The sequence below is a fragment of the Burkholderia stabilis genome, assembly GCF_001742165.1.
Classification (GTDB): domain Bacteria; phylum Pseudomonadota; class Gammaproteobacteria; order Burkholderiales; family Burkholderiaceae; genus Burkholderia; species Burkholderia stabilis.
The window spans coordinates 3,454,303-3,678,178 of record NZ_CP016442.1 but is presented as its reverse complement, the minus strand read 5'-3'; the positions used below and the strand labels follow the sequence as shown (position 1 = coordinate 3,678,178).

The 223,876-nt window shown below is 66.4% G+C and carries 222 protein-coding genes, 3 tRNA genes, 1 other RNA gene, 2 pseudogenes and 1 riboswitch (2 of these 229 running past the window's edge); of the genes and pseudogenes, 97 read left to right on the top strand and 131 right to left on the bottom strand.

Annotation, left to right across the window (positions count from 1 at the left end; all coding sequences use genetic code 11):
* Positions 1-403, top strand: the final stretch of a protein-coding gene (locus BBJ41_RS17175) for a chromate transporter (protein WP_069747376.1). 806 nt of this gene lie to the left of the window's left edge; the window shows 403 of its 1,209 coding nt (coding positions 807-1,209); its start codon lies beyond the left edge, outside the window; it ends in the stop codon at positions 401-403.
* Positions 404-444: 41 nt separating this feature from the next.
* Here BBJ41_RS17175 and BBJ41_RS17170 read toward each other — a convergent pair whose 3' ends face one another.
* Positions 445-891, bottom strand: a complete 447-nt coding sequence (locus BBJ41_RS17170; protein ID WP_069747375.1) for a multidrug/biocide efflux PACE transporter — start codon at positions 889-891, stop codon at positions 445-447.
* A gap of 112 nt (positions 892-1,003) precedes the next feature.
* On the opposite strand from BBJ41_RS17170, the gene BBJ41_RS17165 reads away from it, so the two are divergent.
* On the top strand, positions 1,004-1,888 hold the full coding sequence (locus tag BBJ41_RS17165) for a LysR family transcriptional regulator (RefSeq protein ID WP_069747374.1): 885 nt from the start codon (positions 1,004-1,006) through the stop codon (positions 1,886-1,888).
* A gap of 45 nt (positions 1,889-1,933) precedes the next feature.
* Here the strand turns inward: BBJ41_RS17165 and BBJ41_RS17160 are convergent, their stop codons facing one another.
* The 5 genes from BBJ41_RS17160 to BBJ41_RS17140 form a co-directional block, all read right to left on the bottom strand.
* Complete coding sequence (locus tag BBJ41_RS17160; RefSeq protein WP_069747373.1) at positions 1,934-2,392, bottom strand: CopD family protein; 459 nt, start codon at positions 2,390-2,392, stop codon at positions 1,934-1,936.
* A 235-nt stretch (positions 2,393-2,627) separates the two neighbouring features.
* Positions 2,628-4,949 carry a DNA topoisomerase IV subunit A gene (gene parC / locus BBJ41_RS17155; RefSeq protein WP_069747372.1) on the bottom strand — a complete coding sequence of 774 codons (2,322 nt, stop codon included), beginning with the start codon at positions 4,947-4,949 and terminating at the stop codon, positions 2,628-2,630.
* A 65-nt stretch (positions 4,950-5,014) separates the two neighbouring features.
* Positions 5,015-6,997, bottom strand: a complete 1,983-nt coding sequence (locus BBJ41_RS17150; protein ID WP_069747371.1) for a DNA topoisomerase IV subunit B — start codon at positions 6,995-6,997, stop codon at positions 5,015-5,017.
* A 244-nt stretch (positions 6,998-7,241) separates the two neighbouring features.
* Entirely contained in the window at positions 7,242-9,191 is a 1,950-nt protein-coding gene (locus BBJ41_RS17145; protein ID WP_069747370.1) for an ATP-binding cassette domain-containing protein, read from the bottom strand.
* Between the two features lie 247 nt (positions 9,192-9,438).
* Positions 9,439-9,843, bottom strand: coding sequence for a DUF4399 domain-containing protein (locus BBJ41_RS17140; protein ID WP_069747369.1), 405 nt, complete (start codon positions 9,841-9,843; stop codon positions 9,439-9,441).
* A gap of 197 nt (positions 9,844-10,040) precedes the next feature.
* Between BBJ41_RS17140 and BBJ41_RS17135 the strand changes: the two genes are divergently transcribed.
* Positions 10,041-10,223, top strand: a complete 183-nt coding sequence (locus BBJ41_RS17135; RefSeq protein WP_034190709.1) for a rubredoxin — start codon at positions 10,041-10,043, stop codon at positions 10,221-10,223.
* 282 nt (positions 10,224-10,505) lie between these two features.
* On the opposite strand, the gene BBJ41_RS17130 is transcribed toward BBJ41_RS17135, so the two are convergent.
* The 40 genes from BBJ41_RS17130 to BBJ41_RS39190 all read right to left on the bottom strand — a co-directional run bounded on the left by BBJ41_RS17130 (position 10,506) and on the right by BBJ41_RS39190 (position 44,520).
* Entirely contained in the window at positions 10,506-11,984 is a 1,479-nt protein-coding gene (locus BBJ41_RS17130) for a sensor domain-containing diguanylate cyclase (protein WP_049030233.1), read from the bottom strand.
* Between the two features lie 224 nt (positions 11,985-12,208).
* The gene (locus BBJ41_RS41580) at positions 12,209-12,925 is read right to left on the bottom strand and encodes an Imm52 family immunity protein (RefSeq protein ID WP_063776557.1); all 717 of its coding nucleotides are present in this window, start codon (positions 12,923-12,925) and stop codon (positions 12,209-12,211) included.
* Positions 12,926-12,937: 12 nt separating this feature from the next.
* On the bottom strand, positions 12,938-13,414 hold the full coding sequence (locus BBJ41_RS17120; protein ID WP_335648605.1) for a restriction endonuclease fold toxin 5 domain-containing protein: 477 nt from the start codon (positions 13,412-13,414) through the stop codon (positions 12,938-12,940).
* 22 nt (positions 13,415-13,436) lie between these two features.
* A complete protein-coding gene (locus BBJ41_RS39200; protein ID WP_081052677.1) occupies positions 13,437-13,907 on the bottom strand; it encodes a hypothetical protein in 471 nt (156 codons plus the stop codon).
* Positions 13,897-14,394 (bottom strand): DUF4123 domain-containing protein, encoded by a 498-nt coding sequence (locus BBJ41_RS17110; protein ID WP_049098666.1) that lies wholly within the window; start codon positions 14,392-14,394, stop codon positions 13,897-13,899. Before BBJ41_RS17110 ends, BBJ41_RS39200 begins: the two co-directional genes overlap by 11 nt.
* Before the next feature lie 6 nt (positions 14,395-14,400).
* On the bottom strand, positions 14,401-14,760 hold the full coding sequence (locus BBJ41_RS42105; RefSeq protein ID WP_407971532.1) for a PAAR domain-containing protein: 360 nt from the start codon (positions 14,758-14,760) through the stop codon (positions 14,401-14,403).
* 244 nt (positions 14,761-15,004) lie between these two features.
* Positions 15,005-15,790 (bottom strand): DNA adenine methylase, encoded by a 786-nt coding sequence (locus BBJ41_RS17100; protein WP_027787034.1) that lies wholly within the window; start codon positions 15,788-15,790, stop codon positions 15,005-15,007.
* 170 nt (positions 15,791-15,960) lie between these two features.
* On the bottom strand, positions 15,961-16,455 hold the full coding sequence (locus BBJ41_RS39195; RefSeq protein WP_080982996.1) for a DUF2514 family protein: 495 nt from the start codon (positions 16,453-16,455) through the stop codon (positions 15,961-15,963).
* Positions 16,452-16,946 (bottom strand): glycoside hydrolase family 24 protein, encoded by a 495-nt coding sequence (locus tag BBJ41_RS17090; RefSeq protein ID WP_049117464.1) that lies wholly within the window; start codon positions 16,944-16,946, stop codon positions 16,452-16,454. Before BBJ41_RS17090 ends, BBJ41_RS39195 begins: the two co-directional genes overlap by 4 nt.
* 2 nt (positions 16,947-16,948) lie before the next feature.
* Entirely contained in the window at positions 16,949-17,233 is a 285-nt protein-coding gene (locus BBJ41_RS17085) for a phage holin family protein (RefSeq protein ID WP_034188712.1), read from the bottom strand.
* Positions 17,234-17,309: 76 nt separating this feature from the next.
* Positions 17,310-18,359, bottom strand: a complete 1,050-nt coding sequence (locus BBJ41_RS17080) for a phage late control D family protein (protein WP_049035109.1) — start codon at positions 18,357-18,359, stop codon at positions 17,310-17,312.
* Between the two features lie 9 nt (positions 18,360-18,368).
* Positions 18,369-18,575, bottom strand: coding sequence for a tail protein X (locus BBJ41_RS17075; RefSeq protein WP_049035111.1), 207 nt, complete (start codon positions 18,573-18,575; stop codon positions 18,369-18,371).
* Positions 18,550-19,428 carry a phage tail protein gene (locus BBJ41_RS17070; RefSeq protein WP_049035112.1) on the bottom strand — a complete coding sequence of 293 codons (879 nt, stop codon included), beginning with the start codon at positions 19,426-19,428 and terminating at the stop codon, positions 18,550-18,552. The genes BBJ41_RS17075 and BBJ41_RS17070 overlap by 26 nt, the downstream gene beginning before the upstream one ends.
* 10 nt (positions 19,429-19,438) lie before the next feature.
* Complete coding sequence (locus tag BBJ41_RS17065) at positions 19,439-21,880, bottom strand: phage tail tape measure protein (protein ID WP_069747366.1); 2,442 nt, start codon at positions 21,878-21,880, stop codon at positions 19,439-19,441.
* A gap of 80 nt (positions 21,881-21,960) precedes the next feature.
* Complete coding sequence (locus BBJ41_RS17060; RefSeq protein ID WP_059497706.1) at positions 21,961-22,263, bottom strand: phage tail assembly protein; 303 nt, start codon at positions 22,261-22,263, stop codon at positions 21,961-21,963.
* Positions 22,264-22,360: 97 nt separating this feature from the next.
* Positions 22,361-22,864: a phage major tail tube protein gene (locus BBJ41_RS17055; RefSeq protein WP_027787026.1), complete on the bottom strand. Its 504-nt coding sequence runs from the start codon at positions 22,862-22,864 to the stop codon at positions 22,361-22,363.
* A gap of 10 nt (positions 22,865-22,874) precedes the next feature.
* Positions 22,875-24,044 carry a phage tail sheath subtilisin-like domain-containing protein gene (locus BBJ41_RS17050; RefSeq protein WP_069747365.1) on the bottom strand — a complete coding sequence of 390 codons (1,170 nt, stop codon included), beginning with the start codon at positions 24,042-24,044 and terminating at the stop codon, positions 22,875-22,877.
* Between the two features lie 83 nt (positions 24,045-24,127).
* Positions 24,128-24,907, bottom strand: coding sequence for a tail fiber assembly protein (locus BBJ41_RS17045; protein ID WP_049036047.1), 780 nt, complete (start codon positions 24,905-24,907; stop codon positions 24,128-24,130).
* A gap of 15 nt (positions 24,908-24,922) precedes the next feature.
* A complete protein-coding gene (locus BBJ41_RS17040; protein WP_049036049.1) occupies positions 24,923-26,920 on the bottom strand; it encodes a phage tail protein in 1,998 nt (665 codons plus the stop codon).
* The gene (locus tag BBJ41_RS17035; RefSeq protein WP_069747364.1) at positions 26,908-27,486 is read right to left on the bottom strand and encodes a phage tail protein I; all 579 of its coding nucleotides are present in this window, start codon (positions 27,484-27,486) and stop codon (positions 26,908-26,910) included. Before BBJ41_RS17035 ends, BBJ41_RS17040 begins: the two co-directional genes overlap by 13 nt.
* A complete protein-coding gene (locus tag BBJ41_RS17030) occupies positions 27,476-28,372 on the bottom strand; it encodes a baseplate assembly protein (RefSeq protein WP_069747363.1) in 897 nt (298 codons plus the stop codon). The genes BBJ41_RS17035 and BBJ41_RS17030 overlap by 11 nt, the downstream gene beginning before the upstream one ends.
* Positions 28,369-28,704 carry a GPW/gp25 family protein gene (locus BBJ41_RS17025; RefSeq protein WP_034195754.1) on the bottom strand — a complete coding sequence of 112 codons (336 nt, stop codon included), beginning with the start codon at positions 28,702-28,704 and terminating at the stop codon, positions 28,369-28,371. The genes BBJ41_RS17030 and BBJ41_RS17025 overlap by 4 nt, the downstream gene beginning before the upstream one ends.
* The gene (locus BBJ41_RS17020) at positions 28,704-28,946 is read right to left on the bottom strand and encodes a hypothetical protein (protein ID WP_236872038.1); all 243 of its coding nucleotides are present in this window, start codon (positions 28,944-28,946) and stop codon (positions 28,704-28,706) included. The genes BBJ41_RS17025 and BBJ41_RS17020 overlap by 1 nt, the downstream gene beginning before the upstream one ends.
* 17 nt (positions 28,947-28,963) lie before the next feature.
* Complete coding sequence (locus BBJ41_RS17015; RefSeq protein WP_049117405.1) at positions 28,964-29,644, bottom strand: phage baseplate assembly protein V; 681 nt, start codon at positions 29,642-29,644, stop codon at positions 28,964-28,966.
* A gap of 3 nt (positions 29,645-29,647) precedes the next feature.
* On the bottom strand, positions 29,648-30,172 hold the full coding sequence (locus BBJ41_RS17010) for a hypothetical protein (RefSeq protein ID WP_049098350.1): 525 nt from the start codon (positions 30,170-30,172) through the stop codon (positions 29,648-29,650).
* Positions 30,162-30,692, bottom strand: a complete 531-nt coding sequence (locus BBJ41_RS17005) for a phage tail protein (protein ID WP_049035129.1) — start codon at positions 30,690-30,692, stop codon at positions 30,162-30,164. Before BBJ41_RS17005 ends, BBJ41_RS17010 begins: the two co-directional genes overlap by 11 nt.
* Before the next feature lie 2 nt (positions 30,693-30,694).
* A complete protein-coding gene (locus BBJ41_RS17000; protein WP_034188730.1) occupies positions 30,695-30,982 on the bottom strand; it encodes a head-tail joining protein in 288 nt (95 codons plus the stop codon).
* 1 nt (position 30,983) lies between these two features.
* Positions 30,984-31,979, bottom strand: coding sequence for a major capsid protein (locus BBJ41_RS16995; RefSeq protein WP_069747362.1), 996 nt, complete (start codon positions 31,977-31,979; stop codon positions 30,984-30,986).
* A 73-nt stretch (positions 31,980-32,052) separates the two neighbouring features.
* Positions 32,053-32,397 carry a head decoration protein gene (locus BBJ41_RS16990; RefSeq protein ID WP_049098395.1) on the bottom strand — a complete coding sequence of 115 codons (345 nt, stop codon included), beginning with the start codon at positions 32,395-32,397 and terminating at the stop codon, positions 32,053-32,055.
* 30 nt (positions 32,398-32,427) lie between these two features.
* Complete coding sequence (locus BBJ41_RS16985) at positions 32,428-33,492, bottom strand: head maturation protease, ClpP-related (protein ID WP_069747361.1); 1,065 nt, start codon at positions 33,490-33,492, stop codon at positions 32,428-32,430.
* Positions 33,489-34,982 (bottom strand): phage portal protein, encoded by a 1,494-nt coding sequence (locus tag BBJ41_RS16980; RefSeq protein ID WP_069747360.1) that lies wholly within the window; start codon positions 34,980-34,982, stop codon positions 33,489-33,491. The genes BBJ41_RS16985 and BBJ41_RS16980 overlap by 4 nt, the downstream gene beginning before the upstream one ends.
* On the bottom strand, positions 34,979-35,185 hold the full coding sequence (locus tag BBJ41_RS16975) for a phage head-tail joining protein (RefSeq protein WP_006497114.1): 207 nt from the start codon (positions 35,183-35,185) through the stop codon (positions 34,979-34,981). The genes BBJ41_RS16980 and BBJ41_RS16975 overlap by 4 nt, the downstream gene beginning before the upstream one ends.
* Before the next feature lie 13 nt (positions 35,186-35,198).
* Complete coding sequence (locus BBJ41_RS16970) at positions 35,199-37,118, bottom strand: phage terminase large subunit family protein (RefSeq protein WP_335648585.1); 1,920 nt, start codon at positions 37,116-37,118, stop codon at positions 35,199-35,201.
* Between the two features lie 28 nt (positions 37,119-37,146).
* Positions 37,147-37,716 (bottom strand): MarR family transcriptional regulator, encoded by a 570-nt coding sequence (locus tag BBJ41_RS41400; RefSeq protein WP_175972717.1) that lies wholly within the window; start codon positions 37,714-37,716, stop codon positions 37,147-37,149.
* A 398-nt stretch (positions 37,717-38,114) separates the two neighbouring features.
* Positions 38,115-39,197: a GTP pyrophosphokinase gene (locus BBJ41_RS16960; RefSeq protein ID WP_160313263.1), complete on the bottom strand. Its 1,083-nt coding sequence runs from the start codon at positions 39,195-39,197 to the stop codon at positions 38,115-38,117.
* Positions 39,198-39,547: 350 nt separating this feature from the next.
* The gene (locus BBJ41_RS16955) at positions 39,548-40,321 is read right to left on the bottom strand and encodes a DnaJ-like cysteine-rich domain-containing protein (protein WP_069747359.1); all 774 of its coding nucleotides are present in this window, start codon (positions 40,319-40,321) and stop codon (positions 39,548-39,550) included.
* A gap of 222 nt (positions 40,322-40,543) precedes the next feature.
* Complete coding sequence (locus BBJ41_RS16950) at positions 40,544-43,051, bottom strand: virulence-associated E family protein (RefSeq protein WP_069747358.1); 2,508 nt, start codon at positions 43,049-43,051, stop codon at positions 40,544-40,546.
* Positions 43,052-43,311: 260 nt separating this feature from the next.
* Positions 43,312-43,695 (bottom strand): hypothetical protein, encoded by a 384-nt coding sequence (locus BBJ41_RS16945; RefSeq protein ID WP_049098132.1) that lies wholly within the window; start codon positions 43,693-43,695, stop codon positions 43,312-43,314.
* On the bottom strand, positions 43,682-44,224 hold the full coding sequence (locus tag BBJ41_RS16940) for a phage regulatory CII family protein (RefSeq protein WP_049098129.1): 543 nt from the start codon (positions 44,222-44,224) through the stop codon (positions 43,682-43,684). Before BBJ41_RS16940 ends, BBJ41_RS16945 begins: the two co-directional genes overlap by 14 nt.
* 83 nt (positions 44,225-44,307) lie before the next feature.
* Complete coding sequence (locus tag BBJ41_RS39190) at positions 44,308-44,520, bottom strand: YdaS family helix-turn-helix protein (protein WP_230951207.1); 213 nt, start codon at positions 44,518-44,520, stop codon at positions 44,308-44,310.
* A gap of 55 nt (positions 44,521-44,575) precedes the next feature.
* Between BBJ41_RS39190 and BBJ41_RS16935 the strand changes: the two genes are divergently transcribed.
* The 9 genes from BBJ41_RS16935 to BBJ41_RS16895 all read left to right on the top strand — a co-directional run bounded on the left by BBJ41_RS16935 (position 44,576) and on the right by BBJ41_RS16895 (position 50,991).
* A complete protein-coding gene (locus BBJ41_RS16935) occupies positions 44,576-45,313 on the top strand; it encodes a LexA family protein (RefSeq protein ID WP_236872037.1) in 738 nt (245 codons plus the stop codon).
* Between the two features lie 171 nt (positions 45,314-45,484).
* Positions 45,485-45,763: a hypothetical protein gene (locus BBJ41_RS39185; protein WP_236872036.1), complete on the top strand. Its 279-nt coding sequence runs from the start codon at positions 45,485-45,487 to the stop codon at positions 45,761-45,763.
* Between the two features lie 49 nt (positions 45,764-45,812).
* Entirely contained in the window at positions 45,813-46,175 is a 363-nt protein-coding gene (locus BBJ41_RS16925; RefSeq protein ID WP_069747356.1) for a beta-hexosaminidase, read from the top strand.
* Positions 46,175-47,473 (top strand): ParB/RepB/Spo0J family partition protein, encoded by a 1,299-nt coding sequence (locus BBJ41_RS16920; protein WP_069747355.1) that lies wholly within the window; start codon positions 46,175-46,177, stop codon positions 47,471-47,473. Before BBJ41_RS16925 ends, BBJ41_RS16920 begins: the two co-directional genes overlap by 1 nt.
* A complete protein-coding gene (locus BBJ41_RS16915) occupies positions 47,470-47,934 on the top strand; it encodes a hypothetical protein (protein ID WP_236872035.1) in 465 nt (154 codons plus the stop codon). The genes BBJ41_RS16920 and BBJ41_RS16915 overlap by 4 nt, the downstream gene beginning before the upstream one ends.
* The gene (locus BBJ41_RS16910) at positions 47,927-48,304 is read left to right on the top strand and encodes a hypothetical protein (protein ID WP_049036479.1); all 378 of its coding nucleotides are present in this window, start codon (positions 47,927-47,929) and stop codon (positions 48,302-48,304) included. Before BBJ41_RS16915 ends, BBJ41_RS16910 begins: the two co-directional genes overlap by 8 nt.
* Positions 48,301-48,531, top strand: coding sequence for a hypothetical protein (locus BBJ41_RS16905; protein WP_049036481.1), 231 nt, complete (start codon positions 48,301-48,303; stop codon positions 48,529-48,531). The genes BBJ41_RS16910 and BBJ41_RS16905 overlap by 4 nt, the downstream gene beginning before the upstream one ends.
* A 79-nt stretch (positions 48,532-48,610) precedes the next feature.
* Complete coding sequence (locus BBJ41_RS16900) at positions 48,611-50,071, top strand: ParB/Srx family N-terminal domain-containing protein (protein ID WP_156814798.1); 1,461 nt, start codon at positions 48,611-48,613, stop codon at positions 50,069-50,071.
* 2 nt (positions 50,072-50,073) lie between these two features.
* Positions 50,074-50,991 carry a DNA adenine methylase gene (locus tag BBJ41_RS16895; protein WP_080982087.1) on the top strand — a complete coding sequence of 306 codons (918 nt, stop codon included), beginning with the start codon at positions 50,074-50,076 and terminating at the stop codon, positions 50,989-50,991.
* A 14-nt stretch (positions 50,992-51,005) separates the two neighbouring features.
* Here the strand turns inward: BBJ41_RS16895 and BBJ41_RS16890 are convergent, their stop codons facing one another.
* Positions 51,006-52,145 carry a site-specific integrase gene (locus tag BBJ41_RS16890; protein ID WP_175972571.1) on the bottom strand — a complete coding sequence of 380 codons (1,140 nt, stop codon included), beginning with the start codon at positions 52,143-52,145 and terminating at the stop codon, positions 51,006-51,008.
* 174 nt (positions 52,146-52,319) lie between these two features.
* Between BBJ41_RS16890 and BBJ41_RS16885 the strand changes: the two genes are divergently transcribed.
* Positions 52,320-52,394, top strand: a tRNA-Arg gene (locus BBJ41_RS16885).
* A gap of 318 nt (positions 52,395-52,712) precedes the next feature.
* Positions 52,713-52,789 (top strand) — tRNA-Met (locus tag BBJ41_RS16880).
* A gap of 94 nt (positions 52,790-52,883) precedes the next feature.
* Here BBJ41_RS16880 and BBJ41_RS16875 read toward each other — a convergent pair.
* The gene (locus BBJ41_RS16875; protein ID WP_083281886.1) at positions 52,884-54,035 is read right to left on the bottom strand and encodes a right-handed parallel beta-helix repeat-containing protein; all 1,152 of its coding nucleotides are present in this window, start codon (positions 54,033-54,035) and stop codon (positions 52,884-52,886) included.
* 695 nt (positions 54,036-54,730) lie between these two features.
* Here BBJ41_RS16875 and BBJ41_RS16865 point away from each other — a divergent pair.
* Entirely contained in the window at positions 54,731-55,069 is a 339-nt protein-coding gene (locus tag BBJ41_RS16865) for a hypothetical protein (protein ID WP_069747352.1), read from the top strand.
* A 139-nt stretch (positions 55,070-55,208) separates the two neighbouring features.
* Here BBJ41_RS16865 and BBJ41_RS16860 read toward each other — a convergent pair whose 3' ends face one another.
* Positions 55,209-55,949: an SDR family NAD(P)-dependent oxidoreductase gene (locus tag BBJ41_RS16860; protein WP_069747351.1), complete on the bottom strand. Its 741-nt coding sequence runs from the start codon at positions 55,947-55,949 to the stop codon at positions 55,209-55,211.
* A gap of 115 nt (positions 55,950-56,064) precedes the next feature.
* On the opposite strand from BBJ41_RS16860, the gene BBJ41_RS16855 reads away from it, so the two are divergent.
* The gene (locus BBJ41_RS16855) at positions 56,065-56,679 is read left to right on the top strand and encodes a TetR/AcrR family transcriptional regulator (RefSeq protein ID WP_069747350.1); all 615 of its coding nucleotides are present in this window, start codon (positions 56,065-56,067) and stop codon (positions 56,677-56,679) included.
* Between the two features lie 36 nt (positions 56,680-56,715).
* Here BBJ41_RS16855 and eco read toward each other — a convergent pair whose 3' ends face one another.
* Positions 56,716-57,219 (bottom strand): serine protease inhibitor ecotin, encoded by a 504-nt coding sequence (eco, locus tag BBJ41_RS16850; RefSeq protein ID WP_069747349.1) that lies wholly within the window; start codon positions 57,217-57,219, stop codon positions 56,716-56,718.
* A gap of 143 nt (positions 57,220-57,362) precedes the next feature.
* On the opposite strand from eco, the gene BBJ41_RS16845 reads away from it, so the two are divergent.
* Complete coding sequence (locus tag BBJ41_RS16845) at positions 57,363-57,686, top strand: hypothetical protein (RefSeq protein WP_069747745.1); 324 nt, start codon at positions 57,363-57,365, stop codon at positions 57,684-57,686.
* Positions 57,687-57,880: 194 nt separating this feature from the next.
* On the opposite strand, the gene BBJ41_RS16840 is transcribed toward BBJ41_RS16845, so the two are convergent.
* Complete coding sequence (locus BBJ41_RS16840; RefSeq protein ID WP_083281913.1) at positions 57,881-58,282, bottom strand: hypothetical protein; 402 nt, start codon at positions 58,280-58,282, stop codon at positions 57,881-57,883.
* Positions 58,283-58,399: 117 nt separating this feature from the next.
* On the opposite strand from BBJ41_RS16840, the gene BBJ41_RS16835 reads away from it, so the two are divergent.
* On the top strand, positions 58,400-58,780 hold the full coding sequence (locus tag BBJ41_RS16835; RefSeq protein WP_069747347.1) for a DUF5594 family protein: 381 nt from the start codon (positions 58,400-58,402) through the stop codon (positions 58,778-58,780).
* A 185-nt stretch (positions 58,781-58,965) separates the two neighbouring features.
* Positions 58,966-60,333 (top strand): MFS transporter, encoded by a 1,368-nt coding sequence (locus BBJ41_RS16830; RefSeq protein WP_069747346.1) that lies wholly within the window; start codon positions 58,966-58,968, stop codon positions 60,331-60,333.
* Positions 60,334-60,349: 16 nt separating this feature from the next.
* On the opposite strand, the gene BBJ41_RS16825 is transcribed toward BBJ41_RS16830, so the two are convergent.
* The 3 genes from BBJ41_RS16825 to BBJ41_RS16815 all read right to left on the bottom strand — a co-directional run bounded on the left by BBJ41_RS16825 (position 60,350) and on the right by BBJ41_RS16815 (position 62,699).
* Positions 60,350-60,949, bottom strand: coding sequence for an AAA family ATPase (locus tag BBJ41_RS16825; RefSeq protein WP_069747345.1), 600 nt, complete (start codon positions 60,947-60,949; stop codon positions 60,350-60,352).
* Positions 60,942-62,363, bottom strand: coding sequence for an alpha,alpha-trehalose-phosphate synthase (UDP-forming) (otsA, locus tag BBJ41_RS16820; protein WP_069747344.1), 1,422 nt, complete (start codon positions 62,361-62,363; stop codon positions 60,942-60,944). Before otsA ends, BBJ41_RS16825 begins: the two co-directional genes overlap by 8 nt.
* Positions 62,364-62,501: 138 nt before the next feature.
* Complete coding sequence (locus tag BBJ41_RS16815; protein WP_069747343.1) at positions 62,502-62,699, bottom strand: hypothetical protein; 198 nt, start codon at positions 62,697-62,699, stop codon at positions 62,502-62,504.
* 246 nt (positions 62,700-62,945) lie between these two features.
* Between BBJ41_RS16815 and BBJ41_RS16810 the strand changes: the two genes are divergently transcribed.
* Positions 62,946-63,536: a hypothetical protein gene (locus tag BBJ41_RS16810; protein WP_197680889.1), complete on the top strand. Its 591-nt coding sequence runs from the start codon at positions 62,946-62,948 to the stop codon at positions 63,534-63,536.
* Positions 63,533-64,027, top strand: coding sequence for a hypothetical protein (locus BBJ41_RS16805; RefSeq protein ID WP_069747341.1), 495 nt, complete (start codon positions 63,533-63,535; stop codon positions 64,025-64,027). Before BBJ41_RS16810 ends, BBJ41_RS16805 begins: the two co-directional genes overlap by 4 nt.
* 51 nt (positions 64,028-64,078) lie before the next feature.
* Here BBJ41_RS16805 and BBJ41_RS16800 read toward each other — a convergent pair whose 3' ends face one another.
* Positions 64,079-65,416, bottom strand: coding sequence for an ABC transporter ATP-binding protein (locus tag BBJ41_RS16800; RefSeq protein ID WP_069747340.1), 1,338 nt, complete (start codon positions 65,414-65,416; stop codon positions 64,079-64,081).
* 22 nt (positions 65,417-65,438) lie between these two features.
* Positions 65,439-67,196: an ABC transporter permease gene (locus BBJ41_RS16795; protein ID WP_069747339.1), complete on the bottom strand. Its 1,758-nt coding sequence runs from the start codon at positions 67,194-67,196 to the stop codon at positions 65,439-65,441.
* A gap of 453 nt (positions 67,197-67,649) precedes the next feature.
* On the opposite strand from BBJ41_RS16795, the gene BBJ41_RS16790 reads away from it, so the two are divergent.
* A complete protein-coding gene (locus tag BBJ41_RS16790) occupies positions 67,650-67,916 on the top strand; it encodes a double-stranded DNA-specific endonuclease (protein ID WP_011545926.1) in 267 nt (88 codons plus the stop codon).
* A gap of 45 nt (positions 67,917-67,961) precedes the next feature.
* On the opposite strand, the gene BBJ41_RS16785 is transcribed toward BBJ41_RS16790, so the two are convergent.
* Entirely contained in the window at positions 67,962-69,278 is a 1,317-nt protein-coding gene (locus BBJ41_RS16785; RefSeq protein WP_069747338.1) for an ATP-binding protein, read from the bottom strand.
* Positions 69,262-69,987 (bottom strand): response regulator, encoded by a 726-nt coding sequence (locus BBJ41_RS16780; RefSeq protein WP_006493394.1) that lies wholly within the window; start codon positions 69,985-69,987, stop codon positions 69,262-69,264. Before BBJ41_RS16780 ends, BBJ41_RS16785 begins: the two co-directional genes overlap by 17 nt.
* 225 nt (positions 69,988-70,212) lie before the next feature.
* Between BBJ41_RS16780 and BBJ41_RS16775 the strand changes: the two genes are divergently transcribed.
* Positions 70,213-70,761 (top strand): Spy/CpxP family protein refolding chaperone, encoded by a 549-nt coding sequence (locus BBJ41_RS16775; RefSeq protein ID WP_069747337.1) that lies wholly within the window; start codon positions 70,213-70,215, stop codon positions 70,759-70,761.
* Between the two features lie 70 nt (positions 70,762-70,831).
* On the opposite strand, the gene BBJ41_RS16770 is transcribed toward BBJ41_RS16775, so the two are convergent.
* The gene (locus tag BBJ41_RS16770) at positions 70,832-71,527 is read right to left on the bottom strand and encodes a pirin family protein (RefSeq protein ID WP_069747336.1); all 696 of its coding nucleotides are present in this window, start codon (positions 71,525-71,527) and stop codon (positions 70,832-70,834) included.
* A gap of 358 nt (positions 71,528-71,885) precedes the next feature.
* Here BBJ41_RS16770 and BBJ41_RS16765 point away from each other — a divergent pair, with 358 nt between their 5' ends.
* The 4 genes from BBJ41_RS16765 (at position 71,886) to BBJ41_RS16750 (ending at position 75,074) form a co-directional block, all read left to right on the top strand.
* Positions 71,886-72,662 carry an ABC transporter substrate-binding protein gene (locus tag BBJ41_RS16765; RefSeq protein WP_069747744.1) on the top strand — a complete coding sequence of 259 codons (777 nt, stop codon included), beginning with the start codon at positions 71,886-71,888 and terminating at the stop codon, positions 72,660-72,662.
* Positions 72,663-72,876: 214 nt separating this feature from the next.
* Positions 72,877-73,566 (top strand): ABC transporter permease, encoded by a 690-nt coding sequence (locus BBJ41_RS16760; protein WP_006489645.1) that lies wholly within the window; start codon positions 72,877-72,879, stop codon positions 73,564-73,566.
* Entirely contained in the window at positions 73,563-74,276 is a 714-nt protein-coding gene (locus BBJ41_RS16755) for an ABC transporter permease (RefSeq protein WP_069747335.1), read from the top strand. Before BBJ41_RS16760 ends, BBJ41_RS16755 begins: the two co-directional genes overlap by 4 nt.
* 18 nt (positions 74,277-74,294) lie before the next feature.
* Positions 74,295-75,074, top strand: coding sequence for an ABC transporter ATP-binding protein (locus BBJ41_RS16750; RefSeq protein WP_069747334.1), 780 nt, complete (start codon positions 74,295-74,297; stop codon positions 75,072-75,074).
* A gap of 68 nt (positions 75,075-75,142) precedes the next feature.
* Here the strand turns inward: BBJ41_RS16750 and BBJ41_RS16745 are convergent, their stop codons facing one another.
* On the bottom strand, positions 75,143-75,640 hold the full coding sequence (locus BBJ41_RS16745) for a GNAT family N-acetyltransferase (protein WP_069747333.1): 498 nt from the start codon (positions 75,638-75,640) through the stop codon (positions 75,143-75,145).
* 88 nt (positions 75,641-75,728) lie between these two features.
* On the opposite strand from BBJ41_RS16745, the gene BBJ41_RS16740 reads away from it, so the two are divergent.
* A complete protein-coding gene (locus BBJ41_RS16740; RefSeq protein WP_236872034.1) occupies positions 75,729-76,700 on the top strand; it encodes a LysR family transcriptional regulator in 972 nt (323 codons plus the stop codon).
* A gap of 556 nt (positions 76,701-77,256) precedes the next feature.
* The gene (locus BBJ41_RS16735; protein ID WP_069747743.1) at positions 77,257-78,333 is read left to right on the top strand and encodes a porin; all 1,077 of its coding nucleotides are present in this window, start codon (positions 77,257-77,259) and stop codon (positions 78,331-78,333) included.
* 139 nt (positions 78,334-78,472) lie between these two features.
* Here BBJ41_RS16735 and BBJ41_RS16730 read toward each other — a convergent pair whose 3' ends face one another.
* Together BBJ41_RS16730 and BBJ41_RS16725 are read right to left on the bottom strand one after the other, a co-directional pair.
* Positions 78,473-78,811, bottom strand: a complete 339-nt coding sequence (locus BBJ41_RS16730) for a P-II family nitrogen regulator (protein ID WP_006398637.1) — start codon at positions 78,809-78,811, stop codon at positions 78,473-78,475.
* A gap of 65 nt (positions 78,812-78,876) precedes the next feature.
* Complete coding sequence (locus BBJ41_RS16725) at positions 78,877-80,598, bottom strand: NAD+ synthase (RefSeq protein ID WP_069747742.1); 1,722 nt, start codon at positions 80,596-80,598, stop codon at positions 78,877-78,879.
* Positions 80,599-80,707: 109 nt separating this feature from the next.
* On the opposite strand from BBJ41_RS16725, the gene BBJ41_RS16720 reads away from it, so the two are divergent.
* Positions 80,708-81,886, top strand: coding sequence for a GNAT family N-acetyltransferase (locus tag BBJ41_RS16720; protein ID WP_069747331.1), 1,179 nt, complete (start codon positions 80,708-80,710; stop codon positions 81,884-81,886).
* Between the two features lie 20 nt (positions 81,887-81,906).
* Positions 81,907-82,794 carry a GIY-YIG nuclease family protein gene (locus BBJ41_RS16715; RefSeq protein WP_069747330.1) on the top strand — a complete coding sequence of 296 codons (888 nt, stop codon included), beginning with the start codon at positions 81,907-81,909 and terminating at the stop codon, positions 82,792-82,794.
* A gap of 53 nt (positions 82,795-82,847) precedes the next feature.
* Here BBJ41_RS16715 and ppa read toward each other — a convergent pair whose 3' ends face one another.
* Together ppa and BBJ41_RS40460 are read right to left on the bottom strand one after the other, a co-directional pair.
* Positions 82,848-83,375, bottom strand: a complete 528-nt coding sequence (gene ppa, locus BBJ41_RS16710; RefSeq protein WP_011352863.1) for an inorganic diphosphatase — start codon at positions 83,373-83,375, stop codon at positions 82,848-82,850.
* Between the two features lie 86 nt (positions 83,376-83,461).
* Positions 83,462-83,611, bottom strand: coding sequence for a hypothetical protein (locus tag BBJ41_RS40460; RefSeq protein ID WP_156814797.1), 150 nt, complete (start codon positions 83,609-83,611; stop codon positions 83,462-83,464).
* 87 nt (positions 83,612-83,698) lie between these two features.
* Here BBJ41_RS40460 and BBJ41_RS16705 point away from each other — a divergent pair, with 87 nt between their 5' ends.
* From BBJ41_RS16705 to BBJ41_RS16685, 5 genes are all read left to right on the top strand, one after another.
* Positions 83,699-85,138 carry an aldehyde dehydrogenase family protein gene (locus BBJ41_RS16705; protein WP_069747329.1) on the top strand — a complete coding sequence of 480 codons (1,440 nt, stop codon included), beginning with the start codon at positions 83,699-83,701 and terminating at the stop codon, positions 85,136-85,138.
* A gap of 85 nt (positions 85,139-85,223) precedes the next feature.
* Positions 85,224-85,982 (top strand): SDR family oxidoreductase, encoded by a 759-nt coding sequence (locus BBJ41_RS16700; protein WP_069747328.1) that lies wholly within the window; start codon positions 85,224-85,226, stop codon positions 85,980-85,982.
* A 121-nt stretch (positions 85,983-86,103) separates the two neighbouring features.
* Positions 86,104-87,408 carry an MFS transporter gene (locus BBJ41_RS16695; RefSeq protein ID WP_069747327.1) on the top strand — a complete coding sequence of 435 codons (1,305 nt, stop codon included), beginning with the start codon at positions 86,104-86,106 and terminating at the stop codon, positions 87,406-87,408.
* 234 nt (positions 87,409-87,642) lie between these two features.
* Positions 87,643-88,056, top strand: a complete 414-nt coding sequence (locus BBJ41_RS16690; RefSeq protein WP_069747326.1) for a helix-turn-helix domain-containing protein — start codon at positions 87,643-87,645, stop codon at positions 88,054-88,056.
* Entirely contained in the window at positions 88,053-89,279 is a 1,227-nt protein-coding gene (locus BBJ41_RS16685; RefSeq protein ID WP_069747325.1) for an alpha/beta fold hydrolase, read from the top strand. Before BBJ41_RS16690 ends, BBJ41_RS16685 begins: the two co-directional genes overlap by 4 nt.
* A gap of 66 nt (positions 89,280-89,345) precedes the next feature.
* Here the strand turns inward: BBJ41_RS16685 and BBJ41_RS16680 are convergent, their stop codons facing one another.
* From BBJ41_RS16680 to hemC, 3 genes are read right to left on the bottom strand one after another with little or no spacing between them, the layout of a single operon-like run.
* Entirely contained in the window at positions 89,346-90,533 is a 1,188-nt protein-coding gene (locus BBJ41_RS16680; RefSeq protein ID WP_069747324.1) for a heme biosynthesis protein HemY, read from the bottom strand.
* A 2-nt stretch (positions 90,534-90,535) separates the two neighbouring features.
* Positions 90,536-92,506 (bottom strand): fused uroporphyrinogen-III synthase HemD/membrane protein HemX, encoded by a 1,971-nt coding sequence (hemDX, locus tag BBJ41_RS16675; protein WP_069747323.1) that lies wholly within the window; start codon positions 92,504-92,506, stop codon positions 90,536-90,538.
* On the bottom strand, positions 92,506-93,507 hold the full coding sequence (gene hemC, locus BBJ41_RS16670) for a hydroxymethylbilane synthase (protein WP_069747322.1): 1,002 nt from the start codon (positions 93,505-93,507) through the stop codon (positions 92,506-92,508). The genes hemDX and hemC overlap by 1 nt, the downstream gene beginning before the upstream one ends.
* A 208-nt stretch (positions 93,508-93,715) precedes the next feature.
* Here hemC and ppc point away from each other — a divergent pair, with 208 nt between their 5' ends.
* The gene (gene ppc, locus BBJ41_RS16665; protein ID WP_069747321.1) at positions 93,716-96,730 is read left to right on the top strand and encodes a phosphoenolpyruvate carboxylase; all 3,015 of its coding nucleotides are present in this window, start codon (positions 93,716-93,718) and stop codon (positions 96,728-96,730) included.
* A gap of 141 nt (positions 96,731-96,871) precedes the next feature.
* Here ppc and BBJ41_RS16660 read toward each other — a convergent pair whose 3' ends face one another.
* Positions 96,872-97,624 (bottom strand): class I SAM-dependent methyltransferase, encoded by a 753-nt coding sequence (locus BBJ41_RS16660; protein WP_069747320.1) that lies wholly within the window; start codon positions 97,622-97,624, stop codon positions 96,872-96,874.
* A gap of 244 nt (positions 97,625-97,868) precedes the next feature.
* Between BBJ41_RS16660 and BBJ41_RS16655 the strand changes: the two genes are divergently transcribed.
* The 3 genes from BBJ41_RS16655 (at position 97,869) to BBJ41_RS16645 (ending at position 101,004) form a co-directional block, all read left to right on the top strand.
* The gene (locus BBJ41_RS16655; protein WP_069747319.1) at positions 97,869-98,678 is read left to right on the top strand and encodes a helix-turn-helix transcriptional regulator; all 810 of its coding nucleotides are present in this window, start codon (positions 97,869-97,871) and stop codon (positions 98,676-98,678) included.
* Positions 98,679-98,816: 138 nt separating this feature from the next.
* Positions 98,817-100,226, top strand: a complete 1,410-nt coding sequence (gene argH, locus BBJ41_RS16650; RefSeq protein WP_069747318.1) for an argininosuccinate lyase — start codon at positions 98,817-98,819, stop codon at positions 100,224-100,226.
* Between the two features lie 94 nt (positions 100,227-100,320).
* Entirely contained in the window at positions 100,321-101,004 is a 684-nt protein-coding gene (locus BBJ41_RS16645; protein WP_069747741.1) for an HAD family hydrolase, read from the top strand.
* Positions 101,005-101,110: 106 nt separating this feature from the next.
* On the opposite strand, the gene BBJ41_RS16640 is transcribed toward BBJ41_RS16645, so the two are convergent.
* The 5 genes from BBJ41_RS16640 to apbC all read right to left on the bottom strand — a co-directional run bounded on the left by BBJ41_RS16640 (position 101,111) and on the right by apbC (position 106,721).
* Positions 101,111-101,917 carry a lysozyme inhibitor LprI family protein gene (locus tag BBJ41_RS16640; protein ID WP_069747317.1) on the bottom strand — a complete coding sequence of 269 codons (807 nt, stop codon included), beginning with the start codon at positions 101,915-101,917 and terminating at the stop codon, positions 101,111-101,113.
* Entirely contained in the window at positions 101,917-104,196 is a 2,280-nt protein-coding gene (locus BBJ41_RS16635; RefSeq protein WP_069747316.1) for an arginine/lysine/ornithine decarboxylase, read from the bottom strand. The genes BBJ41_RS16640 and BBJ41_RS16635 overlap by 1 nt, the downstream gene beginning before the upstream one ends.
* Before the next feature lie 81 nt (positions 104,197-104,277).
* Positions 104,278-104,847: a dCTP deaminase gene (gene dcd, locus BBJ41_RS16630; RefSeq protein ID WP_069747315.1), complete on the bottom strand. Its 570-nt coding sequence runs from the start codon at positions 104,845-104,847 to the stop codon at positions 104,278-104,280.
* 112 nt (positions 104,848-104,959) lie between these two features.
* Positions 104,960-105,496: a superoxide dismutase [Cu-Zn] gene (sodC, locus tag BBJ41_RS16625; protein WP_069747314.1), complete on the bottom strand. Its 537-nt coding sequence runs from the start codon at positions 105,494-105,496 to the stop codon at positions 104,960-104,962.
* A 133-nt stretch (positions 105,497-105,629) separates the two neighbouring features.
* Positions 105,630-106,721, bottom strand: a complete 1,092-nt coding sequence (apbC, locus tag BBJ41_RS16620; RefSeq protein ID WP_069747313.1) for an iron-sulfur cluster carrier protein ApbC — start codon at positions 106,719-106,721, stop codon at positions 105,630-105,632.
* Positions 106,722-107,070: 349 nt separating this feature from the next.
* Here apbC and BBJ41_RS16615 point away from each other — a divergent pair, with 349 nt between their 5' ends.
* Complete coding sequence (locus BBJ41_RS16615; RefSeq protein ID WP_069747312.1) at positions 107,071-107,715, top strand: YiaD family glycine zipper/OmpA-like lipoprotein; 645 nt, start codon at positions 107,071-107,073, stop codon at positions 107,713-107,715.
* Positions 107,716-108,090: 375 nt separating this feature from the next.
* Positions 108,091-110,244 carry a methionine--tRNA ligase gene (gene metG / locus BBJ41_RS16610; protein ID WP_069747311.1) on the top strand — a complete coding sequence of 718 codons (2,154 nt, stop codon included), beginning with the start codon at positions 108,091-108,093 and terminating at the stop codon, positions 110,242-110,244.
* A 58-nt stretch (positions 110,245-110,302) separates the two neighbouring features.
* Here the strand turns inward: metG and BBJ41_RS16605 are convergent, their stop codons facing one another.
* Both BBJ41_RS16605 and BBJ41_RS16600 read right to left on the bottom strand, forming a co-directional pair.
* Entirely contained in the window at positions 110,303-114,370 is a 4,068-nt protein-coding gene (locus BBJ41_RS16605) for a translocation/assembly module TamB domain-containing protein (RefSeq protein WP_069747310.1), read from the bottom strand.
* Positions 114,371-114,398: 28 nt separating this feature from the next.
* A complete protein-coding gene (locus tag BBJ41_RS16600; protein ID WP_069747309.1) occupies positions 114,399-116,213 on the bottom strand; it encodes an autotransporter assembly complex protein TamA in 1,815 nt (604 codons plus the stop codon).
* A gap of 247 nt (positions 116,214-116,460) precedes the next feature.
* On the opposite strand from BBJ41_RS16600, the gene BBJ41_RS16595 reads away from it, so the two are divergent.
* The 4 genes from BBJ41_RS16595 (at position 116,461) to panD (ending at position 119,050) form a co-directional block, all read left to right on the top strand.
* Complete coding sequence (locus tag BBJ41_RS16595; protein ID WP_069747308.1) at positions 116,461-116,649, top strand: DUF3460 family protein; 189 nt, start codon at positions 116,461-116,463, stop codon at positions 116,647-116,649.
* 4 nt (positions 116,650-116,653) lie between these two features.
* Positions 116,654-117,526 (top strand): segregation and condensation protein A, encoded by an 873-nt coding sequence (locus BBJ41_RS16590; protein ID WP_069747307.1) that lies wholly within the window; start codon positions 116,654-116,656, stop codon positions 117,524-117,526.
* A gap of 253 nt (positions 117,527-117,779) precedes the next feature.
* Positions 117,780-118,619, top strand: coding sequence for a pantoate--beta-alanine ligase (gene panC, locus BBJ41_RS16585; RefSeq protein ID WP_069747306.1), 840 nt, complete (start codon positions 117,780-117,782; stop codon positions 118,617-118,619).
* A 44-nt stretch (positions 118,620-118,663) separates the two neighbouring features.
* Positions 118,664-119,050: an aspartate 1-decarboxylase gene (gene panD, locus BBJ41_RS16580; RefSeq protein ID WP_069747305.1), complete on the top strand. Its 387-nt coding sequence runs from the start codon at positions 118,664-118,666 to the stop codon at positions 119,048-119,050.
* Between the two features lie 134 nt (positions 119,051-119,184).
* Here the strand turns inward: panD and BBJ41_RS16575 are convergent, their stop codons facing one another.
* The 4 genes from BBJ41_RS16575 to BBJ41_RS16565 all read right to left on the bottom strand — a co-directional run bounded on the left by BBJ41_RS16575 (position 119,185) and on the right by BBJ41_RS16565 (position 122,278).
* Entirely contained in the window at positions 119,185-119,844 is a 660-nt protein-coding gene (locus BBJ41_RS16575) for a ParA family protein (protein WP_069747304.1), read from the bottom strand.
* 136 nt (positions 119,845-119,980) lie between these two features.
* Complete coding sequence (locus tag BBJ41_RS16570) at positions 119,981-120,394, bottom strand: DoxX family protein (RefSeq protein WP_069747303.1); 414 nt, start codon at positions 120,392-120,394, stop codon at positions 119,981-119,983.
* Between the two features lie 149 nt (positions 120,395-120,543).
* Positions 120,544-120,681, bottom strand: a complete 138-nt coding sequence (locus BBJ41_RS41180; RefSeq protein ID WP_163012863.1) for a hypothetical protein — start codon at positions 120,679-120,681, stop codon at positions 120,544-120,546.
* A gap of 94 nt (positions 120,682-120,775) precedes the next feature.
* Positions 120,776-122,278 (bottom strand): cobyric acid synthase, encoded by a 1,503-nt coding sequence (locus BBJ41_RS16565; RefSeq protein WP_069747302.1) that lies wholly within the window; start codon positions 122,276-122,278, stop codon positions 120,776-120,778.
* A 74-nt stretch (positions 122,279-122,352) separates the two neighbouring features.
* On the opposite strand from BBJ41_RS16565, the gene cobU reads away from it, so the two are divergent.
* From cobU to BBJ41_RS16545, 4 genes are read left to right on the top strand one after another with little or no spacing between them, the layout of a single operon-like run.
* A complete protein-coding gene (cobU, locus tag BBJ41_RS16560) occupies positions 122,353-122,913 on the top strand; it encodes a bifunctional adenosylcobinamide kinase/adenosylcobinamide-phosphate guanylyltransferase (RefSeq protein WP_069747301.1) in 561 nt (186 codons plus the stop codon).
* Complete coding sequence (gene cbiB, locus BBJ41_RS16555; protein ID WP_069747300.1) at positions 122,907-123,851, top strand: adenosylcobinamide-phosphate synthase CbiB; 945 nt, start codon at positions 122,907-122,909, stop codon at positions 123,849-123,851. Before cobU ends, cbiB begins: the two co-directional genes overlap by 7 nt.
* Positions 123,844-124,863: a threonine-phosphate decarboxylase CobD gene (cobD, locus tag BBJ41_RS16550; protein ID WP_069747299.1), complete on the top strand. Its 1,020-nt coding sequence runs from the start codon at positions 123,844-123,846 to the stop codon at positions 124,861-124,863. Before cbiB ends, cobD begins: the two co-directional genes overlap by 8 nt.
* Entirely contained in the window at positions 124,860-125,777 is a 918-nt protein-coding gene (locus BBJ41_RS16545; RefSeq protein WP_069747298.1) for a cobalamin-binding protein, read from the top strand. The genes cobD and BBJ41_RS16545 overlap by 4 nt, the downstream gene beginning before the upstream one ends.
* Before the next feature lie 91 nt (positions 125,778-125,868).
* On the opposite strand, the gene cobC is transcribed toward BBJ41_RS16545, so the two are convergent.
* The 5 genes and pseudogenes from cobC to BBJ41_RS16520 all read right to left on the bottom strand — a co-directional run.
* Positions 125,869-126,453, bottom strand: a complete 585-nt coding sequence (gene cobC / locus BBJ41_RS16540) for an alpha-ribazole phosphatase (protein WP_069747297.1) — start codon at positions 126,451-126,453, stop codon at positions 125,869-125,871.
* Positions 126,438-127,214 carry an adenosylcobinamide-GDP ribazoletransferase gene (locus BBJ41_RS16535; RefSeq protein WP_069747296.1) on the bottom strand — a complete coding sequence of 259 codons (777 nt, stop codon included), beginning with the start codon at positions 127,212-127,214 and terminating at the stop codon, positions 126,438-126,440. Before BBJ41_RS16535 ends, cobC begins: the two co-directional genes overlap by 16 nt.
* Positions 127,204-128,259: a nicotinate-nucleotide--dimethylbenzimidazole phosphoribosyltransferase gene (gene cobT / locus BBJ41_RS16530; protein ID WP_069747295.1), complete on the bottom strand. Its 1,056-nt coding sequence runs from the start codon at positions 128,257-128,259 to the stop codon at positions 127,204-127,206. The genes BBJ41_RS16535 and cobT overlap by 11 nt, the downstream gene beginning before the upstream one ends.
* A 52-nt stretch (positions 128,260-128,311) precedes the next feature.
* Positions 128,312-129,127: an ABC transporter ATP-binding protein gene (locus BBJ41_RS16525; RefSeq protein ID WP_069747294.1), complete on the bottom strand. Its 816-nt coding sequence runs from the start codon at positions 129,125-129,127 to the stop codon at positions 128,312-128,314.
* Positions 129,124-130,204: pseudogene (locus tag BBJ41_RS16520) on the bottom strand (FecCD family ABC transporter permease); the annotation flags it as partial. The gene BBJ41_RS16525 and the pseudogene BBJ41_RS16520, both read right to left, overlap by 4 nt.
* A 202-nt stretch (positions 130,205-130,406) precedes the next feature.
* A riboswitch (cobalamin riboswitch) is annotated at positions 130,407-130,661 on the bottom strand.
* Between the two features lie 154 nt (positions 130,662-130,815).
* Here BBJ41_RS16520 and BBJ41_RS16515 point away from each other — a divergent pair.
* The 5 genes from BBJ41_RS16515 (at position 130,816) to BBJ41_RS16495 (ending at position 133,193) form a co-directional block, all read left to right on the top strand.
* Positions 130,816-131,166: an ATPase gene (locus BBJ41_RS16515; protein WP_069747293.1), complete on the top strand. Its 351-nt coding sequence runs from the start codon at positions 130,816-130,818 to the stop codon at positions 131,164-131,166.
* Positions 131,163-131,477: a cell division protein ZapA gene (locus BBJ41_RS16510; protein WP_006478091.1), complete on the top strand. Its 315-nt coding sequence runs from the start codon at positions 131,163-131,165 to the stop codon at positions 131,475-131,477. The genes BBJ41_RS16515 and BBJ41_RS16510 overlap by 4 nt, the downstream gene beginning before the upstream one ends.
* 80 nt (positions 131,478-131,557) lie before the next feature.
* Positions 131,558-131,739, top strand: a non-coding RNA gene (ssrS, locus tag BBJ41_RS16505) — 6S RNA.
* Positions 131,740-131,810: 71 nt separating this feature from the next.
* Positions 131,811-132,272: an EVE domain-containing protein gene (locus BBJ41_RS16500; protein ID WP_069747292.1), complete on the top strand. Its 462-nt coding sequence runs from the start codon at positions 131,811-131,813 to the stop codon at positions 132,270-132,272.
* Between the two features lie 180 nt (positions 132,273-132,452).
* On the top strand, positions 132,453-133,193 hold the full coding sequence (locus BBJ41_RS16495) for an SIMPL domain-containing protein (protein WP_069747291.1): 741 nt from the start codon (positions 132,453-132,455) through the stop codon (positions 133,191-133,193).
* A gap of 97 nt (positions 133,194-133,290) precedes the next feature.
* Here the strand turns inward: BBJ41_RS16495 and lgt are convergent, their stop codons facing one another.
* Positions 133,291-134,187: a prolipoprotein diacylglyceryl transferase gene (gene lgt, locus BBJ41_RS16490; RefSeq protein ID WP_069747290.1), complete on the bottom strand. Its 897-nt coding sequence runs from the start codon at positions 134,185-134,187 to the stop codon at positions 133,291-133,293.
* An 89-nt stretch (positions 134,188-134,276) separates the two neighbouring features.
* Positions 134,277-135,191 (bottom strand): LysR family transcriptional regulator, encoded by a 915-nt coding sequence (locus BBJ41_RS16485; RefSeq protein WP_069747289.1) that lies wholly within the window; start codon positions 135,189-135,191, stop codon positions 134,277-134,279.
* Between the two features lie 135 nt (positions 135,192-135,326).
* Between BBJ41_RS16485 and ilvD the strand changes: the two genes are divergently transcribed.
* Together ilvD and BBJ41_RS16475 are read left to right on the top strand one after the other, a co-directional pair.
* The gene (gene ilvD, locus BBJ41_RS16480) at positions 135,327-137,000 is read left to right on the top strand and encodes a dihydroxy-acid dehydratase (protein WP_069747288.1); all 1,674 of its coding nucleotides are present in this window, start codon (positions 135,327-135,329) and stop codon (positions 136,998-137,000) included.
* 127 nt (positions 137,001-137,127) lie between these two features.
* Positions 137,128-137,454, top strand: coding sequence for a c-type cytochrome (locus BBJ41_RS16475; protein WP_069747287.1), 327 nt, complete (start codon positions 137,128-137,130; stop codon positions 137,452-137,454).
* 147 nt (positions 137,455-137,601) lie between these two features.
* On the opposite strand, the gene BBJ41_RS16470 is transcribed toward BBJ41_RS16475, so the two are convergent.
* The 3 genes from BBJ41_RS16470 to BBJ41_RS16460 are packed head-to-tail and all read right to left on the bottom strand — an operon-like array spanning position 137,602 to position 140,318.
* On the bottom strand, positions 137,602-138,330 hold the full coding sequence (locus BBJ41_RS16470; RefSeq protein WP_069747286.1) for a DUF2486 family protein: 729 nt from the start codon (positions 138,328-138,330) through the stop codon (positions 137,602-137,604).
* 25 nt (positions 138,331-138,355) lie between these two features.
* Positions 138,356-138,772, bottom strand: coding sequence for a DNA polymerase III subunit chi (locus BBJ41_RS16465; RefSeq protein ID WP_021160787.1), 417 nt, complete (start codon positions 138,770-138,772; stop codon positions 138,356-138,358).
* Between the two features lie 34 nt (positions 138,773-138,806).
* A complete protein-coding gene (locus BBJ41_RS16460; protein WP_069747285.1) occupies positions 138,807-140,318 on the bottom strand; it encodes a leucyl aminopeptidase in 1,512 nt (503 codons plus the stop codon).
* A 122-nt stretch (positions 140,319-140,440) separates the two neighbouring features.
* Between BBJ41_RS16460 and lptF the strand changes: the two genes are divergently transcribed.
* The 3 genes from lptF to BBJ41_RS16445 are packed head-to-tail and all read left to right on the top strand — an operon-like array spanning position 140,441 to position 143,095.
* Positions 140,441-141,532 (top strand): LPS export ABC transporter permease LptF, encoded by a 1,092-nt coding sequence (lptF, locus tag BBJ41_RS16455; protein WP_069747284.1) that lies wholly within the window; start codon positions 140,441-140,443, stop codon positions 141,530-141,532.
* Between the two features lie 3 nt (positions 141,533-141,535).
* Positions 141,536-142,684 (top strand): LPS export ABC transporter permease LptG, encoded by a 1,149-nt coding sequence (gene lptG, locus BBJ41_RS16450; protein ID WP_069747283.1) that lies wholly within the window; start codon positions 141,536-141,538, stop codon positions 142,682-142,684.
* Positions 142,685-142,711: 27 nt separating this feature from the next.
* On the top strand, positions 142,712-143,095 hold the full coding sequence (locus BBJ41_RS16445; RefSeq protein ID WP_069747282.1) for a sirohydrochlorin chelatase: 384 nt from the start codon (positions 142,712-142,714) through the stop codon (positions 143,093-143,095).
* 76 nt (positions 143,096-143,171) lie between these two features.
* Here BBJ41_RS16445 and cobA read toward each other — a convergent pair whose 3' ends face one another.
* The 6 genes from cobA to BBJ41_RS16415 all read right to left on the bottom strand — a co-directional run bounded on the left by cobA (position 143,172) and on the right by BBJ41_RS16415 (position 149,354).
* The gene (gene cobA / locus BBJ41_RS16440) at positions 143,172-143,921 is read right to left on the bottom strand and encodes a uroporphyrinogen-III C-methyltransferase (protein WP_069747281.1); all 750 of its coding nucleotides are present in this window, start codon (positions 143,919-143,921) and stop codon (positions 143,172-143,174) included.
* A gap of 61 nt (positions 143,922-143,982) precedes the next feature.
* Complete coding sequence (locus tag BBJ41_RS16435) at positions 143,983-145,299, bottom strand: sulfate adenylyltransferase subunit 1 (RefSeq protein WP_069747280.1); 1,317 nt, start codon at positions 145,297-145,299, stop codon at positions 143,983-143,985.
* 22 nt (positions 145,300-145,321) lie between these two features.
* Positions 145,322-146,284: a sulfate adenylyltransferase subunit CysD gene (gene cysD, locus BBJ41_RS16430; protein WP_069747279.1), complete on the bottom strand. Its 963-nt coding sequence runs from the start codon at positions 146,282-146,284 to the stop codon at positions 145,322-145,324.
* Positions 146,285-146,360: 76 nt separating this feature from the next.
* Positions 146,361-147,110 carry a phosphoadenylyl-sulfate reductase gene (locus tag BBJ41_RS16425; RefSeq protein ID WP_069747278.1) on the bottom strand — a complete coding sequence of 250 codons (750 nt, stop codon included), beginning with the start codon at positions 147,108-147,110 and terminating at the stop codon, positions 146,361-146,363.
* Positions 147,107-147,649, bottom strand: coding sequence for a DUF934 domain-containing protein (locus BBJ41_RS16420; protein WP_069747277.1), 543 nt, complete (start codon positions 147,647-147,649; stop codon positions 147,107-147,109). The genes BBJ41_RS16425 and BBJ41_RS16420 overlap by 4 nt, the downstream gene beginning before the upstream one ends.
* 25 nt (positions 147,650-147,674) lie before the next feature.
* Positions 147,675-149,354, bottom strand: a complete 1,680-nt coding sequence (locus BBJ41_RS16415; RefSeq protein WP_069747276.1) for a nitrite/sulfite reductase — start codon at positions 149,352-149,354, stop codon at positions 147,675-147,677.
* Between the two features lie 215 nt (positions 149,355-149,569).
* Here BBJ41_RS16415 and BBJ41_RS16410 point away from each other — a divergent pair.
* From BBJ41_RS16410 to BBJ41_RS41175, 4 genes and pseudogenes are all read left to right on the top strand, one after another.
* Positions 149,570-150,510, top strand: a pseudogene (locus BBJ41_RS16410) (CysB family HTH-type transcriptional regulator).
* A gap of 63 nt (positions 150,511-150,573) precedes the next feature.
* Entirely contained in the window at positions 150,574-151,731 is a 1,158-nt protein-coding gene (locus tag BBJ41_RS16405) for an ABC transporter substrate-binding protein (RefSeq protein WP_069747275.1), read from the top strand.
* Between the two features lie 95 nt (positions 151,732-151,826).
* Positions 151,827-151,911 (top strand) — tRNA-Leu (locus BBJ41_RS16400).
* A 144-nt stretch (positions 151,912-152,055) separates the two neighbouring features.
* On the top strand, positions 152,056-152,223 hold the full coding sequence (locus BBJ41_RS41175) for a hypothetical protein (RefSeq protein ID WP_167362200.1): 168 nt from the start codon (positions 152,056-152,058) through the stop codon (positions 152,221-152,223).
* Between the two features lie 38 nt (positions 152,224-152,261).
* Here the strand turns inward: BBJ41_RS41175 and BBJ41_RS16395 are convergent, their stop codons facing one another.
* On the bottom strand, positions 152,262-153,152 hold the full coding sequence (locus tag BBJ41_RS16395) for an alpha/beta fold hydrolase (protein WP_069747274.1): 891 nt from the start codon (positions 153,150-153,152) through the stop codon (positions 152,262-152,264).
* A gap of 106 nt (positions 153,153-153,258) precedes the next feature.
* Here BBJ41_RS16395 and BBJ41_RS16390 point away from each other — a divergent pair, with 106 nt between their 5' ends.
* The gene (locus BBJ41_RS16390; RefSeq protein WP_069747273.1) at positions 153,259-154,215 is read left to right on the top strand and encodes a LysR family transcriptional regulator; all 957 of its coding nucleotides are present in this window, start codon (positions 153,259-153,261) and stop codon (positions 154,213-154,215) included.
* Here BBJ41_RS16390 and BBJ41_RS16385 read toward each other — a convergent pair.
* The 4 genes from BBJ41_RS16385 to copC all read right to left on the bottom strand — a co-directional run bounded on the left by BBJ41_RS16385 (position 154,145) and on the right by copC (position 157,175).
* Positions 154,145-155,071, bottom strand: coding sequence for a LysR family transcriptional regulator (locus tag BBJ41_RS16385; RefSeq protein WP_069747272.1), 927 nt, complete (start codon positions 155,069-155,071; stop codon positions 154,145-154,147). The genes BBJ41_RS16390 and BBJ41_RS16385 overlap by 71 nt on opposite strands.
* 211 nt (positions 155,072-155,282) lie before the next feature.
* On the bottom strand, positions 155,283-156,056 hold the full coding sequence (locus BBJ41_RS16380; RefSeq protein ID WP_069747271.1) for an SDR family oxidoreductase: 774 nt from the start codon (positions 156,054-156,056) through the stop codon (positions 155,283-155,285).
* A gap of 178 nt (positions 156,057-156,234) precedes the next feature.
* Entirely contained in the window at positions 156,235-156,735 is a 501-nt protein-coding gene (locus tag BBJ41_RS16375) for a DinB family protein (RefSeq protein ID WP_069747270.1), read from the bottom strand.
* A gap of 65 nt (positions 156,736-156,800) precedes the next feature.
* Positions 156,801-157,175, bottom strand: a complete 375-nt coding sequence (gene copC, locus BBJ41_RS16370) for a copper homeostasis periplasmic binding protein CopC (RefSeq protein ID WP_069747269.1) — start codon at positions 157,173-157,175, stop codon at positions 156,801-156,803.
* Between the two features lie 111 nt (positions 157,176-157,286).
* Here copC and BBJ41_RS16365 point away from each other — a divergent pair, with 111 nt between their 5' ends.
* Positions 157,287-158,003 (top strand): pseudouridine synthase, encoded by a 717-nt coding sequence (locus BBJ41_RS16365; protein ID WP_069747268.1) that lies wholly within the window; start codon positions 157,287-157,289, stop codon positions 158,001-158,003.
* A gap of 105 nt (positions 158,004-158,108) precedes the next feature.
* A complete protein-coding gene (locus BBJ41_RS16360) occupies positions 158,109-158,297 on the top strand; it encodes a hypothetical protein (RefSeq protein ID WP_069747267.1) in 189 nt (62 codons plus the stop codon).
* Here BBJ41_RS16360 and BBJ41_RS16355 read toward each other — a convergent pair.
* A complete protein-coding gene (locus BBJ41_RS16355; RefSeq protein ID WP_069747266.1) occupies positions 158,280-159,317 on the bottom strand; it encodes an NAD-dependent epimerase/dehydratase family protein in 1,038 nt (345 codons plus the stop codon). The genes BBJ41_RS16360 and BBJ41_RS16355 overlap by 18 nt on opposite strands.
* Before the next feature lie 107 nt (positions 159,318-159,424).
* Here BBJ41_RS16355 and BBJ41_RS16350 point away from each other — a divergent pair, with 107 nt between their 5' ends.
* The 3 genes from BBJ41_RS16350 (at position 159,425) to BBJ41_RS16340 (ending at position 162,404) form a co-directional block, all read left to right on the top strand.
* The gene (locus BBJ41_RS16350) at positions 159,425-160,456 is read left to right on the top strand and encodes a CDP-6-deoxy-delta-3,4-glucoseen reductase (protein WP_069747265.1); all 1,032 of its coding nucleotides are present in this window, start codon (positions 159,425-159,427) and stop codon (positions 160,454-160,456) included.
* Positions 160,457-160,750: 294 nt separating this feature from the next.
* The gene (locus tag BBJ41_RS16345) at positions 160,751-161,935 is read left to right on the top strand and encodes an acetylornithine transaminase (RefSeq protein ID WP_069747264.1); all 1,185 of its coding nucleotides are present in this window, start codon (positions 160,751-160,753) and stop codon (positions 161,933-161,935) included.
* Between the two features lie 13 nt (positions 161,936-161,948).
* Entirely contained in the window at positions 161,949-162,404 is a 456-nt protein-coding gene (locus tag BBJ41_RS16340; protein ID WP_069747263.1) for a GNAT family acetyltransferase, read from the top strand.
* Positions 162,405-162,428: 24 nt separating this feature from the next.
* On the opposite strand, the gene BBJ41_RS16335 is transcribed toward BBJ41_RS16340, so the two are convergent.
* The 8 genes from BBJ41_RS16335 to BBJ41_RS16300 all read right to left on the bottom strand — a co-directional run bounded on the left by BBJ41_RS16335 (position 162,429) and on the right by BBJ41_RS16300 (position 169,529).
* Complete coding sequence (locus tag BBJ41_RS16335) at positions 162,429-163,100, bottom strand: DUF2278 family protein (protein WP_069747262.1); 672 nt, start codon at positions 163,098-163,100, stop codon at positions 162,429-162,431.
* A gap of 277 nt (positions 163,101-163,377) precedes the next feature.
* On the bottom strand, positions 163,378-164,094 hold the full coding sequence (locus BBJ41_RS16330) for an ABC transporter ATP-binding protein (RefSeq protein WP_069747261.1): 717 nt from the start codon (positions 164,092-164,094) through the stop codon (positions 163,378-163,380).
* Positions 164,094-164,870, bottom strand: coding sequence for an ABC transporter ATP-binding protein (locus tag BBJ41_RS16325; RefSeq protein WP_034178806.1), 777 nt, complete (start codon positions 164,868-164,870; stop codon positions 164,094-164,096). The genes BBJ41_RS16330 and BBJ41_RS16325 overlap by 1 nt, the downstream gene beginning before the upstream one ends.
* 24 nt (positions 164,871-164,894) lie before the next feature.
* Entirely contained in the window at positions 164,895-166,064 is a 1,170-nt protein-coding gene (locus BBJ41_RS16320; protein WP_069747260.1) for an ABC transporter permease subunit, read from the bottom strand.
* 18 nt (positions 166,065-166,082) lie between these two features.
* Positions 166,083-167,033: a branched-chain amino acid ABC transporter permease gene (locus BBJ41_RS16315; RefSeq protein WP_006488946.1), complete on the bottom strand. Its 951-nt coding sequence runs from the start codon at positions 167,031-167,033 to the stop codon at positions 166,083-166,085.
* 211 nt (positions 167,034-167,244) lie between these two features.
* On the bottom strand, positions 167,245-167,820 hold the full coding sequence (locus BBJ41_RS16310) for an amino acid-binding protein (RefSeq protein ID WP_069747259.1): 576 nt from the start codon (positions 167,818-167,820) through the stop codon (positions 167,245-167,247).
* 270 nt (positions 167,821-168,090) lie between these two features.
* Positions 168,091-169,071 carry a 4-hydroxy-3-methylbut-2-enyl diphosphate reductase gene (ispH, locus tag BBJ41_RS16305; RefSeq protein WP_069747258.1) on the bottom strand — a complete coding sequence of 327 codons (981 nt, stop codon included), beginning with the start codon at positions 169,069-169,071 and terminating at the stop codon, positions 168,091-168,093.
* 2 nt (positions 169,072-169,073) lie between these two features.
* Positions 169,074-169,529 (bottom strand): FKBP-type peptidyl-prolyl cis-trans isomerase, encoded by a 456-nt coding sequence (locus tag BBJ41_RS16300; RefSeq protein ID WP_006750052.1) that lies wholly within the window; start codon positions 169,527-169,529, stop codon positions 169,074-169,076.
* A gap of 135 nt (positions 169,530-169,664) precedes the next feature.
* Here BBJ41_RS16300 and radC point away from each other — a divergent pair, with 135 nt between their 5' ends.
* From radC to nadB, 4 genes are all read left to right on the top strand, one after another.
* Complete coding sequence (gene radC / locus BBJ41_RS16295; RefSeq protein WP_069747257.1) at positions 169,665-170,438, top strand: RadC family protein; 774 nt, start codon at positions 169,665-169,667, stop codon at positions 170,436-170,438.
* Positions 170,439-170,677: 239 nt separating this feature from the next.
* On the top strand, positions 170,678-170,911 hold the full coding sequence (gene rpmB, locus BBJ41_RS16290) for a 50S ribosomal protein L28 (protein ID WP_004186391.1): 234 nt from the start codon (positions 170,678-170,680) through the stop codon (positions 170,909-170,911).
* A gap of 17 nt (positions 170,912-170,928) precedes the next feature.
* Positions 170,929-171,096: a 50S ribosomal protein L33 gene (rpmG, locus tag BBJ41_RS16285; RefSeq protein WP_006478046.1), complete on the top strand. Its 168-nt coding sequence runs from the start codon at positions 170,929-170,931 to the stop codon at positions 171,094-171,096.
* A 160-nt stretch (positions 171,097-171,256) separates the two neighbouring features.
* Positions 171,257-172,843, top strand: coding sequence for an L-aspartate oxidase (gene nadB, locus BBJ41_RS16280; RefSeq protein ID WP_069747256.1), 1,587 nt, complete (start codon positions 171,257-171,259; stop codon positions 172,841-172,843).
* Between the two features lie 92 nt (positions 172,844-172,935).
* Here nadB and nadC read toward each other — a convergent pair whose 3' ends face one another.
* The 6 genes from nadC to purN form a co-directional block, all read right to left on the bottom strand.
* Positions 172,936-173,886: a carboxylating nicotinate-nucleotide diphosphorylase gene (gene nadC, locus BBJ41_RS16275; protein WP_418222264.1), complete on the bottom strand. Its 951-nt coding sequence runs from the start codon at positions 173,884-173,886 to the stop codon at positions 172,936-172,938.
* A complete protein-coding gene (nadA, locus tag BBJ41_RS16270; RefSeq protein ID WP_069747739.1) occupies positions 173,883-175,019 on the bottom strand; it encodes a quinolinate synthase NadA in 1,137 nt (378 codons plus the stop codon). The genes nadC and nadA overlap by 4 nt, the downstream gene beginning before the upstream one ends.
* A 364-nt stretch (positions 175,020-175,383) precedes the next feature.
* Positions 175,384-176,580, bottom strand: a complete 1,197-nt coding sequence (locus tag BBJ41_RS16265) for a DesA family fatty acid desaturase (protein ID WP_069747255.1) — start codon at positions 176,578-176,580, stop codon at positions 175,384-175,386.
* Between the two features lie 222 nt (positions 176,581-176,802).
* Positions 176,803-178,167, bottom strand: a complete 1,365-nt coding sequence (locus tag BBJ41_RS16260) for a mechanosensitive ion channel family protein (RefSeq protein ID WP_069747254.1) — start codon at positions 178,165-178,167, stop codon at positions 176,803-176,805.
* Between the two features lie 18 nt (positions 178,168-178,185).
* Positions 178,186-179,448, bottom strand: coding sequence for an RsmB/NOP family class I SAM-dependent RNA methyltransferase (locus BBJ41_RS16255; protein WP_069747253.1), 1,263 nt, complete (start codon positions 179,446-179,448; stop codon positions 178,186-178,188).
* Positions 179,445-180,107: a phosphoribosylglycinamide formyltransferase gene (gene purN / locus BBJ41_RS16250; protein WP_069747252.1), complete on the bottom strand. Its 663-nt coding sequence runs from the start codon at positions 180,105-180,107 to the stop codon at positions 179,445-179,447. The genes BBJ41_RS16255 and purN overlap by 4 nt, the downstream gene beginning before the upstream one ends.
* A gap of 122 nt (positions 180,108-180,229) precedes the next feature.
* Between purN and BBJ41_RS16245 the strand changes: the two genes are divergently transcribed.
* The 5 genes from BBJ41_RS16245 (at position 180,230) to dut (ending at position 186,453) form a co-directional block, all read left to right on the top strand.
* On the top strand, positions 180,230-181,222 hold the full coding sequence (locus BBJ41_RS16245) for a bifunctional riboflavin kinase/FAD synthetase (protein ID WP_069747251.1): 993 nt from the start codon (positions 180,230-180,232) through the stop codon (positions 181,220-181,222).
* 102 nt (positions 181,223-181,324) lie between these two features.
* A complete protein-coding gene (ileS, locus tag BBJ41_RS16240; RefSeq protein ID WP_069747250.1) occupies positions 181,325-184,162 on the top strand; it encodes an isoleucine--tRNA ligase in 2,838 nt (945 codons plus the stop codon).
* A 2-nt stretch (positions 184,163-184,164) separates the two neighbouring features.
* The gene (gene lspA / locus BBJ41_RS16235) at positions 184,165-184,665 is read left to right on the top strand and encodes a signal peptidase II (protein WP_047898830.1); all 501 of its coding nucleotides are present in this window, start codon (positions 184,165-184,167) and stop codon (positions 184,663-184,665) included.
* A gap of 74 nt (positions 184,666-184,739) precedes the next feature.
* Positions 184,740-185,951 carry a bifunctional phosphopantothenoylcysteine decarboxylase/phosphopantothenate--cysteine ligase CoaBC gene (coaBC, locus tag BBJ41_RS16230; protein WP_069747249.1) on the top strand — a complete coding sequence of 404 codons (1,212 nt, stop codon included), beginning with the start codon at positions 184,740-184,742 and terminating at the stop codon, positions 185,949-185,951.
* Positions 185,952-186,006: 55 nt separating this feature from the next.
* Positions 186,007-186,453 carry a dUTP diphosphatase gene (gene dut, locus BBJ41_RS16225; protein ID WP_069747248.1) on the top strand — a complete coding sequence of 149 codons (447 nt, stop codon included), beginning with the start codon at positions 186,007-186,009 and terminating at the stop codon, positions 186,451-186,453.
* A 53-nt stretch (positions 186,454-186,506) separates the two neighbouring features.
* Here dut and BBJ41_RS16220 read toward each other — a convergent pair whose 3' ends face one another.
* The 4 genes from BBJ41_RS16220 to clpS form a co-directional block, all read right to left on the bottom strand.
* The gene (locus BBJ41_RS16220; protein ID WP_069747247.1) at positions 186,507-187,277 is read right to left on the bottom strand and encodes a COG4705 family protein; all 771 of its coding nucleotides are present in this window, start codon (positions 187,275-187,277) and stop codon (positions 186,507-186,509) included.
* Between the two features lie 146 nt (positions 187,278-187,423).
* Complete coding sequence (locus BBJ41_RS16215) at positions 187,424-188,803, bottom strand: amino acid permease (RefSeq protein ID WP_069747738.1); 1,380 nt, start codon at positions 188,801-188,803, stop codon at positions 187,424-187,426.
* Positions 188,804-188,906: 103 nt separating this feature from the next.
* A complete protein-coding gene (gene clpA, locus BBJ41_RS16210; RefSeq protein ID WP_069747246.1) occupies positions 188,907-191,207 on the bottom strand; it encodes an ATP-dependent Clp protease ATP-binding subunit ClpA in 2,301 nt (766 codons plus the stop codon).
* Positions 191,204-191,518: an ATP-dependent Clp protease adapter ClpS gene (gene clpS / locus BBJ41_RS16205; protein WP_006398529.1), complete on the bottom strand. Its 315-nt coding sequence runs from the start codon at positions 191,516-191,518 to the stop codon at positions 191,204-191,206. Before clpS ends, clpA begins: the two co-directional genes overlap by 4 nt.
* 544 nt (positions 191,519-192,062) lie before the next feature.
* On the opposite strand from clpS, the gene BBJ41_RS16200 reads away from it, so the two are divergent.
* Positions 192,063-192,266, top strand: a complete 204-nt coding sequence (locus tag BBJ41_RS16200; protein ID WP_006478030.1) for a cold-shock protein — start codon at positions 192,063-192,065, stop codon at positions 192,264-192,266.
* Positions 192,267-192,447: 181 nt separating this feature from the next.
* Here the strand turns inward: BBJ41_RS16200 and BBJ41_RS16195 are convergent, their stop codons facing one another.
* Positions 192,448-194,055: a multicopper oxidase family protein gene (locus BBJ41_RS16195; RefSeq protein WP_069747245.1), complete on the bottom strand. Its 1,608-nt coding sequence runs from the start codon at positions 194,053-194,055 to the stop codon at positions 192,448-192,450.
* A gap of 669 nt (positions 194,056-194,724) precedes the next feature.
* Between BBJ41_RS16195 and BBJ41_RS16190 the strand changes: the two genes are divergently transcribed.
* Entirely contained in the window at positions 194,725-194,949 is a 225-nt protein-coding gene (locus tag BBJ41_RS16190; protein WP_047898835.1) for a hypothetical protein, read from the top strand.
* A 123-nt stretch (positions 194,950-195,072) separates the two neighbouring features.
* On the opposite strand, the gene BBJ41_RS16185 is transcribed toward BBJ41_RS16190, so the two are convergent.
* Positions 195,073-197,301: an NADP-dependent isocitrate dehydrogenase gene (locus BBJ41_RS16185; RefSeq protein ID WP_069747244.1), complete on the bottom strand. Its 2,229-nt coding sequence runs from the start codon at positions 197,299-197,301 to the stop codon at positions 195,073-195,075.
* Positions 197,302-197,580: 279 nt separating this feature from the next.
* Complete coding sequence (gene icd, locus BBJ41_RS16180; protein WP_006478026.1) at positions 197,581-198,837, bottom strand: NADP-dependent isocitrate dehydrogenase; 1,257 nt, start codon at positions 198,835-198,837, stop codon at positions 197,581-197,583.
* Between the two features lie 269 nt (positions 198,838-199,106).
* Between icd and BBJ41_RS16175 the strand changes: the two genes are divergently transcribed.
* The 5 genes from BBJ41_RS16175 (at position 199,107) to BBJ41_RS16160 (ending at position 204,332) form a co-directional block, all read left to right on the top strand.
* Positions 199,107-199,685, top strand: coding sequence for a pseudouridine synthase (locus BBJ41_RS16175; RefSeq protein WP_069747243.1), 579 nt, complete (start codon positions 199,107-199,109; stop codon positions 199,683-199,685).
* 280 nt (positions 199,686-199,965) lie between these two features.
* Positions 199,966-200,172 carry a hypothetical protein gene (locus tag BBJ41_RS39170; RefSeq protein WP_083281883.1) on the top strand — a complete coding sequence of 69 codons (207 nt, stop codon included), beginning with the start codon at positions 199,966-199,968 and terminating at the stop codon, positions 200,170-200,172.
* Between the two features lie 160 nt (positions 200,173-200,332).
* Positions 200,333-200,833, top strand: a complete 501-nt coding sequence (locus tag BBJ41_RS16170; protein ID WP_069747242.1) for a DUF192 domain-containing protein — start codon at positions 200,333-200,335, stop codon at positions 200,831-200,833.
* Positions 200,834-201,049: 216 nt separating this feature from the next.
* Complete coding sequence (gene fusA, locus BBJ41_RS16165) at positions 201,050-203,155, top strand: elongation factor G (RefSeq protein WP_069747241.1); 2,106 nt, start codon at positions 201,050-201,052, stop codon at positions 203,153-203,155.
* A gap of 166 nt (positions 203,156-203,321) precedes the next feature.
* Positions 203,322-204,332, top strand: a complete 1,011-nt coding sequence (locus tag BBJ41_RS16160) for a HoxN/HupN/NixA family nickel/cobalt transporter (protein ID WP_069747240.1) — start codon at positions 203,322-203,324, stop codon at positions 204,330-204,332.
* A gap of 46 nt (positions 204,333-204,378) precedes the next feature.
* On the opposite strand, the gene BBJ41_RS16155 is transcribed toward BBJ41_RS16160, so the two are convergent.
* Positions 204,379-205,224 (bottom strand): aldo/keto reductase, encoded by an 846-nt coding sequence (locus tag BBJ41_RS16155; RefSeq protein WP_069747239.1) that lies wholly within the window; start codon positions 205,222-205,224, stop codon positions 204,379-204,381.
* A gap of 167 nt (positions 205,225-205,391) precedes the next feature.
* Between BBJ41_RS16155 and BBJ41_RS16150 the strand changes: the two genes are divergently transcribed.
* Positions 205,392-206,138, top strand: coding sequence for a GntR family transcriptional regulator (locus tag BBJ41_RS16150; protein ID WP_069747238.1), 747 nt, complete (start codon positions 205,392-205,394; stop codon positions 206,136-206,138).
* 33 nt (positions 206,139-206,171) lie between these two features.
* Here the strand turns inward: BBJ41_RS16150 and BBJ41_RS16145 are convergent, their stop codons facing one another.
* Positions 206,172-207,563: a CoA transferase gene (locus tag BBJ41_RS16145; RefSeq protein WP_069747237.1), complete on the bottom strand. Its 1,392-nt coding sequence runs from the start codon at positions 207,561-207,563 to the stop codon at positions 206,172-206,174.
* Between the two features lie 140 nt (positions 207,564-207,703).
* On the opposite strand from BBJ41_RS16145, the gene BBJ41_RS16140 reads away from it, so the two are divergent.
* Positions 207,704-208,936, top strand: a complete 1,233-nt coding sequence (locus BBJ41_RS16140) for a citrate/2-methylcitrate synthase (protein WP_069747236.1) — start codon at positions 207,704-207,706, stop codon at positions 208,934-208,936.
* Here the strand turns inward: BBJ41_RS16140 and BBJ41_RS16135 are convergent.
* Entirely contained in the window at positions 208,909-209,232 is a 324-nt protein-coding gene (locus BBJ41_RS16135) for a DUF2917 domain-containing protein (protein WP_069747235.1), read from the bottom strand. The two genes, BBJ41_RS16140 and BBJ41_RS16135, sit on opposite strands and share 28 nt — an antisense overlap.
* Positions 209,233-209,423: 191 nt before the next feature.
* On the opposite strand from BBJ41_RS16135, the gene mdtD reads away from it, so the two are divergent.
* Positions 209,424-210,860, top strand: a complete 1,437-nt coding sequence (gene mdtD / locus BBJ41_RS16130) for a multidrug transporter subunit MdtD (protein ID WP_069747234.1) — start codon at positions 209,424-209,426, stop codon at positions 210,858-210,860.
* Between the two features lie 191 nt (positions 210,861-211,051).
* Positions 211,052-212,326: an EAL domain-containing protein gene (locus BBJ41_RS16125; RefSeq protein ID WP_069747233.1), complete on the top strand. Its 1,275-nt coding sequence runs from the start codon at positions 211,052-211,054 to the stop codon at positions 212,324-212,326.
* A gap of 29 nt (positions 212,327-212,355) precedes the next feature.
* Here BBJ41_RS16125 and BBJ41_RS16120 read toward each other — a convergent pair whose 3' ends face one another.
* From BBJ41_RS16120 to BBJ41_RS16110, 3 genes are all read right to left on the bottom strand, one after another.
* Positions 212,356-212,961, bottom strand: a complete 606-nt coding sequence (locus tag BBJ41_RS16120) for a class I SAM-dependent methyltransferase (protein WP_069747232.1) — start codon at positions 212,959-212,961, stop codon at positions 212,356-212,358.
* Between the two features lie 106 nt (positions 212,962-213,067).
* A complete protein-coding gene (locus BBJ41_RS16115; protein WP_069747737.1) occupies positions 213,068-214,114 on the bottom strand; it encodes a 2-dehydropantoate 2-reductase in 1,047 nt (348 codons plus the stop codon).
* On the bottom strand, positions 214,107-214,631 hold the full coding sequence (locus tag BBJ41_RS16110; protein ID WP_069747231.1) for an Mpo1 family 2-hydroxy fatty acid dioxygenase: 525 nt from the start codon (positions 214,629-214,631) through the stop codon (positions 214,107-214,109). Before BBJ41_RS16110 ends, BBJ41_RS16115 begins: the two co-directional genes overlap by 8 nt.
* Before the next feature lie 81 nt (positions 214,632-214,712).
* Here BBJ41_RS16110 and BBJ41_RS16105 point away from each other — a divergent pair, with 81 nt between their 5' ends.
* Both BBJ41_RS16105 and chrA read left to right on the top strand, forming a co-directional pair.
* Positions 214,713-215,420 (top strand): Crp/Fnr family transcriptional regulator, encoded by a 708-nt coding sequence (locus tag BBJ41_RS16105; protein ID WP_069747230.1) that lies wholly within the window; start codon positions 214,713-214,715, stop codon positions 215,418-215,420.
* Between the two features lie 86 nt (positions 215,421-215,506).
* Entirely contained in the window at positions 215,507-216,718 is a 1,212-nt protein-coding gene (chrA, locus tag BBJ41_RS16100; RefSeq protein WP_069747229.1) for a chromate efflux transporter, read from the top strand.
* Between the two features lie 104 nt (positions 216,719-216,822).
* Here chrA and sodB read toward each other — a convergent pair whose 3' ends face one another.
* Both sodB and xseA read right to left on the bottom strand, forming a co-directional pair.
* Complete coding sequence (gene sodB / locus BBJ41_RS16095) at positions 216,823-217,401, bottom strand: superoxide dismutase [Fe] (protein WP_011352986.1); 579 nt, start codon at positions 217,399-217,401, stop codon at positions 216,823-216,825.
* Between the two features lie 235 nt (positions 217,402-217,636).
* Positions 217,637-219,019, bottom strand: a complete 1,383-nt coding sequence (gene xseA / locus BBJ41_RS16090) for an exodeoxyribonuclease VII large subunit (protein WP_069747228.1) — start codon at positions 219,017-219,019, stop codon at positions 217,637-217,639.
* Positions 219,020-219,469: 450 nt separating this feature from the next.
* Here xseA and lpxK point away from each other — a divergent pair, with 450 nt between their 5' ends.
* The 5 genes from lpxK (at position 219,470) to BBJ41_RS16065 (ending at position 223,491) form a co-directional block, all read left to right on the top strand.
* Positions 219,470-220,498, top strand: coding sequence for a tetraacyldisaccharide 4'-kinase (lpxK, locus tag BBJ41_RS16085; RefSeq protein ID WP_069747227.1), 1,029 nt, complete (start codon positions 219,470-219,472; stop codon positions 220,496-220,498).
* The gene (locus BBJ41_RS16080; RefSeq protein WP_010090898.1) at positions 220,479-220,673 is read left to right on the top strand and encodes a Trm112 family protein; all 195 of its coding nucleotides are present in this window, start codon (positions 220,479-220,481) and stop codon (positions 220,671-220,673) included. Before lpxK ends, BBJ41_RS16080 begins: the two co-directional genes overlap by 20 nt.
* A 154-nt stretch (positions 220,674-220,827) precedes the next feature.
* On the top strand, positions 220,828-221,619 hold the full coding sequence (kdsB, locus tag BBJ41_RS16075) for a 3-deoxy-manno-octulosonate cytidylyltransferase (RefSeq protein WP_069747226.1): 792 nt from the start codon (positions 220,828-220,830) through the stop codon (positions 221,617-221,619).
* A gap of 208 nt (positions 221,620-221,827) precedes the next feature.
* Positions 221,828-222,490: an adenylate kinase gene (adk, locus tag BBJ41_RS16070; RefSeq protein WP_069747225.1), complete on the top strand. Its 663-nt coding sequence runs from the start codon at positions 221,828-221,830 to the stop codon at positions 222,488-222,490.
* 242 nt (positions 222,491-222,732) lie between these two features.
* Positions 222,733-223,491, top strand: a complete 759-nt coding sequence (locus BBJ41_RS16065; RefSeq protein WP_069747224.1) for an SDR family NAD(P)-dependent oxidoreductase — start codon at positions 222,733-222,735, stop codon at positions 223,489-223,491.
* 64 nt (positions 223,492-223,555) lie between these two features.
* On the opposite strand, the gene BBJ41_RS16060 is transcribed toward BBJ41_RS16065, so the two are convergent.
* On the bottom strand, positions 223,556-223,876 hold the end of the coding sequence (locus BBJ41_RS16060) for a SirB1 family protein (protein ID WP_069747736.1). The gene runs 522 nt beyond the window's last position; the window shows 321 of its 843 coding nt (coding positions 523-843); its start codon lies beyond the right edge, outside the window; it ends in the stop codon at positions 223,556-223,558.

Below are 223,876 nucleotides of genomic sequence, written 5' to 3'. Positions count from 1 at the left end.
CTTCACGCTGGCGTTCGCGCTGTCGCCCGTCTCGCCGGGGCCGCTGCTGAACGTCGTGCCGTTTCTCGGCTACCTGACCGACGGCTGGGTCGGTGCACTGCTCGCCACGGCCGCGCTGTTCATCCCGTCGGGCTGCCTCGTCGTGTTTGCGCAGAACCATCTGTCCCGGCTCAAGCGCCATGCGCGCTTCGAGCACGGAATGCGCCTGCTGCGCGCGGCGACGACGGGTTTTCTCGTCGTCGCCGTCGTGAAGATCCTGCATCGCGAGCCCGCCGACGCCGTTTACTGGCTGACGGGCGCCTTCGCCACGCTGTGTTTCGCGCGCTTCAAGGTGCCCGTCTATGCCGTCTACGGCGCGGTCGCGATTGCCTGCGGCGCGTGGCTGCTGGCGGCGGCTCACTGACGGGCGGCCGCCCCGCCCGCCTCATCCGGCCTCGACCGTCCTCAACCAGCCTGCACCGCGACCCGGCGCGCCATCCAGCGGGCGCGCAGCGCGTCGTACGCGAGGTTGAAGCAGAACGTATAGGGCAGGAAGAACAGCACGATGCCGAGGTCGAGCAGCAGCGCCTCGATGAGGCTCACGTTCAGCCACCACGCGGCAACCGGCACCACCATCACGATCAGGCCGAGCTCGAATATGGCCGCGTGCGCGATCCGCATGCCGAGCGTGCGCGACAGGCCCGCGCGCCGTTCAAAGCGGTCGAACAACGTGTTGAAGGCCATGTTCCAGGCCATCGCGATCAGCGACACCATCACCGTCAGCACGCCGACGTGCGAAACCGGCATGTCGAGCAGCCACGCGCCGATCGGCGCGCACAACGCGATCGCGACCAGTTCGAACGTCAGCGCATGCAGGAGCCGTTCCGTCACCGTTTTGTTCGTCTGTTTCATGATTCCCTCCGATTCGTATGCATCATCATGTCGGCCATTTTGATCGGCGTAACCGTATGAATCCAGTTTGATATCATCGGTTTTACCGATATATCGTGATGAGGACCGCCGCATGCGCCACGCCCCCGAAGCCCTGCTCGCCTTCGCCGAAGCCGCGCTGCTCGGCTCGTTCACGGCCGCCGCGCGCAAGCTCGGCAAGCGCCAGTCGACCGTATCGGAGGCAATCGCGAATCTCGAGATCGATCTCGGCGTGCAGCTGTTCGACCGCTCGACCCGCACGCCGACGCTGACCGATGCCGGGCGCGCGCTGCTGCCGCAGGTGCAACGCGCGCTCGAGGCGGGCGCCGCGATCGACCGCACGGCCGCACGGCTCGCGCATGGCGAGGAAGCGCGGCTGACGCTCGTCGTGTCCGACACGTACCAGTCGCAGCGTTACGAGGACACGTTGATGGCGCTCGAACGGCGCTTTCCGGCGCTCGAGCTCGAATGCCAGATCGCCGAGCACGAGGACGTGCTCGACCTGATCCAGCAGGGCCGCGCGCAGCTCGGGCTGATGGCCGCGCGTGCGACCTACCCGGCCGATATCGGCGCGGCGACGGTGGCGGAGGAATCGGAGATCGGGCTGTTCGTCGGGCGCACGCACGCGCTCGCCGCGTACGGCGACGCCGAAGTGCCGCACGCGGCGCTTCGCGATGCGCGCGAACTGCGCCTCAATACCTATGTGAAAACGGAAGGCCGCGGCGCCGACCACCGGATCGTCGTCGGCACGCAGCACTGGCTGGCGCCGAGCTACCTGATGCTGCTGGAGATGGCCGTGCTGGGGTTCGGCTGGGCCGAGCTGCCGCGCTGGATGGTCGAGCACTTCGCGCGCGATCGGCTGTGCGAGCTGCGCTCACGCGGCTGGCCGCGCCGCGTGCGGGTCGATGCCGTATGGTCGCGCAACCGGCCGCTCGGGCCGGTCGGCTCATGGCTGCTCGACGCGATGCTGGCCGCGTAGCGGCACAGACGGCGCGCGCAGGTAGGCGCCGGTGGCGCCGGCAGATCAGAAACCGCGAGAAAGTACGGCTGCGCCGACCGTGACGACACCGAGCACGAGGTTGACGACGACGAGCATGCGCACCGCATTTACCGCGCGCGCACCGTCCGGCCAGTTCTGCGCCTGCACCGCACGGCGGATGCGCGGGAACAGCGCGAACCGGATGTGCCCGAAGATCAGCATCATCACGACGCCGAGCCCGGCCATCGCATGCAGCGACCACGTTGCATGCGCGCCGCCGAATTCCACGAGCAGGAAGCCGCCGGACAGCAGGATCACGATCACGGAGCCCGCCACCCAGTTGAAGAAGCGGCCGAACACGCCTTCGATCAGCGGCAGGCGAAGCTGCGGCGACAGGTCGGACAGCGCCGGACGCAGGCAGAAATGCGCGAAGACCATCCCGCCCACCCACACGGCAACGGCCAGCAGATGAAGAAACAGCGCGACGGCAACAGCGTGGGACATGGCGACAATCCTGTGATGGGGTGGGTGCTGCGAACGGCCGCGTCGCACGCGGCATCAAGCGACGTTCGACCGGCCAGTCGCCTCGCGGTTCAGGCCCCAGGCGCGATTTCACACTATTTTGCAAGTTTCGCGTGACAGCGCCACGCTTGCTTACCCGAATCACCCTTCAAAAAGAACAGGCCGCACGCCCGCCGAAGCGGAGGTGCGGCCTTCGAGTGCGCCGGAGCGTCGTGCGTCAGCGGAGCAGCGGACGCAGTTCGTTGACGACCTTGAGCTTCGACTCCGGCGTGCGGCCCTTGCGTGCACGCTTGCCGATGTGCGGCGCGAGCCCCGCGTACGACAGCGTCTCGTCCTGCGCCTTGCCGCCGCGGCCGGTGCCGATCAGCACGACGCCCGCCGGATCGATCGCGAGCGCCTGCACGAGCGTTTCCTTGTCGTCGAGCGCCATCAGGATCACGCCGCGCCCGCCGCCGGACAGCGTCTTCATCTCGTCCATCCCGAACACGAGCAGCCGGCCGCCGCTCGACAGGCACGCGACCTGCGTTGCGTTCGGCAGCACCGGCATCGGCGCGAGCGGCACCGCGCCCGGGTCGATCGTCATGAACGACTTGCCGGCCTTCACGCGGCTCACCATGTCGCCGACCTTCGCGAGGAAGCCGAAGCCGTTGCTCGATGCGAGCAGCAGTTGCTGGTCGGCCGGCGCCGCGTAGTAGTGCATCAGGTGCGAGCCCGATTCGAGCTCGATCAGCGACGTGACCGGCACGCCGTCACCACGCCCGCCCGGCAGCACCGACACGTCGACCGAGTACACGCGGCCGCTGCTGCCCCACGCGATCAGCCGGTCCGGCGTGCGGCACTGGAACGCCGCGTACAGGTGGTCGCCGGCCTTGAACGTGAAGCCGGCCGGGTCGAGCCCGTGGCCCTTCAGCGCACGCACCCAGCCCTTCTGCGACACGACGACCGTCACCGGCTCGTCGACCACCTTCGCCTCGAACGTCGCGCGCTTTTCCTGCTGGATCAGCGTGCGGCGATCGTCGCCGTACTGCTTCGCGTCGGCCTCGATCTCCTTGATCATCAGCCGCTTCATCGCGCTTTCGTTCGCGAGCAGATCCTCGAGCTTCGCCTTTTCGTCGCGCAGCGCTTCGAGTTCCTTCTCGATCTTGATCTTCTCGAGCCGCGCGAGCTGACGCAGGCGGATTTCGAGAATGTCCTCGGCCTGCCGCTCGGAGAGGCCGAACGCGCTCATCAGCGCGGTTTTCGGCTCGTCCGATTCGCGGATGATGCGGATCACCTCGTCGATGTTCAGGAAGACGATCATCCGCCCTTCGAGGATGTGGATGCGGTCGTCGACCTTGCCGAGACGGTGGCGCGTACGCCGCGTCATCGTCAGCTGGCGGAACTTCACCCATTCGTCGAGGATCGTCAGCAGGCCCTTCTGGCCCGGCCGGCCGTCGGCGCCGATCATCACGAGGTTCAGCGTCGCGTTCGATTCGAGGCTCGTGTACGCGAGCAGCGTGTTCACGAATTCCGTCTGGTCGATCGTGCGCGACTTCGGCTCGAACACGAGCCGCACCGCCGCTTCCTTGCCCGACTCGTCGCGCACCGCGTCGAGCAGGTCGAGCATCGCCTTCTTCGTGTTGAGCTGCTCGGGCGTGAGCGTCTTCTTGCCGAGCTTGAGCTTCGGGTTGGTCAGCTCCTCGATTTCCTCGAGCACCTTCTGGCCCGACGTGCTCGGCGGCAGCTCGGTGACGACGAGCTGCCACTGGCCGCGCGCGAGATCCTCGATCTTCCAGCGCGCGCGCACCTTCAGGCTGCCGCGGCCCGTTTCGTAGGCCGCCGCGATTTCCGTGTCGCTCGAGATGATCTGGCCGCCGCCCGGGAAATCCGGGCCCGGGATCAGGTTCGTCAGCTCCGCGTGCGTGAGCTTCGGATTGCGGATCAGCGACACCGCCGCCGCCGCGACTTCGCGCAGGTTGTGCGACGGGATTTCCGTCGCGAGGCCGACCGCGATACCCGACGCGCCGTTCAGCAGCACGAACGGCATGCGGCTCGGCAGCGTCTTCGGCTCCTCGAACGAGCCGTCGTAGTTCGGCATGAAGTCGACCGTGCCCTGGTCGATCTCGTCGAGCAGCAGCTTCGCGATCGGCGTGAGGCGCGCTTCGGTGTAACGCATCGCCGCCGCGCCGTCGCCGTCGCGCGAGCCGAAGTTGCCCTGCCCGTCGATCAGCGGGTAGCGCAGCGAGAAATCCTGCGCGAGACGCACGAGCGCGTCGTACGCCGACTGGTCGCCGTGCGGGTGGTATTTACCGAGCACGTCGCCGACCACGCGCGCCGACTTCACCGGCTTCGCGTCCGGGCCGAGGCCCATTTCGTTCATCGCGTAGAGAATCCGGCGCTGCACCGGCTTCTGGCCGTCGCATACGTCGGGCAGCGCGCGGCTCTTCACGACGCTGACCGCGTAGCTGAGATACGCCTGCTCCGCGTAGTTGCCGAGCGTCAGCGCTTCAGCGTCCGGTGCATCGGACGTGGCGAAGAGATCGGAAGTGTTGTCGTCCATCTGAATTCCGTATTCGTAAGTGGCGTGAGGCCGGGCCGGGCGTCATGCCCGGCCGTGCGGAGCGTTTAGATATCCGCTTCGACGTCGTTGCCCTTTTCCTCGAGCCAGCCGCGCCGCGCGGCTGCCTCGCCCTTGCCCATCAGCATCGTCATGCGCGCGACGGTCGCCTCGTAGTCGAGCTCGCCGAGCTTGACCGGCATCAGGCGACGCGTGTCGGGGTTCATCGTCGTGTCCCACAGCTGCTCGGCGCTCATTTCGCCGAGACCCTTGAAGCGGCTGATGCTCCATTGCGTCTCGCGCACGCCGTCCTTGCGCAGCTTGTCGAGGATCGCTTCCAGTTCGCCGTCGTCGAGCGCGTAAAGCTTCTGCGCGGCCTTCTTGCCGCGCGCGGGCGCATCGACGCGGAACAGCGGCGGGCGCGCGACGCACACGTGGCCGCGTTCGATCAACTGCGGGAAATGCTTGAAGAACAGCGTGAGCAGCAGCACCTGGATGTGCGAGCCGTCGACGTCCGCGTCCGACAGGATGCAGATCTTGCCGTAGCGCAGGTTCGACAGGTCGACGGTGTCGTCCGGGCTGTGCGGATCGACGCCGATCGCGACCGAGATGTCGTGCACCTCGTTGTTCGCGAACAGGCGGTCGCGCTCGGTTTCCCACGTGTTCAGCACCTTGCCGCGCAGCGGCAGGATCGCCTGGTATTCCTTGTCGCGGCCCATCTTCGCGGAGCCGCCCGCCGAATCGCCCTCGACGAGGAACAGCTCGTTGCGCGCGATGTCCTCGGTCTCGCAATCGGTCAGCTTGCCGGGCAGCACCGCGACGCCCGAGCTCTTGCGCTTCTCGACCTTCTGGCCCGCGCGCGTGCGCGCCTGCGCCTGCTTGATCACGAGCTCGGCGAGCTTCTTGCCGTGCTCGACGTGCTGGTTCAGCCACAGTTCGAGCGCGGGGCGCGAGAACGACGACACGAGCTTCACCGCGTCGCGGCTGTTCAGCCGCTCCTTGATCTGCCCCTGGAACTGCGGATCGAGCACCTTCGCGGACAGCACGAACGACACACGCGCGAACACGTCTTCCGCGAGCAGCTTCACGCCCTTCGGCTGCAGGTTGTGCAGCTCGACGAAGCTCTTCACGGCCTGGTACAGGCCGTCGCGCAAGCCCGACTCGTGCGTGCCGCCGGCCGGCGTCGGGATCAGGTTCACGTACGACTCGCGCACGAGCGAGCCTTCCTCGCTCCATGCGACGACCCACGACGCGCCCTCGCCCTCGGCGAAGGTATCGTCGCCCGAACGCGAATCGGCGAAGCGCTCGCCTTCGAACAGCGGGATCAGCAGCTCGCTGCCGTTCATTTCGTCGAGCAGGTAGCCGCGCAGGCCGTCCTCGTATTTCCAGGTCTGGCGCTCGCCCGTCTTTTCGTTGACGAGCACGACCTCGACGCCCGGCAGCAGCACGGCCTTCGAGCGCAGCAGGCGCTGCAGCTCGCCCGTCGGCAGGTTCGGCGAATCGAAGTACTTCGGATTCGGCCACACCTGCACGCGCGTGCCGGATTTCTTCTCGCCGCGGCCCGCGCCTTGCGTCGCGAGCGGCTTCACGACATCGCCTTCGGCGAAGCCGAGCTCGGCGATCTTGCCGTCGCGCCACACCGTCACGTCGAGGCGCGTCGCGAGCGCGTTCGTCACCGACACGCCGACGCCGTGCAGGCCGCCCGAGAACGTGTACGCGCCGCCCGCGGCCTTGTCGAACTTGCCGCCCGCATGCAGGCGCGTGAACACGATCTCGACGACCGGCACGCCTTCTTCGGGGTGCATGCCGAACGGGATGCCGCGGCCGTCGTCCTCGACCGATACCGACTGATCGGCGTGCAGCGTGACCGTGATCTGCTTGCCGTAGCCGCCAAGCGCCTCGTCGGACGCGTTGTCGATGACTTCCTGGATGATGTGCAGCGGATTCTCGGTACGGGTGTACATGCCGGGCCGCTGCTTGACCGGCTCGAGACCCTTGAGCACCTTGATCGATGCTTCGCTATAGGCCGCGCTGGGTTTCTTCGTAGACATAGGCGCTGAATTTCGTCATTCATCGGGACGTTGTCCACACCTCGTGTGGATAACGTCGTGGACAAAACGTTGAGTTCCGTAAAAAAGCGAATCGAAACAACGGTGTGCTTGGACTGCTCCGAAAGCGGGCGCGCGCGACGTGCGCAGCGCTGCCCGGGACGCGCGGTATTTTACTGGTTCCGCGTGGCGCGCCAATCGCAAGATCGCCGCGCGCCGCCGCCGGCCGCGCGACGTCCTGCGCACGTCACGCCGGCTTGCGCTTCGCCTCGAGCGTTTCCCACCGTTCGAGCGCGGCGAGCAATTCGTCGTCGATCGCCGCGAACCGCTCGGTCAGGCGCGTGCCTTCCTGCGGGTCCTTCGCGAAAATCGAACCGTCCTCGAGCTGCGCATTGATCGTCTTTTGCTCCGCTTCGAGCGCGGCGATCTTCTCCGGCAGCGAATCGAGCTCGCGCTGCTCGTTGAACGACAGCTTCGCCGTGCGCTGCGCGTTGCGGCCCGCGGCGCTCTTCGCCGGTTCGTCCTTGACGGGCGCCGCTTCCTTCACCGCGCGCTTCGCGGCTTCCTGCTGCGCAAGTTGCTGCGAACGCTCGCTCTGGATCTGCCAGTCGGTGAAGCCGCCGACATACTCGCGCCACTTGCCGTCGCCCTCGGCCGCGATCACCGACGTCACGACGTTGTCGAGGAACGCGCGATCGTGGCTGACGAGCAGCACCGTGCCGTCGTAGTCGGCCAGCAGCTCTTCGAGCAGTTCGAGCGTCGGGATGTCGAGGTCGTTGGTCGGTTCGTCGAGCACCAGCACGTTGGCCGGACGCGCGAACAGGCGCGCAAGCAGCAACCGGTTGCGCTCGCCGCCCGACAGCGACTTCACCGGCGAACGCGCGCGTTCCGGCGCGAACAGGAAATCGCCGAGATAGCTCATTACGTGCTTGCGCACGCCGCCGATCTCGACCCATTCGCTGCCGGGGCTGATCGTATCCGCGAGGCTCTTCTCCTGGTCGAGCTGCGCGCGCATCTGGTCGAAATACGCGACCTGCAGGTTCGTGCCGGTGCGCACCGTGCCTTCGTCGGGCTTCAGCTCGCCGAGGATCAGCTTGAGCAGCGTGGTCTTGCCCACGCCGTTCGGGCCGACGAAGCCGATCTTGTCGCCGCGCATGACCGTCGTCGAGATGCAATCGACGACCGTACGGCCACCGTAGCGCTTCGTCACGTCGGTCAGCTCCGCGACGATCTTGCCGGACTTCTCGCCCTGCGCGACGTCGAGCTTCACGTTGCCCTGCGTGTTGCGGCGCTCCGCGCGCTCGTGACGCATCTGCTCGAGCCGCGCGATGCGGCCGACACTGCGCGTGCGGCGCGCCTCGACGCCCTTGCGGATCCACACTTCTTCCTGCGCGAGCAGCTTGTCGAACTTGTCGTTTTCCACGCGCTCGACTTCGAGCTGCTGCGCCTTGCGCGTCTGGTACGCGGAGAAATTGCCCGGGTACGACAGCAGCCGGCCGCGATCGAGCTCGACGATGCGCGTCGCGACGCGGTCGAGGAACGCGCGATCGTGGGTGATGAACAGCAGGCCCGCGCGCTGCGCGACGAGCAGCTCTTCCAGCCAGCGGATGCCGTCGAAGTCGAGGTGGTTGGTCGGCTCGTCGAGCAGCAGCACGTCGGGCTGCAGCACCAGCGCGCGCGCCAGCGCGACGCGCTTCTGCATCCCGCCCGACAGCGCGTCGACGCTCGCATCGCCATCCAGCAGGCCGATCTGCGCGAGCGTCATCGACACGCGCGTGCGCCAGTTCCATGCGTCGTGCGCGTCGAGCGACGACTGCAGCGCGTTCATCCGCGCGAGCAGCGCATCGTGCTCGGCGCCTTCCGGCGTATCCGCGAGGCGGTGCGCGATGGAATCGAATTCTTCGAGCACTTCGCGCGTATGCGCGAGCCCCGACGCGACCGCTTCGAAGACCGTCGCGCCCGGTTCAAACTCGGGCTCCTGCGGCACATAGACGGTCACGAGTTCCTGCTGACGCGTGACCAGCCCGTCGTCGGGTTTCGCGAGGCCGGCGACGATCTTCAGCAGCGACGATTTGCCCGCGCCGTTGCGGCCGATCAGGCCGACGCGCTCGCCGGCTTCCAGCGAGAAATCCGCGTGATCGAGCAACGCGACGTGACCGAACGCGAGCTGCGCGCCGGTAATGGAATAGAGCGACATGGGGAGGAGACGGCGAAGAGAGAAATCGGAAGCGCCCATTGTACCGGTCGCGGACGGCAGCGCCGGCATGGCCGGACGGACTAGACTCGAGGGCGGTGCGATGCAGCGCTTGCGGCCGGTTCCGGCATCGGATACCAAACGCACGCTGCGCACGGCCGGATGGACGGGCGCGGACCGGCCGGATGCCGCTGGCCGACCGGTCGGCTATCCCGCGCCGGCGCACCGGGCGCCCACGCGGGATGTGCGGTTACTTCACGTTCACCGTGATCGTCGAGCTCATTTCGGGACCGTACGAACGGTGAGCACCGTCGCCGAGCTGCAGCGTCAGCGTGTGCTGGCCGGGCGGCAGCTTCACGTCGGTTTCGGTCTGGCCCTTGCCGAAATGCAGCGAATGGTCGGTCGCCGGGATCACGTCGCCCTTCGGCACCGGCTTGCCGTCGATCAGCAGGTGATGGTGGCCCGTATTCGGCGTCATGTCGCCGGCCGGTTTGAGATCCATGCCTTCGAGGCCGAACTTCACATGCACCGGGCTCGACACCGTCGCGCCGTCCTGCGGCTCGACGAAGAACACACGCGCTTCGGCGCGCGCGAGCGTCGACACGGCCAGCGCCGCGACACAAACTGCACCCGCGATCCACTTTCTATTGAGCATCGTTTTCCTCCTTCAGATTGACAGGCCCACGAAGCATACACCGCATGTCTGCCGTACGCGACGGCGCTCGTTGTTCGCGATGCGTACGTTTAAAACGACGTTGCGGAGACGTTCAGCGAAATTCCGGTACCATTGCGCCTTTCGTCCGCCGGCCAGGCCGCGGAGCATCACCGAATTTCCATTATCCCGAGCGTCACATGAGCGAAGTAACCGAATACCAGAGCTGGGTCTGCCTGATTTGCGGGTGGGTCTACAACGAAGCGGAAGGGCTGCCCGACGAGGGCATCGCGGCCGGCACCCGTTTCGCCGACATTCCCGCCGACTGGCGGTGCCCGCTGTGCGACGTGGGCAAGGAAGATTTCGTCGTCGTCGATTTCTGATTTCCTGATCGCGACCGATCGCGCGACGCGCACGACGGCGCGGATTCTGCCCGCCGACGCGCCGCGCGTTTGTTATACTCTGCGCGCTGTCCACACCGCCGTCCGGTTCGTGCTTTTTCGCGCGTTCACCCGGACATGGCTCTCCCCGTAGTTCAGGGGATGGAATGATGATCTCAAGGCTTACCCAGCAAGGCTCCCGCCCCTTACTGTAGCAAATTCGTAGCACAAAAAAAGCCCGCTCGCTGCGGGCTTTCGTATTCTTGAACCTGCCAAATCGCTCCGTCAAGCTGCTACGTGGGACGTAGCGACCTTGTTCCTCCCGGTTAACTTCGCGTAATACAGCGCCTCGTCTGCCTCCTTGATCAGCGCGCTTGGCTCACCGTCTTGATCCGGCGTCCACGTCGCCAAACCAATACTGGCCGTCACGCGCCCATATTCGCTACCGGCGTGCTCAAGTGCCAGATCGTCGATCGCCGCACGAATCCGTTCGGCGATCTGCGCAGCTCCGGTCTGCGGCGTGTCTGGGAGCAGCACGACGAATTCCTCCCCGCCATAGCGAGCCGCAGTATCGACCGGGCGTCGGATGCTCTCGCCGATACAACGGGCGACCGCAGCCAGCGCATCATCCCCTGCCTGATGGCCGTAAGTATCGTTGTAAGCCTTAAAGCGGTCGACGTCGACGAACAGCAGCGAGAAGACGGAATGCGCGCGCCTGGCGCGACGCCACTCCCGGTCCAACACCTCCCCGAAGCTGCGGCGATTGTTCAGGCCGGTGAGCCCGTCGGTGCGTGCAAGCAGCACCAGCTCGGACTCAGCAAGCATGCGACGCCGCAGTTGCCCACTGAGCAAGATCGACAGCGCGATGAAAGCAGCGCCGAAGGTGGCTACTAATGCGCCGATTGTTACGGCGCGGTGCCGCCACGCGGCATAGATGTCCTGCTCGGCTTCCGCCACCATGATGATCAGCGGCAACTTGGGCAGATGCTTGAAGTAGTAGAGCCGGCGCACGCCGTCGATTGAGGCCGTCTCCGAGAACACCCCTTCTGGTGCGGACTTGAACCGCAGGAAAGTCGCGGCCTTGCTGATGTCGCGGCCGACGATACCGTCCTTGTACGGCTGACGCATCACCATGATGCCGTCCGTGCCGATCAGCGAAATCGAACCGTGCTGCCCGAGCGACAGGCCAGAGAACAGTTGGTGGAAGTACTCAAGGTTGAGGCCGATCAGCGCGATGCCGGCAAACGAGCCATCCGGGTTCGAGATGCGCCGCGATAGTGCAATGCTCGGCGTACCGCCGCGCAGGCGCGACGCGAACGGATCGCTGACATAAAGACCAACGTCTGGGTTATCGCGATGGACAGTGAAGTATTTACGATCGGCGAAATTTCCCTTGCGCGGCACGTCGTTGGCCGAATCCAGGATGATGTCGCCCCGGGCATCGAGCACCAGCATCGAACCGATGAAGTTGGCACTCATTGCGCGGTCGAAAAGCACGCCTCGTCGCACCGCGAGCGCTGCCGCCATTACGTCGGGCTGCTGCAGGCCATGAATCGCTGCCTGCAAGGATAGGTCGTAAAGTTCGAAGTTACGCTCAATGTCACGCTCGGCCAGCAGACCGAGATTGCGCGAGGTTTCGCTAGCTCGCTCCAGGGCGTCGTGGCGGCTCTGGAATAGCTGTAGCACGCACAGGCCCATCAGCGCGCAGGCGATCACAATACCGACTGCCACAATGGCGTAAGGGGCTGCCTTCCCGGGATGCATGGATCTCCTCGCCGCAAAAGTGTGCGCGCGCCGGCGCATGGTTTCCGCATACTAAATCGGATAAGCACATTTGCAAGCGCAGAGCGAAATTGACCGAAAGGCGAACATCGCGCAAGGGAGATAGAGCTATCGGTAAACCCCAGTGGCTAAAGTAACTTTATGTCCGATCCATGACAAGACGTCACCCGATTCAATTGGCAGGGATTGACGGACCTTAGCTGCCCTCAGATCTCGGTAAGAAGCGGCAGTAGATCCATAGAAATGAGTCGCGCCTCGATATTGTGCGCCACGGCAAGGTGCTCCTCATTGTCGGCCGAGAACACCTCACCCTTGATGCTGACAAGGATCGTCCCGAGCCGCCTCTTCCCATCTTCCGACAACACGGGAATGATCTCCTGCGCTTCGGGGATCTGCTGCACGGTCAGTTCCACCGGCAGATAGATCATCCAACCGACACCAGGACGATCCTGAAACGCCTGCTTCTCCGAATAACCGTCAGGCGCGGCCGAGATCACGGCCGGCAAAAACTCCTGTGCAGTCTTGACCACAATATTCGCCACAGTATCTTTGTGCTCGATGAACGCCCCGCGAGCGCCGAGCGAGACCGTGTCAGGGAAATGCCCACCGCACGCGAAGACCTCGACCGATGCGCCGATGGAATCGTCCGCGCTACCGTCCCATATCCCGAGCGACGACGTTTCCTCGCCTCGGTATTCATTCTCCAGCGCCGCGACCGCCGTGCTACTGGGCTGGCCATCGGCCGCGTACACCTCGCCCGTCTGCGCCTCTTCGAGCGTATCGCCCTGCATTCGCCAATTCGGACGCGACAGTTCCGGAGCCGCTGCCGCCATTACATCAACAATCGCACCGACCTTCGCGAGTGTTTGCGAGAAAGCGAACACCTCGATCCCGCCGGCCTTGATGAAGGAATCAATTTTCATGATGGTAGGAATTTACGGAAGATATTCCGACTCGATCGACATGGTCTTAAACCATACCGACATCCGCCTATAGGTCAACGGCCCTTGGAAATAGTACCGTAGCCGCGTAGGCGGATTCGCCTTGACCCGCATCGCGCGCTTGATCGCCTGATCGCGCATATGGCGAAAGCCCTTGAAGAACTGTTCGGACTTCGGAATAGATCCATCAAGGAACTGGTCATAGTTCCCCTTGGCCTCTTGCAGCAAGCACTCTTGCGGCTTGAACCCGTCAAAATCGATTCCAAGCCACTCCCACTCGTCGCTCCACTGGCAGCTCTCCGTATCGAACGCAAAGCCGGTTACGCGCGCCTGATATCGGTACGCCGGCCAGTTAGCGCCGTGTCGGCTCCGCACAAGCCTGCCCGTCTGTTCAGGTGGGCACTTCTTGCAAGGCGCAGTGGAATCGGACATTGTCCGCGATTCGGTTTTTCCCTTCGCCTGCTCGTCCATCTTGCTGACGTCCCCCCGAAGGCTACCGATCCCCGCTACTGCCACGCCCCCCAATAAAGCGCTTCCAATAGCCGACAATACCGGCCCCGCTTCCGCTGCTGCGGCCGTCACTAGAGGGATTAACGGTGCCGCCATGCGGAACTCCTTTCAAGCTATCGGGATGTTGTGATCGCCAAGTGATCTCTTGGACGTAGACGTGAAAACGCTCATCGGCGCTACGGCCGGGTTTCGTCAGCCATGCCTTCGCAGCCGGCTTCTCGTAAAAGTGCGGCGAATACGCCTCGATTTTCAAGAACTGAACCAGATGCTCGCTATCCTGAATCCCGAGAGATCGAGCGGCGCGATATGCATCCCAGAGCCGGTTATGAAGATCGATATCCTGCGTCAAAGCAGGATCTGCCTTGAGCAGATCACGGCGCACGCCGTCAACGAAATTGCGAGCCTCGCCCTCGGCGAGTGCAGACACGTGGGCGGGAGTAAGGTTAAGCGGCATGGGGATGCGCCCTGAAGAGCTGCCCGTCGATCTCGATCAACCAGTCGAAGGTCGGGGAGAAAAATGTCGTCCGCTCGGCCGGACTAAGGGCAGGTGCGAAATGCCGCATCACACGGGCGTCGTAATAGCGAAGCATTACCGACCGGCCATCCGGCAATATTCCGTCAAGCCGCTCGCGAAGTTCTGCCGCGAGCTGGTGCGGTTGATACGCGCTGATAATCCAGCTCACCCCATATTCACCCTGCGCTAACTGCCCGAGCACACGCCGGCAATCGCCGTCGACAGCCGCGAAGTCGAATAGCCACGGGCCGGCATCCGCGAGCGAGGCGTCTGGTGTTGCATCAAGCAGCGCAATTGCCGCGTCACGCGCCCGGCGCGGCTCGGAACCGCTCTGCTCCGAATACAACAGCCCATCCACAAGCGCAAACAGACGAACCGGAAGGCTCGCCCGCTCTTGCATCGCTGAATAGATATCTTGAATGCTCATCGACGCTCACCCGCGAACGACCATCGCAGCCGCGTTCTTGGCAGCAGCAACCATGCATGAGAGACAGAATCCCTGGGATGGCTTCGGGGCAGCGAGTTCGAGCGCGACCGGACCTCCTGTCGCGGAAAAACCCATTTTGACGAGTGCATCCGACTCGAAGGACTGAAACATCTCTGACTGCGATGCAATCATGGTTGGGAGCGGACTGCACCCGCAAGCGACCTTATCGCCTTCCAGCGCAGCTTCGTGCCCCATCAAGTTACCCGGCCAACGCGGCCCCTCTGCAACGATGACACCGACACGCTTGCACGCTGGACAAGTTACTTTGGCACCTACGTAGGTGAGTCCAACCCCGTCGCAACTCATTGTCGGGATAGCGTCGACGACCACCCCGCCGCTGGTCGATTGGTCTCCGACTCGGAGATAGTTCCGCTTCACATGCAGGCCCTCTCGGTTTCTAATGATCCGACTATTCCCGAGCAAGAGACCGATGTCGAGAGTCGGAAGGCGACTTGACCAAATGTGACATTTAACCAACTCGCCCCCGCGCTCAAAACCCCGCAAAATTGCCGGGTATGCCGCAGGAGCTGTCCTGCGGGCGAGCCATCCGCTAGAACAGACCAACCGGCTGCGACGCGTCATCCCAACTGAAAATGATCAGCTCGTTACGGTCGACGGCCTCAACACCAACCGTGTACTGGATCGGCACGGTTTCGATGTAAAACCCCTCGAACACGCGTCGAATGTCCGGGTGATCGTTGAGACTCACAATCGCGCGACCTTTGAGACGGCGCAGCCGCTCGGCCATCTTTTCGTACTCCGCAAACGGGAACGGCACGCCATACCCCTGCGTCTCGTAATACGGCGGATCGAGATAGAACAGCGTGTGCGGCCGATCGTATCGATCAATGCACGCAGCCCAATCCAAGCGCTCGATGAAGGCGTTCGCCAACCGCTGATGCGCGACGGATAGCTCCTCCTTCAGTCGAATGGGATTCAATCCCGGCGCAGCCAGCGTCTTCGATCCGAAAGTCTGCCCTTCGAGCTTCCCACCAAAGCAACTTTTCTGCAGGTAGTAGAAGCGTGCAGCACGCTGGATATCGGTGAGCGTTTCCGGGATCGTATGCTTCAACCAACCGAACAGCTCGCGACTCGTAAACGCCCAATTGAACTGCCGCACGAACTCGTCGACGTGATGCTGCACGACACGATACAAATTGATCAGTTCACCGTTGATGTCGTTGACCACCTCGACCTTCGCCGGCGGACGCATGAAGTACAACGCAGCCCCGCCCGCGAACACTTCGACATAGCAGTCGTGCGCCGGGAAACGCGGAATAAGATGGTCTGCAAGACGGCGCTTACCGCCGATCCAAGGAATGATGGGATTTGCCATTGTGAAAGCCGTTTTTAAACTTGGTGTAGAATCCGGCCCGCCTACCGGTAGGTAGCAGGGCCTTGGCCGATTCACTGGCTCAGACAGTGGAAAGGCGACCGGGAGACGTGTTGCTGCACGTCCTCCGGTCGCCCTGTTTCTTTCGAGGCCACCCGGCCTCGATCGCCGCGCTACTGCGGCAAGTTGCTTTGCGCGTCGCCGATCAACGCGTCATAACTGCGCTCGCATTGCCGACCGGCGACTCCTCGCTCGTCAGCGATCTTTGCCAGCTCTCCCGCGCGCTCGTCAGCCCGGCCGAACACGTCGGCAAGCAGATCGAGGGCGTCGCCGGTTGCCGGGCTTCCGGCCGCAGCGCCGGCACGCCGGACGTCGCCGACGAGTGCGGCGACTTGCCTGCGCAGCCCGTCAGCAGCAGCGCCGGCAACAGCAGCATCAGCGGCTGCCTGATCACGTTCTTTCGCAGCATCGGTTGCGATCTCCTGTTGTGCCGCCAACCGGCGGCGATATTCGTTACGTTCGTTCGTCAGGTCATCGATCTGCCGCGCCTGATCCACCACCTTCGCGGATTGGTCGGCATCACGATGTCCCTCAAAGTAGCCGCAGGCAGCGCCGGCAATGACGCCAGCAACGACGAGCAGCCAAATGCGCGGGTCGATCCACGTCATGCGATCACCTCCCCGCCGGCCGCGCGATACGCCGCCAGCAATTCCTCGATGTCGTTTTCGTGCTGGCCGTATCCCGCCCCCGGCAGACTGGCCCATACGTTCGACACCTTGGCGATGGCTTCGCGAAACCGGCCTGCATCGATCAACGGCAATGCGCCGTGCTCGCGCAACTGCTGCAGCGCGTACCGATCCTGCGACACCGGCCCGAAGTCGGGCAGCTTCATCTGCGCCTGATAGATACGCCACCAGCGCGTGAGGATCTGGTAACGACCAGCCGCTGTCGACGGCACGCGGATCTGGCGATTGAGCACGTTCGGATGTGCGGCATAGCTCGCAAACAGCAGCGGGCGCGATGCCGTCGCACCGACCAGGACGTTGTAACCGTCGTCCGACTTCGCGAGCAACGGCGAGCCGATCTCGCTTACCGCGATGGTGTCGAGAAACGCCACCCGGTTCTTTCCGCCCGCAGCGGTCACACTGATTCGCGCCATCGTCACTTCCCTCCAAACACACGTTTTGCATTCCGGCGCAGCAGCACTTCGAGGTACTGCGACCCCACAATGCCGAGCGCACTCCCCAGACCGAGCAGCGCGATCGGCGGCAGATCCGGAATCTGCAGCAGCGCGAGCCCGGCCACCATCGACGTTGCTGATCCCAATACGGCCCGGCCGACAACCAGCCGAAACGACAACGGCTCGCTACCAACCAACACCTTCGCGATGCCGATCAATCCGCCCATGACGATCAGCTCCAGAATCGTTTTTTCGTGGTCTTGCATCGGTTCCCCTTGCCCGATAAAAAGAAAGGCCGCCCCGGTTGCCCGTGAGCGGCCTGCAAATTCAGTGCGTGACGCGTTACTGCGGCGCCGGCACCACCAGAGTGATTTTCTTGCCCGACTTCTTCTTGTGCCCGACCTTCGCTTTCCCCTTGTTCCCTCCGTTCAAAGTCACGACCGTGATCCACCCGCGCGATGCGAACGTGTGCTCGACCGACTCGACCAGAAACTCACCGTCTACTCCGGTCTTGAACCCCTTCAGCGCGATCGTCTTTTCCGCCGACAGATCTGCGCGGCCGCGCATCGTCAGCCGGCTCGTCGACGTGTGCCGGTTGAGCGTCGCCATTCGCGATGTCGCGCCCGCTTTCGCGGCTTCCGGACTCGCGAACGCATGGCGCTCGGTATGCACCGCGGACGCACCTGGCGGTGCATCCGGGTTCGGGATCGTCAGATCGATCTTCTTCCCGGACTTGCGGTCATGCACCTTCGTGCGCACGGCCGCGAAGCTCGCTCGGTCCGGGAAATTGATGTCGTAATCGAGCAGGTCGCCCGGCGTGAGAGTGACGATCGGCAGCGGCTTGCCGCTCGCGCTCTTGCCGCCGCCGCGCGGCAAGACGATCAGCTTGCCGGCCTTGACCGTCGCCGTCGCACCGTACTGGCGAGCCACGCGCGTGATGAAGTGCAGATCGCTTTCGCCGAACTGGTCGATACGTGGCACGACGACGTCGACGTCACACGCGGCCGCCCATTTGTTACGACGCGCGACGTCGCCGACGATGTCGGCCAGCTTCGCGTTCGACCAGCTCCCGTATCGCTGCGTTTTCGACGTCGCGCGCATGTTCGCAGGCTTGCCCCGGATCACGACGCTGGCCGGCGGCCCGCGCAATCCAACCTCGTCGACGGCGTACTCGCCGAGCATCGACAGCCCCTGTCCCTCCCACCCGATCGACACCTTCAACGTCGCGCCTTTCGGCGGAAACTCGATGCGGCCGTCGCGATCGTCGAGCGTGATCGTGCACTCGTCCGCGTCTAGACCGGGTTTGTCCATCGACCGGATCTCAAGCACTCGGTCCTGAATGACCTTGGTTACGTCGGCCCCGTTCGCGACGATCTGAAAAATCGCTTCCATCGCACCTCACTATGTCCAGAGCTGGACTGACTCGGCACGTGGCGCATCGAGATCCGGCATCAGGATCTCGATGCCGGCCGGGAACGGCTGCGACCGATTCGCCAGCCCCGGATTCGCCTCGTACACGGCCTCGACCGTTCCCTGCAGCGCTCCGTAAAAGCGATAGCAAAGCGTGTCGAGCACGTCACCGTCAGACGTTCTTAAAGTCTTCGCCATAGCGTCCGAACTCCACCGAGAATGTTTGCTTGCGCGGCAAGCCGTCCGCGAGCAGCGCGTCCTGCTCCTCCTCGATCGCCTGCAACAGCCAGCGGCCGAGCACTTCGCCATCGCCCGTCGTGAGCTGCACGGGCTTCATCCTGCCGCCGATGGCACGCAGCCGGTTGATCTGCTTCGTACCGGCCCCAAGCGACGGGAACACGACGCCCGACAGCGTGATCGTCTCGCCCCCTTCGCTGACCGGTTGCAGCGCCTCCTGGCGATTCAAGCGCTCCTGAGACGCCACGCGATATCGCGTCGCTCGTCGCAACTTGTCGTGAGCAGCCGTCGACAGGTTGAAATGGAATGCGTCGCCGGCATCCGTCGTCATCGACATCAGGTGCGGCGTGCTCGACGACGCACCGTCGATCAGACCCGACAGCATCGAGCCGACGCCCGTCGACTTGATCACGTCCATCACCGCCGAGTCCTTCAGACCCACCGCCGCGTTGAACTGATTCCACGCCCCGCCCAATGCAGACTTGACGCTGTCGGCGGCAGCCCGCACAAGGGGGAAATTCGATCCGTCGACGGCTTTCAGAATCGAGCCGATCGACGCCTGCGTCGCGTTGAAGCTACGCACGACAGCGCCGACCTGCGGAAACAGGTCCGACGCCACCGACAGCGCGCTTGTCGCGCCTGTCAGCAGCTCGGCCGCGCTGCTCAGATTGCCGGTTGCGAGACGTTGCAGCATGTCGACCGTCGCCATGCTCGCCGCGCGGTTTCGATCGAATATGCGAACCATCTGCCGCACGCGCTCCGTCGCGATCCCCGCCTGCGTTGCTGCTCCCGAGATCTGTCGAAACACATCCATAGCGCCTCCCTTACATATGCGGCGCGTCGAACATTGCGGTTCGACTGTTCGCCTTGCGCTGCTGCTCCTCCATCATCCGCGTCAGCTGCGGACTGACCTGTTGGAGAAACTTGTTAGCCATGTCGGTATCGCTCGCCTCGATCTTCACGTTGAAGACCGGCGCGAACGTGTTCGTCTGGTCGATACGCGGCCCGAACCGGGCATCTGCCGCCGGACTTTCCGCTGCCTTCGCTGCCTTGGCGACCGCCTCGGCATTCGCGGGCGTCTCGTCGGGCTTCTGGCCCAAGAACTTGCTCGCGATGCCGCTCAGTGCCTTGTCGCCAACGAACGTCCCGAGTGCCCCGCCAAGCACGCCGACGACAGCCGATCCGATCGGCCCGCCGAGCGCTCCGATCGTCGCCCCGACCTTCGCGCCGATCACGCCACCCGCGAGACTGCCGGCGATGCCAGCGAACCGTGTGGCCTTCCGATCGTTCGTATCGGTGCTCGACGCGACGGCGTATGCTTCGCGAGCCGCAAGGCCGAACTTCAGGACGGTCCCCGCGACGGCCAGCTTTCCTGCCCACGGCGCAACCCGACCGAAGAGCGCACGTCCCGCGTTGACGACCCGCCCGATCCTCCCGAGCCGCCCCGCCCGAGCTGCCGCGCGACGCGCGGCGCGTCCTGCACGCCCACCGCCCATCAGATCGCCAAGCCCACCCGCATCGACGCCCCCACCGGGCATGTTCACGACAAACACGCGCTGGACGCCACTAGCGGCGCTCGCAGCCCCACCGACTGCATCCAGTGCGCGCCCGACGACGCCACCCGCACCACCGGCACGCCCTGCAACCCCTCGACCACCACGCGCCAGCACCGTCCCGCGCGCGATATCGAACAAGCCGCGACCGATGCCCCAAAGTGCCTTTGCTCCGCGCACTGCGAGCACCGTGCCGGCGATGCCGACGACAGCGGCTGTCGCCTTCGGAGCGCTGTCTGCTGCGGACTGGATACCGCTCCCGCCCCCCTTTGCCGCCTCGCCAACGCGATCCGTGATCGGCCGCAGGGCGTCGCCAATGCTGCGCATCGCGTCGTCCCATCGCTGCCCGACCTCGCTCCAGATCTGTTTGGATGTCTCGCGACGCGCCTCCAGATCCTTCTGAATCTCGCCGCTCGCCTGCTGCGCGTTGCGCTTCAGGTTCGAATACAGCTCCGCGTTCTGCATGTATGCCGTCAGCGCCGCCTTGACCTGCATGTCGTTGAACAGGTCGCCGGTCTTCATCGTCTCGGCGAACGCGGCCATCTGAGCCTGACGCTTGGCGGGGTCCATCTCCGAATTGAACTGCTTCGCCGCAGCTGCGAGCTGCTTTGCCTTGGCCGGATCGACACGCTCGATGTACGCGCGGGCGAGCACGAAAGACGCCTCCAGCGTCGACCAGCCCTTGCCGATCGCCTCGCGCATCTTGGCCTGATAATCGACACCGGCCTTCGCGTAATTGCGTTCGGTCTCACCCGAACCGATCTTCGAAAACCAGTTTTTCAGGTTGTTCGCCGCCTCGTCCGAACTGCCGGCGGTCTTCATCTGCACCTGGAGCATTGCCCCGAGCTGCGTCACCGAGTCCTGCCCCGTGATGCCGATCTTCTTCATCTCGGCGAGTAGCACCGGGAACCAACGCGCCATGTCGACCGACTCGAACGACCCTTCTTTGCCGAGATACGCGATCGCTTCGAGCGCCTTCGACATCTGCTTCGGATCGACGATCTCCGCGTTCTGCTGCAGCGCTTGGATCATCTTCGCGGTTTCGACCGTCGTCGCGCCTTGGCCGATGGAGAACTTCGCGACCAGCGGCGCGAAGTTGAGCGCGCGATCCAGATCCATACCGCCCGCGACCATCTGGTTGACGGCGTCCGCCAGCTCGTTGCGGCCGATACCGTTCGCCCCGGCGTCACGCCTGATCCGCGTCGCCATCGCGGCCTCTTCCTGCGTGCGCGCAATGCCGGCCTTGATCGCAATGTCGCGAATGATCGCCTGATAGTTCGCCGAAATCGTCGCCGGCACCGCGACCGCTGCCGTCAGCTTCATCGCATCGCCGATCACGCCACGACCAGCCTCTTGGCCAGCCGCGAGCCGCTCGCGGCCTGCCACCTTCAGATCCAGCCCGCGAGCGGTTCGTCCGAGCTGTGCATACGCACGATCGAGCCGGCCAACCTCGATGCCGGCATCTCGCAGCGATTTCAAATTGCTGTCGAGCTTGCGGCGAATGCCGTCCGCCGCGCTGTCGCCCGCCAAATGAAGGCGACGGAACTCGTCCTGCAGGCGCATCGTCTCGCCGATCTGGCGCTGCCAGAGCCGCGAGTCGTTCGCCCGCTTCTTCATCGCGTCAATCTTCGACGACGTGTCGGTGATCGCCTTGCCGAACGTCGCCGAGACGGCGCCGCCGATCACGATGCCAAGTGCTAAGTCTTTCGCCATCCCGGCCCTCTCAATCCGTCAACCACCAGAGCATGTCGTCGACCGTCATCTCATCGATCGACGTCGGCGACATGCCGTATTCACGCACCAACCGATTTGCCAGCGCCTTGAGCGTCTTTCGGTCCAGCTTCGCGTACGGATCGAAAGGAGTAGTAGGCGTCCTGCACGCGCTCGTAGTCGGCCATGTCCATCTCTTCGATGTCGTCCGGGCCGACATCTGCGAGCGTCGCGAACAGGATCAGCTCTTGCTGCTCGGCATCGTTCGGCGCGAGCTTCTGCGCACCACGCATGTCGCGCACCTTCGGCCGGCGCAGCGTGAAGCTGTCGCACTCGACGCCGTTGAGCTTGATCGGATAGTTGAGCTTGACCGTGACCTTTTCCATTGCGGTTCCTGAAATGAAAAATGGCGAGCCGTCGGCTCGCCATTGATTGAACAAAGTAGCTTTGCTGCGTGTCCGTCGAATGACACCGACGTGGGAACTACATGCCAAGACCCTTGCGGACCTCGGCGAGCTGATCAACACCGTTGATCACCCGCTTGGACGCGAAGACATCGATCTCGTGCACAATCGCACCGGCGATCTCCAGCTTGTAGTAGTCGCACGACACGGAGTATTTCGCCTCGTACTTGTCGCCCGGTTTCCAGTCGCCCGGATCGACTTCGTGCAGCATCCCACGCAGATACACGGCGACGTTTTTCGTCTTACCGCTGCGATCCATGAACACTGCGCGAAATACACCGTTGAACGCGCCCTGATCGACCAGACCGAAGAAGCGCAGCACCTCGTATTCCATCGTCGACATCGAGAACGATGCATCGAGAGCTTCCATGCCTTGATCGACCTTGACCGTCGCGTCCATCCCGCCCGCGCGGAAGTCATCCGTCTTGATCTTCAGCTTCGGTGGCGTCATGCTCGTCGCGCGGCCAGCGTATCCGCGGCCGTCGATATGAGCGTTGCAGTTGTACAGAGTTTCCGGAATCATCGTTCCTCCCTTAGATCTGGTTATCCAGCACTTCGGTCAGCCACTGGTTCGTGACCTCGAAGCGGAAAATCGGGTTTTCGGCCGGCGGGACGTCCGTGAATCGGATGTTCCAGTACACCTTGCCGTCTTCGAGCTGGCTCGCCGTGTTCAGCAACGGGTCCGGATAGACCTCGAAGTTGATCACTGCGCCCTGACGCTTCAGATCACGCATGAACGCGTGCAGCCCTTCGGTCACGTCGCTGACGTACGTCGCAGTAATGCCGCGATCGACCGCCCACTTGTGACCCGCCTGCACGGCATCCATGACGATGTCGAGCGTGCGCACGCGCGTGACAAACTTCCATTTCGGATCGGCCGACAGCGTACGGTTCCCCCAGAGGCGATACCCGCCGTCGCGAATGATCGTCGTGATGTTCGCGTTGTTGAGCAGGTTCGCGCGGCACGTCTCGTCGCCGTCGAGGTATTCGATCGGCCTGCCCGTCCCCGTGATCTCGACGATTTCCTTGTTCGACGGCGACGCCCAGAAACCGATCTTCGCGTCGGTCTGACAGAACAGCCCCGCCGCGTACGTCGACGCGGGCAGCGAGATCTCGCCGTTCGTCGCGTTGTTCCATGCCTTCGCGCCGGGGTCGACCATGTACAGGCGCTTGCTGCCGAAGTTCTTCGCGTACGCGATCGCTGCCTCGTCGTCGACGTTCGGGCCATCGATCACGGCCATCGCGCGCAGCTTGCCGGCGAGCGAGTCGGCAGCCGTCGCGACCGGCTGCTTGGACGTATGCCCAGGTGCGACCAGCAAACGCGGTTGTGCGTTGAAGCGCGACTTCGCGTCGAGCAGCGCCTGCATGCCCGTGCGTGCGCCCCCGGCCGACACACCACCGATGATCGCCGATGTGAGCTGCGCCGCGTCGGCCGCTGCCGGCACCCCCACGGCGATCACAATCGCGCTGCTCTGCGCGTAGATCGCGCGAGCTGCCCGCGCGATCGCGCTGTTCTCGCCGAACGCACGCACCGCCTCGCCGTAGCTCGTCAGTTGCATCGGGACGTTCGGCTGCGCCAGATCGGGGCCGGGCGTGTACGTGTCGGTCATACCGACCACCGACGACGACGGCACCGCAATCGTGCGAGGACCGCTGTCGACGATCGTCGTCGTGATGCCGTGAAAAAAGGAAGTCGCTGCCATGCGGATCTCCGGAAATAAAAAAGCCGCTCATCGGAGCGGCTTGAAACGAAACGACGCCGGCAACACATGCGGCGTCGGCAAAGTTACTTTTTGACGGACGTATCGGACGCCTTCGGTTGCTCCGGCTCGGGGGAGGCGTCGGTTGTTGCCGCCGCCTCCGCTCGACGCTGCATTTCCGCCTCGGCCGCAGCGCGATCCTCTTCGGCCTGCTTCTCAGCAGCCGCCCACTGCGCAGCCTCCTCCGCTTCGCGCTTCGCTTTCGCTGCGCGTTCGGCCTCAACCTTCGCGAGAATCGCGGCCGGATCAGGTTCGGCAGGCCACGCAATCCGCGCCGGGAACGTCGGTGACTCGACAACATTCACCAGCGCGACCTGATAATCGGCCCATGCGTCGAACATCGCCTCTTCGAGATCCGACAGTCGCCCCGTCATCCGAGCATCCGCCTTGCCGCGATTCTGCTGACGAGCCTTTTCCAGCCGCGAGAAGAAGTCATTCATCGCTGACTCGCGCGCCCGGTCCGCGACGATCTTCTCGTCGACAACCCACGCCCCTTCCCGCCATACGTGCGAATCGGATGGGCGCGGCTCTTCAGTCAGGCCCGCGTCGTCCGGCGTCACACCTGCCACGGTAATTTCCGCCGCGAGACCGGACTCGGTTCGATAGAGGCGCACGCCGCGATAGTCGGGCAGCATCTCCCATTTGTCGGCACGCCAGAACGGCCAGGTACGTGGTCCACGTTCGGGCAGCGGCTCGAGCGTGCAGAACGCGGGAACCAGATAGCGGCTCGAATTCATCGGATCGACATCGGCAAGAAAGCTCACGATGTACTGCCCGGTCAAACTGTCGTATTGATTGCAAAGCATGTTCTACCTCACGAATTAATATGCGCGGATCATGGCAAGCACTGCGATGTTGCGCATGCGCGCTTCGGTGCCCCCGTCAGCGGCAATGCTGATTGCATGCGAGTGACCACCAACACCGCCGATACCGACTGCGTGCGTATGCTGTCCATTTCCGTCGATGCCGATAGGGATCGTTGCACCATCCGTTCCCAAGTTGTTCGCACGGCCGTTGTCCATGCCGTACCCGCGCCCGGTGCTCGTCGAATACGCGCCGTTCGACCCCAGACCAAACCCGTGCGAGTGAGGCTGCTGCGTAATGTTGTGTCCGTGCCAGCCGGCCGCATCAGTCCAAGCGGTATGTGTGTGATCTCCAGCGGCACCTGACGAGGCGCCGTGCGAGTGGGAGCGGTTTTGGCTGTCCTGCCACGAACCGACACCGCGACCAGAATCAACACCCCGCCCGCCGTCAGCACACCGGACACCTTCGCCGCGAAACTCGGGGATGCGGAACGTCGTCTCCCCGTCGCCGATCGAGAAGCACCCCCACCAACCAGCGGCCCAGTCCTTCTCCGTTGCGAGCGCACCGCTTGCCTGAGCGTACGCCCAGAGCTGCGGATAATCGGCTCGCTTGAGTAACGCTCCGTCCAGCTTCAGGCAGCCTGCCCGCACACTGCTTCGCACCTCGAAAATGATCTGGCCGATCGACGCCGACGCGATCGCATCGACGACAAACGCCGTCGACGCGACACTTCCCGACTTATCTCCAGCGGCTGGCGTAGGCACCTGCACAGGTCGATCAAAGATCGTGCCCTTGTCGGCAGTGAATCGCGCTGTGACGATCCCGTTACACGTGACGCCGAAAGCGCCGTCACCGATGTGATAAAGACCAGTATCCGGAGTACCGTCCTTGTCGAAAGTCAACGACGGATTCTGCGGCGTGCCTTCCGAGAGGAAAACCCGAGCGCCGGCAGCAAGCCAGAGCGCACCTTTAAGCGTCCCGCCGTTGTTCAGGTCGAGCGGCGTCAGATTGCCCGTGTGGTAGACCGGTTTTCCATCGATACAAAATGTTCGACTGCCGAAGAAATACTGAAACGAGCCTTTCGTTGCCGAATACCACCCGACGTTGTCGGCATTCGCATAGAAATAGCCGTCAACCGCGCCAAAGCGAAGCCGGCCTTCGCCCCACGAAGGCTTCAACGTAAGGTCTCCACGCATTTCGACCGACCCGCCGATTGACGTTCCGCGTCCTGTGTCGTCGAGCCGCAAAAAGCCGCTTTCGAGATTCCACAAGATCGGCCGGTAATCGTTCCATGGTCCGAGCGGATCGCCTTTCTTGGTCTGAAGCAAGTAGCAGTCTCGGTCGTCGTTGCGCAGCATGACACCGTAGTTCGCCGACGTCGCTCGGTACTGCCCCCCGAGTGTGTCGTCAAGGTCCATCCCGCTAGAACGGACGCCATTCGCAAACGACGTCCGATACGCGACTTGAAAGCCTTCACGCCCGTTGTCAGCTGTCGTCCCCAAAAGCACGCGCCCCTCGCGAGTGATACGCATCCGCTCGGCACCGCCCGCGATCAGCGCAAGCCAACCACTCGCGGCGGCCGGCCCAACAAAGCAGTTATTGCCCTGAATCTCCAGGTGCGAAACACCTTGTGCGCCGATCTGAAGGTATCCGTCGCTCGGCGAAAACATGCCCGTGTCAGGATCGTTCTCGAATCCGAATCCAGCGTTGTTTGCGTTGTTCGGCGTGATTGCGCCGACCTTCCCTCGAAGCACACCCTTCAACGTGCCGCCCGTGTACGGCAGCTTGTCGTTACCGAGTGCGTCGGTTCGCTTGCCGAGCGCTTCGACCTGCGCACTGACTTCGCCGACCCGCTTGTCGTTGCCGTCCGCCCGGTCTTTGAGGTGACGCGTCCGATTCGCAAGTTGCTTTGTCGGCACGTTGTCGATCCCATCAGGTCCACCTTGTACGGGGTCCGACGTTTCGAACTGGTAGACCCCTTCCTCCCACTTACTTTCTTCTTTCAGATTGGCCATGTACCGATCACCCCTCGCGTATATTGACCATTGCGCGTCGCGGCACCGTTGTGCCGGATTGCAACCTCAGAAAAATCGAGCCACGCGAGCCGGCTACGAGCCGGCGCGTAACGCTCGATCGCCCGCTTCAAGTTCTCGCCCTGATCTCGCGTCACCGGCCGCCGCAGCTTCACGATGTACTCGGCCCATGCAGTCGATCCGCCGTGCAGATATCGACCGTCGCGCTTCGCCGAACCGTCTCGCCGCTTGATCTGCCGCCCCTCCTGAATGTCGATCTCGCCGAACCCGAGACGACGAACGATCTCGCGGATCGCCCACGGCGTGCCCTTCTTTTGATAGATCGCCAGAGACGACTTGATCAGCGCGCGTCGCGCCTCTTCGGACTCCGCCAGCTCCCATCCGTCGACTGCGAGCGACCACGCGAGCCACGGCAGGAAAGCGGCCGGGCAGCGATCCGCATCCCAGAGCGTGCGGATCACGTTCGGATCGACAGACGGCCGCATCACCTGCGCGAGCGCCGCCTCTAGACTCGTCTGGTTCGTCGGCAGTAGTGCTTCAGTCGTCATCGTTCACCTTCGGATTCAGCACGATCGATGTACACCGGGCGAACTGATCGATCGCACACACCACGTCAGCCATAGGGGCCTTCAGATCGACACGCACGACACCCGACGCTTTGGGATGCAGCGCCCCGGTTACGGCCGAGCGAGGCATGCCAACCCGTAGCGCTTCGCCCGCAGCGACTGCGATATCGAGATCCTGCCGTCGCGCAGCAAGCACGACGCCCGGATCTGGCCCGCGCCCGATGTACACGTCGGCGACGATCGAGTATTCGACCGGCCGGGCCGGCACAACGAGCAGCGTGTCATTGAGCGGCCGACGATCTTCGGGAGAGAGCGCTCGGCGGACCGTGTCGAGCAGCGCAGCACTGGCAACGCCACCGTTCGAGTACGACTTCACCACGACGCGAACGACACCGCCCTCCGGTCGATCGACGCGCACATCGGCGACATCCGGCGATGCATCCATCGCCATCGACCGATATGCACCGAATGGCCCCGCCGTTGACGAACGCTCGATACCCATCTGCGTACGCAATCGCAGCCGCTCGTCGCGCTCGACTGTCGCGGGGACAGGCGGATGCGCTTCCGGATCACCGGTATCGACTGTCTCCCGCTGCAAATTCCAGAGCACCGCGAGGTGTTCAAGATCCGCGCCCGTCGAGTACGCCAGCAACACGGCTCGGGCTGCATCGTTGACACGCGCCCGAAACCGTATGTCGTCGTACGCCGCCAGCTCGATCAACTTGACGACCGGATCGGATTCCAGCGCAGCCGTCCAATCCGGATAGATGCTCTTGAAGTGTTCGAGCTTGCGCTGGTACACCTCCTCGAAGTCGAGCGTTTCGACGAGATCCGGTGGATCAAGCGCCGACAGATCGATCACTGTCATATCGTCACCTCGAATACAACATCGTCGCCGTTGTATTGGCCGGCGATCCTAAAAGTTACTTTGCCGTCCACGACAGAGAGCGCTTTCACGCTATCCAGCGCAATTCGCGGCTCCCATCGACCGATCGCGCGCGCGGCTTCCGCCTGCGCGGCCGAGATCCATCCGCGCGTGACGGGCAGGTCAACCATCGCAGGGAGATCCGAGCCGTAATCGGGTCGCTCGCGGCGGGTTCCCTTGCGCGTGCTGAGAATGTCCGCGATGCTCTGCACAAGATGATCCAGACCGCCGATCAGTCGGCCCGTACGGCGACACATACCGACCAGCGCGACCATCACTGCGCCTTCGTCGGGATGCGCTTGAAGCACTCGCGCGATTCGAGATAGGCGATATGCTCAGGCTCCGTCACTTCCGTTTTGCCGGCCAGCACGGCAACGTGCGAGCCGTCCGGAAACACGATCACGCGGCTGCGGAACTCGGTATCGATGAATGTCACGGGTACCACCGCCCCGCCTTGCTGTGCGTCTTTCGCCATCACCACCCCCACAAACGAAAAACCCCGCACGGGCGGGGTCAAAAGTTACTTTGCTGTGCTCACACTGGCGGACCGACCAGCTCGCCGTCGCCCTGCTCACGGTGCCTGTGCTTCGTGAGCGACTTACCTCCCGCCGTAACGTCACCTGTATAGTCCGCACTGCCAGCGATCTTCATCGCGACACCCCCGCCCTCGCCCGGCTTGCCCTGCATGCCACCGTTGAACGTGAGCATTTTCTCGGTCGTCGTGTTACCCGTGAACCTCGAATCCGGAACGTCCGCCAGCAGCTTCGCACTGCGCAGCGTCGCGCCGTCCGCCTTCAGCTCGAACTCAGTCCCGCCAATGCGGAACACGATCCGACCACCGGCAGGCACTGACAGCACGTATTCATGGCTCGCATGGTTGTACTGCTCGTACGCACCGTCCGGGTAATCGATCGCCGTCTCGTCGGGACTCGACCGTCCAGACCCGCCGTGCTGCTCTGTGTAGTAGCCGGGCGCGACGAACGCACCCGCGAGATCGCCGGACGGTGCCCACAGGGCAACCTCCTCGTCAACGGACGGCGGACGCCAATGCCGAACCTTGCCGGCGGCACCGGCCTGCCATTTGAGCCAGTCGCTGACCCAATCGCCGACACGCACTTTCACGCGCGGCGGATCGTACGTGATCGCCTCCACGACCGCAGACTGCGTCAGGCACGCCATGCGGCGATCCATCTCGCCAAGCTCGAAGTCGCTCACACGTCACCCCGCTCCCTGCTCCACCGGATTCCAGTAATGGTCTTCGTGCCCCGGCCCCGTCTCCGGATCGACACCCCACAACACCGCACGCCCCGTCGTCGGCGGTTCGTACGCGTCGCCCAGGTCAAATTCGTGCACCCACTCGACGAGCCAAACGAGATACGTATCCAGTTCGGGCCGGAACGGATCTTCGCCCGCCGACCCGACCTGTTTGCCGGGCGTCATCGGCAGCCCCCACGTCGCCCCGTGCACCGTTTGCAGCACGCGCGCGGACAACTCGCGCACCTGGACCTCGGCATCCTCCACCAGCGGGTCGACGATCACGCGGGCCTGCATGCGCGCGATCAGCGGCACCCGGCCCGTTCCGTCGTCGTGCCCCGGCTCCAGCTCCGCCAGCTCGACCGCGACGAACGGCGTTTCGATTGACTTGCCGATCTTCGGGTACGCGTGGATACGTTCGAGATCGGGCAAGCGCGCACGCAGGCCGGCCTCGATGCCGTCGTGAAGTTGTTTCAAGTTATCGAGCACGATTCGCCGCCTTCTGGATTTCGTAGTTGACCTCTTGCCGCAGCACCGTCATCAGCCGCGCCTCGCACTCACGCGCAGCGCGTCGAAATGCCGGATCGCCCGTCTGCGACCATTCGACCGTCACCACTTCGAACGGCGTTCGCGCCTTTCCGGTGCGACGGTAGATCGCGCCGTCCGGCTGCGCCTTGGTCTTGCGCCACGCGCCCTCGAACAGCGATTTGCCGGCGCGCATCCCCTTCTTCGTGCGCCGAACCGCACCGAGCCGATGCGCCTCGAGCGGGTTCAACCCGAGCCACACCTTGCCCGTGTCGAGCGAGCGCATGAAGAAGTACATCCGCTGCCGCAGCAGCTTCTGCTGAATGCCCGTCGCGCCGCTGACCTCTTTCGCCGTCTGACTCCGAATCCACGCGCCTGTCTTGCGCAGCGTCCGACGCCATGCCGCCTGCATTGCTGCAGGCGGCATGCCCGCGAGCGCTTCGAGCGCTCCCCGTACGTCGATCTCGACCTTCAGCAGATCCATCATCACCTCAGAATCAGGATTGTCCAGCCCGTGCCGGTCGGGTGAATCTCGAAGACACGGAACCGCTCGCCACCCGCTTCGACGATGCTGCCCTCACGCACGCGTGCCGCGTCGTCGTCCGTGATGTCGAGGATCGGCGCAACGAGCTGCGTGCGTTGCGTTCCGAGATCAGGACCGAGCCACGGCGCCTTGAACATGCCTTGCAGCGGCTTGCCATCGATCTTGACCTCGTCCGACAGGTCTCGCTTCACGGCCGTATCGACGTCGACCATCAGATCCCGGAACGCCATGTCACGCCTTGAGCTTGATCAACGCCTTCGGGCGCGTGCACATGTGGACCGGGTTCGACTGCGCCTCGATCTCGATACCCTTGCCGAACTGCATCAGCTCCTGCTTCGCGTAGTACGGAATGCCCGTCGTGTTGACCGACTCGACGTAATCGGCCGGCGCGAAGCGCGAAATGAAGAGATCCGGAACACCTTCCGGAATTGCGTGCGCCTCGTCGTCGGCCACATAGCCAACGTCACCGACGCGGCCACGATAGCGCTCGAACGTGATCCCACCGAAGTCGAACGCGTCGCGCGCGTCGCCCCGCAGTTGCGCCGCCATCACGGACGCCAGGTACGTTTCCTTGACCGACTTCGCACTGATCAGCTTGTTCCAGAACGAGCGGCCACAGAGCGCACGCACGCCCGTATACGTCGTTGCGCCGAGCGCATCTTCGATCGCGTCCTGCACGTCGAGACACTTCGTGCGCAGTTCCGTATCGGCCTTGCCCAGCTCGAACGGAATCACCGTCTGTTCGATGTCGAAGTACTTCCACAGGTCGACCAGCACACGCTTTCCGTCCGCATCCAGCACCGCGCCCTTGATCGCCCCGATGCGATGGAATTCGTGCGTCGCGTCGAGCTGACGGCGCATCTTCGCGAGCCGGCGATTCACGACGGTTTGCAGCGCTTCCAGCTCGGTCTCGGAACCGAACGCGCGCAGATTCTGGATCTCGTCCGCCTTGATCACCGCACGCTGCGGCAGGTGCACGGCGTTGATCGGAATCATGCCGCGCTGGCTGCCGCCCACAACGGCAGCTGGCGAACCACGTTCGCCGGCCGCAACGAGTGCGAGCGTGTCGCCGTCGCGCTCGATCTGGATCGTCGTCGTCGTGATGCCGTCCTCTTCGAACAGGCCGAGCGTGCCGATACGGCCAGGAACATACGGTTGCTCGTTGATCGCAGCACTCAGGGACGAAAGCGAGAACGCATCGTCTTGAAACAGGGCGATATCCGCCATACAACCTCCGACATGAAAATGGATACAAAAAAGGCCACGCGGTCGGCGTGGCCTTGAATGGGGTGTGTCGCGATCAGCGGACGATCACGTGTCGCTCGGCGAGATCGCCACGACCGGCGGCATCGAGCCCCGTGAGCAGCCCGCCCGCGACTTCCGCGAGCCGGACGATCCCCGTAGCCCGACGCGACGCGTCGGACGCCGCCAGCGGCGCATAGAGCACGGCTGCTGCGACTTCGGAACCGTCGTTCGCGGCGTTGTCGTACGGCGCGTATTCGCCGGTACTGGTTACGCCGAGCACCTGCCCGGCCGGCAGTGCAGCGCCTGCCTTCACGACGATCCGTTCGCGCGAGATCTGGCCGTTGCCCTCCGACACGAGAAATTCCGCCGTCAGAGCGGCCTGTACCTTCCAGTTCGACATGAGTTTTCCCCTCCTCGGGTTACGTCAAAGTTACTTGCCGCTCTTGCGAGCCGCGTAGATGGACGCCGCACGCGGCGCATTCGCGACCACGGGCGCGTCTTGCGACGCAACCGGGGCAGCACGATGGTTGATCGGCTTCTGGGAAGCCGTGACGCGCTCGAACAGGCGCGCACGCACCTGATCCGCCGTCAGCCCGTCCGCAACGAAGCCGGCCGTCAGCTCGGTCAGGCTCGCGGCCAGACAGATACCGGCGATGTCCTGCGCACTGCGGATCGCCGCGTCGACGGTCGCCCGATCGCGCAGGCCGGTCGCCAGCACGATGCCCTCGGCGCAGTGCTCGATGCGAGCGTCGCGACACGTCGCGTACACATGCGCCGCCAGCGCCGTGACGTCCGGTGTTGCCGGCGGCTGCGATGAAGGATCAGCCGGCGGATTGACCGGCGGCACCTCGCCGTCGCCCTCCAGCACCGCCACGATTTCGGCCGGCACCGCCGCGTAGCGCGCGGCGAGCCGCGCAGCGCCCGCGTATGCGGCGATGCGGATCGGGTCTACGATCGCATCGCAGAAGCCTTGCTCCTTCGCTTGCGCGGCCGTGAGCCAAGTCTCGGCGTCCATGATCGCGCGGACCTCCTCTTCGGTCCGGCCGCTGCGCTCGACGTAGGCCGCCAACATGCTGTCCGACATGCTTTCCAGCAGATCAGCGAGCTTGCGCAGATCGCCCGCCTCGCCGGCCGCGACCGTGTGCGGGTTGTGAATCATCAGCCGCGCGTTCGACGGCATCTCGATCGTGTCGCAAGCCATCAGGATCAACGACGCTGCCGACGCGGCGACGCCGTCGACGCGCCCCTTCACCTTGCCGGCATACCGACGCACCGCGTTATAGATAGCGAACGCGTCGAACACGTCGCCACCCATCGAGTTGATCGCGACGACGATCGATGTCGCGGTTGCCGCCACCTCGTCGAGCTTCGCGGCAAACAGATCGGCGTCCGTGCCCCAGAACCCGATGTCGCCGTAAATCCGGATCTCGACCTCATTCCCGCCCGCCGCATTCGCTTGCGCGCGGATGTCCCACCACCGCTTCTTCCCTTTCATTCGCCATCCCCATTAGAAAGATCGCCCACCCCGTCGACCGGATCGAGCGTGTCATATCGAATCCCGAGCCGGCGCTCACGCCCGAGATCGTCCGCGTTCTCTTGGTCGACCTGCTCCGGATCATCACCACGCGAGAGGACCGCACCCGTCCGGCTCGCCAGCCCGGAGCGGATCTCCATCCGCTTCGCCGTGACGTCCTGCACCGGATGGATGTACGGCCAGCCCTGCGGCACCCACCGCACCCGCAGATACTCGCGACGGCGTCGGTAGTAGTCCTCCATCGGCATCGCACCGGATAGTGCGCAGGCATCGACCCACCAGCGCCAGACCTTCCGGCAGAACTGGTGAATGAACACGTTCCACTGGAACTGCTCGATCGATCGCCGGAACTCGTTCAAGATCACCCGCAACACACGATCGCTGACGTCGCGCAGATCGCCGGTCAAGACTTCGTACGGCATGCCGACCGAAGCCGCAGCCGCCATCAGTTGCTGACGCATGAACGGCCCGTAGTCGGTCCCCGCGCCCGGCGGCTCCGCAAACTTGACGTCCTCTCCGGGGGCCAGCTCCTGCATGCTCCCCGGTTCGAGCGATATGACCGGCGAAAAACCGTCGACGTCATACTGCATTTCCCCGCCCGTGACGGGATCTCCCGGAAAGCCCGGCTCGGCGGGCGGCTTCGTGATGAAGCCGGCAAAGAGGTTGCTGACCTCCTGCCGGAACAGCACTGCATCGTCGAAGTTGTCCAGCGACTTGAGCCGCAGGAGCACGGTCGACAGCTCGGGAACGCCGCGCACCTGGCCGGGCCGCAAGGCGAGGAACACGTGTGCGATCTCGTCGGCCGGCACGCGCACGGTCTGCATGTTGGCCGTCGATACACGCCCGTACTCGCCGGGATGACGCTGCAGCAGGTGATACGCAACGCGTCGACCATCCGCATTGAACTCGACGCCGTTGACGATTTCGCCCCCACCCGGCACGACCTCGTTCTTCTCCATCGGCAGCAGATCGCCTTCGAGAAGCCGGATCTGCATGGGGACCGCTAAACCGTCGCTCGGGCTGCGGAACTGGCGACGAACCAGTACCTCGCCGTCACTGAAAAACGCGCGAGCGGCAAGCGTCTGCACGCCCGCCATGTCGAACAGCTCGTCCGCGTCAATCTCCTCGCAGCTATCCTCCCAAAGTTGCTTTTGCATCTTGCGCACCGCAGCGTTCGGATGCTTCGGGTGTGCTTGGATGCCGTTCCCGATCGTGTTCGACACGAGTCGGGCAATCGCCGTCTTCGCCCACGGGTCGTTTCGGATCGCATCGCGAGCGCGCGAGCGCAGTAGCGGCAGGTTTTGCACCGCCGCCGCATTCGGTCCCGCGCTCGACGTCCGCCACGACTTCGCCCGTGCGCCCGTCGTGCTCGCCGACTCGTAGGCCGCCGCCTTGAGCCGCGTCGGCACCACGAATCCGCGCCGCGCGAGTGACGGAAAGCCGCCCTTCATCGCACCCCCTTACCGGCGTGGCGAATCCGGACAATCGACGAACGCCCGGCCGCGCCGTTCAGGTCGCGAATGATCTCGGTGCGCGCCTCGCGCAGCTCGCCGATCGAGCGATATTTCACGCGCCGGTCGGCATACTGGACTTCCAGCTCGCCCTTCGCGATTGCAGACTGGATGTTCTGCAGATCCTGTTTTGTGTATGCCATGCCATTCCCTCGTTTAGCGCCGCTTCAGGTACGTCGAGCGACCAACACGACGCCCCTGAATGCGCGAAACCCCGCTCGGGGGCGGGGTTTCGGTGGGTTTTGCTACCTGCGGCGACGGCCGCGGAGTCTCTGTAACGGCCTCTTCGATCGGCGGATCGGAAAGCACCTCGGCAGGCAGCGCCGATGGCAACGCCTCCAGTACCGGGACCGCATCGAATAGCGAGACCTGCGATGCGCGATGCTGCTCGACCTGCCAGTGCGCCTCGGTCATCAGGTGCACTTTCACGCTGCGGGCCGCGTGCAGCGCGTAGCCTTCGCAGTCCAGCGCCTCGTTGCGCGGGCTGATCTTCTTCCACACGCGCTTGCCGCCGCGCGGCCCCGGCACCTTCACCTCTGCCGTGAGCTGCGATAGGTAGTCGCTGCGCACGCCGCTATACCAGTGCATGCGGCCCGGCCCGTCGCCCTCGAGCTTCAGCCGGTTTTCGAGGATCAGATCCTTCGCGCGGCTCACGCCAACCATGTACGGGCGCAGCCCGTACTTCGCTGCCTTGCTGTTGTTGCGCGTTGAGTCGATCGACGCCTTCGGCACGCTGAAGATCTCCGCGTCGACGTTGCTGCTGCCCTTGACGGCCATGACGTTGTAACCGGCGTGCTGCGCAGCGCGCACATACTTGTATACCGCGTCCGACGTAGCGCCGTCTGACGAGTCGATCGACGTTGCACGTACACGCAGCAGCCAGCCGTTCTCATGCCGGTATGCGTGCGATAACAGCATCGTCAACGCGCCCCATACGCCGCCCGTCATCGGGTCTTGCTGTTGCTCCGTCACATTGCCGTAGATCTCGCCCCATGCGACGAGCCAGCTTTCCTCGCCGCGCCCCCATGCACGCAGGACGATTGCGAGCCGGTCGTGTTGCACGTCGACGCCGAGCGTCAACACCAGACCTCCGAGCGGCACCGTCAGCTCCGCGTATGGCAGCGCACGTTGCGCGAGCACGTCCAGCTCGGGCAGATCGGTCTTGTACTTGTACGCCCGGCCCTGCGAGTTGTTCACGAACGAACGCATCTTCGTATCGTCCCCCTCGCGCAGCGCCTTGTCGGCCGTCAGCCACTTCTTGACCAGCTCGGCCATGTTCGAGCCGGGGAACGGCGACACCAGCTCGTTGATGCGGAAGCCGGCAACGCCGTGAAACGGTGCCGTCGCAACCCATCGCCCGCGACGCACCGCGCGAATGCGCGTCGCATCGTCCCACAACGAGCCGCAATGCGGGCAGGTGTAACGGGCCGTCTCCGGTTGTGCACGGCCGTAGACCTCATGTACGACTTCGGCGCCCTCGCTCCACGTGACGTTTTCCCACGCCAGCTCATGCTCCTCGTCACAATCAGGGCACGGCACCAGATACACGCGCTGATCCGATGCCGCGTAAGCCTGCTGGATGCGCGACAGGCCGTCGATGGTCGGCGTGCCGCCTAAGATCATCTTGCGTCGCCGAGCCGAATAGCTTTTGTTCCGCTCCTCCAGCAGCGTGATCGAATCGCCCTGCTCGCGAACGTTCGTGTTCGCGTCGTCCGGCTCCTCGACCGCGACGACCGGGGCCGGCGTCGACTTCACCTCGTCCGGCGCGTTCGACGTGATGAACTTCAGGAAGCCGCGTGCGAACGTCTTGTGATCCCACAAGTTGTTTTTGTCGCGAGCAGCGTGAACCGGCAATTTCGCCGAGAGGCGAGGCGTCACCTCGACCATCGGCTCGAACTTCTCCAGGTTGAACTTCTTCGCCGTCTTCTCTTTCGGGAACATGACGATCATCGGGCACGGGTCAACGTCGATCCGCTTGCCGATGTAGTTCAGCAGCACGCCATCCGTCCACGCGACCTGCGCCGACTTCATGCACACGATCTTTTGCACCGTCGGATCGTCCAGCGCTTCGTGCATGCCAAACACCCACGGCGTGATGTTCGGGTTATACCGGCCGGGGCTGGCCGAACCCTTCGCGCTCAACCGACGATGTTTGCGTGCCCAGTCCGTCGTCCCAATCCGCTCCGGCGGACGCAGCATCGTCGCGATCCGGCGAATCACCGCGTGGACTGTCTGGGTCGTATTCAGAAAGCTGCTCAAGGCATCCATATATGTGCTCGTTCAACCATTCGACGTCCACCTCGACGCCGTATAGCGTGCGCAGCTCCTGCACCAGCTTGTCGGACAGCGACAGCAGCTCCGTTTGAAATGCGCCGACCATCAGGCCGTACGCCTGTTCGAGCTGCGCCGCATTGACGAGCTGCCCCTTCTTCTCGGCCAGCGTTAGCAGTTTGATCTCGCGATCGACGATCTCGGTCTTCGCCCGTTCGGCGACGAGATCGATGCCCGTACCGCTCGATCGGCCGGCCGCGACCTCGCGCAAATGCCGGATGTACGCGACGCGGATCTCGTCGATCGACACCACTCGGTAATCGAGCTGGACCTTGTCGACGAACCGCGAAACGGCCGACTGATCAAGGTCGAGATGGTCAGCGATCTGCTGCTGAGTCGGCATGAATATGACCCCCTATGGAGACTCGCCAGTAGAGAAAAAACGCGGGTGCGAGCCCCCGCGTGTGGCGATGCCCAGAGGGTCCCCGCCTGCTCAAAAAGTAGGCAGACCCGCACCGATCGCGACATCGGAGGTCATGCCGTCGCCTGCTCGGTCCATCGCCCACACGACACGGTCCATCGCGTCGTCAAACACGAAGCACCGCGCGGTAACGCGCCCCATGCTTCGATCTTCATCCCACGTCGACCAGACCTCGCTCGGCCCGGCGCTCGTCGACTCGATTCGCATTTCAGCGCCTCAATGCAAAAAGCCCTGAGGGCTTGCGCGCTCAGGGCTCGATATTTTTCATACGATTCACTGGCGCAGTCGCGCCAACTAATGTACGAACTAGATGATGCTTCTTACTGCTTTTCGTTCCGCGGGAAGTCGTCAAACGTCTCGAGCAATGTATCTACGAGATCGTCACTGTGCATGAATCTTTCGACGTAGCCGTCCATGAATTCTCTTTTACCCGATTGCAGCAACAAGGTATATCCGAGATAGAAGGTTGCTATCCCGCGCGTCATTCCCACCCTCGCCCAATCTTCAACCGTGACTCCGGGCGTATCGCGGCTCAACCACCGCTCGGCGACTTCAGCTATCAGTTTCTCGTTCGCTAGTAGTGAATTTCTGATGTCTCCGATAGTAGCTAGCCCCAGATATCTCATCATCGCTACCCGGTCACCTATCTCGTTCGGGGCACTATCATTCAACCTCGTATCTACAATGCCGGCAATCAGGGAGTCAATCCGACGAGCAACCTTATCAGTGTTCACAAACGCAACATACGATTCTGCGTCGATAGGAACGTCAACGGAACTATCCGCCAAGCGCTCAGGAAGTTCTCGTTCGTAGGCCGCAAGTTCGTCGCGGATCGTCATAAACTCCTCGTCCGCAAGCTCAAGAAGTCCGGCAAGACGCGAAAATCTTCTCTTCACAAGCAGCGGCACGTCCTCGACCGATTTGTAGCCCAGGTCGTGTTCGATCTCTGCCCATGCATGCTGCAGGATTGATCGGACTTGAATTTCGATCTTCATGCCCGCGAACCGTGAGTATTCGCTCAGCTTAACGCGAGCACGCCGATGGCCGACCACGTAATGCACTGAACGATATCCAAACCGATCCGGGTCTACAGGCGTCGATTTGTCGATCGAGTTCTTTCGATCAACCTCGAACTCGCGCTCTATGATTTCCGAAACGCGCCGTACGTCCCCTTCGAGGTATGTGATCACGCGAGCGCCACAGATATCAGTGATGTCCGACAACTGCTTGTAGCGCCCTTCCCCTTTGCGCGAGATTTTGCCTTCAAGGCTCACGCGCTCCTTGACCCGAGACACAACGTCCACAAACTGTATCTCGTTGGAGATCAAGAAATCACGAATCAAGCGCTCAACGGATGACGAAAAATCCGCATAAACACCCTTCATCGCGTCGTATGTATCCATGATCATCGGCGCGTTACCGTCTGCCATATCGTCCCCGTCAGCGTAACCAATTCATCGCCAAGACAATATAACAGCTATCTCAAGCGGGAATGCCAACGGCAACCCAAGAGCAAGAAAAGCCAAAGCCCTGAGAGCTTTCGCACTCAGGGCTTCGATATTCATTTCGTAAGGGCGAACGCCCTCCCAACAGATCCCGACAGACAGTTATCGTTGTTGGTCGCGGCGCTCCCGCGATTCAGTACGCCTGTCGGGCGAAGGTTGCGACACGAGTATGCGGTCGCTCATTTATCCAGTGACGCGGTAAAGGATGTGCAGATTTTAAGCGATCCGCTCTTGAAATGGAATACGTTTCATCCTCGCAATTGTCGACGCAATGTGTCGTACACCGATCCATCGACCGTATCCAGCAGTGCAAGCATGTCGTGAAAGCGCCACGACCAGTTCTTCCGATACTCGTCGAGCGATACGCCGAGCGCATGCGCCCGGCCAGCGTCGTCGACCTGCCGCTTGCCGGAACCGGAACAGCAGGGGCATATATGCCGGCCCTTCGAATCCGAAGCCGGCGACGCCGCGATCCGCCCCATCCCGCCGCAGTCGTCGCACGGTTCGTATTCCCGAAAGACCAGCGGCCCATTGCGCCCCTCGAAAAACGGGATACGCTCCTCTGACACACACACCTTCCCGCTGCCTCCGCACACATCGCACGCGTGCGTTGACGTCGTGACGGCACGCGCGCGACGCACGACGCCTCGCCCTTCACACTCGGCACACTGGTCGTTCACCCACTCGTCCAGCAACCGCAGCGCGAACCGCTCGATGATGTCGGCCTTCGAACGCTCTACTGCATGCCCCGCACGTTGATCGCGACGCTCGTCGCGCGACAGGCCCGTGAACCGCGCACGCTTGAATCGGCCCGACGTCCGGATCATCTGCGCCAACAGCAAGGTTGCACGTCGAACCATCGCAGGCGTCGGCAGCGGCCCGGCCTTGATTCGAGCCAGCAAGCTCCCGAGATCGTTCGCAAAGGCGAGCGCGCCCAAAGTAACTTTAGGATCGGCAATCGGGTCGGTGAACTGACCACGAACGCTCATCGCAACGCCCACCCGCTCTTTCAAATCGATCATCACTCTCTCCTACTCGTCCTAATGTCTCAATGTCCCAAGGGAAAAGGCTTGCAGGGGTGCGCGCCTGCGACATGCGCGACATGCGCCGCTCACGTCGCGCATGTCGCGCCCCCGCACCCGCGCCCGAGACCGCGCCTTGGGACATTGGGACATGGGACGTCCGCAGCGCGCCAAGACGGGGCCAGTGGCGCGCTTGCCGTGAAGGCACGGCGCGCCACGCGATCACAACGGACTGTCGTCATCACCCGCTGCGACCAGTTCGCGCTCCGCTTCCGGCTCTTGCTCTTCCTTCACGTAGTACCAACCGCGCGATCCGGTCGACTCGCGCTTGCGCACCCAGCCGAGCGACTTCAACGCCTTGCCGATGCGGCGCTGCTCGGCCAGCGTCCATTTCGACGTATCGAGCTTCAGGATGTCCGCGAGGATTTCTTCCATCGTCGTGCGCGAGACGAATTCCAGGGCTTTGGCGATCTTGTCCTCGTACACGTCGCCTTCGTAGCGCTCCGCCTGCTCGATCTCGAACAGCGGGCGCTCATGCTCTTCGACGTGCCACACGACGCCCGAGCGATACAGGTGCACGGCTTCCGCCCAGAGCTGATCACGAACGGCCACAATGCCGTCGATGTCGACCAGCCCGCCGACACGCAGCGGCCAGTAACGCCGGTTGCCCGATTCGTCTTTCAGGTACGTGTCGAAGTTGACCGAGCCAGCGAACACGCACTGACGCGGGACGTCCGTCGCCCGCTTGCCGTAGAAGTTGCGGAACCGGTCGACGGCCGTCGCGAAGAAGCTCTTCACCGCCGAGGAGTCGGCCTTGTTCAACGAGTCCAGCTCAGCAAGCTCGATCACCCACTTCCCGGCCAGCACCGCGTACGTGTCCTTGTTGCCGATCTGGATCGGCGTATCGGTGAACCACGGAGCGCCGGCCAGCACCTTCAGCGCCGTCGATTTGCGATGCCCCTGCTTGCCTTCGAGGATCAGGACGTTGTCGACCTTGCAGCCCGGCTCCATCACGCGCGCGACGGCGGCGATCATCCACTTCATGAACGCGAGCTGCACATACTCGCTGTCGGCAACGCGCAGGTATGTCGACGGCATCGTGCGCACACGCGGCACGCCGTCCCATGTCAGCCCTTCGAGGTATTCGCGCACGTCATGGAAGTGCTTCTCGTCCGCCACCAACAGAACCGCGTTCATCACGATATCGGTGCGCACCGAGAGGCCGTAGCGCTGCGACAACCAAAGCGCGCAGCGCTGATCGTCCATGTCGGTCCACTCGCCCTTCACGCCTTGCCGGAACGGCGGTGCCTTGCGCTTCATCACGCGGCCACCGAAGTCGTCCTGCTCGATGACGCCCTGCCACGCTTTGTGATTCGCCAAGATCATGTGCACGTTGCCGAGCGTCGGCAGCAGCGTGCCCTTGTCCGAACGCGCGAGATCCTGCTCCCATGTGTGCGCGCCGTTCTCTGCCTCGCGGCCATCCCATTCCGGCTGTTTTGCGGCAGCGGACGTCGCGGCGGATTTCGTCGGCGTATCGTCCGCGGTCGCCACCGCAATCGTCGCCGGCCGGATCTCTTCGTTCGCTGGCGCGATGACGCGCAGGATTGCCGCCTGCACTTGCGCTTCGACTGCCTCGACGCCCTCTTCGACGTGCAGGTCGTTGAAGTCGGTCAGCTTGCGCTCGCCGCGCTTGGCGAATGCCGGATAGACGACGCTGACGTCGTCGACCGTCGCTGCCGCCTCGTACGCGCGCTTCAGGCCCGTGTTCTCGAAGCGCTTACGGCGCAACGGCATCACGTCGTTTCCGTAGCTCACCTCGACATACGGCACGCCATTGTCGTCACGACGGCGTGACACGGCGACCATGTACCACGTGTTCTTCGCCTCGATCCGCACCGGGTCGGCACCAAACACCAGTTCCCCCCGGAACGCGAACTCGTCGGCGAGCCAGTCGCGCATGCGCTGCTCGATCTTCCAGTCATCGTCGGCGCAGACAAGCACGTGCACGTCCGGATACGCTGCACGCAAATACCGAACGGCGGGAAGAATCCCGCCCGCATCGAAGCAGACTCTGACGGCGAACGCCTCGTCGACCGCCATGCGGATCGATCGTGCGGTCGCGTACCCTTCGGCGACCAGCACGATCTGGTCGTCTGCACCGACGTCGCCGAGCAGATACGACGCACCCTTCTTTTCCATGCCCTTGTTGAAGCGCTTCGCACCGTCCGGGGTGATCTTCTGCAGGCCGACGAGCCGAGTATCGTCGCCGTACTGATACATCGGCACGAACATTGTGCCGTCCGCGTCGAAACGTACGCCTTCGGCCGTGATGCGCTTGCGTTCAAGATAGGCGGACTCGCCATGCTCTGCCGCACGCCCCCACTGATCGCGCGCGCGGTTCGCGGCGAGCTTCGCCTGACGCGCATCACGCTCGGCCTGCTCGCGCTCGGCGGCCTCCTGCCGGCGACGCGTCTCCGCGAGCACTTCGTCACTCAGCGGTGCACCGCTCCACTCGAATCGCTCTGTGCCCGGATCGTCGCCGGAGAAATGACCGAACGTGCCGCCATAGCCAATGACGGCACCCTTGCTGATGATCTCGCGAAGCTGATACCAGTATTTCTTGCGCGGCCCATACCGATGATGCTTACCGTCCGCGACCGGATGGCCGGCAGGCAGGTCGGGATGACCCGCAGCGCGCAATTGCTGAATGATCTGGTCCAGTGTCGCCATACAAAAATTCCCTCGATCAAAGTTACTTTGGCCGCATGTCGCGGCCAGATCACAATTCGTTGAATGGTTCCGTGCTAACTCGCACGCCGAGCGGTCTCCAGCTCGATGAGACGGCGGTCGCGTTCGACCTTGTGAGAAAAACTTCGCCATACGGCACGCCCCGCCGCATAGCACTGCCGCCCGCTCGGCGAGCGGCTGTACTGCGATGTGCTGCGTCGCAACGCGCTACTGATCCCGTTCACGTTCACATGTGTCTCCCGTTATTTGCCGCGCAGTCGACGCCATTCCGCCGACATGAGATCGTCGAACGCGGCAAGGTCCAGCGCGCAGAGACGATCGGTAAGCTGGTCGCGGAACGCGTGACGTTCCGCCTTGGTCGCGAGCGCGGCGCATGCGCGCGCAGCTCGCTCGATGAACAGGCGCACGCGCCCGGCTGCGTTCGCTTCCGCAAGAATCGGAGCGAGGCGATCGGGGAACGTGGCGATCAATTCGGACAGCAAGCGCCCCGTTTCGGCGGGGGCATACTCGAATCGGGATGCGAGCGTCGTGACAGCGCACGCCGATTGCTGCTCAGGCGAGCAGCAAAGGCCGATGTGCTCGCGGTCGGGCCGGCAACAACCCATTCCGGGCTTAAACCGTTCCATGACGACGACGGCGACGTGCAGCGAGGTTGCGGGCAGCATGGATCAAGCGCTGGAACAGACGCTGGCCCTTGCGGCCAGTCGCGATGATCTTCTCCGCGTCGTGATCGTCGATCCGCTGATCCGCCAGCGCGCGTGTCACGTCGTCAGCCACAAGACCGACATGCGCCTGCAGGTGCAGCGCCGTCGATACAAGACGCAGCGTGCCGGGTTCGCTGACGTCGTCAGCGGCGTGATCGTCGACGTGCTCAGCCACCAAACCGAATCGCGAATTCAACGCATGAAGCGCGTCGAGCGCGTACGCCTCGCCGTCTGCCTTTTCCTGCATCCACTCGATCAGCAGCTCGAACATTTCCATCGACAAGCGACTGTCGCCAACACCACGCAGGCGAAGGCGAAGCGATTCCGGTGTGATGTTCTTACCGCGCCGAATTGTGAGGTGGTTCGCCGCGTCGGCGACGCCGCCGGGCGTGTTGCGAACGGACGTATAGAGGACGTCCAGCCATTCGGTACTGTCGTATCGGCAGGTCATAACGTTTGAGATCGGAGCGTTTCATCCTGTCGCGACGCACGAAACGTCACTAGGATTCGAGATGTGCGATCGAAACCGCACCGTTAGCTGTTGCAGACATGCGTTGCGCTTGGCGATGGCCCCGATTGGCGGACGAAGGCCCAATCGACCCGACTGTTCAGCTCCTCACATCGCACGGCACCGTGGCAAAGCTGCTCAATTGGAGGGCAGTGTTCAGCCGGCACCCGCCGGCCCGCCTGCTTCCATTGCTGGACCGCCGCGCGAGTCACGCCAAGGTGATCTGCAAGCGACTGCATAGTCAGCCCGGCCGCTTTGGCGGCCCGATCCAAGGGGTGTTCAACGATGTTGTCCATGAGCTTCCATCATCAGCACAATGATAGAAATTCTAACATTCAAAAGATAGAAAATATAGCCATGCGTGCGCAAGATTTTCTTACCATTGAGCGTATGGACATCGGTGAATGGATAAAGGCGAGCCGCGAAGCTGCCAGCCTCAAGCAAGATGAACTCGCGGAGCGATTGGGGAAGACGCGCGGCAACGTGTCAGCGTGGGAGAACGGCCGTCACGAGCCAAGCTTCGGCCAGATTCTTGAGATCGCACGTATTACCAAGCATGCAATCCCCATCCCCGGCGTTGCGGGTACGCCCATTGGGAACGTTGTCCCGGCGAATGTCGGCACGCGTCGCATACCGCTGATCAGCAGCGTGCAAGCCGGCCTGATGAGCGAGGCAATCACTCCGTTTCCACCTGGTGGTGCGTTCGAGTACCTGCTAACCGATCTAGAGCTATCGGACCATGCGTTCGCCCTTGAGGTAGAGGGGGAATCGATGGCACCGGAGTTTATGCCCGGCGATAGAATCATCGTTGAGCCAGCCATTGCACCTAGGCCGGGCGACTATGTCGTCGCAAAGAACGGCAAAGAAGAAGCCACATTCAAGAAGTACAGGCTTCGTGGCGTGAGTACGACTGGCGCGGAAGTGTTTGAGCTGGTCCCCCTGAATTCCGACTATCCAACGATAAATAGCGAACACGAACCCGTTCGGATTATTGGCGTGATGGTTGAACACCGTCGATATCGCCGGCGATAACCCGCTCCCCCGCAGTCCCGCTTCGGCGGGATTTTTTTTGCGCACCCACCCCTGACTATTGCCTGCTCGATCTCAATAGATAGATTTTCTACCCACGAAGGATAGTTTTTCTTGCGTATCACTGGATAGAAAATCTATCATCCTCACGTCACAACCTATCGTGAGGAACTGATGAATCGCGAACTTCCTGAACTGCACGCCTCGCAACCCGCCGCTCATCACTGTCAAGCGAGCTGCCTGATCGATTGCCAGTTCTACGACCGTCAAGAATGGCTCCGCGACGAGCAAACACCCCGCATTACCCCGTCCGAGCCGGCACGCCAAAGCAACTTTGAAAAATCGAAGATCTTCCGCTGGACGGTCGTCGCCGTCCTGCTGTTTGTCGTCGTGAACGTGTTCCAGGACGATCCGGTAGTCGCTCCGACAACCGCTTATCACGTCAGCGTTTAAGCCGCCCCGACCTGCCGGGGCGTATGGCCCCGGCGTCATGGAGACCACCATGCCGCGAATCAAATCCCCAACCTTCCCCCTCGTCGACATCGAGCGTCGCGACACCCTCTCAATTCGCACCATCACGCGTTACGACCGGAACGCACGCCGTCCGTCGACCCCGATCCTCGTCGGCAAGTACATCGTCGGTCGTCGCCCCATGGCCGATAGCGTGCATACCGAGTACCTGATCCTTGACGGCACCGAAATCGCCCACAAACAGATCTCGATCCCGAGCGAAGGCGACTGCGCCGATGCGATCAAGCGCCTGCGAGACGCAAAGCGTGCGGCGGGCATAGCGGCATCGAACGCGATCGATAAAGCGAAGAACGCCGGCAAGCCGCGTGCCACCGCAGCACCGGAGGTTGCGTAATGGACGACCGCACGCAACAGCTCGACCTGACCGCGCCGATCCCGACCGGGAGCGCGAAGGCAGCAGCGGCCGCTGCGGGCGCAACGTCAGCGGACCTGTGGATGGTCCCGTACGGCCAACTTCATTACGACCCGTCCGACAACATCCGCCCCGTTGATCCCGAATGGGTGACGCACCTTACTGCCCTCATCATCGAGAACGGATACGACAAGGGTTCGCCGCTTCATTGCTACGCGCGGAAGGTCGCAGGCAAGGATCTGCTGTTTGTATACAAGGGGCAGCACCGCTACCTTGCGGCCGGCAAGGCGATCGAAGCAGGCAAGGACATCGGCAAGATCCCGGTCGTCGTCCGTGACGCCAAGACAGTCAACCGCGCCGAAATGGTGATCGACGGCTATCTCAGCAACAACGGCAAGCAGTCGTCGCCGCTTGATCTGGCCGCTGCCGTCGCCGAGCTGCGCGACATTCATGGCATGACGCTTGCCGCCATCTGCAAGCGCTTGAACGTCACCGATCAAACGATCCGCGACGTCGGTCTACTCGAACGGGCACCAGCCGAACTGCATCAGCTCGTACGGAATGGCCAATGCACCGGCACATTGGCCATCGAGCAGATCCGCCTGCACGGCGGCGACAAGGCGCTCGAACGGATCGCGTCGGGCCTTGCGAAAGCGAAGGAAGTCGGCAAAAGCAAGGTCACGAAGAAGCATCTGGCCTGTGACACAAAGCCTGCTAAGCAGGCCGCAGCAAAAGCAACGAAGATCAGCGATGCCACTGCAAAGCAACTTTTGCAGGCGTTACAAGCGGTCCTGCACGACCCGGTTTTTGGCAAGCTTTCGCCCGGAACGATTCGAGCCGTCCATACGGCACTCTCGCCGCTCACCGATCTCCTCGATACTCCGCAAAAAGCACGGATCTACCCCGTGACGGCACCGGATCAAGACGGTCGCTGCGTCGCGGCAGATACCCTTCGCTCGCCCAACAGCAAGCGGACGAAAAAGCCGATCGCGGAGATCTACGTAGCCCAACCGAAAGCAGATCAGTGGATTTGCGCGGCTATGTACAACTTCGGGGACAGCTTCGCATCGACGCCACTGAAGTTCGGCGCAGGCACCACGACCTACGCGACGCGAATGCAAGCGGCACAGGAAGGTGCTCGATGGCTTAAAAAAGTTCTCGGCCACGAGAACATCAAGCGCCAGAAAGACCTTCCGATCGTCCTGCAATGGCTCGATGACATTCTGCAGTCTCCCGATCCCGACTGGACGCCGGATATGGCGCAGGAGGTAGCGAAATGATCTCGCGCCCGGCCCTTTCTACCCCACGTCCGCTGCCGCGAAAGCGGGAACACGCGAAGAAACGCCCTGCGCTCGCACTGGCGAGCGTCGACGGTACTTCGATGCAGTCGAACAGCAGCGGGCGAACGCCCGCAACATCGATCCAGAACGACGATGCGCCGCTTACGCGGCGAAAAACAATCCAGAGGAACAAAGCCTTGGCGGACACCCGCCAAGGCAGGCTCACGCGCCTCGATTCCCTTCGCATCGAGATCCGCGGGTTGATCACCGAGATCTCGCACGCGGCCGACGTCGAGCTGCTGGACCTGATGGCCGATGAGATCGGATCGTTCGCTCGCCACAAAGCCGCGCCGGACGCGCGCACCTGGGCCGCAACCGCCGGCATCACGCTCGAAACCGGCCTCATGCAGCTCGCACGCGCGCTCCCCAATTCCATCACACCGGGAACTCAACATGACTGATCAAGCTCTCTATGCCGCACACGTCGCCAAAGCTCGCGAGATCGTGGTTGCGTCCGTGAAGCGCCTGCGTGCCGCTCACGTCGACTGCACCGAACTGATGGAGCAGGCAGAGCGATACCTTCATGCGACACGGGCAATCGACCACTTCCACGCCGTCTACGATGCTGACCTAGCCTTCGAGCCGAATGATCAGCGGACGATCGCAGGTCTCGCGAACGTCGGCAGCGCGCTTTTCGAGTTGCTGTCGCCGGCGATCCCGTCGCACACCCCAGACGAGGCGCTGGCTGAAGCCATCAACCACCTAATCAACATGCGCGCCGAAGCGCGACTTTTTCCCGCACATAACCAGATGAACGGGAGGGCGCTGTGAGCCTGCTGACCCGCGCTTACATCCTTGAGAAGTACGGCCCCCGCATGACGTTGGCGCAGCTCGCGCGGCTCCTGCTGATGTCGGAGGGAACCATTCGCAATCAGATCAGTGCCGAGACATTTCCGATAGCTACATACAAAGAAGGAGGCGCGCGCTTTGCGCCGTACGACGCTATCGCGGACTACCTCGACACCATGTCGGAACGAGCGCGACAGCGCGCAGGCTAACGTTGTTCGGGCGGCTATGGCGCGCCAACGAGATATGATATATACCGTCACGACTAAAAACCACGTTTCCGGGGCAAACATGGCGGCAAAATCCCACTGGACCACAGCAGAGATCGATCCAAGAACGATCCAACTTGACCTTCAAAATCCACGCATCGAGCTGAACAGCGACGCAGACCAAGCGGAGATCCGCCTCAAGCTCCTGAAGCTTGAGGGCGTTCTAGAATTGGCTCGCGGGATTGCAAAGAACGGCGGGCTCTTTCCCGGAGAGCGCGTCATCACTGTAGAACAGGACGGCAAGCACATTGTGCTTGAAGGCAACCGTCGGATCGCTGCTTGCCAAATGCTTCTTCGCCCTTCATGGGTTCCTGCGGAGTATGCCGACCGCTTCCCCGTTGCTAGTGCTGCGCTCAAAGCTGCTTTGCGGTCCATTAGCGTTGATGTCGCCCCGACCCGCGAAGCCGCCGATCCGATCCTGCAAAAGCGCCATACGGAGCAAGGTGCAAAGCCGTGGTCTCCCGTCGCAAAGATGCGCCGTGCGGTACGCATGCTCGAACGCGCGTCTATCGAAGACGTCGCAACCGCGCTCGGAACGACGCCAAGTGCAATCCGAAAGCTGGTGAAGCCCTATCGCCTACTCCAGTACGCGCTTAACCTAGATGTATGGACGGCCGATGAGCTGGCAGTTCTCGAGAACGAAAAGCTCGTAACAAACCCGTACACGCGCTTCTTCACGCTCAAAGATACCCTGCGCATCTTGCGCCTCTCTTTCGATGCTGACCAAAACCCCGTGAGCCAACTGCCGCCAGAGGTCTTTCGTGAACAGATGATCGCGATTGCGCGCGACTTCTTGCTCCCCGACCCTGTCCGGGGACGTCCACGTTACGACACGCGCACGCAACCTCTCGCCTACTTCGAACGATTCCTGAAAACGCCGGCTGGCAAGGCGGCAATGGACGTTCCGGCCGCACCGAAAGGAGCTGCTGCTCCGGCCGACACGCCTGCGGCTCCGCCGACAGCGAACAGGCCGAATGCACAGCCGACCCCGCCAGTTGCGCCTTCTCCTACACCGGCGGCCGGAGCGGCGAGACCGAAGACACCGAAAGCATCCGTGTTCTTTGAGAACCTGGAATGCCACGTTCTCGATGACAATCTTATAAAGCTCACTCAAGAGATCAAGAGGATTGATCACGCGAAGCTGCCCATCGCTGCGTCGCTGATGATGCGCGCGCTGTTTGAGTGCGCGCTGGTGTTCAAGATCAAACAAGTAAAAAAGTGGGGCGAACTCATTAAACAAGCCCCGAAGCCCGGTTGGGATCCCGGGCTCGGCGATCTCATTAATTTTGCGAAGAATTTTAATAACGGCGTCTTCACCGAGAACAACATCTGCAAAGTTCTCGGGAGCCATCACACACAGCAGGCAAAAAGTTACCTCGACGCGATGACGCATATCAAATATCAAGGCATTGATGTCAATGCTTTAGAGACATATGCAAACCATCTGCGCGGCACGATCAAATATATCTTGGAAGGCAACTGACGATGGCTAAAAGGAATAGCCCCCTCCCTCGGCACGAGCCAATGAGTCCACTACGCTACCCCGGTGGGAAAGCACGGCTGGCCGCTTACATTAGTGGCGTAATCGAGGAGAACTACCTTAACGGATGCACATTTTACGAACCATTTGCCGGCGGAGCATCAGTTTCGCTGGAGCTGCTTCGACTTGGGTTCGTGAGTGAAGCCGTCCTTATCGAGAAAGACCCTTTGGTCTTTGCATTTTGGTGGTGCGTCTTCAACCAAACTGATGCTCTCTGTGCCGCCATCGATGCGTGCCCAGTGTCGATGGAAACATGGCTCCAATTGCAGCCTATCCGGGACGTTACTGACCCGAACGATGGCCGCTACACACTGCTGCAACTTGGAACTGCCGGACTGTTCTTTAACCGAACCAACTTTTCTGGCATCATCGGTGCGGGACCAATTGGCGGTGAAAAGCAGGCTTCAGACTACAAGATCGACTGTCGCTTCAATAAAGAAAAGATAATTCGGCAAATTCGAGCAGCGGCTGCGTTCTCCGACCTCGTGAATGTCAATTGGGGTGACGCGATATCGTTCATGCAGGCCAATGCCGAGCAGCTTACCACGGGCTTCACGTTCGTCTACGTTGACCCGCCTTACTATCAACAAGGGCGTAAGCTCTATCGTCATCACTATGATGATGCAAATCACGCGGAGCTCGCTGCGTTTCTTCAAAACCAAGGCTATCCGTGGCTGCTAAGCTACGATGACCACCCCCGTATTCGAGAGCTTTATGCGAACAACACGGTCCAGCCGATTTACCTTGATTACAACGTCAAGTCGAGCCGAACCGCTCAAGAGCTCGCGATTTCGAACCTCGTAATTCCTATTCCGGTATACGAAGGGTCTCCACAATTGTCCGAAGCCGAAGTCGACGCGTAAGCCGGACCATTGGGTCACCCGCCGTTCGCGAGCTTCAGCTGCCCCTTCTTAGCAACCTGATCCGGCCGCAGATTCGTGTAGCGCTTCAGGTTGCGCCAATCCTTGTGGCCTGTCACGGCCGCGACCTCCGGAATATCCCACCCGCCCTCGAAGAGCGCACTCGTCGCTTCGTGCCGCAGATCGTGCAGCCGAAGGTCGACGATGCCTTTGTCGACGCAGGCCAGCTTGAAGTACTTGCTCGCGGTGCTCTTGTCGAACCGAAAGATGTACTCGTTCGGATGCGGCTCGATCTTCGGGTCCGCCTTCCGCTTCGCCTCGTATGCAGGCGGCACCGGATATCGCGCCTGACGCAGCAGCACTTCGAGCGAGTCGCCGATCAACGGCACCCACTCGTCGTTGCCCTTCTTCTGTCGCGGATGTTTGCGATCGCGGACGAGCGCGAGCCGGCGCTCAACGTCGAGATCCGACCACGTCAACCGAAATAGCTCGCCACGCCGGAATGCGCTTTTCATCGCAACGCGGATAACATCCGGCACCGCCTGTTCGCGCTCCGGATGCTCGGCAAACCACTCGAAGATCTTCACGATCTCTTCACGCGTCGGCCGCCGATCGCGATGCTTCCCCGGCCCGATGAGCTGCAGGTGATCAAGGGTCGGCCGCGCAATGCTCGGAGCGTGCGGCAACCGCAGGTCGAGCAGCGAGGCCATGTGTTTGTACACCGTCCCGAGCTTGGATATGTCCATGTCGATCGTGTACTGCCCCGCACCCTCTTTCTTTCGCTCCTGGGCAAACTTGACCAGGCGCTTGGTCGATAGCTTCGCCGCCACCTCATCATCAAAGTGACTTTGCAGCCGCTTGAGCATGTAGTCTTCGTTCGACTTCTCGGCGACCGGCCGGCCGGAATCGTTGCGAGCGTTTCGATACAAGCGCACCAACTCGCCGACCGTGATCGTCTGTTCATCGACGGCGGCCTGCCCCTTGTCGATACCGCCCTCGATTTCTCGCGCCCATGCTTCGGCCGCGCCCTTAGTTCGAAACGTCTTTGCTATACTCTGTCCCCGCCGGCGGACTTGAGCACGCCAGCGGTCGCCGATCTTGAGGATCGAAGCCATGAAACACCCCGTTTGTGGACTGTAGCAATGCGTCATCCACATACGCTGCTACAGGGTCGATTTGTAGCAGAATTGTAGCAGGCGGGGCGTTAAACTATGCTTCACAACCCGTCATTTCGCGTCATACGTGGAAAGACGGAAATCCCGGAAAGGCACACGGGACAAGGATAAGAGCCTGATTCACAAAGGTTCAGTCCATCCCGCTCAAACTATCCGCTCCCCGTAGTTCAATGGATAGAACAAGCGCCTCCTAAGCGCTAGATACAGGTTCGATTCCTGTCGGGGGGACCAAAGAGCCTCCATGGTTTCATCCCCTCCCCCGCAAAAACTGCGTCACGCCTGACTGGTTGTTTCCGGAGCGCCGCAAAGCTCCAAAACGATCGCCCCTCCTGTTCCCGAGTTCTCAATTACGCACGCGGAACACGAACGCCAGCTTCTCATGTACCGCGCCGACAGCAAGAAGAAGCGCCTGGTGTCGAAGCGATCGCTGAACGGAAACACTCGACACACGCCTACAATCGCCCCATCGACTCCGATGAACCGCCTGCTCCGTTCAACGCGAATCAACGATCGATTGACTCTCCACACCAGTGCAAGTACACTTCGCGCCGCGGGGTGGAGCAGTCTGGCAGCTCGTCGGGCTCATAACCCGAAGGTCGTAGGTTCAAATCCTACCCCCGCAACCAACATCGAAGCCCGCTCTGCGAAAGCAAGCGGGCTTTCTACTTTGCGCGCTCGCATCATGCGGCCTCGCAAGCAAGCCATCACCAAACAGCCCCTTCACTGCATCAGCCCCGTCCTGACCTGCGGCATCAAGCTCGCGTTTGCACCGGTCACGGTAAACGTCCCCGCCGCCGACGCCCCTGCTGGCAACGCCAACGCGACGCCATCCGCCAGCGCATTCGTATTGACGACGATCTGGCTCGCCGCGCAACCGCTCGTCAGCAACGACACCGGCGTCCCGGCAATCGACGAGAACGTGTTGCCGGTCACATCGAACTGACACACGTTCCGGTACGCACGAAAGCCCGCATAGCCCGACCCCGATACACGGTTGCCCGTGACCGCGACATACGAGACCGTCCCCGACCACGTATCCAGTTCGATCGCGCCCTGCTGCGTCGGCTGCAGTCCGTTGTTCACATTCGAATTCTGGATGTTGGTCACGACGTTGCCGCTGATGACGACGTTCGTCGCACCGTACGTGTTCGCGGGGTCCTCCTGCGCGACGAGGATGCCCGCCGCCTTCTGCACGCCGTCGACCGTGTTGTTCGAAATCGTCACGGCCTGTCCGCCGACCACGGAAATGCCGCGCCCCCAGTAGTTGCCCGACACCGAGTTGTGGTCGATCAGCACGTTGCCGCTGATGTGGCCGTCGGCCAGGTAGCTGACGACGGCGATCAGGTCGTCGCCGGTGCCCGTCACCGTGTTCTGCTGCACGAGCACGTTGGTCGAACCGTAGGTCGCATGGATGCCGTCGGCCAGCGTCGCGCTCACGGTGTTGCCCACGATCGCGACATCGCTACCGCCGAACACGAAAATCCCCGCGCCAGCGCCGCCCTGGATCGTCACGCCGAGCACCTGGACGTCCGTGCCCGTCACCTCCACCTTGGTCGACCCGGGTGTCGTCAGCCGCGTCGTGCCCGTGCCGACCAGCGTCACGCCCACGAGCGTCGAACCGGCACCGCTCATCACGATCGTCTGGTCGGCGGGATTCGTCGCGACCAGCGTCGCGCCGTAGCCGGAAATCACCGCCCCGCGCATATTCACCGTGAGCGTATGCCCGACGACATAGCGGCCAGGCGAGATGACCAGACGCTGGCCCGCTTTCAGGCTGTCGAATGCCTTCTGCAGCGCGTCGGCCTGATCGCTGCCGTCGGTGGCCGGATAGACCGTCACGTCGGCGACGAGGGCAGGCTTTGCCGGATTCATCGGCGCAACCGACGCGCCGGCAGTGCCGGGCGTCGATGCGGAATTCCCTGCGCTCGAAGATGAAGAAGGTGTGCCGGGCGTCGCGCCGACAGTACCAGTCGTCGATGCAGAATTACCTGCCCCCGGAGATGAAGAAGATGCGCCGGGCGTCGGACTGGCAGGATTGGTCGTCGAAGACGAGGTACCGGATGTCGCGTTACCCGAATTGCTTGCCGATCCAGGCGTAATTACAACGGTTTGCGCGGCAGACGACGCACCGCCATCCCCTCCGCCGCACGCGGCGACACACAGGCAAAGCGCAGTCATCATGGTTCGATCGATCGTACGCATGCCAATTTGTCAGAGTCCGAATTGGCGTCATCGTAAGTAGCGTCAAACCGTTTGTAAATGAATTCCTGCGACAGATTATTTCGCACTCCATGCAGGCACTGGACGTGACGCGAAACCAGTGCGAAATCTCCATCACGGTGTCATCGACGCGTGCGCTGCATGGGTCTGGATGCCCCGGATGGACGCCCCCCCACGCCGACGCAACACACGAAAAAACGCTGCCAGTGCACCGGCACTTCGATTGCCGAAACCCGCTCTCCCCGCGTCGATTCGGCCGACGCCCCACATGCAGCATGCGATCGAATCGGCCCGGATGTGAACATTGCGTAGAATCCCGAAGCTTCACACGCTCGCGGATTCCAGAAATGATTCGAACGATCGCGGCACTGGTCTCGCTATCGGCCATTGCCCTTGACGCAAATGCCACCGAACCAGACATCACGTCAGCCACCGCCCTACAGCGATTCGTGAGCCCCGGCATCGCGAACGTCACGGGCGCGGCGAAACCTCGACCGGAGAGCGCTTCACCCGACGACCGCTGCAAGGAACTGACTGCCGGCATCGACGCCACGATTCACACACCCGACCGCGGCCAGAAAGTCGTGCGCGGCATCGGCCCGGACGGGCAACCGCGCAACGAACTGCGCGCCTACGACAAACGCGCCGATCTCGAAGCCGCGCAGCGGCAGCTCGGCTGCCGGTAACCGAAGGCGAGAACGACCACGACGACACCCTGCTTGCCGCGTCGCGGTCGCTTCTCTTCAACGGCTTCCCGCTGCACCGAAGGCCGCGTCATCATCTGCATGACATCGCCACGCGGACCACATCACCGGACACCCGCACTCACGCATTCGCGCCGCCATCGATCGTCAACCCGGTCCCGTTGATCGACCGCCCTTCCGGCCCAACCACGAATGCAACGAGCGCCGCGACGTCATCGGCCTTGCCGTACTGCGGAATCGCCATCCGCGAACGCTGCGCGCTCGCATGCTCCCCGTCGGCCGGATTCATGTCGGTATCGGTCGAGCCCGGATGCACGATATTGACCGTGATGCCGCGCGAGCCGAGATCGCGCGCGAGCCCCTGCGTCCAGCCGATCAGCGCGGCCTTGCTCGCCGCATAGAGGCTCATCCCCGCATCGGGCACGCGCGTCGCGAGACAACTGCCGGTCGACACGATGCGCCCGCCCTCCCCGAGATGCCGGGCCGCCGCCTGCGACGCGACGATCACCGCGCGCACGTTCACGTTCAGCGTCGCGTCGATATCGTCGAGCGTCATCGTGTCCAGCGTCCCTGCCCGGAAGATCCCCGCGTTGTTGACCAGGATGTCGAGCCCGCCGAGCGTCTCGGCGGCACGATCGACCGCATCGCGCACGGCGACCGGATCGGCGCTGTCCGCCTGGATCGCGACGGCCCGGCCGCCCAGCGCCTCGATGCCGGCGACGACGGCCTGCGCCCGCTCCGCGGATTTTTCGTAAGTGATCGCGACGTCCGCGCCATCGGCCGCCAGCCGTTTCGCGATGGCCGCACCGATACCGCGGCTGCCGCCCGTGACGAGTGCACGTTTGCCCTGAAGTCGGTTCATATCCGTTCCTTTCTCCATTTATGTAACAGTCGACACAGAATGTGGCAAGTTGCGCGGCGCTGTCAATTGAATTATTTTATCGATCGACACAGAAATAACCGAAGGAACGGACGCAATGGCTGAACGAGGCCGACCGAGAAGCTTCGACAAGGAAGCGGCGCTGGATCGCGCGATGGAGGTGTTCTGGCGCCTCGGCTACGAGGGTGCGTCGATGGCGGACCTGACGGCCGCGATGGGCATCGCGTCGCCCAGCTTGTATGCGGCGTTCGGCAGCAAGGAAACGTTGTTCCGGCAGGCGCTCGAGCACTACAGCGCGACGGAGGGACGGGAAATCTGGAACGGTGTCGAGCACGCCGGCAGCGCGCACGACGCCGTGCGGAACTACCTGATGGACACCGCGCGCGTGTTCACGCGGCGCTCGAAGCCGGCCGGCTGCCTGATCGTGTTGTCGGCGCTGCACCCGGCCGAGCGTTCCGATACGGTCCGGCAAACGCTGATCGCGATGCGCGAGCGCACGGTCGATGCGCTGCGGGAGCGCCTCAGGGAAGGTGTCGCAACCGGCGAGATCACCGTGCATGCGAACCTCGACGCAATCGCGCGGTACTACGTGACGGTTCAGCAGGGCATGTCGATCCAGGCGCGCGACGGCGCGAACCGGCGCGACCTGGAGTCTATCGCGCAAGCCGCGCTCGCCGCGTGGCCAGCGCTGGTCGGCGCAAGCGGCGCGTAGCGGCAGGACGCCACTGCGCGCAACCGCGCCGGCTCGTTATTGCTTCGCTGCGTGCTGCACGTCCTTCGACGCATGCCACACGCGATAGCGCACCTCGAAGCCGTCCGGCACGTAGACGACGAGCGGCAGGCGGCTGTTGTAACGCAGTAGCTGGCCGTCGCCGCGCACCTGCACGAAGCGTTGCTGCGGCGCCTGGCCCGGGCACGCCATCAGCGTCGACGCCGGCCCCTTCACGTCGGCCAGCCGGTAGTACGTATAGCCCCAGCCCTTCACGTCCTCGGCGGTCAGCTCGCCGCCGAACCACTGCTGGTTGCAGTCGGTCTGCAGCGTCTTGCCGATCATCAGCTCGACGCGCGCATCGCCCTCGTCCTCGAGCGCGGGCAACGCGATCACGACGCGCTGCTGGCCGGCCGCTGCCTGCGGAAACATCTTGATCGACTCGGCCGGCACGACGGGCGCGGACGCCGGCCCGGCCGCGCACGCGGCGGCGGCAGTCGTCACGCAGAAGGCGGCCAGCACGGCCCGGATCGCGAATTTCATCGATGTGCTCCTGAAAAACAAATGAGCCCCGGATGCTAACACTTTCGTCGCAAGACCTTACGGCGCTGTAATTTCACGACACAATTGCAAACAGCCGGCAATCCCCTTGCACGGTACTTATAGGGGAACTCATGGAGAACATCATGCTGAAGCTCATTGCTGCGGCCGGCGTCGCGACCCTGCTGGCCGGCTGCGTCGTCGCTCCGGACGCCGGATACGGCTACGGGCAGCCCTACTATTCCGATCCCGGCTACGCGTACAGCCCGTCTCCCGTGTACGGCACGGTCAACATCTGGGGCGGTGGCGGCGGACGCGACTGGGATCGCGGCCGGCGCGACTACCATCGCTGGGACGGCGATCGCGGCAACCGGGGCAACGGCTGGGGGCGCGGCGGCGGACGCCGCGGCGACTGGAACGACGGCGGCGGCGGCGGGCGCGGTCATGGCGATGGCGGCCATCGCCACTGACGTGCAATTGCAACCGTTTGTATCCACGCCCGGCCCGCCGACGGCCCGGGTGTCATGCAACCGAACGAACGGCGGCGCAAAAAACCAAGGCCCTCGCATGAAGCGAGGGCCTTTTGTCGTCCGGTCCGGCGAAGCGATTTTCAGGTGACGCCGACGAACCGGCGCCGCCCCCGTTCGCGCGTCGCCCGCCCGCCTTACCAGCCTGCCGGTTGCGCGTAGCCGCGCGACACGGGCGCGCCGCACACATACGCGCGCTGGTAGCGGTCGTAGCAATAGTTCGGGCCGTCGTCCTGATACTGCGCCTGCTGATAGGTCGGATACGCAGGCTGCTGGTACGCAGGCGCCTGGTAGTACGTCGGCGGCTGATAGGCCGGCGCCTGGTACACGGGCGCCTGATACGCGACGGGCGGATTCAACGCGGACGTCACGATCGCGCCCAGCACCGCGCCGCCGATCAATGCGCCGATGACGGCGCCGCCGTCGCGGCCATGCGCGGACGCCGGGCCCGCCACGGCGAGCGAACCGGCGAGGACACACACTGCGGCAATCTTTTTCATGATGGACTCCCACGCGAAGTGGTACTGGATGCGATGGATTGTGGCTGCACGCGGCCGTAATAGATGCAGCAAGTGGTAACGCGCCATTACGCGTGTCACGCATACCGAAACGCGTCACCGCCGTGCTACGATTTTCGGCACACAGGAGACGCCTTCATGCAGCCCGAAACCGCCCGCCGTTTCGATACCGAATTCGCGCCGCGCATCGCGCAGGCGATCGCCGCCTTCTTCGCCGATCACGTGCAAGCCGACGTCGTCCCGTACGGCGGGCACGGGCAACCGACGCGCGTACAGATCCGCAGCGCGGCGCACGAGCACGTGAGCGGCTTCGTGCATCCGCTGAACCTCGAACTGACCTGGGACACCGACGAAATCGAGCGGCTGATGGAGCCGGACGGCCCGCAGCGCTTCGAGCACTACCTGGCCGCGCTGCCGAGGAAGCTGGGCGCATGGCAGAGCGCGCGCGACATCGATCTCGCGTCGCGCACGCAGGCCGCCCCGCTCGTGCGGCTCGGCGGCCTCGATTTCGAGGGCTGAATGCTCGCGCCGGCCGGCAGCCGCGCGCGCCCGCATCGCGCCATGCGGCCCGGTGATACACTCGATCGGCCCCGATCCGGCGCAGCCGCACCGGCCGGGCCGTCCATCGCCGCCTCCACCTGCGAGCATGGTTGCGCACGCAACCGGCAACCGGGCGCGCGGACAACCACGCTCTCGCTCCCGTCATGAACGCCGATACCGGCCTGCCGCTACCGCAACGCTACTGGGCGATCGTCTGCGTCGCACTGGGCATCACGCTCGCCGTGCTCGACGGCGCCATCGCAAACGTCGCGCTACCGACCATCGCGCGCGACCTCCACGCGTCCGACGCCGCGTCGATCTGGATCGTCAACGCGTACCAGCTCGCGGTCACGATCACGCTGCTGCCGCTCGCGTCGCTCGGCGAACGGATCGGCTATCGCCGCATCTACATCGGCGGGCTCGCGCTGTTCACCGCCGCGTCGCTCGGCTGCGCGCTTGCCGGTTCGCTGCCGATGCTGGCCGTGATGCGCGTGATCCAGGGGTTCGGCGCGGCCGGCATCATGAGCGTCAACGCGGCGCTCGTGCGGATGATCTACCCGTCGTCGATGCTCGGGCGCGGGCTGTCGATCAACGCAATGGTGGTGGCGTTGTCGTCGGCGATCGGGCCGACGGTCGCATCGGCGATTCTCTCGTTCGCGTCGTGGCCGTGGCTGTTCGCGGTCAACGTGCCGATCGGCATCGCCGCGGTACTCGGCAGCGTGCGCGCGCTGCCGGCCAACCCGCTGCACGACGCGCCATACGATGTCCCGAGCGCGCTGATGAACGCGTGCGTGTTCGGCCTGCTGATCATGGCCGTCGACGGGCTCGGTCATGGCGAAGGCCACGCGTATGTCGCGGCCGAGCTGATCGTCGCATTCGTCGTCGGCTACTTCTTCGTGAAACGCCAGTTGTCACAGCCGGCGCCGCTGCTGCCCGTCGACCTGATGCGCATCCCGATGTTCGCGCTGTCGATCTATACGTCGATGGCGTCGTTCACGTCGCAGATGCTCGCGTTCGTCGCGCTGCCGTTCTGGCTGCAGAACTCGTTGGGCTTCTCGCAGGTCGAGACGGGCCTCTACATGACGCCGTGGCCGCTCGTGATCGTGTTCGCCGCGCCGCTCGCGGGCGTGCTGTCGGACCGCTATTCGGCCGGCATCCTCGGCGGAATCGGGCTCGCGCTGTTCGCGGCCGGGCTGCTGTCGCTCGCGACGATCGGTGCGCACCCAGGCACCGTCGACATCGTGTGGCGCATGGCGCTGTGCGGCGCGGGCTTCGGGCTGTTCCAGTCGCCGAACAACCGCGCGATGCTGTCGTCCGCGCCGCGTGAGCGCAGCGGCGGCGCCGGCGGCATGCTGAGCACCGCGCGACTGACGGGCCAGACACTCGGCGCGGCGCTCGTCGCACTGATTTTCGGGCTCGCGCCCGATCACGGGCCGACGATCGCACTCTATGTCGCCACGGCATTCGCGGCGATAGCCGCGGTCGTGAGCATGCTGCGCATCGCGTCGCCGCAGCCCGACACAGCAACGTGACGCCGGCGCACGCGCATCAGGCCGCGTCGAGCGCGTCCAGCACGAAACGCACGCGCGCCTTCACGCTCACGCGCGGCAACTCGATCAGCCGGTAGCCATACGCCGTGTAGCACTCGACCATCGCGTCGTAAGTGCGCACGGCTTCCGCGAAATCCTGCCGGCGCTCGGTGTCCTGCGCGTAGATGTCGGGCCACGGCGGCGCGATGAAGACGCGCCGGTGGTAACGGAAACGACGCGCCGCGGCTTCCGCGTGCGCGGGCACCGCCAGCCCCGTCAAGCGCAGGTAGCCAACCACGTCCGGCACGCCGCGGTCGAAGAACACGGGGCCGCGCGCGTGCTGCGCGAGATGGTACGAACGCATCTCCCAGCTCAGCATCAATTCGGCGAACGCGGCCGGGTCCCGCCACGGCAGCGCGTGGCCGTCGACGGCCATCTGGTCGCGAATCACGCCGCGCCCGGCCTCCTGGGAACGCGCGAAACCGGCGCGCTCGAGCGCATCGAGCAACGTGCTCTTGCCCGAGCCCGGGCCGCCCGTCACGATGAAGAAACGGCCGGTTGCATCGTCGGTCGCGTCCTCCCCGGCCCCGGCACCCGCTCGCTGCGCAAACTCACACATGCGCAATCCGCCGGCCCGCACGCCGCGTCACCGACGCGGCCGCCGCGACGCTGCGCAAGTCGGCGACGAACGTATCGCGCCAGACCGACAGGTCGTTCTCGCGCAGCCGCGCGAGGTTCTCCTCGTGACGCGCCTGCCGCTCCGCGAGCGGCATCGACAGCGCCCGCTCGAGCGCCTCGGCCATCTGCGACAGGTCATACGGATTGACGAGGAGCGCGCCGGTCAGCTCGGCCGCCGCACCCGCGAACTCCGACAGCACGAGCACGCCCGGATCGGCCGGATCCTGCGACGCGACGTACTCCTTCGCGACGAGATTCATCCCGTCACGCAGCGGCGTCACGTAGCCGACCTGCGACATCCGGAAGAACGCCATCAGCAGGTTGCGCTCGTATTTGCGGTTCAGGTACTGGATCGGCGTCCAGTCGAGCTGCGAAAAGCGGCCGTTGATGCGGCCGGCCTCGCCTTCGAGCGTTTCGCGAATGTCCTGGTAGGTCTTCACGTCGGCACGCGTCGGCGGCGCGATCTGCACGAGCGACACGCGCCCCTGCCACCCCGGCGCATTCGTGAGCATCCGCTCGAACGACTGGAAGCGCTCGACGAGGCCCTTCGAGTAATCGAGGCGATCGACGCTCATCACGAGCTTGCGGCCGTCGAGCGCCTCGCGCAGCATCTTCACCGGCTTGCGCGAACCGTACTGGACGGCCACCTGCGCGATCGCGTCGGGATGCACGTCGATCGGATAGGCGGCGACCTTCACGACACGGCCGTGCGCATGCAGCATCCCGTCGTCGCTCGCCGCGCCGATTCCGCGCCGCTCGATGTAGTCGGTGAACGCCTGCTTGTCGGCATCGGTCTGGAAACCAGCAACGTCGTATGCGCACATGAACTTCACGAGCTCCTCGTGCGGCGGCACGAGGCGCAGCATGTCGGGCGACGGAAACGGGATGTGCAGGAAGAAGCCGATCGGGTTCTTCACGCCGAGCTCGCGCAGGAAATGCGCAAACGGCAGCAGGTGGTAGTCGTGCACCCAGATCAGGTCGTCGGGCCGCAGCAGCGCGGCGAGCTGCTTCGCGAGCATCGCGTTCACGCGCAGATAACCCGCGTACTCCTGCCGGTCGAAGCGCGCGAGATCGCCGCGGTAATGAAACACCGGCCACAGCGTCGCATTCGAGAAACCGCGGTAGTACTGGTCGTAGTCGCGCCGGGTCAGCCCGACCGTCGCATAGGTGACGTTGCCGTCCCGTTGGATCGCGGGCTCGGCGTCCGGCGCACCGACGATCTCGCCGTTCCAGCCGAACCAGACGCCGCCGGTTTCCTTCAGCGCGTCCATCACGCCGACGGCGAGGCCGCCCGCGCTCGGGCGCGTGTCCTCGCCGGCAGCGACACGGTTCGATACCACGATCAATCTGCTCATGCGGCTTCCCCTCCTCGATTCGATTGGCTGGCGCGCGGCGCGCGCCACGACGGGCGCGGCGGCCCGAAGGCGGCCGCGCGGCGATTCAGATCCGAGAAATGCAATGAAATACGGCGATGGAATGCAACGACGACGAGATCAAGCGTCCTGCTCCTGACCGAGGTCGCGTTGATAGTCGAGCCCTTCCGGGCGGGCGCCGCCCTGGTTGTGATCGCCGTCGGACGGCGTCTCGCCGGGCGCGCCGGCGGGCGGTGCCGGCGGCGCGTCGGTCGGCGGACGCGAACGATCGGCCTGAGCATCGGGCGGCCGGGGCGAAAACCGTTTCGAACGACGCATGGCTGGGTGTCTCATATGCGGCGCGGCTCGAAGCCGTCGGAGAAACATTCCATAACAAAACAGTCTAGGTCGGTTCCTCGCATGCCAAGGTAACAATTACCTTCAATTTGTAACGTTTCGACCCTTCGTCAATCATCTGTTCGACAATTGCGCCGCGCGCACGCGCGGCATGCCGTTTGGCGATTTGTCAAAGCTTTGCATTTTTCCTATGACAATTGCGAAACAATGACGCGACATGGGGCGCGCATGCGTCACCGCTCACCCAGACAGGACTTGCATTCAGGGATGAACATTCGTTTTGAATCGCCGCGCCGGGCCATGCCGGCGCGCGTCGTGCTGGCCGCGATTGCCACGGCCGCACTGCTGTCCGGCTGCAACTCGCTGTACAGCGAAGGCGCGACAGCCGGCGCCGGTATCGCGGGTGCCGCGATCGCTTCCAAGGTCACCAACAACGCGGCCGTCGCGACGGGCATCGGCCTCGGCGCCGTCGCCGGCGCGCGCGCGGGCGTCCAGTACACGCAGCGCGTCGCGCACCGCTACACGCAGGAGCAGATCGCGAAGGCGGCCGGCCCGCTCGACGTGGGCGGCGTCGCGCCATGGTCGACGCACCACTCGTCCCCGATCGAGGACGACGAGCAGGGCCGCGTGACGGTCAGCCGGATGATCAGCATCGGTCCGCTCGACTGCAAGGAAATCGTGTTCGCGGTCGACACGCCTGCGAAGGCCGACAAGGCCGCGCAATCGGCGTTTTACGTGGCCACGATCTGCCGCGACGGCCCCGCGTGGAAATGGGCGTCGGCCGAACCGGCAACCGAACGCTGGGGCGCGCTGCAATGAGCGTCGCGATCCGTATCGCGGCGATCGGCGCGCTCTGCGCGGCGACGGCCGCACTGTCGGGCTGCGGGTCGGTCGGCGCGGCGAGCGGCGCACTGGCCGGCGCGGCGACGGGCCTCGTCACCGCGAACCCGGCAGTCGGCGTCGGCGTCGGGATTGCCGTGCAGGCCGCGACCGACGAGGCCGTCAACCGCACGATGAAGCAGCTCCATCAGAACCAGCAGGACGCGATCGCGAAGACGGCCGGCAGCCTGGCCGTCGGCGAAGTGAAGCCGTGGAAGGTGAAGAACACGCTGCCGCTGGAAAACGGCGAAGGCGAAGTGCGCGTCACGCGCGCGTATTCGTCGGCGCTCGCGCTGTGCAAGGAATTCGCGTTCTCGGTGAAGGACGGCGACAAGGCCGACTGGTATTTCGCGAATGCGTGCCAGCAAGGCACGCACTGGAAGTGGGCATCGGCCGAACCGGCGGTCGACCGCTGGGGCAACCTGCAGTAACGCCGCGGATGGCGCACGCGGATGCCGGGCCGTGCGGCCCGGCGCCTTCGATCAGGACTCGACGTCCTCGAGGCTGAAGATCTCGGTCTGGTCGTTGTACGAGAAGATCTCGCCGTAACGGCCCCAGTCGATCACTGCGTCGAGCGTTTCCTCGGCCGCGCCGTCCGACAGAAAATCCTCCAGCTCCTGCTCGAAGCGCACGCGCGGCGCGCGGTGGCCCGGGCGTTCGTTCAGCACCTTCTTGATCCGCGCGGCGAGCGGCACGTGCTTCAGCAGGTGATCCGCGAACATCAGCTTGCGTTCCTGCGTGCCGAATTCCGCGAACACGCGCCCCGGCGGCGTCAGGAACACGTCGCCTTCCCGCACGTCCGCGAAACCGAGGTACTGCAGCACTTCGGCGATCGGGAACAGGTCGTCGACCTCCAGATGCAGCGTGCGCGCGATTTCCGGCATGTCCGCGCGGCCGTGGTACGGCGCCATCGCGAGCGTTTCGATCAGGCCGGCCATCAGGTTGGTCGACACCTGCGGCAGCCAGCTGCCGAGCTCGAGCCCCTTCTTCGTCGCCTCGTTGGTCTGGCGGGCCGTCATCTTCGCGTAGATGTCGTCGACGAGCTTGCGGAACGCCGGGTCGAGCCGGTTGCGCGGATGCTTGAACGGCACCTTGATCTCGGCGATCACGCGGCCCGGGTTCGACGACAGCACGAGAATCCGGTCGCACATGAACACCGCTTCCTCGATGTTGTGCGTGACGATCAGCACCGACTTGATCGGCATCCGGCCTTGCGTCCACAGGTCGAGCAGGTCGGTACGCAGCGTTTCGGCCGTCAGCACGTCGAGCGCCGAGAACGGCTCGTCCATCAGCAGGATCGTCGGATCGACGACGAGCGCGCGCGCAAAGCCCACGCGCTGGCGCATGCCGCCCGACAACTCACGCGGATACGCGTTTTCGAAGCCGTCGAGACCGATCAGGTCGATCGCGGCGAGCGCGCGCTCGCGCCGCTCGCGCGCACCGACGCCCAGGGCTTCGAGGCCGGCTTCCACGTTCTGCAGCACCGTGAGCCACGGAAACAGCGCGAAGGTCTGGAACACCATCGCGACGCCTTCGGCCGGGCCGTTCAGCGGCTTGCCGAGATAGGTCACTTCCCCGCCGGTCGGCTCGATCAGGCCGGCGATGATGCGCAGCAGCGTCGACTTGCCCGAGCCGGAACGGCCGAGCAGCCCGACGATCTCGCCTTCGCGCAGCGACAGGTTCGCGTCGTCGAGCACCAGCAGCTCGCCTTGCGTCTTGTTGAAACCTCGGCAGACGTGATCGACGCGCAGGATTTCTTCACCGAGGCGCGGCGGCTGGGACGTCTGGACGGGGGCGTTTACAGCATTCGGATTGTGCATCGCGTTTCGCTCTCAATCAGTCTCAGTCGAGCCGCAGCTTCGCTTCGGCGAAGGTATACAGCGGGCGCCACAGCAGGCGGTTGAACAGGGTGACGAACAGGGACATCACGGCGATGCCCAGGATGATCTTCGGGAAGTCGCCGGCGGCGGTGGTCTGTGCGATGTACGCGCCGAGGCCGTGCGCCTCGATCTTCGTGTTGCCCCACTGTACGGCTTCCGACACGATGCTCGCGTTCCACGCGCCGCCCGATGCGGTGATCGCGCCGGTCACGTAGTACGGGAAGATGCCGGGCAGGATCGCCTGCCGCCACCACTGCCAGCCGCGAATGCGGAAGTTCGTCGCCGCCTCGCGATAGTCGTTCGGGTAGGACGTTGCACCGGCGATCACGTTGAACAGGATATACCACTGCGTACCGAGCACGATCAGCGGCGACAGCCAGATGTCGGGGTTCAGGTGGAAGCCCGCGATCACGATCACGAACACCGGGAACAGCAGGTTCGCCGGAAACGCTGCGAGGAACTGCGCGAGCGGCTGCAGCTTCTCGGCCAGCCTCGGGCGCAGCCCGACCCACACGCCGATCGGCACCCAGATCACGGAGGCGATCGCGATCAGCACGACCACGCGCAGCAGCGTGATGAGCCCGAGCACGAGCACGTGGCCGACTTCGGCCATCGTCACGCCGGTCGACACGAAGCTGACGACGCGCCACACGATATAGGCCGTACCGATCAGCACGAGGGTCGCCCACGCGATGTCGACCGTGCGCGACGCCTTCTTCTCGACGCGCGGCAGCGTGAAACGCATCGCGCCCGACAGCGGCAGGCGCAGCGGAATCCGCGCCGCCTTGGCGAAGAACCAGCCGGCCGGCACGAGCAGTTGATGGATCAGGCGCGTGCGGCGCACGAGGTCGAGCAGCCACGACTCCGGCGCGTTGCCCGAGCTCGTGTTCTCCATCCGGAACTTGTCGGCCCACGCGACGAGCGGGCGGAACAGGAACTGGTCATAGGCCAGGATCACGACCGTCATCGTCAGGATCACCCAGCCGATCGCGCCGAGGTTCTTGTCCGAAATCGCCTGCGCGAGATACGCGCCGATCCCCGGCAGCGTGATCGTCTGGTTGCCGACGGTGATCGCCTCCGACGCGACGACGAAGAACCAGCCGCCCGACATCGACATCATCATGTTCCAGATCAGCCCCGGCATCGAGAACGGCACCTCGAGCTTCCAGAAGCGCTGCCAGGATGTCAGGTGGAAGCTCCGCGCCACTTCGTCGAGATCGCGCGGCACCGTGCGCAGCGACTGGTAGAAGCTGAACGTCATGTTCCACGCCTGGCTCGTGAAGATCGCGAAGATCGCCGCGAGCTCGGCGCCGAGCACGCGGCTCGGGAACAGCGCGAGGAAGAACGTGACGGTAAACGAGATGAAGCCGAGCACCGGCACCGACTGCAGGATGTCGAGGATCGGGATCAACACCATGCCCGCGCGGCGGCTTTTCGCCGCGAGCGTGCCGTAGATCAGCGTGAACGCGAGCGACGCGACCATCGCGGCGAGCATCCGCAGCGTGGTGCGCAACGCGTATTCGGGCAGGTTCGACGGATCGAGCGAGATCTTCTGCGTCTGCAGCACGCCGATCGGCGCCATCGTTTCATGGAAACCGACGACCGCCATCGCGAGCAGGCAGATGATCAGCGGAAACGCGATGAAATCCCACCGGTTCGGCAGGACGCGCCAAGCGGACGCGTTGGCGGTCCGGTTCGGATTGAAGAATCCGACGTCCATCAGGCGCTCTCCCCGGTAAGGCCGAACGAAGCCGGCAGTCGATGTTGATTCATGGCAAAGCGCACGGGCGCGGTAATTCGATTGACTGACGGTCTCACGCCGGCGCGTTGCGCCGTGCGTGCATGCGCTGCCGCGCGGCCCCGGTCGAGTCGGTCCGCGACGGCACGACACTACACCAACCTGTATTTCAGGTACAACCGTCCGGGAACGGCGCCGGCGGCGCACGGATCGTGCCCGACGCTCGGGCGGACGGCGGTGCGCGGTACGGAGCGGCCTGGCCGCTGCCCTACGACCGGCATGCAGGCCCGAATTATGCCGTGATCCGGCCCGGCCGTGAACCCGCCAGCCGCACGCGGGCGCAAACCGTGTCGGGCATCATCGGCCCGATACGGTGAACCGGGTATGATCGGGGCTGGCCCCCTTGGGGATCGATCGACGTGCGGGAGGAAGGGAATGGCAGGAAACTTGGTGATCGTCTGCCGCGATCAGGATGCCGACGCGTTCTATGAGCTGATGCAGGAGTACGGGTCGTTCCAGACGCGGCTGTCGTCGACGGCATGGTACCTGAACATGAACGTCGTGCCGGAATCGTTGCAGGAAGAAATCCTGGAGCGCCTCGGCCGGTATACGACCGTCTACATCTTCGAGGCCACCACCGTGACCTACAACACCATCGACAGCAACGCCGCCGAGACGCTCGGCACGCTGTTCGGCGAATGACGCCGCGCGGCGGCTTCCCGGCCGGGCAGCCGCCGCATGTGCCGCTTACGCGGCCTGGGCGTGGGGTTCGTCCTTCGGCACGACCTCGAACGGGAACGTCATCGCGACGCGCAGGCCGCCTTCGGGGCGGTTGCCGATGTCGCATGCCCCGCCCAGCCTGAGCACGAGCCGCTCGACGATCGCCAGCCCGAGCCCGCTGTGGCCGTTCCCGCCGCGCGCGGGGTCGAGCCGCACGAACGGCCGCGTGGCGGCCGCGAGGTCGCGCGGCGCAATCCCGCCGCCGCTGTCGCTGACCGACAGCACGTAGCCGGCCGGCGTGCGCGCCGTCTCGATGAACACCGGCGGCGCACCGTACGCATGCGCATTGTCCAGCAGGTTCGACAGGATCCGGTCGAGCGTCGCCGTCGGCAGCCGGAAGCCCGGATCGGCATCGAGCCGCGTCTGGACCGTCGGCGCGTTCGGCGCGACCGCGCGATAGCTGCGCGCGATCCGCTCGCAGGCCTGATCGACCGGCACCGGCTCGCTGCGGTCGGACCCGCCGTGCGCAAACACCAGAAACTGGTCGACGATGTGCGACATCGAATCGACGTCGCGCACGACACCATCGCGCAAACGCGCGTCGTCCATCATTTCCGCGCGCAGGCGCATCCGCGCGAGCGGCGTGCGCAGGTCGTGCGCGACGCCCGCCAGCATCACCGCACGGTCGTTCTCGGCCTGCGACACCTGTTCCACCATCTGGTTGAAACCATGCGTGAGCTGGCGCAGCTCGCGCGGGCCGCGCTCGCGCAACGGCGGCACCGGCTGCCCGCGACCGAAGCGTGCGACCGCGCGCGCCAGCGAGCGCAGCGGCTGCTGCAGCTGCCAGGCCGCGAACAGCGCGGCGATCACGCCAGCCGAGAAGATCGTGCCGAGCCACAGCAGCATCCGGTCGAGGGAGCGCGGCGGCCGCAGCGGCTGCACGGGCACCACGATCCAGTTGCGGTCGGTCGGCTCCTTGACCCACAGCACGGGCGGATGACCCGGCGCGCCAACCTCGACGCGCGTGCCGGGCGGCATCCGCTCGCTCACGTCGTCGCGGAAGCGCTTGAGCGCGGCCGGCAGGTGCGACGGATCGCCATTCGGCACATCGGCGCTGTCGGGCGTCACCAGCCGCACGCGCGACGGCAACGGCTGGTCGGGCGTGCGCTCGACGTGCTGGCGCACCGCGTCGACCAGGAACGCGGCCTCCTCGACCGCATAACGCGTCTGCATCTGGTTGCGCTCGAGCCGCATCGCGAAAAACCACGCGAAGTGCGACAGGAGCAGGACACCGACGACAAGCAGCGCGAGCCGCCCGAACAGTGAATCAATGGGTTTGCGCATGAGCCTCGCCGTCGGGCACGAACACGTAGCCGCGCCCGCGCACCGTCTGGATGAAGCGCGGCGTCGACGGATCCGTCTCGAGAATGCGACGCAGGCGCCACACCTGGACGTCGATGCCGCGGTCGGTGCCGTCGTACTCGGGCCCGTGCAGCAGCTCGAGCAGCCGCTCGCGCGTGAGCGTGCGCAGCGCGTGGTTCACGAAGATCTTCAGCAGCGCGAATTCGCTGCTCGACAGCGTGGCCGGCTTGCCGTCGACCGACAGCGTGCGCGCCTGGAAGTCGAGCAAGAAGCGGCCGAACGCGAACGGCTCGCGCTGTTCGGGCGCGGCCGCCGACGGCGTCGCGCGGCGGCGGCGCAGCACGGCCTGCACGCGCGCGAGCAGCTCGCGCGGGTTGAACGGCTTGCCGAGGTAGTCGTCCGCGCCGAGCTCGAGCCCGACGATGCGGTCGACGTCGTCCGCCCGCGCGGTCAGCATGATCACGGGGATGTCGTCGCCGGCCGCGCGCAACTGGCGCAGCGCGGTCAGGCCGTCCACGCCCGGCATCATCAGGTCCAGCACGATCAGGTCGGGCCGCTCGCGCTCCAGGCGCTTCTCGAGCGTCGCCGCATCGTGCAGCACGGACACTTCCATCCCCTGGCGCACGAGATAGTCGCGCAGCAGGTCTCGGAGTTCTTGGTCGTCGTCGACGATGAGGATCTGGGTAGTCATGGCTCGAAGTTTACCGCGCAAGGGTGGAGTCGAAGAACGAAACAAAGGGACGAAAGGGTTACTGCGGGTTACCGCGCAAGGGAACTGTAATGCACGGTAACCCGGCCGACGCCCCGCGTAACACCGGCAGACGCTTGCATCGCTAACCTGCGTCTTACCGGATGCGGCACACGGGTTGCCCCGCGGCCGCATCGCCGGACCCTTTGGATACAAGGAGTTTCTGAAATGTATAAGAAGACTTCCCGCGTGGCCATCGCGGCCGCTACCGTGCTCGCTCTCGCATTCGGCACCGCGCATGCCGCGCAGCCCAACGACATGCCGCCGCAGGGCGGCCCCGGCATGCACCAGATGCACGGGCACGAAGGCGGCCCGTTCGGCGCGATCATGAAACTGCATGACCAGCTGAAGCTCAACGCGTCGCAGGAACAGCAATGGCAGACGGCCGTCAACACGATGAAGCAGAGCCGTGACGCGATGCGCAAGAACCACGAACAGATGCGCGAGCAGTTCAAGGCGCAGCAGAACCAGCCGATTCTCGACCTGAGCGCAATGCACGCCGCACGCCAGCAGGCCGAGCAGCAGAACGCACAACTGCGCGAACAGACGTCCGCCGCGTGGCTCGCGTTCTACAACGGGCTGAACGACCAGCAGAAGACCACGGTCAGCACGGCGCTCAAGCAGCAGTTCGCGAAGATGGAGCAGCGCCACGAGAAGATGAAGGAACGCTGGCAGCAGCATCGCGCGGCCAAGGCCGCGTCGGCGCCGGCGCAGTAAGCCGGCAAGCCTCCCCCCGGGGTGGCGCCGAAGGGGACGCAGGCACCCGCCCGCGTCCCCTTTTTTCATGTCAGGCGACGTCGAACAGCAGCACCTCGGCCGCCCGGCCTCGCGCGAACGTGACCGCGTCCACGCCGCCGATGCCCGCGCCGTCGCCCGCCGCCAGCGGGCGGCCGTTGATCTCCACCTCGCCGCGCGCCACGTGCGCGTAGACACGGCGGCCGGCCGGCACGTCGAATGCCGCCCGTTCGTCCCCGTCGATCCATCCCGCGAAGATCCGCGCATCCGCCTGTACCGGCAGCGAGCCGTCGCCGCCGTCCGGCGACGCGACGAGCCGCAGCCGGCCGCGCCGGTCGTCGTCGGCGAAGCGCGTGTGTGCATAGCCGGGCCGGCCGCCCGCCCCGGCCGGCGCAAGCCAGATCCGCAACAGGCGCAGCGGCTGGTCGCGCGACGCATTGGTTTCGCTGAGCATGATCCCCGTGCCGGCGCTCGTGCGCTGCACGCCGCCCGCGCGGACGATCGCGCCGCTGCCGAGGCTGTCGCGGTACGCCAGCGCGCCGTCGAGCACATAGGTGACGATTTCCGCATCGCGGTACGGACGCATGCCGAAGCCGCGGGTCGGCGCGATGCACTCCTCGTTCAGTTCGCGCAGCGCGCCGAACGCCGGCGCGCCGCCACGCCCGGCGGCGCAGGGAAAGCTGTGATGGGACTCGTGCCAGCCATGGCTGCGCTGGTCGCGGTCGGCGGCACGACGGATCTGGAACATGGGAGCACTCCGTGAGACGCGTTGTTTCTGGTGTGCCCCAACTGTAAGGTTGCACCGACCCCGCCACAATCCGTCGACCGCGCACCGGATCGCTGCATTCACGACTGCAATTGACGCAATACCCGTTGCGAATGCGGTGATTGCCGCAACAGCCGAATCGAAGAATCGATCGATCGCGCCGGATTGCCGTTTTGCGGGTATCGCGTTCGGGTAGAATACCGCCCTTTTGGCGTTCGCCCTTCCGGCGCCGCCATCGCCAGAGCGCCGATCGGCGAATTTTGGCCGTCTAGAATACGCCGCGGCGCCCGGTCCGACCGGCCGCGAGCGCCCCCGGAAAGTCAGCAACAGAAGGATGGAAATGAAGAAGGCCGCCCTGTGCGCCGCCCTCGCCCTCGTGGCGGGCAGCGCCTTCGCGAAGGAGTGGAAGACCGTGCGGATCGGCGTCGATGCCAGCTACCCGCCGTTCGAGTCGACCGCCCCGAGCGGCGAGATCGTCGGTTTCGACGTCGATCTCACCAAGGAGATCTGCAAGCGGATCAACGTGAAATGCGTGTGGGTGGCGCAGGATCTCGACGGGATCATCCCGGCGCTGAAGGCGAAGAAGTACGACGTCATCGTGTCGTCGCTGACCGTCACGGACAAGCGCCGCGAGCAGATCGACTTCTCCGACAAGGTGTACGACGCGCCGGCGCGGATGATCGCAAAGGCCGGCTCGCCGCTGCTGCCGACGGTCGCGTCGCTCAAGGGCAAGCGCGTCGGCGTCGAGCAGGGCTCCACGCAGGAAACCTACGCGAAGGCGTACTGGGAACCGCAGGGCGTGACGATCATTCCTTACCAGAACCAGGACCAGGTCTACGCCGATCTCGGCTCGGGCCGCCTCGACGCGACGCTGCAGGACGAACTGCAGGCCGACTACGGTTTCCTGCGCACGCCGCGCGGCAAGGGCTTCGCGTTCGCCGGGCCGGAAGTGAAGGATCCGAAGACGATCGGCGACGGCACCGCGATCGGCCTGCGCAAGGACGATACGGACCTGAAGCTCAAGATCAACAAGGCGCTGGCCGACATGCACAAGGACGGCACCTACGACCGGCTGTCGCACAAGTACTTCTCGTTCAGCGTCTACTCGGCTCGCTGAGCGCCGACAAGAAGAAGCAACGGACGCGGGGGCGGCCCCGCATCCGGGCAGTACAGCAGTCAACCACGCGCCGCCCGCCCCTCGGCCCGCCGCTTGCGACGGGCCGGCCCGGCACCCATGCCGGGGCGGACGGTCATGATACGCACGGGGCGTTCCGCGCAGCTTGGCGGGCGCGTCTTTCGCGGCGCACCGCGTGCGCCGTCAAGGACCACATATGTTTCTACAAGGTTACGGCCCGCTGATCCTCGCAGGCACCTGGCAAACCGTCAAACTGGCGGTGCTTTCGCTTGCGCTGTCGTTCCTGCTGGGCCTGCTCGGCGCGGGCGCGAAGCTGTCGCGCAACCGCGTGACGAACGGCGTCGGCACCGTCTACACGACGCTGATCCGCGGCGTGCCCGACCTCGTGCTGATGCTGCTGCTGTTCTACAGCCTGCAGATCTGGCTGAACATGGCGACCGACGCGCTCGGCTGGGACCAGATCGACATCGACCCGTTCCTCGCCGGCGTGCTCGTGCTGGGCTTCATCTACGGCGCGTACTTCACCGAGACGTTCCGCGGCGCGTTCCTGTCGGTGCCGCGCGGCCAGCTCGAGGCCGGCAGCGCATACGGGATGACGAACTGGCAGGTGTTCACGCGGATCATGTTCCCGCAGATGATGCGCTTCGCGCTGCCGGGCATCGGCAACAACTGGCAGGTGCTCGTGAAGTCCACCGCGCTCGTGTCGATCATCGGCCTGGCCGACGTCGTGAAAGCGTCGCAGGACGCCGGCAAGGGCACGCTGCGGTTCTTCTTCTTCACGCTGATCGCGGGAGCGGTCTACCTCGCCATCACGACGATCTCGAACTTCGTGCTGATGTGGCTCGAAAAGCGCTACTCGACCGGTGTCCGCAAGGCTGACCTATGATCGAACTCATCCAAGAATACTGGCGCAACTACCTCTACACCGACGGCTACCGCATCACCGGCGTCGCGATCACGCTGTGGCTGCTCGTCGTGTCGATCGGCCTCGGCTTCTGCCTGTCGATACCGCTCGCGGTCGCGCGCGTGTCGAAGCGGAAGTGGCTGTCGAGCGCCGTGTGGCTCTACACGTACGTGTTCCGCGGCACGCCGCTCTACGTGCAGCTGCTGCTTTGCTACACGGGCCTCTACAGCCTGCAGGCCGTGCGCGGCACGCCGATGCTCGACGCGTTCTTCCGCGACGGGATGCACTGCACGCTGCTCGCGTTCACGCTGAACACCTGCGCGTACACCACCGAGATCTTCGCGGGCGCGATCAAGGCGACCTCGTACGGCGAGATCGAAGCCGCGCGCGCGTACGGGATGACGCCGTTCACGATGTATCGCCGCGTGATCCTGCCGTCGGCGCTGCGCCGCGCGCTGCCGCTGTACAGCAACGAAGTGATCCTGATGCTGCACGCGACGACGGTGGCCTTCACCGCGACCGTGCCGGACATCCTGAAGATCGCCCGCGACGTGAACTCGGCGACCTACATGTCGTTCCACGCGTTCGGCATCGCCGCCCTGCTCTATCTCGCGATCTCGTTCACGCTCGTGTGGCTGTTCCGCCAGGCCGAGCGCCGCTGGCTCGCGTATCTGCGCCCGCAAGGCAAGTAAGTTTTCGCAGGACTATTGATGAATTCCCAGAACCAGAAGCTTTTCGTCGACGATCTCCACAAGCGGTACGGCGACAACGAGGTGCTCAAGGGCGTGTCGCTGAAGGCGAACTCGGGCGACGTGATCAGCGTGATCGGCTCGTCGGGCTCCGGCAAGAGCACGATGCTCCGCTGCATCAACTTCCTCGAACAGCCCAACGCGGGCCGCATCTTCGTCGACGGCGAGGAAGTACGCACCGCGCTCGACAAGACGGGCGCGCTGCGCGCGGCCGACACGAAGCAGCTGCAGCGCGTGCGCACCAAGCTGTCGATGGTGTTCCAGCACTTCAACCTCTGGTCGCATATGAACGTGCTCGAGAACGTGATGGAAGCGCCCGTGAACGTGCTCGGCATCCCGAAGAAGGAAGCCGAGGATCGTGCGCGCGAGTATCTCGAGAAGGTCGGCCTCGCGCCGCGCGTCGAGAAGCAGTATCCGTCGCATCTTTCCGGCGGCCAGCAGCAGCGTGTCGCGATTGCGCGCGCGCTCGCGATGCATCCGGACGTGATGCTGTTCGACGAGCCGACGTCGGCGCTCGACCCGGAGCTGGTGGGCGAAGTGCTGAAGGTGATGCAGAAGCTGGCCGAGGAAGGCCGCACGATGATCGTCGTCACGCACGAGATGGGCTTTGCGCGCAATGTGTCGAACCACGTGATGTTCCTGCATCAGGGCCGCGTCGAGGAAGAAGGCGTGCCGGCCGAGGTGTTTGCCAATCCGAAGAGCGAACGCCTGCGCGGGTTCCTGTCGGGCAGCCTCAAGTAACGCAAGCCCTCACGAACGGGCGCCCCGCGGTTCACCGCGCGGCGCCCGTTTTGCGTTTACCGTCGTGTTTATCCGGCGCTCACCGGCGTGCTGTCGGCGAACGCGCGCAACGCGTCGCCTGCAAGCCGGTAACGCACCCATTCGCTCTGCGGCGCCGCACCGACGCTCTCGTAGAAGCGGATCGCCGGCTCGTTCCAGTCGAGCACACTCCACTCGAAACGCCCGCAGCCCGACTCGACCGCGATCCGCGCGAGCGCCTTCAGCAGCCGCAGCCCCGCGCCCGCGCCGCGAAAGCGCGGCGACACGTACAGATCCTCGAGATACAGCCCCTGCCGCGCGAGCCACGTCGAATACGAGAAGAAATACACGGCGAAGCCGGCCGGCTCGCCGTCGACCTCGCAGATCAGCGCGCGCGCCGGCGACCCTTCGCCGAACAGGCTGCGCTCGAGCGACGCAGGCGTCGCGACCACTTCGTGTTCCGCCTTCTCGTAGACGGCCAGCTCGGTGATGAAACGCAGGATCAGCGGCACGTCGGCGACGGTAGCGGAACGGATATCGATTGGCACGGTATGAGCCCTCCTGCGGCCCGGATCTGAAAAGGGAAGCAGCGCCGCGCAACCGCGCTGGCGCCAGTCAGATCGTCATGCTACGTTCATGCGGTTACTGCAGGAAGTGCAGTTTCTTCATTCTGACCTGAACATGATGCATCCCGATCTGCGCCGCCTCGACCTGAACCTGCTGCTCGTGTTCGACGCGCTGTACCGCCACCGGTCGGTCGCCGCGGCCGCCCACGAGCTCGCCATGAGCCCGTCCGCGCTGAGCCACGCGCTCGCGCGGCTGCGCGACGCGATCGGCGACGCCCTGTTCGTGCGCCTCGGCAACGAGATGCAGCCGACCGTCCGCGCCGACGACATCGCCGCGTGGGCCGGCGGCGCGCTCGACGCGATGTCGAAGGGGCTCGCCCGTGCGCGCCGCTTCGATCCCGCGCAAAGCGACCGCACGTTCGTGTTCGCCGCGACCGACTACACGGCGTTCGCCGTCCTGCCGGCGTTCCTTGCACGCATCCAGCACGTCGCGCCGCAGTTGCGGATTCGCGTCGTCCATTCCGACCGCAAGATTTCCGTCGACGCGCTCGCCGCCGGCCGCATCGACTTCGCGCTCGGCTATCACGAGGAATCGGCGGCCGACGCGCCGGGCATCGAGGATTTCGACTGGTTCTCCGACGACTACGTCGTGATCGCGAGCGCCGCGCATCCGGACATCCGCCGGCGGCTGACGCTCGACCAGTACCTCGCGGCGCGCCACGTGGTCGTCACGCCGTGGAACGAATCGCGCGGCGTGGTCGATTACGTGCTCGACCGGCTCGGCCTCGCGCGGCAGGTCGCCGTACAGTTGCCGAGCGTGCTCGCCGCACCGTTCGTGATCGCGGAATCCGCACTCCTGATGACCGTGCCGAACCGCGCTGCGCAGGCACTGCGACACGCCGCGCCGATCCGCATCTTCCCCGCGCCGTTCGAGATTCCGCGCTATACGGTGAAGGTCTATTCGCACGCGAAGCATGCGCGTACCGATGCGCACCGCTGGATTCGCGCGCAGTTGCTCGACGCCCGTCCGGACCCGGGCTGAGCGGCGCGCACCGGGGCGCCAGGCCATGCGCGGCGGGCTTCGCACAGCGCTGGCCGCCAGCCTCTAATTCATTACGAAATACTTACCAATTTCGCATCTTTCGCGCTTACGCCCACGTTATTGCAACGTCAATAGTGGCAATCCTTGACCCATGTCCGTAGGAATCGTGTCTCCCTTGCGGGACAAGGGTTTTCCGGTAATCGACAACCCTCGGTACACCCGTTGCGCACTGTGTTGCATGGCAATTTGGCGACACGTGTTAGTCAAACAACGATTTCCATCGCCACAAAATTGTATTTTTGCTAAATTAGTAACCAAAGTAGCAAAACGAAGTTCGTGAAATGTAGTTTAGCTTCACGACACTACAAGGAGACCCCGCAGGCCGACCCGGCTGTGCGCGGGACCGCTCAACGGTATTTTCGTCCGCTTGCCCGCGTGCTGTGCTTACCGGCCCTGCACGAGGTCTCCCTGGTTATCCCGCTTTTGCCCGGCGCTCGTCGCTCCGGGCATCTCGTGCAGTTCTGGGTTGACTTTTTGACAGGGTATGGAGGAGACGATGAAGAAAGCTTTGGTCGCGGCCGCGCTGATGGCTGCTGGGGTGGTTACGGCGCACGCGCAGAGCAGCGTCACGCTGTATGGCCGTCTGGATGCAGGCATCGAGTACATGAACGGCCTGCAAAACGGCCACCAAGTGCGCGCGGAAAGCGGCGACTGGGGCACGAGCCTGTGGGGCTTGAAGGGTAGCGAGGACATCGGCGGCGGCAACAAGGTCCTGTTCCACCTCGAAGGCGCGTTCAACACGATGACCGGCGGCTTCAGCGGCTCGATCTGGGATCGTTATGCGACGGTCGGCATTTCGAACGATCGCTACGGTACGCTGCTGTTGGGTCGTGAGCTCGCGATCGCCAACGGCGTGTGGGACTTCGACCCGTTCGGCCAGTCGGCCTGGTCGACCGCATCGCTCGTACGCGGCCGCAACTGGAACAAGACCAGCAACAACGTTTCGTACCAGTCGCCGCAGTTCTACGGCCTCGACTTCTACGGCCAGTTCTCGTTCTCGAACTCGACCAGCTTCAACGGCAACACGACGGCCGGCCAGCCGGGCCGTGCAGCCGGTGCGCAGGTCACGTACACGAACTCGCTGTTCCAGTTGCGCGGCATCTACGACGAAACGCGCGACAGCAGCGGCCGCTTCTCGGACGTGTTCAACTATTCGCGTGAATACTTCGCGGGCGTGAACGTGTTCCTCGGCCAGTTCAAGCTGCAGGCCGCCTACCAGGCATCGCGCGCGGACGGCAGCGGCGGCCCGGCCGTGAACGCCGGCGTGACCGGCACCCAGCAGGTCTGGGGCGGCGTGACGTGGCAAGCGACGCCGGCAGCGGCGCTGATCGCAGCCGTGTATCACGTGAACGCGAACCACGGCGGCGGCAACGCGAACATCTATACGGTCGGCGGTTCGTACAACATCTCGAAGCGCACGCTGTTCGACCTGCAGGTCGCGACGGTGCGCAACAGCTCGTCGGCCAACTTCGGCCTGAACGCGAACGGCGCCGGCACGGCCGTTTCGACGGGCAACCCGAACCCGGGCGGCAGCCAGACCGGCGTCTACGCCGGCATCCAGCACCTGTTCTGATCGGGCGCTGCCGGAGAACGATTCGACAACACTTTCCACGCTGCTGCGAGAGGCGCGTATCGGTGCGGTACCCACCCGGGTATCGCACCGTTTTTTATTGGGCGGGCCGGCTTTGCGCGGCCTTTGCCGGAAGCGGCGCTCAGACGGCCGCTTCGTTCTCTTCGCCGGTGCGGATGCGGATCACGCGCTCGACGTCCGACACGAAGATCTTGCCGTCGCCGATCTTGCCGGTGCGCGCCGCGCCGATCACCGCGTCGATCACCTGGTCGACCTGCGCTTCCGCGACGACCACCTCGATCTTCATCTTGGGCAGGAAGTCGACGACGTATTCGGCGCCGCGATACAGCTCCGTGTGCCCCTTCTGGCGACCGAAGCCCTTCACTTCCGTCACGGTCAGGCCCGTGAGACCCACTTCGGCGAGCGCTTCGCGGACTTCGTCCAGCTTGAACGGCTTGATGATGGCGGTGATGCGTTTCATGATGGTTGTCCCTCAATGCTCGTTTGGATGAAAAATCGCGATCCCGATTGTAAGCCGTGCGCGGCTCAGTCGAGACGTTCGGTAAAACGTGACGTGATCGGGTAGCGCCAGTCGCGCCCGAATGCGCGATGCGTGACGCGGATGCCGATCGGCGCCTGGCGGCGCTTGTATTCGTTGATCTTGATGAGCCGCGTCACGCGCTCGACGTCGGCCTGCGCGTAACCGGCCGCGACGATTTCAGCGAGCGGCCGGTCTTCCTCCATGTACATCCGCATGATCGCGTCGAGCACGTCGTACGGCGGCAGGCTGTCCTGATCGGTCTGGTTCTCGCGCAACTCGGCCGACGGCGCGCGCGTCAGGATCCGCTCGGGGATCACGTCGCGCAGCGCGTAGTCGGACGTCTCGTTGCGATAGCGGCAAAGCCGGTACACGAGCGTCTTCGCGATGTCCTTGATCACCGCGAAACCGCCGGCCATGTCGCCGTACAGCGTGCAGTAGCCGACCGCCATTTCGCTCTTGTTGCCGGTCGTCAGCACGATCGAGCCGAACTTGTTCGACAGCGCCATCAGCAGCGTGCCGCGGATGCGCGCCTGGATGTTCTCCTCCGTCGCGTCTTCCGCGCGGCCCGCGAACTCGCCCGCGAGCGATGCGCGGAACGCGTCGAACATCGGCGCGATCGCGATCTCGTCGTAGCGCACGCCGACGCGCCGCGCCATCTCCGCCGCGTCGGTGGTCGAGATGTCGGCCGTGAAGCGCGACGGCATCATCACCGCGCGCACGCGCTCGGGGCCGAGCGCATCGCACGCGAGCGCCAGCACCAGCGCCGAATCGACACCGCCCGACAGCCCGATCAGCACGCCGGGAAAACCGTTCTTGCCGATGTAGTCGCGCACGCCCGTCACGAGCGCGCGGTACACCTGCGCATCCGTCGACAGCTCGGGCGCGATCGCGCCGGGCAGCGGCCGCGCGCCGTCGAATTCGACGATCGCGTGCCCTTCGTCGAACTGCGGCAGCTTCGCGACGAGCGTACCCTGCACGTCGAGCACGAACGAGCCGCCGTCGAATACGAGTTCGTCCTGCCCGCCGACGAGGTTCACGTACACCATCGGCAGCCCGGTTTCGCGGATCCGCGCACGCAGGATGTCGATGCGCACCGCTTCCTTGTTCATGTGATACGGCGAGCCGTTCGGGATCAGCAGCACCTGCGCGCCGGCCGCCTTCGCGATCTGCGCGGCCGATGCGTGCCACGCGTCCTCGCAAATGATCACGCCGTATTTCACGCCGTTCAGCTCGAACACGAGCGGCTCGGCGTCCGTCGCGAAATAACGCTTCTCGTCGAATACCTCGGCGTTGGGGAGATCCTGCTTGCGGTAGGTGCCGACGATCTCGCCGCCGACGATCAGCGACACCGCGTTGAAGGTGTCGGTGGGCGGCACGCCGCGCTCGATCGGGCGGTTTGCATTACCATCGACGGCTGGCGCGCGCGGATCGCTGCCCGACGCGCCTTCGCCCGCGCCGCGCAACGGATGGCCGACCAGCACCGCGAGCCCGTCGAACGCCTTCAGCGCATCGGCGAGCGCGTCGAGCGCGGCCGCCGCCGCCGCGTAGAACGCGGGCCGCAGCAGCAGGTCTTCCGGCGGATAGCCGGACAGCGCGAGTTCGGGCGCGACCATCAGCTGCGCACCATCGTTGTGCGCGGCGCGCGCGGCCGCGACGATCCGCGCGACGTTGCCGGCGAAATCGCCGACGGTGACGTTGATCTGGGCGAGAGCGAGTCGGGTCTTCATGACGGGATCGGCGCAGCCCGGCGGCGCGCCCTGAACGGCTGACGAAATCGTCCCGGGCGCGGGCCACGGCGGCACGCGTCCGGCAACATCCAACGGTACGGATTCACGCTTGAAACACGAACGCATCGATTATCGCACGGGCATCCTGTCGTCCCCCGCCGAGGTGCCGGCCGACGAATGGAACGCGCTGCTCGCGCGCGACGCGCAGCCGACGCCGTTCCTGCGCCACGAATTCCTCGACGCGCTGCACGTCGCGCGCTGCGCGGTCGACGATACCGGCTGGTCGCCGCACTTCGTCACGCTGACCGACGCGCGCACGGGCCGCCTCGCGGCCGCCGCGCCCGTCTATGCGAAGCAGCATTCGTACGGCGAATACGTGTTCGACTGGGCATGGGCCGACGCATACCAGCGCAACGACATCCCCTACTACCCGAAGCTGCTGTGCGCGGTGCCGTTCACGCCCGTGCAGGGCACGCGCCTGCTCGCGGCCGACGACGACGCGCGCCGCCGGCTCGCGGCCACGCTGCTCGCGTTCGCCGAACAGAGCGACGTGTCGTCGCTGCACGTGCTGTTCCCGACCGGCGACGAAGCGCGCCTCCTCGAATCGATGGGGATGATGCTGCGCGAAGGCGTGCAGTTCCACTGGATCAACGACGGCTACCGCCACTTCGACGATTTCCTCGGCACGCTCGAGCAGAAGAAGCGCAAGAACATCCGCGCCGAGCGGCGCAAGGTGCACGATGCGGGCGTGACGTTCAGGCGGCTCACCGGCGACCGGATCACCGACGCCGACTGGCGCTTCTTCTCGCGCTGCTACCGGCAGACCTACCGCGAACACTTTTCGAGCCCGTACCTGAACCTCGACTTCTTCCGCGCGATCGGCGCGACGATGCCCGAGAACCTGCTGCTCGTGATCGCGGAAGCCGACGGCCGGCCGATCGCGAGCGCGCTCGCCGTCTACCGGCGCGGCGAGCATGGCGGCGGCACGCTGTACGGGCGCTACTGGGGCGCAATCGAGCACGTGCCCTGCCTGCATTTCGAAACGGCCTACTACCAGTTGCTCGAATTCTGCATCGAGGCCGGGCTCGACACGTTCGAAGGCGGCGCGCAAGGCGAGCACAAGCTCGCGCGCGGCTTCCTGCCGACCGTCACGCACTCCGCGCACTGGCTCGCGCACCCGGCGTTCTCGGATGCGGTCGCACGCTTTCTCGAACGCGAGACCGACCATATCCACGCGTACGTCGACGAATTGCGCGAACACGATCCGTTCCGGCGCGGCACGGAATAGCGGCAGCGCGCCGCCCTGCCATGTCCTGGTTTCTGTATCTGATCGAATGCGCCGACGACAGCGTCTATACGGGCATCACGACCGATGTCGCCGCACGCTTCGACGAGCACGCGGCCGGCAAGGGCGCGCGCTACACGCGCTCGCGCAAGCCGCGCGCGGTGCTCGCGTCGTTCCCGCTGCCCGACCGGTCGAGCGCGTCACGCGCCGAATACTGGGTGAAGCGGCTCACGGCCGCGCAGAAGCGCGAGCTGGCGGCCGGGTCACGGACGCTGGAATCGGTGTTGCCGACAGTGATGACGGTCGATGAAAATGGCGACGCGGCCGGTTCGCACGCGGGTGCGCGCGGGCGGAAGAAGGCGAAGGCGGGGAACGTCGACGACGTGACGAAGAAGGCGGGAACGGAGAAGGCGGCGAGGAAGACGGCGAAAGCCGGAAAAGCCGGAAAAGCCGAGAAAGCCGAGAAAGCCGAGAAAGCCGAGAAAGCCGAGAAAGCCGAGAAAGCCGAGAAAGCCGTCAAGTCTGCAAAGACCGCGAAGACAAAGCAAGCCGCCAACGCGCCGAAGGCGGCAAAGGCCGCACCGGTCGCGAAACGCGCGAAACCCGACGGCGATGCGGCGGCGAAAAAAGCCTCGTCTCGCGGTGCACCCGCAAAGCAGGACAAACCGTCCGCGCGCCCATCGTCGAAACGGAAAACGCCGGCTGTCGCGAGCCAACCCGTCACGAACGAACACGACGCCGCTGCTCCGGCCCGCCGCCGCCCGTCGATCACGAAAACCGCCGAAGCCGCTGCGGCCTCCGCCGCCCCTCGCCGCGCCGATCGCAAGCAGCGCACGAAAGACGCACCGGACAGCTCCACACCCGCACGCAAGAAAACCGCGCACGCAAAACAAAACCGCGCGGCCTCCTGACGAGACACGCGCGGTTTGCATTCACACGAACCGGCCGCCGGCCGGTACGCCGCTTACTTCTTGTAGTTCGCGGCGCCGTCGGTGATTTCCTTGTGCGCCGCTTCGATGCCGGCCCAGCCTTCGACCTTCACCCACTTGCCCTTCTCGAGCGCCTTGTATTGCTCGAAGAAGTGCTTGATCTGGTCCTTCAGGTACTCGGGCACGTCGTCGATCGACTTCAGGTTCGCCGTCATCGGGCAGACCTTGTCGTGCGGCACCGCGACCAGCTTCGCGTCGACGCCCGACTCATCGGTCATCTGCAGCATGCCGAGCACGCGCGAACGCACGATCGAGCCGGCCAGCAGCGGGAACGGCGTGATCACCAGCACGTCGACCGGATCGCCGTCGCCCGACAGCGTCTGCGGGATGTAGCCGTAGTTCACCGGATAGCGCATGCCCGTGCCGATGAAGCGGTCGACGACGAGGAGGCCCAGCTCCTTGTCCGCCTCGTACTTCACCGGATCGCTTTGCGCGGGAATCTCGATGATCACGTTGAAATCTTGCGGCAGGTCCTTGCCGGCCGGAACATGATTGAAGCTCATGAGCGCTCTCTGTAGGTCGATGGGAATTCGGGACAGGGCGCCGCGGCCGATGCACCGCCGCAGACGCCCCTCAACGGAATGCGCCATTATAGCCAATCGACCGGTGGCGTCCGGATGACGATCGGCGCGATAATCGTTCCGGATGTCCGGCCGCCGAACGACAGGCGGCGTTGCACGGGATCGGTGTCGACGCTGAAGCGCCGGCGCGGGTCGATCGCGAAGTCTGGGCCGGCCATGGGTAAGCAAGCACCAACGCGGGCCGACCGCAAAGCATGGGACCCGCGTAAGCGCTGAAGCGCTAACGCGGGTCGACAGGAGCACGCATGGAAGAGGCGAAGCACTTCATCGCGGGTGAATGGACGTTGCCCGCGCAACTGGAAACCATCGCGGTCGTCGATCCGTCCGACGGCCAGCCGTTCGCGGCGATCGCGCGCGGCACCGCCCCCGACATCGAGCGCGCGGTCGCCGCCGCCCGCGACGCCTTCGCAGGCGCGTGGGGCGCCAAAAGCGCCGCCGAGCGCGGCCGTGTGCTAATGCGGCTGTCGGCGCGCGTGACCGATTCCATCGAGGAACTCGCCACGATCGAGGCGCGCGATACCGGCAAGCCGCTCAAGCAGGCGCGCGCCGACGCGGCCGCGCTCGCGCGCTACTTCGAGTTCTATGCGGGCGCCGCCGACAAACTGCACGGCGAAACCCTCCCCTATCAGGCCGGCTACACGGTGCTGACGGTGCGCGAGCCGCACGGCGTCACGGGCCACATCGTGCCGTGGAACTACCCGATGCAGATCTTCGGGCGCAGCGTCGGCGCGGCGCTCGCGGCCGGCAACGCATGTGTCGTCAAGCCGGCCGAGGATGCGTGCCTGTCGCTGCTGCGCGTCGCCGAACTGGCCGCCGAAGCCGGGCTGCCGGCCGGCGCACTCAACATCGTCACCGGCTACGGCCATGAGGCCGGCGCCGCGCTCGCGCGCCATCCGGGCATCGACCACATCTCGTTCACGGGCTCGCCCGCCACCGGCAAGCTGGTCACGCAGATGGCGGCCGAAAACCACGTGCCCGTCACGCTCGAACTCGGCGGCAAGTCGCCACAGATCGTATTCGCCGACGCCGATCTCGAAGCGGCGCTGCCCGTACTCGTGTCGGCGATCGTGCAGAACGGCGGGCAGACCTGCTCGGCCGGCAGCCGCGTGCTGATCGAGCGCGCGGTCTACGAGCCGCTCGTCGAACGGCTCGCCACCGCATTCAACGGGTTGCGGGTCGGCCCGAGCCGCGCCGATCTCGACTGCGGCCCGCTCATCAACGCGAAACAACAGCAGCGCGTGTGGGATTTCCTGTCCGACGCGCAGCACGACGGCATTCCGATGGCCGCGCACGGGCAGGTCGTCGCCGACGCGCCCGAAAGCGGCTTCTACCAGGCGCCCGCGCTGTTGCGCGACGTACCGCCGTCGCACCGGCTCGCGCAGGAGGAAGTGTTCGGCCCCGTGCTCGCCGCGATGCGTTTCGTCGACGAGGACGAAGCCGTGGCGCTCGCAAACGGCACGCCGTACGGGCTCGTCGCGGGTATCTGGACACGCGACGGCGCGCGCCAGATGCGTCTCGCACGGCGCCTGCGAGCGGGCCAGGTGTTCATCAACAACTATGGTGCGGGCGGCGGCGTCGAGCTGCCGTTCGGCGGCGTCGGCCACTCGGGCCATGGCCGGGAAAAAGGTTTCGAGGCACTGTACGGCTTCACCGCGCTGAAGACGATCGCGATCCGGCACGGCTGAACGCGCGGCGCGCGAAATGCGGCCGGCAGCGGCCGGCCGCATCGCACAACACGACGACTCTCATGACCAGCACAGGAGACACACCATGCGGTTGAGCGGCAAGACGGCCATCGTCACGGGCGGCGGCTCGGGCTTCGGCGAAGGCATCGCGAAGACCTACGCGCGCGAAGGCGCGAACGTCGTCGTCAACGATCTGAACGGCGCGGCGGCCGAGCGCGTCGCGAGCGAGATCGCGCTCGCGGGCGGCAAGGCGATCGCGGTGGCCGGCGACGTGTCGAAGGACGACGACTGGCGCGCGCTGCTGCAGGCCGCGCTCGACGATTTCCATTCGGTGCAGATCGTCGTGAACAACGCGGGCACCACGCACCGTAACAAGCCGGTGCTCGACGTGACGGAGGCCGAGTTCGACCGCGTGTACGCCGTCAACATGAAGAGCCTGTTCTGGTGCGTGCAGACCTTCGTTCCGTACTTCCGCGCACAGGGCGGCGGCGTGTTCGTGAACGTCGCGTCGACGGCCGGCGTGCGCCCGCGCCCGGGCCTCGTCTGGTACAACAGCACGAAGGGCGCGATGATCACCGCGAGCAAATCGCTCGCGGCCGAACTCGGCGCCGACCGCATCCGCGTGAACTGCATCAACCCCGTGCTCGGCGAAACGGCGCTGATGACCGAGTTCATGGGCTGCGAGGACACGCCCGAGAACCGCCGCCGCTTCCTCGCGACGATCCCGCTCGGCCGCTTCTCGACGCCGCAGGACATCGCGAACGCGGCGCTGTACCTCGCATCCGACGAGGCCGAGTTCATCACCGGCGTCTGCCTCGAAGTCGACGGCGGACGCTGCATCTAGCCGCACCCGTCGCGCCGCGCCCGGGCTTGCGGGCCGGCACGACATCCACGCATTGCTTCGCACGAAACCGGATCGGCCACCGATGCGCCGCTTCCGGCGAACAACAAAACCAGGAGACAACATGGCAACATCGACGCAGTCGCTGCCGGGTTCGTCCGGCGCATTCGAGGAAGCAACCTACCGCAAGGTGTCGTGGCGGCTCACGCCGCTCCTGCTGCTGTGCTACGTGGTCGCGTATCTCGACCGCGTGAACGTCGGGTTCGCGAAGCTGCAGATGGCGAGCGACCTGAATCTCAGCGACACCGTCTACGGGCTCGGCGCCGGCATCTTCTTCTTCGGCTATTTCCTCTTCGAAGTCCCGAGCAACATCATCCTGCACAAGGTCGGCGCGCGCGTGTGGATCGCCCGCATCATGGCGACGTGGGGCGTGATCTCGATCCTGACGATGTTCGTCACGACGCCCGCGATGTTCTACGTGATGCGCTTCCTGCTCGGCGTCGCCGAAGCGGGCTTCTTCCCCGGCGTGATCCTCTATCTCACCTACTGGTATCCCGCGCACCGGCGCGGCCGGATGACGACGTTCTTCATGACGGCCGTCGCACTGTCCGGCGTGATCGGCGGGCCGCTCTCGGGCTTCATCCTGAAGGCGTTCGACGGCGCGAGCGGCTGGCATGGCTGGCAATGGCTGTTCCTGCTCGAAGGCATTCCGTCGGTGCTGGTCGGCGTGGTCGTGTTTCTCAAGCTCGACGACCGGATCTCGAGCGCGACCTGGCTCACCGACGACGAAAAAGCGCTGCTCGCGCGCAACGTCGACGCGGAAGAAGCGACGAAGCAAGACCTGCCGCTCGGCGCCGTGCTGGCAAGCCCGCGCGTGTTGCTGATGGCGCTGATCTATTTCTCGTTCGTGATGGGGCTCTACGGCGTCGGCTTCTGGCTGCCGACCATCATCAAGGCGACGGGCGTGACCGACACGGTCGCGATCGGCCTGCTGTCGGCGATTCCGTATGCGGCCGCGGTGGTCGCGATGATCCTGATCGCGCGCAGCGCGGACAAGCGCCGCGAGCGCCGCTGGCACCTCGCGATTCCGGCCGCGATCGGCGCGCTCGGGCTCGTGCTGTCGGTGATCTGGGCACACCAGACGGCGCTCGCGATGCTCGGCCTCACGCTCGCGACGATCGGCATCCTCACCACGCTGCCGCTGTTCTGGAGCCTGCCGACCGCGTTCCTCGGCGGCACGGCAGCCGCGGCCGGCATCGCGATGATCAACTCGATCGGCAACCTCGCGGGCTTCCTGAGCCCGTACCTGATGGGCTGGCTCAAGCAGGCGACCGGCGCCAACGACGCGGGCATGTACATGCTCGCGGGGTTCCTCGTGCTCGGCGGGCTGCTCGCGCTGTCGGTGCCGAAGCGGCTCGTCGACAAGTGACGCGGGGCGACTGACACAGGACACCTGACGACGCACAGGGCGCACCGGGCGCACAACCCACGCCGGCCGATGGCCGGTTCACCGAACGCCCCGATGGCTGGAACTGCTCCGGTCATCGGGGCGTTTTCGCTTCCGTGCCGGCTCGGCGGCGACGTTTTTGCACCGTCAGATTATTCCCTAATGCTCCTTCATATATGGAACAATAAAGAGCATTCAAGCACTCATCCGCCGATCATGTTCCATACCGTCGAAGACACCGCCGGACGCCTGCGCATCCACCCGAAGACCGTCCTGCGGTTCATTCGCGAAGGCAAGCTGCGCGCGACGCGGGTCGGACGCGCGTACCGCATCCTCGACGCCGATCTCGCCGCGTTCACGCAAACGACGCCCGCTGCGCCCGTGCCGCGCACGGTGCGCGTCACCAGCATCGTCGACATTCCCGACGCGTCGCAGTCGCTGCACCAGTATCTGTCGCGGTCGCTGCAAGCACTGGTGTCCAGCCGCGCGTCGTACGTCGACCCCGTGCGGATCGACGTCACGTTCGATCCGGCCACGAGCCAGGTCAAGATCATCGTGGCCGCGACGCCGGCCGATACGGCCGCGCTGATGTCGTCGCTCGACGCGCTGTTGCGGCAAGACGCGACATGAGCGGGATCTTCAGGTCGCCGTGCCACGCACGCGCGATTCGCACCGCTTATGCGGCCGCACTGTCGCACTGGCCGGACGGGCATCGGCGCGTCACCGTCCAGACGCGTCACGGCGCCACACACGTGATCGTCTGCGGGCCGGAACACGCGCCGCCGGTCGTACTGATCCACGGCGCACAGACGACGGCAGCGAGCTGGCAGCACTACGCGGTCGAGTGGTCGAAGCACTTCCGGCTCCATGCGATCGACGTCATCGGCGAAGCAGGGCCGAGTGCGCCGTCGCGGCCGCCACTCGCAGGCGACGCGCACGCGCAATGGCTCGACGACGTGCTCGACGGCCTGCAGGTGCCACGTGCCGCGTTCGTCGGCATCTCGCTCGGCGCGCGAACGGCGCTCGACTTCGCGTTGCGTCGGCCGGCACGCGTCGCGCGGCTTGCGCTGCTCTGCCCGTCCGGCATCGGCAGGCAGAAACCGTTTCTGTGGTGGGCATTGCCGCTGCTGTTGCTCGGCGACGTCGGGCGCGCGTGCGTGCGGCGGCGCGTGCTCGGCCGCCTGCCGCCCGCGCAAACACCGGCCGAGCGCGACGCGATCGCGCTGATGCGTGCAGTGGATCGCGGGTTTCGCCCGCGCATCGACACGATCCCGGTATTCGCCGACGACGCGCTGCGCACGTTGTCCGCGCCGGTGCTCGCGATCGTCGGCGGCCGCGACGTGATGCTCGATTCGTGCGACACGCGCGATCGCCTGACGCGTCTCGTGCCGCACGCGCATGTGCGGTTCCTTCCAGATCAACGCCATTTCATCCGCGGGCAGCGCGACAGCGTGCTCGCCTTTCTCATGTCGACGGAGTCAACCCGCATGCATCATCGAATCGTTCAGGCAGCCGGCAGCCGTGTGCTGGTCCGCGATCCTTCCGCCGGCCTCGTGCAGCGGGAGAGCGACGCGCTCGACCTCGTCGCGCTCGCGCACGAGCATGAAGCCGACTGGGTCGCGATGCCTGCCGATGCGTTGCACGACGACTTCTACCGGCTCGACAGCGGGCTGGCCGGCGCCGTGCTGCAGAAGCTCGTCAACTACGGCGTGCGGCTCGGCGTGGTCGGCGACATCGACCATTGGCTCACGCGCAGCGAAGCGCTGCGCGCGCTGGTTCGCGAGTCCAATCGCGGCACGTCGGTGTGGTTCGTCGCAAGCGAGGACGACCTGCTGCGCAGGCTCGGCACGTAGCAGACAAAAAAATGCCCCGAAGGCCGGGCGGCGTTCGGGGCATGTTGCGCAGCGCTGCTGCGCGCGTCAGACCACGGTGATCGCGAGCGCGCTTTCGCGGTAGTGCTTCGCGGCCTTGTCGGTTTCGCCGAGATGCTCGAACAGGCGCGCGAGCGCACGATGCGCCCGCACCTTCAGCGCCTCGTTGTCGGCCAGCTTCAGCGCCGATTCGAGGAACGACTGCGCCTTGCCCCACAGCTGCTGCTGCTGGCAGAGACGGCCGAGCGCGAACAGCAGGTCGGCATCCTCCGGGTGATCCTTCTTCCACCCTTCGGCCTTCTGGATCAGCGGCAGCGCATCGGCGCCGGCGGTGTCCGGGTAACGGCGCAGCAGGCGCGCGTCCCAGTTGTGCGCGAGCGCGTCCTCGACGATGCGGCGCGCTTCGGTGCGGCGCTCGAGCGACACGAGCAGGTCGGCCGCGAGATCGGCGAGACGCGGCGACTGGCGCTCGACCGGCGACAGCGACTGCCACACCTCGAGCAGCGCATCCGGGTCGTGCCGGCGCTCGCGCAGCAGGTTCTCCGCGGCCTGCTGGCGCAGCCGCACGGCCGCGGCCGGATGCAGCGCCTCGCGCTTCTCGAGCGCCTTCGCGAGCTTCAGCACCTCGGCCCAGTTCTTCAACTGCTGCTGCGCGCGCAGCGCGACCTGTTGCGCATGGATGCGCTTGCCGCCCGCCTGCATGTCGGCCAGCGCGGCGAGCGCGCCGTCGGCATCGCGCGCGTCCGCGCGCATGTCGGCCGCGGCAAGCAGCCGCGCATCCTGCCATTCGGGCGCGTCGACCTTCGACAACCAGTCGTCGCGGCGCGTGTACTCGTGCATCCGGTGCGCGGCGGTGGCCGCGACGAGACTCGCCGCGCCCAGGTTCGCGTCGACCGACATCGCTTCACGCGCGGCCTTCTCGGCGCGCGAGAAGCGGCCCGCGTACAGGTTCGAGATTGCATCGCGCAACGACGCCTGCGCCTTCTCGTTGCGCGAACGCGCGCGATACGCGGCGACCCGCTGCGGCATGCGCCAGATGTTGCGCACGATGCGCAGCAGCGCATACACGACGATGAACAGCACGACGATGGCGATCACGAACAGGTTCAGCGACACGTCGATCCGGTACGGCGGATAGACGAGCAGCACCTGCCCCGCGTCGAAACGGCCGACGGTGGCGAGCGCCGCGGCGATCGCGAACAGGACCGCGAGCCAGACGATTCCTCGAAGCGTCATCGTTACCCCCGGCTCTTGAACTGCTGAACGGCGTTCAGGCTCGTGTTCAGGTTCGGCACCGCAACCGTCAGCGATGCGCCGTCAACCTGCTTGAGCAGATCCTCGACGGTCTGCGTGTCCTTCGACGCCTGATCGAAATACTTCCCGAGCGACGCTTGCGCGGCGTGCAGGTCGGCCTTCATCGCGCTGTCGTTGCGCGCGAGCAACGACAAGCGCGCGGTGAGCAGGCGCAGCTTCACGTTCTCGCGCACGAAGTAGCCCTGGTCAGGCGACGCGAGCATCGCGTCCGCGTTGTCGATCCGGCGCACCTGCACGAGGCCCTTCAGTTGCTGGCCGAGACCCGCCGAGAATTCGTGCCACCACACCTTCCAGCGCGACTCGCCGGCCACGGCCGTCGATGCGGCGTCGGCCAGTGCAGCCTTCGGCGCCACGTGCGGCACGATCGCCTCGCCGGAGAGCGGCAGCGCGTCGATCTTGCCGATCGCGTCGTCGAGCTTGATCGCGAGGCCCGTGAGATCGGCCACCGGCGCGGCCTTCAGCTTCTCGATGTCCAGCGCGAGCGCCTTGCGCACCGTGACGGCCTGCGCGCTCTGCGACGTCGCGAGCCGCGCGTCGGCGTTCTGCAGCGCGATCAGCGCGAGCTGCGTGTTGCCCGTCAGCTGAAGCTGCTGGCTCGCACTCGACAGCATCTGGTCGACTTCCTCGAGCATCCATGCGTCGCGGTTGCGCGACAGGTCCTGGTACTGCTGCTGCAGCGCCTGCTGCGCGCTCTGCGCATCGGCGAGCTTGCCGTCGAGCTGCGCGAGCTGCGTGTCGACCTGGTGCGTGCTCGCGAGCGCCTGCTCGGTCTTCGTGCGCGTCTCGGCCGTTTGCGCGTCGAGCGCTTTCTGGCGCGTCGCGAACGTGTCGTCGAGCCGGTCGATCTTGCGGTTCAGCGCATAGCCGCCGACACCCGCCGCACAGCCGAGCACGACGACGACGAACCACAGCACCGCGCTGCCGCCGCGGCGCGCGTGCGGCTCGGGCGCGAGATAAGGGGGACGGGGCGGCGGTGCGGATGCAGCGGCCGGCTGGGAAGCGACGCTTTTGGAATCGTTGGTATCTGTCATGCGTTTAGTCACCGGTGCGGCTGTCGCCGGTTGGACGGCCTCGTCGGCCATCGTTCGAAACGCGCGGACGATGCGCTCATCGCCCGCGCCGGTCAGCGTAATCCTATCAAAACCCAATGCACGCGCGGTCTGCTCGATCCGCGGGTGCGGCGTGACGAGCGGCGCGTGCTTCAGCGCGTCGATCTCGGCGTCGTTCAGGTGCGTGCGCGCGAGTTCGTGCAGGTTGCGCACGCCTTCCGAGCTCGTGACGAGCCACGCATGCGGTGCGCCGCCGAGCAGCGCGTGCACGCGCTCCCACGTGCCGATGCGCGGTTCGGGCACGACGCGCCGGTACGCGGCGACGAGCGTGACGTCCGCACCGGCTTCGCGCAGCCGGTCGGCGAGCCATTCGCGCCCGCCGTCGCCGCGCACGATCAGCACGCGCTTGGCCGCCAACGCGTGCGCGCCGCCGAACGCGGCCTCTATGGACGCGAACAGGCTTTCGGAATCGTAATGGGGCACGCCGCCGTCGGCCGGCGCCTGCGGCGCGACCACGCGATGCGCGGGCGCCGCGATGCCGTGACGCTCGAGCGCCGCGACGCTGCCGGGCCCGACCACGCCGACCGGCAGCGCGTTCGGCCAGATTGCGCCGTACTGCGCGAGCGCGCGGTCGATCGCGTTCGGCGACACGAAAATCACGAGCGCGTAATCGGCGAGCGCCGCGAACGCGGCGTCGAGCGGCGCCGGATCGTCGACCGGCGCGATATCGATCAGCGGGAATTCGAGTACGTCGCAACCAGCCTCGGCCAGTTGCGACGCGAGCGCGCCGGACTGGCCGTCCGGGCGCGTGATGACAGCAGTGAACGCGCGCGCGCCGCCCGCCATCAGGCGTCGCCCTTGCCGGCCTGCGAGCCCGCGAGCAGCGCCTGGACGATGTCGAGCGCGCCTTGCGCCTCGAGCTCGTCGGACACCGCGCGGCCGAGCGCGAGCGCATCGGCGACGGTCATGACGGCCCCGCACTCCTCGGCCGTCAGCACGCGCTTGCCGTCGGTCGTCGACACGCGGCCTGTCAGGTACAGCTCGCCCGCGCGCCACACCGCGTGCGCGGCGAGCGGCACCTCGCAGCTGCCGCCGAGCGCGCGCGACACCATCCGCTCGGCCTCGACCGCGAGCGCGGTCTTCGGATCATGCAGCGGGGCGAGCCAGGCGGCGACGTCGTCGCGCTGCGAAGCGATCTCGATGCCGAGCGCGCCCTGGCCGGCCGCGGGCGGGCTGGACTCGACGTCGATCACCGAGCGAATCCGCGCTTCGAGACCGAGCCGCTTCAGGCCGGCGGCCGCGAGGATGATCGCGGCATAGTCGCCGCGGTCGAGCTTCGACAGGCGCGTGTCGAGATTGCCGCGCAGCGGCAGCACGTCGAGATGCGGATAGCGCGCGCGCAGCATTGCTTCGCGGCGCAGGCTCGACGTTCCGACGACCGCGCCGGCCGGCAGCGCGTCGAGCGACGCATAGTCGTTCGACACGAACGCGTCGCGCGGATCTTCGCGCTCCATGATCGCGGCGAGCGAGAAGCCGTCGGGCAGCGCCATCGGCACGTCCTTCAGCGAATGCACGGCGAGATCGGCGCGGCCGTCGGCCAGCGCGTTCTCCAGCTCCTTCACGAACAGGCCCTTGCCGCCGACCTTCGACAGCGTGCGATCGAGAATCTGGTCGCCGCGGGTCGTCATCCCGAGGATTTTCACGTCACAAGCTGGATATAATTTGCGCAGCGCATCACGCACATGTTCGGCTTGCCACATCGCCAGGCGGCTCTCGCGCGAAGCAATCGTCAACGTCGCGGGCGGCTGTGCCTGTTGCGGCCCGGCCGCAGGGGTCTCGGAATTCATTGCTGGAACATCGAAGGACGGGATTGAAGATCGAACAATGGTAGCACGCACGCCCCGGCCCGCCCGGGCCCGGAGCCTGCGCCCGACCGGCCCCTGCGCGGGTCGCGGCGCCGATGTGCGGATGTGCCGCACTTAGCTGGTTGCTTGACCGCAGTTCCCGCAGTTTCCGCAGTTCCTTTTGACTCGAGCTTTCCCAAGGAAACCCATCGTGAAGTCTTCCGGATCGGCGCGTACGGCGCGCCGCAATGCTGCCCTGTCCTCCTCCGACGCCACGACGGACGCCGTCGCCACCGCCGCGAACGTCCGTGCGAAAACGGCAACGAAACCGAAAGACCCGATACGTCAGACAAAACGCGCGACGAAAGCCGCCGGCCCGGCCGCCCGCAAGGCCGGCGCGCCGAAGTCCGGCACGCGTACGCGCGACGACAAGGACGGCCCGCTGTTCGAGGACATCCGCTTCCTCGGCCGCCTGCTCGGCGACGTCGTGCGCGAGCAGGAAGGCGACACCGTGTTCGACGTCGTCGAGACGATCCGCCAGACCGCGGTCAAGTTCCGCCGCGAGGACGACAGCGAAGCCGCGCAGACGCTCGAGAAGAAGCTGCGCAAGCTGACGCCGGAGCAGACGGTAAGCGTCGTGCGTGCGTTCAGCTATTTCTCGCATCTCGCGAACATCGCGGAAGACCGCCACCACAACCGCCGCCGCCGCATCCACGCGCTGGCCGGCTCCGCGCCGCAGCCCGGCACGGTCGCATACGCGCTCGAACAGCTGAAAACGACCGGCAACGCGTCGAAGCGCCTGCTGCAGCGCTTCTTCGACGATGCGCTGATCGTGCCGGTGCTGACCGCGCACCCGACCGAAGTGCAGCGCAAGAGCATTCTCGACGCGCAGCACGACATCGCGCGCCTGCTCGCCGAGCGCGACCAGGAGCTGACCGCGCGCGAGCGCCAGCACAACGAAGCGATGCTGCGCGCGCGCGTGACCGCGCTGTGGCAGACGCGCATGCTGCGCGATTCGCGCCTGACGGTCGGCGACGAGATCGAGAACGCGCTGTCGTACTACCGCGCGACGTTCCTCGACGAGCTGCCCGCGCTGTACGGCGACATCGAAGCCGCGCTCGCCGAGCACGGCCTGCCCGCGCGCGTGCCCGCGTTCTTCCAGATGGGCAGCTGGATCGGCGGCGACCGCGACGGCAACCCGAACGTGACGGCGCCGACGCTCGACGAAGCGATCAACCGCCAGGCCGCGGTGATCCTCGAACACTATCTGGAGCAGGTGCACAAGCTCGGCGCCGAGCTGTCGGTGTCGAACCTGCTCGTCGGCGCAAACGACGCGGTGAAGGCGCTCGCTGCGGCATCGCCCGACCAGTCGCCGCACCGCGTCGACGAACCGTATCGCCGCGCGCTGATCGGCATCTACACGCGGCTCGCCGCGAGCGCGCGCGTGCGCCTGGGCGAAGGCACGGTGCCGGTGCGCAGCGCCGGCCGCGGTGCGCCGCCGGTGCGCGCGGTGCCTTATGCGGATTCCGAAGCGTTCGTCGCCGACCTGAAGGTGCTGACCGCATCGCTCGACGAACACCACGGCACGTCGCTCGCCGCGCCGCGCCTCGCGCCGCTCGTGCGCGCGGCCGAAGTGTTCGGCTTCCACCTCGCGAGCATCGACCTGCGCCAGAGCTCCGACATCCATGAAGCCGTGGTCGCCGAGCTGTTCGCGCGCGCGGGCGTCGAGGCCGACTACGCGGCGCTCGCCGAGGAAGACAAGCTGCGCGTGCTGCTCGCCGCGCTCGCCGATCCGCGTCCGCTGCGCTCGCCGTACATCGAATACTCGGCGCTCGCGCAGAGCGAGCTCGGCGTGTTCGAGAAGGCGCGCGAGGTGCGCGCGCAATTCGGCGCGCGTGCAGTGCGCAACTACATCATTTCGCATACGGAAACCGTCAGCGATCTCGTCGAGGTACTGCTGCTGCAGAAGGAGACGGGGCTGCTCGAAGGCGCGCTCGGCGTACCCGGCGACGACGCGAAGAACAGCCTGATGGTGATTCCGCTGTTCGAGACGATCCCCGACCTGCGCGACGCGTCGCGCATCATGCGCGAATACTTCGCGCTGCCGGGCGTCGAAGCGCTGATCGCACACCAGGGGGCCGAGCAGGAAGTGATGCTCGGCTATTCGGACAGCAACAAGGACGGCGGTTTCCTCACGTCGAACTGGGAGCTGTATCGCGCGGAGCTCGCGCTCGTCGACCTGTTCCGCGACCGCAAGATCACGCTGCGGCTGTTCCACGGCCGCGGCGGCACGGTCGGCCGCGGCGGCGGCCCGACCTACCAGGCGATCCTGTCGCAGCCGCCGGGCACCGTGAACGGCCAGATCCGCCTGACCGAACAGGGTGAGGTAATCGCGAGCAAGTTCGCGAACCCCGAGATCGGCCGGCGCAACCTCGAGACGGTCGTCGCCGCAACGCTCGAAGCATCGCTGCTGCCGCAGTCGAACGCGCCCGCGCAACTGCCTGCATTCGAGGCGGCAATGCAGACGCTGTCCGATTCGGCGATGGCCGCGTACCGCGCGCTCGTCTACGAAACGCCCGGCTTCACCGATTACTTCTTCTCGTCGACACCGATCACCGAGATCGCCGAGCTGAACATCGGCAGCCGCCCGGCTTCGCGCAAGCTGCAGGACCCGAAGCAGCGCAAGATCGAGGACCTGCGCGCGATTCCGTGGGGCTTCTCGTGGGGCCAGTGCCGCCTGCTGCTGACGGGCTGGTACGGCTTCGGCAGCGCGGTGAGCGCGTATCTCGACGGCGCAGCCGACGACGCCGAGCGCACCAAGCGCGTCACGCTGCTCAAGAAGATGAACAAGACCTGGCCGTTCTTCGCGAACCTGCTGTCGAACATGGACATGGTGCTCGCGAAGACCGATCTCGCGGTCGCATCGCGCTACGCGCAGCTCGTCGCCGATCGCAAGCTGCGCAAGCACGTGTTCGAGCGGATCGTCGCCGAATGGGAGCGCACGTCGAACGCGCTGGCGGAAATCACGGGGCACGAAGGCCGCCTCGCGACCAACCCGCTGCTCGCGCGATCGATCAAGAACCGCTTCCCGTATCTCGATCCGCTGAACCACCTGCAGGTCGAGCTGATCAAGCGCCACCGCGCGGGTGATACCAACGCGCGGCTGCGCCGCGGGATTCACCTGACGATCAACGGGATCGCGGCCGGCCTGCGCAACACGGGCTGACCGACATGCGGCGCGGGCCCGTTCCGCGCCGGCCGGCATCGCACAAGCCGCGATACGCCACCGCGGCCACGGAGCCCATGGTGCGTATCGCGGCTTTTTTCATCGGGCGGCGAAACGGCATCAACGTGCCATGCCGCGCGGTCAGCGCGCGTCGATCAGCAGCGCGTCGTGCTCGAACGAACCGTCGGGTTGCACTGCGTAGTAACCGCGCACCTCGTCGGGTGCATGCGCCCACAGCGCGCGGATGCCGGTGACGCTGTCGGCCGGCGTGCGGATGCGCGCGACCCACGTGTCGAAATCGATCGGCAGCCGCCAGCGGCTGTGCACCTGTGCATCGAAGCCGGCTTCGCGGAACATCGCGAGCCATTCGTCGGCGCGGTAATCGCGTACGTGCGACGCGTCGCGCAGCACTTCCGCGGCCTGCAGGTACGTGTCGAGGAGCGGATGGTCGTTGCCCGCGATATCGATCATCAACACGCGGCCGCCCGGCTTCAGCACGCGGCGCACCTCGGCGAGCGCCGCACGCATGTCGTGCCAGTGATGCGCGCTCATCCGGCTCACGACCCAGTCGAACGTCGCCGTGTCGAACGGCAGCCGCTCCGCCGGCCCCTGCTGCGTGCGGATGTTCGCGAGCCCGCGCTCGCTCGCGGCCGCATCGACGGTCGCGAGCATCTGCGCGGCGAGATCGTACGCGACGACCTCGCGCACGTGCGGCGCGACCGCGAAGCTCGCGTGGCCCGCGCCGCAGCCGAGATCGAGCACCGCGGCATCGGGCGTCACGCGCACCGCGTCGGCGAGCGTCTGCAGATCGGCGCCCGTCGCGTGCACCGTGCTCGTCAGATACGCGGCGGCCGTCGTGCCGAATGCGTCGGCGACCTGGTCGTGGTGTTTCATCGTTCGCTCCTGTATTTGACCGGATTGGCGCGTCGGCGCGTGCTCCGGCCCCATGCTTTGCGCGGCCGGCCGGCAGTCGCTCCAGCCCCGTGCAACGCGTTTTGTGGGACGCCCGCTGCCTGTCAGCGCGCGAGCCGCTACAATAGGCCTGCGTTTGTACCAGTACAAGTTAAGCAGTTATTCTGGTATTCGATACACCTGTCTGATCGTTGCCGCATCCCCGCTTCCATTTCGCCGTTTCCGCATGAACCACCCGTCCTCCGCTCCCACCCCGCCGCTCGACGCCACGCCCGCCCGCGCGCTCGGCGAATTCATCCGCGCCCACCGCGAGCGGCTGTCCCCGCAGGCCGTCGGCCTGCCGCCCGGCCCGCGCCGCCGCACGCCGGGGCTGCGGCGCGAAGAAGTCGCGCAGCTGTGCGGCGTCAGCCCGACCTGGTACACGTGGATCGAACAGGGCCGCCCCGTGTCGGCGTCGGCCGACGCACTCGCGCGGATCGCCGTCGCACTGCAACTGTCGAAGGCCGAGCGCGCGTACCTGTTCGAGCTGGCCGCGCAGCGCGACCCGGCCGAGCCCGATGTTGCCGGCGGCGACCTGCCGCCGACGCTCGCCGCGACCGTCGCGGCAATCGCGACGCCCGCCTACGTGCTCGATCGCCAATGGAACGCGCTCGCATGGAACGCGCCGGCCGCCGCGCTTTTCTCCGGCTGGCTCGACGGCGAGCACGACCGCAACCTGCTGCGCTTCACGTTCATGTCGCCGGCCGCGCGCACGCTGATCGTCGACTGGGAAACCCGCGGGCGGCGGCTCGCGGCCGAATTCCGCGCCGATTCGATCCGCCACCTGGCCGATGCGCCGACGCGCGCGCTGATCGACGCGCTGACCGCCGGCAGCGACGCCTTTGCGCAGTACTGGGCGTCGCAGGACGTGTTCGAGCGCGAAGGCGGCCTGCGCGAATTCGACCATCCGGCCGACGGCCGGCTCGTGTACCAGCAGATCACGCTGAAGCCCGCGCATCGCGAAGACCTGAAGCTGGTCGTGCTCGTGCGCGACTGAAGCAGCCCGGCCCGCGCCGGCAACGGCCGGCGGGCCGCCGCGACCGGCTGCGCGGCGCGGCGGGCAGGCCCGCGAATGTTAGAATCGCGGGATTCCCTCGGCGGCGCACGCCGCCCAACTCCCCTTCGAAGAATCGCCATGACGTCCCAACTGCACAAAAAGGGCGAGGCCTGGTCGGCCCGCTTCTCGGAACCGATGTCGGAGCTGGTCAAGCGCTACACGTCGTCGGTGTTTTTCGACAAGCGCCTCGCGCTCGTCGACATCGCCGGCTCGCTCGCGCACGCGAACATGCTCGCCGCGCAGAAGATCATCAGCGCCGACGATCTGGCCGCGATCGAACGCGGGATGGCGCAGATCAAGGGCGAGATCGAGCGCGGCGAATTCGAATGGCAGCTCGACCTCGAGGACGTCCACCTGAACATCGAGGCGCGCCTGACCGCGCTGATCGGCGATGCCGGCAAGCGCCTGCACACGGGCCGCTCGCGCAACGACCAGGTCGCGACCGACATCCGCCTGTGGCTGCGCGGCGAGATCGACCGCATCGGCGGCCTGCTGAACGACCTGCGCGGCGCGCTGCTCGACCTCGCGGAACAGAACGCCGGCACGATCATGCCCGGCTTCACGCACCTGCAGGTCGCGCAGCCCGTCACGTTCGGCCATCACCTGCTCGCGTACGTCGAGATGTTCTCGCGCGACGCGGAGCGCATGCGCGACTGCCGCACGCGCGTGAACCGCCTGCCGCTCGGCGCGGCCGCGCTCGCGGGCACGAGCTACCCGATCGATCGCCACGCGGTCGCGAAGACGCTCGGCTTCGACGGCATCTGCGCGAACTCGCTCGACGCGGTGTCCGATCGCGACTTCGCGATCGAATTCACGGCCGCGTCCGCGCTCGTGATGACGCACGTGTCGCGCTTCTCCGAAGAACTCGTGCTGTGGATGAGCCCGCGCGTCGGCTTCATCGACATCGCCGACCGCTTCTGCACCGGCAGCTCGATCATGCCGCAGAAGAAGAACCCGGACGTGCCCGAGCTCGCGCGCGGCAAGACCGGCCGCGTGAACGGCCACCTGATGGCGCTGCTCACGCTGATGAAGGGCCAGCCGCTCGCGTACAACAAGGACAACCAGGAAGACAAGGAACCGCTGTTCGACACGGTTGACACCGTTGCCGACACGCTGCGGATCTTCGCGGAAATGGTCGCGGGCATCACCGTGAAGCCGGATGCGATGCGCGCAGCCGCGCTGCAGGGCTTCTCGACCGCCACCGACCTCGCCGACTACCTCGTGAAGCGCGGGCTGCCGTTCCGCGACGCGCACGAAGCCGTCGCGCACGCGGTGAAGATCTGCGACGACCGCGGCATCGACCTGGCCGACCTCACGCTCGACCAAATGAAGCAGGATCTGCCGAACGTCGCGCACCTGCTCGGCGACGACGTGTTCGGCTACCTGACGCTCGAAGGCTCGGTCGCGAGCCGCAATCACCCGGGCGGCACCGCACCCGACCAGGTGCGCGCGGCGGTCAAGGCTGCCCGCGCCGCGCTCGGCCAATAAGCCCGCTGTCACGGACGGACGCCTTCGGCGTCCGTTTTTCATTCGGGCGGCCGTCGCGCCGCCCATCGCCCTCCCCGCTTCCCGGATGCCGCCGATGACCTTCTCCGCCGCGCTCTTCGACATGGACGGCCTGCTCGTCGATTCCGAGCGGACCATCATGAACACGTGGATCGACGTGTCGAATGCACACGGCGTCACGCTGACCGTCGCCGACTACCTGCAGATCGTCGGCCGCTCGTTCGCCGAAGGCCAGGTGATCCTGGCGCGGCTGATCGGCGACACCGTCACGTTCGACGCCGTGCGCACCCGCGTGCGCGAGCAGCTCGCGGCGCCCGAACCTCATCCGAAATTTCCGCTGAAACCCGGCGCGTTCGCGCTGCTCGACGCGCTCGCGCAGGCCGGCATTCCATGCGCGGTCGCGTCGTCGTCCGCGCGCGACGTGATCCGCGCGCGGCTCGATGCAGTCGGCGTGCTGCCGTTCTTCCACGCGATTGCGGGCGGCGACGAAGTTGCACGCGGCAAACCCGATCCGGCCGTCTACCGGCTCGCCGCCGAACGCCTCGGCGTACCCGCACAGGCGTGCGTCGCGTTCGAAGACAGCGACTTCGGCGCGCAATCGGCTGCCGGCGCCGGTGCATCGGTCGTCACCGTGCCCGACCTCAAGGCACCGACGCCGGAAATCATCGCGCTGAGCCTGCACGTACTCGCGTCGCTCGACGACGCGGTCGCGCTCGTGCCGTCGTGGTTCGGCCGGCACGGCACGCAGCGGCCTGCATAGATCGCGCCGACTCGCAAAACGACGCGCGGCACACCCGCCGCCAAATGAAAAAGGGCACCCGTGGGTGCCCTTTTGCTTGATCGCCGAACGACCGGTGTCGCGACGCCTACTTGTTGCCGGCCGTCTCCGACAGCCGCTTCATCGTCGCGATGCGCGCGCCGATCAGGTCGACGCGTCCGTCCTCGCCGACGAGCGGCGCCGTCGCATCGCGGAACGCGACCCACGCGCGCTGCGCGCGCACGAGCGTCGCGGCCGAATGCGCGGGCATCTTGCGACGCAGCTTCTGGTAATACCGGTTCAGGTCGAACAGCGCGTGCTCACATGCAGCGTCCTGTTCGCACGGCCGCACGCGGCGCACGGCCGGATCGCGCGGCACGCTCGCCTGCTTGCCGTTCGGCGCGGCCGCACCCTGCGGCGCGCTCCCGCCGCTCGTGGCGGCTACAGGCACGGCGGCCGGCGGCGGCGCAAAGCGATCGGCCGCGCCGCGCATCGCCAGCGCACGATCGCGCACCGGCTGCAGCTGCATGTCGGCGCTCGCCATCGCGTACGCGGTGCCGCGCGTCGTGTCGTACACGGCCTTCAACAGATGCACTTCGTCCTTGCGCCACGTGACCCAGCGGCGCTGGCTGTCCTGCCAGCCGCGCTTCGCGTCGGCCGGCGCATCCTTCGACAGGCGCTGGTACGCGCCGTCCATCACTGCCTGCCACTGCTGCTGCGCTTCGCCCATGCACTGGATCTGGCCGGCCGTCGACGACCGGTCGCGCCGCGCGAGGCATTGCCGCATCGCGACGTCGATCGGGTCGGCCGCAGCCACTTCCGCGTGCGCGACACCGGGCGCCGCCGACCCTGCCGCCCAGACGACGAGCGCGGCCAGCGCCGCGCGCATCGCCCGGATTCGTCCATGCGTCGCCATCAGTCGCGCACGCAATCGACGAAGTACTCGACGCGCCCGTTCACCTCTTCCGCGACGAGGCCGTGGATGTCGGTGTGGAAGCCCGGGAAACGCTCGTTGAAGTCGCGCGCGAACCGCAGGTAGTTCACGATCGTCTTGTTGAAGCGCTCGCCCGGGATCAGCAGCGGGATGCCCGGCGGGTACGGCGTGAGCAGGATGCTCGTCACGCGGCCTTCGAGCTCGTCGAGCGGCACGCGGTCGATCTTGCGGTGCGCGAGCTTCGCGAACGCGTCCGACGGCTTCATCGCCGGCTCCATGTCCGACAGGTACATCTCCGTCGTCAGGCGGGCGATGTCGTTCGCGCGGTACACGTCGTGAATCTGCGTGCACAGGTCGCGCAGGCCGACGCGCTCGTAGCGCGGGTGCTGCGCGACGAATTCCGGCAGCACGCGCCACAGCGGCTGGTTGTTGTCGTAGTCGTCCTTGAACTGCTGCAGCTCGGTCACCATCGAGTTCCAGCGGCCCTTCGTGATGCCGATCGTGAACATGATGAAGAACGAGTACAGGCCGGTCTTCTCAACGATGATCCCGTGCTCGGCCAGGTACTTCGTGACGATCGCGGCCGGAATGCCCGTCTCGCCGAACTCGCCGTCGACGTCGAGCCCCGGCGTGATGATCGTCGCCTTGATCGGGTCGAGCATGTTGAAGCCTTCCGCGAGCGGGCCGAAGCCGTGCCAGTGGTCGTTCGGCTTCAGCATCCAGTCTTCGCGCGAACCGATGCCTTCTTCCGACAGGTTGTCGGGGCCCCACACGCTGAAGAACCAGTCGTCGCCGTATTCGGCGTCGACCTTGCGCATCGCGCGGCGGAAGTCGATCGCCTCGGCGATCGATTCCTCGACGAGCGCGGTGCCGCCCGGCGGCTCCATCATCGCGGCCGCGACGTCGCACGACGCGATGATCGCGTACTGCGGGCTCGTCGACGTGTGCATCAGGTACGCCTCGTTGAAGCGGTGCTTGTCGAACGTGCGGTTCTCCGAATCCTGCACGACGATCTGCGACGCCTGCGAGATACCGGCGAGCAGCTTGTGCGTCGAGTGCGTCGCGAACACGAGCGCGCCCGTGCGCGGACGGCCGTCGCCGATCGCGTGCATGTCGCGGTAGAAATCGTGGAACGTCGCGTGCGGCAGCCACGCTTCGTCGAAGTGCAGCGTGTCGAGCAGATCGCCGAGCAGGTCCTTGATCATCTCGACGTTGTAGACGACGCCGTCGTACGTGCTCTGCGTGATCGTCAGGATGCGCGGCTTCATGTCCGGGTTCTCGCGCAGCGCCTCGCGCGCGAACGGGTTCGCCTCGATCTTCTTGCGGATGTTCTCCGGCTTGAATTCGTCGCGCGGGATCGGCCCGATGATGCCGAAATGGTTGCGCGTCGGCGTGAGGAACACGGGGATCGCGCCCGTCATCGTGATCGCGTGCAGGATCGACTTGTGGCAGTTGCGGTCGACCAGCACGATGTCGCCGGGGGCGACCGTCGCATGCCAGACGATCTTGTTCGACGTCGACGTGCCGTTGGTCACGAAGAACAGGTGATCGGCGCTGAAGATGCGCGCCGCGTTGCGCTCCGATGCGGCGACCGGGCCGGTGTGGTCGAGCAGCTGGCCGAGTTCGTCCACCGCGTTGCAGACGTCGGCGCGCAGCATGTTCTCGCCGAAGAACTGGTGGAACATCTGGCCGAGCGGGTTCTTCAGGAACGCGACGCCGCCCGAGTGGCCCGGGCAGTGCCACGAGTACGAGCCTTCGTCCGCATACTTGACGAGTTCCTTGAAGAACGGCGGCGCGAGCGAGTCGAGATAGACCTTCGCCTCGCGGATGATGTGGCGCGCGACGAACTCCGGCGTGTCCTCGAACATGTGGATGAAGCCGTGCAGCTCGCGCAGGATGTCGTTCGGCAAATGGCGCGACGTGCGCGTTTCGCCGTACAGGAAGATCGGGATGTCCGCGTTGCGGCGGCGCACTTCGGTGACGAACGCGCGCAGCTCGATGATCGCGGTCGCCAGCTCCGGCAGCTCGCCGTCCTGGCCGGTTTCGCCGAGCATGAGTTCGTCGTCGTCGATCGACAGGATGAAGCACGATGCGCGGCTCGACTGCTGCGCGAACGACGTCAGATCGCCGTAGCTCGTGAGGCCGAGGACTTCGACGCCCTCTTTCTCGATCGCTTCGGCCAGCGCCCGGATGCCGGAGCCCGAGATGTTCTCGGAGCGGAAATCTTCGTCGATGATGACGACGGGGAAACGAAACTTCATGGGCGATTCTCCAAAAAGAACGACCGCGGCGCGTCACGCGCAGCGGTCACCCGAAAACTGGTGAGACGTTATGCAACCAGATCAGGTTTTCGGCAGCGTGACACCGCGCTGACCCTGATACTTGCCGCCGCGATCGGCGTACGACACTTCGCACACTTCGTCGCTCTCGAAGAAGAGCACCTGGGCGACGCCTTCGTTCGCGTAGATCTTCGCGGGCAGCGGCGTGGTGTTCGAGAATTCCAGCGTGACGTAGCCTTCCCACTCGGGTTCGAACGGCGTCACGTTGACGATGATCCCGCAGCGCGCATAGGTCGATTTGCCGAGGCAGACCGTCAGCACGGTGCGCGGGATGCGGAAATATTCGACGGTACGGGCCAGCGCGAACGAGTTCGGCGGGATGATGCACACGTCGCCCTTGAAATCGACAAACGAACCCTCGTCGAAGTTCTTCGGGTCGACGATCGTCGAGTTGATGTTCGTGAAGATCTTGAATTCGTCTGCGCAGCGGATGTCGTAGCCGTAGCTCGACGTGCCGTAGCTGACGATCCGGCGGCCGTCCTCGGACGCGCGAACCTGATCGGGCACGAACGGCTCGATCATCTTGTGCTCTTCGGCCATGCGCCGAATCCACTTGTCGGACTTGATGCTCATAAGGGGGCGCCAGGAAACGCTGCGTGACGGGAAACGAAGGCCGCCGGTTCAGGGCGGCGGCCGGGAAAGGCGCACATTTTACGCGATCATCGGCCCGCGCATGCGGCAGCCGTCACCGGATCACGCCGCAGGCCAGCGCAGCCCCCGCGCCATGCTGCGGAAACGCCGGGTCGCTCGGTTCGCGATGCACCAGCGCCGCGCGGTTCATCGCCGAGCGCACGCCATCGAGGGCCAGATCGGGAGCGACGATGAAGCCGGTCGCGACGCCGTTCGCATCCGCATGGATGTTGCCGAGATCGCCGGCCACCCGCGCGCCCGCGCGCAGGCGGTCGGCGGCCGGCGCGAACACCGGGCCGGCGCTCGAGCCGTCGCCCGCGTTGCAGTCGCCGCGCTCGTGCACCTGCAGCGCGTGATCGCTGTTCGGCGGCAGGCCGACCAGGTTGTAGGTGACCTGGACGCCGTCCGGGCGCTCGACGAACGTCACCGCGCCGCGCGCCTGCGCACCGACCGTCGGCTGCAGTTGCGCATCGGCCCGTTTTTCGTGCGACGAGGAAAAGGAGGTACAGCCGGCCAGCAGGCCCAGCGCGGCGGCGGCCAGCAGCGCGCGCCGCGCGCGGCCGGCGCGCACGCCGTGATGTCGTTGTTTCATTCGATCCTCATGCCGGCTGGCGGCCGTTTGACACGACGGCCGCGCCGGGCGGGTAAAGGGACCCGGGAAAAGTCGCCATGATACCGCGCCTCGCGGCGCCGTAAACAGCGTGAGGCCCCGCCCCGCAAGGGTTTTACGTATTTTGAACAACGATCGACGGGAACTTCGACGTCATGTCGCGCGAACGCTCGGCAATCGCCAGCGCCACTCCGCGCGCGATATCGCGGTAACGACGCGCCAGCGCGCCGTCCGGATCGGCCGCGACCGTCGGGGTGCCGCTGTCGGCCCGCTCGCGGATCGCGATGTCGAGCGGCAGGCTGCCGAGCACGTTCACGTCGTAGTCCTTCGCCATCCGCTCGGCCCCGCCGGCGCCGAAGATGTGCTCTTCGTGGCCGCAGTTCGAGCACACGTGGATGCTCATGTTCTCGACGATGCCGAGAATCGGAATCCCGACCTTCTCGAACATCTTCAAGCCCTTCTTCGCATCGAGCAGCGCGATGTCCTGCGGCGTCGTGACGATCACCGCGCCCGTCACCGGCACGCGCTGCGCGAGCGTGAGCTGAATGTCGCCCGTGCCGGGCGGCATGTCGACGATCAGGTAGTCGAGCTCGCGCCAGTTGGTCTGGCGCAGCAGTTGCTCGAGCGCGGAGGTCGCCATCGGGCCGCGCCACACCATCGGGTTGTCTTCCTCGATCAGGAAGCCGATCGAGTTCGCCTGCAGCCCGTGGCCGACGAGCGGGTTCATCGACTGGTTGTCGGGCGACTCGGGGCGCTGGCCGTGGATGCCGAGCATCGTCGGCAGCGACGGGCCGTAGATGTCGGCGTCGAGGATGCCGACCGATGCGCCTTCCGCGGCGAGCGCGAGCGCGAGGTTCACGGCCGTCGTGCTCTTGCCGACACCGCCCTTGCCCGACGCGACCGCAACGATGTTCTTCACGTTCGGCAGCAGCTTCACGCCGCGCTGCACCGTGTGCGCGACGATCTCCTGCGACACGGCGACGCGCGCCTCGCGCACGCCCGGCACGGCCTGGAGCGCCGCCGCGACGCGCGCGCGCACGTCGTCGTGCTGGCTGCGCGCGGGATAACCGAGCACCACGTCGAGCGTCACGACGTCGCCGTCGATCGCGACGTTGCGCACGCCCTTGTTGGCCGCGTACGGACGGTCGGTATTGGGGTCGACGACTGCCGCCAGTGCGGCGTCGACGTGTGCCCGGTCAATGCTCATCGAAACTCCGTGAAAACGTTTTTTTCGCGCGCAAACGTCAAAAAATATCAAATTACGCTGCGAAAATCGGGAAAAGTGAAAGAATCTGTTGCATGCCATTGCGCGAACGCGCGACCCGGCGCAATCTTCGCGTGCGGCACGCTATGGGGCCAAATCGGCCACTAACCGCCTATATTGTAGAGGCTGACGCGTCGCACTGTCCGAACAGCCACGCTGACGGACTGGGCATGCGGCCGCCTCGGCGGCTGCCGCGAGCGCCAGGCACGCCCTCCTTTTTCGGGCGGCCTGTGCGGGGAGCCGTAACTGTTGTTGTCGTTGTCGACTCGTTCAACCAAGAGAGGAATCCAAGATGAACATGAAAATCGCGACTCGCCTGTCCGTCTTCGCCCTGGCCGGTGCAGTGCTGGCAGGCTGCGCATCGCCGCAAGGCACGAACACGGCCGTCGGCACGGGCACGGGTGCAGCACTCGGCGCGGGCATCGGCGCGCTGGCGGGCGGCGGCAAGGGTGCGGCGATCGGCGCAGGTGTCGGCGCCCTGGTCGGCGGCGTGACGGGTTACAACTGGCAGGCGATCAAGAACAAGCTCGCGCCGTCGGCCGCGAAGACGGGTACGCAAGTGACCGAGCAGCCGGACGGCTCGCTGAAGCTGAACGTGCCGAGCGCGGTGACGTTCGCGACGAACCAGTACGCGATCACGCCGGCCTTCACGCCGCTGCTGAACGACCTGGCGACGACGCTGAACCAGAACCCGCAAGTGACGGCATCGATCGTCGGCTACACGGACAGCACGGGCTCGGCGCAGCTGAACCAGACGCTGTCGCAGAACCGCGCGCAAAGCGTCGTGAACGCGCTCGCGCAGCGCGGCGTGAACGGCGGCCGCCTGTCGGCGCAAGGCATGGGCGCGTCGAACCCGATCGCGGACAACGCGACCGAAGCCGGCCGCGCGCAGAACCGCCGCGTCGAAATCTACCTGCGCGCAGCGCAGGCGCAGTAAGCGCACGACGAGGGGAATGCGCGGGTGCGCTGCCCGCGCAGCCCCGCCGGGCAAGGCTTTCGGCGGGGCCGGTAACAAATCGAAAAAAATTTCGAACTTCCGTCGCAGGCCGTGGTCAGTATTTACGGTACGCGGCTGGTGTTGCCGGCGCGTCACCATTCTCCTCTTGTCGTTGTTGCTCCGGGGCCGTATCCGCCCCGGTTTTTTTTGCCCGCAGCATTCGCATTTCGCCGCAGTCTGTCGCCATCGTGCACGCCGCCTGCGCGGCCCCGCTCCTTCCGCGCCCGGTCCACGGCGCCTGCCCGCGTCGCTGACGCGCACCCCTGCTAGAATCGCAGTTTCCCGTAGTTTCTCCGCTGTTCTTCACCAGACCCTATGTCCGCATCCGACCTCACTTCCGTGCAGGCTGCGGCGCCGCAAGGCGACCGCCAGATCCTCGTTACGTCCGCACTGCCCTATGCCAACGGGCAGATCCACATCGGCCACCTGGTCGAGTACATCCAGACCGACATCTGGGTGCGGACGCAGCGAATGCACGGCAACGAGGTCTACTACATCGGCGCCGACGACACGCACGGCACGCCGGTCATGCTGCGGGCGGAGAAAGAAGGCCTGAGCCCGAAGCAGCTGATCGACCGCGTCTGGACCGAGCACAAGCGCGACTTCGACAGCTTCGGCGTGTCGTTCGACAACTTCTACTCGACCGACTCGGAAGAAAACCGCGTGCTCAGCGAGAAGATCTACCTCGCGCTGAAGGAAAACGGCCTGATCGCCGAGCGCGAGATCGAGCAGGCGTACGACCCCGTCAAGGAAATGTTCCTGCCGGACCGCTTCATCAAGGGCGAGTGCCCGAAGTGCCACGCGAAGGACCAGTACGGCGACAACTGCGAGGTGTGCGGTTCGACCTACCTGCCGACCGAGCTGCTGAACCCGTATTCGGTCGTGTCGGGCGCGACGCCGGTACGCAAGACGTCGAAGCACTACTTCTTCCGCCTGTCCGACCCGCGCTGCGAGACGTTCCTGCGCGAATGGGTGAGCGGCCTCGCGCAGCCCGAAGCGACCAACAAGATGCGCGAATGGCTCGGCGACGCCGGCGAAGCCAAGCTCGCCGACTGGGACATCTCGCGCGACGCGCCGTACTTCGGCTTCGAGATTCCGGGCGCGCCCGGCAAGTACTTCTACGTGTGGCTCGACGCGCCGGTCGGCTACTACGCGAGCTTCAAGAACCTGTGCGATCGCAACGGCATCGACTTCGATGCATGGATCCGCCCGGGCTCGAAGGCCGAGCAGTACCACTTCATCGGCAAGGACATCCTTTACTTCCACACGCTGTTCTGGCCCGCGATGCTCGAGTTCTCGGGCCACCGCACGCCGACCAACGTGTTCGCGCACGGCTTCCTGACGGTCGACGGCGCGAAGATGTCGAAGTCGCGCGGCACGTTCATCACCGCGCAGAGCTACATCGACACGGGCCTGAACCCCGAATGGCTGCGCTACTACTTCGCCGCGAAGCTGAACGCGACGATGGAAGACATCGACTTGAACCTCGACGATTTCCAGGCGCGCGTGAACAGCGACCTCGTCGGCAAGTACGTGAACATCGCGAGCCGCGCAGCCGGCTTCCTGCTCAAGCGCTTCGAAGGCCGCGTGCAGGACAGCGCGATGAACCACCCGCTCGTCGCGACGCTGCGCGATGCGATCCCGCAGATCGCCGCGCACTACGAAGCGCGCGAATACAGCCGCGCGCTGCGCCAGACGATGGAACTCGCCGATGAAGTGAACGCGTACGTCGACGGTGCAAAGCCGTGGGAGCTCGCGAAGGACCCGGCCAACGCGGCCGCGCTGCACGAAACCTGCAGCGTGAGCCTCGAGGCGTTCCGCCTGCTGTCGCTCGCGCTGAAGCCGGTGATGCCGCGTGTCGCCGAATCCGTCGAGGCATTCTTCGGGATCGCGCCGCTCGCATGGGCCGATGCCGCGAAGCCGCTGTCGTCGGAGCAGCCGATCAAGGCTTACCAGCACCTGATGACGCGCGTCGACGTCAAGCAGATCGACGCGCTGCTCGCCGCGAACCGCGATTCGCTGCAGGCCGAGGCAACCGGCGCGGCCGCTGCAGGCGCGAACGCCGCGAAGGATGCGAAAAACGCGAAAGCGAACGCGAAACCGGCCGCCGTGAACGGCGCCGACGACGCGCCCATCTCGATCGACGATTTCGCGAAGATCGACCTGCGCATCGCGAAGATCGTCGCATGCCAGGCCGTCGAAGGCTCGGACAAGCTGCTGCAGCTCACGCTCGACGTCGGCGAGGAAAAGACCCGCAACGTGTTCTCGGGCATCAAGTCCGCGTACCAGCCCGAGCAGCTCGTCGGCAAGCTGACGGTGATGGTCGCGAACCTCGCGCCGCGCAAGATGAAGTTCGGCCTGTCCGAAGGGATGGTGCTCGCCGCGTCGGCCACCGACGAGAAGGCCGAGCCGGGCCTCTACATCCTCGAGCCGCACAGCGGCGCGAAGCCCGGCATGCGCGTGAAGTAACGCGAGCGCACCGCCGCTGTCGCAAAAAAGCCCCGCACGATCCGTGCGGGGCTTTTTTTCATGGCTGCTCGGCGTGCCGCGCCCGCCCGCCGTCGCTGCCGAACCAGCGATCGAAGCGCCGCGTGTAATTCAGGTCGACGCCCTGGAACGTGCCGCCATACGCGGACACCGACCAGAAGCGCGTCAGGTTGATCGTCGCCTTGAACGCGTTGGCCGCCGATTGCAGCCCCTGCTCGAAGCCGAGCACGAAACGCTCGTTGATCGCCTTCGACACCAGCACGACCTGCGGATCGGTCAGGCCGACCTCGCTGCGGCCGACCGAGACCTCGTCGAGACCGAAAGTCTGCGCGACGCGCTTGCCGGTCACGCTGCCGAGCAGCCCGAGCGCCGCCGTCATCGCACCCTGCTGGCCGACGTTGTTGCCCTGGTCGGTGCCGTGCCCGAACAGCAGCCACGACAGCTTTTCGTTGTCCGTGACGTTCGGCTCCGACACGAGCTTGACCGTCAGCGACTGGATCGTGCCCGTCACCTGCACGCCGGCCTCGACCTCCTGGTTGCGCCGCATCGCGAGGATGTTGACGCCCGGGTTCGACACCGGGCCGTTGAACGTGAAGAAGCCGTTCTCGATCGCGAGCTTGCGGCCGAACGACGTATACGTCGAGCCTTCGGTCACGCGCACGTTGCCGACCGCGCGCAGCGGCACGCCCGGCGCGCTCATCACGGTGATCGTGCCGCGCAGCCCCAGATCCGCGCCGTGGCCCTTGAAGCGGAAGTTGTTGCCGAGGCCGATGTCGATGTTCGCGCGCGGCGCAAGCGACGGCGCCGGCTTGTCCTCGACCGGCTTCGGCTTCGCGACCGCCGTGCCGGTCGGCGTCTCGCCGCGCACCGTGCCGTCCGGCTGCACGATCACGACGTCGTCGGACAGGTGCGGCGCCGATTGCTCGGGCAGGTCGAACAGCGCGCGGTCGACGACGAACTTGCCGTCGATCGACAGCGCACCGCGCGGCCCGTCGTTCGCGACGGTTGCCTTGCCCGACAGCGACAGCTTGCGGTCCGGCGCCGCGAACAGTTCGAGCTTGTCCGCGACGATGCTCGCGGTCAGGTCGGGCGCCTCGCCATCCAGGCGCACGCGGCCGAGCGCGCGCAGCGTGCCGTCGCCGCCGTGAAACTCGACCTGCTGGAATTCGACGAGGTTGTCGGACAGCTTCACGCGCACGATGCCGTCCTTCAGCTGCACGCCCTGGTCGATGAGCGTCGCGGACAGATCGTCGCCCGTCAGCATCCCCGACAGGTTCGGCTTCGCCGGCGTGCCCGCGACCGTCAGCTTCAGCGCCGCGCGCCCGCCGAGCAGGTAGCTCGGCCCGAACAGGTTGCCGGTCGTCTTCAGCGCGGGGATGTCGGCGTCGATGCGGCCCGACAGCGGGCCGTCGTCGACGACGCCGAACATCCCGTCGCGCAGCGCGAACGGCACCGTGACGTTCGCATCGAGCGTGCCGATCCGGTTCGCCTTCGCGAGCGCCGTCACGTTGAGCCGGTTGCCGGGCGCGAAGCTTGCACGCGCGGACAGGTCGGTCAGCCCGAGCGACGCGATGCCGCGCCCGCTCTCGATCGTCACGTCGCCGCCGCGGCGCTTCACCTGCACATGGCCCGTCGCGTTGGCGCCGAGCGAGAAATCCCAGTCGGCGTCGAGCACGACGTCGGTGCGTACCGGCGGCCGCTGGCCCGTCAGCTCCTGGCGCACCTCGAGGAAACGGGCGACCGACGCGCCGCTCACGGAGCCCGCCGAACGCATCTGGCCATGATCGAACACGAACGATTTCAGGTCGATCGCCGCGCCTTCGAGCGTGAGCCGCGTCGCGCCGAGCGTCACGCGGCCGGCGCCGGCCGACACGGTCAGCGGCGACTGCAGCGCGACGGCCGGCGTGCCGCGGTTCGCGAGCCGCGTGACGGTGCCGTCCCAACGCATCCCGTCGCGGTTCTCGACCACGCCGCCGTTCGCCGCGAGCGTCACGTCGATCACGCGGCCGCCGGCCATTCCAAGCGCCGACGCATCGAGCGTGTGCTTCGCGCGCGTGCCGTCGAGGTTCGCGCGCAGCGATTTCAGCTTCAGCGAGCCGAGCGCGATGTCGCTTGCGTCGGCGGTAAATACGAGTGCGCCGTGCGCGCCGTCGCGGATGTCCGCACGGCCCTGCGCGGCGCCGATCCGGTTCGATCCGACCACGACGCGCTCGGCCTTGTAGGTGGCCGTCACGTTCGGGTGCGCGAAGCTGCCCGTCAGGTCGCCCTGCGCCTGCACGAGCCCTTCCACGCCGAAGCCGAGGCGGTCGAGCTGCGGCGCGTCGACGACGAAGCGCAGCCGGTCGCCGGGCGCACCGAAGCTGCCGCGCAGGTCGACGTGGTTGCCTGCGATCGACAGGTTCGCGTTGCTCGGCAGGATTCGCGAGCCCGCCAGTTGCACGACGCCGGCGCCGGTCAGCGGCACGCCGTCGTACAGGCTGTCGCCGAGCTTGAAGGTCGCCTTCGTCGACACCTGCGGTGCAAACGCGCCCGACGCCGTCAGCGTGCCCGACACGCGCGTCTCGCCGCGTTTGGCCGGCGCCGCTGCCTTCGCCGCCTTGCCGCTGCCCGCTTTCGGCGCGCTCATCGCGGCGAGCAGCAGCGGATCGAATGCCGTCAGCGTCGCCTTCGCGTCATAGCTCGAATGCGCGTCGTGGCGGAACACGCCCGTCAGGTCGATACGGCCCTTGCCTGCGCTCACGCGCGCGTCGGTCAACACGGTCTGCTGCGGCGTCAGCGCAACCTTCGCGCGCGCGCCAAGCGCGAGCTTCGGGTCGTTCAGGTTGAAATCGACGGTCGTCACGCCGCTCGCGAGCGTCACGCCGAGCGGGCCGCCGAGGCGCATCGGCCGCAGCTCGGCGACGAACGCGTTCAGGTCGAGGTTCGCGGCCTTCAGGTCGAAGCGGCCCTTGCCGCCCGCCAGCGTGCCGCCGCCCGTCACGCTGCCGTCGCGGATCAGTTTCAGCGCGAGATCGTCGATCCGCTGCGCGTGCGCGTCGAGATGCACGGTCGCATGCGCGTCGATCACCGGCAGCAGATGATCGCCGAGCGTGCCGGGCTTCGCGTTGACGATCGACACCGGCCCCGTCACCGCGAAACCCTTCGCGGGCGCGGAGCCGGCCGGCGCGGTCACGGGCGCGAGTTGCGCGCGCACGGCGAGATCGGCGGCCGGCGCGCCGGGTGCGAGCGCCTGCGGGTTCACGTGATCGAATGCGAGCGACGCGCGCGTGAGCGGCACGTCGCCGAACGGCGCGGCCTCGACGTGCGCGCGCCCGTTCAGCTTCATCCCGCTCGCGTCGACGTCGGCGACCAGCGCCTCGAGCGAGCCCGACACGCGGGCCCGCGCATCGACCGGCTCGTCGGACAGCTTGCCCGCGTAGGTCGCCTCGCCCGTCAGCGCAAACGGCTTCACGCCGTCGAGCTTCGCGCGCGCGGTCAACGCGCCGTACGGCGTGTCGATGCCGTCGAGCACGAGCTCATGGTGACGGCCGTCGCTGCGGCCGTTCAGCGCGATGTGGTCGAGCTGCGTCGTCGAACCGCCGTCGTGAATGGCCAGGTGATCGACACGCAGGTCGTCGATCCGCAACTGCAGCGGCAGGCTCAGGTCCTGCGGCGTCGCGCTCGGCGTCGACGGCCCCGGTGCGATCCGCACGTCGATCGTGCCCGCGCGCAGATACGCGATGGACAGCCGCCACGGTGCGCGGGTCAGTGCCCAGCGGCCGGCGATCCGGTCGATGCGCACTTCCGTGCCCGCGCCGCCGGGGCTCGTCCACGCGAAATCGCGCAGCCGCACGCCGGTCGCGAGCGAGCCGCCCTCGAGCGTGCCGGCGAGCTGCCCGCCGAGCACACGCACGGCCGCCTGCCACGCGAGCCGCGTGCCGCGCTCGGTCGTCGCCGCGGCAAATACCAGCCCCACCGCCAGCACGACGAGCAGCACGACCGTCGCAAGCGTCCACGCGACGACGCGCACCGCGCGCCCGCGGCGCGGCGCGCGCGGCGGCGCGTCGGGCGCGCCGTCGGGCGAGTCCGGATCGTGAGGCGGCGGCGTGTCGTTCGGGTCCTTCGTCATGCGGTTGGTCGTGGATGAAGCAATACGTTCAGAATGCGATGCCGAGCGTCAGGTACGGGCGCACGCTATGGTTGCGCAACCCGTACGCGACGTCGACGTTGATCGGGCCGACCGGGCTGCGCCAGCGCGCGCCGATGCCGACGCCCGGGTAGAACACCCGCTCGCCCCACGCATCGGTCGCGGTGCCGATGTCGAAGAACGTCGCGGCGCCCCAGTCTCGGTTGAACCAGTGCTGGTATTCGGCGGTGCCGGTCATCAGGTACTTGGTCGGCAGCACGGAGCCGTCGACGCTGTTGCCGATGCTCTGGTAGCCATAACCGCGTACCGAGTTCGACCCGCCCGCGCGGAACAGCAGCGACGCGGGCACGCCCGTCGAGCTGCCGCTCGTGAACACGCCGCCGAGCTCCGCGCGGAACACGAACAGGTCGCGCTTGCCGATCGGCAGGTATTGCTGGCCGCGCGCGTAGCCGCGGACGAAGCTCTGGTCGGTCAGCACGCCCTTGACCGCAAAGCCCGCCTCCGCGTGAATCAGGTTGCCCGAGCGCGGGAACAGCGGATCGTCGACGTTGCGGCGCGTCCATGCCCATTGCGGCACGAGCGCGCGGCTGGTGGTCGGCCCCGCGCCGTTCTGGTCGAGCCGGTCCTGATAGAACATCAGCGAATACGAATAGTCGATGAACTGTCCGGTGCGCGTGCGCTGCACGCCGACCCGTGCGCTGTAGATGCGCGTGTCCGACACGTTGGTGTTCGTGTACGACGCGAGCACGCTGTTGGTCCACCCTTTCTCGCCCGGCGGCATCGACAGCTGCACCTGCCCGTACTGCTGGATCTGGTCGAGCCGGCCCGATACGGTCAGCGGCCACGCGGCGCCGAACGTATCGAGATACGTATAGGAGCCCTGCACGTGCGGGCCCGTGTCGGTTGCAAAGCCGACGCCGCCGCGGATGTTGTTGTACGGGAACTCGCTGACCTTCACGTGCACGGGCGTGTGCTCGGGTTTCGTCGTATCGTCGCCGACGTCGATCGCGACGCTCGCGTAGTACGGCGTGTTCTGCAACTGGCGCTGCAATTCGGTGATGCGCTGCACGTCGTAGATCTCGCCTTCCGACAGCGGATTGACGTTCGTGACGATCTTCTCCGGATAGCGGCGCACGCCGTCGACGTCGACCTTGCCGATCGTGAACGTAGGGCCGCTTTCGAACGTGACCGCGAGCGTCGCGCGCTGCGTGCGCGGGTCGATGCGTGCCTCGGACGACGCGATCTTCGCGCCGAGATAACGGCGCGACTGCAACTGCCTGAGCGCCGCGCCCTTCGCGTCGTCCCAGTCGGACTGCGTGAACGGGTCGCCCGGTTTCATCGAGAACGCGAAACGGGTGGCCGCCTCCTGTTTCGGATCCTCGGTGTCGATGGGCCCCTTGAACGTCAGGTCGACCGTCGACACGACGGTCTGCGGCCCCGGATCGACGGCGATGCGCACGTCGCGCTTGCCGTCGCGCGTGCGCACGTCGGTGCGCACGACCGGCGAGAAATAGCCGGCCGTCGCGGTCAGGTCGCGCACCTGTTGCGGCGTGGCGGTAACCAGGAAGTCGAACTGGTCGTCGCTGATGTCATCGCGCTTCGCGAAACGCGCAATATCGAGATGCGATTTGAGGAGCTTGCGGATCGAGCGCGGCGCGTCGATGTCGACGTCGTACTTCGCGTGGGCCGGCAACGCGAAAAACGCGGCAAGGCAACCAACGACGGCCGCCCGCGCGGCGCGAGCCGCGGTACCGGCGCGATGACATTGCGCGCGCGGGCCCGCGTCATGCGCCGTATGTGCTTGCTGGTTCGACTGCCCCGCCAAATATGACCTCGCCGTCCTGGATTGTTACGGTTTCGTGGAAAACCCTGTATTTGACCACAGGGTGCCGGCGTCAAAGCCAAACGATTGTGAAAGAGTGGCAAGCCCGGCACGACCGCCGCGCAATGCGCGCCGACGCTGTCCCGCGGATTCGACGCGCGATTGGCGCCGGCTGTTCCCCGCGATGCGGTAAAATCCCGCCATCGCGAATCCGGCGCATCGTGCGCCGCCCGAAACGGAAAATCCAGCCATGCCGTACCAGTCCGACGTCACGCAGTTCCTGAACCAGCTCAAGCAGCAGAAGCCGACGCTCGAGGCAGAGCAGCGCCAGGGCCGTTCCCTGCTGTGGGACAAGCAGCCGATCGACCTCGACGAGCGCGACGAGCAGCAGGAATCGCGCGTGAAGCAAACGTCGTACGTCTACTACCAGAACTTCTGACGACGTGAGCGCCGCCGACGAGGCCAGCGCCGCCCGGCAGGACGACGCGATCGCCGCGCCCGCGGGCGCCGATTCGACGCCCGACACGGTCGACGGTGTCGCGGCGTTCGCTCGCCTGTACGGCGAGCCGCTCTTCAAGCTGCCGCAGGATCTCTACATCCCGCCCGATGCGCTCGAGATCTTCCTCGAGACGTTCGAAGGCCCGCTCGACCTGCTGCTGTACCTGATCCGCAAGCAGAACTTCAACGTGCTCGACATCCCGATGGCGCAGGTCACCGCGCAATATCTGGGCTATGTCGACCAGATCCGCACGTCGAACCTCGAGCTCGCGGCCGAGTATCTGCTGATGGCCGCGATGCTGATCGAGATCAAGTCGCGGATGCTGCTGCCGGTCAAGAAGGCCGACACCGGCGAGGAAGCCGAGGATCCGCGCGCCGAACTCGTGCGCCGCCTGCTCGAATACGAGCAGATGAAGCTCGCGGCACAGCGTATCGACCGGTTGCCGCAGCTCGGCCGCGACTTCCTGCGCGCCGATGTCTACATCGAGCAGAGCATCACGCCGCGCTTCCCCGACGTGAACTCCGACGACCTGCGCGCCGCGTGGGCCGACGTGCTCAAGCGCGCGAAGCTCGTCCAGCATCACAAGATCTCCCGCGAGGAGCTGTCGGTGCGCGAACACATGAGCCTGATCCTGCGCCGGCTGCAGAACGCGCGCTTCATGGAGTTCGCCGACCTGTTCGACACGTCGCGCGGCGTGCCGGTCGTGGTCGTGAATTTCATCGCGATGCTCGAGCTCGCTCGCGAATCGCTCGTCGAGATCACGCAGGCCGAGCCGTTCGCGCCGATCTACGTGCGCCTCGCGTACCTGCCCGCGTAAGCAGGCCCCCTCCCGCTCTCCCGATTCGTCCCGATGCCCGCCGCTTCGCCCTGACGGGCGGCCGTACGGCCGGTTCCGGCACACCCCGCTAAAAAGTGAACGATCGTTCTCTTTTCGATGCGTTTGGCGGCCAAATCCTCTACAATCCGCCGACGCCCGATGCGCCGCCCGCGCGCCGGCGTTCTCCGCTTCGACCCCGACGCCGCTGCTGCGGCGCCAACGCGCGCATGCGCGAGGAACCCGCTACCCGATCATGAAAGTCATCAGCTCGATCCATGAACTGCGCGACCAGTTGCGCGGACAGAACCGCACGGCGTTCGTGCCGACGATGGGCAACCTGCACGAAGGGCACCTGTCGCTGATGCGCCTCGCGCGCCAGCACGGCGACCCGGTCGTGGCGAGCATCTTCGTCAATCGGCTGCAATTCGGCCCGAACGAGGATTTCGACAAGTATCCGCGCACGCTGCAGGACGATATCGAGAAGCTGCAGAGGGAAAACGTCTACGTGCTGTTCGCGCCGACCGAGCGCGACATGTACCCGGAGCCGCAGGAATACCGCGTGCTGCCGCCGGACGATCTCGGCGGGATCCTCGAGGGTGAATTCCGGCCCGGCTTCTTCACCGGCGTGTGCACGGTCGTCGCGAAGCTGATGGCCTGCGTGCAGCCGCGCGTCGCCGTGTTCGGCAAGAAGGACTACCAGCAGCTGATGATCGTGCGCCGCATGTGCCAGCAGCTCGCGCTGCCGGTCGACATCATCGCCGCCGAAACCGTGCGCGACGAGGACGGCCTCGCGCTGTCGTCGCGCAACCGCTACCTGTCGACCGACGAGCGTCAGGAGGCGCCCGAACTCGCGAGAACGCTGCAGCGCATGCGCGAAAGCGTGCTCGGCGGCGAGCGCGACCTCGCCAAGGTCGAACAACAGGCACGCACGCACCTCGCCGATCGCGGCTGGGCGCCCGACTACCTGTCGATCCGCCGCCGCGCGAACCTGATTGCGCCGAGCGCCGCCGAACTCGAAGCCGGCGAGCCGCTCGTCGTGCTCGCGGCCGCGAAGCTCGGCGCGACGCGCCTCATCGACAACCTGGAAATCTGACGGGCCGCCCGCCCGCGCCTCTCACGACGCATCACGGAGACACCATGCAGCGCCACATGCTCAAATCGAAGATCCACCGCGTAGCCGTCACGCACTGCGAGCTGCACTACGAAGGCTCGTGCGCGATCGACGAAGACCTGCTCGAAGCCTCGAACATCGTCGAAAACGAACGGATCGACATCTGGAACATCAACAACGGCGAGCGTTTCTCGACGTACGCGATCAAGGGCGAGCGCGGCAGCGGGATGATCTCGCTGAACGGCTCGGCCGCGCGCCGTGCGCAGCTCGGCGACCTCGTGATCATCGCGGCGTTCGCGATGGTCGACGAAGCCGAACTGCAGGCCGGCTGGAAGCCGAAGCTCGTATTCATCGACGACGGCAACAAGATCAAGGGCCACCGCGATCACGTGCCGACGCAGAACTGGACGTAACCTGAGCGGCCTGCCGCGCGCGCTGGCGCGCGGGCCGGCTGCGCCGCCTGCGGCTGAAGGGCCGGTCCCGTGCGACACGGGATCCGGCCCTTTCTCATTTCATCGCGCGCCGGCCTCGTGCCGGCGCGTCCGGATCAGGACGCCTTGGCGACCTTCTCCGCCTTCGGCGCACCGCGTTCTGCCCATTCGACGATCGGCCGCCACTGTTCGAGATCCTTGTCGACGCGGCTCTTCGCGACGTCCCACAGCGTGAGGCCGTGCGCGGCGATCTGCACGTAGTTCTGCGTGTCGCGCACGTAGCCGAGCACCGGCAGGCCGAGCCCTTCGACGAACCGGTGCAGCTGGTCGGACGAGCGCGTGCGCGCATCGACCCGCATCCCGACGATGCCGACCTCGACGCTGCCCTTGCGCACGGCCTTTTCGCCGGCGAGGCGCTCCAGAAACTGCTGGGTCGCGAGAATATCGAACATCGACGGCTGCAGCGGCACGATCACCTTGTCGGCGAGTTGCAGCGCGACGTTGAGCCGGTTGCCGTGCAGGCCGGCCGGCGTATCGATCACCGCGTATTCGAGGCCGCGCGGCGGCTTCGTCGGCGCGTCCGGATCGAGATCCCACGCCTCGATCGCCGGCAAGCCGGCCGGCCGCAGGTCGAGCCACGCATGCGCGGACTGCTGCCGGTCCAGGTCGGCGAGCGCGACCCATGCGCCCTGCGCCGCGAAATAGCCGGCAAGATTGGTGGACAACGTGCTCTTCCCCACGCCGCCCTTCGGATTCGCCACCACGATCACCGTCATGAATTCCCCCGAAAAAGCCACGCGGCGCCGGCCGCATGGCTGGCGCCGCTCGATTGCGGATACAGGGAGCGATGATATCGGCAAACAGGGTGTCACCGAAACGGGTTGCGCCGGCCGGCGCGCCGTTTACCCGCCCTCATGCACGCTGAACCGCGGCCTCCCGCGCGCCGATCGCGAACGCGCCGCCGCCCAGCAGCGCCTGCACGGCAAGGGTGACGGCCCAGAACGCCGGGTATTCCCAGCCACCGTTCGGCGACGCGAAGCTCCAGCCGTTCGGCAGATGCGCGGCGGTCGCGCCGAGCATGAACGGCAGCAGCACGAGCGCGGCGACGCGCACGCGGAACCCCGCGAGCAGCGCCAGGCCGCCCGCCAGTTCGACGAACGCCGTCAGGTACGCGAGCCAGCCCGGCAGGCCGATCGATGCGAAGAACTGCGCGGTGCCGGGCAGCGTGAAGACGAACACCTTCTGTGCGACGTGGGCGAGATACAACACACCGAGCGCGACGCGCAGCAGCGTCGCGGCGAAATCGTTCAGGCGATTGGAGTTCATGGCGGATTCCTTCGTGAGTGGATGAGAATGGATCGCACTCTATTCGAATCAATTTCGCCGATAAACACGCAAATTCGCTTTAACTGATTCCCAAAAGGAATGAATAAGGGCAAAAAAAGGGCATGACCGATCATGCCCTGATGCGAATCTCAGTAACCGCTCTTGCCTTGTGACGAGTCGGCACCGGACGGGCTGCCGCCGGCGCCATACGAATCGCACGCGTGCGCATAGGCCGATACGCCCAGCAGCGCTGCCAGCAGCACGCTCCACCACCATCGAACCTTCATCGCCGCACTCCTCCGGACGGACTGCCGCCCTTCTGTGTTGTACGCGATCCGGCGGAAAATGCGAGGCCTGTTGCATCCGGTCCCGGCCGGCGCGTCAGCGGAATTCCGCGTACAGCGCGTCGAGATCGAGGTGTTCGGCGAACGTGTCGGCCAGCCGCTCGAGCGATGCCTCGCGCAGCGCCGGATAGTCGATGCGTTCCGCGCCGTCCAGCCCGGCCCACGCGAGCAGCGCCGCGCATGCGTCGGGCGAGTCGAACAGCCCGTGCACGTAGGTCGCGAGGATCTGGCCGTCGGCGGACACCGCGCCGTCCGGGCGCGCGGCGCCCTGCGCGGCGTCGCCCGCCAGCGCCAGCGCGGGCGCCGAAAGCGCGGGCCCGCGCGTGTCGCCCATGTGAATCTCGTAGCCGCGCACGACGGCCCCGCCCGGCAGCGCAAGATGCCCGGCGACGTTCTTCAGCGTCTTGTCCGGCTGCAGCGTCGTGTCGAAATCGAGCAGCGCGAGGCCCGGCACGCTGCCGGGCGCGCCTTCGAGGCCGAGCGGATCGTCGAGCGTGCGGCCGAGCATCTGCATCCCGCCGCAGATGCCGATCACCTTGCCGCCGTAGCGCAGATGGCGACGGATCACCGCATCCCAGCCCGCGTCGCGCAGCCAGTCGAGGTCGCGCTGCACGCTCTTCGATCCGGGCAGGATCAGCAGGTCGGCGTCCGGCACGGGGCCGCTCTTCCAGTACGTGAACTCGACCTGCGGATGCGCGCGCAGCGGATCGAAATCGGTGTGGTTGCTGATGCGCGGCAGCGCGGGCACGACGACGCGCAGCACGCCGGCGTCGCCGCGTGCCGCGGCGCTGCGCGCCTGCGCGGGCAGCATGTCCTCGGCGTCGAGCATCAGCCCGTGCAGGTACGGCAGCACGCCGAACACCGGCTTGCCCGTCTGCGCGCGCAGCCAGTCGAGCCCCGGTTCGAGCAGCTTGAAGTCGCCGCGAAAGCGGTTGATCACGAAGCCGCGCACGCGCGCGCGCTCGCTGTCCGACAGGCACGCGAGCGTGCCGACCAGGTGCGCGAACACGCCGCCGCGATCGATGTCGGCGACGAGCACGACCGGGCAGTCGACGCGCTCGGCAAACCCCATGTTCGCGATGTCACCTTCGCGCAGGTTGATCTCGGCCGGGCTGCCCGCGCCTTCGACGATCACGGTGTCGTAACCGGCGCGCAGGCGCGCGTACGATTCGAGCACCGCGTCGAACGCGACCGGCTTGTAGTCGTGATACGCCCGCGCGTTGAGGTTCATGCGCGCCTTGCCGTGAATGATCACCTGCGCGCCGCGATCGCTCGTCGGCTTCAGCAGCACGGGGTTGAAATCGGTATGCGGCGCGACGCCCGCGGCCAGCGCCTGCAGCGCCTGCGCGCGGCCGATCTCGCCGCCGTCGGCCGTCACCGCGCTGTTGAGCGCCATGTTCTGCGGCTTGAACGGCGCCACGCGCGCGCCGGCGCGGCGCGCGAGGCGGCACAGGCCCGCGACGAGCGTGCTCTTGCCCGCGTCGGACGTCGTGCCCTGGATCATCAGCGTGCCGCGCGGCCGCGGCTCGGGTGCATTCATCGTGTCAAAGTCGTGGCGAAGCAAAGCCCGCATTATCGCCCGCGCCGGTACGCCCGCGCCGTTACAATCACGCGATGATTCCGCACGACCTCACCTTCGTCCTCGGCGGCGCGCGCTCGGGCAAGAGCGCGCATGCCGAGCGGCTCGCCGCCGACAGCGGCCGCCCCGTCACCTACATCGCGACCGCCGCCGCGACCGCCGACGATGCCGAATTCGCGCAGCGTATCGCGCATCATCGCGCGCGCCGGCCGGCCGACTGGGGGTTCGCCGACGCAAGCGTCGATCTCGCCGGCACGCTCGCGCGGCTCGACGATCCGCACGCATGCCTGCTCGTCGATTGCCTCACGCTGTGGCTCACGACCCTGCTGTGCCCGGCCGAAGGCGACCCGCTCGACGATGCGCAATACGCGGCGCAGGTCGAACGACTCGAACACGCGCTGCGCGGCGCGCGCGCGAAGGTGATCGTCGTCAGCAACGAGATCGGCCTCGGCGTCGTGCCGCTCGGGTCGGTCACGCGCCGCTACGTCGACGAGCTCGGGCGCCTGAACCAGCGCATCGCCGCGCTCGCGACGCGCGTGACGCTGGTCGTCGCCGGGTTGCCGCTCGACATCAAGGCAGGAGCGCCGTCATGCTGATGCTGTCGCTGCCCGTCGTCGCGATGCTCGCGGTCGCGGCCGCGATCGTCGACCGCGTGATCGGCGAACCCGCCGGCTGGCATCCGCTCGTCGCGTTCGGCCGGCTCGCCGCACGCATCGAAGGCGCATTGAACACGGGCCGGCGGGGCCGCGTGATCGGCGTCGCCGCGTGGGCCGCGGCGGTCGTGCCGCCGGTGGCCGTCGCGGCCTGGCTCGCGGCCGTGCTGCCGTGGCCGCTCGCGGCCGCGCTGCACGTCGCGCTGCTGTGGTTCGCGCTCGGCGCGAAAAGCCTCGCCGACCATATCGTGCCGATCGCTGCGGCGCTGCTGCGGCATGACCTCGACGCCGCCCGCACGCTGACCGCGCGCATCGTGTCGCGCGACACCAGCGACGCCGACGAAGGCGCGTTGTCGCGCGCGGCCGTCGAATCGGCGCTGGAAAACGGCAACGACGCGATCTTCGGCGCGCTCTTCTGGTTCGTCGTCGCGGGCGGCCCCGGCGCACTGCTGTTCCGCCTCGCGAACACGCTCGACGCGATGTGGGGCTACCGCACGCCGCGCTTCCTCACGTTCGGCTGGGCCGCCGCGCGCATCGACGACGCGCTGAACTGGATTCCCGCGCGCCTCACCGCCGCGAGCTACGCGCTGCTCGGCGACACGGCCGCCGCGTGGCGCTGCTGGCGCACGCAGGCGCGCCACTGGGACAGCCCGAACGCGGGCCCCGTGATGGCCGCGGGCGCCGGCAGCCTGAACGTGCAGCTCGGCGGCCCGGCCGTCTATCACGGCGAGATCGAGGATCGCCCGGCGCTCGGCACCGGTGCAACGGCGAGCGCCGTCCACGTCGTCGCCGCGCTGTCGCTCGTCACGCGCACGCTTGCCCTGTGGCTCGCGCTGCTGGTCGCGAGCGGCGCACTCGCCATGGCCACCCATCATGTCTGACACACCCATTACGCACGGCGGCAACCTGCACGAAGCCGCACGCCGCCACGGCATTCCGTACGACGCGTGGCTCGACCTGTCGACCGGCATCAATCCGGTCGGTTATCCGGTGCCGCCCGTCCCGGCCGACGCGTGGCGCCGGCTGCCCGACGACGGCGACAGCCTCGCGGCCTGCGCCGCGCTGTACTACGACGCGCCCGATCCCGCGCACGTGCTGCCGGTCGCCGGCAGCCAGGCCGCGATCCGCGCATTGCCCGCGTTGCTGCCGCCGGGCGACGCCGGTGTCGCGGCGCTCGCCTACGGCGAGTACGCGCCTGCATTCGCGCGTCAGGGTCATGGTGTCGTTTCGCTCGACATCGGCTCGGACACGCTGCCCGCAACGCTGCGCCACGTCATCGTCGGGAATCCGAACAACCCGACCGCCGAATGCGTGCCGGCCGAGCGCCTGCTCGGCTGGCATGCGCAACTGGCCGCACGCGGCGGCACGCTGATCGTCGACGAGGCGTTCGCCGATACGGGCGCGACGCAGTCACTCGCACAGCACGTCGGCCACGCCGGGCTCGTCGTGTTGCGCTCCGTCGGCAAGTTCTTCGGTCTCGCCGGCATCCGCGCGGGCTTCGTGCTCGCGTGCCCCGAACGGATCGTCGCGCTGCGCGACATGCTGGGCGCGTGGACGGTCAGCGGTCCCGCGCGCCACGCGGTCGCCGCGGCGTTCGCCGATCGCGCATGGCAGGCAGCCGCACGCGAACGGCTCACCGCCGACGGCGCGCGACTGGCCGCGCTGCTGCGCGCGCACGGCTTTACGGTTCACGCGACGCCGCTCTTCAGCTGGACCGACGACCCGCGCGCCGCGGCGCTGCATGCGGCGCTCGCGGCACGCGGAATCTGGACGCGGCACTTCGCGACGAAGTCGAGCGTGCGCGTCGGGCTGCCGGGCAGCGAAGCCGAATGGCAGCGCCTCGGCGATGCGCTCGCGCAGTGCGTGCCGACGCTTCAACAGGCACCCGCATGATCCCGCGCCTGTTCCGCCGGCTGGCGCCGGCCGCGACGCTGGCCGCACTCGCTCACGCGCCGCTCGTCCACGCCGACGTCACGACGCGCGACGATGCCGGCAATACGGTGACGCTGCCCGCACCCGCGCAGCGCGTGATCAGCCTCGCGCCGCACGCGACCGAGCTGGTCTACGCGGCCGGCGGCGGCGCGAAGCTCGTCGGCACCGTCACGTACAGCGACTATCCGCCGGCCGCGCAAGCGGTGCCGCGCGTGGGCGACAACAAGGCGCTCGACCTCGAACGGATCGCCGCGCTGAAGCCCGACCTGATCGTCGTCTGGCGGCACGGCAACGCCGAGCGGCAAACCGACGCGCTGCGCGCGCTGCACATTCCACTGTTCTTCAGTGAACCGAAGCATCTCGACGATGTGTCGTCGTCGCTGCGCCGGCTCGGCACGCTGCTCGGCACGCAGCCGACCGCCGATGCGGCCGCGGCTTCTTTCACGCGCGACATCGCGGCGCTGCGCACACGCTATGCCACGCGCGCACCGGTCACGATGTTCTTCCAGGTCTGGGACCGTCCGCTCACGACGCTCAACGGCACGCATTTGATCAACGACGTGATCGCGCTGTGCGGCGGACGCAACGTGTTCGCGTCGCTCAAGCCGCTCGCGCCGAGCGTCACCGACGAAGCCGTGCTCGCGGCGAATCCGGAAGCGATCGTGACGACGAGCGCCGGCGCGACGCGTTCGGACGAACCGCTGCCGAGCCTCGCGCGCTGGCGGGCGTGGCCGGCGTTGACGGCCGTGGCGCGCAACAACCTGTTCGCGATCGACGGCGATCTGCTGACGCGGCCGTCGCCGCGGATCGCGCAGGGCGCAGCCGCGCTGTGCGAGGATCTGGATGCCGCGCGGGCGCGGCGGCCGGCGCGCTGATTGCCGGCGGCTCGCGCGTTATGCCTGAAGGTGCGTTGCCCGAGTCGGTTTGGCTGCACGTTGTGCCGCTCGCATGTAGACGCGAGCGAACCTATTCATCCCAGTGCACGACTTCCCATGCTCGCGCCGCGTCATGCGAGCACAGCCAGACGACTCCCCCCGTCGGCACCGGCCGCGACAGCATCGTTTCGATCGGCACATGCAACACATGGGACGCGAACGCGCGGATCACACCCGCATGCGTGACCGCCCATTGCGGCCCGTCGAATTGCGCCACCGCATCGGCCCGCTGCACGACACGCGCGGCGAACTGCACAACGCTTTCGCCGCCATGCGCGCATGCATGCATCAGGTCGGCCGCCCACGCATCGAGCGCCGCGCGGTCGATATCGTCCCAGCGCTGCATTTCCCACGCGCCGAAATCCATTTCCTGCCAGCCTGCGTCGCGACGCAGCGGCACGTCGAACGCTCTTGCGAGCCGCTCGGCGACCGACGCGCATCGCGTCAGCGGGCTCGTCCACAATTGTTCGGGCGGCGGCGCACCGAGCGCCGACAGATGCGCATGCACGGCATCCGCGCCGGCATCGGCCGTTGCGGCGAGCGGCACGTCGCTGCGCCCATAGCAAACGCCCGGCTCGACGCCCACGGCCGGATGACGGATCAGGACGATGTCCATCCGAGCACCACGAGATAGATCGCCAGTTCACTCAGTTGCTGCGCGAAGCCGAGACAGTCGCCCGTATAACCGCCGATCCGCTTCACGAAATAGCGTGCCGCCCACGCGCGCACGAGCACGAGCGCGACGCATGCAGCGATGCCCGCGCGCCAGTCGGGCCAGAACAGCCACGGCAATCCGAACAGCGCCGCGACACACGCCGCGCGCGCGCCCATTCGTTGCGCGACCGGCTTCGCCTTGCCTTCGGGCCGCACATAGTCGAGCGACATCAGCAGGCTCACGGCCGCCGCGCGGCTCGCCGCGTGCGCGGCAATCATCGTCCATGCGGCGCGCAGCGGCGGCATCGCCGCGAGCGCCTGCCACTTCAGGCCGAGCGCGATCACGAGCGCGACCGCGCCGAACGTGCCGATCCGCGAGTCGTGCATGATGCGCAGCACGTCGTCGCGCGTGTAGGCGCCGCCGAACGCATCGCAACTGTCGGCAAGACCGTCTTCGTGGAATGCGCCGGTCGCGAGCAGCGTCGCGGCCATCGACAGCCCGACCGCGATCGACGCGGGCAGCACGCGCAACGCGGCGAGATAGACGAGCGCGCCCCACGCGCCGACGCACGCCCCGACGAGCGGGAAATAGCGCGCGGCCTGGTCGAGATCGCCGGCCGCGTAGCCGATCGCACGCGGCACGGGCACACGTGTGAAATAACCGAGCGCGACGAAGAAGTAGCGCAGCTCGGCACGCACGCCGCGCGCGCGATCAGGCGTCACGATTGTCGACGCCGGCGGACTCGAAGCTCGCCATCTCGCTGAGGAACGCAGCCGCCGCGCGCACGAGCGGCAGCGCGAGCGCCGCGCCCGTGCCTTCGCCGAGCCGCAGGTCGAGCGCGAGCAGCGGCTTCGCGCCGAAATGCTCGAGCATGCGCCGGTGCCCGGCCTCGTGCGACGTATGCGAGAACACGCAGTAGTCGCGCACGCCGGGCGCGATGCGCTCGGCGACGAGCAGTGCGGCCGTCGCGATGAAGCCGTCGACGAGGATCGTCATCCGCTCGCTCGCGGCCGCGAGATACGCACCCGTCATCATCGCGATCTCGAAGCCGCCGAACGTCGCGAGCACGTCGAGCGGCGCGATCGCGTGCGAATGCTTGACGAGCGCGCGGCCGAGCACCGCGCGCTTGTGCGCGAGGCCCTGGTCGTCGAGGCCCGTGCCGCGCCCGACGCAGGCGTCGACCGGCACGCTGAGCAGGCGGCTCATCAGGCACGCGGCCGACGACGTGTTCGCGATCCCCATCTCGCCGAAACCGATCACGTTCGTGCCGAGCGATGCGTGCAGGCGCACGCGCGCCGCGCCGGCCGCAAGCGCCGTCATCGCTTCGTCGCGCGTCATCGCCGGCTCCGCCGCGAAGTTGCGCGTGCCGCGCGCGACCGGCAGCGATACCAGCCGGTCGGACAGCGGCAGCGGCGACGCGACGCCCGCATCGACGATCTCGAGCACGCTCTGCGCGACGCCCGCGAACGCGTTGATCGCCGCGCCGCCGGCCAGGAAGTTCGCGACCATCTGCGCGGTCACGGCTTGCGGATAAGGACTCACGCCCTCGGCCGCGATCCCGTGATCGCCGGCGAACACGATCATCACGGGACGCTGCACGACGGGCTGCTCGGTGTGCTGGATCAGGCCGATCTGCAACGCGACCGCCTCGAGCTGGCCGAGGCTGCCGGGCGGCTTGGTCTTGTGGTCGATCACGTGCTGCAGGCGCTTGCGCAGCGCTTCGTCGAGCGGCGCGATCGCGGGCGGGAAGTGGGTCGGAGTCGTCATCGGGAAGCCGTGTCGTGGGCGCGGCGTGTGCCGCGCATCGGAAAGGGAAAGGTCATTGTCGCTCGGGCCACGCGGGCAGCAGCGCGTCGCGGCCGTTTTCGCGGATCAGCACCAGCGGATAACCGAACGCGTCGCTCGCGCGCTCGGGTGTCAATACGTCGTGCACGGGGCCGGCCCACGCTTGGCCGCGGCCGTCGAGCAACAGCGCGTGCGTCGCGAAACGCCGCGCGAGATTCAGGTCGTGGCACGAGAACAGCACGGTGCGCGGTCCGGCGTCGAGCCATGCGGCCAGCGCGGTCAGGCAATCGATCTGGTGATGCAGGTCGAGATGCGCGAGCGGCTCGTCGAGCAGCATCAGCGGCGCGTCCTGGCACAGCGTCGCGGCCAGCGCGACGCGCTGCCGCTCGCCGCCCGACAGCGACAGCACGTCGCGCGACGCGAGCGCGGTCAGGCCGAACGTCGCGAGCGCATCGCGCGCGGCCGCGCGATCGCCGTCGCGCTCCCAGCCCCAGCCACCGAGATACGGAAAGCGGTTGAGCAGCACCGTGTCGAATACGGTCGCGCTGAACGCGTCGTGCAGTTGCTGCGGCATCAGCGCGCGGCGCTGCGCGAGCGGCGCGGGCAACCATGCGCCGAGCGGCCGGCCGTCGATCTCGACCCGGCCGCCGGCCGGCGGCTGCAGCCCCGCGAGCGTCGCGAGCAGCGTCGTCTTGCCCGCACCGTTCGGCCCCGCGACGCACCAGATCTCGCCGGGGCGGAACGCGTGCGTAAAACCGTCGAGCAGCGTGCGTTCGCCGGCCTTCAGCGTCAGGTCGACGGTCGCGTAGATCATGTCGCCGTCGGTGGCGTGCCGTGCGGCATCCGTCATCGCATCGGCCTCCTCAACAACATCCACAGGAACACCGGCACGCCGATCAACGCCGTCATCACGCCGACCGGCAGTTGCGCGGGGGCGATCGCGGTGCGCGCAAGCAGGTCGGCCGCCATCACGCCACCGCCGCCCGCGAGCATCGCGGCCGGCAGCAGCATCCGCTGGTCGTTGCCGAATGCGAGCCGCAACGCGTGCGGCACGACGAGACCGACGAAGCCGATCGTGCCGGCCGTCGTCACCGCAGCCGCGGCAGCCAGCGACGCGACGAGATAGATCCGCACGCGCAGGCGCGCGACGGGTACGCCGAGCGCAAGTGCCGTCGCATCGCCGCGCAGCAGCACGTTCAGTTGCGGCGCGGCCGGCAGCGCGATGCATGCGGCCAGCAGCAGCGCCCCCCATGCGAACCATGGCGCGGTCACGCCGTTCAGGTCGCCGGTCAGCCAGAAGATGATCCCGCGCAGCCGCGCATCGGGCGCGAGCGACAGCAGTAGCGTGACGAGCGCCCCCCCACCCCGCGGCGATCACGACGCCGGTGAGCAGCAGCCGCGGTGACGCGTCGCGCGACTCGCCACGCCACAGCTCGCGGCGCGCGAGGCCGAGCACGAGCGCGACCGACACGAGCGAACCGGCGAACGCCGATGCGTCGACGAGCCACCATGCGCCGCCCGCGATCATCGCGACGAGCGCGAAGCCGGCCGCGCCGCCTGACACGCCGAGCACGTACGGATCGGCGAGCGGATTGCGCAGCAACACCTGCAGCAACGCGCCGGCCAGCGCGAGCAGCGCGCCGCACGCGAAGCCTGCGAGCGCGCGCGGCAGGCGCAGCGTACGAACGATATCGGCGAACAGCGCGTCGCCGCCATGCGGCACGAGCGATGCGAGCGCCTGCCACGGCGACATCGGCACGCTGCCGATCGACAACGACGCGACGAACAGTAACGCGACCACGGCGGCCAGCGCGGCCCAGATCGCGGCGGCGCGCGCGGCGCTCATGCTGCCCTCCGCCGGGTGGGCGACGCGCCGCGCACCGGCCGGCTACAGCGGCCGGCCGGGCGCGACATCGGCGCGGTGCGGCGTGTCGTAGGCATAACCAAGCTCGTGGTCCTTGTCGGTCAGAGGGTCGATGGGCGCGTCAACCGTCCGGCGGTCGCCCGGTTCGAGCGCATCACCAAGATGGCAGAAATCGGCGCCGCCGACGATTGGGGTCAGCATCGAAGAAGATCCCGTGAAGCACTGCGCACCCCGCTTCCCCGCAGGCCACGCGTCACGAAGCCCGTGCGGGCTCCCCGCCTCGGCCGGTATCCGGGCTGGCGGCGTACCGGCTCGCCTTCCCGCGCTAAAAACGCGCAGTGGCCCGTGCCCGCCTGCAAGACCTGCACGCGGAGCACGCCTGAGCCGGCCTGCGTCATGCGACGCGGCCGCTTACCGTTGCGGGGGCAGCGCAGGTTGGCGGCCTTCTGGCGAAGCCCGCGCCCTGCTTCCCGTTTAACCGCGCGTTCCACGCGCGAGCACCGAGGCGGCGCCAGTTTAGGAGCCGGTCGCGCGAGCGTCAAGGAAGCGCCCGGACACGCACGGGACGCGTCCATTCGCGGCAAGAAGCAGGGGTGTTACGACTGGAAACGTTACAGATGTCGGATTGCGCGTTATTCCGCGCTAAAATGCTGGGTCTTTAGAGGACGCAGCAAATGCTCAACGAACTCGAAACCTTATCTCAAAATATTGGCCGTCTGATTTCGCTGAACAAGCGCTATCACTCGGAACGGCTCGCGCTCGAGGAGCAGGTCGCGCAATTGCGCGCGGAAGCGGACACGGTCCGCGCGGAACTCGCGGAACTGCGCGACGAACGCAATGCGCTCGCAGCCGAGCGCGACACGCTGTCGGCGAAAATCGACGACGCACAGGTGAAACTGAACGCGATTCTCGAAAAGCTTCCACGCTCGAAAAGCGCGGAGCAAGCCGACAACCAGCTCGACCTGCTGGACGGGCAGGCGCGTACGGATGGCGATGACGCGGCCAGCCACGGAGAACATGCATGAGCACCAAGCAGATCGAAGTCTCGATTCTCGGTCAGCCCTATCGTCTCGCCTGTTCGGCCGAGACCGAAGCGGCGCTGCTCGAAGCGGTCGCGCGCGTCGATGCCGAGATGTCGAAAATCCGCTCGAACAGCTCGGTACGCGGCACCGATCGCATCGCGGTCATGGCAGCGCTGTCGCTCGCATCGGAATTGCTGCGGCTGCAAACGAGCGTGCGGCACGGTGAAGCATTTCCGGCGGAGGAAATCCGTCGTACAATGCACCAGATGAACGAACAGCTCGGCGCGGTGCTCGCACAGCACGAGACGCAGTAACGTTTGATCGATGCGTCGATTCCCCTTGATCTCGGCGATCAACGGTGGTCAAATTGGCGCATCGAAATACAGTTCAGTCAGCTTCCCTGCCTGGTTCGCCAAGGTCATATATTCCTTGAACCAATGCCATGTGCACGGTTGCGGAAATTTGTAGCACGGGCGCGCGCGTCACTCTGTCTGATGTACCCGAAGTGCTGCTAACTGCGACCAATTCTGAACCTCAGGTTCAGGATGCCGGCCTAGCGGCCAAGGCGGGGGCCTATCCAACGGCATCGGGCACGTCCCGATGCCGTTTCCTTTTGTAGCAGCCTCTTTCTGCGTCGATCACGATCCATGCAATACTGGCTGATGAAGTCCGAACCGGACGAAGCAAGCATCGACGATCTCGCCAACGCACCGCAGCGCTCGCTGCCGTGGACTGGCGTGCGGAACTATCAGGCGCGCAATTTCATGCGCGACACGATGAAGATCGGCGACGGCGTGCTGTTCTATCACTCGAGCTGCCCCGAGCCGGGCATCGCGGGCCTCGCCGAAGTATCGTCTACGCCCTACCCCGATCCCACGCAGTTCGATCCGAAAAGCCCCTATTACGACCCGAAATCGACGCAGGAAACGCCGCGCTGGCTGCTCGTCGACGTGCGCTTCGTGAAAAAGGCGCCGCTCGTGCCGCTCGCCGCACTGCGCGAACACGACGAACTCGCCGACATGCGCGTGCTCGCACGCGGCAACCGGCTGTCGATCACGCCCGTGACGCGCGCCGAATGGCGGTTCATCACCGAAAAGCTGATGAAGTAAGCACGCGCCAAAGGTCAAATCTGGTCAGCAGGCGCCGCACGCACGGAACTCAAGGGTCTTTCACGTGGCCTAAGCAACCGCTGTCGGCCGATCGGGCCGGCTGTCGTTTTTTTGTCGCGCGGTACGCCCGCGTCGCGCACGCGTGATCCGCGTGTGCGCCCTCGCACAAGGAGTCCAACAATGACCAAGAAATCCGCACTCGCGCTGTCGCTTGCACTCGCCGCCGCCGTTCCCGTCGCGCTGACGCTTGCGTCGCCCGCCGCGCACGCGCAGACTGCAAACCCGCACTTTCCGGAGCCGGCCGGCGTACTGTCGCTTTCGTCGCAGGCCAGCGCCGACGTGCCGCAGGACATCATCCACATCACGCTGTTCTACGAGCAACAGGCAAAGGACCCGGGCAGCCTGACGTCCGCGTTGAACCAGCGCGCCGATGCGGCACTGTCGCAGGCGAAGGGCGTATCGGGCGTCACCGCGCACACGGGTGCGTTCTCCGTGTATCCGAGCACCGATCGCGACGGGAAGATCTCCGCATGGCGCGGCCGCACCGAGGTCGCGCTCGAATCGCGCGATTTCGCCGCGGCATCGAAGCTGGCGGGCCAGTTGTCGAACCTGATGCAGGTTGCCAACGTCGAGTTCTCGCTGTCGCCCGAAGCACAGCGCACGGCCGAGCAGAAGCTCACCACCGAGGCGATCAAGTCGTTCCGCGCGCGCGCGGACGAAGCGGCGAAAGCATTCGGCTACAGCAGCTACACGATCCGCGACGTGAACGTCGGCAGCGGCCGCAACGTGCAGCCGTACACGCGCATGATGGCGATGGCCGCGGCGCCGATGGACAGCGCGAAGATGAGCGCGCCGATCGCCGTCGAAGGCGGCAAGGCCACCGTGTCGGTCACGGTCAACGGTTCGGTGCAGATGAAGTAACGCGCATCGCGCGGCAGTCGAATACGAAAACGCCGGCCCTCGGGCCGGCGTTTTTCATTTGCTTGCGTGTTGCCGATGCGCGCGCATCGGCATCGCATCATGCAGCCGCATTCGCGTTCGTCGCGCGGCGGCGATACGCCCACACCATCAGCGCAACGCCCGCGAGGATCATCGGCAGCGACAGCCACTGCCCCATCGACAGGCCGAGCGCGAGCAGGCCGAGGAAATCGTCGGGTTCACGCGCGAACTCGACCGTGAAGCGCGCGAGGCCGTAGCCGATCAGGAACAGTGCTGACACAGCGCCCATCGGCCGCGACTTGCGCGAGAAGAAGAACAGCGTGAAGAACAGCGCGATGCCTTCGAGCGCAATTTCGTAGAGCTGCGAAGGATGGCGCGGCAGCATCTGGTATTGCATGAACACGTCGGCGAGATGCCACTTCTCGACGAGCTCCGGATGCTTCGGCAGCCATGCCGCATCGTCGCGCATCGCGCCCGGGAACAGCATCGCCCACGGTGCGCCCGGATCGGTCACGCGGCCCCACAGCTCGCCGTTGATGAAATTGCCGAGCCGTCCGGCCGCCAGCCCCGTCGGCACCATCGGCGCGACGAAATCGGTGACTTGCAGCCAATGACGCTTGCGCTGCCATGCGAACAGCATCATCGCGAGCGTCACGCCGAGAAAGCCGCCGTGAAACGACATGCCGCCCTCCCACACCTTGAACACGTCGAGCGGATGCGAGAAATAGAAATCGGCCTTGTAGAACAGCACGTAGCCGAGGCGGCCGCCGAGCACCGTGCCGAGCACGCCGTAGAACATCATGTCGTCGATGTCCTTCGCGGTCCAGCCCTGCGCCGCGACGTGCGGCAGTTTCAGGCGGATTCGGCCGACGACGATCGCCGCGATGAAGCCGACGAGATACATGAGGCCGTACCAGCGCACGGCCAGCGGCCCGAGATGGATCGCAACGGGGTCGAAATTCGGGTGAATGATCATGGGTTAGCGAAGAAGTTTTCGAATGCGGTACGGCCGTCGCAAACGCGCAGCACCGCGCTTTGGACGGCGCCGGCGCGCCATCGTTCACGTCACGGCGCAACGCCCTGCGCGCGCACCACGTCGATGAAACCGGCGAGCACGGGGCTCACGTCGCCCGTGCGCCACACGAGGCCCGTCTCGACGACCGGCGCTTGACCGGCGAGCGGCCGGTAGACCACGCCGGTGCGCCGCAGGTTACGCAGCGATTGCGGCACCAGTGCGACGCCCATGCCGGCCGACACGAGGCTGACGATCGTCTGCATCTGGATCGCCTCCTGGCCGATGCGCGGAGTTTCCCCCGCCGCGCCGTAGCAGCCCGTAATGATGTCATAAAAGCCGGGCGCCAAACGACGCGGAAAGATCACGAGCGGCAGCGCGGCGACATCGGCGAGACGCACGGGCTCGTCCTCGGGCGCGTCCGATGCCGCCGCCGGCATCGCGACCACCAGCGGCTCGCGCACGACGCTCAGGTACGACAGCCCGGCCGCATGACGCGGCGGTACGGGCGGAATGACGAGCCCCGCGTCGATGCGGCCGGCGACGAGCTCGTCGATCTGCACGTCGCTCGTCGCCTCGGCGAGCTGCAGGCGCACCTGCGGATAGCGCGCGCCGAACGCACGCAGCAGCGACGGCAGCAGCCCGTAATCGGCGGTCGACACGAACGCGAGCGACAACGAGCCGGCCTCGCCGCGCGCAAGCCGCCGCGCGAGCGGCGGCAGCGCATCGGCCGACGCAAGCAGCCGGCGCACGTCGGGCAACAGCGCCGCGCCGACCGCCGTCAGCGCCACCGACCGTTTCGTACGGACGAACAGCGCGACGCCGAGCGCATCCTCGAGCGCGCGGATCGCCTGCGACAGCGGCGGCTGCGTCATCGACAGGCGTTCGGCCGCACGGCCGAAATGGCGCTCGTCGGCAACGGTTGCGAAATAGCGCCACTGGCGCAGGTCGGGCGTCGGATCTGCCATGCGTCACTCATTCGCGAAACGACTTAATAAGCGACAAATAATATATTGGACATCCCAATCCGGAAACTCCATTCTTGTTTGATCCAACCCGGCACGCCGCTCACGGGCGTTGCCCAGACAACGATGGAGTCCCCCATGTCGTACAACCGTCGCTCGAAGCACATCACGCAAGGCGTGGCCCGTTCGCCGAACCGCTCGATGTATTACGCACTCGGCTACCAGAAGGAGGATTTCGACAAACCGATGGTCGGCATCGCCAACGGCCACTCGACGATCACGCCCTGCAATTCCGGCCTGCAGCGCCTGTCGGACGCGGCCGTCGAGGCCGTGAAGGCGTCCGGCGCGAACCCGCAGATCTTCGGCACGCCAACGATTTCGGACGGCATGTCGATGGGCACCGAAGGCATGAAGTACTCGCTCGTGTCGCGCGAGGTGATCGCCGACTGCATCGAAACCTGCGTGCAGGGCCAGTGGATGGACGGCGTGGTGGTCGTCGGCGGCTGCGACAAGAACATGCCCGGCGGCATGATCGCGCTCGCGCGCCTGAACGTGCCGGGCATCTATGTGTACGGCGGCACGATCCGCCCCGGCCACTGGAAGGGCCGCGACCTGACGATCGTGTCGTCGTTCGAGGCCGTCGGCGAATTCACCGCGGGCCGGATGTCGCAGGAGGATTTCGACGGGGTCGAGCAGAACGCGTGCCCCACGTCGGGCTCGTGCGGCGGCATGTACACCGCGAACACGATGAGCTCGTCGTTCGAGGCGCTCGGGATGTCGCTGCTGTATTCGTCGACGATGGCGAATCCCGACCAGGAGAAGGTCGATTCGGCCGCCGAATCGGCGCGCGTGCTCGTCGAGGCCGTGAAGCGCGACCTGAAGCCGCGCGACATCATCACGAAGGAAGCGATCGAGAACGCGGTGTCGGTCATCATGGCGACGGGCGGCTCGACCAATGCGGTGCTGCACTATCTCGCGATCGCGCACGCGGCCGAGGTCGAGTGGTCGATCGACGATTTCGAGCGCATCCGCAAGCGCGTGCCCGTGATCTGCGACCTGAAGCCGTCGGGCCGCTACGTCGCGACCGACCTGCACAAGGCCGGCGGAATTCCGCAGGTGCTGAAGATCCTGCTCGATGCGGGGCTGCTGCACGGCGACTGCATGACGATCACCGGCCGCACGATCGCCGAGGAACTGAAGGACGTGCCGGGCGTGCCGCGCGCGGACCAGGACGTGATCTTCCCGATCGATCGCGCGCTGTACAAGGAAGGCCACCTGGCGATCCTGAAGGGCAATCTCGCCGAAGACGGCGCGGTCGCGAAGATCACCGGCCTGAAGAACCCGGTGATCACGGGCCCGGCGCGCGTATTCGACGACGAGCAGAGTGCGATGGATGCGATCCTCGGCGACCGGATCCGCGCGGGCGACATACTCGTGCTGCGCTATCTCGGCCCGCAAGGCGGCCCCGGCATGCCGGAAATGCTCGCGCCGACGTCCGCGATCATCGGCAAGGGGCTCGGCGAATCGGTCGGCTTTATCACCGACGGCCGCTTCTCGGGCGGCACCTGGGGCATGGTGGTCGGCCACGTCGCACCTGAAGCGTTCGTCGGGGGCACGATCGCGCTCGTGCAGGAAGGCGACTCGATCACGATCGATGCGCACCGGCTGCTGCTGCAACTGAACGTCGACGATGCCGAGCTCGCGCGCCGCCGCGCCGCGTGGCAACAGCCGGCGCCGCGCTACACGCGCGGCGTGCTCGCGAAGTTCGCGGCGCTCGCCCGCCCGGCGAACAAGGGCGCGGTCACGGGTTGACGACGTTTCGTCACAGCATGCGACCCCGATAAAAATGGCCGCCGGGGGAACGCGCAAAACGCGCTTTCCCTTTGCTTTTATAATGCGCGGACCATGAAGCCGGCCGTCCCCGCCGGCGGAGAACCGCATGAAACAGACGATATTGCGCGCGCTGCTCGTGACGCTGCTGGCCGGCGGCGCGGCGGCCGCGCGCGCCGACCAGGCCGACGGGCTCGCGCTTGCGCAGCGCAAGAACTGCATGGCCTGCCACGCGGTCAGCAAGCCGCTGATGGGTCCGTCGTTCCGCGACATCGCCGGCAAGTATGCGGCGCGCGGCGACGCCGTCGATTACCTGGCCCAGTCGATCGTGAAAGGCAACGTCGGGGTATGGGGCAGCGTGCCGATGCCCGCAAATACGCAACTGACGAGCGCCGAAGCCCATACGCTCGCGCAATGGGTGTTGTCGCTGCACTGAACCGGACACCCCGGACGGGGATCGCCGTTATTGTGCCCGGCGCCGCCGGCTGGCGGGCCTGCATCGGCTGACCGGCACCGCGCCGGCAGCATTGCCGGCGCCTGCTCGAACCGCACCCCGTTTTCTGTCGCCGAAACGACCGTCCGTTCAGCCTGAATGGCCGGTACGGCGCCGCGCGATCTCTTCATCGACCGCGTCGCGCACCCAGTCCATCACCTCGGTTTCGAGCGCCAGCGCCACCTCGCGCGTAATCTGCCCGACGAGCCAGGCCGAATGCTCGTGCAGCGCGTCGCGGCAGCGGGCCTCGATGGCCTCGCGCCCTTCTCCGGTCAGATAGTTCGTCAGACGATTGCGCAGGCGCTCGGCAATGTGTTGCGCATCTTCCGGCGTCAGCCCTGCAGCCGCTTGCGGCGCTGTGGCCGCCACGACCGCCTCCGGCATCGCCGTTTCGGCTGGTTGCCCGAGCGCTTCGTGCGCAACCGCGGCGAACGCGTGCTGCGGCAGGTCGCCGCCGGCCAGCGACGACAGCAGCGGCGCATTCATCGCCGCCGCATCTTCAGCCACCACGTGCCCGGCAGCGCCGGGCTCGGCCGGCGCATCGGTCTCGCCCATCGCCGCCGCGGCAGCCGCCGCCACGTCGCCCGGCAACTCGACCGCCGGCACATGCGGCGTCGGCACCGGTTCGATCACGACGGATTCGGGGTCGGCTACATGTTTCGCGGACGTGTCCGGCTCGACCACGTCGGTCAGTACCGGAATCGCCGGGCTATCGTGCGACAGACGCGCATCGGGCGCGGGCGAGCGCGCCGGCACCGGCTTGCCCGGCACCAGCACGTCGGTGAGCGTCGGGATCGAGGATGAATCGGCTTGTGTCACGGGAACACTCCGTCGACGGTTGCGGCTAGCTGCCCTGCTTGTAATTGTTCAGCGCGTATCCGCGGTCGCGATAGAAGCGGTAGCGGTCGCGGCCCGCGGCCAGCTCGTCCGGCGCGTTGCCGACCACCTCGAGCAGGCGCTCGAAGCGGGCGAACTGCGCGGGTACGGCCGCACCGAGGTTCAGCAGCACGTGATGATGCGGCGCGCGGTCGAGATCGGCGGCCAGCACGATCGGCGTGCCGGCTGCGTGCTCGCTGTCGACGCCGCAATGCGGGATGAAATCGAGCGGCGAGAACGTCCAGAGCCGCTCGTCGAGCGCGCGCAGGCGCGCGGGCTCGGCGAGCACGACGACCGGCTGCCCGGCCTGGTAGGCCTTGCGCAGCAGCCGGCACGCGTACGCGAGCGAATCGCCGACGTTCGAGTGGAAATCGATCCGCGTCATTGCCCGCGTACCCGCATCGTCGTCAGCACCGCCATCATTGGCCGGCGCGGTCGATCAGGAACTGCGCGAGCAACGGCACCGGACGCCCCGTCGCACCCTTCGCGGCGCCGCCCTTCCATGCGGTGCCCGCGATGTCGAGGTGGGCCCACGGATAGCTCTCGGTGAAGCGCGACAGGAAGCACGCGGCCGTCACGGCGCCGGCCGGACGCCCGCCGATGTTCGCGAGATCCGCGAAATTCGACTTCAGCTGGTCCTGGTACTCGTCGTCGAGCGGCATGCGCCACGCCGGGTCGTTCGCTTCGCGCGACGCGTCGAGCAGTTCGCCCGCGAGCGCGTCGTTGGTCGAGAACAGGCCGCTGTTGTGGCCGCCCAGCGCGATCACGCATGCGCCCGTCAGCGTCGCGACGTCGATCACGGCAGCCGGCTTGAAGCGCTCGGCATACGTGAGCGCGTCGCACAGGATCAGGCGGCCTTCGGCGTCGGTGTTCAGCACCTCGATCGTCAGGCCCTTCATGCTGGTGACGATGTCGCCCGGCTTCGTCGCGTTGCCGCCCGGCATGTTCTCGCAGGTGGGCACGATCGCGACGACGTTGATCTTCAGGCCCATCTCGGCGACCGCGCGGATCGTGCCGAGCACGGAGCCGGCACCGCACATGTCGTACTTCATCTCGTCCATGCCCTCGCCCGGCTTCAGCGAGATGCCGCCCGTGTCGAACGTGATGCCCTTGCCGACCAGCACGACCGGCGCGGCCTTCGCGGCGGCGCCCTGGTAGTGCAGCACGATGAATTGCGGCGGCTCGACCGACGCGCGTGCGACCGACAGGAACGAGCCCATCTTCAGCGCCTGGATCTGCTTGAGCCCGAGGACTTCAGCCTTCAGGCCCCAATCCTTCGCGATCTTCTTCGCGGTGTTGCCGAGGTAGGTCGGCGTGCAGACGTTGCCGGGCAGGTTGCCGAGATCGCGGGTGAGATCCATCCCGTTCGCGAGCGCGACGGCCTGCTTGACCGCGACCTTCGCGGCCTTTTCGTCGGACGGATCGACGCTGAACACGACGCGCTTGAGCGTGTGCGACGCCGGTTCCGGCTTGCTCTTCATCTGCGTGAAGCGGTAGGTCTCGTTGCGCAGCGCGAGAATCGCCGCGCGCACGCCCCAGTCGGAGCTGCGCTCGTCGACCGGCAGCTGCGCGAGCGTGAACGTGACCTGGACGACCTTGGTCGCCAGCAGCGCGCGCCAGGCGGCCGTAACGGCGTCGTTATAGGCTTTCTGGTTGAAAGCGTCCTGCTTGCCGAGGCCGACGAGCAGCACGCGCGACGCGCCGATGCCCGATACTTCGTGCAGGAACAGCGTCTTGCCGCGCTTGCCGTCCATGTCGCCGGCCTTCACCACGCGCGAAATCAGTCCCTTTGTGGCCGTGTCGATGTCGAGCGCCGCGCCCGAAAGCGTCTGCGCCTCGAAGATGCCGAGCACGATGCAGTCGGATTTCCCGGTCAGGAACCCCTTGGCCTCGCCTTTGCTCCAATCACAGCCTTTTATGCTAAAGTCCATCGCGCTTGTCCTCGGATAAAATCTGGGCTAAGGATGAAAGCCGCAATTATCCGCTATTTTTCCCGTGGCGGCGCGAGCGCTCCACCACGCGTGCGCAGCCTCCCGCCCTCTTCTCATCAAGAATGATCTTCGAACGCTCCCTCCAGCGCGAGCTTGCGTATACGGCTGGCGCCGTGTTCATGGTGCTGCTCACGATCATGCTCACGACGATGATGATCCGCATCGTCGGCTACGCCGCGTCCGGTGAAATCGATCCGCGGGACGTGCTCGTGCTGATCGGCCTGACCGTGATCGGCTACCTCGCCGTGATGCTCGTCGTCACGCTGTTCGTATCGATCCTGTTCGTGCTGACCCGGTGGTACCGGGACTCCGAAATGGTGGTGTGGCTCGCGTCGGGCGTGAGCCTCACGCGCCTCATCAAGCCGATCGGCGTGTTCGCCACGCCGATCATCCTGCTGATCGCCTTCTTCGCGTTCGTCGGCTGGCCGTGGTCGAACCAGCAAAGCAAGATGATCAAGGCGCGCTTCCAGCAGCGCGACGAAATTTCGCTGCTCGCGCCGGGCCAGTTCCGCGAATCGGCCGCGAACCACCGCGTGTTCTTCATCGAGAAGATGACGCCCGACCAGAGCAAGGTGCAGAACGTATTCGTGACGTCGACCGAGAACGGCAAGGTCAACGTCGTCGTGTCGCAGACGGGGCACACCGAGACGCGGGACGGCAGCCGTTTTGTCGTCCTGGAAGACGGCCGCCGCTACGACGGCACGCCGGGCCAGCCGAACTTCAAGATCATGGAGTTCGAGCGCTACGGCGTGAAGATCACGAGCACGCCGGTCACCAACGTGCCGACCACCAACAGCACGCCGACACCCGACCTGCTGCGCAACCCGACGCGCGACAACCTCGCGGAATTCGCGTGGCGCGCGGGGCTGCCGCTGATCGCGATCAACCTGATGGTGCTCGGCATTCCGCTGTCCTACCAGAACCCGCGCCGCAGCCGCACGATCAACCTCGTGATGGCCGTGCTGATCTACCTGACGTACTCGAACCTGCTGAACGTCGTGCAGGCGCAGATCGAGCAGGGCAAGATGTCGTTCGGCGTCGGCCTCGTCGGCCTGCACCTGGTGGTCGCGGCGATCGTCGCGTTCATCTTCTGGTTGCGCGTGCGCAATCGTCCGCTGTTTACACGCGCGCTGTTCGGCCGCTCGGGAGCATGATCGATGCGGCTCTATGAAAAGTACTTCGCGCGACAGATCTACGTCACGTTCGTCTTCATCCTGTTCGCGTTCTCGGGCCTGTTCTTCTTCTTCGACCTGATCAGCGAACTGAACTCGGTCGGACACGGCAACTACAAGTTCGGCTACGCGGTGCTGCGCGTCGCGCTGCAAACGCCGTCGCGCTTCTACGAGATCATTCCGGTCGCCGCGCTGATCAGCGCGATCTACGTGTTCGCGCAGATGGCCGCGAACTCCGAATTCACGATCTTCCGCGTGTCGGGCCTCGCGACCAACCAGGCGTTGCGCTCGCTGCTGAAGATCGGCGTGCCGCTCGTGATCATCACCTACCTGATCGGCGAATTCGTCGGCCCGTACGCCGACCAGCTGTCCGAACGCGTGCGGCTGCAGGCGCTCGGCGCGTCGGTGTCGTCGAACTTCCAGTCGGGCGTGTGGGTGAAGGACACGCTCGCGGCCCGCGAAAACGGCGAGCAGGTCACGCGCTTCGTCAACGTCGGCAGCCTGTCGCCCGACTCGACGATCAGCAACGTGCGCATCTACGAGTTCGACTCGAAATTCCAGCTGCAGAACGTGCGGATCGCGCAGACGGGCCGCTACGAGCCGCCCGGCCACTGGCTGCTGAAGGGCGTCACCGAGACCGAACTGACGCCGATCAAGCCGATCAGCGGCCAGCCGCCCGACGCGCTGAACCCCGTGTACCGGTCGCAGCAGGTATCGCTGCCCGAATACCGGCTGCGCTCGGACCTGACGCCGCAGATCCTGTCGGTGCTGCTCGTGTCGCCGGAACGCATGTCAATCTTCAACCTGTTCCGCTACATCCAGCACTTGCGAGAAAACCAGCAGGACACGCAGCGCTACGACATCGCGCTGTGGCGCAAGCTGCTGTATCCGTTCGCGGTGTTCGTGATGCTCGTGCTGTCGCTGCCGTTCGCGTATCTGCACACGCGCGCGGGCGTGGTCGGCGTGAAGGTGTTCGGCGGCATCATGCTCGGCATGAGCTTCCAGCTGCTCAACACGCTGTTCTCGCACATCGGCACGCTGAACACGTGGCCCGCGCCGCTGACGGCCGCGACGCCGGGCCTCATCTATCTCGCGCTCGGCCTGTTCGCGCTGAAGTGGGTCGACCGGCACTGAGCGCCGCGTCACGACGGAGGTTTCGACATGCATTCGCACGGCATCGTCCTGTTCGGCCACGGCGCCCGCGACCCGCGCTGGGCCGAGCCGTTCGAGCGGCTCGCCGCGCGGCTGCGCGGTGCCGCCTCCCCCGCATCGCACGTGTCGCTCGCGTTCCTCGAATTGATGACGCCGTCGCTCGGTGAAGCCGTCGCCGCGCAGGTTGCCGCCGGCTGCGCGCGCATCACCGTGGTGCCCGTGTTCTTCGGCCAGGGCGGCCATGTGCGCCGCGACCTGCCGCAGCTCGTCGACGCGTGCCGCGCCGCGCATCCCGGCGTCGAGATCCGCTGTGCCACGGCCGTCGGCGAAGACGACGGCGTGCTCGACGCGATCGCGCGTTATTGCATCGACCAGATCGGCGGCGACGCATAAGCGAAACGGCGTCCCCAAATGAAAAAAGCGCTGGCTTCCGCCAGCGCTTTTTTTTCGAACGACGGTCGAGCCCCGCTCAGGCAGCATCCCGCAACGAATCGCCCGCCTTCGCCTGTGCTGCGCGCTCGGCGAACGCGTCGCCGATCATCAACAGGCTCGGTTCCGCCGGATCGAGCCACGCCTGCGCGTCGCCCGCCGCCATCTGCGCGAGCGTCAATGTCAGCGAGCGTTCGCGCGCGGTGCTGCACGCCTCGACGATCGCCACCGGCGTCGCCGGCGCACGGCCGGCGTCGATCAGTTCCTGCGCGATGCCGGGCGCGCTGTCGCGGCCCATGTAGTAGACGATCGAATCGGCGCGCGCGGCTTCGCGGATCTCGTCGCTGCCCGGCGCGCGGCTGTGCGTCGCGAACGCGACGCTGCGCGACACGCCGCGCAACGTCAGCGAGCGCTTCAGCGTCGCCGCGCCGGCCAGCGCCGCCGTGATGCCCGGCACGACCTCGTAGTCGATACCGGCCGCCTCGAGCGCGCGCATTTCCTCTTCCGCGCGGCCGAACAGCATCGGGTCGCCGCCCTTCAGCCGCACGACGCACGCGTGCTCGCGCGCCGCATCGACGATCTGCTTGTTGATGAAGTGCTGCGCCGTGGAGCGCTGCCCGCAGCGCTTGCCGACCGCGATCCGGCGCGCGTTCGGCGCGTAGTCGAGCATCGCGGGCTCGACGAGCGCGTCGTGCAGCACGACGTCGGCCTTGCCGAGCAGCCGCGCGCCGCGCACCGTGATGAGGTCCGCCGCGCCCGGCCCTGCTCCGATCAGATACACCTTGCCCATGTTTGTCGCTTCGCTTGTCCTGCGGACGGCGGCGCCACGCGCCGCCGCGCAGTTGACCGGATTACGCCGAAAACGCGCGGATCATGCCCGCGGCGACCGTGTGGTGCGTCGCCTCGTCGATCAGCACGAACGCGCCCGTGCCCGGATGCGCATCGTACGTGTCGCAGACGATCGGCTTCTGCAGCGTCAGCGCGACGCGGCCGATGTCGTTCATCTTCAGGTCGTGACGGTCGGTCGCGTGCGACAGCGTGTGCACGTCGAGCACCTGCTTGACCGCGCCGATCTTCGCGAACACCGTGCTCGTGGTCTGCTTCAGCAGGTACTTGCGTTGCGGCGACAGCGGCGTTTCGTCGAACCAGCACAGGTCGGCCTCGAGCTTCTTGGCCGGCTCGACGGGCTCGGCGGTCGTGACGAACATGTCGCCGCGCGACACGTCGACATCTTCCGCGAGACGGATCGTCACCGTCTGGCCCGCGAACGCTTGCGCGACCGATGCGGTGCCGCCCGTCACCGGCGCGACGATCTCGGCGACCGTCGCGGTGCGGTTCGACGGCAGCACGACGATCTCGTCGCCGACCTTCACCTCGCCCGACTCGATGCGGCCCATGTAGCCGCGGAAATCATCAGCCGAGCTGCCGTCCTGGCGCGCGACCCACTGCACCGGGAAGCGCAGCGCGTCATGCGCCTGCGTCTCGACCGGCAGCGATTCGAGCACGTCGAGCAGCGGCTCGCCCGCGTACCAAGGCATGCGCTCGCTCGCGCCGACGATGTTGTCGCCCTTCAGCGCCGACACCGGCACGAAGCGCACGTCGTTCAGGCCGAGCTGCTTCGCGAGCGTGACGTACGCGTCGCGGATTTCGTTGAAGCGCGCTTCGCTGTAGTCGACGAGGTCCATCTTGTTGATCGCGACGATCACGTGCTGCAGCGCGAGCAGCTTGACGATCGCGCTGTGGCGCTTGGTCTGCGGCAGCAGTTCCGCAACGCCGTTCTCGACCGTCACGCGCGTCGCGTCGACCAGGATGATCGCCGCGTGCGCGGTCGACGCGCCCGTCACCATGTTGCGCGTGTACTGCTCGTGGCCCGGCGTGTCGGCAATGATGAACTTGCGCTTCGCGGTCGCGAAGTAGCGGTATGCGACGTCGATCGTGATGCCCTGCTCGCGCTCGGCTTCGAGGCCGTCGGTCAGCAGCGCGAGGTCGAGCTCGTCGCCGACCGTGCGCTTGTTCTTCGCGCGCGACAGCGCGGACAGCTGGTCGGACAGCACGGCCTTGCTGTCGTACAGCAGGCGGCCGATCAGCGTGCTCTTGCCGTCGTCGACGCTGCCTGCGGTAATGAAGCGCAGCACGCCGAGGTCTTCGTGATTTTCGATGATGCTCATGATGTGAATGTCCTCGTGTGCTTCAGAAATAACCTTGCTTCTTGCGCTGTTCCATCGCGGCTTCGGATGCCTGATCGTCCATCCGGGTCGCGCCGCGCTCGGTGATCTCGGTCACCGCCGTCTCGGCGATGATCTTTTCCACGTCGTCCGCGTCGCTCTCGACCGGGCACGTGCAGCTGATGTCGCCGACCGTGCGGAAGCGCACCTGCGCAAGCTCGCTCGTCTCGCCCTCGCGCATCGGCGTGAGCGGCGTGACCGGCACGAGCAGCCCGTTGCGGCGCACGATCTCGCGCTCGTGCGCGTAGTAGATCGACGGCAGCTCGAGGTTCTCGCGCGCGATGTACTGCCACACGTCGAGTTCGGTCCAGTTCGAGATCGGGAACACGCGCAGGTGTTCGCCCTTGTGCAGACGCGCGTTGTACAGGCTCCACAGTTCCGGGCGCTGCGCCTTCGGGTCCCACTGGCCGAATTCGTCGCGGAACGAGAAGATGCGCTCCTTCGCGCGCGCCTTCTCTTCGTCGCGGCGCGCGCCGCCGATCAGCGCGGTGTAGCCGTACTGTTCGATCGTCTCGAGCAGCGTGACGGCCTGCGCGGCGTTGCGCGAATCGGTTTCGCGGCGCAGCACGACCGTGCCGCGCTTGATCGAATCCTCGACGTGGCCGACGACCAGCTCGGCGCCGAGCTCTTGCGCGCGGCGGTCGCGGAAGTCGATCACTTCCTCGTAGTTGTGGCCCGTATCGATGTGCACGAGCGGGAACGGCAGCGTCGTCTTGCGGTTCGCGCCGAGGCCGAACGCCTTCAGTGCGAGGTGCAGCACGACGACCGAATCCTTGCCGCCCGAGAACAACAGCGCCGGCTTGCTGCACTCGGCGACCAGTTCGCGCAGGATGTGGATCGACTCGGCTTCGAGCCAGTCGAGGTGGCCCATGCGGCTGTCGGCGCCGGTGGGCGGGGCAAAGGCGGATTGCTCGAGCGTCGTGCTCATGATTTCAGTCCTTCTCTTCTGGGTTCGTGCCGACCGCTGTCGCGGCCGGCCCAATATTCAGTTTCTTGTAGGGTATTCAGTGCGCGGCGCCGGCTTCGGCAGTCGCGGGAATCGGCGTGATCGTGATGTGCAGCCCGCATTCCTTCGTGTCGCGCGACTCCCACCACCAGCGGCCCGCCCGGCTGTCCTCGCCGGGGCGGATCGCGCGCGTACACGGCTCGCAACCGATGCTCGGGTAGCCGCGCGCGTGCAGCGGATTCACCGGCACGTCGAATGCCTCGAGGTACGCCCAGACGTCGGCTTCCGTCCAGTCGGCGAGCGGATTGTACTTCGCGATCCCGCGCGCTTCGTCCTGCTCTTCCTCGTGCAGCTCGGCACGCGTGACCGACTGCTCGCGGCGCTGGCCCGTGACCCATGCGCCGACGTCGGCCAGCGCGCGGTTCAGCGGCTCGACCTTGCGGATGTGGCAGCACGACTTGCGCAGCTCGACGCTCTCGTAGAACGCGTTCAGCCCGTGCTCGGCAACATATTGATCGACCGCGTCCTGCTGCGGATGGAACTGCTCGATCTCGTAGCCGTAGCGCTCGCGCACGCGGTCGATCATGCCGAGCGTTTCCGCGTGCAGGCGGCCCGTGTTCAGCGAGAAGATGCCGATCGACACGCCTTTCGACAGGATCGCGTGCGTCAGCAGCATGTCTTCCGCCGCGAGGCTGCTCGCGAACTTCACCTTCTCGTGACGTGCGCCGATCTGCGCGAGCAGCGCGTCGAGACGCTCGACCTTCGCGGCGAGCTCCGGCGTCAGCGCGGTGGCGGTCGCGGTGCTCATGCGCTCACCTTCGCGTCAGCCGCGGCCGCACGGCGGCGAAACAGCGGCGCCGGCTCGTCGAACGCGCCCTGGTAACGCTGCGTGAATTCCGTGAAGGCATTCAGCGCGTCGTGGATGTCCTTGTCGGCACGCACCGCGAACGCGTCGAAGCCGCAACGCGACATGTACAGCAGTTGATCGCGCAGCACGTCGCCGATCGCGCGCAGTTCGCCCGTCCAGCCGTAACGCTCGCGCAGCAGGCGGCCGATGCTGTAGCCGCGGCCATCCGCGAAACGCGGGAAATCGACGGCGATCAGCGAAATCGCACCGAAATCGGCGGCGAGATCGGCCGGCTCGCTGTCCGGCGCGAGCCACACGCCGAGTTCGTCTTTCGTCTTCGCGGCGACGAGCGCTGCGCGCTCGGCCTGCCACAACGCGAACGGCACCAGCACCTTGCCGGCCGGCAATGCGTCGACCGCGGGCAGCGCACCGTCTTCCGCCGCGCGCACGACCTGCCATGCGTCGTCGGTCACTGCGCGGTTCTTGATAATCGAAGCCATCTGCAAATTCCTTCTACCCGGTTGGTTACGCGTTCACTGCCTGGCGCGCCGCATACACGCGCTCCTTGAACGGCGCGATGCCGATGCGGTCGTACGTGTCGACGAAGCGCTCGCCGTCGATGCGCGCTTCGACGAACGTGTCGATCAGCTTCGCGATGACGTCCGGCACTTCTTCCGCCGAGAACGACGGCCCGATCACGCGGCCGAGGCGCGCGCCGTTCTGGCCCGTGCCCTGCTCGCCGCCGAGCGACACCTGGTACCACTCGGCGCCGTCCTTGTCGACGCCGAGGATGCCGATGTTGCCGACGTGGTGGTGACCGCACGAGTTCATGCAACCGGAAATGTTCAGCGACAGGTCGCCGAGATCGTACACATAGTCGAGATCGTCGAAGCGCTGCTGGATCGCCAGCGCGATCGGGATCGACTTCGCATTCGCGAGCGAGCAGAAATCGCCGCCCGGGCACGCGATGATGTCGGTCAGCAGGCCGATGTTCGGCGTCGCGAAACTGGCAGCCTTCGCCTTTTCCCACACCGCGAACAGGTCGCGCTTCTTCACGTTCGCGAGAATCAGGTTCTGCTCGTGCGACACGCGCAGCTCGCCGAGCGAGTATTCGTCGGCCCAGTCGGCGACCAGCTCCATCTGCTGGTCGGTCGCGTCGCCCGGCGCCACGCGGTGATCCTTCAGCGACAGCGTGACGGCGGCGTAGCCCGGCACCTTGTGCGGCGCGACGTTGCGCTCGACCCAGCGCGCGAACGCCTTGTTCTCGAGCAGGTGCTGTTCGAACGATGCGTCGGTATCGGCCAGCTTCTCGTAGACGGGGGGCTGGAAATACTGCGACACGCGGTCGACTTCAGCCTGCGTGAGCGTCGACGGGCCGTCCTTCAGGTGCTGCCACTCTTCCTCGACCTGCTGCGCGAATTTCGCGGGCGACAGCGCCTTCACGAGAATCTTGATGCGCGCCTTGTACAGGTTGTCGCGGCGGCCGAAGCGGTTGTACACGCGCAGCACGGCTTCGCAGTACGTGAGCAGGTGCTGCCACGGCAGGTCTTCCTTGATCACCGCGCCGATGATCGGCGTACGGCCGAGGCCGCCGCCCGCGAGGATGCTCGCGACCACCTCGCCCTGCGCGTTCTTCTTCAGGTACACGCCGAGGTCGTGGATCTGCACGGCCGCGCGGTCGTGCTTCGAGCCCGACACCGCGATCTTGAACTTGCGCGGCAGCCACGCGAATTCGGGATGGAACGTCGACCATTGACGCAGGATTTCCGACCACGGACGCGGATCGATCTCTTCGTCCTGCGCAACGCCCGCGAACTGGTCCGCCGTGATGTTGCGGATGCAGTTGCCCGAGGTCTGGATGCCGTGCATCTGCACCGACGCGAGCTTCGCGAGGATCTCGGGCGTGTCTTCGAGCTGGATCCAGTTGAACTGGATGTTCGAGCGGGTCGAGAAATGGCCGTAGCCGCGGTCGTGTTCGCGGGCGATGCGCGCCAGCATCCGGAGCTGGTCGCTGCGCAGGTTGCCGTACGGAATCGCGATCCGGTGCATGTACGCGTGACGCTGCATGTACAGGCCGTTCTGCAGACGCAGCGGGCGGAATTCTTCTTCGCTCAACTCGCCCGACAGGCGGCGGCGCACCTGATCGCGGTACTGCGCGACACGTTCGTCGACGATCGTCTGGTCGTATTGGTCGTACTGATACATTCGGGGACCCCAGGGGTTTTCGTGGTGACCGCGCGACGTCCTAGCCACGTCGCGCCCGAATCTCCGTTGCATCGTCACCGCCGCCATCCGCTGCCGGGTGGATTGCTAATGACGAAAACAGATATCCATATTTGAAAAACTCCGGTGAATCGTAATAAACTCGCCTTATATTTCAAACGACTAAAAAATTCTGTTGATATGCGGAAGGGTTATAAATGAACCTGCACCAATTTCGCTTCGTGCGCGAGGCCGTCCGGCAGAATTTCAACCTCACCGAGGCCGCCAAGGCGCTCTACACGTCGCAACCGGGGTATCGAAGGCGATCATCGAGCTCGAGGACGAGCTGGGCGTGGAGATCTTCACGCGGCACGGCAAGCGCGTGCGCTCGCTCACCGAGCCGGGCAGGATCATCCTCGCGTCGGTCGAGAAGATTCTGCAGGAGGTTGAAAGCCTTAAAAGGGTCGGGAAGGATTACGCAGCGCAGGACCAGGGCAACCTGACCATCGCGGCGACCCACACGCAGGCCCGCTACTCGCTGCCGGCCGCGATCGCCGAATTCAAGAAGCGCTTCCCGAAGGTGCACCTGTCGATCCTGCAAGGCAGCCCGACGCAGGTGGCCGAGATGGTGATCCACGACCAGGCCGATCTCGCGATCGCGACCGAGGCGATCGCCGACTACAAGGAGCTCGTGTCGCTGCCCTGCTTCCAGTGGCACCACGCGGCCGTCGTGCCGGCCGATCACCCGCTGCTTGAACGCAAGCCGCCGTCGCTCGACGATCTCGCGCAATACCCGCTGATCACCTACGACGACGCGTTCGCGGGCCGCAAGAAGATCAACCAGGCGTTCGCGCTGCGCGGGCTGTCGCCGGACATCGTCCTCGAGGCGATCGACGCCGACGTGATCAAGACCTACGTCGAGCTCGGCCTCGGCGTCGGGATCATGGCCGACATCGCGTTCAACCCCGAGCGCGACCGCAACCTGCGGCTGATCCCGGTCGGCCACCTGTTCGGCAGCAACGTGACGCGCGTCGCGCTCAAGCAGGGCGCCTACCTGCGCAGCTATGTGTATACGCTCGTCGAGCTGCTGTCGCCGACGCTGAACCGCAAGCTGATCGAACAGGCGCTCAAGGGCGAATCCGAATCGTACGAGCTTTGAGCCGCGTGTATAAACAGGGGGCGCACATCGCGCCCCTTTTTGCTGCCCGACGGAGATTCCCGCATGACGCTTCCCGCCCTGTTGCGCCGCGCCGCCGGCACAGCCCTCGCGCTCGCTTGCGCGGCCGCGCATGCCGACCTGAAGGTCGGCGTCGATCTGTCGTCGACCGGCCCCGCCGCCGCGATCGGCATCACGAGCAAGAACGCGATCCTGATGTGGCCTAAGACGATTGCCGGTCAGCCCCTGCAGGTGACGGTGCTCGACGATGCGTCCGACCCGGGCGCGGCCGTGCGCAACATCCGCAAGCTGGTCGACGAGGATCACGTCGACGTCGTGGTCGGGCCGAACATCACGCCGGCCGCGCTCGCGGCACTCGACGCGGTGGCCGCCGGACAGACGCCGATGGTCACGCTGGTCGGCTCGGGCGCGATCGTCGAGCCGCAGGAAGGCGCGCGCACCTGGGCGTTCAAGATGGCGCAGAGCGACCGCGCGATGGCCGACGTGATGACACGCTACATGGCGAACCACGGCGTGAAGACGGTCGGCTTCATCGGTTTCGCGGACAGCTACGGCGACAGCTGGCTGAACGAGTTCACGCGCTTTGCCGACCTGCGCAAGATCCGCGTCGTCGCGGCCGAGCGCTTCAACCGCACCGACGCGAGCGTCACGGGCCAGGCGCTGAAGCTGATCGCGGCGAAGCCCGACGCGATCCTGATCGCGGGTTCGGGCACGCCGGCCGTGCTGCCGCAGCGCACGCTGATCGAACGCGGCTACAAGGGCGCGATCTACCAGACGCACGGGATCGCAACGCCGGAATTCATCAAGCTCGGCGGCAAGGACGTCGACGGGACGCTGTTCCCGACCCAGCCGGTGGTGGTCGCGCGCACTTTGCCGGCCGACCATCCGGCCCGCAAGGCCGCGCTCGCGTTCGTCGACGCGTACGAGGCGAAGTACGGCGCTGGCACGGTCACGCAGTTCGCGGGCGACGCGGCGGGCGTCTATCCGCGTCTGGCCGATGCGGTCGGCCGCGCGCTGAAAGCCGCGCAGCCCGGCACACCCGCGTTCCGCGCGGCGCTGCGGCGCGAGCTCGAGCACGCGCACGAGCTCGTCGTGCCGAACGGCGTCGTCAATACGAGCGACAAGGATCATGTGGGACTCGACCAGCGCGCGAGCGTGATGGGGATCGTCAAGCAGGGCCGGTTCGTCTACCTGAGCCAGTAACGCGCGGCCCGGAGGCCGGGTGGCTTGCCCGGGCCTCCGTTTTCAGACATAATCCGCGTTTCGCCGCGTACGACCCTATGCGCGGCCAGGATCAAGCCCAGGTGGTGAAATTGGTAGACGCAGGGGACTCAAAATCCCCCGCCGCAAGGCGTGCCGGTTCGATTCCGGCCCTGGGCACCAGTATTTCGCAGCGCCACACGCTGCCCTCTCGAAACCCGCGCAAGCCCATCGCTTCGCGGGTTTTTTGTTTTTCGCCGCGCTCGCCGCAACACGGGTCCCGCCCGGCAGTCCAAGCAGCAGGGATGCCGAGCACGGAGGCCGCCCATGTCCAGACGCACGATTTCCTGCCCGATCCGCCTCGGCGTGCTCGCCGCGGTTCTGTTACTCGTGCTGGGCGGATGCGACGTACTGAGCGCCCCGCCCGTGCCCGACTGGCCGGGGCCGCATGCGCCCTATCCGTTCCCGGACAACATTCCGCACCGCACCGAATGACCGGCCCGACCGACCACGCCGTGGCGCGAGCCGCGTGTTCAGCCGATCTCGCAGAACCGGAGAACGGCCTCCGCGACCGCCGCCGGCGCCTCGCGCTGCGGAAAATGCCCGACGCCGTCCAGCACCACACGCTCGTAGCGGCCCGCGAAGAAACGCTCGCGCGCCGCGGAGGTTTCCGCGGCGGTGCAGGTGTCCGCTGCGCCGTGCAGCACGAGCGTCGGCACTGACAGCACGGGCGCGGGCGTCAGTTGCGCATCGTCCTCCGCATACGCGGCACCGCCATCGACGAATCCCCAGCGGTAACGGTAGGAGTGCAGCACCACGTCGATCCAGTCGGGTCCGTCGAACGCGGTAGCCGCTGCGTCGAAGTCGCGTTCGTCGTACCAGCCGGCCGGCGACCACGTGTCCCACATCAGGCGCGCGAACGCGCGGCGGTCGTCGCGCAACGCACGCTCGCCGCGCGGCGTCGCCATGAACCAGTGGTACCAGTAATTGCGCGCCTGCGGCAGCGACAGCGGTTGCGTCGGGTCGTTCGTGCCGTAACCCACCGACAGCATCACCAGGTGCGAGGCCACGGCCTCGCGCAATCCGCACGCGTTCGCGACGGCGCGCGCCCCCCAGTCGTGCCCGACCAGCACCGGCCGCACGAATCCGAGCGCATCGATGAATTCGAGCAAGTCACGGCCCAGCGCCGCGAGCCGTCCGCTGCGGGGCGTGGCGGAATCGCGAAAACGCGTCGGCGCAAAACCGCGCAGCGCAGGCGCGAGCACGCGGTAGCCGCGCGCGGCGAGCGCCGCCGCCACCGCGTCCCAGCCGACCGGGCTGTCCGGCCAGCCGTGCAGCAACACGGCCACGCGTTCGCCGCGCGGGTTCCATTCGAGATAGGCGATATCGAGCGACGCGGTCGTCGCATGTGCATAGGGCGTCATCGTGTACTCCGTCGGGTCAGTCTGAGCGCACGATGGTAGGCCGGCCTTTCATCACGATTCACGGAGTATCATGATTCATTCTTCGAGTATCACGTTGAATTGACCGATGGAACCGCTGACCGATCCCGCGTCGAGCTCGCTCGACATCGCGCTGCTGCGCACCTTCCTCGAAGTCGTCGACAGCCGCGGTTTCGCGCCGGCCGCGGAGCGCCTCGCGCTGACGCCGTCTGCCGTCAGCGGCCACATCAAGCGACTCGAACAGGCGGCCGGCACGGTGCTGCTCGCGCGCACGACGCGCCGGATCGCGCTCACGCCGGCCGGCGACACGCTCTACGCGTACGCGCGCAACATCGTCGACATGGAGCGCGAAGTGCGCGCGAGGCTGCGCGGCGCGCCGGCGCACGGGCGGCTGCGCGTCGGCGCATCGGAGGATTTCGCGGGGGCGTGGCTGCCGCACGTGCTGCGCACGTTCCGCGACCTCGACCCGCGCACGTCGATCGAGCTGAAGGTCGGGATCACCGCGTCGCTGCTGCGCGAGCAGGCGCTCGGCCGGCTCGACGTCGTATTCGGCAAGCAGTGCCGGCAGGTCGACACGCCAGGCGAACTGCTGTGGGAGGAACCGCTCGTATGGGCATTTGCGTCGGACCGCGCGCTCGACGCCGACGGCGAAGTGCCGCTCGCGCTGTTCCCTGAGCCGTGCGTCTATCGGGAAGCCGCCGTTTCGGCGCTCGCCGCCGCGCTTCGGCCCTTCCGCGTGCTGTTCGAGAGCAGCAGCATGGCCGGTTGCGTGTCGGCCGCGCTCGCGGGCTTCGCGGTCACCGCGCTGGCGCGCAGCCAGCTGCGCGGCGGTCTGCGCGAATGCGGCGCACCGGACGGGCTGCCGGCGCTGCCGGCCGCACGCTTCTATGCGTTCGCGGCGAAGCCGGACGGCGCCGGCGCAGCGTTGATCGATGCGGTGCGGGAAACCGGGCGCGGGCAGCAGTTCGCCGCGGTCAGTCCCCCTCCTCGCTCGCGTCAGGCTTCGTCAGTGCATCCACCATCAGCTCGCCGAACCACTCGATGAACGCATTGAGCCGGCGCGACCGGTGCCGGCGGTGCGGATACACGGCCGACACGTCCATCGGCGCGGCCCGGTAGCCGGGCATCACGTCGACGAGTGCGCCACTGGCGAGCAGATGCTCGACATCGAAGCGCGGAATCTGGATCAGCCCCATTCCCGCGATGCAGCCGGCGATATAGGTTTCGGCGTTGTTGACGATCAACCGGCTCGGCAGCGCGAGCGTATGCCGTTCGCCGTCCGCGCAGTACTCCCAGCCGAGCTCGCGGCCCGTCGTCGGCGACGCATAGCCGATCGCCCAGTGCCCGTGCGCAAGCGCGTCCGGATGCTCGGGCATGCCGCATTCGCGCAGGTAATCGGGGCTCGCGCAGTTGATCAGCGTGAACTGGCCGAGCGGCCGCACGACGAGGCTGCTGTCCGCGAGCCGCCCGACGCGGATCGCGCAGTCGACGCCTTCCTGCACCAGGTCGATCGAGCGGTCCGTCGAACCGAGCGACAGTTGCAGCCTCGGGTAGCGACGAAGCAGCGACGGCAGCGCAGGCGCGATCACGCGGCGCGCGATCCGGCTCGGCACGTCGACGTTCAGCCGCCCGATCACGTCGCTGTCGCGGCGAAACAGGCGGTCGAGTTCGTCGGCCTCCGCAAGCAGGCGCCGGCCGTGTTCGACCAGCAGCGCGCCGTCGGCGGTCAGCTGCACCTGCCGCGTCGTGCGGTGCAACAGGCGCGTGCCGAGCGCCGTCTCGAGCTGCTGGACGGCCGCCGACACGGTCGCGCGCGGCACGTCGAGCGCATGGGCGGCCTTGATGAAGCTGCCCATCTCGGCAACCTGCAGGAAGATTCTGACCTGATCCAGCTTGTCCATCGGCGGGGAACGTGGGTGCGAACGAGCGCCGCCGGCAGCCGCCACGCGTCGCGGCCGGGTTCGGCGGCACGGAAAAAACGGGCGCGCGGCCTTGCGGCTGCGCGCCCGTCCATTGTCCACGTAATCGGCCCATTGCGGTGCGTCGCGCGGCCGCGACGGCCGTCGGCGCGCCCCGTCACCGGGCCGGTTACCGGGGCGATTGCTTGGTCGCTTACTTGGTGGTATAGCCGCCGTTGATCAGGATCGTCTGCCCCGTGATCCACCATCCGTCGGTCACCAGGTGACGGATGAACGGCACGACGTCCTCGATGTCGGTCAGGCCCGTCTTGCTGAACGGCGACAGCGCAGCCGCGGTCTTGTGATACGCGACCGCATCGGCGCCTTCGGCCGGGTAGAAGAACGGCGTGTCCATCGGGCCCGGCCCGACGGCCGTCACCGAGATCCCGCGCGCGCCGTACTCCTTCGACGCGGCGCGCGTGAAGTGCTCGACCGGCGCCTTCGACCCTTCGTACGCCGCATAGAACGGCGTGAACGCGCCGAGCAGCGACGTCACGAGCGTGACGAGCTTGCCGTGATCCTCGAGGTGCCGCCCCGCTTCCTTGATGAAGAAGAACGCCGACTTGCTGTTGACCGCGAACATCTCGTCGTACTCGGCCTCGCTGATTTCGGTGAACGGCTTCTTCAGCACCTTGCCGACCGTGTTGATCGCGATGTCGATCTTGCCGAAGCGCTTTTTCGCGTCGTCGAACAGCTTCTCGACCGCGGCGGCCGTCGTCAGGTCGGCCTGGAACGTCGCGGCTTCGGCGCCGGCTGCACGCACCGCGGCGGCCGTTTCCTCGGCTTGCGCCTGCGACGCCGCGCTGTTGTAGTGAATCGCCACCGCCTTCGCGCCGTGGCCCGCCAGGTCCCGCGCGATCAGGCCGCCAAGATTCTTCGCGCCGCCTGCGATCAGGACGACCTTGTCTGCGAGTGTGTGAGTTGCCACGGTTGACTCCCTGTTTCGTTGAACGAAGCTAGGAGTGTAGGCACGCGCGACGCGCCGGTCAGCCCGTCGCGGCTGGATGGATTATCCAGAAAACCCGTCCAATCGAATCGGCCCGATGTGGCCTGCCGCACCGACAACCGCGCCGGAATCTGCGTCGGACTGCGCCCGACCGGCGGGCTCAGCGCGCGTACAGCGCCGCGTCGATCTTGCCGAGCAGCCACTGCATGCCGGCCAGATGCTGCTGGTCGTGGCTGCACAGGTAATGAACGAGCCCGCGCACGGTCAGCGAACCGTAGCCGTCGAATTCGCCGGTGCGCTCGAACTGTTCGGGCGTGAGACGCGACACGAGGTCGAGCGTCTCGCGCCGCGCATCGCGGATCGCCGCGAGCACGTCGGACGCATACGCATCGTTGTAGCGGCGCTCGATCGCGAGCGCGTCGCCGTCGATCGACACGAGCAGCGGCCGGTCCTCGTCGAGCATCCGCCGCAGCCGCACCTGATAGCCGTCGATCTCGATGTCGCGCACGTGGCAGAGCTGCCCGAGCGGCGAGAAGTGCTCGCTCGGAATCCCGGCCCAGTCGTCGGGTGTCCATCGTGCATAACCATCGGGCACGGCCGCGAAATGGGCTTCGAGCAGACGGGGAAAATCGGCGAGTGCGTCGAGCGTCGACGGATTCATGCGGGAAACTCCCTGTCGGATAAGGGCGGCGGCAGCCCTGGCACGGGCCTGCCGCCGCCGTTGCGTCACTTCACGCTGAAGCCGTACGCGCCCTGCGTGCGATGCCCGTCGGTCGCGACGGCCACCCATTTCACCGTATAGGCGCCTGTGCCGACCGCCATGAGCGGTACCGTCATCCGCTTGCGGTTCGACGCGTCGATGCGCGCCTTGCCGTCCGACACCGTCTTGCCGCCAACATCGACGACGACGATCGAGCTGAACGCCGGCTCCAGCGGCTCGGTGAAGTCGATCGTGACGGCGGCCGGGGCGGCGGCCACCGCCGCGCCTGCTGCCGGATCGCTTTTCGCGAGATGCGCATGCGCGAACGCGGCCGACGAAACGGTCGCGGCAAGCACGACGGCGGCAGCCTTGCGGCCGAACGGGAACGAATCGAAATGCATGGACTATCCGTGAAGAATGAACGGGCGCCGCGTCATGCGCGGCGTTCCGGCAGCTTACCAGCGCGGGCGCGTTCATGCCGGTCGCGCGCCGCTTGATAGAATGCGCGCGCTATGGACCTCGAAAGCATTCTCTACACCCAGGGCTTCGGCTCGCGCCGCCAGTGTCGCGGCCTGATCGAAGCGGGCCGCGTCGCCGTCGCGGGCGCCGGCACGACCGACCCCGACGCCACGTTCGACACCGACGGCCTCGTGTTCTCGGTCGACGATACCGCGTGGCCGTTCCACGCGCGCGCGTATCTCGCGCTCAACAAGCCGGCCGGCTACGAGTGTTCGCGCGATCCGCAACACCATGCGAGCGTGTTCAGCCTGCTGCCCGCGCCGCTCGTCGCGCGCGGCGTGCAGTGCGTCGGACGCCTCGACCAGGACACGACGGGCCTGCTGCTGCTGTCCGACGACGGCCAGTTCGTGCATGCGTACACGTCGCCGAAGCGCAAGGTGCCGAAGACCTACGTGGCAACCGTGCGACACCCGCTCGACGATACGCAACTGGAAGCGCTGCGCACCGGCGTCCAGCTTCATGGCGAGCCGAAACCGATCGCGGCGGTCGCCGCCGCCGCGCGCGACACGCACGCGCTCGCGCTGACCGTCCTCGAAGGCAAATATCACCAGGTCAAACGGATGGTCGCTGCGGTGAGCAATCGTGTCGAGTTGCTGCACCGCGAAAGCATCGGCGGCTTCGCACTGCCGGACGATCTCGAACCGGGCGCATGGCGCTGGCTCGACGACGCCGACCTTTCAGCACTGCGCAATTCCGTCAAAACCCTGTAAGGGAAAATCCGCACGACCGTTCGGTGTCCGGCCGCATCTCGGCCGCACGATCCCCCGCTATACTCGAATCACAAGCTGTACGAGCAGCGACGCAGGGGAGACATCATGAACATCAACCATTCTTTCGAACTGTCGTACGTGACGATCGCATTCGCGCTCGTCGGTGTCATCGTGATCGGCGGGCTGCTGGCCGCGATGCACATGAAGCACAAATATCATCCGAACCTGATTGGCGCGCTGATCGGCGCGCTGCTGTGCTTCCTGCTGATCGAGGCGTTACCGGCGCTGACCTGACGCGCTGCCCGGCGCGAGCGTTTGAAGGAAATCGTCTACGGTCGGATATCGCAACGTCACGCACAATTCGGCCTTGAGCCGTGCGTTGGACAGGCGCCGCGACTCGCGCATGAACGACAGCAGCGTCGGTTCGAGCTGGCGCTCGGCGTCCGCGCGGCTGATGCGCGGCGGCTTCGGCAGGCCGAGTGCCTGCGCGACCCGGTCGAAATACTCTCCCATCCGCAGTTCGCTGTCGTCCGACGCGTGCACGGCGCGCGCCGGCTTGCCGCGCTCGGCCGCGCGGCGCAGGATGGCCGCGAGATCGTCCGCGTGGATGTGGTTCGTGTAGACATCGTCGGCCGGTTCGAGCGCCGGCGTGCCGCGCTCGAGCCGCGCGACTGGCAGACGGTTCGCCGCGTAGATGCCGGGAATACGCACGATGCGCGCGGACAGCACACCGCGCACCGTCGCCGCACGCAGTTGCCGCTCGGCCGATACGCGCCGGAATGCGCGCGGATTGGCCGGCCGCAACGGGTGCGTTTCGTCGATGCGCGCGCCGCCGCAATCGCCGTAAACACCCGTCGTGCTGGCGTAGACGAGCCTCGGCGCGCGAAGACCGTCGGGTACAATACGCGCTGCCCGAACGGGCGCGCCGGCCTGTCGGGCAGCGGTGCGCAACGTTCGAAGCCGGCCGACCGCCGGTGCCGGCGGTACGGGCGGACGCCGCGCAGGCACGGTCGTTGCGGCAATCAGCGCACGTGTGCGCCGGTCGTCGCGGCCGTCGGACTGCGGCGGTGCAAGATGCAGGATCGTGCGGGCGAGGCCCGCGAGGCGGCCGAGCGTCGCCCGGCGATCGAGGTCGCCGACGATCGGTGTCGCGCCCGCGGCACGCAGTTCGTCGCGGCGGGCCGGGTGGCTCGTCAGCGCGAAGATCCGCAGGTTGCGGCGCGTGTCGCGCCATTGCGCGACGCAGCGCATGCCGACGTCGCCGCAGCCGACGATCAGGGCGCGCGGCCGGCGCAGGATTCGTGTCGCGATCATGTTGGTTGCGAAATCAGTAGCCACCGCTGCGCGACGCGCAACGGGTTTGCATTGTAGCTGCCGTGCTCGACATGCACGGTCCCCACATTTTGTTCTAGTTTGGTTCTATGGCATTCAACGTCACTCTCAAGCAAAGCGGCCGGCAATTCCAGGTCGAGTCGGACGAAACCGTGCTGGCGGCTGCGCTGCGCCAGAACGTCCATTTGCCGTACGGCTGCAAGAACGGCGCGTGCGGCTCCTGCAAGGGCCAGATCGTGTCGGGCCAGATCGAACAGGGCCCGCACGCCGCGTCGGCGCTGTCCAACGACGAGCGCACGCGCGGCCTCGCGCTGCTGTGCTGCTCGAAAGCGCAGTGCGATCTCGAGATCGACGTGCGCGAGATCGCCGGCGTCGACGGCGTGCAGGTCAAGAAGCTGCCGTGCCGGATCGCCGCGCTCGAGCGCAAGGCCGACGACGTGATGGTCGTGAAGCTGCAGTTGCCCGCCAACGAACGCCTGCAGTATCTCGCGGGCCAGTATGTCGAGTTCATCCTGAAGGACGGCTCGCGTCGCAGCTACTCGATGGCGAACGCGCCGCACGAGGAAGGCCCGATCGAGCTGCACATCCGCCACATGCCGGGCGGCAAGTTCACCGATCACGTGTTCGGCCCGATGAAGGAGCGCGACATCCTGCGCTTCGAAGGCCCGCTCGGCACGTTCTTCCTGCGCGAGGATTCCGACAAGCCGATCGTGCTGCTCGCATCGGGCACGGGCTTCGCGCCGATCAAGGCGATCATCGAGCACGTGAAGCACACGGGCATCACGCGCCCGATGACGCTCTACTGGGGCGCACGCCGCAAGAAGGACATCTACCTCGGCGAACTCGCCGAGCAGTGGGCGCGCGAGATCCCGAACTTCAAGTACGTGCCGGTGCTCTCCGAGCCGGACGACACCGACCAGTGGACCGGCCGCACCGGCTTCGTCCATCGCGCGGTGATCGAGGATCTGCCCGATCTGTCGGGTCACCAGGTGTACGCATGCGGTGCGCCGGTGATGGTCGAATCCGCGCAGCGCGACTTCACGCAGCACCACGCGCTGCCGGCCGACGAGTTCTACGCGGACTCGTTCACGAGCGCCGCCGATCTCGCGCATCCGGTCTGAGACCTGCACGCCCGCGTCCCGCGCGGCACGCCGTGATGTCACATCGGTGGCATCGCAGCGGTTTACAGTGGGGCGCGGGATGCCTTATGCTTGCGCACATGAACTGCTTCCTGTCCGCTCTCCGACGTCGCCGCTCGCCGCTCCTCCCGGATGCCGCCGGCTCGTCACGGACTCGCGCGTAACCCCCGCTTCGCTTCACCGGTTACGCACAAGCTGTTCGAACCCACCAGCCACGGCCTTCCGTGGCTTTTTTATTGCCCGTTTCCCTTTCAACGTCCGCTGGAGTCTGCTGCCATGCCCCTGAACGATTATCCGATCGACTCGCTGATGTACATCACGAACCGCCCCGACATCGTGTTTACGCACGGCAAGGGTTCGTGGCTCTACGATCACACGGGCAAGCGCTATCTCGACTTCATCCAGGGCTGGGCCGTCAACAGTCTCGGCCACTGCAACGACGGCGTCGTCGAAGCGCTGAAGAAGCAGGCGGAAACGCTGCTGAACCCGTCCCCGGCGTTCTACAACGAGCCGATGGCGAAGCTCGCCGGCCTGCTCACGCAGCACAGCGTGTTCGACAAGGTGTTCTTCACGAACAGCGGCGCCGAGGCGAACGAAGGCGCGATCAAGCTCGCGCGCAAGTGGGGCCGCAAGTTCCGCAACGGCGCGTACGAGATCATCACGTTCGACCACAGCTTCCACGGCCGCACGCTCGCGACGATGTCGGCGAGCGGCAAGCCGGGCTGGGACACGATCTACGCGCCGCAGGTGCCGGGCTTCCCGAAGGCCGAGCTCAACAACATCAACTCGGTCGAGAAGCTGATCACCGACAAGACCGTCGCCGTGATGCTCGAACCGATCCAGGGTGAAGGCGGCGTGATTCCGGCCACGCGCGAATTCATGCGCGAGCTGCGCGCGCTGACGAAGCAACACAACCTGCTGCTGATCGTCGACGAAGTGCAGAGCGGCTGCGGTCGCGCGGGCACGCTGTTCGCATACGAACTCGCCGACATCGAGCCGGACGTGATGACGCTCGGCAAGGGCATCGGCAGCGGCGTGCCGCTGGCGGCGCTGCTGTCGAAGGCCGACGTCGCGGTGTTCGAGGCCGGCGACCAGGGCGGCACGTACAACGGCAACCCGCTGATGACGGCGGCCGGCTATTCGGTGATCTCGCAGCTCGTGGCGCCCGGCTTCCTCGAAGGCGTGCGCGAGCGCGGCGAATACCTGAAGCGCAAGCTGCTCGAGCTGTCGGAAGAGCGCGGCTTCGAGGGCGAGCGCGGTGAAGGCCTGCTGCGCGCGCTGCTGCTCGGCAAGGACATCGGCCCGCAGATCGTCGAGAAGGCGCGCGACATGCAGCCGGACGGCCTGCTGCTGAACGCCGCGCGGCCGAACCTGCTGCGCTTCATGCCCGCGCTGAACGTGACGACCGACGAGATCGACCAGATGATGGCGATGCTGCGGTCGATCCTCGATACGCTCTAAGGAGACCGCCCCGATGGATGCCGCCGCCGATGCTGTCGCTATCCGCCCGTTCGAACGCGCCGACACCGATGCCGTGCTCGCGGTATGGCGCGACGCGTTCCCGCAGTACGAAGAAACCGACGCGCCGCCGCACCGCGATCCGCTGCGATCGATCGAGCTGAAGCTCGCGACGCAGCCGGAGCTGTTCTTCGTCGCGACCAGCGGCGCGCGCGTCGTCGGCACGCTGATGGCGGGTTTCGACGGGCATCGCGGCTGGCTCTATTCGTTCGGCGTCGCGAACGACGCGCGGCGGCTCGGCGTCGGCCGCGCGCTGATCGCACACGCGGAAAGCGCGCTCGCCGCGCGCGGCTGCCTGAAGATCAACCTGCAGGTGCTGCCGGGCAACGACGATGCGTGCCGCTTCTATGCGGCGCTCGGCTATCGCGTCGAGGAGCGCATCTCGTTCGGCAAGACGCTGCCGGCCGCGTGATGCCGCCGCCGGCAGCGGCCGGCGTCAGCGCGTGATCGGCCCCGCGCCCGGCAGTGGATTGCCGAGCGCGTCGGTCGGCACGGCCTGCTGCTCGAATGCCGCGAAATACGCGGCCCACTGCGTCTCGCTCACGCGCACGATCAGCGCGCCGTCCTGCCACACGTCGTTGTGATCGTTATGGTCATCGCCCGCGCGATGCAGGTAGTTCGGGCCCGTCGAGCCCTGGTTCATGTGCGTGTCGTGGATCCCGTTGCCTTCCGTGTACGTGCGGCCGAATACGACGACGTCGAGGCCCTGCGACTGCGCGGCGCTCACGAGCCGCAGCAGCGACGGAATCGGCTCCGGATTCTCGGTGCCGTCCATCACCGCGCTCGCGCGCCACGCGCCCGTCTCGTTCAGGATGTCGCTGCGCAGGTAATCGAGCGCGGGCAGCGCGGCCTGCCCCGTGAGGTCGGTGTAGCCTTCGGCAGCGGCCGCGAGCGTCTGCGTGACCGGGTGATGGAAATCGTAGACGAGCTTGTAGTTCAACAGGTCGTCCGCATCGCTGGTGCCGACGTTGATCGCGACATCCCAGTCGCCTGCCGGCAACGCCAGCGTCAGGTGGATGTGATACTGGATCTCGCTGCCATGCGGCGAGCCCTTCAGCTTCGCCACCGATGTCACCTTCGCCTTCACGAAACCGTAGTCCAGACTCATGCGTGTTCTCCGTGCGCCGATAGGCCGCCCATGCTACGCGGCCCGGATGTCGGTTTGGCGGCGACCGGCCAGGGCGATCGGTCGTGTCCCGCCGTTCCCGCGCCGTATCTCGGGCGCGATTGTCGAATGGAGTCGCATCTGCGCGCACAGTTTCGGCATCGGCCGCCCGACACGAAAAAAAGGCCGTCACGGTTTCCCGTGACAGCCTTTCGACAGCCCTGGCACGACGCGCGCGGCATCTGCCGCCGCGCGTCACCGGGCTCGCTCACGCATTCGCTTACTCGCCCAGATACGCGGCACGCACCTTCGGATCGTCGAGCATCTGCTTCGCGTCGCCTTCCATCGTGACCACGCCCGAGTCCATCACGTAGCCGCGGTCCGCCGCCTGCAACGCGAGGCGCGCGTTCTGCTCGACGAGCAGCACCGTGATGCCCTCCTTCGAAATTTCGCGCACCACTTCGAAGATCTTCTCGACCATGATCGGCGACAGCCCCATCGACGGCTCGTCGAGCAGCAGCAGCTTCGGCTTGGACAGGATCGCGCGCGACATCGCCAGCATCTGCTGCTCGCCGCCCGACAGCGTGCCCGCGAGCTGCGTCGCACGCTCCTTCAGGCGCGGGAAGAAGCCGAACATCCGCTCGACGTCCTTCTTGATCTGGTCGTTGTCGTTGCGCAGGTACGCGCCCATCTGCATGTTCTCGATGATCGACATCCGCGCGAAGATCCCGCGGCCTTCCGGCACCATCGCGAGGCCGCGCTTGAGCAGTTCGTGCGACGGCACGCCCTTGATCGACTTGCCGTCGTACTCGATGTCGCCCGCCGAATACGGCTTGAGACCCGTGATCGCCTTCATCGTCGTGGTCTTGCCTGCACCGTTCGCGCCGATCAGCGTCACGAGCTCGCCCTGACGGACTTCCATGTCAACGCCCTTGACGGCCTGGATGCCGCCGTAGTTGACCTGCAAGCCCTTGATTTTCAACATTGCCGCTGCCATCAGTGCACCCCTGCGCCGAGATATGCCTCAATCACCTTCGGATTCTTCTGCACGTCCTGCGGCAGACCCTCGGCGATCACCTTGCCGTAATCGAGCACCGTCATCCGGTTGCACAGCCCCATCACGAGCTTCACGTCGTGCTCGATCAGCAGAATCGTGCGGCCGTCCGAACGGATCTTGTCGAGCAGGCGCGTGAGCTCGACCTTCTCGGTCGCATTCATCCCGGCCGCCGGCTCGTCGAGCGCGAGCAGCTTCGGGTCGGTGGCCAGTGCGCGCGCGATCTCGAGACGGCGCTGGTGACCGTACGACAGGTTGCGCGACGTGTAGTCCGCGTACTGCAGCACGCCCACGTATTCGAGCAGCTCGATCGCGCGTTCCTTGATCTCGCGCTCTTCCTGGCGTTCGGCCGGCGTCTGGAACACCGCGCCGAGCAGGCCGTGCTTGGTCCGCACGTGGCGGCCCACCATCACGTTCTCGAGCGCCGTCATCCCGCCGAACAGGCGGATGTTCTGGAACGTGCGCGCGATGCCGGCCTTCGCCACCTGGTGCACGGCCGTCGGCGTGTAGTTCTGCCCGTCGAGCTTGAAATCGCCGGAATCCGGCGTGTACAGGCCCGTGATCACGTTGAAGAACGTCGTCTTGCCGGCGCCGTTCGGGCCGATCAGGCCGTAGATCTCGCCTTCCTTGATCTGCAGGCCGACGTCGGACAATGCCTGCAGGCCGCCGAAGCGTTTGTTCACGCCCTGCACGGACAGTCGGATTTGCTTGTCGCTCATGTGTGTATCCCCTGTGTCCGTCGATTAAGCGCGCACCGGCTTCTTGCTGTTGCGCTTCGCCAGTTTCGCGATCTTGTCCTCATGCTTCGGCGCGGGCCACAGGCCTTCCGAGCGATACAGCATGATGATCACCATCGCGAGGCCGTACAGCGCCTGACGGATCACTTCCGTATCGACGATGTCATGACCGAACAGCGCATGCTGCAGCGGGCTCATCGTCGAGCGGAGGAATTCCGGGAAGATCGCGAGCAGCACCGCACCCAGGATCACGCCCGGGATGTGGCCCATGCCGCCCAGCACCACGCACGCCAGCACCACGATCGATTCCCAGAACGTGAACGATTCCGGCGACACGAAGCCCTGGAACGAGCCGAACATCGCGCCCGACAGGCCGCCGAACGATGCGCCCATCGCAAACGCGAGCAGCTTCACGTTGCGGGTGTTGATGCCCATCGCCTTCGCGGCGATTTCGTCTTCGCGGATGGCCGCCCATGCGCGACCGATACGCGAGTGCTGCAGGCGCGTACAGACCCAGATCACCAGCAGCGAACACAGCACGAACAGGTAGTAGTACATGTACACCGACGGCAGCTGCAGGCCGAACAGCGAGTGCGTCTGCGACAGGTTGAAGCCGCCGACATGCACCGGATCGATCCCCGTGATCCCCTTCGGGCCGTTGGTGATGTTCACCGGACGGTCGAGGTTGTTCATGAAGATCCGGACGATTTCACCGAAACCGAGCGTGACGATCGCCAGGTAGTCGCCACGCAGGCGCAGCGTCGGCGCACCGAGCAGGATCCCGAAGGTCGCCGCCAGCGCCATCGCGATCGGCACGATGATCAGGAACGGCACGTGCAGGCCGTTCGGCGCGAGCGCCGCGATCCACTCGAACTGCGAGGTCAGGTGCGGCGAGCTCAGCAACGCCGCCGTGTACGCGCCCACCGCGTAGAACGCGATGTAGCCCAGGTCGAGCAGACCGGCGAAGCCGACCACCACGTTCAGGCCCAGCGCGAGCATCACGTACAGCATCGCGAAGTCGAGCACACGGACCCAGTAGTTGCCGCCGGCCGAGCCGATGATGATCGGCGCCGCGATCACGAGGACAGCGGTCAGGAGGCCGATGACGACGGTCTTGGCGGTGTTGCGCTCTTCGACGAGCGACGTCGAGGATTCGATCGGTTGAATGGATGTCATGTTGTTTGCTCCCTTCCGTTACGCGCGATCCGCGACACGTTCGCCCAGCAGGCCCGACGGACGGAACACCAGCACGATGATCAGCACGATGAAGGCGAACACGTCCTGGTAGTTACTGCCGAATACGCCGCCCGTGAGGTTGCCGATGTAGCCGGCACCGAGCTGCTCGATCAGGCCGAGCAGCACGCCGCCGACCATCGCGCCGCCGAGGTTGCCGATCCCGCCGAGCACCGCGGCCGTGAACGCCTTCATGCCGGGGATGAAGCCCATGTAGAAGTGCACGTTGCCGTATTCGGACGCGATCATCACGCCGGCCAGTGCGGCGAGCGCGGAGCCGATCATGAACGTCGCCGAAATCACGAAGTTCGGGTTCACACCCATCAGGCTCGCGGTGTTCGGGCTTTCGGCGATCGCGCGCATCGCGCGGCCGAGCTTGGTCTTGTGCACGAGCAGCAGCAGGCCGCCCATCACGATGAACGCCACCGCGATGATCACGATTTCGGTCACCGAGATCACGGCGCCGGGCGTCGTGTCGGTTGCCTTGATCACGTTGATCGGGTCGGTCGGCAGCAATTGCGGGAACGGCAGCGGGTTGCGCGACCAGATGATCATCGCAGCCGTCTGCAGCAGGATCGACACGCCGATCGCGGTGATCAGCGGCGCGAGGCGCGGTGCGCGGCGCAGCGGCCGGTATGCGACGCGTTCGATCGTGAAGCCGACGAACGCACAGACGACCGCAGCAATGCCCAGGCCGATCGTCAGCGTCGCGACGTTGCCGAGTCCGGGGAAATGGTTCTGCAGCACGGTAATGGCTGACAGGGCGACCATCGCGCCAATCATCAGCACGTCGCCGTGCGCGAAGTTGATGATGCCGAGAATGCCGTACACCATCGTGTAACCCAACGCGATGATGGCGTACACACTGCCGAGCACCAGCCCGTTGAGAACCTGCTGGACGAAAATATCCATTTAAAGCTCCTTGGCCCGTGCTGCCGGAGGACGTTGCGCCCCGCGGGTAAGCGAGGAATCGCGCCTTCTCGGCGACACTGCGGGTACTAGTCGATACCGGTAAGGGTGGATCGTCCCGGCGCGCGCCGCCCGGCCTGTACGGCCGGACCTGCCGCCGGAGCGGATACAAAAACGGCACCGCACTGTTCCGGTGCCGTCATGAGTCCTGTCGCTAAATCGTCACGACATCGAGGACGGTGGTCGTGGCCTCCTTGAAGTCGTAGGGCAGCATGCCGAATCGGCCGTCGTCCGGTTGCCCGGCGTCCGAACCTTTTCCCGTCCGAAGCGAAGCAAGCCCCGCACCCGGGCAGATCGGGTTGCGCGCCGTGACACGATCGGTCGCGGCGCCACGCTGTGTCGTCGAATTGAAATGAAGGGGCGACGCCGACATCTGCGCATAGCCCGACGCCGGCATCCGCCGCGCGGCACACATGGCCGCCGTCACGTCACGACCAGCCGTTTGCCGCGATGCAGCCTGCGCACCCGCGGTCCGGCCGATCGTCAGGCCAAGCGCGTTGATGTCCTCTATCGTCAAACGTGCCCCGTTATCCTTGTCCTTGCCCAATTGCGCGATACGGCGCACCGAGGGCGCCGCACGACCGGTTCCGGCGACGCGCACGCCGCTGGCCGGCGGTGCCGCGAACACCGCAGCTTTCCTGCCCGCCCCGTCGTCGCTCTTTTTGCTGCACCCGGCAAGCATTGCAACCGGTGCGGCGACGGACACGGCGTAAGCCAACTTCACATGCATTGAATGGTCTCCCGCGCCTTGCCAAAATCCGATTTCAAAGCCATTCCGGCCTGAAAACGGGCGCATTGTAACTCCATTTATAGGACGCCAATAATCCTGATTCGATGGGGTTTTCCTGCATTGCAACCAATTTTGAGAGACAGTCTGAAACGATTGGAGCAACCCGGTTGCACCGTAATGACGAATAATGGTTGCTATCGCGGTTTCCACACACGAAAAAAAAGCGCGCCGGGAGGCGCGCTTCGGTGTTCCGCGGGTGCGATGCGGCAATCAGGCGGCGGGCGGCAGGTTCAACCCGCGCGGCAGCGGAAACGACACGTTTTCCTCGATGCCGTCGAGCGCGCGGACATTGCGCACGCCGAGCTCGCGCAGCCGCGCGATCACGGCCTGGGCGAGCACTTCGGGCGCCGACGCGCCGGCCGTCACGCCGATGCGGCGCTTGCCGGCAACCCATGCCGGATCGATCTGGTCGGGTGCATCGACCATGTACGCGGCCACGCCGCGCTTCTCGGCCACTTCGCGCAGGCGGCTCGAATTCGAGCTGTTCGGGCTTCCGACGACGATCACGACATCGCACTGCGGCGCCATGAACTTCACCGCGTCCTGGCGGTTCTGCGTCGCGTAGCAGATGTCCTGCTTCTTCGGCTCGCGGATCTTCGGATACTTCGACTTCAGCGCCGCGATGATCTCGGCCGCGTCGTCGACGGACAGCGTGGTCTGCGTGACGAGCGCGATGCGCTCGGGATCGGCGAGTTCGAGCTTCTGCACGTCCTCGACGCTCTCGACGAGATGCATGCCGCGCTCCACCTGCCCCATCGTGCCTTCGACTTCCGGGTGACCCTTGTGCCCGATCATGACGATGTCGACGCCGTCCTGGCGCATCTTCGCCACTTCGACGTGCACCTTCGTGACGAGCGGGCAGGTTGCGTCGTAAATGCGCAGCCCGCGCACGTCGGCCTCGTCGCGCACGGCCTTCGACACGCCGTGCGCGCTGAAGATCACGGTGTTGCCGGCCGGCACTTCCTCGAGTTCCTCGACGAAAATCGCGCCCTTCTTCTTCAGATCCTCGACCACGTACTTGTTGTGGACGATTTCGTGACGGACGTAGATCGGCGCACCGTGCATCGCGATCGCGCGCTCGACGATCTCGATCGCGCGGTCGACACCCGCGCAGAAGCCTCGCGGTTGGGCAAGCAGGATTTCGGCATCCGCGGCGACGGTCTGCCCGGACAGCGTATCGGTGGTGCTCATGATTACAGGATTCCGATGATTTTCACTTCGAACGTGAGCGCCTGGCCCGCGAGCGGATGATTGAAATCGAACAGCGCCGAGGTTTCGCTGACTTCCTTCAGCACCCCCGCGTACCGTCCGCCGTCCGGCGCGTTGAACTCGATCAGCTCGCCCGGCGTGAAATCGTCGCCGACCATCCCGTTCTCGCGCAGCGTCGACAGCGTCACGCGCTGGAGCATGTCGGGATTGCGGGGACCGAACCCCTGTTCCGGCGTTAGCTGATAAGTCGAGTGGTCGCCGACCCTGAGCCCGATCAAAATCTGTTCCAGCGAGGGCGCCAGTTGCCCCGCGCCGAGCAGCAGCGTGGCCGGCTTGTCGGAGAAGGTGTTGACGATGTCGGCGCCGTCGGCCAGTGCCAGCCGGTAATGCAACGTGACGTGGGAACCGGGCTTCACTTCGGATAGATCGATGAGGCTCATGAATTACTCGTTCAGTCGGCGCGCGAAACGGCCGAAAGGCCCGGCGCAAAGCCAATATTGTAAGTCACCTGAGCGCGCAAGGCGGAAAGTGCGACGACGTCGCGCACACCGCCCGCCGCCAATGGAGTTTCGACGATGCTGTCACCCTGCCTCATCCTGCCGCCCGCCGAATGCCGCGATGCCGCCGATGCGCCGGCCGACCCGGCCCGCCGCGCCCGCACGAACCGGCTGCGCAAGCGCCGTCCGCGGAACTGGCACCCCGACCTGCCGCGCGAACGGCTGCTGGAGCGTGGAGCCGCGGCCCTGACCGACGCTGAACTGATCGCGCTGCTGCTCGGCTCGGGCCAGCGCGGGCACAGCGTATTCGACAGCGCCGACGCCCTGCTGGCCCGGTTCGAGACGCTGCGCGGCCTGATCGAGGCCACGGCCGACGAATTCCAGGCGCATCCCGGCATCGGCCCCGCGCGCTCCGCGCGGCTGGTCGCGGTCACCGAGATCGCGCGGCGCATGCTGGAGCAGAAAGCGCGCGAGCGGTTGCCGATCGACTCGCCCGGCGCGGTGGAGGATTGCCTGCGGCTGAAGATCGGTACGCGCCCGCACGAAGTGTTCGTCACGGTGTATCTCGACGCCCGCAACAGGCTGATCGAGATGGAGGAAAGCACGCGCGGCTCGCTCACGCGCATGGCGGTCTACCCGCGCGAGATCGTGCGCCGCGCGATGTCGCACAACGCCGCGGCGCTGATCGTCGCGCACAACCATCCGTCGGGCGCGGTACAGCCGAGCGCGGAAGACCGCCGCCTGACCCGCGTGCTGCAAGATGCGCTCACGCTCGTCGACGTGAGGCTGCTCGACCACATCGTCATCGGCACCAACGATACTTTCTCGTTCGCACGGGCCGGTTGGCTGTAGACTGCGGCCTCGGCAGCCCGCCCCCGGGGCGCCGCAACGACGAAGCGAAATTAGGTTTGATTTTCCTGAACTTTTTCTGCTAGAATCGTCGTCTGTATTTTTTCCAACCAGTTCTAGCCATCGAAGGGCCTTGTCTGCAAGGGCTACGGCGTTCTGAGTGCAGCCATGGATCACGTGGCGGTACGATGGAACCTTCACCGGCGATCGAACCCCGAATTTAGCGTATTAGGAGTGCTCTCATGGCACGCGTATGCCAAGTAACTGGGAAAGCGCCGATGAGCGGCAACAACGTTTCCCACGCCAACAACAAGACCAAGCGTCGCTTCCTGCCGAACCTGCAAAACCGCCGGTTCTGGGTAGAGAGCGAAAACCGCTGGGTGCGCCTGCGCGTTTCGAACGCCGGCCTGCGCCTGATCGACAAGAACGGCATCGATTCCGTGCTCGCTGACCTGCGCGCACGCGGCGAAGCCTAAGCCCAAGGAGCACAATCATGGCAAAAGGCGCCCGCGACAAGATCAAGCTTGAGTCGACCGCTGGTACGGGTCACTTCTACACGACCACGAAGAACAAGCGCAACATGCCGGAAAAGATGGCGATCAAGAAGTTCGATCCCGTCGTCCGCAAGCATGTGGAATACAAAGAAACCAAGATCAAGTAATCTCCGGTTTCTGCCAGCCTGACGGCGACCAAAAAGCCCCGCACATGCGGGGCTTTTTGTTTTGCGCGCACGCTCGGGCCCGACGCGGTATGCTCTCCCCTTTCCGCGGCCATGGCCGCCGGAACGCACAAGATCAAAAGCGTAACGATGGAGATGCAGCATGAAATTCGACGTGGCGATCGTCGGCAGCGGCCTGGCAGGGCTGTCGGTCGCTCTCAACCTGGCCAGCACGCGACGCGTCGCGCTGATTGCGAAACGTTCGATGATGGAGGGGGCCAGCGATAACGCGCAGGGCGGCATCGCGGCCGTTCTCGATTCGGCGGACAGCATCGAGAACCACGTCGACGACACGCTGGTCGCCGGTGGCGGCCTGTGCGACGAAGGCGCGACGCGCTACATCGTCGAGCACGGCCGCGAAGCGATCGAATGGCTGATCTCGCAAGGCGTGCCGTTCACGAAGGACGACGCAGCCGAGCTCGGCTTCCACCTGACGCGCGAAGGTGGCCACAGCCACCGCCGCATCATCCACGCGGCCGACGCGACCGGCCATGCGGTGCTCGCAACGCTGTCGGAGCGTGCGCGCCAGCATCCGAACATCACGTTCTTCGAAAACCATCACGCGATCGACCTGATCACGTCGTCCCGGCTCGGCCTGCCCGGCCGCCGCTGTCACGGCCTGTATGTGCTCGACGTCGACAACGACCGCACGATCACGATCGAGGCGCCGCATACGGTGCTCGCAACGGGCGGCGCCGGCAAGGTCTACCTGTATACGACGAACCCCGACACGGCAACCGGCGACGGCATCGCGATGGCGTGGCGCGCGGGCTGTCGCGTATCGAACATGGAATTCATCCAGTTCCACCCGACCTGCCTGTTCCATCCGTATGCGAAATCGTTCCTGATTTCGGAGGCCGTGCGCGGCGAAGGCGGCCTGCTGAAACTGCCTGACGGCACGCGCTTCATGCCCGCGCACGATCCGCGCGCCGAACTCGCGCCGCGCGACATCGTCGCGCGCGCGATCGACTTCGAGATCAAGAAGCGCGGGATCGACTGCGTGTATCTCGACATCAGCCATCAGCCGGAAGCATTCCTGCGCGAGCACTTCCCGACGATCCACGCGCGTTGCCTCGAATTCGGCATCGACATCGCGAAAGAACCGATTCCCGTCGTACCGGCCGCGCACTACACCTGCGGCGGCGTCGTGACCGATCTCGCCGGGCGCACCGATCTTGCAGGCCTGTATGCGGTCGGCGAAACCTCGTACACGGGGTTGCACGGCGCGAACCGGCTCGCGAGCAACTCGCTGCTCGAATGCCTCGTGATCGGCCGCGCAGCGGCCGAGGCGATCGAGGCGGCCGGCTTCGACGCCGAAACGCCGGCCACACTGCCTGCGTGGGACGAAAGCCGCGTGTCGGATGCGGACGAGGAAGTCGTCGTTGCGCACAACTGGGATGAACTGCGCCGCCTGATGTGGAACTACGTCGGGATCGTGCGCACCGACAAGCGTCTCGAACGCGCGAAGCACCGGCTGTCTCTTCTGCGCGACGAGATCCACGAGTACTACGCGAACTTCCGCGTGACGCGCGACCTGCTCGAACTGCGCAACCTCGTCGACGTCGCGACGCTGATCGTGAAAAGCGCGCACTCGCGCCGCGAAAGCCGCGGGCTGCACTACAGCCGCGACTGGCCGCACACGCTGCCCAAAGCGCTGCCGAGCGTGCTCACGCCGCGCGCGCGTCGCTGAGCGGCGCGCCCTTCCCGGCTGCAGTCACACAAGAAAAAAGCCGTTGGCGTTTGCGCGCCAACGGCTTTTTTGTCTGATCGAACGATGTACGGTCAGTCGACGATCCGCATCGAATAGTCGGTCGCACGCACGTCCTTCGTCAGCGCGCCGATCGAGATGCGATCGACACCCGTCTCCGCGAACGCGCGCACCGTGTCGAAATTGACGCCACCCGACACTTCGAGCACGGCCTTGCCATCTGCCACGCGCACTGCTTCGCGCATCATGTCGAGCGTGAAGTTGTCGAGCAGCACCGATTGCGCGCGATGCGCGAGCGCCGTGTCGAGTTGTGCGAGCGTCTCGACTTCGATCTGCACCGGCACGCCCGAATTCAGCGCGAACGCCGCCTCGAGCGCCTCGCCGACGCCGCCCGCCGCCGCGATGTGGTTCTCCTTGATCAGGATGCCGTCGTACAGCGCGAGACGCTGGTTCTCGCCACCGCCGACGCGCACCGCGTATTTCTGCGCGAGCCGCAGGCCCGGCAGCGTCTTGCGCGTATCGAGGATCTTCGCGCGCGTGCCTTCGACGCGATCGACGTAGCGGCGCGTCGCGGTCGCGACGCCCGACAGCAACTGCAGGAAGTTCAGCCCGTTGCGCTCGGCCGTCAGCAGCGCGCGCGCCGGCCCTTCGAGCTCGCAGACGATCGAATCGGGCGTCATCCGGTCGCCTTCGCGATAGCGCCATTGCACGGTGATCGACGGATCGATACGGCCGATCACGGCCTCGAACCACGGCACACCGCACAGCATGGCTTCCTCGCGCACGATGATGCGCGCGCGGCGGCACCCGCCGGCCGGCACGAGCCGTCCGGTCTGGTCGCCAGTGCCGACGTCTTCCGCGAGCGCATCGGCGACGTTGCGCGCGATCGCGTCGTCGAATGCCGCACCGTATTGCTCGCGGACGATGTCGAACAACGGCGATACGGCGCTCGTCGCGCCGCCTTCAGCCGGGGCTGCGCCTTCGGGGGCCAGCGACCGGATCTGAGCGTGAGAGCCGTTCATCATGCCGCCCCCACGTTCGCAAACAGTTGCTGGTCGCGCTGCAGATCGCCGCTCGCCTGCACGCGCTTCTTGTGTGCGGCTGCGAAATCGAGCATCCGGTCGATAGGCAAGCGTGCGCGTTCACCGATCGCGGGATCGACGAAGATCTCGTTGTGACCGCGTTCGAGCACGTCGGCGAGGTTCGCGAGGCCGTTCATCGCCATCCACGGACAGTGCGCGCAGCTCTTGCAGGTTGCGCTGTTGCCGGCCGTCGGTGCGGCGATGAAGGTCTTGCCGGGCGCCGCGAGCTGCATCTTGTGCAGGATGCCGAGATCGGTCGCGACGATGAAGCGCTTCGCGTCGAACTTGACCGCCGCGTCGATCAGTTGCGTGGTCGAACCGACGACATCGGCCTGCGCGACGACGTTTTCCGGCGACTCGGGATGCACGAGCACCTTCGCGTCCGGATATTCCGCGCGCAGCAGGTCGAGCTCGATACCTTTGAACTCGTCGTGCACGAGGCACGAACCCTGCCAAAGCAGCATGTCCGCGCCGGTTTTCTTCTGAATATAACTGCCGAGATGGCGATCGGGCGCCCAGATGATCTTCTCGCCGCGCGCGTGCAGATCGGCAACGATCTCGAGGCCGATCGACGACGTGACCATCCAGTCCGCGCGCGCCTTCACGGCCGCGCTGGTGTTTGCGTAGACGACGACGGTACGGTCGGGATGCGCATCGCAGAATGCCGAGAATTCGTCGACCGGACAGCCGAGGTCGAGCGAGCAGGTCGCATCGAGATCGGGCATCAGGATCCGCTTGTTCGGGCTCAGGATCTTCGCGGTTTCGCCCATGAAGCGCACGCCGGCGACGATGAGCGTTTGCGCGTCGTGATCGCGGCCGAAGCGGGCCATTTCGAGCGAATCGGCGACGCAGCCGCCTGTTTCGTCGGCCAGTTCCTGCAATTCGGCATCGACGTAGTAGTGTGCGACCAGCACGGCCTTTTCACGTACGAGCAATGCCTTGATGCGTGCCTTCAGCGCGGCGCGCTCCTCCGGGGACGGCGTATCGGGTACTTTTGCCCATGCCTGTCCGACACCGCAGACCGCGCCTGCCGCGACCGGACGGTCGTACTCGACGGGTTTGATCGTCGATTGCATCTCCATATCTCCTGTCGACCCAAGTTAGCGCTTTAGCGCTTACTTGGGTCCCATGCTTTGCGGTCGGCCCAAGTTGGCGCTTTAGCGCTTACTTGGGTCCCATGCTTTGCGGTCGACCCAAGTTAGCGCTTTAGCGCTTGCCTGAGCCCCATGCTTTGCAGTCGACCCAAATTCGCGCTTCAGCGCTTGCCTGGACCCCATGCTTTGCGGTCGATCCGAGTTGGCGCGCAGCGCCTGGCTCAAATCCCATGCAAGGCGCAGCCCTGCGGATCGTCTGATCGCCCCCTCGAAAACGGGCGGCCCAAATGAAAAAACCCCGCCAACGCGGGGTTTGTGACGTCCTCAGATTCTAATCGATTTCGAATCAGGCGTAGCGACGCAGGCGTGTCGCGAATTCCTGCAGCGCCTTGATGCCGCTTTGTTCTGCGCGATGGCACCAATCCTGCAATTGCGCGAGAAGCTGTTCGCGCGATGCGGTCGAGCGATCCCAGATCGCGGCGAGATCCTGGCGCAGCTGGAAGTACGTATGCAGCTTCTGGCTGTTCGCGAAGATTTCCGGCAGCAGCTTCTTCTGCGGCTCGTCGAGGCCGTCGGCGTCCTTGTGGAACCACTTGCGCGCGCCGCGCATCAGCTGGTACTTCTCGCTCGAACCGAGCTCCTTCAGGTGCGCGAGCTCCTGGGCGTACGCACGCTTCACGGCCTTGCCGTAGCGCGCCATCACTTCGTAGCGGTTCGACAGCACGGCCTGCAGCGTTTCCTGGTCGAGCACCATCTTCGGCTTGTTCAGGCGCGGCGTCGGCGCGACCTTCTTCACCTTCGCGAGGCCGAACGCCGACATGATGCGGATGTACATCCAGCCGATGTCGAACTCGTACCACTTGTTCGACAGCTTCGCCGATGTCGCGAACGTGTGGTGGTTGTTGTGCAGCTCTTCGCCGCCGATCACGATGCCCCACGGGAACAGGTTCGTGCTCGCGTCGGCCGAGTTGAAGTTGCGATAGCCCCAGAAGTGACCGAAGCCGTTGACGACGCCAGCCGCCCAGAACGGGATCCAGACCATCTGCACGGCCCACACGGTCAGACCGAGCACGCCGAACAGCGCGACGTCGATCACCATCATGATGCTGATGCCGAGGATCGGGTACTTCGAATAGAGATTGCGTTCGATCCAGTCGCTCGGCGTGCCGTGCCCGAACTTGCACATCGTCTCTTCATTCTTCGCTTCCGCGCGATAGAGCTCGGCGCCCTCGAGGAACACCTTCCAGATGCCGCGCGTCTGCGGGCTGTGCGGATCTTCCTCGGTCTCGCACTTCGCGTGGTGCTTGCGGTGAATCGCGGCCCACTGCCCCGTCAGCATGCCGGTCGTCATCCACAGCCAGAGGCGGAAGAAGTGGCTCGCGATCGGATGCAGCTCCAGCGCGCGGTGCGCCTGGCAGCGGTGCAGGTAGACCGTCACGCCGATGATCGTGACGTGCGTGACGGCGAGCGCGAACAGCGCGACCTGCCACCACGAAAAGCGCAGGAGCCCGTGGGAAAGAAAATCGAGCAGGGAATTCAACAAGGCAGTTACCTGTGATGAGAGAGCGACGCCGGCTCACGCAGACGTCAGAAAAATGAAAGCATACCGCGTGTAGACCAGAATTTTACTTCAACCGTTCCAAGTCTTTGTAAAAAATGAACATTTTCTTGCCCTGGCGCAACGCAAGCAGTCCAGAGGCGGACTTGGAGACGCCCGCGATCCGGTTCCGGCCGCGGGGTCAACCCACTTGACGGCCGACGCGCGCTACGCTGCCGGCGCGCGCCCGTCTGCCGCGCCGTCGCCGGCCGTGGCATTCGTGGCGGGAAAGCCGTCCGGCAACCCGACGACACGCACTTCGCGTTGCGGAAACGGGATCGAGATCCCGTGCTCGCTGAACAGCCGCCAGATGTTGCGGTTCACGGCCGAACGCACGCCCGACGTGCCTTTCGCCGAATCCTCGATCCAGAAGCCGAGCTCCAGGTCGATCCCGTCCGCGCCGAAGCTGACGAGATACGGGGTCGGCGCGGGCTCGGTCAGCACGCGCGGCACGCCCTTCGCGGCGTCGGCGAGCAACGCGAGCGCGTGCTCGACGTCGCTCGTGTACGCGACCTGCACGGCGACCTTCGCATAACCGCGCGTCAGGTACGACGACTGGTTCTGCACGACGTCGGTGATCAGCTTCTCGTTCGGGATCAGCGTCTCGTTGCCGTCGAGGCCGCGCACGACCGTATAGCGCGTGCGGATCTGCGTGACGACGCCCTGCAGCCCGCCGACGCTGATCGCGTCGCCGAGCCGCAGCGAGCGGTCGAGCAGGATGATGAAGCCCGACACGTAGTTGCTCGCGATCTTCTGCAACCCGAAGCCGAGGCCCACGCCCACTGCCCCGCCGAACACGCCGAGCACCGTCACGTCGATGCCGACGAGCGACAGCCCGATCAGGACCGCCGCGAACACGAGCAGCGCGCGGCCGACCCGCGACAGCACCACCTTCAGATTCGCGTCGAGCGTGCTCGCCCGTGCGAGGCGCTCCTCGAGCACCGAGCCGAGCCACATCGCGACCATCAGCGTCACGCACACCCACAGCGCGCCGGAAATCAGCGACATCAGCGTGAGGTGCGCATTCGCGACGCGGAACTGCACGCTGTCGAGCCACGCGATCACGTCGCGCTGGATGCCGAGCACCGTCAGCACCATCGCGGCCCACACGACGGTCGACACGATCTTCTCGACGATCGACAGCCACGCATGCGTGTGCCCGTCGCGCGCGAACACGCGCCGCGCGAAGAAGAACAGCACGTAGATCAGCCCGATGCCGAACAACGGAACGAGCGCGAGCGACAGCAGCGACGTCGACATGAACGGGTCGAACGCGAGCTGCGCAGCGCCCACGAAGATGCCGCCGAACAACGGGAACAACGCGCGCTTCAGGCTCTGCGCGCCCGCGCCGGGCGCACGTCCGGCCGCCCGGCGGCGCGCGTCGATCCGGCCGTGCACGAAGCGCGCGGCCACCCAAGCGAAACACAGCGCGCCGACGAGAATCGCCGCCTGCCAGATCATCACCGGCTGGTGAAAGTCGCGAATCACCGAAGCCAGCCGGTGCGACAGCAGGCGGTTCTGCAGGTTCTCCATCGTCCGTCCGGGCTGCCGTTACTGCGCGCGCCGCTCGAGCACGGCGGCAAAGAAGCCGTCGGTCGCGTGACGATGCGGCCACAGCGACAGATAGTCGCCGGTCTCGATCTCGATGCGCTGGTCGGCCAGCACCTTCTGCGCGGGCACCAGCACGAACTCCGGATGGTCGGCCAGGAACTGCTCGACGATGCGCTCGTTCTCGGCGTCGAGCACGCTGCAGGTCGCGTAGACGAGCCGGCCGCCCTTCTTCACGAGGCGCGCGGCGCTCGCGAGGATCGACGCCTGCTTCGGCACCAGTTCGTCGATCGCCGTGCGCGACTGGCGCCACTTCAGGTCCGGATTGCGGCGCAGCGTGCCGAGGCCACTGCACGGCGCGTCGACCAGCACGCGGTCGATCTTGCCGGCGAGACGCTTGATCTTCGCGTCGTGCTCGCTGTCGATCAGCACCGGGTTCACGTTCGACAGCCCGCTGCGCGCAAGGCGCGGCTTCAGCTTCGCGAGACGCTTTTCCGACACGTCGAACGCATAGAGGCGCCCGGTCGAGCGCATCATCGCGCCCAGCGCCAGCGTCTTGCCGCCCGCACCTGCGCAGAAATCGACGACCATCTCGCCGCGGCGCGGCGCGACGAGCGAGCACAGCAGCTGGCTGCCCTCGTCCTGCACCTCGATCTGGCCTTCCTCGAACAGCTTCAGGCGCGTCAGCGCCGGCTTGCCGTTGACGCGCACGCCGAACGGCGCGAACGGCGTCGCCCCCGCATCGATGCCGTTCGCGCGCAGCGCGTCGATCACCTGGTCGCGGGTTGCCTTCTGCGCGTTGGCGCGCAGGTCGAGCGGCGCCGGGTAGTTCAGCGCGGCGGCGAGCTGCGCGAGCTCCTCGGCGTCGAAACGGGCCGACAACGCCTGGTGGATCCAGTCGGGCAGGTTCGTGCGCACGCGCACGGGCAGGCTCGCCGGATCGATCTTCGACACGTGCTCGAGCCATGCGGACTCGGTGTCGGACAAAAACGGCCTCAGCGCGTTGCGGCCTGCCGTCTGCATCAGGCCAAGCAGCGTGAGACGCCGCGCGGGCGTGCCCGTGCCGCTCTCGGCCAGGTGCGAAAACTCCATCTTCCGGCGCAGCACCGCGAACACGGCCTCGGCGATCACGCCGCGCTCGGCATGCCCGAGCTTCGGGTGCGCGCGGAAGAACCGGCTCGTGGTCGCATCGGCGGGGCCGGCGAATTTCAGCACCTCAGCGAGCAAGGTCTCGGTCTGGCCAATCAGGAATCCGTGCAGCTTCATACGCCCTCACTCGTTTCGGTTTGCGGTTGATCCGCGAAAATCCAGCGCGCCTCTTCCGGCGCCACCACTGCCCGGCCGTTCTCGAGGCGCAAACGCCCCTCGACGAACCAGCGCACCGCACGCGGATACAGCACATGCTCGACCGACAGCACGCGCTGCGCGAGCGCGGCCGCATCGTCACCCGCGCGCACGGGCACGGCGCCCTGTGCGACGATCGCGCCGCTGTCGAGCTCGGGGATGACGAAGTGCACGGTCGCGCCGTGCAGCGCAACGCCCGCGTCGAGCGCCTGCTGGTGCGTGTGGATGCCCTTGAAGCTCGGCAGCAGCGACGGGTGGACGTTCAGCAGCCTGCCTTCGTATCGTCTGACGAATGCCGGCGTGAGGATGCGCATGAAGCCCGCGAGGACCACGAGATCGGGGGCAAAGCGGTCGATTTCGGCGGCGAGCGCCGCGTCGAAGCTGTCGCGGCCGTCGAACGACCGGTGGTCGACCACCGCGGTCGCCACCCCGTGCGACGCAGCAAAAGCCAGGCCGGCCGCATCGGGCCGGTTGGCGATCACGGCCGCAACTTCGGCTGGCCAGCGTTCCTGCGCGCACGCGCGGACGATGGCCTCCATGTTGCTGCCGCGACCGGAAATCAGGATCACGAGTTTTTTCATCCGCGAATTTTACCATTCGCCCCCGCGTTTCCCGCCTTCTCGGCCGCCGGCCCGCCCGAACGTTTATAATCTTCTGCTTTGCGGCATCCCACCGCCCATTCCCCGACGCTGCATCCGCTATCGTGAAAGTCTTCCGCGGCCTGCCCAACGCCGAGAGCCGCGCCCCGTGCGCGCTGACGATCGGCAACTTCGACGGTGTCCATCGCGGCCACCAGGCCCTGCTCGCGCGCGTGCGCGCGGCAGCGGACGCGCGCGGCCTGCCCGTGTGCGTGATGACTTTCGAGCCGCATCCGCGCGAATTCTTCAACCCGGCCGGCGCGCCGCCGCGCATCGCGATGCTGCGCGACAAGCTCGAGGCGCTGCGCGAGCACGGCGTCGACCGCGTGGTCGTCGAGCACTTCAACCACACGTTCGCGAGCCAGTCGCCGCAGGCATTCGTCGAGCGTACGCTCGTCGGCGGGCTGCATACGCGCTGGATGATGGTCGGCGACGATTTCTGCTACGGCGCGAAGCGCGCGGGCACCTTCGATACGCTGAAGGCGGCCGGCGAGCAATACGGCTTCGAGGTCGAGCAAATGGGCACGGTGGCCGGCAGCGACGGCACGCGCATCTCCAGCTCCGGCGTGCGCGCCGCGCTCGCGGCCGGCGATCTCGACGCGGCCGCGCAGGCGCACGGCCACGGTTACGCGATCAGCGGCCACGTCGCGCACGGGCTGAAGCTCGGCCGCGACCTCGGCTTCCCGACGCTGAACCTGCCGATCGCGCACAAGCGGCCGGCGCTCGCGGGCATCTTCGTCGTGCAGGTGCACGGTCTCGGCCCCGCGCCGCTGCCGGGCGTCGCGAGCCTCGGGCTGCGCCCGACCGTCGACGATTCGGGCCGCGTGCTGCTCGAAGTCCACCTGCTCGACTGGCACGGCGACGCGTACGGCAAGCTCATCCGCGTCGAATTCCTGAAGAAGCTGCGCGACGAGGCGAAGTTCGACGATCTCGAAGCGCTGTCGCGCGCGATCGCACTCGACGTCGCGAATGCGCGCGCATATTTCATCGAGCGCGACCGTGCGCCGGGCAGCCGCGCAACGGGCTTCTCGACGTCGGCCACCGACCGAATTAGCTGATCCGGCCAGCGGCGCCCCGCGCCGCAACCCGCGCGCCGCCGACGCGCGCGCACCCTCGATTCACGACGCACGAGCGTCCCCCGATTTGATAGCGATCCCATCATGAGCAACAAGAAAGCCGATTCGAAACCGCAGGCCAAGTATCCGGTCAACCTGCTCGACACGCCGTTCCCGATGCGCGGCGACCTGCCCAAGCGCGAGCCGCAGTGGGTCAAGGAATGGGAAGAGCGCGGCCTCTACGAGAAGATCCGCGCGGCCAGCCAGGGCCGGCCGAAGTTCATCCTGCACGACGGCCCGCCGTATGCGAACGGCGACATCCACCTCGGCCACGCGGTCAACAAGATCCTGAAGGACATCGTCGTCAAGTCGCGCAACATGGCCGGCTTCGACGCGCCGTACGTGCCGGGCTGGGATTGCCACGGCATGCCGATCGAAATCCAGATCGAGAAGCAGTTCGGCAAGTCGCTGCCGGCAGCCGAAGTGATGAGCAAGGCGCGCGCGTACGCGACCGAGCAGATCGAGAAGCAGAAGGTCGGCTTCAAGCGCCTCGGCGTGCTCGGCGACTGGGCCAACCCGTACAAGACGATGAACTTCGTCAACGAGGCGGAAGAGCTCCGCGCGCTCGGCAAGATCATCGAGAAGGGCTACGTGTATCGCGGGCTGAAGCCGGTGAACTGGTGCTTCGACTGCGGCTCGGCGCTCGCCGAGGCGGAAGTCGAGTACAAGGACCGCACCGACCCGACGATCGACGTGATGTTCGCGTTCGCGGAACCGGAAAAGACCGCGCAGGCGTTCGGCCTGCCGGCGCTGCCGCGCGCCGAAGGCGGCATCGTGATCTGGACCACCACGCCGTGGACGATTCCCGCGAACCAGGCGCTGAACCTGCATCCGGAAATCGTCTACGCGCTGGTCGACACCGAGCGCGGGCTGCTGATCATCGCGGAAGAGCGCGTCGCCGCGTGCATGGAAGAGTTCAAGCTGACCGGCCGCGTGGTCGCGACCGCTCCCGGCGTGAAGCTCGCGAACCTGCGCTTCCACCACCCGCTCGCATCGGCCCACCCCGGCTACAAGCGCACCGCGCCCGTCTACCTCGGCGACTACGTGACGACCGACACGGGCACCGGCGTCGTGCACTCGTCGCCCGCGTACGGCATCGAGGACTTCATGTCCTGCAAGGCACACGGGATGACCGACTCGGACTTCATCAACCCGGTGATGGGCGACGGTCGTTATATCGAATCGCTGCCGCTGTTCGGCGGCCTGTCGATCTGGGATGCGAACCCGAAGATCGTCGAGGCGCTGAACGCGGCCGGCTCGCTGCTGCGCAGCGAGAAGTACACGCACAGCTACATGCACTGCTGGCGCCACAAGACGCCGATCATCTACCGCGCGACGTCGCAGTGGTTCGCCGGCATGGACGTCACGCCGCGCGACGGCGGCAAGACGCTGCGCGAAACGGCGCTCGAAGGCGTCGACGCGACCGCGTTCTACCCGTCGTGGGGCAAGCAGCGGCTGTTCAGCATGATCGCGAACCGTCCCGACTGGACGCTGTCGCGCCAGCGTCAATGGGGCGTGCCGATGGCGTTCTTCGTGCACAAGGAAACCGGCGAGCTGCACCCGCGCACGCTCGAGCTGCTCGAGGAAGTCGCGAAGCGCGTCGAGCAGTCGGGCATCGAGGCATGGCAGACGCTCGACCCGCGCGAGCTGATCGGCGACGACGCAAACCTGTACGAAAAGAACCGCGACACGCTCGACGTGTGGTTCGACTCGGGCACGACGCACTGGCACGTGCTGCGCGGCTCGCACAAGGATCAGCTGCAGTTCCCGGCCGACCTGTACCTCGAAGGTTCGGACCAGCATCGCGGCTGGTTCCACTCGTCGCTGCTGACCGCGTCGATGATCGACGGCCGCGCGCCGTACAAGGGCCTGCTCACGCACGGCTTCACGGTCGACGGCGAAGGCCGCAAGATGAGCAAGTCGCTCGGCAACGGCATCGACCCGCATGAGGTCGCAAACCGTCTCGGCGCGGAAATCATCCGCCTGTGGATCGCATCGACCGACTATTCGGGCGAGCTCGCGATCTCGGAAGAAATCCTGAAGCGCGTGACCGAAGGCTATCGCCGCATCCGCAACACGCTGCGCTTCCTGCTCGCGAACCTGTCGGACTTCGACTACGCGCAGCACGCGGTGCCCGTCGGCGAATGGCTCGAGATCGACCGTTACGCGGTCGCGTTCTCGGAGCAGCTGCAGGCGGAACTGCTCGGCCACTACGAGAAGTACGAATTCCACCCGGTCGTCGCGAAGCTGCAGACGTACTGCTCGGAAGATCTCGGCGGCTTCTACCTCGACGTGCTGAAGGACCGCCTGTACACGAGCGCGGCTGATTCGCGCGCGCGCCGCTCCGCGCAAACTGCGCTGTACCACCTGACGCACGGCCTGCTGCGCGTGCTCGCGCCGTTCCTGTCGTTCACGGCGGAAGAGGCATGGAAGGTGTTCCAGCCGGCCAGCGAGACGATCTTCACGGAAACCTACTACGCGTATCCGGAAGTGGCCGGCTCGGCCGCGCTGATCGAGAAGTGGGCGCTGCTGCGCGAAGTGCGCGGCAACGTGACGAAGGCGCTCGAGGAAGCGCGTACCGCGAACCGCATCGGTTCGTCGCTGCAGGCCGAAGTGGCCGTGCATGCGAGCGGCGCGCGCTACGACGCGCTCACGAGCCTCGGCGACGATCTCAAGTTCGTGCTGATCACGTCGGCCGCGACGGTCGTCAAGGTCGACGACGAAGCGCAGGAAAGCGTCGACGTGGCCGCGTCGAAGTACCAGAAGTGCGAACGCTGCTGGCACTACCGCGAGGACGTCGGCGCGCACGCCGATCATCCGACGCTGTGCGGCCGCTGCTTCTCGAACCTGTTTGAAAACGGCGAAATCCGGAGCGCTGCTTAACTATGGCGAAAACCCTGTCGAAACCGGCCAGCGGCGCGCTTGCGCCCTGGCTCGGTATTTCGCTGATCGTGATCCTGTTCGATCAACTGTCGAAGATCGCGATCCTGAAAACGTTCGCGTATGGCGCGCAGCATGCGCTGACGTCGTTCTTCAACCTCGTGCTGGTGTACAACCGCGGCGCCGCGTTCGGCTTCCTGTCGACCGCGAGCGGCTGGCAGCGCTGGGCGTTCACCGCGCTCGGGATCGGCGCGACGCTCGTGATCTGCTTCCTGCTGAAGCGCCACGGCCACCAGCGGCTGTTCAGCGTGTCGCTCGCGCTGATCCTCGGTGGCGCGCTCGGCAACGTGATCGACCGGCTCGTGTACGGTCACGTGATCGACTTCCTCGATTTCCACCTCGGCGCCTGGCACTTCCCGGCGTTCAACCTCGCCGATTCCGCGATCACGGTCGGCGCGGTGCTGCTGATCTACGACGAACTGCGTCGCGTGCGCGGCTCGCGCTAAACGCGCATACTCGGCGTCGACGGCCGGCCTCGCACCGGCCGCCGGCCGTCCCGTTCGACCCTTGGAGGCCTGAGTTGGCACACGCAGAACTCGCAGGAAAACACCTCGTTCTCGGCCTGACGGGCGGTATCGCCTGCTACAAGATCGCCGAGCTCACGCGGCTCCTCACGAAGGCAGGCGCGACCGTGCAGGTCGCGATGACCGAAGCCGCCACGCAATTCATCACGCCCGTCACGATGCAGGCGCTGTCCGGCCGGCCCGTCTATACGAGCCAGTGGGACGCGCGCATCGACAACAACATGGCGCACATCGACCTGTCGCGCGAAGCCGACGCGATCGTGATCGCGCCCGCGTCGACGGATTTCCTCGCGAAGCTCGCGCACGGGTTCGCCGACGACCTTCTGTCGACGCTGTGCGTCGCGCGCGACTGTCCGCTGCTCGTCGTCCCCGCGATGAACCGCCAGATGTGGCAGAACCCGGCCACGCAGCGCAACGCCGCGCAACTGCGCGCGGACGGCGTGTCGGTGCTCGGCCCGGATTCGGGCGCGCAGGCGTGCGGCGAAGTCGGCGATGGCCGCATGCTCGAGCCCGAGGCGATCTATGAAGCGATCGTGTCGCACTTCGCGCCGAAGGTGCTCGCGCACCGGCGCGTGCTGATCACGGCCGGGCCGACCTTCGAGCCGCTCGACCCCGTGCGCGGCCTCACTAATCGTTCGAGCGGCAAGATGGGCTTCGCGCTCGCGCGCGCCGCGCAGCAGGCCGGTGCCGACGTGCACCTCGTCGCGGGGCCGGTGGCGCTCGACACGCCGTGGGGCGTCTACCGCCAGGATGTGCAGACCGCGCAGCAGATGTACGACGCGGTGATGCACGCCGTGAACGACGCCGACATCTTCATCGCGGTGGCCGCGGTCGCCGACTGGCGCGTCGACCAGCCGGCCGAACACAAGATGAAGAAATCGGCCGACCGCAAGATGCCGGCGCTCGCGTTCGTCGAGAATCCCGACATCCTCGCGTCGGTCGCGGCACTGCCCGACCCGCCGTTCTGCGTCGGGTTCGCGGCCGAAAGCGGCGACCTCGACGTGCACGGCGACGAGAAGCGCAAGCGCAAGAACGTGCCGCTGCTCGTCGGCAACCTCGGCCCGCTGACGTTCGGCCGCGACGACAACGAAGTCGTGCTGTTCGAGGCGGCCGGCCTCACGCGCCTGCCGCGCGCACCGAAGGACGAACTCGCGCATGCGCTCGTCGCGGAAATCGCGAAGCGCCTGCCCGACAACCGCCTGATCTGATCTCCCGCGCGGCGGCCATCGCTGCCGCGCCCTTCCCGACCGATTCGACGACCGCATGAAACTCGACCTGAAGATTCTCGACGCGCGCATGCGCGACTACCTGCCCGCCTACGCCACCACCGGCAGCGCGGGCCTCGACCTGCGCGCGTGCCTCGACGCGCCGGTCACGCTGCAGCCGGGCGAAACGACGCTCGTGCCGACGGGCCTCGCGATCCACCTCGCCGATCCCGGCTTTGCGGCGCTGATCCTGCCGCGCTCGGGCCTCGGCCACAAGCACGGGATCGTGCTCGGCAACCTCGTCGGCCTGATCGACTCCGATTACCAGGGCCAGTTGATGATCTCGACGTGGAACCGCGGCCAGACCGAGTTCGTGCTGAATCCGTTCGAACGGCTCGCGCAGCTCGTGATCGTGCCGGTCGTGCAGGCGCAGTTCAACATCGTCGACGACTTCGCGGAAAGCGATCGCGGCGAAGGCGGCTTCGGCAGCACCGGCCGCCACTGAACGGCGCAACACCATGAAAAAAGGGGCCTCGCGGCCCCTTTTTTCGTTCGCCGTCATTCACTGACCGGCTGCGCGATCCGCGCAGGTACCAGGTCGCGTCGCCGCGCCTGCGCGATGCTCGCGTAGATCACCATCGCGACCAGCACGCCGAGCAGCACGGCCGACGAGCCGACCGTGCCGAGCGCGAGGCCGCCCTTCGCGACCGGCTTCGTCAGCAGGTCGCCGACCGTCGCGCCGAACGGACGCGTGAGCACGAACGCAGCCCAGAACAGCAGCACACCGTAGATGCGCGTGAAATAGTGCGCGAGCACAATCACCGCCAGCAGAGCGCCGATCAGCAGCGCGCCGCCGCCGAAACCGAGCCCCGAGCTGTCCGCGAGGAAATCGCCGAGCGCGGTGCCGAGCGTGTTCGAAAACAGGATCGCGATCCAGTACAGCAGCTCGACCTTGCGCGTGCGAATCAGGTCGACCGACAGCGATTCGCCGCTGAACCGCCAGACCGCGAAGATCGCCAGCAGGATCGCGACGAGGATCGACGAGCCGGCTGCGTAGCCGAGGCCCAACGTGCGGTCCATGAAATCGGACATCGTCGTGCCGGCCGTGCTGGTCGCGACGATCACGGCCCAGTAGATCGCCGGGCGGTAGCGCGTCGTCTTGAGCTGCGCGCCCAGCGTCACGAGGAAGAAGCCGAACAGCAGGATCGAGCTCACCGCATAACCGACGTTCAGCGTCATCGACAGCAGGTCGCCGCCGGTCTCGCCGAGCGTCGTCGCGCAGATCTTCATGATCCAGAACGCGAGCGTGATTTCGGGAAGTTTGTTCATTCGAACCCCTTTTTGCAGGAAAGCAGCGGGCCGGCACATGCCGGGCCGCCTTGCAGACAGGATCGAATGTAGTCGCCGCCGGGTTAACGGAACCTTAGCGAATGTGAAGAACGGCGTGGCCGGCCGACGCGGCCGCACCGGCACCGTCAGCGCGCGTGTTCGTGCCGGTAGTGCAGCGCATACGCGAGCGTCAGCAGCACGACGAACACGACGCCAACCACCATCGTCATCCGGAACTCGCGCGTGAACGCAGTCGTGAACAGGATCGCCGCGACGAGCCCGGCGCCGAGCAGGCTGCCGAACGGGTGCCCCCACATCCGGAACGCGAGTGCGGGGCCGCTATATCGCGAACGGAAGCGCAGGTGCGTGACGAAGATCATCAGCCACGTGAACAGCGCGCCGAACATCGCGATCGCCATCATCACGGTGAACGCCGTATCGGGCGCCAGCGCGACCAGCACGGCCGCCACCGCGACGCCGCTCGTCGAGATCCACAGCGCCGCGCGCGGCACGCCGTTCGTGCCGAGCCGGCCGAACACCGCCGGCGCGAGCCGCGCACGCGACAGGCTGAACATCATCCGCGTCGTCACGTAGAGCTGGCTGTTCATCGCCGACAGCGCCGCGATCAGCAGCACGAAGTTGATCACGCCCGCCGCATACGGCACGTGCGTCGCGGCCATCACCTTCACGAACGGGCTTTCGTCGGTGCCGGCCTGCGTCCACGGCACGATTGCGAGCATCAGCGACAGCGTCAGCAGGTAGAACAGCACGAGGCGGAACACCGTCGAGCGGAACGCGCGCGTGACGGCATGCTGCGGATCGCGCGCCTCGCCGGCCGCGATCGCGACGGCCTCGATGCTCATGTAGCTGAAGATCGCGACGATCACCGCGACCCAGGTGCCCCACGGCCCCTTCGGCATGAAGCCGCCGTGGGCGGTGTAGTTCGTGAAGCCGATGCCCGATGCGGCCGGCGCCGACCACACGAGATACGCGCCGAGCACGATGAACACGATGATCGCCGCGATCTTCAGCAGCGAGAACGCGTATTCGACCGAGCCGTACAGCGTGACGCTCGCGAGATTCACGGCGATCAGCAGCGCGGAGAAGCCGATCACCCAGTACCAGCCGGGCACGGCTGGAAACCAGTACTTCATGAACACCGCGATCGCGCTGATCTCGGTGCCGATCGCGAACACGACCGCGAACCAGTACGCATAGCGCACGAGAAAGCCCGCGAGCGGGCCGACGTAGTGCTCGGCATACGCGCCGAACGAGCCGGCCGTCGGATGCGCCACCGTCATTTCCGCGAGCGCGCCCATCAGCAGCAGCGCGATCAGCGCGCCGATCGCATACGAAACCAGCACGCTCGGGCCGGCGAGCCCGATCGCGAACCCGCTGCCGAGGAACAGCCCCGTGCCGATCGCGCCGCCGATCGCGATCATCGCCATCTGCCCCGACGTCAGCGCGTGGCGCAACCCTTGTTCTCGCGCGACGATGCTGTCGAACGACCGTTGTTGTTGTGTCACTGCCTTACCACTCCCCTGCACCACCATTGCGCCGCCGGCGCCGGATAAAACGAAACGGCGCGGAAAACTTCCCGCGCCGTTCGCATGAACAACGAATTATCGCTTACTCGACTTCGACCGTCTCTTCGTTCGGCTTGTGCGGCGGATTCGCCAGCTTGTCGAACGACAACTGCACCTTGTCGTTTTCGTCGACGTCGACCGTCACGTGACCGCCGTTGACGAGCTTGCCGAACAGCAGTTCGTCAGCCAGCGCGCGGCGGATCGTGTCCTGGATCAGCCGCTGCATCGGCCGCGCGCCCATCAGCGGGTCGAAGCCGTGCTTCGCGAGATGCTTGCGCAACGCGTCGGTGAAGAGCGCGTCGACCTTCTTCTCGTGCAGCTGTTCCTCGAGCTGGATCAGGAACTTGTCGACCACGCGCATGATGATTTCCTCATCGAGCGAGCGGAAGCTGATGATCGAATCCAGGCGGTTGCGGAACTCCGGCGTGAACAGGCGCTTGATGTCGGTCATCTCGTCGCCCGTTTCGCGGCGCGTCGTGAAACCGATCGTCGCCTTCTGCATCGACTCGGCGCCCGCGTTCGTCGTCATGATGATGATGACGTTGCGGAAATCCGCCTTGCGGCCGTTGTTGTCGGTCAGCGTGCCGTGGTCCATCACCTGCAGCAGCACGTTGTAGATATCCGGATGCGCCTTCTCGATTTCGTCGAGCAACAGCACGCAATGCGGCTTCTTCGTGACGGCTTCGGTCAGCAGGCCGCCCTGGTCGAACCCGACGTAGCCCGGCGGCGCGCCGATCAGGCGGCTCACCGCGTGACGCTCCATGTACTCCGACATGTCGAAGCGGATCAGCTCGATGCCGAGCGTGAACGCGAGCTGGCGCGCCACTTCGGTCTTGCCGACGCCCGTCGGGCCGGAGAACAGGAATGCGCCGATCGGCTTGTCCATCTTGCCGAGGCCTGCGCGCGCCATCTTGATCGATGCCGCCAGCGCGTCGATCGCCGGATCCTGGCCGAACACGACGCTCTTCAGGTCGCGGTCGAGCGTCTGCAGCTTGCTGCGATCGTCCTGCGACACGCTTTGCGCCGGCACGCGCGCGATCTTCGAGATGATTTCCTCGATCTCGCTCTTGCCGATCGTTTTCTTCTGCTTCGACTTCGGCAGGATGCGCTGCGCCGCGCCCGCTTCGTCGATCACGTCGATCGCCTTGTCCGGCAGGTGACGGTCGGTGATGAAACGTGCCGACAGTTCAGCCGCGGCCGACAGCGCGCCCGACGAATACTTGACGCCGTGGTGCTCCTCGAAACGCGACTTCAGCCCGCGCAGGATCGCGACCGTCTGCTCGACAGTCGGCTCGCTCACGTCGACCTTCTGGAAGCGCCGCGACAGCGCCGCATCCTTCTCGAAGATGCCGCGATACTCGGTGAACGTCGTCGCGCCGATGCACTTGAGCGTGCCCGACGACAGCGCCGGCTTCAGCAGGTTCGACGCATCGAGCGTGCCGCCCGACGCGGCGCCCGCGCCGATCAGCGTATGGATTTCGTCGATGAACAGGATCGCGTGCGGACGCTCCTTGAGCTCCTTCAGCACCGTCTTCAGACGTTGCTCGAAATCGCCGCGATACTTGGTGCCCGCGAGCAACGCGCCCATGTCGAGCGAGTAGACCTGCGCGTTCGCGAGGATATCGGGCACTTCGCCGCGCGTGATGCGATAGGCGAGCCCTTCCGCGATCGCGGTCTTGCCCACGCCGGCTTCGCCGACGAGCAGCGGATTGTTCTTGCGGCGACGGCACAGCACCTGCACGACGCGCTCGACTTCGGGCTCGCGGCCGATCAGCGGATCGATCCGGCCATCCTTCGCCATCTGGTTCAGGTTCTGCGTGAACTGCGCGAGCGGCGTTTCCTTCTGCGCATTCGCGTCTTCGCTTTCCGCGTTCGCGTCGGTCGACTTCGCGGCTTCGCCGTTGTTCGTCTTCGCGATGCCGTGCGAAATGAAGTTCACGACGTCGAGGCGCGTCACGCCCTGCTGCTGCAGGTAGTACACGGCGTGCGAATCCTTCTCGCCGAAGATCGCGACCAGCACGTTCGCGCCGGTGACTTCCTTCTTGCCGTTCGACGTCGACTGGACGTGCATGATCGCGCGCTGGATCACGCGCTGGAAACCGAGCGTCGGCTGGGTATCGACATCGTCGGTACCCGGGACGGTAGGTGTGTTGTCGTGGATGAAATTGCGCAGGTTCTGACGCAAGTCCTCGATGTTCGCCGCACAAGCGCGCAACACCTCGGCTGCCGTCGGATTATCCAGCAGGGCCAGCAGCAGATGCTCGACCGTAATGAACTCATGGCGCGCCTGGCGTGCTTCCATGAACGCCATGTGCAGGCTGACTTCCAATTCCTGGGCAATCATGCTTCCTCCATCACGCACTGCAGCGGATGCCCGGCCTGCCGCGCATGGGTAACGACTTGCTCAACCTTGGTCGACGCGATGTCCCGCGTATAGACCCCACAAACCCCTCGCCCTTCGCGATGGACCTTCAGCATGATCTGCGTGGCCGTCTCGCGATCCTTCTTGAAATACTCCTGGACCACCATCACGACGAATTCCATCGGCGTGAAGTCGTCGTTCAGCAGCACCACCTTGTACATCGAAGGCGGCTTGAGCTTCTGCTGCTTGCGTTCCAGGACGGTACTGTCCTGCTTGTCCGGGATAATCGCCATACACCCATTCTAAACAACTCGGACAGGCCCGCAATCCTGCCATTACCCGACCGACCGGCCGGCGCCCTCCCCGGTATCCCGGAACACGCGATCGTCTTCGCGCCATACGAAAGCCGGCTGCGGTGCCGGCTTTCACGCGTGGCGCGGAACACGAACCGTCAGGGGGAACCGCACCGGACCATCGTATCCGCATCCAGTATCCCACAAGCCGGGACGACTCGAACGCGTGTCACTCGAGCCTGGTATATGAGCCGATTATGCGGCTTTTCAAGTCCTCGCGCTTGGCCGCATGCTGCGAAGCAAAGCCGGAGAAACCCTGAAAATGGGTTCTTTACAACGTCCCTCTATACGTCTAAAAATTCCTCTTGACACTCCAATAAAGAGCGCCAACAATCAAGCTGGCACTTTTTTCAATTCGCCGGTTGGGGGAATGAAAGAGGCCGAGGTGAGCTTGTGAGGGGGGAACGGCTGCATTTTCCGGTCGTTTAGCTTTTCGAGCGTGCTCGTGGTAAGTAGCAGCGACTGTGTGACAGGGGAAGTAGGTATGGCAACTGGTATCGTTAAGTGGTTCAACGACGCGAAGGGCTTCGGTTTCATCACTCCCGATGAGGGCGGTGAGGATCTGTTTGCGCACTTCTCGGCTATCACCATGAATGGCTTCAAGACGTTGAAGGAAGGCCAGAAGGTGAGCTTTGACGTCGTTCAAGGACCGAAGGGCAAGCAAGCGTCGAACATCCAGGCCGCATAAAGGCATCGGATATCGGACGAAGAAACCCGGCGCAATGCGCCGGGTTTCTTTTTTTGAAGCCGGTCAATCGATAATCGATTGACCGGCTTTTTCGTTCAATCCCGATAATTGAACATGCATTGTGTTGTCACGCATGCAGATCAAGCACCCATCCGGCACGTGAAACACTTTCGCCACTTCGTTACACGACCTTCAGCGTACCCATCATGCCGAGATCCTCGTGTTCGAGAATGTGGCAATGAAACATGCGCTCGCCGGGCATGTCTTGCGTGACGAGAATCGTCACGGTTTCGCCGCTGCGCACGTTCACGGTATCGCGCCACGCGCGGAACGGTTCGCGCGTGCGCGAGCCGTCCGATTCACGTTCGATCACCTGGAACTGCGTGCCGTGCAGGTGGAACGGGTGATCCATGTCGGTGGCATTGCGGATGGCCCAGCGCTCGATGTCGCCGCGGCGGCTCGTCAGCGTCGCGCGGTGCGGCGAATAGGTTTCGCCGTTGATCGTGAAGCGCATGCCCGCCGGGCGGCCGTGCGCGGCGTCCTTCATCATCGCGTCCATGTCCATCTCTTCGCCGAACGCCACTTCCTTGTGCGCGACGGGTTCGCCGAGCGCCGGCACCGCGCGTAGCGTTGCCGGCAGCGCGCGCGCGGCGGCGGGCGCGAACGTCACGTCGGCCAGGGCCAGCGCCGGATCGGGCGGCAGGCTGCCGTGACCGTCGTCGTGCGACATCGCCATCTTGCGGCGGTCGTATTCGGCCGCCTGCAGCACCGCGCGCGATGCGCGATCTCCGGCGCGCACCAGCAGCTCGGCGCGCTCGCCCGGGGCGATCAGCAGCGACGTCACGCGACGCGGTGCGTCGAACAGCCCGCCGTCGGTGCCCGCGTGCTCGAACGCACGGCCGTCATCGAACGCGACGCGCAAGTAGCGCGCGCTGCATGCATTCCACACGCGCCAGCGTTCGTCGCCCGCAACGTCGATGCGCGGCCGGCGCGCGCCGTTGACCAGCACGAACTGGCCCTCGCGGCCGTTCATCCAGTCCATCATGTCGTTCGGGGCGATCGTGCCGTCGCGCGCGAGCTTCAGGTCCGACACGAACAGGTTGCGCTCGGGCCAGCCCGCAAGCGGATCGTCGGCGGCTCGCACGACGAACGGGCCGGCCAGCCCGCGAAAGACCTGCTCGGCCGTCATCATGTGCGGATGCGGGTGGTACCAGTAGGTGCCGGCGCTCCCCTTCGGCAGCGTGAAGCGGTACACACGCGATGCGCCGGGTGCGACGGGGTCGGACGGATTGCCGTCCTGGTCGGGCGGCACGGGCAGGCCGTGCCAATGGATCGTCGACGGTTGCGGCAGCTTGTTCACGAACTTGATCTCGACCGTGTCGCCCTCGCGCACGTCGATCAGCGGACCGACGACCGGGCCTTGCGTACCCGCGCCGAACTGCCAGAAGGTGGTCGGCCGCGCGCCGCGCAGCATCGGACGCGCCACCGGCTGCGCCACCAGCGTGGCCCGGAACGTACCGGGCTCGCGGCTTTCGTTCGCGAGCGTACGCAACGCCGCGAGCGGCGCGCCGGCCGGCAGCGCATCGGCGGCAGCGAGGGCTGCCGGCGCAGGCTTGCCGTGCTGCCCATGACCCGACATGCCCGACATGCCCGACATGCCGGGCATGTCGTCCATCTGGTCCATGCCGGCCATGCCCGCATGACCGGCATGCTGCGCCCATGCGGTGCGCGCGAACAGCGACGCGGCTGCCGCACCGATGGCGCGCGACAGGAAGGTTCTCCGTATCATCAATCGTTCCTCGTTATCCATGCTGCGTCGCGCGACAGCCGCGACGCCCGCGCCGGCCGGCTCGAATGCCGATGCGCGGCGCGAAACCTGATGCCCGCGTCATCATAACCTCGGGGCCGTATTGAAAAGCGGCCCAGCCGATCGGGCGGCGATACGTCGCAGCACATGGTGCTGCCGCCCGGATTCGACACGCGTCGGACGGCGTCGGCGATCAGGAATGCGCGCCTCATCTCCGGCGACCTCAGCCAACTCGCCCCCCCCTTTTTCAGTCTCCGGACGACCGCTCCACGATCGCCTGTCGGCCGCACCCGGGCGCGCGTCGTATCGTCGATCCGCGAATCCGCCAATATTTCACGATGCGGAACAAGTCCCTGCGTTGTAAAAATTCGTGGTGCAGGGCACAAATTTCCCGTTTCGCGATGCCAAAAAACGTTCCGCAATACAAAACGACAGAAATAACACCATGTTTTTAAACATGATTTTTTATTTCGATAAGACATTCTATGCGCACCATCCGAGCGGGTCGCGGACGTAGACTTTGTTCCATGCACTGACGCTTCGCCACGACGTTCGATACGGAACCCGGCGCAAGCAGCCAGTCGGGCCACAGCCGGCCGAGCCGGCGGGCGGCACAACAGAATCGCTTGTGATCAGAAAGGGAGAACGGAAATGAAGGGATTTCGCTTTGGTTCAGCGCTCGGGTCGTTCTACATCCTGCCGGGTAACGGCGGCTGGGAAGCGACGTTCGGCAACGCCCTGCTCGGCGCATTCTCGTGCCCCGAAGTGGCCGCCGACCACATCTCCCGCGGCGACTGCCCGCAACTGTCCGAAATGGACACGGCCACGCTCGAAGTGCCGCACGAAATCGCCGAGTGGGAAATCGTTCACGTCTGAATGGCAAGCCTGCAACGAAAAACGCCCCGGGCGTCCGGGGCGTTTTTCTTTTGCATCGGTCGGCTGGCAGTCATGCCCTCCGCGCCGACACGCGCATGGGCTCGCGCGATTGCGCAGCCGACGTCAGGCGACCGCGTCGACGATCCCGTTCAGCGTCGCGCTCGGGCGCATCGCCTGGCTCGTCAGATCGACGTTCGGGCGATAGTAGCCGCCAATCGCCTGCGGCTTGCCTTGTGCGCCAGCCAGTTCTTCCAGGATGCGCGCTTCGCTGTCGGACAGCGCCTTCGCCACGCCTTCGAACTGCGCCTTCAGCGCGGCGTCCTCGGTCTGCTCGGCAAGCGCCTGCGCCCAGTACAGGCACAGGTAGAAGTGGCTGCCGCGGTTGTCGAGGCCGCCGACCTTGCGCGCCGGCGACTTGTTCTCGTCCAGGAACTTGCCGGTCGCCTGGTCGAGCGTCTTCGCGAGCACGACCGCCTTCGGGTTCTGGTATGCGTGACCGAGGTGCTCGAGCGACGCTGCCAGCGCAAGGAATTCGCCGAGCGAATCCCAACGCAGGAAGCCTTCCTCGACGAACTGCTGCACGTGCTTCGGCGCCGAACCGCCCGCGCCCGTTTCGAACATCCCGCCACCGGCCATCAACGGCACGATCGACAACATCTTCGCGCTGGTGCCGAGTTCCATGATCGGGAACAGGTCGGTCAGGTAGTCGCGCAGCACGTTGCCGGTGACCGAGATCGTGTCCTTGCCCGCACGGATGCGCTCGAGCGAGAAACGCGTTGCGTCGACCGGCGTCAGGATGCGGATGTCGAGGCCGTTCGTGTCGTGATCCTTCAGGTAGCGTTCGACCTTCGCGATGATCTGCGCATCGTGCGCACGCGCCGGATCGAGCCAGAACACGGCCGGTGCGCCGGTCGCGCGGGCGCGGTTGACCGCGAGCTTGACCCAGTCCTGCACCGGCGCGTCCTTCGTCTGGCACATGCGCCAGATGTCGCCCGACTCGACCGCGTGCTCGAGCAGCACGTTGCCGGCTTCATCGGTCACGCGCACGACGCCGTCCGCCGGGATCTGGAACGTCTTGTCGTGCGAACCGTATTCTTCGGCCGCCTGCGCCATCAGGCCGACGTTCGGCACGCTGCCCATCGTGACCGGATCGAATGCGCCGTGCTGCTTGCAATCCTCGATCACGGCCTGGTACACGCCCGCATAGCAGCGGTCCGGAATCACGGCCTTCGCGTCGTACAGTTGGCCGTCCGGGCCCCACATGCCGCCGGAATCGCGGATCATCGCCGGCATCGATGCGTCGACGATCACGTCGCTCGGCACGTGCAGGTTCGTGATGCCCTTGTCCGAGTTGACCATCGCGAGGCGCGGGCGCACCGCGTATTCGGCCTTGACGTCGGCTTCGATCGCTTCGCGCGTGTCGGCCGGCAGGTCCTTCAGGCGCGCGTACAGGTCGCCGATCCCGTTGTTCGGGTTGAAACCGGCCTGCGCCAACACGTCCGCGTGCTTCGCGAGCGCGTCGCGGTAGAACACCGACACGAAATGGCCGAACAGGATCGGGTCGGAGACCTTCATCATGGTCGCCTTCAGGTGCACCGAGAACAGCACGTCCTGCGCCTTCGCATCGGCGATCTGCGCTTCGATGAAGCTGCGCAGCGCCTTGCGGCTCATCACCGACGCGTCGATGATTTCACCGGCCTTCACGGCCGTCTTTTCCTTCAGGACCTTCTTCACGCCGTCGGCCGTCGTGAGTTCGATCTTCACGCTGCCGGCATCGGCGATCAGCGCCGACTTCTCGCTGCCGTAGAAGTCGCCTTCGCTCATGTGCGCGACGTGCGCCTTCGAGGTCGCCTTCCAGGCGCCCATCTTGTGCGGATGCTTGCGTGCGTAGTTCTTGACCGACAGCGGCGCGCGGCGATCGGAGTTGCCTTCGCGCAGCACCGGGTTCACCGCGCTGCCCTTGATCTTGTCGTAGCGGGCCTTGACCGCCTTTTCCTCGTCGGTCGACGGATCTTCCGGATAGGCCGGCAGCTTGTAGCCTTGCGCCTGCAGTTCGACGATCGCGGCCTTCAGCTGCGGCACCGAGGCGCTGATGTTCGGCAGCTTGATGATGTTCGCTTCCGGCTTCAGCGTGAGCTGGCCCAGCTCGGCCAGATCGTCGGAACCCTTCTGCTCCGACGGCAGGACGTCTGCGAATGCCGCGATGATGCGGCCGGCGAGCGAGATGTCGCGCGTTTCGACGGCGACGCCCGACGAGCGCGTGAAGGCCTTGACGATCGGCAGCAGCGAATAGGTCGCGAGCGCGGGCGCTTCGTCGGTGAGGGTGTAGATGATCTTGGGCGAAGTGGACATGGTCAATGCGTTGCTACGTGAAAGTGGGACTGGGGAGCGCCGGCGGGTAACCGGCGGGGAGCGACCGGGTCGGTCGCGAAAGGGGGCGCCGGCTCAGCCGGGCGGTGGTGTTGCGAGGGCCGTCATGTTCTACCTTGCAGGGCATCCGGGCCGCATCGCGGCGCCGCGGCCCGCATGCCGGACCGCCCTGCCAACAAACCTGCCATCCACGAAACGCCCCGGCGCCGGCAGTAGGCGCCGGGGCGGCCGGAAACGCGCCGGCCCACCCCGGAAGGGGTCTTACATATTCTCGATCAGCACTTCGCCGAAGCCCGAGCACGACACCTGCGTCGCGCCTTCCATCAGGCGCGCGAAGTCGTACGTGACGCGCTTCTGCAGGATCGACTTCTCCATCGCGGCGATGATCGTGTCGGCCGCTTCCGTCCAGCCGAGATGGCGCAGCATCATTTCCGCCGACAGGATCTCGGAACCCGGGTTCACGTAATCCTTGCCCGCGTACTTCGGCGCCGTGCCGTGCGTGGCCTCGAACATCGCGACCGAATCCGACAGGTTCGCGCCCGGTGCGATCCCGATGCCGCCGACCTGCGCGGCCAGTGCGTCGGAGATGTAGTCGCCGTTCAGGTTCAGCGTCGCGATCACGTCGTATTCGGCCGGGCGCAGCAGGATCTGCTGCAGGAACGCATCGGCGATCGAATCCTTGATGACGATCTCGTTGCCCGTCTTCGGGTTCTTCACGCGCATCCACGGGCCGCCGTCGATCAGCTCGCCGCCGAATTCCTTCTGCGCCAGCGCGTAGCCGGCGTCACGGAACAGGCCTTCCGTGAACTTCATGATGTTGCCCTTGTGCACCAGCGTGACCGACTTGCGATCGTTGTCGATCGCGTACTGGATCGCCTTGCGCACGAGACGCTCGGTGCCTTCGGTCGACACGGGCTTGACGCCGATCCCCGAGGTTTCCGGGAAGCGGATCTTCTTCACGCCCATCTCGTCCTGCAGGAACTTGATGACCTTCTTCGCCTGCTCGGAGCCCGCGGCCCATTCGATGCCCGCGTAGATATCTTCCGAGTTCTCGCGGAAGATCACCATGTCGATCTTTTGCGGCTCGCGCACCGGCGACGGCACGCCCTTGAAGTACTGGACCGGGCGCAGACACACGTACAGGTCGAGTTCCTGGCGCAGCGCGACGTTCAGCGAACGGATGCCGCCGCCGACCGGGGTCGTGAGCGGCCCCTTGATCGACACCACGTATTCCTTCAGCACCTGCAGCGTTTCGTCCGGGAGCCACACGTCCGGACCGTACACCTTCGTCGCCTTCTCGCCCGCGAAGATCTCCATCCAGTGGATCTTGCGCTTGCCCTTGTAGGCATGCGCGACCGCCGCGTCGACGACCTTGATCATGACCGGCGTGATATCGAAGCCAGTACCGTCGCCTTCGATATAGGGAATGATCGGCTGATCGGAAACGTTGAGCGAGAAGTCCTTGTTGACGGTGATCTTGTCACCGCCCTCCGGAACCTTGATGTGCTGATACGGCATGATCGACTCCAGTGACGTGGCTGAGCAGGTGATGCTGGTCGAAGCTGGCGCGCGGCGGGGCGGCCTTGCCACCCCGTGACGGCAACAGCGAGCCGCTATTCTAGCGCCCCAACCGGGCACTTCGGCATGAACCGCGGCACTGCGTATCAAGACCCCACTTATGTCTTATATAAGACAGAGGACTTGCCGTTCCGTATTATGCATTAAGATTCCGCCATTTGCCATAGACCGCCCGCCCCGCTTCCTGCGGCGCCGGTGGACGCCCCGCCATGAACCTGATCGCCCTCAACAAGCCGTTCGGCACGATTTGCCAGTTTTCCGCGCACGAGACGCGGCCGTCTCTCGGCGACTGGGTAAAAACGCCCGGCGTCTATGCGGCCGGCCGGCTGGACGCGGACAGCGAGGGGCTGCTGCTGCTCACCGACGACGGCGCGCTGCAGGCGCGCATCGCGGAGCCGCGCCACAAGCTCGTCAAGCGCTACTGGGCGCAGGTGGACGGCGCGCCCGGCCCGGCCGACCTGAAGGCGCTCGCACGCGGCGTCGATCTCGGCGACTACGTGACGCGCCCGTGCCGCGCCGAATTCATCGAGCCGCCCGACGCGCTGTGGCCGCGCAACCCGCCGATCCGCTACCGCGCCGCGATCCCGACGACGTGGATCGAGCTCGCGATCACCGAAGGCAAGAACCGGCAGGTGCGTCGGATGACGGCGGCCGTCGGCTTTCCGACCTTGCGCCTCGTACGCGTCGGTATCGGCGCGCTCGATATATTCGCGCTCGGCATTGCACCGGGAGAAACAATCGCGCTGCCGCCGCGCGCGCCGTGGGAGGGTTTCGCGCGCGCCGAATGACCGCGCCGGCCCATGCGATTTTTTTGTCATCTTTTTCGTCAACCGCCTGCGAAGATCGCGCGTTAAATCACGCAGATGCCAACCTGAGCTATCCGGCATTGGCAGCCGAACCCGTGTTTGCGTCACAAAAGCGACGTTTTATTCGAATACGATTCGGCGCCCGCAGCGCAAAGAGAAATTTCTTGGAGCGTCTGTCAACCGAAAGGTGGATGGCACCGTTAGACGTCATGACTCCTATGCCGGGTCATTTGGTTAATTAACTAAAGCTGAGGAACACAACATGAACAAACTGATCGCTGCTCTGGTCGCTGGTCTCTTCGCAACGGCTGCTTTCGCACAAGCTTCGGCTCCGGAAGCTGCTCCGGCAGAAGCCGCTTCGGCACCGGCGAAGAAGGCAACGCACAAGAAGCACCACGCTGCCAAGAAGCACGCTTCGAAGAAGGCTGCTGCTAGCGCCGCTGAAGCTCCGGCAGCTGCTTCGAACTAAGCAAGCTTGCTGTAATAACGCAGTCAAGAACACGCAGTTTTGCCGTTCTTACGGCGTTGAAAGGCAGATCACCGCAAGGCGATCTGCCTTTTTCTTTTTTGTGCCCGCCTGCGCGCATCGCGTACCATGCGGGTCTCGTTTTCCAGATAGGAGCCTTGCTGTGCAATTCTCCCTGCGCTCGTCGCTCGGCCGCCTTGCGCGCGCCGCCGTGTTTCCCGCCGCGCTCGCCGTCCTCGCGCTCGGCATGCAGGCCGCCAGCGCGCAGATGCCGCCCGGCGCCAAGCAGCCGAGCGAGTTCCCGCGCGTGAAGCTGCGCGCCGGCATGTACGTGATCGACGCGGCCGTCGCCGCGAACGACGCCGACCGCGAACAGGGGCTGATGTACCGTTCGCAGCTCGCACCGAACGAAGGCATGCTGTTCGTGTTCAACGAGAATGCCGTGCACTGCTTCTGGATGAAGAACACGCTGATCCCGCTGTCGATCGCGTTCATCCGCGCGGACGGCACGATCACCGACATCGACGAGATGAAGGCCGAGACGACCGACAACCACTGCCCGCGCAACAACGGCGTCTATGCGCTCGAAATGAGCAAGGGCTGGTTCGCGGCGAAGGGCATCAAGCCCGGCATGAAGCTCGACGGCCTGCCGAAGGCCCAGTAACGGCCATTGCCGCGGCCTTGCGCCGCGCACCGACCGAAGCCGGCCGCCCGTTCGCGCCGGCTTTTTTTTCGCCCGCCGCCGGCACCCGCCTTGATTCGACCGGCGCCGGCCGCATCTGCAAAAGCCACGCGCAAGCGCTATGCTTTAAGTCTCGCTTGTTCCAGTCCGGGCCGGCCCAGCCGTCCCGCTTAAGATCCGAACCACCAGGAGGTTCACGTGCCCCGCAAAACCCCCATCGAGCGCTATCGCAATATCGGGATCAGCGCTCACATCGATGCCGGCAAGACCACGACGACCGAGCGCATCCTGTTTTACACCGGTGTGAGCCACAAGATCGGTGAAGTGCACGACGGCGCGGCCACGATGGACTGGATGGAGCAGGAGCAGGAACGCGGCATCACGATCACGTCGGCGGCGACCACGGCCTTCTGGAAAGGCATGGCCGGCAACTATCCGGAACACCGCATCAACATCATCGACACGCCCGGGCACGTCGACTTCACGATCGAAGTCGAACGCTCGATGCGCGTGCTCGACGGCGCGTGCATGGTCTACGACTCGGTCGGCGGCGTGCAGCCGCAGTCCGAAACCGTGTGGCGCCAGGCGAACAAGTACAAGGTGCCGCGCATCGCGTTCGTCAACAAGATGGACCGCGTCGGCGCCGATTTCTTCCGCGTGCAGCGGCAGATCGGCGACCGCCTGAAGGGCGTCGCCGTGCCGATCCAGATCCCGATCGGCGCGGAAGATCATTTCCAGGGCGTCGTCGATCTCGTGAAGATGAAGGCGATCGTCTGGGACGACGAAAGCCAGGGCGTGAAGTTCACGTACGAGGACATCCCGGCGAATCTCGTCGAGCTCGCGCACGAGTGGCGCGAGAAGATGGTCGAGGCCGCGGCGGAAGCGAGCGAGGAACTGCTCGAGAAGTACCTGCACGACCATGAATCGCTGACCGAGGACGAGATCAAGGCCGCGCTGCGCCAGCGCACGATCGCCAACGAGATCGTGCCGATGCTGTGCGGCAGCGCGTTCAAGAACAAGGGCGTGCAGGCGATGCTCGACGCGGTGATCGACTACCTGCCGTCGCCGGCCGACGTGCCCGCGATTCTCGGCCACGACCTGCACGACAAGGAAGCGGAGCGTCATCCGAACGACGAAGATCCGTTCTCGTCGCTCGCGTTCAAGATCATGACCGACCCGTTCGTCGGCCAGTTGATCTTCTTCCGCGTGTATTCGGGTGTGGTCGAATCCGGCGACACGGTGCTCAACGCGACGAAGGACAAGAAGGAACGGCTCGGCCGGATCCTGCAGATGCACGCGAACGAGCGCAAGGAAATCAAGGAAGTGCGCGCGGGCGACATCGCGGCGGCCGTCGGCCTGAAGGAAGCGACCACCGGCGACACGCTGTGCGATCCGGCGCATCCGATCGTGCTCGAGCGGATGATTTTCCCCGAGCCGGTGATTTCGCAGGCCGTCGAGCCGAAGACGAAGGCCGACCAGGAAAAGATGGGGCTGGCGCTGAACCGTCTGGCCCAGGAAGATCCGTCGTTCCGCGTGCAGACCGACGAAGAGTCCGGTCAGACGATCATTTCGGGGATGGGTGAGCTCCACCTCGAAATCCTGGTCGACCGGATGAAGCGCGAGTTCGGCGTGGAGGCGACCGTCGGCAAGCCGCAGGTCGCGTATCGCGAAACGGTGCGCACGAAGGCGGCGGACGTCGAGGGCAAGTTCGTCAAGCAATCGGGCGGCCGCGGCCAGTATGGTCATGCGGTGATCACGCTCGAGCCGAACCCCGGCAAGGGCTACGAATTCGTCGACGCGATCAAGGGCGGCGTGATCCCGCGCGAATACATTCCGTCGGTCGACAAGGGGATCCAGGAAACGCTGAAGAGCGGCGTGCTGGCGGGTTATCCGGTCGTCGACGTGAAGGTCACGCTGACGTTCGGTTCGTACCACGACGTCGACTCGAACGAAAACGCGTTCCGGATGGCCGGCTCGATGGCGTTCAAGGAAGCGATGCGCCGTGCGAAGCCCGTGCTGCTCGAGCCGATGATGGCGGTCGAAGTCGAAACGCCCGAGGATTTCATGGGCAACGTGATGGGCGACCTGTCGAGCCGGCGCGGCATCGTGCAGGGGATGGACGACATCGCGGGCGGCGGCGGCAAGCTGGTGCGCGCCGAGGTTCCGCTCGCCGAAATGTTCGGCTATTCGACGTCGCTGCGCTCGGCCACGCAAGGTCGCGCGACGTACACGATGGAGTTCAAGCACTACGCTGAAACGCCGGCGAACGTGTCGGAAGGCGTGATCAGCGCGAAGGCGAAGTAAGCGCGCAAGCGCCGCGCGATCCGCGCTGTCGCATGCAAGGCCCGTCCGGTTCCGGACGGGCCTTTTTTCATCCGGCGCGCTTCGCGTGCAGCTTTTTTGATCGGCACGCCAGGCGTTTTTTTCGCGTGCCACAATGCCTCGCGATTCGTCAGATGGAACCCGCCCGATGCCGCCCACCCCTGCCCTGCGCCGCCTGCTGACCCTCTATGCCGGCCTGATCGCCGCGAACGTCGCCGTCTGGTTGTGGGCGCTCGCGGTGCTGCGCGATCACCCGCTGCTGCTCGGCACCGCGGCGATCGCGTACGGGCTCGGGTTGCGTCATGCGGTCGACGCCGATCACATCGCCGCGATCGACGTCGCGACGCGCAAGCTGATGCAGGAAGGCCAGCGCCCGGTGAGCGTCGGGCTGTTCTTCTCGCTCGGCCATTCGACGATCGTGATCGCCGCGACGCTCGGCATCGCGCTGACCGCGTTCGCGCTACGCGACCGGTTCGATGCGTTCCGCGAGATCGGCGGCACGATCGGCACCGCGGTGTCCGCCACCTTCCTGCTCGTGCTCGCGTGCGTGAACCTGGTGATCCTGCGCGACGTCTGGCGGCGCTATCGCGGCACGCCGGCGCACGCGCACGACGCCGCGCATGCGCACCGCCCGGCCGGACTCGTGTCGCGGCTGCTGCGCCCGCTGTTCCGCTTCGTGTCGAAGAGCTGGCACATGTATCCGGTCGGCGTGCTGTTCGGGCTCGGCTTCGATACCGCGACCGAAATCGGCCTGCTCGCGATTGCCGCCGCGCAGGCGAGCCAGGGCCTGCCGATCTATACCGTCATGCTGTTTCCCGCGCTGTTCACGGCCGGCATGACGCTGATCGATTCGACCGACAACGTGCTGATGATTCATGCGTACGGGTGGGCGATGGACGACCCGCAGCGCAAGCTGCTCTACAACGCGAGCATCACGTTCGTGTCGGCGGCCGTCGCGCTCGCGATCGGCGGGATCGAGGCTGCCGGCCTGCTCGCCGACAAGCTGTCGCTGACGGGCCCCGTGCGCGACGCGCTCGATGCGCTCGGCGAACGCTTCGGCTCGATCGGCTACGGGATCGTCGCGCTGTTTCTCGTCTGCTGGATCGCGTCGATCCTGTTCCACCGCTGGCAGCGCGCGGCCGACGCGCCGGCGCGCTGATCCGCGCGTAGCGTCGCGCGTCGCAGCGCGACGGACGGCGCACCGTTCAGAGCATTTCGAGCGCGCGCTTGCTGCGCGGCGGGCGGAAGTACGCGTCGAGCTGCGCGTGCTCGTCGTCGGTCAGTACGAGATCGAGCGCCGCGCGATTGTCGCGCACGTGTTCGATTCTCGACGCCTTCGGGATCGCGAACACGCCCGGCCGCGCGAGCACCCACGCCAGCGCGACGCGCATCACCGACACACCGCGCTGCCGCGCGATCTCGTCGAGCGGCGAGCGCTTCGGCAGCCGCCCGTGATCGACCGGGCTGTACGCCATCGCCGGCATCCGGTGTTCGGTGAGCCACGGCAGCAGGTCGAATTCCGCGCCGCGCCGCGCGATGTTGTAGAGGATCTGGTTGGTTGCGCACGCGCCGCCGCCCGCCTCGTCGACGAGCTCGGCCATGTCGGCCGTATCGAAGTTGCTGACGCCCCAGTGGCGGATCTTGCCCGCGCGCCGCAGCGCCTCGAAGCCCTCGACCGTCTCCTCGAGCGGCACCGAGCCGCGCCAGTGCAGCAGGTACAGGTCGAGGCGATCGGTGCGCAGGCGCTTGAGACTCGCGTCGCATGCGGCGACGACGCCGCGCCGGCTCGCATGGTGCGGATAAACCTTGCTGACGAGGAACACGTCGTCGCGCAGGCCCTGCAGCGCTTCGCCGACGAGTGCTTCGGTCGCGCCTTCGCCATACATCTCGGCCGTATCGACCAGCGTCATCCCGAGCGCGACGCCCTCGCGCAGCGCGGCGATCTCGTCCGCGCGGCGGGCCGCCCGCTCGCCCATTTCCCAGGTGCCCAGGCCAAGCTTCGGAATCGTCTCGCCGTCAGGCAGGACGACCGTCGCGATCGTGTCTGTCATGCGTTCCTCGTTGCGGATTCATGGCCGCGCGGCGCGCGCCCAAGCATGGAATACGTCGCATCAGTGTAGTCAATCGGCGCGCAGGCAGCCTATTGCATGGCAAAAACCGGCTATAACGGCGCCGCGTGATGACTTAGAATGGCCGCAACCTGATCGATACCCATTCCATGAAGGCACCCACGGACGACCGCTGGCAGGACTTGCGCCCCGACCCCGACAACGACACGCCGCTCTACCTGCAGCTCGCCCGCAAGCTCGGCGACGCGATCCACGACAACCGCTGGACGGCTGGCGAGGCGCTGCCGTCGGAGCGCGTGCTGTCCGACGCGCTCGGCGTGTCGCGCATCACCGCGCGCAAGGCGATCGCGCTGCTCGTCGAGCAAGGGCTGATCCGCCGCACGCAGGGCGCGGGCAACTTCATTCAGCCGCGCTACGAGGACCCGCTGTCGCGGCTGTCGAGCTTCAGCGAAATGCTCGAGCGCCGCGGCTTCAAGCCGAGCTCGCAATGGATCGCGCGCGAGATCCAGCCTGCCAACCGCGACGAAGTGATCCAGCTCGGGCTGTCGCCGGCCGCATCGGTCACGCGCCTGAAGCGGCTGCGCCTCGCGGACGGCATCGTGATGGCCGTCGAGAACTCGACGTTCCCCGCGACGCTGATTCCCGATCCGCAGGCGATCGGCGGTTCGCTGTACAGCTATCTCGAAGCGCGCGGCACGCCGATCGTGCGCGCGCTACAGCATTTCCGCGCGGTCAACGCGACCGACGAGATCGCCGAACAGATGGGCATCGCGCCGCACGACGCGCTGCTGCTGATCACGCGGATCGGCTATACGTCGGACCAGCGCGCGATCGAACTCACCGATACCTACTGCCGCAACGACTACTACGACTTCGTCGTCGAGCTGCGCAAGTAACGCGGCAAGTCACGCACGCCGCACCGCCGGCGCTCACAGCCAGCGCGCCTCGTCGGTGCCGAGCGGCGCGGGCGGCCGCGCGAACGACGGCGGCGTCGCCGACAACCGCTCGGCCGGACGCACGGCGTCGATCGCGCCGAACGGCGACACCGTGCGGTCGATCCGGTCGCGCACGTCGGCGGGCGCGAGATCGGGCGCGCGCAAACCGTCCGGCACCGCACCGAACGACTGCAGCCAGCGCCCCGTCTGCGCGAGCGACAGCCGCACGTGCCAGCTTCCCCCTTCACGCGCGCGCCGCGCGAGCGCGATCATCGCGCCGAACGCCGCGAGATAACCCGTTGCATGATCGAGCGCCTGGCACGGCAGATGGCGCGGCCCGTCCGCGTGCGCGGCCTGCTGCTCCTGCCACGCGATCCCGCTCGCCGACTGCACGAGACTGTCGAAGCCGCGCCGCTTCGCCCACGGCCCCGCATGCCCGTACGCGGACACCGACACGCAGACGATGCCAGGCCGCAGCTCCGCCAGCGCCTGTGGCGCGAAACCGCGCGCCGCGAGTGCGCCGGGCCGGTACGACTGCAGGAACACATCCGCATCGCGCGCGAGCGTACGCAGCGTATCGATGCCCGCCGCGTCGCGCAGGTCGATCCACGTCGAACGCTTGCCGCGCCCGTTGTCGATCACGAGCGGCGCGATGTTCGGCAAATGCGGGCCGTTGACGAGCAGCGTCTGCGCGCCATGCGACGCCAGCGTGCGGCCCGCGACCGGCCCCGCGATGATGCGCGTGAGATCGAGCACGCGCACGCCGGAGAGCGGCTGACTCGCTTCGCCGCGGCCGATCGGCTCGACCGGCGCGTCGCCGATCCGCTCGATCTCGAACAGCGGCAGCGATGCAATCGCGCGCGCCTGTTCGTGTGCCGCCCATTCGTCAGGCATTCTGATCAATGCCGCGCACAGGCCGGCCTCGGCCAGCGCGGTATCGAGCGCCGCGCCGTCCCACGTGCGGATCGCCGCGGCGACATCGGCCGGCTGCGCGCCGCACCCGAGCACGTCGAGGATCCCGTGCAGGTGATGCGGAAAGTTCGCGTGCAGCTGAATCCAGCGGCCGTCGCCCGTCTCGAAGAAACCCGTCACCGGATGACGCAGCTCCGGCGGCGGGCCGTCGTCCACGCGCAGGTAGCGTTCGCTGCGAAACGCGACGAGCGCATCGCGCACCGATACGTCGACTGTCTGTGCCCTGCCCGTGCGAAGCCGGTCGCATTCGGCCGCCGCGAGGCCGGCTGCCGCGATCGTCGCCGCGGCGAGCGTGCCGACATGCAACGTCGACGGCAGCGTCGGGTCCTGCCCGGTCACGGTCGCGCGGGCCAGCGCGTCGGCGTCGCCGTCGGCGAGTTGCCACACATGCATCAATGCGAGTTCGGGTGTCATGGTGAAGTGGGTGCGGTAGAGGAGACGGAATCGAGTCTAGAATTCGCGACAGGCACGATCAATCTTGATTGCGCGAATCAATACATAACGAATAGTTGTAGCGGGGCCGCGCTTCATGCACCCCGCCAGGAGCGATCGGCATGACATCCCTCAGCGCGCAGGAAGCCGCCGGCGTCCTCGGTGTTAGCGTGAGCACGCTTTATGCGTACGTGAGCCGCGGCCTGCTGCGCTCGCTGCCCGACGGCGCGAGCAAGCGCCGCCGCTACGACGCGGACGAAGTGCGCTTGCTCGCCCGCCGCCGCGCCGACGCGAAACGCGCGGGCGGTGTCGCCGAACGCTCGCTCGACTGGGGCGTGCCGGTGCTCGAATCGCGGATCACGCAGATCGCCGGCGGCCGCCTGCGCTACCGCGGCGCCGATGCGATCGCGCTGGCCGACGCCGCGACGCTCGAAGAGACGGCCGCAAAACTCTGGGACTGTCCGCCCGCGCGGCTTGCCGCCGCGTCGCTCGCGTCGACCGGTTTCGACGCCGCGCAATGGAACGAATGGGCGCAGCGCTGGGCGCATCTCGCGCCGCTCGAGCGCACGCTGGTGCTGCTGCCTGCCGCAGCCGCGTCGCTGCCGCGCCTTTGGGCGCAGGGGCGCGACGCGCAGCTCGACTCGGCCGCGCTGCTGTTGCGCGTCGCGACGGCCGGGCTCGCCGGCGTCGGGCCGGGCGATGCGCCCGTGCACCGGCAGCTCGCGGCCACGTGGCGCGTGCGGCGGCGCGACGAAGCGGACCTGCTGCGCCGCGCGCTCGTGCTGTGCGCCGATCACGAACTGAATCCTTCGACTTTCGCGGTGCGCTGCATCGCGTCGACCGGCACCCACCTGTTCGGCGCGATCGCGGGCGGGCTCGCGGCGCTGTCGGGCCCGCGTCACGGCGGCGAGACGTTCCGCGCGGGCACGCTGCTCGACGAAGCAGCCCGCGCCGCCGATCTCGATCGCTACCTGGCATTGCGGCTCGCGCACGACGAACGCGCGGACGGCGGCCGCACGGCGCTATCCGGCTTCGGGCACCCGCTCTACCCCGACGGCGACCCGCGCGCGAAGGCTCTGCTCGACGCGCTGCACGCGGCGTCGCCCGACCGGCCGGCGCTGCACGCGGCTCATGCGCTCATCGTACGCGTCGAAGCGGCGACGGGCCTGCGGCCGGCGATCGATTTCGCGCTCGCGGTGCTGGAGCGCGCGCTCGCGCTGCCGGACGGCGCGGCGTTCACACTGTTCGCGGCCGGCCGTACGGCCGGCTGGATCGCGCATGCGCTCGAACAGCATGCGGACGGGAAGCTGATCCGGCCCCGCGCACGCTACGTCGGCAGCGACGCGGCCGTGTGACGCCGGCCGTCGCGCCACGCGACGAGCAGCTGCCACCACGCGTGCGCGGCACGCGCGGCCGGCGCCGCGAGCGGACCGAACGTGAAAATCGAGCCGTCCGATCCCGCGCTGACCCACGCGCGCGTGCCGGGCAGAAGCGTCAACGAATCGCCGGCGCCGAGCCAGTGATCGTCGGCCTGTCCCTCGACGGTCACCCAGACGTTGCCTTCGGCCACCTCGAGGACGGTGCGATCGACGATGCGCCACCGCCCGGCCGGCTCGTTGCCGTCCATCAAATAGAGTCGCAGTTCGCGCATGGCAGCCTCCTGGTCACACGGGTTCGATGTCACCAGTATTTCGGACAGTGACAGCACAGGGACAGATACGCCTGCAGACACTTTTGACCGAACTGTACTGGTCAGTGGACGGAGACGGACTGCGCGCCGAACCTGCACCGCGTGGCGGCTTTCCCTACAATGTCGGCTGTCCCGCGCCACCGCCCGCCTTCATGTTCCAACGCCCGCCCGCCGCCGCTCCCGGCGAAAAGAATCTCACCGTGATGCTCTGGCTCGTCGCGACGGGCTTTTTCATGCAGACGCTCGATTCCACGATCGTCAACACGGCGCTGCCGTCGATGGCCGCGAGCCTCGGCGAATCGCCGCTGCGGATGCAGTCGGTCGTGATCGCGTACTCGCTGACGATGGCGGTGATGATCCCGGTGTCCGGCTGGCTCGCGGATACGTTCGGCACGCGGCGCGTCTTCTTCAGCGCGATCCTGGTGTTCTCGCTCGGCTCGCTGCTGTGCGCGAACGCGCATACGCTGACGCAGCTCGTCGTGTTCCGCATCGTGCAGGGGGTCGGCGGCGCGATGCTGCTGCCGGTCGGGCGGCTCGCGGTGCTGCGCACCTTCCCGGCCGAACGCTACCTGTCCGCGCTGTCGTTCGTCGCGATTCCCGGCCTGATCGGCCCGCTGATCGGGCCGACGCTCGGCGGCTGGCTCGTGAAGATCGCGTCGTGGCACTGGATCTTCCTGATCAACGTGCCGGTCGGCGTCGCGGGCTGCGTCGCGACCTTCTACTCGATGCCCGACTCGCGCAATCCGGCAGTCGGCCGCTTCGACCTGAAGGGCTATCTGCTGCTGACGATCGGCATGATCGCGATCTCGCTGTCGCTCGACGGGCTCGCCGATCTCGGCATGCAGCACGCCGCCGTGCTGGTGCTGCTGATCCTGAGCCTCGCGTGCTTCGTCGCGTACGGGCTGTATGCGGTGCGCGCGCCGCAGCCGATCTTCTCGCTCGAACTGTTCAGGATCCACACGTTCAGCGTCGGGCTGCTCGGCAACCTGTTCGCGCGGATCGGCAGCGGCGCGATGCCGTACCTGATCCCACTGCTGCTGCAGGTGAGCCTCGGCTACTCGGCGTTCGAGGCCGGGCTGATGATGCTGCCGGTGGCGGCGGCCGGGATGTTCTCGAAGCGGATCATCACGCGCCTGATCACGCGGCACGGCTACCGCAAGGTGCTGCTCGCGAACACGATCATGGTCGGCGTGATGATGGCGAGCTTCGCGCTGATGCACGACACGGTGCCCGTCTGGGTGAAGGTCGTGCATCTCGCGCTGTTCGGCGGCTTCAACTCGATGCAGTTCACCGCGATGAACACGCTGACGCTGAAGGATCTCGGCACGGGCGGCGCGAGCAGCGGCAACAGCCTGTTCTCGCTCGTGCAGATGCTGTCGATGAGCCTCGGCGTGACGGTCGCCGGCGCGCTGCTCGCGACGTTCACCGGCATGCTGCGCACCGTGACGCCGAGCAACACGCTGCCCGCGTTCCATGCGACGTTCATCTGCGTCGGGATCATCACGGCCGCGTCCGCGTGGATCTTCGCGCAGCTCGCGCCCGAGATTCGCAGCACCGCGCGCAAGACCGACCCGTCCGAGCGCGCGTGATGCGCGGGGCGCGCCATTTCGCGCCCCGCCCCGGCACGACACGCACCATTGCGGTGCAGCGCGGCCCCGTCGTGCGCGTGCCGTGCGCCGCGTACGAGCCGCGACGGGCCACCGCACGGGGCACGATGCCGTGCATGCTTCTTGCTCGCCTATTCTCTAGGTAAACTGGCAGTCTTCCTTCGGCCGACATCATGAGCATGATCGACATCGATCCCCCCGGCTTTCAGCCGCCCCGCCCCGTCGCCGGCGACGACGGGAACCGGCGCACCGTGCTGTACGGCGCCTACACCGTGTTCAGCGTGTTCCAGCCCGTTTTCTCGGTGTCGCACCGCCGCGCGATCGGTTATCACGCGTCGCTGCGCGCGCACGACGAGGAAAGCCGCCAGGTGGCGTCGCACGAAGTGTTCACGCAGGCGGCGCGGCGCGGCGACCTGCTCGAACTCGGCCGGCTCGCCGAATCGCTGCATCTCGGCAACTTCCACGCGTTCGACAGTCACGACGAATGGCTCTTCCTGAGCCTGCATCCGGCCGCGCTGATGGACACCGTGTACGGCGACGCGCTGCTCGCGAACCTGAAGGCCCTCGGATTGCCGCCGCACCGCGTGGTGCTCGAGGTACCCGAGCAGGCGGGCGGCGAGACGCCGCGCTACGCGGCGATCATCGACGGGCTGCGCAAGGCCGGCTTCCTGATCGCGCTCGTCGGTTTCGGCGCGAAGCATTCGAACATCGACCGCGTGTGGCACCTGCATCCCGATATCGTCACGCTCGATCGCGGCATCCTCGCGCAGGCGAGCGAGCACTCACATCTCGAACGCGTGCTGCCGGGGCTCGTGTCGCTGCTGCACGAATCCGGCCAGCTCGTGCTGATGGGCGGGCTGTCCACCGAGCGCGACGCGCTGATCGCGCTCGAATGCGACGTCGATTTCGTGCAGGGCCAGTACTTCGCGGGGCCGAGCGTCGACCCCGTCCAGCCGCAGGCCGCCGCGGGCTGCATGGATACGCTGTCGGCCGCGCTGCGGCTGCGCGTCGCCGAGCGCGAGCGCACCCAGGCGGAACGGCTGGCGCCGTATGTCGCCTCGCTCGAGGAAGCGAGCCAGAAGCTCGGCGCGGGCGAATCGCTCACCGATGCGGCCGTGGCCGTGCTCGGGCTGCCCGAAACGGCACGCTGCTTCCTGCTCGACGCATCGGGGCGCCAGATCGGCGACAACGTGCTCGCGCGCGGCAGCGTGTCCCAGCGCGCGAAGCGCTTCCGGCCGCTGCTGCATTCGGAAGGCGCGAGCTGGGAACGCCGCCCGTACTTCATCGACGCGATGCGCGCGCCGGGCCGCGTGCACCTGACGCCGCCGTACCTGTCGATCAACGAGGCGCACCTGTGCGTGACCGCGTCGATCGCCGCGCCCGTTGCGACCGGCATGCAGGTGCTCTGCGTCGACATCAACTGGGAAGCGGCGCTCAACCGCGAGTAAGCGCCGCCCGACGCCGCGGCGCGCCGCTTTCACGCGGCGTCGGCCGCCTTGCGCACGATCAGCCGGTGCACGCGCTTGCCCGACGACGCGCTGACGACCTCATGCTCGTCGATCACGTGCGTGCCGGCGCCGAGCGCCGCACGCATCCGCGCCGAGTCGAGCGGCGTATAGAGGCGGCCGCGTTCGTCTCGCAACGCGCCGTTTCCGGCCACCCGCCAGCTCATGTACAACGTGCCGCCCGGCATCAGCAGATCGGCCAGCCGCGTGGCGGCCGCCGCTGCATCCGCCGGCTCGAGGTGCATAACGACCGTTTCGCACAGCACGTTGCGAAACGCGCCGGACGGCACGCCGGCCAGCGCCGGCAGCGCGGCAAGTTCGAAAGTCAGGTCTGGATGACGTCGTCGCGCCTCGTCGAGCAGCGCGGCGCTCGCATCGTAGCCGCGCACGTCGAATCCGCGCGATGCGAGCCAGGCCGTGTCGCGCCCCGCGCCACAGCCGACGTCCGCGGTCGGCCCCGGCGAGAAATGCTGTTCGAGCAGCGAATACATGTCGTCGGGCGCGGCCTGGTCGAGCCAGTCCTGCGCGTATTGCGCGGCATGGGCGTCGTAGGCATCGAGAGTCGGGCGATCCACCATGGCGATTGCTCCGCATAGGCGTCGAATGACGCACTCCGCATCTTAGCCGTTGCTCGGCGGAGGTGACGTCGTGCAACGGCCCGAGCGGCGGCCGGCAAAGCAGCGCCTATGCGGCCCGCACGTCGCCCGCGCGCGGCGCCTGCGCGGTCAGCTCGGCCCACAGCGCATCGCCGCGCCAGGCCGGGCGCGCCGCCGCGCTTTCCGCATCGTGGACGAGCGCGCACAGTCGCGCATTGACGGGCGCCTGCGCGCCGAAGCGTGCGGCCAGCCGCACGACCTCGCCATTGATCCACTCGACTTCCGTCGCACGGCGCGCCGCGAGATCGTCGGACATCGACGAACGCGCGAGCGGATCGATCGCCAGCATCCGGCCGCCGAGCACGCGGAATGCCGCGTCGGGAAGATCGAGCACGGCGGGAATCCATGCGGCCGGCAGCGGCGTCAGCCGTGCGGGCCGGATCGCGGCGCGCGCCAGCCAGTGCAACGCTTCGCGCTGCGCGAGCGCGACACAGCGCCGGTAAGCGCGTTGCGCGAGTTCGTCGCGCAGCGGCAGGTTCGCGAGCGCGTTGACCGCGTTGTTCAGGTTGAGCAGCAGCTTCGCCCACTGCACGGCCCGCATGTCGCGATGCCGCGCGAGCGGCAACCCGGCGCGCGCAAATGCGTCGACGAACGGCTGCAGCGCGGGCGACGCATCGGCCGCGAGCACGCCGGCGGAACCCTGGTGAAACGCGCCGGGCTCGCGCTCGATCACGTTGAACGGCACCATGCCGGCCAGCACGGTCGCTTGCGGCAGCGCGTCGCGCAGCACGTCGGCGTTGTGCAGGCCGTTCTGGAAGCTGATCACGATCGTGCCGGGCCGCAGCACGCCGGCGAGCTGCGCCGCGGCGTCGCGCGTCGCGGCCGACTTCACCGCGACGAGCACGAGCCGCGCACCGGCCGCGGCAGCCGGGTCGGTCGAAAACGCGACATCGGCCGGCGCGAGCGGCGCACGATAGCCGCGCTGGTCAGTCAGTCTGAGCCCGTGCAGGCGAATCGCTTCGCCGATTCGCGCGCGGCCGACGAACGTCACGTTCGCGCCGGCCGCCGCGAGCCGGCCGCCGAGATAGCAGCCGATGGCGCCCGCGCCGAACACGCAGACCGGTGCATCAGACATGCGAATGCGCGCCGCCGTGCACGGGGCCGGCCCGCCGCTCAACTTCCCGTCGGACGTCGCCGCGCAGCCCCGCGAAGAACGCGACTTCGGCGACGACGAACAGCGGCCCGACCATCAGGCCGACCAGATCGTCGACGAACGCGGGCTTGCGCCCTTCGAACCAGTGCCCGACGAACTGCACGATCCAGCCGACGACGAACGCGCCGACGCCGATCGCGAGCCATTGCGCGGTCGGCAGCAACGCGAGCGCCTGCGCGGCCCACAGGCCGAGCGCGAACAGCGCGGTCATCACGATCCCGAAGCGCAGGTCCAGACGCAGGTAGAACACCACGAACGCGACGGCGAGCAGCAGCGCCGGCGACAGCGCGACACCGGCCAGCATCCCGATCGCCGGCCGCGACAGCAGCACCTCGGCCGCGAACACGATCATCGGAATGCCGACCAGATGCGTCGCGATGTTGCGCGCGTCGCGATGGTAGGCCGCATACTGGGAAAGATGATCTTCGAGCGTTTTCATGGCGTCTCCTGGCCGGTCGTTGGGCGCTATGATGCGCGTCACGACCGAGAACCTCTGTCAGCTACCCGACATCGCATGCCCATGCCCTCGTCGCTTGCCCCATACCTGCCTCAGATCGGCGCGAACCCGTGGTTCGCCGCGCTGCCGCCTGCGTTGCGCGCGGATCTGCTCGCGCAGTCGGCGCTGCGCCGCCTGCCGGCCGGCCAGGCGCTGTTCCGGCGCGGCGACCCGCCGTGCGGGCTGTACGCGGTACTGGCCGGTTCACTCACGATAGGTGCGGTCGATCCGCAGGGCAAGGAAGCGCTGCTGACGGTCGCCGAGCCCGTCACCTGGTTCGGCGAAATCGCGCTGTTCGACGGCCAGCCGCGCACGCACGACGCGATCGCGCTCGACGACGCGTTGCTGCTGCACGTCCCGCAGGCCGCGCTGCTCGCGCTTCTCGACGCAACGCCGCAATACTGGCGGCAATTCGCGCTGCTGATGGCGCAAAAGCTGCGCCTGAGCTTCCTGACCGTCGAATCGATGAGCGTGATGCCGGCCGCGCAGCGGCTCGCCGCACGCCTGCTGATGATCGCCAACGGCTACGGCGGCATCAGTGCCGGACGCACGCACATCCGGCTGTCGCAGGAAACGCTCGCGTCGATGCTGTCGCTGACGCGGCAGACCACGAACCAGCTGCTGAAGGCGCTGCAGGCCGCCGGTGTCGTGCGGCTGCATGTCGGCGAGATCGAGCTCGTCGACATCGACGCGTTGCGCCGCGCGAGCGGGTTGGGCGACGCCGTGCGCTGAACCCCGGCACCGCCATCGCACGGCCCCCCCCGGTCACCGCGTTGCGCTATCGTGGCGACTCGTCCGTTCATCCGCCCGCAACCGCCTTGAGCCCCTCGACCGCCTCCGCCCCCTCCCGCCATCCCTGGCCGGTGTTCATCGCATTCCTGCGGCTCGGCCTCACATCGTTCGGTGGCCCGGTTGCGCATCTCGGCTACTTCCGCACCGAGTTCGTCACGCGGCGCGCGTGGCTCACCGAGCGCACTTACGCGGATCTCGTCGGCCTGTGCCAGTTCCTGCCGGGGCCAGCGAGCAGCCAGGTCGGGATGGCGATCGGCCTCGCGCGCGCCGGCTACCCGGGAATGTTCGCCGCGTGGCTCGGCTTCACGCTGCCGTCGGCGTTGCTGATGATGCTGTTCTCGCTCGGCGTGCACGCGAGCGGCGCGCCGATCGAAGCCGGCGCGTTGCACGGGTTGCGCATCGTGTCGGTCGCCGTCATCGCACAGGCCGTTTGGGGTATGGCGCGCACACTGTGCCCGGATGCACGCCGCGTCACGCTGATGGCCGCGGCCGCCTGCGTCGCATTGCTCGCGCCTGCCGCATGGGCGCAGGTTGCAGTGATCGTCGCGGCCGGATTGGCCGGCCTCGTGCTGCTGCCACAGCCGGCGCGCGACGCCCACGACCCGTTGCCGCTGCACGTATCGCCCCGTGCGGCCGTGCTGTGGCTCGCGCTGTTCGCGGCACTCCTCGTCGTACTGCCGTTCGCGGCCGGTGCGCTGCGCTCCGATACCCTCGCCGTGGTCGATGCGTTCTTCCGTACGGGCGCGCTCGTGTTCGGCGGCGGGCATGTGGTGCTGCCGCTGCTGCAGGCGGCCGTGGTCGCGCCCGGCTGGGTCGGTGATGCTGCGTTCCTGGCCGGTTACGGTGTCGCGCAGGCCATGCCGGGGCCGTTGTTCACGTTCTCGACGTTCCTCGGCGCGTCGCTGCGCAACGCGCCGAACGGCTGGCTCGGCGGCACGATCGCGTTGGTGTCGATCTTCGCGCCATCGTTCCTGCTGGTGGCCGGCACCGCGCCGTTCTGGGAGCGCCTGCGCCGCAGCACGCGGATGCAGGCCGCGCTCGCGGGCGTGAACGCGGCCGTCGTCGGGCTGCTGCTCGCCGCGCTCTATCATCCGGTCTGGACCGACACGATCATGGCGCCGCGCGATCTGGCCGCCGCGCTCGTCGCCTTCGTCGCGCTGGTGTTCTGGCGTGTGCCGCCGTGGGCCGTCGTGATCGCGAGTGCGGCGCTCGGCTGGGGGCTCGGCCGCCTAGCCTGAGCGCGCACTCGCCGCACGTTCCATCGCGACAAAAACAAAAAGCCCTCGAGACGAGGGCTTTTTGCGGGGTGCCGCGTGCCGTAGCGGCACGCAAGCGCCGGACCTTAAGCGAAGTTCTTCGCTGCGAAGTCCCAGTTCACGATGTTCCAGAACGCTTCGACGAACTTCGGACGTGCGTTGCGGTAGTCGATGTAGTACGCGTGTTCCCACACGTCGATCGTCAGCAGTGCCTTGTCGGCGGTCGTCAGCGGCGTTGCTGCGTTGCTCGTCGACACGATGTCGAGCGAACCGTCAGCCTTCTTCACGAGCCATGCCCAACCCGAACCGAACGTGCCGACTGCGGCCTTCGTGAACGCTTCCTTGAATGCGTCGTACGAACCCCACTTCGCGTTGATCGCGTCGCCCAGCGCGCCGGTCGGTGCGCCGCCGCCGTTCGGCGACAGGCTGTTCCAGAAGAACGTGTGGTTCCAGATTTGCGCGGCGTTGTTGAAGATGCCGCCCGACGACTTCTTCACGATCTCTTCCAGCGACAGGTTTTCGAATTCCGTGCCCGGGATCAGATTGTTCAGGTTCGTCACATAAGCCTGATGGTGCTTGCCATAGTGGTACTGGATCGTCTCGAGCGAGATGGTCGGCGCGAGTGCGTCTTCAGCGTACGGGAGCGGCGGGAGCGTATGAGCCATGGCGATTCCTTCGTTGAGTATGTAGGGGGGCTTGTGTTGAATGCTGCCGAGCGTCCGATTGTAGGCGAGACCGGATAACCCCGCAAACTCGCGGGCCATTTATCCGCGGTATGCGGAAAAGCGATGTTGACGCAACGTCCGGCAGGACGAGCCGACGATGCGCAGCATCCGTTCCCGCACGCCGCGCGTCGATCGCAGAACCTTCGTTTCGCTTGCTTCGCCGATGCCGGCCGGCTCAGATCGTATCGGTCAGGCGCGGCTGCACGTCGGCGAGCGACACGTCGGCCGAGCCTTCGGCGAGATGCACGGTCAGGCGGCGCTGTGGCTTCAGCGCGCCCGGCGCACGCACCGCGCGGCCCGTCTGCGTATCGATGAGCGCCGCATAACCGCGCTCGAGCGTGCGCTGCGGGCTCAGCACCTCGAGCCGCGCCGCACAGGCTGACACACGCGCCGTGTCGCGTTCGTGACGGCGCTGCAAGGCCAGCACAAGACGCTGCGACAACCCCGCGAGCGCCTGGCGCGCCTGCGATGGATCGGGCCGCGCGCGCTGCCAGCGCAGTTGCGCGAGTGCGAAACGCGCGCGTGCGTCGCGCACGGGCCGCGAAGCCGCAGACGCGAGCCGCACCGCAAGCTGCTCGACGTGCGTGCGCTGCCGCTGCAGCCGCTCGGCCGGGCTCACGAGCCGGCGCGCGAGCCAGTCGAGCTGCTGCGCGCGCTGTTCGAGCCTGCGTTCCATGCCGCGCGCGAGCGCGCGCTGGCGGTCACCGACCTCGCGCAGCAGCAGCGCGCGCTGCGGGCTCGCAAGCTCGGCCGCGCCGGTCGGCGTCGGCGCGCGCACGTCGGCCGCGAAGTCCGCGATCGTGAAATCGGTTTCGTGCCCGACGCCGCTCACCACCGGCACTTCGCTCGCCGCGATCGCACGCGCGAGCGCCTCGTCGTTGAACGACCACAGATCCTCGATCGAACCGCCGCCGCGACAGACCAGCAATACGTCGACCTCGCGCCGCGCATTCGCAGCCTCGACCGCCGCGACGAGCTTCTCGGCGGAACCGGCCCCCTGCACGGGCGCCGGGTAGACGATCACCGGAATGTGCGGCGCGCGGCGCGCGAGCGTGGTCAGCACGTCGCGCAGCGCGGCCGCCTGCAGCGACGTGACGATGCCGATCGCGCGCGGATGGGCCGGCAACGGCCGCTTGCGCTCGGGCGCGAACAGCCCCTCGCCCTCGAGCTGCGCCTTCAGCCGCAGGAACGCCTCGTAGAGCCGCCCCTGCCCGGTACGCCGCACGGCCTCGACGTTCAGTTGCACTTCGCCGCGCGGCTCGTACATCGTGACGACCGCGCGCACTTCGATCCGGTCGCCTTCGCGCGGCGTGAATTCGGCGTATTGCGCGCGACCGCGGAACATCACGCAGCGCATCTGCGCCTGCTGGTCCTTGATCGAGAAATACCAGTGGCCGCTCGCGGCGCGCGTGAAATTCGACACTTCGCCCGAGATCCACAACAGCGGAAACGAGCGCTCGAGCATCGTCGAAATCGCGCGATTGAGCGCCGAAACGGGAATCACTTCGTCGCCGCCGCGGGTCGCGCCGGGTGAGGAAAAAGGGGAATCGGAGGGCATGGAAGGTCAGTTGAATGCTGGCGGCGACACGATAGTCCGACACGCGCGCGACGTCCAGCGCCGACCGCATTCGCCGCGATGCGCGGAAGGTGTCCACACTTTGGCAATCGTCGGTGTAAAACGCGCGGAAACCGCGGAAAAATCCAGACAATTCCACGTAACACGTTGATTTTTATAAAGTTTTAAATCTTTCTAAATGATTCTCATCCGATTCGAGGCCCGCCCGGCGGGCGTTTGACGCAATCGAACCGGGAGTTTTTCACAGAGTTGTCCACAGGCCGCCGCGATCCGGCCCCGCATGCTGCGTCGGTCGGTCGCGCTTGCCGCGCCCGCGTGCGGCGCGCTAGAGTGCCGCCTTCCGCAGACCCCGCGGCATGTGCCGCCCAACGGAGAATCCGCCTTGACGAATCCGTCCCACGCCGCGGCGCACGACGCGCCGTGCCCGGCCCGATGAGCACGCCCGGCGGCCCGCTCGCCCGGCTCGAGGCGCGCCTGACACGCGAATGGCAGCGCCGTGGCGCGCTCGCGTGGGCGCTCACGCCGTTCTCGGCCGTGTTCGGCCTGTGCGCGGCGCTGCGGCGCACCGCTTACGCGCAGGGCTGGAAGAAGCCGGTCGACGTCGGCGTGCCGGTCGTCGTGGTCGGCAACGTGACCGTCGGCGGCACCGGCAAGACGCCGACCGTGATCGCGCTCGTCGACGCGCTGCGGGCGGCCGGCTTCACGCCCGGCGTCGTGTCGCGCGGCTACGGCGCGAACGTGAAGGCGCCGACCGCCGTCACGCCCGCGTCGCGCGCGGGCGCGGCCGGCGACGAGCCGCTGCTGATCGCGCGTCGCACCGGCGCGCCGGTGTGGGTGTGCCCCGACCGCGTCGCGGCCGCGCAGGCGCTGCGCGCCGCGCATCCGGACGTCGACGTGATCGTCAGCGACGACGGCCTTCAGCACTACCGCCTCGCACGCACGGTCGAGCTCGTCGTGTTCGACCACCGGCTCGGCGGCAACGGCTTCCTGCTGCCGGCCGGCCCGCTGCGCGAGCCGCTGTCGCGGCACCGCGACGCCACGCTCGTCAACGATCCATACAGCGGCGCACTGCCGCCGTGGCCCGACACCTACGCGCTCGCGCTCACGCCGGGCGCCGCATGGCATCTCGACCAGCCCGCGTTGCGCCGCCCGCTGTCGCAGTTCGCGAACGAGCGCGTGCTCGCCGCGGCCGGCATCGGCGCGCCGGAACGCTTCTTCGCGACGCTGCGCGCGGCCGGTCTCGCGCCGGCGACGCGCGCGCTGCCCGACCATTACGCGTTCGCCGACAATCCGTTCGTCGACGATGCCGTCGACGCGATCCTGATCACCGAGAAGGATGCAGTAAAATTGGGCGCTTCCTGGCGCGACGCTCGACTCTGGGTCGTCCCTGTCGAAGCCGCGCTCGACCCTCGCCTCATTGCCCTCGTTGTGGAGAAACTCCGTGGACGCTCGCCTGCTTGAAATCCTTGTGTGCCCTATCTGCAAAGGCCCGCTCCACTATGACCGCGCCGCGCAGGAGCTGATCTGCAACGCGGACAAGCTCGCCTACCCGATCCGCGACGGCATCCCCGTGATGCTCGTCGACGAAGCGCGCCAGACCGTCGAAGGCACGCCGGTCGATCCGGCCGGCCGTTAAATCCCGGCCGTCAAACCGGTAAGCCGGCAGGTCAACCGACCGCCCAGCCGGCAACACGGCCCGAAGGCGGCCCGGCCTCGGCCGGGCCACCGGATGCCGCCGGGCGACCGGCCCGGACCGACGCCCGCCCCGTCCTCCTCACCGCTGAACCCCGATGACTCACCCGCAACCCTTCATCGCCGTCATTCCCGCGCGGCTCGCGTCGACGCGACTCCCGAACAAGCCGCTCGCCGATCTCGGCGGCAAGCCGATGGTCGTGCGCGTCGCCGAGCGCGCGCGCAAAGCGGGCGCGCAGCAGGTGCTCGTCGCATCCGACGCGCAGAGCGTGCTCGATGCGGCGCGCGATCACGGCTTCGAAGCGGTGCTGACGCGCGCCGACCATCCGTCCGGCACCGATCGCCTCGCCGAAGTCGCGGCGACGTTCGGGTGGAGCGACGACACCGTCGTCGTCAACGTGCAGGGCGACGAACCGCTGATCGACCCCGTGCTCGTGCGCGACGTGGCGTCGCACCTGGCCGCGCATCCGGCCTGCGCGATCGCGACCGCCGCCCACCCGATCCACGACGCGGCCGACGTGTTCAACCCGAACGTCGTGAAGGTCGCGCTCGACGCGCAGAGCGTCGCGCTGTACTTCTCGCGCGCACCGATCCCGTGGAGCCGCGACGCATACCAGCCGCACTGGCCCGACGTCGCGGCGATGCCGGCCCCTGCATTTCCGGTCTATCGGCACATCGGCCTTTACGCATACCGCGCGCGTTTCCTGCGCACGTATCCGACGCTCGCGCAGGCGCCGATCGAACAGGCCGAGCAGCTCGAACAGCTGCGCGCGCTCTGGCACGGCGAGCGCATCGCAGTGATGATCACCGAGCGCGCGCCCGAAGCCGGCATCGACACGCCGGCCGATCTCGCACGCGTGCAGGCCCTTTTTCAGCCGGGTTCAAAATAACCCGTGGCATAATCAGGCGATTGTGCGAGCCGTCCGCGACCAGCGCGTCCTCGCTTGACCCCGCCCGCGGCCCTGCCGGCAGCCGCGCGTCGCCGAAGCCGACGCGCCGCATCAGACCGGCCCTCCGCGCGCCAGGCAAGCCCCGCGCCCACTGTCGCCGACGCTTTTGCGTCTCGCCACACGAATCTACATACTTGGAGATATCACCATGCGTTTGATCCTGTTGGGCGCGCCCGGCGCGGGAAAGGGCACCCAGGCAAACTTCATCAAGGAAAAGTTCGGCATCCCGCAAATCTCGACGGGCGACATGCTGCGCGCGGCCGTGAAGGCCGGCACGCCGCTCGGCATCGAAGCGAAGCGCTTCATGGATGAAGGCAAGCTCGTGACGGACGACCTGATCATCGGTCTCGTCAAGGAGCGGCTGAAGGAATCCGATTGCGCGAACGGCTATCTGTTCGACGGCTTCCCGCGCACGATCGCGCAGGCCGATGCAATGAAGGACGCCGGCGTCGCGATCGACTACGTGCTCGAAATCGACGTACCGTTCTCGGAAATCATCGAGCGCATGAGCGGCCGCCGCACGCACCCGGCATCGGGCCGTACGTACCACGTCAAGTTCAACCCGCCGAAGGTCGAGGGCAAGGACGACGTGACGGGCGAACCGCTGATCCAGCGCGACGACGACAAGGAAGAAACCGTCAAGAAGCGTCTCGAAGTGTACGAAGCTCAGACCAAGCCGCTGATCAAGTATTACGGCGACTGGGCGCAGCGCGGTGAGGAAAACGGCCTGAAGGCGCCGCAGTATCGCAAGATCTCGGGCCTCGGCAGCGTCGAGGAAATCCGCGAGCGCGCGTTCGACGCGCTGAAGTAAGCACGGCATCGCGCACCCAAAGCCGCCCTTTCCGGGCGGCTTTTTTTCGTCCGATCAAGATTCGCACGATCGTTCTTGTCTCACCTCCGCGCGATGACGCCTCGTACAATCGGCCAATCGTCCGACATCGGACAGAACAACCGGGCCGCCCGAAGCGTTAAAGCGCCAAGGCGGTCGACCGCTTATGCATGGGACCGCCCTAAGCGTTAAAGCGCCAAGGGCGGTCGACAAAGGAGACAGTCATGGATATTCGCGGCAACGTCTTTCTGATCACGGGCGGCGCATCGGGCCTCGGCGCCGGCACGGCCCGGATGCTCGCGCAGGCCGGCGGCAAGGTCGTGCTCGCCGACCTGAACGAGGCGGCAGGCACGGCGCTCGCAACCGAGCTGGGCGGCGTCTTCGTGCGGTGCGACGTGTCGACCGAGGCCGACGCGCAGGCGGCCGTCGACGCAGCGACGCGCGCGGGCACGTTGCGCGGCCTCGTGAATTGCGCGGGCATCGCGCCCGCCGCGAAAACCGTCGGCAAGGATGGCGCGCATCCGCTCGACGTGTTCGCGAAGACGATCAACGTGAACCTCGTCGGCACGTTCAACATGATCCGGCTCGCGGCCGCCGCGATGGCGGCCACCGCGCCGACCGCGGACGGCGAGCGCGGCGTGATCGTCAGCACCGCGTCGGTCGCCGCATTCGACGGGCAGATCGGCCAGGCTGCCTATGCGGCATCGAAAGCCGGCGTCGCGGGCATGACGCTGCCGATCGCGCGCGACCTGTCGCGCAGCGGCATTCGTGTGATGACGATCGCGCCCGGCCTGTTCGAGACCCCGATGCTGCTCGGCATGCCGAAGGACGTACAGGACGCGCTCGGCGCGATGGTGCCGTTCCCGCCGCGGCTCGGCAAGCCGGCCGAATACGCGATGCTGGTCCGCCAGATCGTCGAGAACCCGATGCTCAACGGCGAAGTGATCCGCCTCGACGGCGCGATCCGGATGCAGCCGAAGTAGGCGCACATGAAAAACGCCCGCGATGCGGGCGTTTTTCAGGTTCCGGCAGTTGCACGGCGGCGGCTCAGTCCTCGCCGTCGCGCTGCATCCGCTGCCGCAATTCGGTCACCTGCGACTCGACGACGGTCGCGTCGTCGGCCTCCGGCCGCTCGCCGAGATATTGCTCGAGATCCTCGAGCGCGGGGCGCAGGTAGTCGAGCCGCGCATACGCGAAACCGCGGTCGCGCACTTCGTCGAGCTGTTCGGGCAACAGGATCACGAGCCGCTGCTGTACCGCGAGCAGCCGCTGCCAGCGTTCCGTCTGCAGATAGATCGTCTTCAGGTTGCGCAGCATCCGCGCGATGATCTCGCGGCTCGTCGCCGGCTGCAGCAGCGCGCGCAACGC

Coding starts and splice junctions, on each gene's coding strand:
- BBJ41_RS16340 (WP_069747263.1), top strand. CDS start 161,949: ATGGATGCCGCCGCCGATGCTGTCGCTATCCGCCCGTTCGAACGCGCC.
- BBJ41_RS17140 (WP_069747369.1), bottom strand. CDS start 9,843: ATGCTCAATAGAAAGTGGATCGCGGGTGCAGTTTGTGTCGCGGCGCTG.
- BBJ41_RS16705 (WP_069747329.1), top strand. CDS start 83,699: ATGGAAGAGGCGAAGCACTTCATCGCGGGTGAATGGACGTTGCCCGCG.
- BBJ41_RS16190 (WP_047898835.1), top strand. CDS start 194,725: ATGAAGGGATTTCGCTTTGGTTCAGCGCTCGGGTCGTTCTACATCCTG.
- BBJ41_RS16725 (WP_069747742.1), bottom strand. CDS start 80,598: ATGAAGACCCGACTCGCTCTCGCCCAGATCAACGTCACCGTCGGCGAT.
- BBJ41_RS17110 (WP_049098666.1), bottom strand. CDS start 14,394: ATGAGCATTCAAGATATCTATTCAGCGATGCAAGAGCGGGCGAGCCTT.
- otsA (WP_069747344.1), bottom strand. CDS start 62,363: ATGAGCAGATTGATCGTGGTATCGAACCGTGTCGCTGCCGGCGAGGAC.
- BBJ41_RS16855 (WP_069747350.1), top strand. CDS start 56,065: ATGGCTGAACGAGGCCGACCGAGAAGCTTCGACAAGGAAGCGGCGCTG.
- metG (WP_069747311.1), top strand. CDS start 108,091: ATGTCCGCATCCGACCTCACTTCCGTGCAGGCTGCGGCGCCGCAAGGC.
- BBJ41_RS16420 (WP_069747277.1), bottom strand. CDS start 147,649: ATGGCTTCGATTATCAAGAACCGCGCAGTGACCGACGACGCATGGCAG.
- cobD (WP_069747299.1), top strand. CDS start 123,844: ATGTCTGACACACCCATTACGCACGGCGGCAACCTGCACGAAGCCGCA.
- copC (WP_069747269.1), bottom strand. CDS start 157,175: ATGCATTTCGATTCGTTCCCGTTCGGCCGCAAGGCTGCCGCCGTCGTG.
- BBJ41_RS17030 (WP_069747363.1), bottom strand. CDS start 28,372: ATGACAGTGATCGATCTGTCGGCGCTTGATCCACCGGATCTCGTCGAA.
- BBJ41_RS16900 (WP_156814798.1), top strand. CDS start 48,611: ATGGCGGCAAAATCCCACTGGACCACAGCAGAGATCGATCCAAGAACG.
- BBJ41_RS17005 (WP_049035129.1), bottom strand. CDS start 30,692: ATGGATCTGCTGAAGGTCGAGATCGACGTACGGGGAGCGCTCGAAGCG.
- ispH (WP_069747258.1), bottom strand. CDS start 169,071: ATGAGCACCACCGATACGCTGTCCGGGCAGACCGTCGCCGCGGATGCC.
- BBJ41_RS16360 (WP_069747267.1), top strand. CDS start 158,109: ATGAACATCAACCATTCTTTCGAACTGTCGTACGTGACGATCGCATTC.
- BBJ41_RS39185 (WP_236872036.1), top strand. CDS start 45,485: ATGAATCGCGAACTTCCTGAACTGCACGCCTCGCAACCCGCCGCTCAT.
- BBJ41_RS16695 (WP_069747327.1), top strand. CDS start 86,104: ATGGCAACATCGACGCAGTCGCTGCCGGGTTCGTCCGGCGCATTCGAG.
- cobT (WP_069747295.1), bottom strand. CDS start 128,259: ATGACGACTCCGACCCACTTCCCGCCCGCGATCGCGCCGCTCGACGAA.
- BBJ41_RS17160 (WP_069747373.1), bottom strand. CDS start 2,392: ATGTCCCACGCTGTTGCCGTCGCGCTGTTTCTTCATCTGCTGGCCGTT.
- BBJ41_RS16485 (WP_069747289.1), bottom strand. CDS start 135,191: ATGGCAGATCCGACGCCCGACCTGCGCCAGTGGCGCTATTTCGCAACC.
- BBJ41_RS17065 (WP_069747366.1), bottom strand. CDS start 21,880: ATGGCGAAAGACTTAGCACTTGGCATCGTGATCGGCGGCGCCGTCTCG.
- BBJ41_RS17075 (WP_049035111.1), bottom strand. CDS start 18,575: ATGGCGAAGACTTTAAGAACGTCTGACGGTGACGTGCTCGACACGCTT.
- BBJ41_RS16300 (WP_006750052.1), bottom strand. CDS start 169,529: ATGAGCCTCATCGATCTATCCGAAGTGAAGCCCGGTTCCCACGTCACG.
- BBJ41_RS16805 (WP_069747341.1), top strand. CDS start 63,533: ATGAGCGTCGCGATCCGTATCGCGGCGATCGGCGCGCTCTGCGCGGCG.
- BBJ41_RS16125 (WP_069747233.1), top strand. CDS start 211,052: ATGAGCATGATCGACATCGATCCCCCCGGCTTTCAGCCGCCCCGCCCC.
- BBJ41_RS16110 (WP_069747231.1), bottom strand. CDS start 214,631: ATGAAAACGCTCGAAGATCATCTTTCCCAGTATGCGGCCTACCATCGC.
- cobU (WP_069747301.1), top strand. CDS start 122,353: ATGATTCCGCACGACCTCACCTTCGTCCTCGGCGGCGCGCGCTCGGGC.
- ileS (WP_069747250.1), top strand. CDS start 181,325: ATGAGCAACAAGAAAGCCGATTCGAAACCGCAGGCCAAGTATCCGGTC.
- BBJ41_RS16685 (WP_069747325.1), top strand. CDS start 88,053: ATGAGCGGGATCTTCAGGTCGCCGTGCCACGCACGCGCGATTCGCACC.
- BBJ41_RS17050 (WP_069747365.1), bottom strand. CDS start 24,044: ATGGCAGCGACTTCCTTTTTTCACGGCATCACGACGACGATCGTCGAC.
- BBJ41_RS41175 (WP_167362200.1), top strand. CDS start 152,056: ATGTCCAGACGCACGATTTCCTGCCCGATCCGCCTCGGCGTGCTCGCC.
- BBJ41_RS16390 (WP_069747273.1), top strand. CDS start 153,259: ATGGAACCGCTGACCGATCCCGCGTCGAGCTCGCTCGACATCGCGCTG.
- BBJ41_RS16845 (WP_069747745.1), top strand. CDS start 57,363: ATGCTGAAGCTCATTGCTGCGGCCGGCGTCGCGACCCTGCTGGCCGGC.
- mdtD (WP_069747234.1), top strand. CDS start 209,424: ATGTTCCAACGCCCGCCCGCCGCCGCTCCCGGCGAAAAGAATCTCACC.
- BBJ41_RS16785 (WP_069747338.1), bottom strand. CDS start 69,278: ATGCGCAAACCCATTGATTCACTGTTCGGGCGGCTCGCGCTGCTTGTC.
- clpS (WP_006398529.1), bottom strand. CDS start 191,518: ATGGCGATTATCCCGGACAAGCAGGACAGTACCGTCCTGGAACGCAAG.
- BBJ41_RS17080 (WP_049035109.1), bottom strand. CDS start 18,359: ATGGAAGCGATTTTTCAGATCGTCGCGAACGGGGCCGACGTAACCAAG.
- BBJ41_RS16460 (WP_069747285.1), bottom strand. CDS start 140,318: ATGGACTTTAGCATAAAAGGCTGTGATTGGAGCAAAGGCGAGGCCAAG.
- BBJ41_RS16345 (WP_069747264.1), top strand. CDS start 160,751: ATGCCCCTGAACGATTATCCGATCGACTCGCTGATGTACATCACGAAC.
- BBJ41_RS16645 (WP_069747741.1), top strand. CDS start 100,321: ATGACCTTCTCCGCCGCGCTCTTCGACATGGACGGCCTGCTCGTCGAT.
- icd (WP_006478026.1), bottom strand. CDS start 198,837: ATGCCGTATCAGCACATCAAGGTTCCGGAGGGCGGTGACAAGATCACC.
- BBJ41_RS16155 (WP_069747239.1), bottom strand. CDS start 205,224: ATGACAGACACGATCGCGACGGTCGTCCTGCCTGACGGCGAGACGATT.
- BBJ41_RS16865 (WP_069747352.1), top strand. CDS start 54,731: ATGATTCGAACGATCGCGGCACTGGTCTCGCTATCGGCCATTGCCCTT.
- BBJ41_RS16770 (WP_069747336.1), bottom strand. CDS start 71,527: ATGTTCCAGATCCGTCGTGCCGCCGACCGCGACCAGCGCAGCCATGGC.
- BBJ41_RS16355 (WP_069747266.1), bottom strand. CDS start 159,317: ATGATCGCGACACGAATCCTGCGCCGGCCGCGCGCCCTGATCGTCGGC.
- BBJ41_RS16445 (WP_069747282.1), top strand. CDS start 142,712: ATGCATTCGCACGGCATCGTCCTGTTCGGCCACGGCGCCCGCGACCCG.
- BBJ41_RS16830 (WP_069747346.1), top strand. CDS start 58,966: ATGAACGCCGATACCGGCCTGCCGCTACCGCAACGCTACTGGGCGATC.
- BBJ41_RS16755 (WP_069747335.1), top strand. CDS start 73,563: ATGATCGAACTCATCCAAGAATACTGGCGCAACTACCTCTACACCGAC.
- BBJ41_RS16595 (WP_069747308.1), top strand. CDS start 116,461: ATGCCGTACCAGTCCGACGTCACGCAGTTCCTGAACCAGCTCAAGCAG.
- cbiB (WP_069747300.1), top strand. CDS start 122,907: ATGCTGATGCTGTCGCTGCCCGTCGTCGCGATGCTCGCGGTCGCGGCC.
- adk (WP_069747225.1), top strand. CDS start 221,828: ATGCGTTTGATCCTGTTGGGCGCGCCCGGCGCGGGAAAGGGCACCCAG.
- BBJ41_RS16335 (WP_069747262.1), bottom strand. CDS start 163,100: ATGAGTCTGGACTACGGTTTCGTGAAGGCGAAGGTGACATCGGTGGCG.
- BBJ41_RS16515 (WP_069747293.1), top strand. CDS start 130,816: ATGCTCAACGAACTCGAAACCTTATCTCAAAATATTGGCCGTCTGATT.
- BBJ41_RS16945 (WP_049098132.1), bottom strand. CDS start 43,695: ATGGAACGGTTTAAGCCCGGAATGGGTTGTTGCCGGCCCGACCGCGAG.
- cysD (WP_069747279.1), bottom strand. CDS start 146,284: ATGAGCACGACGCTCGAGCAATCCGCCTTTGCCCCGCCCACCGGCGCC.
- BBJ41_RS17000 (WP_034188730.1), bottom strand. CDS start 30,982: ATGGCGTTCCGGGATCTGATGGTCGACGTCGATACGGCCGTGAAGCGA.
- BBJ41_RS16065 (WP_069747224.1), top strand. CDS start 222,733: ATGGATATTCGCGGCAACGTCTTTCTGATCACGGGCGGCGCATCGGGC.
- sodC (WP_069747314.1), bottom strand. CDS start 105,496: ATGAAACAACGACATCACGGCGTGCGCGCCGGCCGCGCGCGGCGCGCG.
- BBJ41_RS16140 (WP_069747236.1), top strand. CDS start 207,704: ATGACATCCCTCAGCGCGCAGGAAGCCGCCGGCGTCCTCGGTGTTAGC.
- BBJ41_RS17135 (WP_034190709.1), top strand. CDS start 10,041: ATGAGCGAAGTAACCGAATACCAGAGCTGGGTCTGCCTGATTTGCGGG.
- BBJ41_RS41400 (WP_175972717.1), bottom strand. CDS start 37,716: ATGCCGACTCAGCAGCAGATCGCTGACCATCTCGACCTTGATCAGTCG.
- apbC (WP_069747313.1), bottom strand. CDS start 106,721: ATGAGCATTGACCGGGCACACGTCGACGCCGCACTGGCGGCAGTCGTC.
- BBJ41_RS17025 (WP_034195754.1), bottom strand. CDS start 28,704: ATGGTCGCGCTGGTCGGTATGTGTCGCCGTACGGGCCGACTGATCGGC.
- BBJ41_RS16320 (WP_069747260.1), bottom strand. CDS start 166,064: ATGACATCCATTCAACCGATCGAATCCTCGACGTCGCTCGTCGAAGAG.
- BBJ41_RS16950 (WP_069747358.1), bottom strand. CDS start 43,051: ATGGCGACACTGGACCAGATCATTCAGCAATTGCGCGCTGCGGGTCAT.
- BBJ41_RS39170 (WP_083281883.1), top strand. CDS start 199,966: ATGAACAAACTGATCGCTGCTCTGGTCGCTGGTCTCTTCGCAACGGCT.
- BBJ41_RS17165 (WP_069747374.1), top strand. CDS start 1,004: ATGCGCCACGCCCCCGAAGCCCTGCTCGCCTTCGCCGAAGCCGCGCTG.
- nadA (WP_069747739.1), bottom strand. CDS start 175,019: ATGCAATCGACGATCAAACCCGTCGAGTACGACCGTCCGGTCGCGGCA.
- BBJ41_RS16815 (WP_069747343.1), bottom strand. CDS start 62,699: ATGCGTCGTTCGAAACGGTTTTCGCCCCGGCCGCCCGATGCTCAGGCC.
- BBJ41_RS16135 (WP_069747235.1), bottom strand. CDS start 209,232: ATGCGCGAACTGCGACTCTATTTGATGGACGGCAACGAGCCGGCCGGG.
- BBJ41_RS41180 (WP_163012863.1), bottom strand. CDS start 120,681: ATGAAGGTTCGATGGTGGTGGAGCGTGCTGCTGGCAGCGCTGCTGGGC.
- lptG (WP_069747283.1), top strand. CDS start 141,536: ATGCGGCTCTATGAAAAGTACTTCGCGCGACAGATCTACGTCACGTTC.
- BBJ41_RS16260 (WP_069747254.1), bottom strand. CDS start 178,167: ATGGAGAACCTGCAGAACCGCCTGCTGTCGCACCGGCTGGCTTCGGTG.
- BBJ41_RS16350 (WP_069747265.1), top strand. CDS start 159,425: ATGGCATTCAACGTCACTCTCAAGCAAAGCGGCCGGCAATTCCAGGTC.
- BBJ41_RS16935 (WP_236872037.1), top strand. CDS start 44,576: ATGAGCTTCCATCATCAGCACAATGATAGAAATTCTAACATTCAAAAG.
- BBJ41_RS16795 (WP_069747339.1), bottom strand. CDS start 67,196: ATGGACGTCGGATTCTTCAATCCGAACCGGACCGCCAACGCGTCCGCT.
- BBJ41_RS16780 (WP_006493394.1), bottom strand. CDS start 69,987: ATGACTACCCAGATCCTCATCGTCGACGACGACCAAGAACTCCGAGAC.
- clpA (WP_069747246.1), bottom strand. CDS start 191,207: ATGATTGCCCAGGAATTGGAAGTCAGCCTGCACATGGCGTTCATGGAA.
- BBJ41_RS16640 (WP_069747317.1), bottom strand. CDS start 101,917: ATGGCGACGCATGGACGAATCCGGGCGATGCGCGCGGCGCTGGCCGCG.
- BBJ41_RS16570 (WP_069747303.1), bottom strand. CDS start 120,394: ATGAACTCCAATCGCCTGAACGATTTCGCCGCGACGCTGCTGCGCGTC.
- BBJ41_RS16875 (WP_083281886.1), bottom strand. CDS start 54,035: ATGAATCCGGCAAAGCCTGCCCTCGTCGCCGACGTGACGGTCTATCCG.
- nadB (WP_069747256.1), top strand. CDS start 171,257: ATGAAATTCGACGTGGCGATCGTCGGCAGCGGCCTGGCAGGGCTGTCG.
- BBJ41_RS16810 (WP_197680889.1), top strand. CDS start 62,946: ATGCGTCACCGCTCACCCAGACAGGACTTGCATTCAGGGATGAACATT.
- BBJ41_RS16990 (WP_049098395.1), bottom strand. CDS start 32,397: ATGTCGAACTGGAAGGTACAGGCCGCTCTGACGGCGGAATTTCTCGTG.
- parC (WP_069747372.1), bottom strand. CDS start 4,949: ATGGACGACAACACTTCCGATCTCTTCGCCACGTCCGATGCACCGGAC.
- BBJ41_RS16910 (WP_049036479.1), top strand. CDS start 47,927: ATGACTGATCAAGCTCTCTATGCCGCACACGTCGCCAAAGCTCGCGAG.
- eco (WP_069747349.1), bottom strand. CDS start 57,219: ATGAAATTCGCGATCCGGGCCGTGCTGGCCGCCTTCTGCGTGACGACT.
- BBJ41_RS16735 (WP_069747743.1), top strand. CDS start 77,257: ATGAAGAAAGCTTTGGTCGCGGCCGCGCTGATGGCTGCTGGGGTGGTT.
- BBJ41_RS16510 (WP_006478091.1), top strand. CDS start 131,163: ATGAGCACCAAGCAGATCGAAGTCTCGATTCTCGGTCAGCCCTATCGT.
- BBJ41_RS16255 (WP_069747253.1), bottom strand. CDS start 179,448: ATGAAGCTGCACGGATTCCTGATTGGCCAGACCGAGACCTTGCTCGCT.
- BBJ41_RS16860 (WP_069747351.1), bottom strand. CDS start 55,949: ATGAACCGACTTCAGGGCAAACGTGCACTCGTCACGGGCGGCAGCCGC.
- BBJ41_RS16925 (WP_069747356.1), top strand. CDS start 45,813: ATGCCGCGAATCAAATCCCCAACCTTCCCCCTCGTCGACATCGAGCGT.
- BBJ41_RS16200 (WP_006478030.1), top strand. CDS start 192,063: ATGGCAACTGGTATCGTTAAGTGGTTCAACGACGCGAAGGGCTTCGGT.
- BBJ41_RS16120 (WP_069747232.1), bottom strand. CDS start 212,961: ATGGTGGATCGCCCGACTCTCGATGCCTACGACGCCCATGCCGCGCAA.
- BBJ41_RS16895 (WP_080982087.1), top strand. CDS start 50,074: ATGGCTAAAAGGAATAGCCCCCTCCCTCGGCACGAGCCAATGAGTCCA.
- cobA (WP_069747281.1), bottom strand. CDS start 143,921: ATGGGCAAGGTGTATCTGATCGGAGCAGGGCCGGGCGCGGCGGACCTC.
- BBJ41_RS16415 (WP_069747276.1), bottom strand. CDS start 149,354: ATGTATCAGTACGACCAATACGACCAGACGATCGTCGACGAACGTGTC.
- BBJ41_RS16145 (WP_069747237.1), bottom strand. CDS start 207,563: ATGACACCCGAACTCGCATTGATGCATGTGTGGCAACTCGCCGACGGC.
- BBJ41_RS17170 (WP_069747375.1), bottom strand. CDS start 891: ATGAAACAGACGAACAAAACGGTGACGGAACGGCTCCTGCATGCGCTG.
- BBJ41_RS17120 (WP_335648605.1), bottom strand. CDS start 13,414: ATGGACGAGCAGGCGAAGGGAAAAACCGAATCGCGGACAATGTCCGAT.
- BBJ41_RS16700 (WP_069747328.1), top strand. CDS start 85,224: ATGCGGTTGAGCGGCAAGACGGCCATCGTCACGGGCGGCGGCTCGGGC.
- BBJ41_RS16680 (WP_069747324.1), bottom strand. CDS start 90,533: ATGACGCTTCGAGGAATCGTCTGGCTCGCGGTCCTGTTCGCGATCGCC.
- BBJ41_RS39195 (WP_080982996.1), bottom strand. CDS start 16,455: ATGACGTGGATCGACCCGCGCATTTGGCTGCTCGTCGTTGCTGGCGTC.
- sodB (WP_011352986.1), bottom strand. CDS start 217,401: ATGGCTCATACGCTCCCGCCGCTCCCGTACGCTGAAGACGCACTCGCG.
- BBJ41_RS17085 (WP_034188712.1), bottom strand. CDS start 17,233: ATGCAAGACCACGAAAAAACGATTCTGGAGCTGATCGTCATGGGCGGA.
- dcd (WP_069747315.1), bottom strand. CDS start 104,847: ATGAGCATCAAGTCCGACAAGTGGATTCGGCGCATGGCCGAAGAGCAC.
- BBJ41_RS16395 (WP_069747274.1), bottom strand. CDS start 153,152: ATGACGCCCTATGCACATGCGACGACCGCGTCGCTCGATATCGCCTAT.
- panC (WP_069747306.1), top strand. CDS start 117,780: ATGAAAGTCATCAGCTCGATCCATGAACTGCGCGACCAGTTGCGCGGA.
- BBJ41_RS16660 (WP_069747320.1), bottom strand. CDS start 97,624: ATGAAACACCACGACCAGGTCGCCGACGCATTCGGCACGACGGCCGCC.
- BBJ41_RS17070 (WP_049035112.1), bottom strand. CDS start 19,428: ATGGATGTGTTTCGACAGATCTCGGGAGCAGCAACGCAGGCGGGGATC.
- BBJ41_RS16425 (WP_069747278.1), bottom strand. CDS start 147,110: ATGAGCACCGCGACCGCCACCGCGCTGACGCCGGAGCTCGCCGCGAAG.
- BBJ41_RS16800 (WP_069747340.1), bottom strand. CDS start 65,416: ATGCACAATCCGAATGCTGTAAACGCCCCCGTCCAGACGTCCCAGCCG.
- BBJ41_RS16615 (WP_069747312.1), top strand. CDS start 107,071: ATGAACATGAAAATCGCGACTCGCCTGTCCGTCTTCGCCCTGGCCGGT.
- BBJ41_RS17045 (WP_049036047.1), bottom strand. CDS start 24,907: ATGCTTTGCAATCAATACGACAGTTTGACCGGGCAGTACATCGTGAGC.
- ppa (WP_011352863.1), bottom strand. CDS start 83,375: ATGAGCTTCAATCATGTTCCGGCCGGCAAGGACCTGCCGCAAGATTTC.
- BBJ41_RS17060 (WP_059497706.1), bottom strand. CDS start 22,263: ATGGAAAAGGTCACGGTCAAGCTCAACTATCCGATCAAGCTCAACGGC.
- BBJ41_RS41580 (WP_063776557.1), bottom strand. CDS start 12,925: ATGAAAATTGATTCCTTCATCAAGGCCGGCGGGATCGAGGTGTTCGCT.
- BBJ41_RS39190 (WP_230951207.1), bottom strand. CDS start 44,520: ATGCAGTCGCTTGCAGATCACCTTGGCGTGACTCGCGCGGCGGTCCAG.
- BBJ41_RS17055 (WP_027787026.1), bottom strand. CDS start 22,864: ATGATTCCGGAAACTCTGTACAACTGCAACGCTCATATCGACGGCCGC.
- BBJ41_RS16435 (WP_069747280.1), bottom strand. CDS start 145,299: ATGAGCATCATCGAAAATCACGAAGACCTCGGCGTGCTGCGCTTCATT.
- BBJ41_RS16835 (WP_069747347.1), top strand. CDS start 58,400: ATGCAGCCCGAAACCGCCCGCCGTTTCGATACCGAATTCGCGCCGCGC.
- purN (WP_069747252.1), bottom strand. CDS start 180,107: ATGAAAAAACTCGTGATCCTGATTTCCGGTCGCGGCAGCAACATGGAG.
- BBJ41_RS16325 (WP_034178806.1), bottom strand. CDS start 164,870: ATGAGCGACAAGCAAATCCGACTGTCCGTGCAGGGCGTGAACAAACGC.
- lgt (WP_069747290.1), bottom strand. CDS start 134,187: ATGATCATTCACCCGAATTTCGACCCCGTTGCGATCCATCTCGGGCCG.
- BBJ41_RS16545 (WP_069747298.1), top strand. CDS start 124,860: ATGATCCCGCGCCTGTTCCGCCGGCTGGCGCCGGCCGCGACGCTGGCC.
- BBJ41_RS16605 (WP_069747310.1), bottom strand. CDS start 114,370: ATGACGAAGGACCCGAACGACACGCCGCCGCCTCACGATCCGGACTCG.
- BBJ41_RS16635 (WP_069747316.1), bottom strand. CDS start 104,196: ATGAAGTTTCGTTTCCCCGTCGTCATCATCGACGAAGATTTCCGCTCC.
- BBJ41_RS16940 (WP_049098129.1), bottom strand. CDS start 44,224: ATGACCTGCCGATACGACAGTACCGAATGGCTGGACGTCCTCTATACG.
- kdsB (WP_069747226.1), top strand. CDS start 220,828: ATGACTCACCCGCAACCCTTCATCGCCGTCATTCCCGCGCGGCTCGCG.
- BBJ41_RS16375 (WP_069747270.1), bottom strand. CDS start 156,735: ATGAATCCGTCGACGCTCGACGCACTCGCCGATTTTCCCCGTCTGCTC.
- BBJ41_RS16790 (WP_011545926.1), top strand. CDS start 67,650: ATGGCAGGAAACTTGGTGATCGTCTGCCGCGATCAGGATGCCGACGCG.
- BBJ41_RS17145 (WP_069747370.1), bottom strand. CDS start 9,191: ATGTCGCTCTATTCCATTACCGGCGCGCAGCTCGCGTTCGGTCACGTC.
- BBJ41_RS16220 (WP_069747247.1), bottom strand. CDS start 187,277: ATGAACAAACTTCCCGAAATCACGCTCGCGTTCTGGATCATGAAGATC.
- BBJ41_RS16740 (WP_236872034.1), top strand. CDS start 75,729: ATGCGGTTACTGCAGGAAGTGCAGTTTCTTCATTCTGACCTGAACATG.
- panD (WP_069747305.1), top strand. CDS start 118,664: ATGCAGCGCCACATGCTCAAATCGAAGATCCACCGCGTAGCCGTCACG.
- lpxK (WP_069747227.1), top strand. CDS start 219,470: ATGAGCACGCCCGGCGGCCCGCTCGCCCGGCTCGAGGCGCGCCTGACA.
- BBJ41_RS16365 (WP_069747268.1), top strand. CDS start 157,287: ATGGACCTCGAAAGCATTCTCTACACCCAGGGCTTCGGCTCGCGCCGC.
- BBJ41_RS16175 (WP_069747243.1), top strand. CDS start 199,107: ATGAACCTGATCGCCCTCAACAAGCCGTTCGGCACGATTTGCCAGTTT.
- BBJ41_RS16825 (WP_069747345.1), bottom strand. CDS start 60,949: ATGTGTGAGTTTGCGCAGCGAGCGGGTGCCGGGGCCGGGGAGGACGCG.
- BBJ41_RS40460 (WP_156814797.1), bottom strand. CDS start 83,611: ATGGCCGGCCCAGACTTCGCGATCGACCCGCGCCGGCGCTTCAGCGTC.
- BBJ41_RS16495 (WP_069747291.1), top strand. CDS start 132,453: ATGACCAAGAAATCCGCACTCGCGCTGTCGCTTGCACTCGCCGCCGCC.
- BBJ41_RS16330 (WP_069747261.1), bottom strand. CDS start 164,094: ATGGCAGCGGCAATGTTGAAAATCAAGGGCTTGCAGGTCAACTACGGC.
- xseA (WP_069747228.1), bottom strand. CDS start 219,019: ATGCCCTCCGATTCCCCTTTTTCCTCACCCGGCGCGACCCGCGGCGGC.
- hemC (WP_069747322.1), bottom strand. CDS start 93,507: ATGAATTCCGAGACCCCTGCGGCCGGGCCGCAACAGGCACAGCCGCCC.
- BBJ41_RS16995 (WP_069747362.1), bottom strand. CDS start 31,979: ATGGCGGATATCGCCCTGTTTCAAGACGATGCGTTCTCGCTTTCGTCC.
- BBJ41_RS16160 (WP_069747240.1), top strand. CDS start 203,322: ATGCCGCCCACCCCTGCCCTGCGCCGCCTGCTGACCCTCTATGCCGGC.
- BBJ41_RS16115 (WP_069747737.1), bottom strand. CDS start 214,114: ATGTCTGATGCACCGGTCTGCGTGTTCGGCGCGGGCGCCATCGGCTGC.
- BBJ41_RS17100 (WP_027787034.1), bottom strand. CDS start 15,790: ATGGCAAATCCCATCATTCCTTGGATCGGCGGTAAGCGCCGTCTTGCA.
- BBJ41_RS16750 (WP_069747334.1), top strand. CDS start 74,295: ATGAATTCCCAGAACCAGAAGCTTTTCGTCGACGATCTCCACAAGCGG.
- BBJ41_RS16760 (WP_006489645.1), top strand. CDS start 72,877: ATGTTTCTACAAGGTTACGGCCCGCTGATCCTCGCAGGCACCTGGCAA.
- BBJ41_RS16980 (WP_069747360.1), bottom strand. CDS start 34,982: ATGAAGGGCGGCTTTCCGTCACTCGCGCGGCGCGGATTCGTGGTGCCG.
- BBJ41_RS16475 (WP_069747287.1), top strand. CDS start 137,128: ATGAAACAGACGATATTGCGCGCGCTGCTCGTGACGCTGCTGGCCGGC.
- BBJ41_RS16970 (WP_335648585.1), bottom strand. CDS start 37,118: ATGCACGAAGCGCTGGACGATCCGACGGTGCAAAAGATCGTGTGCATG.
- BBJ41_RS17040 (WP_049036049.1), bottom strand. CDS start 26,920: ATGGCCAATCTGAAAGAAGAAAGTAAGTGGGAGGAAGGGGTCTACCAG.
- BBJ41_RS17150 (WP_069747371.1), bottom strand. CDS start 6,997: ATGTCTACGAAGAAACCCAGCGCGGCCTATAGCGAAGCATCGATCAAG.
- BBJ41_RS16655 (WP_069747319.1), top strand. CDS start 97,869: ATGAACCACCCGTCCTCCGCTCCCACCCCGCCGCTCGACGCCACGCCC.
- BBJ41_RS16915 (WP_236872035.1), top strand. CDS start 47,470: ATGATCTCGCGCCCGGCCCTTTCTACCCCACGTCCGCTGCCGCGAAAG.
- BBJ41_RS16565 (WP_069747302.1), bottom strand. CDS start 122,278: ATGAATGCACCCGAGCCGCGGCCGCGCGGCACGCTGATGATCCAGGGC.
- BBJ41_RS16775 (WP_069747337.1), top strand. CDS start 70,213: ATGTATAAGAAGACTTCCCGCGTGGCCATCGCGGCCGCTACCGTGCTC.
- lspA (WP_047898830.1), top strand. CDS start 184,165: ATGGCGAAAACCCTGTCGAAACCGGCCAGCGGCGCGCTTGCGCCCTGG.
- BBJ41_RS16575 (WP_069747304.1), bottom strand. CDS start 119,844: ATGACGGTGATCGTGGTGGCGAATCCGAAGGGCGGCGTGGGGAAGAGC.
- BBJ41_RS42105 (WP_407971532.1), bottom strand. CDS start 14,760: ATGAGTTGCGACGGGGTTGGACTCACCTACGTAGGTGCCAAAGTAACT.
- hemDX (WP_069747323.1), bottom strand. CDS start 92,506: ATGGCGGGCGGCGCGCGCGCGTTCACTGCTGTCATCACGCGCCCGGAC.
- BBJ41_RS16185 (WP_069747244.1), bottom strand. CDS start 197,301: ATGTCCACTTCGCCCAAGATCATCTACACCCTCACCGACGAAGCGCCC.
- BBJ41_RS17035 (WP_069747364.1), bottom strand. CDS start 27,486: ATGACGACTGAAGCACTACTGCCGACGAACCAGACGAGTCTAGAGGCG.
- nadC (WP_418222264.1), bottom strand. CDS start 173,886: ATGATGAACGGCTCTCACGCTCAGATCCGGTCGCTGGCCCCCGAAGGC.
- BBJ41_RS16920 (WP_069747355.1), top strand. CDS start 46,175: ATGGACGACCGCACGCAACAGCTCGACCTGACCGCGCCGATCCCGACC.
- argH (WP_069747318.1), top strand. CDS start 98,817: ATGACGTCCCAACTGCACAAAAAGGGCGAGGCCTGGTCGGCCCGCTTC.
- BBJ41_RS16975 (WP_006497114.1), bottom strand. CDS start 35,185: ATGGCATACACAAAACAGGATCTGCAGAACATCCAGTCTGCAATCGCG.
- BBJ41_RS16690 (WP_069747326.1), top strand. CDS start 87,643: ATGTTCCATACCGTCGAAGACACCGCCGGACGCCTGCGCATCCACCCG.
- BBJ41_RS16315 (WP_006488946.1), bottom strand. CDS start 167,033: ATGGATATTTTCGTCCAGCAGGTTCTCAACGGGCTGGTGCTCGGCAGT.
- BBJ41_RS16955 (WP_069747359.1), bottom strand. CDS start 40,321: ATGATCGATTTGAAAGAGCGGGTGGGCGTTGCGATGAGCGTTCGTGGT.
- BBJ41_RS16405 (WP_069747275.1), top strand. CDS start 150,574: ATGACGCTTCCCGCCCTGTTGCGCCGCGCCGCCGGCACAGCCCTCGCG.
- BBJ41_RS16195 (WP_069747245.1), bottom strand. CDS start 194,055: ATGATACGGAGAACCTTCCTGTCGCGCGCCATCGGTGCGGCAGCCGCG.
- BBJ41_RS16985 (WP_069747361.1), bottom strand. CDS start 33,492: ATGAAAGGGAAGAAGCGGTGGTGGGACATCCGCGCGCAAGCGAATGCG.
- cobC (WP_069747297.1), bottom strand. CDS start 126,453: ATGGACATCGTCCTGATCCGTCATCCGGCCGTGGGCGTCGAGCCGGGC.
- BBJ41_RS16500 (WP_069747292.1), top strand. CDS start 131,811: ATGCAATACTGGCTGATGAAGTCCGAACCGGACGAAGCAAGCATCGAC.
- BBJ41_RS16385 (WP_069747272.1), bottom strand. CDS start 155,071: ATGGACAAGCTGGATCAGGTCAGAATCTTCCTGCAGGTTGCCGAGATG.
- rpmB (WP_004186391.1), top strand. CDS start 170,678: ATGGCACGCGTATGCCAAGTAACTGGGAAAGCGCCGATGAGCGGCAAC.
- BBJ41_RS16730 (WP_006398637.1), bottom strand. CDS start 78,811: ATGAAACGCATCACCGCCATCATCAAGCCGTTCAAGCTGGACGAAGTC.
- BBJ41_RS16150 (WP_069747238.1), top strand. CDS start 205,392: ATGAAGGCACCCACGGACGACCGCTGGCAGGACTTGCGCCCCGACCCC.
- BBJ41_RS17130 (WP_049030233.1), bottom strand. CDS start 11,984: ATGCATCCCGGGAAGGCAGCCCCTTACGCCATTGTGGCAGTCGGTATT.
- BBJ41_RS17090 (WP_049117464.1), bottom strand. CDS start 16,946: ATGGCGCGAATCAGTGTGACCGCTGCGGGCGGAAAGAACCGGGTGGCG.
- BBJ41_RS16715 (WP_069747330.1), top strand. CDS start 81,907: ATGTCCTGGTTTCTGTATCTGATCGAATGCGCCGACGACAGCGTCTAT.
- BBJ41_RS16105 (WP_069747230.1), top strand. CDS start 214,713: ATGCCCTCGTCGCTTGCCCCATACCTGCCTCAGATCGGCGCGAACCCG.
- BBJ41_RS16765 (WP_069747744.1), top strand. CDS start 71,886: ATGAAGAAGGCCGCCCTGTGCGCCGCCCTCGCCCTCGTGGCGGGCAGC.
- BBJ41_RS16465 (WP_021160787.1), bottom strand. CDS start 138,772: ATGACGCGGATCGATTTCCACTCGAACGTCGGCGATTCGCTCGCGTAC.
- radC (WP_069747257.1), top strand. CDS start 169,665: ATGCTGTCACCCTGCCTCATCCTGCCGCCCGCCGAATGCCGCGATGCC.
- rpmG (WP_006478046.1), top strand. CDS start 170,929: ATGGCAAAAGGCGCCCGCGACAAGATCAAGCTTGAGTCGACCGCTGGT.
- BBJ41_RS16960 (WP_160313263.1), bottom strand. CDS start 39,197: ATGGATACATACGACGCGATGAAGGGTGTTTATGCGGATTTTTCGTCA.
- BBJ41_RS16890 (WP_175972571.1), bottom strand. CDS start 52,145: ATGTGGATGACGCATTGCTACAGTCCACAAACGGGGTGTTTCATGGCT.
- dut (WP_069747248.1), top strand. CDS start 186,007: ATGAAACTCGACCTGAAGATTCTCGACGCGCGCATGCGCGACTACCTG.
- BBJ41_RS39200 (WP_081052677.1), bottom strand. CDS start 13,907: ATGCCGCTTAACCTTACTCCCGCCCACGTGTCTGCACTCGCCGAGGGC.
- ilvD (WP_069747288.1), top strand. CDS start 135,327: ATGTCGTACAACCGTCGCTCGAAGCACATCACGCAAGGCGTGGCCCGT.
- BBJ41_RS16310 (WP_069747259.1), bottom strand. CDS start 167,820: ATGCATGTGAAGTTGGCTTACGCCGTGTCCGTCGCCGCACCGGTTGCA.
- BBJ41_RS16525 (WP_069747294.1), bottom strand. CDS start 129,127: ATGACGGATGCCGCACGGCACGCCACCGACGGCGACATGATCTACGCG.
- lptF (WP_069747284.1), top strand. CDS start 140,441: ATGATCTTCGAACGCTCCCTCCAGCGCGAGCTTGCGTATACGGCTGGC.